Below are 227,912 nucleotides of genomic sequence, written 5' to 3' on the forward strand. Positions count from 1 at the left end.
TCTTGTCATTGAACACCTCAGGTCATGGTGGCGACTGTACCACCTAAAATGGTGTCCGGGATGATTAGACCACTACACTAGCTACCCTATTATTTGTGACGATGGTCAAATTATCCGCCAGGTTGGCCGTCGCAAAAAAAGAAACCCGCCATGGGCGGGTGGAAGGATTGCAACACTAACCAGGAGGAGGTGTTACCAAGTAGACCCCGCTTCTTCGGTAATAGTTCAATTTTATTGAAGTTTTTTCGTTTTCTTAGCGGGGTTTCCATCGGGATCTGCGGGGGAGGATGGGTTATCATTCTGCTCCCGTCATTCGGTTGTAGAGGTTCTATGCCCGCGTTCTCCTGGTTAGCGCTCTTTTTCGGCGCCTTCTATTTTGTCTACGGCGCTTACTTGCCGTTCTGGTCGCTCTGGCTGGAGGGGGTGGGCGTCAGCGCCGAGATGATTGGTCTCCTGCTGGGGGTGGGGATGGCGATCCGCTTTGCCGGCAACCTGATGGTGATGGGGCAGATCAAGGGGGCGGGTCATCTGCTGCCGGTTACCCGATTGTTATCTCTGCTCAGTCTGCTCGCCTTCCTTGGCTTCTATCTCAGCCATCACCTCTGGTGGTTGGTCGGTCTCACCCTGATTGCCAACTTTATCTACCCGACCCTGATGCCGGTGGGTGAGGCACTGGCAACCCGCATGGTGGTGCAGGCTCACATCGACTACGGCAAGGTGCGGCTGTGCGGTTCGTTTGCTTTTATCGTTGCCTCGACTCTGGTGGGGGCGCTGGTGGGCAACTTCGGCAGCGACTGGATTTTGCACACCATGGTGGCGGGGCTGGTGCTGATGCTGCTGCTCAGCTGGCTGCCACTTAGTCCCGCGCCACAGGATGTGCAGGGGGAGCGCGCCAAGGCATCCCTGCTGGCGACCCTGCGCAGCGCGCCGGTGCGCCGCTTCCTGTTGCTGACCGCGCTGCTGCAGGGAAGCCACGCTGCCTATTACGGTTTCAGTGCCATCTACTGGAAGGCGCAAGGGTATAGCGGCACCATCATCGGTTACCTCTGGGCGATCGGGGTGGTGGCCGAGATCTGCATGTTCGCCGCCGACAAGCGCTTCCTGCAGCGCCTCGGGGCGCAGAGCCTCTTTATCGCCGGAGCCATCGGTTGTGTGGTGCGCTGGGTATTGCTGGGGGCTTCGACCGAGCTGTGGGTACTGGTGCTGGGGCAGCTGCTCCACGCGGTGACGTTCGGGGTGAGCCATCTCGGGGCAGTGCGCTTCATGACCCGCCAGCTACCGGCCGAGCAGTTGATCCCGACCCAGTCCCTCTACGCTGCGTTGGGTCTTGGCATGACGGTAGCGGCTCTGATGGCACTTTGCGGCGTGCTGTTCGAGCCTCTCGGCGGCGGCATCTTCTTCCTGATGGTGCTGGTGGTCTTGCCGGTCTTCTTCCTGCGGCTGCGCCCCTTTGCGCCGTCTGCGCAGGAGAGGGCTCCGGCCTGAGAAATGCACATCTGAACAGGGAGAGCCACGGCTCTCCCTTTTTCGTTGTTGCAGTTTGCGGCGTTACTGCTGCTAGCCAAGATAGAGGCGGCTGAGACGGCGCCAGGTATCCGAGCCGATGGTGCCGGCAAGCAGCTCATTGGAGGCGGCATCAAAGCGACCATCCGGTAGCCAGCCCAGTTGGGGCAGCAGTTGCGCCAGCGTCACGTCATTGTGCTGCAGCTCCCGCTCTAGCGCTTCCCAGAAGGCGCTCCCCTTGACGTAAAAGAGCGGGTAGTAGGAGCGATCGCCCGCCAGCACCTCGCGAGCGGCCCGATAGAGGCCGCTCTCGCTATGGGGTAGCTGTTTGCCCCGCTCGGCCAGCTCGTTGACCGCCGTGACCTGATGCAGCCGAAAGCGGCGCAACGCCTTGATGGCGAGGTACTCGGCGAGGCTCTCGTTGACCCAGGTGGGTTGTGGCGCAGTATGGCGAGCGCTGAGGATATGCACCGCCTCGTGGGCTGAGGTGCGCAGCAGGCGCAAGGGGGTCTGTGGCGTCGGTTTGCCAGCCTCGGTGGGGTAGTTGGCGACAAACACCTGATCCCCGGCGGCGCCGCCAAGGGAGCGGGTCGCCACATCCCGCCCCAGCCACACCAGTTGCCATGGATGAGTGGGTGGATCCACATCGAGCTGGAAGGCCAGATAGTCGATGATCTCATTCAGTTGTTGCTGCAAGGCCGGCAGATCGAGCTGGTTGGCGGTCTCGTCATGGCTCAGCACCAGCCGCGGATCTGGCTTGGTGACGGGCACAGTTTGCAGACCAAATGGCAGGATCAGCGGTGGCTGGTTGACATCCGGCAACGGTTGGCAGCTGCCATCCGGCAGACAAACCTTTCCTTGGCGACTCCCCATCTGGCGCACAAAGTTACCCCACTCGGTCAATAGCCACTGATTGGGAGCAAACAGCAGCGACTGTTGGGCCGAGGCATCAGCACCCTCTGCCGGAGCCGGTGTGAGCGTGATCTGCCAGCCGATCTCCTTGCAGGAGAAGGGCTGGTTGAGGGCAACCGGCTGGTTGTTTGCAAGGCAGACCAGCGCGGGGGAAACCGGCGCGGCACTGCCCGGCAACTGGCGGGCGGGGAGCAGGGTAAAAGGGGGCTTGCCCTGCATGGTGAGGTGCACTTGCAGCACATTGGCGCTGGCGCCCTGCTCGATAAGGTAGCGGGGGCCGCTCGCGTCATTGCCAGCGCAGGCCCACAGCGGCAGCAGCCACAGAGCAAACAGGGTGATATGGCGACTCATAAGAGGGTTAGCGCTCCTGCTCGTAGCCCAGCAGATCGCCGGGCTGGCAATTGAGTTCACGGCAGATGGCCTCCAGAGTGGAGAAGCGCACCGCCTTGGCGTGGCCATTCTTGAGGATCGAGAGGTTGGCCTCGGTGATGTCGATGCGCTGGGCCAGCTCGCGGGCGGTCATTTTACGCTCGGCCAGCAGGGCATCGAGTCGGATGATAATGGGCATAGGATCCTCACACCGTCAGTTGCTGTTCATCGGCCAGCAGTTTGGCCTCGCGCATGACCAGTGCCAGCGCAAGTACGATCAGTCCCGCCAGCAGTACCCGGAAATCTGAGGTACTCAGCGCTATGGTACCGAGTACTTCCGGGCCTCTCATGGTGAGCACCGTATCCAGCAAGGGGGTCAGGATCAATTCGACCAGGAAGGTTGTACAGAGCAGCAGTCCGATCTGCCGATAGCGGCGGATCTGCTCGAAGGTGAAGAGCAGACCGGCGCGGTAGCCACGAAACAGCTGGCGCAGTTGCCAGAGCATCATCATAAAGACCAGATCCGGCAACAGCTGCACCAGGGTGCCGAACAGCCGGGTGGAGAAGTGAAGGGGATAGTCGGCAGGATTGATGCCGGGGCGGCTCAAGATGGTGTTGAGCTTCTCCTGCAGAAAATCGGCGCCACCGAAGGGGGTCCACACCTCCAGCAAGGTGATCAAAGGGGTCGCCAGCAGTGCCAGCAGTAGCAGCCATTCGATCAGCATGCTCGAGCGTTCGAGTTTGTTGGAGATCATCTCATTCCTCACTGTGATGGTTTTATCTGAAAGGTAAAGTTTATCGTTTATCAATATTCACACCGGCAATGTTTATTGTTTTGCGATATACAGTCAAGATAAAACTTATTGAAAAACGATAATTTCAATCTGTCCGAAGGGGATGACTTTTGGCTGCAGCCTCTCTAGACTGGCGAGGTTGTATACAAAAACTCAACATGGACAAGGAGTTATCGATGCACCAGGGATGGCTGCTGATCGGATTGTCGCTCACCTATCTGGGGCTGCTGTTTCTGATCGCCTTCGTGGCAGACAAGCACAAACGGCACCGTCTCAAGGGGCAACCGCTGCTCTACAGCCTGTCGCTGGCGGTCTACTGCACCTCCTGGACCTTCTTCGGCACCGTGGGGCAGGCGAGTGAATCCCCCTGGTCGCCGGTGCCCATCTACCTTGGCCCCATGCTGGTCTTTCTGTTTGGCTGGCGGCTGCTGGCCCGCCTTATTCTGGTGGCCAAGCGCGAGCACATCACCTCCATCGCCGACTTTATCGCCGCCCGTTACGGCAAATCCCAGCGGCTCGCCATGGTGATCGCCCTTATCGCCATCATGGGGATCCTCCCCTATCTGGTGTTGCAGCTTAAAGCCATCGTCACCGGGCTGGATCTGCTGATGGTTAACAGCGGCGGCATCAGCCCGACCAGCAATACCAGCGAGCTGGCGCTCGGGGTCACTCTGCTGCTGGCGCTGTTCAGCATCCTGTTCGGTACTCGCCATCTCGATGCCACCGAGCACCACAGGGGGATGGTGGTGGCCATCGCCTTCGAGTCGGTGGTCAAATTGCTGGCCTTTATCGCGGTGGGGGGCTTCGCCCTCTGGCTGATCCTGAGCAAACCGGGCGAGGCTCACGAACAGGTGACCCGCGACTTCTTTGCGCAGGTGATGGCGGTGAGCCCCGGCAACCTGCTGGAGCTTGCCATCTATACGGTGCTGGCGATGTGCGCCGTCATCTGCCTGCCGCGCCAGTTTCATGTGACTGTGGTGGAGAACAATCAGGGGCAGGATCTGCACTGGGCGCGCTGGATCTTCCCGCTCTACCTGTTCGTTATGGGGCTCTTTATCTGGCCGTTGGCGCTGGCGGGCAAGCAGTGGGTCGGGGCCGACATGGCCTCCGATACCTATGTGATCAGTCTGCCGATGGCCCTCGGGTTCGATGGCATGGCGATGCTGGCGTTTCTCGGCGGCACCTCGGCGGCAACCGGCATGGTGATCGTCTGCACCATCGCGCTGGCGATCATGGTGAGCAATGATCTGGTGCTGCCGGTGCTGCTGCGCCGCTTCTGGCGGCAGGGGCGCGACGAGCGGCTGGTGCGGCTGCTGTTGCAGGTGCGCCGTGGCGCCATCCTGCTGATCTTGCTGGCGGCCTGGGGGCTCTACCTGTGGCTCGGCGATCTCACCAGCTTGTCGCGCATCGGCTATCTCTCCTTTGGCGCGGTGGCACAGTTTGCGCCAGCCCTGCTGCTCGGTCTCTACTGGCGTCACGGCAATCGCAAGGGGGTCTATCTTGGGTTGAGCCTCGGGGTGAGCCTCTGGTTCGTGACTCTGCTGGTGGAGAGCGGGCTGCTGGCCGGTTCACCGCTGGCCGAGCTGCTGGCGCCGCCGGACTGGCCCGCGTTTCGCGAGCTGAGTCTCGGGGCCTGGTGCATCTTCCTGAGCCTGCTCTTCAACCTGCTCGGCTATGTGGCCGGTTCCCTGCTCTCCCGTCCGGCGGTGAGCGAGCGGCTGCAGGCCGCGAACTTTGTCGGCAAGCCGAGCCGCGATACCGCCGCCCTCTATCAGGCGCGGGTCTCGGTCAAGGAGCTGGAGATGCTGGCGGCCCGCTTCGTCGGCTCAAGCCGGGTCAAACGCGCCTTTGGTCGTTTCGCCGGTGAGCGGGGCGGCACCCTGGCGCCCCAGATGCAGGCTTCGGCCGAACTGATTGCCCACACCGAGCGGCTGCTGGCGGGGGTATTTGGCACTTCGTCGGCGCGGCTGGTGCTCGCCTCTGCCCTGCAGGGGCGCAACATGCAGCTCGAGGAGATCGCCACCATAGTCGATGAGGCCTCCGACGTGTTTCGCTTCAACCGCGGCCTGCTGCAGGGGGCGATCGAGCATATCGGGCAGGGGATATCGGTGGTGGACAGGGAACTTCGGCTGGTGGCCTGGAACCGCCGTTACATCGAGCTGTTCCACTATCCGCCGGGGCTTATTCAGGCAGGGCGTCCCATCGAGGAGATCATCCGCTACAACGCCCAGCAGGGGCTTTGTGGCCCCGGCGATATTGAGGAGCACGTGGCGCGGCGGGTCGCCTTTATGAAGCGCGGCAGCGCCCATATCTCGGCGCGGGAGCGCCCGGACGGGCGGGTGATTGAGATGCAGGGCAACCCCATGCCCGCCGGCGGTTTTGTCATGACCTTTACCGACATTACCCCGTTTCGCGATGCGGAGCGGGTGCTGCGTGAAGCCAACGAACATCTGGAGGCTCGGGTGGCCGAGCGTACCCGTGAGCTCTCCGAACTCAACCGCCAACTGCTGCTGGTGAACCAGCAGGTGGAGCGGGCCAATCAATCCAAGAGCCGTTTTCTGGCGGCGGTCAGCCACGATCTGACCCAGCCCCTCAACGCAGCCAAGCTGTTTACCTCCTCCCTGCTGGAGATGTTGCCCGATGCTGGCGAGCAGGCCCGCATCGCCCGCCATATCGACGATGCGCTGGGGGCGACCGAGGATCTCATCACCGATCTGCTCGATATCTCGCGGCTCGAAGCGGGCAAGTTCAAGGCCAAGAAGCTCGACTTTGCCCTGCGCGATCTGCTCGACAACCTCAAGGCTGAGTTTGGCGTGTTGGCGCAGGCGGGGGGGATCCACTTCTCGGTGGTGGAGAGCAAGCATGCGGTACACAGCGATGTGCGGCTGCTGCGTCGGGTGCTGCAGAACTTCCTCACCAATGCGTTTCGCTACAACCCGGGTGGCCGGGTGCTGCTCGGTTGTCGCCGGATGGGGGAGAAGATCCGCATCGAGGTATGGGACAACGGCCCCGGCATCCCGCAGGACAAGCAGGAGGCTATTTTTGACGAGTTCTCCCGCCTCGATCACTCCCGCACCGCCAAGGAGCAGGGGCTGGGTCTGGGGCTCGCCATCGCCCGTGGCATCTCGCAGGTGCTCGGTCATCAGCTCACATTGCAGAGCTGGCCGGGCAAGGGATCGGTCTTTGCGGTGACCCTCAATCTGGCGACCCGGCCGGTCACGGCCCATCAGCTGGCGGCGCCGGTGGCGCGCGACAGCCAGCTGGAGGGGGTGGCCGTGCTCTGCATCGACAACGAGCGGGACATTCTGACCGCCATGAGCACCCTACTTTGCCGTTGGGGCTGCGAGGTGCGCTGCGCCGTCGATCTGGCCGAAGCCGAGGCGCTGGTGGCGGAGGGGTTTGTACCGAGACTGGTGCTCTCTGACTACCACCTCGACGATGGCAAGACCGGGTTGGAGGCGCTCGCTGCGCTGCAACGAGTGTGTAGCGATGAACTGGGAGGGATCATCATCAGCGCCGATCGCAAGAGCGAGCTGCAGGCGCAGATCCGCGAGCGGGGGTATGGCTACATCAGCAAACCGGTCAAACCACTCAAACTGCGGGCCCTGATGAACAGCCTGCTGCTGAGTTAAACAGGGGGAGATGTTTCTTATGGCTCCATAAGGGGCTCAATAAAACCGGCTACCTTGTCGCGGATCTTGGGCTGGGCCGCAGGGGTGGGATGAATACCATCGTTCATCATAAGTTCAGGGCGCAGCGCAATATCATCCATGAAGAAGGGTAGCAGGGGCAGATCGTTAGCCTGGGCCAACTCGGGAAAGATCTGTTCGAACTGGCGCAGATAGCGGGCACCGTAGTTGCGGGGCAGCTGGATTTGGGTCAACACCACACGGGTCTGCTGCTCCTTGGCGAGCGCGATCATGCTGGCCAGATTCTGGCGGGTAATGGTCGGCGCGAAGCCGCGCAGGCCATCGTTGCCCCCCAGTTCGATCAGAAGCCAGTCCGGCTTGTGCTCCTTCAGCAGAGCGGGCAGACGGGCCAGCGCCCCTTGTGTCGTTTCACCGCTGATGCTGGCATTGAGCAGGGTGTGTTTGCCCCCCTCTTCCTGCCATTTCTGGTTGAGCAGGGCAGGCCAGCTCTGCTCAACCTGCATCTGATAGCCGGCGCTCAGGCTGTCTCCCAGCACCAGCAGGGTCTGGGCCTGAGCCGACGAGAGCAGGCTGCCGAGGCCAACCAAAAAGGCAAACAGAATACGCACCATCAATTCAACTCCCGCTATGGATTGTCATCAAGGGATTGGAACAAAGGATACAGAGCATGAGTTCAACCCCCATTATTGTCGTCAAGGGCCTCGGCAAATCGGTTCGCCTCGGCCAGGAAAGCCTCACCATCCTTGAAGGGATCGATTTGCAAGTCAATAGCGGCGAGACGGTGGCCCTGGTCGGCGCCTCAGGCTCCGGCAAGTCCACCCTGCTGGGATTGCTGGCAGGACTCGATCTGCCGAGTCAGGGGGAGATCGAGATCCTCGGCAAATCCCTTGGCGAGCTGGATGAAGAGGGGCGGGCCCGATTGCGCGCCGAACAGATCGGTTTTGTGTTCCAGTCGTTTCTGCTGCTCCCGACCATGACTGCGCTGGAGAATGTGATGCTGCCTGCCGAGCTGCGTGGCGAGCGCCACTGCGAGCCGAGAGCCCGCGAGCTGTTGGCGGCTGTCGGGCTTGGCGAGCGGTTGCACCATCTGCCGCCACGGCTCTCTGGCGGCGAGCAGCAGCGAGTGGCCATCGCTCGCGCCTTTATGACCCGTCCCAGCCTGCTGCTGGCAGACGAGCCGACCGGCAACCTCGACAGCAAGACCGGCGAGAAGGTGATCGAGCTGCTGTTTGAACTCAATCGCAAGCACGGCACCACGCTAGTGGTAGTGACCCATGATCATCAGCTGGCCGAGCGTTGCCAGCGGCAACTGGTCATGACGGCGGGCAGACTGGATCTCGAGGTGGCCCATGATGTGGTGTAACGGGGTGATCTGCGGGTCAGGCGGGAGATGCAAGGGATGATGCCGTGGCGATTGGGATGGCGACTGCTGCGTCGGGAAGGTTTCAGCGGCGAGCTGCGCTGGTTTGTGCTGGCGCTTGCGCTTAGCGTGGCGTGTGTCTTGAGTGTGGCATTGGTGGCGGATCGGCTCGATGCCGGACTCAAGGCGTCTGGCCGCGACTTTATCGGAGCGGATCGGGTGCTGCGCACCGCCGCCGCCCTGCCGGATGGTTGGCTGGAACGAGCGAAACAGGATGGCTTGGCGGTGCAGATCACCGTCAGCTTCAACAGCATGCTGTTTCATGGCGATGCGTTGCAGCTCGCCTCCATTCGGGCGGTGCCCGATGGTTTTCCCTTCTATGGCAAGCTCACTCTGGAACCTGCCCGCGCCCCGGCCCCCGGCGAGATCTGGCTCTCCGCCCGGGTGATGCAGCTGCTTAAGGCCAAAACGGGGGATGAGCTGGAGGTGGGCAATACGGTGCTCAAGGTGGCCGGTCTGCTTGGCGAGGAACCGGATCAGGGTTTCAGCCCCTTCTTGCTGGCGCCGCGTGCACTGATCCATAGCGCTGATATCGAGGCGACCGGCGCTCTGCTCCCCGGCAGCCGCCAGCAGTGGCGCTATCTGTTCAAGGGGCCGCGAGAGTCGCTTGCTCGTTACGAACAGTGGCTATTGCCGCAGTTGCAGGCCGGACAGAAGTGGATCAAACCGGATGACAGCGAATCCCGTGTCGGCCGCTCGCTGGCCAATGCCGAGCGTTTCTTCCGGCTTGCTTCCCTAAGCGGGGTATTGCTGGGGGCGTTGGCGATGGGGATCGCTGTGCGCCACTTTGCCGAGCGCCAGACCAATATGGTGGCGCTGCTCAAAACCCTGGGGGCATCCCGTCGCTCGCTCTGGCAACTGATGGGAACCCTGCTGCTGTCGTTGACGCTGATCGGCGCGTTGCTGGGTCTGGTGGCGGGCACTGCCATGCAGTGGATCACCTTGCAACTGCTGGGGGACCTGCTGCCGCCGGATCTGCCGCCCCCCTCTTGGCGCCCCTTTGTGCTGGGCGTGGCAGTGGCGCTCTTTATCACCCTGCTGCTCGCTTTTGTGCCCTTCTTGCGGCTGCTGAAGGTGCCGCCGCTACGGGTGTTGCGTCGCGAGCTGGAGGCGGGGATTCCCCCCTGGCTGGCCCTGCCGGTCGGTCTGCTCGGGCTGTTTGCGCTGGTCTGGGGCTTTACCGCCGATGTGCGGCTGGCGCTGGGTCTGGTCGGTGGTATGGGCTTGCTGATGGGGCTGCTGGCCCTGCTGGCGGCGCTGATGTTGCGGCTGGGAGCAAGAGTGAACGGGCCTCATGCCTTGCGGCTGGCTCTGGCCCACCTGTCGCGCGAGCGCAGCAGCGGCCTGTTTCAGTTGGCGGGCTTTGCGCTGGCATTGATGCTTTTTGGCTTGCTCTGGGCGGCCAGGGTCGATCTGCTGGATGAGTTTTCGGCCCGTCTCCCCGTTGATGCACCCAACCGTTTTCTGGTCAATGTGACCGAGAACGAACGGGAGGGGATCCTGAGCGAACTGGCGGCGGCCGGGGCCACCACCTCCGATTTCTATCCCATGGTGCGCGGCAGGCTGACCCATATTGCCGGTGAGGCGGTGGGCGAGGGGGCCAGCAGTGGCCGCGAGGGGGTAGATCGGGAGCTCAACTTCACCACCACGGCTACCCTGCCAACCGACAACAAGCTGGTGGCCGGGAAGTGGCTTGCCGGGTCCGGCGAGGTGTCGGTGGATAGCGAGTTGGCCAAGCGGCTCGATATCAAGCTGGGGGACATGCTCGCCTTTACCATCGAGGGGCGCAGCTTCGGCGCCAGGGTCACCAGTCTGCGCAGCATCAAGTGGGACAATATGCGCCCCAACTTCTACATGATCTTCTCCGAGGATCTGCTGGCACCCTTCTCCCGTACCTGGCTTGGCAGCTACCGGCTGCCCGAGGCGGGGCGCACTGCCGAGGTGGAGTTGATCCGCCGCCACCCCACGGTGAGTCTTATCGATGTGGATGACCTGATTGCGCGGCTCACTCAGGTATCGGAGCAGGTGAGCCGTGCACTGGCGCTGATGCTGGGGCTGGTGACAGTGGCCGCGCTGCTGGTGCTGCTGACCCAGACCCAAGCCAGCATGGCTCAGCGTCGGCGCGAACTGCTGCTGATGCGCACCCTGGGTGCCAGCAGCGAACTGCTGAAAAAGATGCTGCGTTGGGAGCTGGTGGCCAGTGGTGCGCTGGCGGGGCTCTGCGCCGCCATGGTGGTGGAGCTCTGCTCCTTTGGCCTGCAGTGGTGGTGGTTCGAGGGGGTGTGGCAGTTCCACTGGGCCATCTGGCTTGGCCTGCCGACTCTGGGGGCGCTGTTGGTGACGCTGGCGGGGCAGGGGATGCAGCGCCAGCTGCTGGCTGGCACCCTGAGCGATCGGCTGCGGGGGCTGGGTCAGGGACTGTTGTAATCCGGCCAGCGCGAGCCGATACACACAAGGTGCAATAGCGCAGCCGCAATAAGCAAGCAGCCCGGCCTTGGTCGGGCTGCTTGCTATGCGAGGTGCTGACGAGTGGACGCAGCGAACAGGTGTGAGTTAGCGGGGCTCGCGCAGCAGATTGGCGAGGGCACTCGGCAGCTCGGGATAGCTGAAGTGGAAACCGGCCTGTTGTAGCCGAACTGGTATCACCTTTTGTCCGGTCAGCAGCAGATCTGCCGCCTCCCCCATCACCAGTTGCAACAGCGGCGCCGGGACGAAGAAGAGGTGTGGACGGTGCAGCGTGGTGGCAAGGGTCTGGCTGAACTCCCGGTTGCTGACCGGATGGGGCGCAGTGCCGTTGAAGATGCCGCTGCACTCTTCGTGCTCCAGTATGAACAGGATGGCGCGCACCAGATCCTGCACATGGATCCAGCTCATCATCTGGCTGCCCGACCCCATGGGGCCGCCGAGTCCGAGTCGGTATGGGGGGAGCATTTTGGGTAGCGCTCCCCCATCCATGCCGAGCACCAGCCCGATCCGCACGATACAGACCCGGGTCTGCTTGCTTTGTGCTTCCAGTGCCAGGGTCTCCCACTGTTGGCAGAGTTGGTGGGTGAACTCGTCGTTGGGAGAGCGGCACTGCTCGTCGAGGGTTTCGGTGCCCTGTCTGCCATACCAGCCGATGGCGGAGGCGTTGATCAGCACCTTGGGCGGCGTTGTGGAGAGCTTGATGAGATCAACCAGCTGCTCGGTCAGCAGCCAGCGGCTGTCGCAGAGCAGCTGTTTACGCGATTCGCTCCAGCGTCCGGCGGCGATGGGTTCACCCGCCAGATTGATCACTGCGTCCACGTCATTGAGGTCATCGAGCCGGTCAAGGTTATCCAATACCTTGATATCGTGACCGAGCAGGGAGTAGGCGCGGCTCCCCTGCCTGCTCAATACCACGACCTCGTGATTGACCTTGAGATGGGCAACCAGCTTGCGGCCGATAAAGCCGGTTCCTCCGGTAATCAGAATCTTCATCGTTGCACGCTCCTGCTGCCGTTTGCTCTACTCTAATGGCGTCGTCCTCCTTCAACAAGTGGACGAGTTTGACACGTTTTGTTCATTCGACTGATGTTAACTCTATCCTCTTCTTGCGACATATTGTTGAACAATAGTTTGAATTGATTGATTTTTGTCGGGTGGACATTTGTTGTTCAATCGCTATTATGGCGACCCTTTCGCCTGTCCACCGGGGCTGTCACCCACCATCCGAGCATCAAAGAGGCCGCCATGCCATTTCGTCGTTTGAAACTTCGCCAGCTTTACTCGAGGATTCTGGTGGCACTACTGATGGGGGGCGGGATCCTGCTGCTGGGGGTTGTTGCCGTTATCTGGCAGACAGTGACCGAGATAGAGCATGATTCTGATTCACGCTTGCAGCATGCCCGGATGATGTTTGATCGCTCCATCGGCCATGCCCGGCAAGCGGCCATCAATGTGGAGGGGATGCTTGGTCACCCCTGCAAGGAGGCGGCACAACTGCTGCGCGAACAGGTGGCCACTGTGCCTGATGTCCGCTCTGCCAATCTGGCTATAGGAAATCGTATCTATTGCACCTCGCTCTATGGTGACTACGATGGCCCCTTCAACCCTGACAGTTATGTGGATGGCAGGCTGCAACTGCTGCCAGGCAATGAGGTCACACCGGATCGCCCCCTGATCGTGCTGCGCCACGAAACGGACAAGGGGAGTGTGCTGATCGGTGTGGATGGCTACTACCTGCGCAATACCCTGGAGATCTCCAGCAAGAACTCCCCGATGGCTCTGGTGGTGGGGCAGAGGGCACTGTTTGGCTCAGGTCAGTTCGGGGCGGCGCCCTCTCCGGCAGAAGAGGGTTATATTGCCCTCGCTTCGGCCGATTTCCCCTATCAGGTCGTCACCCGGATCACGGTGCATGATTACTTGAGCCACGCATGGCGCTACTCCAGAGATACCTTGATCCTCTCTCCACTGCTGGCGCTGCTGATTGGATTCGGCACCTTCAGGCTGATGGGGCGTAGCAGCTCACCAGCGGAGGAGCTCAAGCGGGCGTTGATCGAGGAGGAGTTTATCCCCTACCTGCAGCCGGTGGTCTCCGGTGAGGATGAGCAGTGGCGTGGCTGTGAGGTGCTGATGCGCTGGCAGCATCCCAAGCAGGGGATGATCTCGCCGGATCGCTTTATCCCGCTGGCGGAAGATAGCGGCCTGATCGTGCCCATGACCAGCCTGTTGATGGCCGAGGTGCGTGACCACTTCTCCCCTTATGCCCGCAAGCTGCCGGCAAAGTTTCATTTTTGCTTCAATATCAGCGCCAAGCACTTCCAGGATCTCGACCTGTTGGCTGACTGCAAGGCCTTTCTCGACGCGTTTAAGGACAATCCCGTTGATTTGGGGTTGGAGCTGACGGAGCGGGAGCTGCTGGTGGCTGATGAGACAACCGCCCGGATGTTTGCCGAGTTGCGCAAACTGGGCGTGTTGATCGCTATCGATGACTTTGGCACCGGTCACTCCAGTCTGACCTATCTGCAGCACTTTCAGGTCGATGCAATCAAGATTGACCGTAGCTTTGTAGAGATGATCGGTACGGATGCACTCTCCAGCCATATCGTTGAAAACGTGATTGATCTGGCGAAGCGACTTGAATTGATCCTGATCGCGGAGGGGGTCGAGAAGCAGTCGCAGGCGGACTACCTGCGGGCTCGCCACGTTGACTATCTGCAAGGATATCGCTACGGCCGCCCCATTCCGATGAAGCAGTTTTGCAAGACCCTGTTTGGCTGAACGGGTGAATGGGGAGCATAAAAAAAACCAGCGAGCGCTCGCTGGTTTTTTGTTAATACGGTTTGGCTTGGGCGTTCAGAGCATCCGCTGGAGGGCGCGGGCCAGCCGCTTGACCCCCTCCTCGATGGTCGCCTCATCGACGCAGGAGAAGCTCAGGCGCAGGGTGTTCTTGATTTCGGGGCGTACATAGAAGGGGGCGCCGGGCACGAAGGCTACCTTCTCCTTGATCGCCTCATCAAACAGGGCCATGGCGCTGATGTGGGCTGGCAGAGTCAGCCAGAGGAACATGCCCCCTTCCGGTCTGGTGTAGCTGACGCCGGGCGGGCAGTGACGGGCCAGTGCAGCCTCCATGGCAGCACGCTGGCGACCATAGACCTCCTTGATCTTCTCCAGATGGGCATCCAGTGAATTGTCGGTCAGGAAGCGGTGCAGCACCTGCTGGCTGAAGGCGTTGCTGTGCAGATCGGTGGCCTGCTTGGCGATGGTCACCTTCTTGCGCAGCCACTCCGGCACCAGCATCCAGCCCAGACGGAAGGCGGGCACCACGGTTTTGGAAAACGAGCCGAGCAGCACGGTATTGTTTGGCGCCAGCTTGGCAATGGGGGGCAGATGCTCCCCTTCGAAGCGCAGCTCGCCGTAGGGATCATCTTCCACCATCAACAGCTCGTGGCGCACCAGTCGCTCGGCCAGTGCCTCGCGGTTGGCACGGTTGTAGGAGACACCGCTCGGGTTCTGGAAGTTGGGCACGCCGTAGAGCAGCTTGGCATTGGATCCGCTTGCCAGCAGCGCATCCAGCGCCGCCAGATCCAGACCCTCTTCTTCAAGGGTGATCGGCTTGAAGGTGGGTTGATAGACAGAGAAAGCCTGAATGGCGCCAAGGTAACCCGGCTCTTCGATGATGAGATCCTGACCCTCGTCGATCAGCACCTTGCCCAGCAGATCCAGCGCCTGCTGGGAGCCGCTGGTGATGAGGATGTTGTCCGGATTGACCTGCATGCCGTGGCGGGTCAGATAGCGGTCGGCAATATATTGGCGCAGCGGGGCGAAGCCTTCGGTCGCCGCATATTGCAGGGCGGCAGCCCCTTGCTCGCGCAGCACATCCTGACAGGCCTGATCGATCGCCTTGACCGGAAACAGGTGGGGATTGGGCAGGCCACCAGCGAAGGAGATGATCTCCGGATTGGCGGCAACTTTGAGGATTTCACGGATAAAGGAAGGTTCAACCTTCTCGAAGCGCTGGGCAAAAAACGGCTGCATAGACAATTCTCTCGGCATGTGGGCGGTCGCTCCATTCGACCGCCAGGTTATCCGTTTGTATCAGATTTCAGAAATGAGGCAATGATTGTCACAAAAATCGCCAAAAAAGGCAGGTTTGGCACCTGCCCGAATTTTACCTGCCCGTGTGGCTCCCATGAATTGAAATGAGTTAGGGCGATCTTGTTTTGTGGACAAGCAACTGACCTTACAAACCCGGTTCCTTGAGGAAGCGGATCATCAGGTCGGTGTTGGCGCCAAGTTGGCTTTCTACTCTGCCTGGGAATAGTTCCGCCATCTTGTCGAGGCGGTCGTACTGGGTGTGCCAGATTTTTCCCCACTGGGTTTCGCTGTCACGATCGCAGGCGCTCTTGGTGGTGGCGTCATAGCAGTCCCACAGCGCTGGATTGGTGCTTTGGGAGTAGCCGTCATAGCCATCAGCGCCGTTGATGGTGAAGTTGGTCGCTTCAACGTAGGCGATCGGCACCCCCAGGCAGGCAAAGGGAGCGTGATCTGACCAGCTGCCAGTCTCCCCTTCCGGATAACCGCTGTAGCTGGGATGAATGGCAAACGGGGTCGCAGTCTGTTTGGAGAGGGTAAGCAGGCGATCCCGCACCTTGGGATCGAAGCTGTAGCGGCTCGGATCTGTGCAGTTGTATTCGGCGACGTCCGAGTGGGCTGAGTGGACGTAGACGATGTCGCCCCCGGCGATGGTGTCGTAGTTCACCATCGCCAGCAGCTTGGCGACGGCGGTGCTGTCGAGGCTGGCGGCATAGGCTTTGGAGCCGTTGAGACCGTTTTCCTCCGCCCCGAAGAATGCAAAGCGAACCGTGTAGGGCAAGGTTTGTCCTTTAAGCGCCTCAGCCACTGCCAGCAGGGCTGCGACGCCAGCGCCGTTGTCGGTAGCTCCTTCAGAACCTTTCTTGTCGCCCGTACTGTCGTAGTGGGCGCCGATCAGGATCACCTTGTCACTTGTGCCCTTGAGCTCAGCGATCAGGTTTTGGGAGTTTTTACTGGCGCCGCTTTTGGTGTAGGTGAAGGGTTGGCGTTGCACATCGTAGCCCCAACCGGTCAGATGGTCCTGGATCCATGCCGCGGCACGAGTTTCTGCCTCTGTCCCCGTGGGGCGCGCGCCAATCCCTTCTGCGGTTGAGCTCAACTGCACCAGATACTCATAGGCCTGCTCGGCGGCAGCAGGGGTTTGTGAGTCATTTGTTGATGTGTCGCATCCCGCAAGCAAAGTGGTGATGGCAAACGCCAATGCTCTGTATTTCATACTGCAATCCTTTGTTGTGTATGGTTTTATTTGCGCAGGCAGCATGTACTCGACGCGTGACCGATTCTGTGAACGGATCGGCATTTGTCAACTGTTGTCAATGAAATGGAGAGAGATGAGGGATTTGTTTCGCGAAACACTTGCGCCTTGGGCCTATCTTGGGATAATTCGCTCCCCTGTTTTCGCGGGTCGATGAAATGCCGAGCCGCGAGCGGTCCCGCTAGGGATCGGACACAAGATGTATTACCCGGATTGATGAAATAACGAGACCATTATGCCTGTGACCCAAGATGTATTTAACGAAGACGGCAAGTTCATGCGCAAGATCCGCAGCTTTGTCCGTCGCGAAGGCCGCCTGACCAAAGGGCAGGAGAAGGCCCTGGAAGAGCTCTGGCCGGTCATGGGCATCGATTTCGAGCCAAAGCAGCTCGATCTGGTCGCACTGTTTGGCCGTGAAGCACCTGTGGTGCTGGAGATCGGCTTTGGCATGGGCGCCTCTCTGGTGGAGATGGCCAAGAATGCCCCCGAGAAAAACTTCATCGGCATTGAAGTGCACTCCCCGGGCGTGGGCGCCTGTCTGGGTACCGCTCAGGAAGCGGGCGTCACCAATCTGAAGGTGATCTGCCACGATGCGGTCGAGGTGCTGGAGCACATGATCCCGAACGGCTCACTCTCCTGCCTGCAGCTCTTCTTCCCGGATCCCTGGCACAAGAGCCGTCACCACAAGCGTCGCATCGTACAGCCTGCGTTTGCCCAGGATATTCGCCAGAAGCTGGCCATCGGTGGCATGTTCCACATGGCGACCGACTGGGAAAACTATGCCGAGCACATGCTGGAAGTGATGAGCGCCGCCGAGGGTTACGAGAATACCTCTGCCACCGGCAACTGGGTGCCTCGTCCGGACTGGCGTCCGCTGACCAAATTTGAACAACGTGGCCACCGTCTCGGCCACGGGGTTTGGGATCTGATTTTCAAGCGTGTCAGCTAAGCTGGCACGTCTCAACACACCTAGCGTATCAACTAACTTGAGGAGCTATCATGGCCAATCGTAGCCGCCGCCTGCGCAAGAAACTGCGCGTCGATGAATTCCAGGAAATGGGTTTCGACATCAGTTTCAACTTCCCGGTCGGCACTGCCGAAGAGACCATCGATGCGGTAGTCGATGCGATGATCGATGAGGTTGTTGAACCCCGTAAACTGGCTTTTGCCGGCTCCGGTCACCTGGCCTGGGAAGGGATGATCTGCACCCAGCAACTGGGCAAGTGTACCGAAGAAGACCGCGCTGCCGTCAAATCCTGGCTGGAAGGCAAGGGGATGGAAGCCGTGGTCGTTACCGAGCTGTTCGACCTCTGGTACGGTGAACCGGCCTGATACAAGGCTGCCGCATCTGGCGCCTTGTTGTGGGTAACTGAAAAATCCCGCCGCTGGCGGGATTTTTGTCAGTGGGGATGGGATCTCCACCGCTGTTTTAGTCATGGAATCGCTTATTGCTTATGGTGTTGTCATCCGAATTACTGGCCAGCATCCTTGAAGAGGTGCGCCCGTTGCTGGGACAAGGCAAGGTGGCCGACTACATTCCGGCACTGGCTCAGGTACCGGCCGATCGGCTTGGTATCGCAGTCTGTACCGTCGAGGGGGAGCTGTTCACCGCCGGTGACGCTTTTGAACCCTTCTCCATCCAGAGTATCTCCAAGGCCCTGAGCCTGACCCTGGCACTCACCCTCTATCAGGAGGAGGAGATTTGGGCCCGGGTTGGCAAGGAGCCCTCCGGCCAGCCCTTCAACTCGCTGGTTCAGCTCGAGTTCGAGCAGGGGATCCCCCGCAACCCCTTTATCAATGCCGGGGCGCTGGTAGTGAGCGATCTGCTGGAGACCCGCCTCACTGCGCCCCGTCAGCGTACCCTCGAGCTGGTACGCCGTCTTTCCGGCAATCCGGCCATCATGGCGGATCAGGTGGTCGCCCGCTCCGAATATCAGCACTCTGCCCGCAACGCCGCCATCGCCTATCTGATGAAGGCCTATGGCAACTTCGAAAACGAAGTGGACAAGGTGCTGCAAAGCTACTTCAATGCCTGTGCCATTCGCATGAGCTGCGTCGATCTGGCGCGGGCATTCATCTATCTGGCCAACCGTGGTGTGCCACTGGGCGAGAGCGTGCCACTGTTGCCAGCCCGCACCACCAAGCAGGTCAACGCCCTGCTCGCCACCTGCGGCCTTTATGACGAGGCGGGCGATTTTGCCTATCGGGTCGGCATGCCGGGCAAATCGGGTGTCGGCGGCGGTATCATCGCCCTGATCCCGGGCGAGCTCTGCGTCTGTGTCTGGTCGCCCGAGCTCAACAAAGCCGGTAACTCGCTGGCGGGCACGGCGGCGCTGGAGCTGCTGGCCGAGCGGCTGGGTCGCTCCATTTTTTAACCTTGTTCACTATGAATCGAGAAATCACCATGAAACGACATCTTCGCTTCCTGCAGGCCGCGCTGGCGACCTTACTGCTCTGGTGTGCCCTGCCCGCCGTGGCTGGGGAGTTGCCACCGCTTTCGCTGGCCGATGCCAAGGCCAAACGGGCGGTCATCCTGGATACCCGCGCCAGCTACTTCTATCAGGGGTGGCCGATGGAAGGGGAGAAGCAGGGCGGCCATGTGGCGGGTGCCGAGAACCTCTCTGCCGAGTGGAAATACAGCGATGAAGAGTGGCCAAAGGCGCTCGAGATCAAGGGGCTGAAGGCCGATCGTCCGGTTGCCCTCTACGGTGCGTCCCGCGAAGTGGCCGAGGTGGCCCGTTTGCTGCGCAAGCAAGGGATCAAGCAGCTGTTCGAGCTGCAAGGGTGGCAAGCCGCACCGCGCGAGTCGCTGGCACGCTGGCAGCAGCTGGTCTATCCGCGCTGGTTGGCGGACCTGCAAGAGGGCAAGCCGGTTGCCGCGGCGCCCAAGGGGGACTGGAAGCTGTTTGAAGTGGATTGGGGTTCACCCAAAGCCTACCTCATCAGCCACATCCCGGGGGCCGGTTATATCGATACCAACAGCCTCGAAGAGGAGCCGCTGTGGAACAAGGTCTCTGACGAAGCACTCAAGAAGCTGCTGCTGGATAACGGCATCCGTCACGACACCACCGTCATCCTCTATGGTCGCAACACCATGGCGGCCGCCCGTGCCGCGCATCTGATGATGTATGCGGGGGTGGAAGATGTACGCCTGCTGGACGGTGGCCTGGATGCCTGGTTTATCCAGCACCTGCGCACCGAAACCGGCCTGCCCAACAAATATGAGCCGGTGAAGGAGTTTGGCGTGGCCATTCCCGCTCACCCCGAGTACTACACCACGCTAAGTCAGGCGAAAGAGCTGCTCAAGCAGCCCGATAGCGCACTGGTCAGTGTGCGTACCTGGGACGAGTTTGTCGGCAACACCTCAGGTTACAGCTACATCAAGCCGAAGGGCGATATTCCGGGGGCCAAGTGGGGTCACGGTGGGGTGGATGCCAACAGCATGAGCGACTTCCACAACCCGGACGGCACCATGAAGCCGGCCCGCGAGATCCTCGCCATGTGGGACCAGTGGAACATCGAGCCAACTCAGCAGGCCGCATTCTACTGCGGTACCGGCTGGCGCGCCTCCGAGGCCTTCTTCTACGCCTGGCTGATGGACTGGAAACGGATCAGCGTCTACGACGGCGGTTGGTATGAGTGGAGTTCCGATCCCAAGAACCCGACCGTGACCGGTGAGCGCCAGCCCGCCAAGTCATGATTGCGCTCTTGCGCTTGAAAGAAGAGGCCGGACAGATGTCCGGCCTTTTTGTATCCGCTCGGACCTGCGCCAGCCTGCCACTACACTTTGCTGGTGGCTATCAGGTCGATGGAAGGAGTGGCTGATGAGACGGATATGGACAGGCCTGCTGGTGGCAGGCGTACTGGCACAGGGGGTAATGGCTGCCGAACGGGCTCGTTATCTGGTGCAACTCAAGCCGGGGGCGGAGGCCGCTGTGCTGGCCCAAAGCAAAGGGATGGGGGGCGAGCTGGCCCTGCAACTGCCCGAGCAGCATGCGCTGGCGCTCTGGTTGCCAGCTGCTGCAGCGACAGCGCTGGCGCGCAACCCCAACGTGCTGTGGGTGGAGCCGGATGCCAAGCGTTATGCCAGTGCCGAGACCCTGCCTTATGGCATTCCCATGGTACAGGCGCCACAACTGAGCGATGGTATGGCCGGAGAGGTGCTGGTGTGCATCATTGACTCTGGCTATAGCGGCAATCACCCGGATCTGCCCCATGGGGCGCAGGTGCAGGGTAGTGACAACGCTGGTACTGGCAGCTGGAGCAGTGACGAAAACGGTCACGGCACCCACGTGGCAGGCACCATAGCCGCCATTGGGGGGAACGACATGGGCGTGGTCGGTGTCTTGCCGAATCAGAGTGTTCCGCTGCACATCATCAAGGTGTTTGGCGCCAACGGCTGGGCTTATACCTCCAACCTGGTGGGGGCCCTCAATGCCTGCAAGCAGGGGATGAGCAGTCGTGGCTTTACTCGCATGGTCATCAACATGAGCCTAGGGGGCAATGTGCCCAGCAAGACGGAAGAGCAGGCGTTCAATCAGGCTTACAGCCAGAATGTGTTGAGTGTGGCGGCGGCGGGCAATGCGGGCAACACCAGCAAGTCCTATCCCGCCTCTTACAGCAGTGTGGTGAGCGTGGCTGCTATCGATAGCAGCAAGCAGTTGGCTTATTTCTCGCAACGCAACGATCAGGTGGAGCTGGCGGCCCCCGGTGTTGCTGTGCTGTCGACCGTGCCGAGTGGTTACGCCAGCTACAGCGGTACCTCGATGGCGACCCCTCATGTGGTCGGGGTCGCCACCCTGGCCTGGTCACAGCGGCTGGAGTGCAGCAATGATCAACTGCGCCAGACCCTGCGCAGCAGTGCCCAGGATCTGGGGGCTGTCGGACGGGACAACAGCTATGGCTATGGTCTGGTGCAGGCCAGAGCCGCGGCAGATCGGCTGGCACTTGGCTGTGGTTCCGGTACCGGTAGCAGTGGCAAACCGGGTGGTCGCAAGTAACTGATTTTTGATGGTGATCTCACTTTATTGTGCAAGTTTCCGACTGCCTGCCGGATTGGAGTAGGCTGGATATGACACCCTCGTGGTGAGGGTGAAAGGAGAAGAGTGCGCCTATGAAAAAACTGATGATGATCCTGGTGTGCGCCCTGGGGCTGGTAGCATGCAGCTCCCAATACATCATGAGCACCAAGGATGGCAAGATGATCACCACAGAGAGCAAGCCCAAGCTGGACGAGAGTACCGGTATGTATCGCTATTACGATCATGAAGGGCGTGAGGTGATGATCAATAAAGAAGATGTGACCCAGATCATGGAGCGTTGAGCGCTCATATGCAGTCAGGGCCGCAATATGCGGCCCTTCACATTTTTACCGGCAAATTCCTCCATTTTCTCAGGCAATCGCCCCTCTTTCGCCGCAAATGCGCGTTCGGGTACAGCTTCCGTTATGGTTCGGCCCGTATTATTGCACTCCGTTTTTTATTGGAGGTGTTATGTCCCTGATGTCTATCTGGAATTCCCGTTTTTCCGCGCGCACCCTGCTGGGTGGTGTCTTGCTGGTGGTGGCGTCAGCCAGCCATGCTGGCGATGATCAGTTCACGCTGGGGCGGACTATTTTGCTGGGGGCCGGTGATCATGGTGCGACAATTCCTTTGGTGATTTGCCGTCAGACCAAATATATCAAGGTGAAGGCGGAACGTGATTTGACCCTGGATCGGGTGGTGGTGACCTATGGTGGTGATCGTACCAAAACCATTCGCTTCGATCGGGAGATGAGCAGTGATAAAGAGACCGAGTGGAAATCACTGGGTTCGCGTCGTTGTGTGAAAAAGATCGAAGTGTACGGTAATTCTGAGCGCAGCAAAGCGGGCGTAAAAGTATTCGGCCGTAAATAATCGATGCATTTTGTCTGCACGAACAGATGAGCTAAAAATAATGGCGAGCCGTGGCTCGCCATTATTTTTTATGGTCGGCTTTGCTATTTTTTCGGCCGAAATGGCTTGATGACAGTTTCATCGCACTCGAGATACGGCCCTTCCATCAAATCGATGCAGTAGGGGATGGCGGGGAATACTGCATCCAGACACTCGCGGATCGATTTGGGCTTGCCCGGCAGATTGACGATCAGGGTGTCGTCGCGCAGTCCGGCTGTCTGGCGCGACAGAATGGCGGTCGGCACAAACTTGAGGGATTCGGCCCGCATCAGCTCGCCAAAGCCCGGCATCATGCGATCACACACCGCTTCGGTCGCTTCCGGCGTGACATCCCGCTTGGCCGGGCCGGTGCCGCCTGTGGTGACGATGAGACAACACTGCTCTTCATCCGCCAGCCGGATCAGGGTCGCTTCAATCTGATCCTGTTCATCGGGGATCACCTGATAGACAGGTTCCCACTCCGATGTCAGATAGGCGTTCAGGGTGTCGATGATGGCCTTGCCGGAGAGGTCTTCATAGATACCCGCGCTGGCGCGATCGCTGACGGTGACGATACCGATTTTTGCCTTGCTCATGGTCTGCTCTTGAATGTCCGATAAAAGTGGCAATTAAAATAACATAATCAGTGAGATATGTTAAACCGTCGGAAGGAGCTACTGGTCATTTTATGGATGATAAAGAGTCGAATGAAGCAAAATTAATTTATCCCGGCTTTTATTGGAAATAAAAAACATAAAAAAGCAGCCTAAAATGTCTAAGTGTTTTGCATGCTCTTTCTTTTTTAAGCAAATGTTTGTTTCTGCATGTTATTTCAATGGATGATTTTCATCATGGTTGCCATTTTAATAACGATTACCTGAGTGGTGTGGTGAGCTCTTTGCCGCTCGGTCGTATATAAAGTTTTATATGGCTGATTCCTCAAGTTGTGGAGCCAGCAAGAGTCGCCGAGGAGGGCATATGGAGTTGCCTGATTTTGACACCCTGAAGGAGTTGGCCGCGAGAGAGCCTTCCCGGCTGGATGCGATCCTGGAGCAGCAGATCGACCAGTTGATGGCCCGTGCGAGCCCCGATCAGCAGCGCCGTCTGCGCGGATTGCAGTTCAAGATTGATGGTCAGCGTCGGCTGGCTAAAAACAATCTAGACAGCTGTATCCGGATTGCCAACATGATGCGGGAATCCTTTTATCTGATGCGCAGCGAAATGATCCAGTTCAGAGAAGAGGGAGAGCCTCCGCCTGAAAACGATGGCAGTGGTAAAATAATCCGTCTGGCGGACTATCGACGTCGTAAATAATCTGCAAGAAACTCCTTGGTTGATATTTCAGCCAAATCGGTGAGGTCATAATAAAGGGAATTGCTGACGACCTGATTGTTATGGTTTTTAATGTTAGTCGTAATGTATTTGTGATGTAATCTCTTTTCTCCTTCTTGTAATAAATTATTAGTCAGGTTGTGATTGAGGTGGATGAATAACGGTAAAAGTTAGGCTAATATGGCCGAAATTTTTATTGCTACGACTCGAAGGGATTATGAGAAGTATCACACCAAGACGGGTGTTGTCGCGGGAGCAACAGACAGAGATCACCCGCATTATCGTCAAGGTGGGTCAGTTGTTGGCCCAGTTCGGGGCGGAGAGCCGGATCATCGAACAGACCACGGTGCGACTGGGGATGGCGCTGGGGTTGGAGAGTGTCGAAATGGCTATCTCGTCGAGCGCCATTGTGCTCACCAGTCTCTATCAGGGCAGCTGTGTCACCACTACCCGGCGGGTGCGTGAACATGGCATCAACATGCAGGTGGTGTGCGAAATCCAGCGGATCTGCATCATGGCGGAGAAAGAGCTGATCGGCGCACGGGAAGTGCGCCAGCGCCTCGAGGCCATTGTCCCCTTCCATTATCACCCCTGGCTGGTGGTGCCCATGGTAGGGCTCTCCTGTGGAGCCTTTAGTCTGCTGTTTGGTGGTGATTGGCCCATCTTCCTGGTGACCTGCTTCTCGTCTGCCGTCGCGATGCGGGTGCGCCAGCTGATGGCCCGCCATCACCACAGCCCGCTCATCAACTTTGCCGCCACTGGCTTTATTGCCACCTTGCTCTCCTCCAGCGCCACCTTCTTCAACTGGGGTGACCAGCCCTATCTCGCCATGGCGGCCAGCGTGCTGCTGCTGGTGCCGGGCTTTCCGCTGATCAATGCGGTCTCCGACATGGTGAAGGGCTACTTCAACATGGGGCTGGCCCGCTGGGGAACCGCGACCCTGCTGACCATCAGCGCCGCCATAGGTATCATTTTGGCCATGTCGGTCACCGGTATCTGGGGGTGGAAAGTATGATGGATTTGCTCTGGCTACTGGCCAAGGATGCCTTCTGGTCCTCCATTCCGGCGGTGGGGTTTGCCATGCTGTTCAACGTGCCACCACGGATGCTGAAATATTGCGCCATGGGCGGCGCGCTGGCCCACAGCCTGCGTACCCTGCTGATCCACTACGGCATGCCCATCGAGTGGGCGACGTTGGCGGCGGCGACCACGGTCGGCTTTGTCTGCGTCTACTGGTCGCGCCGTCTGCTGGCACCGCGTCCGGTGTTCAGCGTTGCCTCCATCATTCCGATGATCCCGGGCAGTTATGCGTTCAAGACCATGATTGCGGTGGTGGAGCTCAACATCAATGGCGTGACCATGGAGTTGATCCAGAGTGCGGTGGAGAACGGCCTCAAGGCGCTCTTTATCGTCGGTGCCCTCAGTTTCGGTTTGGCGATCCCCTCTCTGGTCGTGTACCGTAACCGCCCCATAATCTGACAGACGGTGAGAGGCCCCATGAAGATTTCCATGATTGCCGCCATGGCCCACGATAGGGTGATCGGCAAGGACAACCAGATGCCCTGGCATCTGCCTGCCGATCTGGCTCACTTCAAGCGTGTCACCCTCGGTAAACCGGTATTGATGGGGCGCAAAACCTTCGAATCCATCGGTCGACCGCTACCCGGACGGCGCAATCTGGTGATCAGCCGCAATCCCGATTATCAGGCTGAGGGCATTGAGGTGGTGGGCTCCGTCGAGGCGGCGCTGGCGCTGTTGGCAGGCAGCTCGGTGGAGGAGTTGATGGTGATCGGTGGTGGTCATCTCTATGCCGAGATGTTGCCGAGCGCGGATTGCCTCTATCTGACGCAAATCGATCTGGCGGTGGAGGGAGATACCCGTTTCCCCGCTTTTGACGATGCCCACTGGCAACGCGTTGATTGCGAGAGCCACCCTGCCGATGAAAAGAACCCGCACCCTTATAGCTTCGAGACCTGGCTGCGCCGCTGACGGGCAAATGCTAATTTGCAAATAACAACAAGGGCATCTTCGGATGCCCTTGTTGTTCTGTTGGGTTTTCAAGATGGAATTAGATGCCTGAGCCGTCGTTCTCGCCATTTTCCTCGTGCAAACCGCACTCGCGCTTGAGGCCGAAGAAGCGGGTCTGCTCCTCGCTCATGCCCGGCTCCCACTTGGCGGTGGTGTGGATATCGCCCACCGAGAGATAACCCTGCTCCCACAGCGGGTGGTAGGGGAGGTCGAACTCCTTGAAGTAGTAGAAGACATCCTTGTTGCTCCAGTCGATCACCGGCAGGAACTTGAAGCGGCCGCGCTGGATGCCCAGCACCGGCAGCTTGCCACGGCTGCCGGACTGCTCCCGGCGCAGGCCGGAGAACCAGGTCTGGGCCCCCAGCTCACGCAGGGCACGGTCCATCGGCTCCACCTTGTTGAGCTGGTTGTAGCGGGTGATCCCCTCTACCCCCTGCTCCCACAGGAGGCCAAATCGCGCCTCCTGCCAGGCCGGTGACAACTCGGCCCGATAGATATTCAGGTTGAGTGCGAGGCGCTCGGTCAGCTCGTCGATAAAGCGGTAGGTCTCGGGGAAGAGATAACCGGTATCGGTCAGCACCACCGGCACGTCGGCCCGCTCGTGGCTCACCAGATGGAGCATCAGTGCCGCCTGAATGCCGAAGCTGGATGAGAGCACATGCTCCCCCGGCAGATTGGCCAGTGCCCAGCGCACCCGCTCGGGGGCACTCATGGTATCCAGCTCCCGGTTGAGGGGGGCCAGTGCCTCGGCCTGCTCTTCACGGCCGAGGGTCAGCAGTGCCTGCAGGTCAAGGCGGCCATCTTCAGTGACATTAAGCGGCTGATTAAGCGGCATAGAAGTCCCTCGCGGAGTCGATGACCGGGGCTATGATGCCGGCGCGAATGACGAAGTCACCGAAGCACTCGCCAGCGTGGCGATCTTTGGCCCAGCGGCCGATAAGCACGTCGAGTTCGGCCAAAATCTGCGGCTCGGTGATGTTCTCCTGATAGAGGCGCGGAATGCGGGTCCCCTCCAGATTGCCCCCCAGATGGAGGTTGTAGCGGCCGGGCGCCTTGCCCACCAGACCCACTTCCGCCAGCATGGCGCGGCCGCAGCCGTTGGGGCAGCCGGTGACCCGGAAGATGATGGCGTCATCCGCCAGGCCGTGCTTGGTGAGCAAGCCCTCGATGTCGGTGACAAACGCTGGCAGCATGCGCTCCGCCTCGGCCATCGCCAGCGGGCAGGTGGGCAGGGCCACACAAGCCATGGACTGCTTGCGCTGCTCGCTCACGCCGTCATCCAGCAGGCCGTACTGGCGCGCCAGCCCCTCGATGCGGGCCTTCTCGCTGGCAGGTACCCCGGCGATGATCAGGTTCTGGTTAGCGGTCAGGCGAAAATCCCCCTGATGCACCTTGGCGATCTCCAGCATGCCGGTTTTGAGCGGCTTGCCCGGGAAGTCCAGCAGGCGGCCATTCTCGATAAACAGGGTGAGGTGGTGCTTGCCGTCGATCCCCTCGACCCAACCGAAGCGATCGCCCCGGCTGGTGAACTCATAGGGGCGAACCGGTCCGAACTGGATGCCAGCTCGGCTCTCCACCTCGGCCTTGAACGCTTCGACGCCGACACGCTCTAGGGTGTACTTGGTCTTGGCGTTCTTGCGGTTAACCCGGTTACCCCAGTCGCGCTGGGTGCTGACGACGGCGGCGGCCACCTCCAGCACGTGAGAGAGCGGAATAAAGCCAAAATCGCTCGCCTTGCGCGGGTAGGTGCTGGTGTCGCCGTGGGTCATGGCCAGGCCGCCGCCCACCAGCACGTTGAAGCCTACCAGCTTGCCGTGTTCGGCAATCGCCACGAAGTTGAGATCGTTGGCGTGGATATCCACGTCGTTGTGGGGCGGGATCACCACGGTCGTCTTGAATTTGCGCGGCAGGTAGTTGGAACCCAGGATCGGCTCCTCATCCTGCCCCAGTTTTTCACCGTCCAGCCAGATTTCCACGTAGGCGCGGGTCTTGGGCAGCAGATGCTCGGAGATCTTCTTGGCCCACTCGTAGGCTTCCTGATGCAGCTCGGACTCCACCGGGTTGCTGGTGCATAGCACGTTGCGGTTCACGTCGCCGGCGGTGGCGATGGAGTCGATGCCGGTGCTGTGAAGGGTCTGGTGCATCAGCTTGATGTCGCGCTTCAATACCCCGTGGAACTGGAAGGTCTGACGGGTGGTCAGGCGGATGCTGCCGTAGAGGCTGTGCTCTTCGGCGAACTTGTCGATGATCTGCCACTGGGCCGGGGTGATGATCCCACCCGGCAGGCGGGCACGCAACATGACGTTGTGCTGCGGCTCCAGCTTCTGGGCGGCGCGCTCCGGGCGGATGTCACGGTCATCCTGCTGATACATGCCGTGAAAGCGGATAAGCTGGAAGTTGTCGCCGTTGAAGCCGCCGGTGAGCGGGTCCTGCAGATCCTGCTCAATGGTGCCGCGCAGGAAGTTGCTCTCGCGCTTGAGGCGCTCGTTGTCGGCCAGCGGCCCTTCGACCGGTCCCGCTTTTGGGTGAGAAAGAGGTTGTTTGCTCATCAATAGACATCCCTTTGATAACGTTTGGCACGACGCAATTCGCTCAAATACTCTTCTGCTTCCTCACGGCTCTTGTGGCCGTGTTCGGCAATCACTTCCAGCAGGGCCTCCTGCACATCCTTGGCCATCTTGTTGGCGTCGCCACACACATAGAAGTGAGCACCTGCTTCCAGCCACAGGTAGAGCTCCTGGCCCGCTTCACGCAGGCGATCCTGCACATAAATCTTGTTGGCCTGATCCCGGCTGAAGGCTAGGGAGATCTTCGACAGCAGCCCCGATTTCACATAACGCTGCCACTCCACCTGATAGAGGAAATCCTGGGTAAAGTGGGGGTTGCCGAAGAAGAGCCAGTTCTTGCCCTCGGCACCTTGGGCTTCCCGCTCCTGCATAAAGGCGCGGAACGGGGCGATGCCGGTGCCCGGGCCCACCATGATGACGGGGGTGTCGGGGTTTTGCGGCAGGCGGAAGTTGTCGTTGTGCTCGACGAATACCCGTACCTCGCCATCCTCAATCAGCCGATCCGCCAGATAGGAGGAGGCGGCGCCAGAGCGCACTGTGCCATCTTCCTGCGGGTAGCGCACCACGCCGACGGTCAGGTGCACCTCCTCTTCCACTTCGCTCTGGGCGGAGGCGATGGAGTAGAGGCGCGGGGTGAGGGGTCGCAGCAGGCCAACCAGCTGCTCGGCCGTGAGCGCGGTCGGGAAGCGTTTCAGCACATCCACCACTTGGGCAGAGGCGACCAGTGCATTGACCTGGGCCTGGTCACCGGCCAAGTCTTTCAGCGCCGCGTTGTCCGATATGTCAGCGAGCCCTGTGATAAAGCCGCCGTGCAGCCGGGTCAGTTCGAAGTGACCGGTCAGTGCGGCGTGCAAGGTGCCGTGAGCCGTGGCTTCATCGCCAGAGAGGCCGGTCAGGGCCAGCACTTCGCCCACCAGTTCGGCGTCATTGTCGAACCAGACACCGAGGGCATCCCCCGGCTGATAGGTGAGGCCGGAGTCGGCCAGATTGATTTCGATATGGCGGATATCCTTGGTGGAATCCCGGCCTGTGATCTTCTGATTGACCGACAGGCGGGCAGGGAAGGGGTTCTCCTTGCTGTACTGGCTGTGGCCAACCGCCTGCTGCACCGCGCTGGCTACGCTGTTGCTGGCAGCACCGGTAGAGAGGGTCGTGGCAATGGCGTTGAGCGCTTGTTCGCCCCACGACTTGGCTGCATCCTGATAATCCACATCGAGGCTCGCGAGCTCATAAATGCGCTCGGCTCCAGCGGTGGCGAGGAAGTTGTCAAAATCTTTGCCGGTCTGGCAGAAAAATTCGTAGGAGCTGTCACCCAGCCCCAGCACCGCGAACTTGAGGCCGTCCAGCTTGCCGATCTTGCCTTTTTTAAGCTGCTCGAACAGATCGACTGCGCTCTCCGGCGGTTCACCCTCCCCGTAAGTGCTCACTACCACCAGCAGATGGCTTTCTTTCTTGAGCTGCTTGGGTTTGTAGTCGGCCATCGACGCTAGGGTGGCCGGTAGACCACGGGCTTCGGCCTGCGCCTTGATGGCAGTAGCGACGCCTTTGGCGTTGCCGGTCTGGGAGCCGTAGAGAATGGTCAGGCTGCCGCTGGGCGCAGCCACGGCGGCGCTGGCAGCAACGTTCTGGTGACCACTCTGGGAGAGGCCGTAGAGATATCCGCTCACCCAGGCCAGTTGCTGGGTATTGAGGGTCGAGAGTACCTGGCCCAGCTGACGTTGCTGCTCGTCAGAGAGGGGGGAGAGGTTGAATGGGGAATCCTTCAATTGCATCACACGCGTCTTCCATGGTCTGATTTTTGGCCAGATTAAAGGGCGTGTTGGATAACAACAAAGAATAAAAATGTCTTCTTTATTCTATTAATGCATTAAAGGGGCAGAGGTACGCCTGTTCCCGCAGCAAAAGAGGGGCGTGGTATAAAGAGCGTTAAATGAGAGCCACTTGATAACACAGGAAGTGCCATGTCGAATATCCGATTGTTTCATGTCAATGCGTTCAGTCAGCAGCCCCTTGGTGGCAATCCCGCGGTGGTCGTATTGGGAGCAGCCCTGCCTGATGCCAGCCAGTTGGCGATGGCGGCCGAGTTCAATCTCTCCGAGACGGCCTTTCTGGTGCAACTTGGCAGGGCCCATTACCAGTTACGCTGGTTCACGCCGAAAGTCGAGGTTGATCTCTGCGGTCATGGCACCTTGGCGGCTGCTCATGTGTTGTGGCAGACAGGAGCGGTCGCTGCACACGAGACTATCCGCTTCGAGACCCGTAGTGGTGAGCTGCTGGCCCGGCGCGAAGGGGAGTGGATTTGGCTCGATTTTCCACGTATCGCGTTGACGCCACTGACGCTGGATCCCGCCTATGCTGCCGCGCTTGGTTGCCAGCCACGACAGACCTTGGCGGTCGGGGCCAAGTTCTTGCTGGAGCTGGCAAGTGAAGAGGAGATCCGCGCTATTTCGCCTGATTTCCATGCCCTGCGCGCCCTGCCGGGACGGGGGGTGATAGTGACGGCGCCCTCAAACGACTCGAACCATGACTTTGTCTCCCGATATTTCGCCCCTTGGGTGGGCGTCGATGAGGATCCGGTTACTGGTTCCAACCACTGCGCTCTGGTGTCCTTTTGGGCTGAACGGTTTGGTAAACGGCAACTGCGGGCCCGTCAGATTTCGGCCCGTGGTGGTGAGTTGCGGCTTGAACTGCAGGAGGATCGGGTACTGATTGCCGGTCAGGCCGTCACATTGTGGCAGGGGGAGTGGCTGCTGCCACCGGCCTGACAAGTGGCAAGTCGGCGGCGTATTAAAGGTTCGCCACTGGTTTGTGTCCGCCATAAAAAACGCCCCGTGGTTGCGGGGCGTTTTGACTGTCATGGACGGCAGCTGTGCTGCTGTGGCCCTGTTTCTGCGGCTCTTACTTTTGCGGACGCAGGGCCGGGAACAGAATGACGTCGCGGATGGTGTGGCTGTTGGTGAACAGCATGACCAGACGGTCGATACCGATACCCTGACCGGCAGTCGGCGGCAGGCCGTGTTCCAGTGCGGTGACGAAGTCGGCGTCGTAGAACATGGCTTCGTCGTCGCCTGCTTCTTTCTGATCAACCTGATCCTGGAAGCGCTTGGCCTGGTCTTCTGCATCGTTAAGCTCGGAGAAGCCGTTGGCCAGCTCGCGGCCACCGATGAAGAATTCGAAGCGGTCGGTTACGTCCGGGTTCACGTCGTTGCGGCGGGCAAGCGGAGAAACGGCTGCCGGGTACTCGGTGATGAAGGTCGGTTGCAGCAGCATGTGCTCCACGGTCTCTTCGAAGATCGCGGTGATCACGTGGCCCAGCTCCCAGCCCTTCATCAGCTCGATATGCAGACGCTTGGCAACGGCCTTGGCGCTCTCGAGGGTAGCCAGATCGTCCAGAGTTACATCCGGGTTGAACTTCAGGATGGACTCGACCATGGTGAGGCGCTGGAACGGCTGACCGAAATCGATGGTCAGACCCTCTTCGCCCTCTTTGGCGTAACGGATCTTGGTGTCGCCCAGAATGTCCTGCGCCAGGGTACGCAGCAGCTCTTCGGTCAGGTCCATCAGATCGATGTAGTCGGCGTAGGCCATGTAGAACTCGATCATGGTGAACTCGGGGTTGTGACGAACCGAGATACCTTCGTTACGGAAGTTGCGGTTGATCTCGTAGACACGCTCGAAACCACCGACCACCAGACGCTTCAGGTAGAGCTCCGGAGCGATACGCAGGTACATATCGATGTCCAGCGCATTGTGGTGAGTGACGAACGGACGCGCGGAGGCACCACCCGGGATGACTTGCATCATCGGGGTTTCCACTTCCATGAAGCGCTTTTCATTGAAGAATTTACGGATACCGGCAACCACCTGGGTGCGGATCATGAAGGTCTTGCGGGACTCTTCGTTGGCGATCAGATCCAGGTAGCGCTGGCGGCAGCGAGCTTCCTGGTCGGTCAGGCCTTTGTGCTTCTCGGGCAGCGGACGCAGTGCCTTGGTCAGCAGGCGGATATCGGAAACGTGAACGGAGAGCTCACCGGTCTGGGTCTTGAACAGGGTACCTTCGACACCCACGATGTCGCCCAGATCCCACTTCTTGAACTGCTCGTTGTAGAAACCTTCCGGCAGGTCGTCACGGGTGACGTAGACCTGGATCTTGCCGGCCATGTCCTGCAGGGTGGCGAAAGAAGCCTTGCCCATGATCCGGCGGGTCATGATGCGACCGGCAATCTTCACCCGTTTACCCAGGCTCGTCAGCTCCTCGGCGCTTTTGTCGTCGAACTCTGCGTGCAGATCGCCAGAGAGGCTGTCGCGACGGAAGTCGTTGGGGAAAGGATTACCCTGGGCGCGCAGGGCGGCCAGCTTGGAACGACGCTCGGTCATCTCGTTGTTGAGTTCGAGAGTTTGGTCGACTTCCGGAGTGATGGTTTGTTCAGACATGGTGATTCCTGCTTGTTTACAGACCTGATTTCAGGCTGGCTTCGATAAACTTGTCCAAGTCACCGTCGAGCACCGATTGGGTATTACGGGTTTCGACGCCGGTGCGCAGATCCTTGATACGGGAGTCATCCAGCACATAGGAACGGATCTGGCTGCCCCAACCGATATCAGACTTGGTCTCTTCCAGGGCTTGTTTCTCAGCGTTCTGCTTCTGAATTTCCAGCTCGTAGAGCTTGGCTTTCAGCTGCTTCATACACTGGTCTTTGTTTTTGTGCTGGGAACGGTCGTTCTGGCACTGTACCACGACACCGGTCGGAACGTGGGTAATACGTACCGCGGATTCGGTTCGGTTAACGTGCTGACCACCGGCACCGGAGGCACGGTAGACGTCGATCCGCAGATCCGCCGGGTTGATCTCGATATCGATATCGTCGTCGATCTCGGGGTAGACGAACACAGAACAGAAGGAGGTGTGACGGCGGCCACCGGAATCGAACGGAGACTTGCGAACCAGACGGTGTACGCCGGTTTCGGTACGCAGCCAGCCGAATGCATATTCGCCGGTGAACTTGATGGTGGCGGATTTGATGCCGGCCACGTCGCCTTCGGAGCATTCAATCAGCTCGGGCTTGTAGCCGTGGGCATCGCCCCAGCGCAGGTACATGCGCAGCACCATGTTGGCCCAATCCTGCGCTTCGGTACCACCGGAGCCGGATTGAATATCGATATAGCAGTCGGAGCCGTCGTGCTGACCGGAGAACATGCGGCGGAACTCGAGGTCCACCAGCTTGGCTTCCAGTTGCTCGGATTCGGCGATAGCTTCGTTGAAGGTCTCTTCGTCTTCTCCTTCCACGGCCAGGCTCACCAGCATCTCGACGTCATCCACGCCCTGGGTCAGGGTGTCGATGGTGCCGACCACGTTTTCCAGCGCGACGCGCTCTTTGCCCAGCGCCTGTGCGCGCTCGGGTTCATTCCATACGTCCGGCTGTTCCAGCTCGGCGTTGACCTCTTCTAGACGCTCTTTCTTGGCGTCATAGTCAAAGGTACCCCCTAAGAAGCTCGGTCCGCTCAGACAGCTCCTTAAGTTTATTTAATACGGGATTAACTTCGAACATCGTGAAAACTCTCAGGGTCGATGTGATTTAAAAACGGGATATTCTAGCCAATTGTGGAAGGAATAAACAGGGTTGCCTTGGCTTGTGCGGCTCATGCCGTCAATTTCTGGTGCACTTTTCTCCACCTCGGTAGAAAATATCGCCCGCCGACCCATTTTCAGGTTCAGTTTTGGCCATTCGGGTCGCTAATGACTACGTGTAGTGTTGTGCAATTTAGGGAAAAACCCGCTCCTCACCTCAATAAGAAGAACACATGATGAAAAACCTGTCACTCAAGCAGAAGATACTGTTGTCAGTGGTGATCGCCCTTTCGCTGGTGATCTCGTTGCTCTCCTGGCAGAGCTATAGCAGCCAGAAGAGTCTATTGCTGCAAGGCAGCCAGGAGCAGTTGCAGCGGTTGGGCACCCAGCAGGCCGAGCGTGTCAGCGACTGGCTCGCCGCCCGTCGCGACGTCATTCAGGCGCTTGGCAACAAGGCCGGTGTCGACCCCCTCAATGCCTTGCAACAGGCACAAGTTTCCGGCCGTTTCCAGCTCACCTATTTCGGTGAGAGCAGCGGCAAGATGAATGACTCCGATCCCTCCATCAACCGCGATGGCTACGACCCGCGCTCCCGTGGCTGGTATCAGGAAGCAATGGGCAAGGGCGGCCTGATTGTCACCAAGCCCTATCTCGACGTGGCTTACAACATCATGGTGGTGACCCTGGCCCAGCCGGTTTCTGGCGGGGTAGTCGGTGGTGACCTCTCCATCGCCTCGCTGGTGGAGGACGTCACCAAGATGAAGCTGCCGGCCGATGGTTTTGCCATCATGATGCACAAAGACGGCACCATCATCGCCTACAAGGATGCCGCCAAGGCGATGAAACCGGCCACCGAGATCGACAACGATCTGACCAATGCGCTGATCGAGCAGAGCAAGGCCAGCAACGGTCTGGTGGCGGCCTACTTCGACAACGAAGGACGTGACAAGCTGCTGTGGGCGGTCGATATCCCCGACACCGACTGGGAACTCGTGTTGGTGCTGGACAAGGCCGCGCTGGAAGCGCCGCTCTCCTCCCTGCTGATGACCCAGCTGGGCATGGCGCTGCTGGTGCTGGTGGGCAGTATCCTCGCTATCTCCTGGCTGGTCAGCATGCTGCTGGGCCCGCTCAGCAAGGTCTCCCAGGCACTGGCACGCATTGCCGATGGTAACGGCGATCTGACCCAGCGCATCAAGATCGATGCCAACGATGAAGTGGGTCAGCTGGCGAACAGCTTCAACCGCTTCGTCGGCAGCCAGCACCAGCTGATCGGTAATATCCGCCAGCTGGCCAACGAGCTGAACGCCGATGCCGAGCGCAGTCTGGTGACCAACCAGGCCGCGGTGGACGAGCTGCAGCGTCAGCAGCAGGAGGTGACCATGGTCGCCACTGCGGTCACCGAGATGGCGAGCGCCACCATGGAGATCGCCGGCAACGCCGAGAACACCGCCGCCGCTGCCCAGCAATCTGCCCAGAGCAGTGAGCAGGGCAAGATGCTGGTGAACAAGACCCGCCAGTCCATCAATGGTCTGGCTGAAGAGGTGGGGCAGGCGACCGAGGTGATCGGCGAGCTGAGCCGTCACGCGCAGGCCATCACCAGCATCCTCTCCACCATTCAGGGGATTGCCGAGCAGACCAACCTGCTGGCGTTGAACGCGGCCATTGAAGCGGCCCGCGCCGGTGAGCAGGGTCGTGGTTTTGCGGTGGTGGCTGACGAGGTGCGGGTACTGTCTCGCCGTACTCAGGACTCCACCCAGCAGATCCAGTCCACCATCGAGACCCTGCAACAGACCACCGCCCGCGCGGTGAGCCTGATGCAGACCAGTCAGGGGCTGGCGGACAACAGCGTGCAGGATGCGGATCAGGCGGTGCGCGCACTGGAAGAGATCACCAGTGCCATCTCCCTCATCTCCGACATGGCGGGCCAGATCGCCACTGCCGCTGAGGAGCAGACCCAGGTGACCGGCGAGATCACCCAGAACACCACCGCCATCAAGGATGTGAGTGACGAGATCACCGCCGCCGCCATGCGCGATCTGGATCAGGCCCAGAGTCTCAAGGGACGGGCAGCTGACCTTAACCAGCAGGTGTCGACCTTTATCCTGTAAGGTGCAACTCTCGGCCTGTTCCGGCTGAGATAAAAAAGCCCCGCCCTCTGTCGAGTGCGGGGCTTTTTGTTGTTCGGGGAAGTGCGGGATATAGGGATTCCGGGTTGCTCGCGGGTCACCCTGGTGGCGGATACGAGCCCCGGCTCTGCCTGCGTCACCTGGCGAGTCGATAACAAACAAAGAGCCCACCGAAAGGTGGGCTCTGATCATATACGTCTGACGGAAAGGGAATTACAGGAATGGCATCGCCATAAACAGCTTGATCACCATGGCGTTGATGATGTCGATAAAGAAGGCGCCCACCATGGGCACCACCAGAAACGCCAGGTGGGAGGGTCCGAAGCGCTGGGTGATGGCCTGCATGTTGGCGATGGCGGTCGGGGTGGCCCCGAGGCCAAAGCCGCAGTGACCTGCCGCCAGCACGGCTGCATCATAGTTGCTGCCCATGACCCGGAAGGTGACGAAGATGGCGTAGAGCGCCATTGCCACGGTCTGGGCGGCCAGCAGAATGAAGATGGGCAGGGCCAGGCTGGCCAGATCCCACAATTTCAGGCTCATCAGTGCCATGGCGAGGAACAGCGACAGGCTGACGTTGCCCAGCAGGGAGACCTCGCGATCGCTCACCTCATGCCAGTTCAGCAGGGTCAGGACGTTGCGCAGCAGCACGCCGACAAACAGCACGCAGACAAAGATCGGCAGCTCGAAGGCGCCCCCTTTGAGAGAGGCCGAGAGCAGCTCGCCACCCTTGAGGCTGATGGCTATCAATGCCAGCGTTTCGATAACGCTGAAAGTGGTGAGGGGGCGCTCCATATCTGGCATTTCGAAGCCCTGGGGGGCCTCATCCTGATTGTGCTCCTCACCGGGCACCTGCACTTTCTTCACCAGATAGCGAGCCACCGGGCCACCGATCAGGCCGCCCAGCACCAGACCGAAGGTGGCGCAGGCGATGGCGAGTTCGGCAGCGGATTGCACGCCGTACTTCTCGGAGAAGGTGGCACTCCAGGCCGCCCCGGTGCCGTGGCCGCCGGAGAGAGTGATGGAGCCGGCCAGCAGCCCCATATGGGGATCTAGACCGAGCAGGGTCGCCAGACCGACACCCAGACTGTTCTGCACCAGCAGCAGGCCGGTGACCACCATCAGGAAGGTAACCACCGCCTTGCCGCCGCGTTTCAGGCTGGCGAGATCGGCGGAGAGACCGATGGAGGCGAAGAAGGCCAGCATCAGCGGGGTTTGCAGGCTGGTATCAAATTGCAGCTCCATCTGCAGGGTGGAGCGCAGCAGCAGCAGTACCAGCGCGACCACCAGGCCGCCGGCTACCGGTTTGGGGATGTTGAAGGTACGCAGCAGCCCGACTCGGGTAACCAACACCCGGCCAAGCAGCAATACCAGAGTGGCAGCGACCAGCGTTGCGTAGGAATCAAGTTGTAACATTCAGTACTCCCATGTTGATTGGCTGTGTCTTTCATAGCAAAAGACTTACAGATTCAGCCGGGATGAAAACAGTGTGGCTCATGCGCCAACAAAGAAGGGGAAACATCTCCCCGCCCCAGGAAAGATGGGGCTTGTGCGGGCCTGAAATGCTCAGGCATCCAGATGAGATTTTAGTAAAATCCGGCGGATTGTAGCAAAAAGCATCGTTTAATTCCATCTTTGTCGTATTAATGCTCGTTTTAGTGGTTTATTGTGACATTTAGCACTATGTAGGTAGAGGGCAGAAAAGCCGAAAAGGGTGCATGGAACGGCTGTCATTTGGGGCGCCAGTCTCTATAATTCGCCGGTTTCCGCTGCACGCAGAGGCGCTGGCGGGCGTTGACATTGTGGTTCACCCCGACATGGTTCATGTTCCGGCGGTGTTCACTTCATCAAGAGGAGAGGGTGTGAAGAAGTCTATCTACATTGCCTACACAGGCGGCACCATTGGGATGCAGCGTTCCGATCACGGCTACGTGCCGATGGCGGGCTTTATGGAAGACTGTCTGGCGCGGATGCCCGAGTTCCACCGCCCCGAGATGCCGGATTACCATATCCACGAATATGCGCCCCTCATCGACTCCTCCGACATGACCCCGGCGGATTGGCAGCGCATCGCCGAGGATATTCGCGACAACTACGAGAAATACGATGGTTTCGTGATCCTGCACGGCACCGACACCATGTCGTTCACCGCCTCGGCGCTCTCCTTCATGCTGGAAGATCTGCACAAGCCGGTCATCATCACCGGCTCCCAGATCCCGTTGGCCGAGTTGCGCTCCGACGGTCAGCAGAATCTGCTCAACGCCCTCTATATCGCGGCCAACTACCCGATCCACGAGGTGACGCTGTTCTTCAACAACCAGCTCTATCGCGGCAACCGCAGCAAGAAGGTGCATGCAGACGGCTTCCACGCCTTCGACTCCCCCAACTATCCGCCGCTGCTCAATGCCGGGATCGCCATCTCGCTGGAGGCGGGCGAGCTGGGCTTGCCCTCCGCGCGGCCGCTGGTGCTGCACGACATCACCCCCCAGCCGATCGGCGTGGTGACCCTCTATCCGGGGATCTCCAGCGAGGTGATCGCCAACATCCTGCAACAGCCGGTGAAGGCGCTGATCCTGCTGTCATTCGGGGTCGGCAATGCGCCGCAAAACCCGGCCATGCTGGCGCTGCTCTCCGAGGCTTCGGCCCGCGGCGTCATCATCGTCAACCTGAGCCAGTGCCTGCACGGCAAGGTCAATATGGGGGGCTATGCCACCGGCAATGCCCTGTCGCGGGCCGGGGTGATCTCGGGCTTTGACATGACCGCCGAAGCGGCGCTCACCAAGCTGCACTTCCTGCTGAGCCAGGATTTACCATCCCACCGCATTCGCGAGCTGATGCAGCAGTCCCTGCGTGGGGAGCTGACTCCCTAAGCGATACGGCCCTCACCCTAACCCTCTCCCGGCGGGAGAGGGGATAGAGCGAGATGCTGTTGGCCACGAGGCTTGCCATGAAGAGCGTTGGCAGGTGGCCCGTTCACTGTTCGCAGGTGCGAGCCTGCTCCCTTCTCCCCCTGGCGGGAGAAGGGTTGGGGATGAGGGGGATGAGTCACCCGGCATCGATAGGAAAAAAGAGGGGAGCCATCATGGCTCCCCTCTCTGTTGTGGCCGCCGCGAGCGGCCTGCCGGGTAAGACTCAGTGGTTGAGGTCGACCCGCACTATCTCTTCCTCATCGCGATACTGACGCTTGAGTTCGCTCTTGCTCTTCATCACGATTTCGCCGTCACGACCTATGTTCATATGTTCGGGATTGTCGAGATGCATCGCCTGCCAGGCCATCACGGCTTGCAGGGAGGTGGCTTTCTGCTCGTCGGTGAGGGGCTTGCCATCGGGCCACTTGCCCAGCTCGACTGCGGTCTTGAGCCGCTCGTACACCTCTTGTGGCATCTGCCTGATTGCTTGCAAAAACTCACCCTGTTGAAACGACATCCGGCCTTCTCCTTGAACTATTGAGCCATAAACTTCGGGGTCAGCCCGGCAGATCCTGGCGGGCTATGCAGGCAGATCCTGGCGGACTACGCCAGCCATCTGCTCCATCACCCGCACTACCTGACAACTGTACCCGAACTCGTTGTCATACCATACGTAGAGCACACAGTGATCCCCCTCGGCGATGGTCGCCTGGGAGTCGACGATGCCCGCATAACGGGAACCTACCATGTCGGAGGAGACCAGCTCGGTACTGGCGCTGAAGTCGATCTGGCGGTGCAGGGCCGAGCTTAGCGCCATCTGCTGCAGATAGGCGTTGAGGCTCTCCCGATCGGTGGCCTGCTCCAGCGACAGGTTGATAATTGCCAGCGAGACATTGGGGGTCGGCACCCGGATGGCGTTGCCGGTCAGCTTGCCCTTGAGTTCCGGCAGCGCCTTGGCCACCGCCTTGGCGGCGCCGGTGCTGGTCATCACCATATTGAGGGCCGCGCTGCGACCGCGGCGCTCGCCTTTGTGGTAGTTGTCGATGAGGTTCTGATCGTTGGTGTAGGAGTGGACCGTCTCCACGTGGCCGTGGCGGATGCCGAACCGCTCCTGCATTACCTTGAGCACCGGGGTGATGGCGTTGGTGGTACAGGAGGCGGCGGAGATGATCCTGTCATCCGGGCCTATCACCTCATGGTTAACCCCGAACACCACGTTCTTCATCTCCCCCTTGCCGGGGGCGGTCAGCAGCACCTTGCCAGCACCGCGCGCTTTCAGGTGCTCGGAGAGGCCAGCCTCATCGCGCCAGACCCCGGTGTTGTCGACGATCAGCGCATCGTGAATGCCGTAAGCTGTGTAGTCGATGTCAGCCGGGCTATTGGCGTAGATCACCTGAATGAAGGTGCCGTTGGCGATGATGGCGCTGCGCTCCACATCCACCTCGATGGAGCCATTGAAGGGACCGTGTACCGAGTCGCGGCGCAGCAGGCTGGCGCGTTTTTCCAGATCCCCGTCGCGACCACCGCGTACCACGATGGCGCGCAGGCGCAGCGGATTGGCAGCGCCGGTGCGCTCGATCAGCAGGCGGGCCAGCAGGCGGCCGATACGGCCAAAGCCGTAGAGCACCACGTCGGTCGGTTGCGGCATCTGGTTGCGGCCAAGGGCCGGTGCCAGTCGCGCTTGCAGATAGTCCTCGATCCCCGCTTCATCCTGATGATCCTGCCAGTAGCCGACTGCCAGCTTGCCAAGGTCAACCTCGGCTGCGGTGGGTTTGAGGGTCACGATGGCCTGAAGCAGGGGGAAGCTTTGCTGGATGGGGAGGGGCGCGCCCTGGTGGCGGCGGACGACCCGGTGGGCCTTGAGGATATCGATGGTGGAGGCGTTTTGCAGCGGGCGGCCGTAGAGGGTGATCTCGACCCCTTGTTGTCGGTAGAGGCGACCAATCAAGGGCTGCATGGCTTCGGCGAGCTCCTGGCTCTCCTGCCACGCTTGCAAGTAGTGCTCGTGGGTCATTGACCAGATCCTTTATTTCACGTTGTTGGTGTAAATAGAAAATTCGTCGAATGCAGATCAGTGTAGGGGTCTATATTTCGTTATATTATTCTGCAATCGCGGCCTTATATGGCGCGCGCATTGTAATGGATATGTAACCGGTTTGCTAGCCGGTGGTGGCCGACAGAGGCTTCAGTTGTTACCAACCCGCGTTACCAACAAGATGTGAATCATGGCCAATTTCCCCCTGCGACAGACCTTCATCATGCTTTCAGTCGGCCTTGCCGTAGCTGGCTGCAATGACGATCGGATCCACAACATCTGTGGCAATCATCCCGAGCTCTGCCAGGATCTGGTGGACGATGGCTGGTGTCGCTACGAGCGTACCGATGTGATCCGCAGTCGCTTCTATCTCAAGGAGGAGGGGACGGATCGGCGCAAGTACGAGCTGATGCGCAACCTTGAGCGCTATCTTAAGTGTGCCGAGCGCTCTACCAACATCGAGTATAAGAATGCCCGCGAGCAGAAGAGCCCACGGGTGGAGGGGATGCTGGCGGCTGGCGAACAGTTGGCCCAGCTCGATGTGGCCACCCGCAACTCGCAGGATCCCTACTTGCTGCTCTGGCACTGGACCAACAACACCAACGAGCTGGCCCGTCAGCAGTTTATGGCGCTGGAAGGTAACAAGGTGCTCGACGAACCGGAACTTCAGCTGGCCCTTGGCGGAGCCTACGCCAAGAGCGACCCCGAGAAAGCTATTTCCATCATGCATCACGGCCTCTCCCTCTATCGGGAAGGTGACAAGATAAACAGCCGCCTGCTCACCTCCCTCAGCACCCTCTATATGGGCCAGAAGCAGTACGGGCTGGCCTATCTGTGGGGCAAGGTGAGTGAGTCTTTTCAGGATGCGCCAGAGGTCTCTGCCAGGCGTTTTGGTATTTATCACACCCTGAGCAAAACAGATCAGGATGCCTACGACGTGCGAGCGGCTGAAATAGTCGATCAACTGAAACATGGCAGCTATCGGCACTGAGGCTCTGATGATTGCACTATCCCCGGCCAGCTGCTGGCCCGCACCTTTTTCCCTCTCGTTTGTCCATGGCGAGGTGATCACCGATGGCCATACCCTGGAACGCCTTACGGTACGTGCCGTAGTACTCCGTGGCGACGAGTTGCTGCTGGTCCACTCCCGGGTCAACGGTGATCTGATGTTTCCTGGCGGCGGCGTTGAAGCGGGGGAAAACCACCATGTGGCGCTGGCCCGCGAGCTGAAGGAGGAGTGCGGTGCCGAGTTGCTGGAAGTAGGGACCCTGCTTGGCGAGACCCGGGAATACCGCGCCGCCCGCGAGCCGGGGTTCGATGCCTACTGCATCCGCTCGCTGTACTACTTGTGCCGGATTGGTGATCAACTGGTGGAGCCACAGCCACAGCCCTACGAGATCCGCCTTGGCTTCGTGCCCGGCTGGTTTGGCCTCGACGAAGCGCTGCAGACCAACAAGACCCAGCTGGCGGGGCCCTGTCCCCAGTGGACGGCGCGAGAGACCCGGGTGCTGGCCCAGTTGCAACGCTGGCATCAGCAGGGGGTCTTCGACCACGGCTGATGAGTAGATCAAGCTGCAACGGTCAGTGACACCAACAGAAAGAGCGCCAATAGGCGCTCTTTCTCATTGCGAGGGTGGCGGTTACTGGCCGCTCTATCGTGCGAGGTTACTTGACCTCTTCGCCCTTGGCTTGCAGATCCGCGTGATAGGAGGAGCGCACGAAAGGACCGCAGGCGGCGTGGGTAAAGCCCAGCTCCATGGCGACATCTTTCAGCTCGTCAAACTCTGCTGGCGGCACGTAGCGCTTGACCGGCAGGTGGTGGCGGCTTGGCTGCAGATACTGACCCAGGGTCAGCATGTTGACGCCGTGAGCGCGTAGATCCTTGAGCACCTCGACGATCTCTTCGTTGGTCTCGCCAAGGCCCATCATCAGACCGGACTTGGTCGGTACATGGGGGTGCATCTCCTTGATACGGCGCAGCAGCTCCAGCGACCACTTGTAGTCGGCACCCGGGCGAGCGACGCGATACATGCGCGGCGCAGTTTCCAGGTTGTGGTTGAAGACGTCCGGCGGCGTTTCGCGGAACACCTCAAGGGCCTGCTCCATCCGGCCACGGAAGTCCGGGGTCAGGATCTCGATGCGGGTCTGCGGGCTGTGCTCGCGGATCTCGCGGATGCAGTCGGCGAAGTGCTGGGCACCGCCGTCGCGCAGATCGTCGCGGTCCACCGAGGTGATCACCACATACTTGAGGTTCATCTCCTTGATGGTCAGCGCCAGCTTCTTCGGTTCTTCCGGATCGAGTGCCAGCGGGCGGCCGTGGGCCACGTCGCAGAAGGGGCAGCGACGGGTGCAGATCGCGCCCATGATCATGAAGGTGGCCGTGCCGTGGTTGAAACACTCCGCCAGGTTGGGGCAGGAAGCCTCTTCACAGACCGAGTGCAGCTTGTTCTTGCGCAAGGTGCTCTTGATGTGTTCGATCTTCTGGCTGGAAGGGGGGAGTTTGATCCGCATCCAGTCCGGCTTGCGAAGGATTTCTTCGTTGGGATCCGGCATGAATTTCACCGGGATCAGGGCCATCTTGTCGCCATCGCGCAGCTTGACGCCCGGCTCCATACGAACGGGTTTGCTCATGATTCACTCTCGGTGTTTGTTATTGTCTGATAGCCAATCAGGCTGGCCAGTTCGGCCACCAGAATGGATTGCGCCTCGGCCACGCTCTGCGGGCCGCCCAGGGCGCTGGTCTGGGTCATGGCCATGCCCGCATAGCCGCACGGATTGATGTGCAGGAAGGGGGTCATGTCCATGTTGATGTTGAGGGCCAGCCCGTGGAACGAGCACCCCTTGCGGATGCGCAGTCCCAGCGAGGCCAGTTTGGCCTCCATGCCAAGGTCATTTTTCACATAGACCCCGGGGGCATCTGCCTTGGCATAGGCCTGGATATTGCTTTTGGCCAGGGTGTTGATGATGGCTGTTTCCAGCGCGGTCACCAGCTCGCGCACCGAGAATTTGCAGCGGCGGACATCCACCAGGACGTAGAGCACCAGCTGGCCCGGGCCGTGATAGGTCACCTGACCGCCGCGATCGCTCTGCACCACCGGGATATTGCCCGGATTGAGCAGGTGTTCGGCCTTGCCGGCCTGGCCCTGGGTGTAGACGGGGTCATGTTCGACCACCCAGAACTCGTCCGGGGTGTCGCTGGTGCGGTTGTCGGTGAAGGCTTTCATGGCGTCCCATACCGGCTGGTAGGGGCGGCGACCCAGCTGCCTGACTATCAGGCTGTGCTGAGCGGGGATCTGGGATGACATGGTGTCCTCGTGGCGTGCTGCGGCCAAAAACAGTCGCCCCGCAGAACGGGGCGAGAGAGAAATTACAGTACGTATTTCACCAGCTCGATCTTGCCAAGCGCAGTGTACATCGCTTCGATGTGCTCTTTGCTCTGGGCAGTCACGGTCACGCGAACCGAGTGATAGTTGCCCTTGGAGCTGGGCTGGACGGTCGGGCTGTAGGTGCCCGGAGCATGCTGCTGCAGCACTTCAACCACCATATCCGGCAACGCAGGATCCGCGATGCCGAGTACCTTGAACGGGAATTTGCAGGGAAACTCCAGCAGTTCATCAAACTTGGTATTCATTTACTCACCTTTTTCGTCATCAGCATGATGACTTCATCTTGGATGGCTAGTGGCCGATGGCCCGTGGAGGCCGCCATTTCAAGTCTGTATGGGGGCGGCTAAACCCTATATGGGCGCCGCACACTCCGGGATCAAGGCCGGGAGCGGTCAGACAAGGATGGAAGTGCTGCTTTTTACCACAAATCAGGGTAAGGCGGAACCTGCAGTTTACAGGGTTATTCACTGCCATTGTCCGGCGCAGACAGCAGCGGCGCCTGTTGGCGCCGCTGTTTGGTGAGGATTGTGCGTCGGATTACTTGAACCAGCTGGTGACCAGCAGTACCAGGTAGTCCCACAGACGGCTCATTAAGCCACCTTCCTGCACCTCTTCCAGAGCGACCAGCGGTACCTGCTTGATCTCTTTGTCACCCTGCTTCAGGAACACGGTACCAACGCGTTGACCCTTGGCCAACGGGGCTTTCAGCTCGCTGTCGAGCTGGAAGTCTGCCTTGAGGTTGTTGCCCTGACCGCGGGTGACCAGCACGGAGACATCCTTGTCGACGCCCAGTTTCACTTCAGATTTGTCGCCCATCCAGATCTTCTGGGTGACCAGCTCGGTGCCTGCCTTGTACGGAGTCAGGCTCTGGAAGAAGCGGAAGCCGTAGGTGAGCAGTTTCTTGCTCTCGGCGGCGCGGGAGGCTTCGCTGCTGGCGCCCAGTACCACGGCGATCAGGCGCATGCCTTCGTTGTTGGTGGCAGAGGAGACCAGGTTATAGCCGACCTGGCTGACGTGGCCGGTCTTGATGCCATCCACTTGCAGGGATTGATCCCACAGCAGGCGGTTGCGGTTGTGCTGGGTGATACCGTTGAAGACGAAGGATTTCTGGGAGTAGATCTTGTACTCCTCCGGCTGATCATGGATCAGTGCCTGACCCAGGCGGGCCATATCACGGGCTGTACTGTAGTGACCCTCTTCATCCAGACCGTGGGGGTTCTTGAACTGGGTGTCCTTCATGCCGAGCTTGGCGGCCCAGGCATTCATCAGGCTGGCGAAGGAGTCGGTACTGCCGGCCAGATGTTCGGCCATGGCGACGCAGGCATCGTTGCCGGACTGGATGATGATGCCCTTGTTCAGGTCATCGACAGAGACCTGCTTGCCCACCTCGATAAACATCTTGGAGGAGTCTGAGTAGTTCTTGGACCAGGCGTTCTGGCTGATGGTCACCATGTCGGTGCCCTTGATGTTCCCCTTGTGCAGCTCGTCGCCAACGATGTAGGAGGTCATCATCTTGGTCAGGCTAGCAGGGGGCAGACGCTCGTCGGCGTTCTGCTCGGCCAGCACCTGACCGGAGTAGTAGTCGATCAGGATATGGGCCTTGGCGGAGATCTCCGGCGCGGCGGGAACCACCACTGGGTTGGCGTTCGGCGTGGGTGTCGGCACCGGCGTATTGGCCTGAGCGGTTACGCTGATCAGTGAGGCCAGAAGAACTGAACGGGCAAATTTGGACATCTTGAAATTCCTGCGAGCCAGATGGGGATAAAATGCGGGCCTAACTATACCAGATGCGCCCGCAGGTTATAGTCCGACATGGCGATCATGACTGGTTTTTTATCCATCAATCCCTGCCATCACGCCATAAAGCGACGTGATGGCGGGGCCGGGAGATTGGTCACCGCCGCTGTCAGAGGAGGGATCAGGGCACGATAAAGGCCTGTTCCAGTCCCCCTTGCCGTACTTTTTCCAGCAGTGCGGCTTGTTTATCCGCCTCCACCGGGCCAATCAGCACCCGGAAAATGGCGCCATGAGCATCGATCCGGTAGGGCACGCCGTAACGCTGGGTCATCACCTTGCCCATCGCCTCGGCCCGATCCCGGGAGCCGCTGGCCAGTACCTGGATCATCTTGCCATCACCACTGCTGGCAGGAGCTGCGGTCTTGGCGGGAGCTGGCTTGACAGGTGCCGCTTTGGCGGGCGTGGTCGCGGGCGCCTTGACGGGAGCGGGTTCGGCAGCGGGAGTGGCCATCGCCAGTGCGGTTGGTTCACCCAGGAAGCCATCTTGCGACAGCGTGTTGGAGGCCGCAGCCGGAGTGGTCGGAGTCATTTCGATGGGCTTCATCGGCTCCATGATCACCATCTGATCCGGGGTGTCGCTAATCAGCTCCAGCCGTACTCGGGCCTCACCGCTGTCGACCATCTCCAGCTGCTTGGCCGCTGCGTAGGAGAGGTCGATCAGGCGCGGGCTGTTGAATGGACCGCGATCGTTGACCCGCACTATGGTCTCCAGCCCGTTGTCCAGATTGGTGACCCTCACATAGCTCGGGATGGGCAGGTTGCGATGGGCGGCGCTGAACAGCTTGCTGTCCAGCACATCGCCGTTGGCGGTCTTCTGGCCGTCCAGATCCGGCGACAGCCAGCTGGCGGTGCCCTCTTCGCTGTAGTGTTTGATGTCGCGCCACACCTCGTGCTTCTGCTTGCCGATCCAGTAGTCCCGGTTGCCGCTGGCACTCAGGGGCTCGGGGCGCGGAATGGCGCCGGTGGCTTGCGGGATCTCGATAACGGGTGGCTTGCTGACCGGTGCTTGCGGCTCTACGGGGGCGCTCTGTTCCGGCTGGCTGCTACAGGCGGCCAGCAACAAGCTCAGGCTGAGCGGGAGGAGTTTGTGACGAAGATGCATACGCTTCCTGAATGGCTTGGCTAAGTTGATACACCGCCATCGCATAGAGTGGGCTGCGATTGTAACGGGTGATCACATAAAAGTTATGCCGTGCGACCCAGTATTCCGGTCCATCGGCTTGGGCAAACGCCAGCAACTTGACCGGCGTCTGTGGGGCCAGCGGCGTGGCGAGCTCAATCCCTGCCGCCGCCAGTTCTGACCACTGTTGTGTTAACTCGGGCTCAGGCCTGAGTAGAGGTTCGACTGCCATCAACCCGATCTGGGCCGGTTCCACCACGGATTCGCCCCAGCGCCACTGGTGGCTGGCAAAATAGTTGGCCACGCTGCCGATGGCATCGACCGGGTTGGCAAACAGATCCCGCTTGCCATCCCCGTCAAAGTCGACGGCGTAGTGGCGGTAGCTGGAGGGCATGAACTGCCCCATCCCCATGGCGCCGGCATAGGAGCCCTTGAGGGCATCGAGTTGCCACCCTTCCTCTTTGGCCAGCACCACCAGCTGGGCAAACTCCTTGGCAAAGAAGTCGCTGCGCTCCGGGTAGTGGAACCCCAGGGTGTAGAGGCTATCGAGCACCGGATGACGGCCCATCTGGCGACCGTAGAAGGTCTCGACCCCTATGATGGCCACGATGAGCGAGGCGGGCACCCGATAGGTCTGCTCCGCGCGGGTCAGTGTCTCGGCATGTTGCTGCCAGAACTGCTGGCCGTCACGGATGCGATCTGGGGTAACAAACAGCGGCCGGTAGCGATGCCAGGGTTTGGCCTCCCACGGCTTGCTGATGGTGTCGAGCACCTCCTGCCGTAACTGGGCGCGGGCGACGGCAGCTTGCAGCTCCGCCAGCGGCACCTGCTGCTGGTCGGCGAGCAGGGCCAACCGATCCGGCGCCACGGCGGCGGTCGCCATGATGGTGGCTAGCGAGAGCAGCAATCCAACCCGTCTCATCAGGCCAGCAGCCTTCTATGAGTCTGGATGGACATCAGTATGCCAAAGCCGGCCATCAGGGTCACCATGGAGGTGCCGCCATAGCTCACCAGCGGCAGGGGCACCCCTACCACCGGCAGGATGCCGCTCACCATGCCCATGTTGACGAACACATAGACGAAGAAGGTGAGGGTGATGGCGCCGCCCAGCAGTCGCTCGAAGCTGTTCTGGGCCTGCATCGAGATAAACAGACAGCGGCTGATGACATAGAGATAGAGCACCAGCAGCAGGGCAACCCCCACCAGACCGAACTCCTCGCTAAATACCGCGAAGATGAAGTCGGTGTGGCGCTCGGGCAAGAACTCCAGCTGGGACTGGGTCCCTTGCAGCCACCCCTTGCCGAAGACGCCACCGGAGCCGATGGCAATCTTGGACTGGATGATGTGATAGCCGCGGCCGAGCGGATCCTTCTCTGGGTCGAGCAGCATCAGCACCCGCTGACGCTGGTAGTCGTGCATCAGGAAGAACCAGAGCACCGGCATAAAGGCAAGCAGCAGCAGTACCGCCAGACCGATCAGCCACCAGCTGAGCCCCGCCAGAAAGATCACGAAGAAGCCGGAGGCGGCCACCAGAATGGAGGTGCCAAGGTCCGGCTGGGCGGCGATCAGCAGGGTGGGCAGCAGCACCATGATGAGAGCGATCACCACATGGCTGAACTTGGGGGGCAGCGAGTGGCGGCTGAGCCAGGCCGCCACCATGATGGGCATGGAGAGCTTCATCACCTCGGAGGGCTGGAACTTCATAAAGCCCAGATCGAGCCAGCGCTGGGCCCCCTTGCCGATGTGGCCGAACACGTCCACAGCAATCAGCATCAGCACCACCACGGCGAACAGCGGCACCGACCAGCGGGCGTAGAGGGAGGGGGGCAGCTGGGCCAGGCCGATCATCAGGGCAAAGGCGAGGCCGCCGCGCACCAGCTGGCGCACGATGGAGTCCATATCCTGACCGGAGGCGGAGTAGAGCACCACCATGGAGAGGGTCATCACGGCCAGCAGACCGAGCAGCAGGGGCAAGTCGATATGCAGCTTGTACCAGATGCTCTGCTGGCGGGCAGAATTACTCATTGGGAGCGACCTCACTCGGTTGGGACGGCTTTTCCGGTGCCGGTGGCAGTTGCGGATCAGGGGGCAGCAGATAGGCATCCAGCATCTGGCGTGCAATGGGCGATGCAGCCCGGCCACCGCCACCACCAATGGAGTTTTCCAGTACCAGAGCTACCACCGCTTTGGGTGCCTCGAAGGGGGCATAAGCAACGAACAAAGCGTTATCGCGATGCTCCGCCTTGACAGTCTTGATGTTGTAAACCTGATTTTCCTTCAAACCGACTACCTGGGCTGTGCCCGATTTACCGCCTGAGGAGTAAGGCGCCTTGGCAAACGAGTGACGGCCACTGCCTTCACTGCCATGGTTGACTCGCCACATCCCATCCTGCGCCACTTTCCAGAAGCTGTCGTTCTTGAGCTTGAGGGCGATATTGGGGTTGATAGGGGCATCGACCACCCCCGCCTGCGAAGCGGTGCTCTTGAGCAGGTGCGGGGTGACGTCGTGACCATTCTGGGTCAGGATACTGATCGCCTTGGCCAGCTGGAGCGGTGTCGCGCTCCAGTAGCCCTGACCGATACCGACAGAGATGGTGTCACCCTGATACCAGGGCTGGCGCCAGCGGGCCATCTTCCAGTCACGGGACGGCATGACACCCTTGGTCTCTTCATAGAGATCGACCCCGGTGTACTGACCGAAGCCAAACTTGGTCATATAGCTGTGGATCTTGTCGATGCCGACCCGATAGGCGAGATCGTAGAAGTAGGTATCTGCCGAGACCTCGATGGCGCGATAGACATCGAGCCAGCCATGACCCCAGCGGCGCCAGTCGCGAAACTTCTTGGTGGTACCGGGAATGGAGAAGCTCGGGCCGCCGAAATAGCGGTAGCCCGGGGTGATGGCCCCCTCGTTGAGACCCATGATGGACATCATGGGCTTGACGGTGGAGGCAGGGGCATAGATGCCCTGAGTGGTGCGATTCACCAGTGGCCGCGCCGGATCGTTGAGCAGCGCCGAGTAGTTGGCGCTGGAGATACCGGTCACGAACAGGTTGGGGTCGTAGCTGGGGCTCGACTCCAGGGCCAGGATGGCGCCGGTTTTCGGGTCCATCATCACGATGGCACCGCGCTGGCCAGCCAGCAGTTGCTGGGCCTTGAGCTGCATCCGGACGTCGATATTGAGGTAGATATCCTTGCCCGGAACCGGAGGCTGGAACTTGAGGGTGCGGACAATCCGGCCGCGGTTGTTGACCTCGACCTCCTGATAACCCGCCACCCCGTGCAGCTCATCCTCGTAATACTTCTCCACCCCCTGCTTGCCGATATCCTTGGTGGCGGCATAGTTGGCGAGTTTGTCCTCTTTTTCGAGACGCTCCACGTCGCGGGTGTTGATCTTGGCCACATAACCCAGCGCATGGGTCAGGGTGTCGCCAAACGGGTAGTAGCGCTTGAGGTAAGCCTCGATACTGGCTCCCGGATAGTTGTGCTGGTTGACCGAGAAGAGTGCCACCTGATATTCGGTCAGCTTTTCGTAGAGAGGGACCGGCTTGAAGCGACGTTGGCGTTTCACCTCGGTCAGAAACTTCTCTTTGGTGCCCTCCGGCAGCCCCAGCAGGGCGATCAGCTGGTCAGCGGTTTTTTCAAGATCCCTAGTCTCTTCCGGGACGATTTCCAGACTGTAGACAGGGCGGTTCTCCGCCAGCAGCACGCCGTTGGTGTCGTAGATGAGACCCCGGGGTGGCGCCACCGGCACTACCCGGATGCGGTTGGAGTTGGAACGCGTCTGGTAGGTGTCGTAGGACTCGACCTGCAGATAATAGAGATTGCCCAGCAGCACCAGCATCAGCACGACGATGCCGATGTAGGCTACCAGGGTGCGCCGGAAGAACAGATTGCCCTCGGCACTGTGATCGCGCATCTCGATGCGTTGTTTCAGCATGCCTTTACCTCAAGACCCTTGGGGGCAATAAGAGCAGGAACTGCATTGTTCACTCTCTGTGATAGGGGTGATTGGTCGTTATGCTCCAGGCACGGTAGAGGCTCTCGGCCACCAGTACCCGTACCAGCGGATGGGGCAGGGTGAGCGGTGACAGGGACCAGCTCTGTTCGGCAGCAGCCTTGCACTCGGGGGACAAGCCTTCCGGTCCGCCGACCAGCAGGGCCACATCGCGGCCATCGAGTTTCCACGCCTCCAGCTGGGTGGCCAGCTGCTCCGTGGTCCAGGGCTTGCCCGGAATGTCGAGGGTAACGATGCGCGAGCGCCCCGCAGCCGCCAGCATGGCTTCCCCTTCCTTCTGCAGGATGCGGGGAATGTCGGCATTTTTGCCCCGTTTGCCTGCGCCAATCTCGACGAGTTCAAACGGCATGTCTTTGGGGAAGCGGCGACGATACTCTTCGAAGCCATGCTCTACCCAGGCGGGCATCTTGGTGCCCACCGCAATCAACTGGATCTTCATGGTCGTTACACTTGTGCTCTTATTGCGTATTCATTTGAGCGGCACCGCTCCACAGCTTTTCCAGTTGGTAGAAGTCACGGTGTTCATCCTGCATCACATGCACGATCACCGAGCCCATATCTACCAGCACCCATTCACCGCTCAGTTGCCCTTCCACGCTCAGCAGATCCAGACCCGCGTGGCGGGCCTCGCTGGCCAGATGGTGGGCAATGGCGCTGACGTGACGACTGGAGTTGCCGGAACAGATGATCATGGTGTCAGTAATGCTGGATTTGCCGCGTACATCGAGGGTGATGATGTCGCGGCCTTTCATGTCATCGATCTTGTCGATGATAAAGGCATGCAATTCTTGGCCTTGCAATGAGTCTCTCCTGTATTCCGGCGCGCAGCGTTTGCGTCAGGGCGGCGGATTATATCATGGTCACTCCCGTTTCCCATCGGGTGGGGCGGGATAACGACAGGGGCTAGCGGCGGTTGGCGCGGTAGAGCCCCTGTTGATCAATATAGTGCGCAACCGACTCGGGCAAGAGGTAGCGGGTGTCTTGTCCCGCATCCAGCAAGGCTCGCAGTCGGGTGGCTGACAGTTCGATGGGCTGGTTGTCCGCCAGCCAGATATGACCGGCCAGACGCTGATGCAGCGCGTTGGCATCCGCGGTGTGATGGCGCGCCAGCAGCTGTGCCACCCCGGCCGGATAATCCGGTTGCCAGCCCGGCCGCACGCTCACCACCAGATGGGCATAGTCGAGCAGCTCCTGCCAGCGGTGCCAGCTTGGCAGGCTCAGCAGGGAATCCATCCCCATCAGAAAACAGAGCGGCGTATCGGGCAGTTCATGACGCAGCTCGATCAGGGTATCGATGGTGTAAGAGGGCTTGTCCCGTCTCAGCTCCCGCTCATCCACCACAAAGTGGTGGTTCTCTGCCGCCGCCAGTTTGACCATGGCGAGACGCTGTTCGCTGGAGCAGAACGGATTGGCGCGGTGGGGCGGGATATGGTTCGGGATCAGCCGCATTTCGGCCAGCCCGAGAGCATCGCGCGCCTCGATGGCCGGGCGAAGATGACCGATATGGATGGGGTCGAAGGTGCCGCCAAGCAAACCGACAGGCGCCTTCAGCACGGGCTGCTCTCCATCACCAGCGGCAGCGGGGTGCCATCACGAAAGCCGAGGGCAATGGTCTGCAGCATCAGCCACGCCTGTTCGGTATCAAAGCGGCGCTGGGCGCCATCCAGTTGCGCCATCAGCTGCCATAGTTGTTGCAACTTGGCGAAGGGGAGACGAGTCAGCGCCTGTTGAATGAGCTGCTGGCGGCTCTGCCAGATGCGCAGGCGGCTGAAGTGCTCACCCAGCGGCTGGCCGTTGCGCATCGCCAGCGACAGTTCGGTCAGCTGCTCCAGCTCGCGGCAGAGGGTCCAGGCCAGCATCCCCGGCTCGGTGCCTTCGGCCCGCAGGGCGGCCAGAATGCGCTGGGCCCGGTTCACCTTGCCCTCCAGCAGGGTATCGACCAGCTGGAACGGGGTGAAGTGGGCGTGGCGGATAATGGTCTCTTGCAGATAGGTGACGCTGATGGGCTGGGGCGGCGAGAGCAGGGTCAGCTTCTCGATCTCCTGACTGGCGGCCAGCAGGTTGCCCTCGTAGGAGTGGCACATGAAGTTGATGGCATCCGGCAGCGCCTTGAGGCCGAAACGCGCAAAACGGGCGCTCATCCAGCGCGGGAAGAACTTGGGCTCCGGATGGTTGACCGGCACATAGGTGCCAATCTGATAGAGCTTGTCGAACCAGGCTGCCTTCATCTGGGTCTGGTTGAGGCGACCGCCACTCAGCACCAGCAGCAGGTCGGGATGAAGCTGCTTGCCAATTTCGCTGATGCGGGCAGCGAGATCCTTGTCCACCTTGGCGGGCAGCTCCAGCTCGATGATCTGGCGGGCGGAGAAGAGGCTCATCGCCTGACAGGCATCGTAGACCTGATTCCAGTCCAGCCCCTGCTCCACCACGAAGGTGTGGCGCTCATCGAAACCCTGCTTGCGGGCGATCTGACGAATGGCATCGATGGCCTCCAGTCGCAGCAAGGGCTCGTCGCCAAAAACGAGATAGCAGGGCCGAAGCCCTGCTTTGAGGTGGTCACCAAATTGTTCCGGGTAGATCCGCATCAGAAGCTGACCTGACTCAACTGCCGGATCACCTGATTGGCCGCCTGCTCCTGCATTTCGCGGTTGAGCTGCTCCTGCTCACGGGAGGAGGCGAGCGCTGCATCCGGCTTGTTGAGGAAGCTGCGGTTGAAGTTGATCGGGAAGACCTGAGTCGGCTTGCCCGGTACCGAGATGGTGAACTGGGTACCAAAGCCCAGCACATATTCGGTGTCCGTCCCCAGCGCGTTGACCGAGGCGACCTGACTGGTGCTGCCTACGCCGCCCAGAGTGAGCACCGGAATGCCCTCCTTGTCGGCCAGGGTCACGCCAGAGGCCTTCAGACGGGTGGTAACCATCCGGTAGAAGTCGCTCTTGTTGTCGCCCACGACCTTCATGGTCATCAGCTCGGCCGGGATGCCGTTGCCGCGCATGTGAAAGCCGCAGCCTTGCAGCAGCAGACCAGCCAGCACGATGGCCATCCAGCGGGTGAAGATGGTGCCCATAGAAAATCCTCTTTGCATTAAGGGAAAGCGGCGGGCGCAGGGCCCGCCGTTATCATCCGTTTGCTGTTACAGATTGGCAATGATCAGTTGGCAGCCAATTAGTTAGCGACAATGTTGAGCTGTCATGGGCCGGTAAGTCGTTACCCATGAGTGGCCACACAGTCAGCCAAGGTCGCCAAATGGTATGACATCAGTTGGCAACCGATCAGTTAGCGACAATATTGAGCAGCTTGCCAGGTACATAGATCACCTTGCGCACGGTCAGCCCGTCGGTGAACTTCTGCACGGAGGCATCGGCCATCGCCAGCTTCTCGACATCGGCCTGGCTGATCTCGGCCGGCACGGTCAGTTTGCCGCGCATCTTGCCGTTGATCTGCACCACCACCAGCTTCTCGGTCTCGACCATGGCCGCTTCATCGGCCACCGGCCAGGCTGCGTGATCGATGTCGTCGCCCTTGCCCAGCATCTTCCACAGCTCGAAGCCGATGTGAGGGGTGATGGGGTAGAGCATGACTACCACGGCTTCCAGCGCTTCCTGCATCAGGGCGCGGTCCTGCTCGTCGTTGCCGAGCTTGGCCAGATTGTTCATCAGCTCCATGATAGCGGCGATGGCGGTGTTGAAGGTCTGACGGCGACCCACGTCATCGCTTACCTTGGCGATGGTCTTGTGCAGTTCACGGCGTACCGCTTTCTGCTCGTTGGTGAGAGCAGCTACATCCAGTGCGGCAACGGCGCCACCGGAAACGTGTTCGAAGGTGACGCGCCACAGGCGACGCAGGAAGCGCTGGGCGCCCTCTACGCCGGAGTCGGACCACTCCAGGGTCATCTCGGCCGGAGAGGCGAACATCATGAACAGACGGACGGTATCGGCGCCGTAACGCTCGACCATCAGCTGCGGGTCGATGCCGTTGTTCTTGGACTTGGACATCTTGGTCATGCCGGAGTGCATTACCTCACGACCTTCGTTGTCGATGGCCTTGGTGATGCGACCCTTCTCGTCACGCTCTACCTTGACGTCGGTCGGGCTGACCCAGACGTTGCCGCCTTTCTCGTCTTTGTAGTAGAAGGCGTCGGCCAGCACCATGCCCTGGCAGAGCAGGCGCTTGAACGGCTCGTCGCTGTTGACCAGACCCGCGTCACGCAGCAGCTTGTGGAAGAAGCGGGCATAGAGCAGGTGCATACAGGCGTGTTCGATACCGCCGATGTACTGATCCACCGGCAGCCAGTGGTTGGCAGCCGCCGGATCCAGCATGCCCTTGTCGTAGTCCGGGGAGCAGTAGCGCGCGTAGTACCAGGAGGACTCCATAAAGGTGTCGAAGGTATCGGTCTCGCGGAACGCTTCCTGACCGTTGTAGGTGGTCTTGGCCCACTCGGCGTCGGCCTTGATCGGGCTCTGGATACCGTCCATCACCACATCTTCCGGCAGCAGCACCGGCAGCTGGTCTTCCGGCGTCGGCACCACGGAGCCGTCAGCCAGGGTCAGCATCGGGATGGGGGCACCCCAGTAGCGCTGACGGGAGACACCCCAGTCACGCAGGCGGTAATTGACGGTGCGCTTGCCCTTGCCGAGCCCTTCCAGCTTGCTGGCGATGGCATCGAAGGCGCCCTGGAAGTCGAGACCGTCAAACTCGCCGGAGTTGAACAGCACGCCCTTCTCGGTATAAGCCGCTTCGCTCACGTCGACGTCGCCATCAACCGGTTTGATGACAGCCTTGATGTCGAGGCCATATTTGGTGGCGAATTCGAAGTCACGCTGATCGTGGGCCGGAACTGCCATCACGGCGCCGGTGCCGTAGTTCATCAGCACGAAGTTGGCGACCCAGACCGGTACCTTGCGGCCATCCAGCGGGTGAATGGCATAGAGGCCGGTGGCCATGCCCTTCTTCTCCATGGTGGCCAGCTCGGCTTCGGCTACCTTGGTGTTCTTGCACTCTTCGATAAAGGCGGCCAGCTCCGGATTGTTCTGGGCTGCTTGCAGCGCCAGCGGGTGACCGGCGGCGATACCGACATAGGTGACGCCCATGAAGGTGTCCGGACGGGTGGTGTAGACCTCCAGCTGCTCAGCCTGACCCTCGATGGCGAAGCTGATGTTGACCCCTTCGGAGCGGCCAATCCAGTTGCGCTGCATGGTCTTGACCATTTCCGGCCAGCCTTCCAGATTGTCGATGTCGTTGAGCAGCTCTTCGGCGTAGTCGGTGATCTTGATGAACCACTGGGGGATCTCTTTCTGTTCCACCGGGGTATCACAGCGCCAGCAGCAGTTGTCGACCACCTGTTCGTTGGCCAGTACGGTCATGTCGTTCGGGCACCAGTTGACGGAGGAGGTCTTCTTGTAGACCAGACCCTTTTCGTAGAGCTTGGTGAAGAACCACTGTTCCCAGCGGTAGTAATCCGGTTTGCAGGTGGCGACTTCACGATCCCAGTCATAACCCAGACCCAGCATCTTCAGCTGGTTCTTCATGTACTCGATGTTTTCGTAGGTCCAGGGTGCCGGCGCGGTATTGTTTTTGATCGCGGCGTTCTCGGCCGGCAGACCGAATGCATCCCAACCTATGGGTTGCAGCACGTTCTTGCCATTGAGGCGTTGATAACGGGAGATCACATCACCTATGGTGTAGTTACGAACGTGCCCCATGTGTAGTCGACCAGACGGATAGGGGAACATGGACAGGCAGTAGAACTTCTCCTTGTCTACCTTCTCCACGGCCTTGAAGGTTTTCTTGGCATCCCAGTGCTTTTGCACTGCTGGTTCGATTGATTGGGGAACGTATTGCTCTTGCATTGGTGACATCCGGATCTGTGAAATGAATAGATAAATCAGCTGGGAAATCGCAATAGAATACCCATATCCTGCGGCGGCAACAACCGCCAGCGTCCCTTGGGCCTTAAGCCGGGCCAGATCAGGGTTTAGTAGAGGAGTTAGAGCCATGGACAAACGTCAAAAAGGGTACGAAGCCTTCATTGCCGAGCTGCAAAAACAGTGGCAAGAGACTGAAGAGTTCCAGGGGGAGCGCCTCAACCGGATGATTGCCAAGGTGCAGGCCTATCTGGAGGCTGCCAGCGACCTGACCCAGGACGAACTGGCGCTCATCGCCGAGTACGTGAAGCGAGATCTGGGCAACTATGACGAGGGGCGCCATGACGATAGTGCGCAGGTGGAAGAGTCTGCCTTTATGCTGGCCCTCAAAGACACCGTGTGGTCCTGGCTGGCGGATGTGACCGACCGCGCCCAGGTGGAGTGGCGCGAGCTGGCCGACGAGCTGGAGCATAAGGGTGTTTACGAAGCGGGTGACTGGGTAGGGCTCGGGGTCATGGTGTGCGACCAGTGTGGCTGGCGCCATACCGTGCTGCACCCCGAGCAGCTCGATACCTGCCCCGAGTGCGGTTGCGCCGAGTATCATCGTGAGCCGCTCTCGCCCTGAGTCATGCCATCAAGGCGGACGAGATAACGAGCAAAAAGGCGCCATCAGGCGCCTTTATCTTGCTTGCAGGTTTCGTCGGGGCGTTTACTTGCCGGCGACGGAGAGGCCGCCAAAACGGATCTGCGGGGCGTAGAAGCCCTTGCCGTCGTTGTGGTGCAGGGTATCGCCGACCGCTTCCAGCTCGCCCAGCAGGCGGTAGAAGTTGCCCGCCACCGTGATGCCGCGCACCGGCTGCAGGCGAACGCCATCGCGGCAGAGGAATCCTGATGCGCCAAAGGAGAAGTCGCCGCTCACCGCATCGGCACCCGAATGCAGGCCATCCAGCTTGACCAGCTCCAGATAGTCGCCGCTCTGCACTTCCGCTTCGCAGTGGGGGCCCGCTCCAAACACCAGATGGCGAGCGGTCACATCGAGGGCGCTGCGGGCACCGCGAGCGGCCGAGCCGTTGCTGGCGACGCCAAAGTGGCGGGCGGTGGCGCTGTTGTGGAGCAGGGTTTTCAGCTCCCCTTCGCCAATCAGCAGCAGATCCGAGCTGGCCGCCCCCTCGCCATCAAACGCCTTGATGTTCATGCCGCCCGGCATATAGACCCGGCTTTCCAGAGTAAGCCAGCGTGACGCTACGCTCTGGCCGACCTTGCTGCGCCAGGGGTTGATCCCTTGTTGGGCCCACTTGCCCGACAGCACACCCTGAAAGCAGCCAAACAGGCTGGCGAAGCAGTTGGTGCTAAAGATGACGCTGTAGCGACCGCTCGGCACCGCTTCACCGGGCAGCAGACCATCGGCGATGGCGTAGATCTGCTCGATCAGGGCCTGGCTATCCAGCTCGTCGAAGCGACGGCCATACTGCCCCTGCGAGTGCATCGACTGGCGGCTATCCCGTTCCACCAGCGCCGAGGTGTAGCAGCCGACGCTGAACTCGCCGTGCTGGCAGAGGGTGCCCTGACTGTTGGCGAGCCAGAGCTGGCTCTCCCCTTCGAAGAAGCTGTTGTAGGGGGCGCCGCTCACATCGGGCATGGCCAGCATGTCAGATTCGAGGCGCAGGGCCAGAGCGATCTTCTCCTCAACCGGCGTGGTATCGGGCTGGTTGATCTCGGCGCAATCTGTGGTGATCCGGCTATTGGCCACCGAGATGCGCTGATCCGGGTCAACCTTGGCAAAGCGGCTGGCATCGAGCGCATCTTGCAGCATGGCATCGAGCGCTGACTCATCGAGCGCTTCCGAGTAGGCGATGCCGACCCGGCCCTCTTTGATCAGGCGAATACCGAGTTGCTGGCTGCTGGTGACCTTGTATTCCCCCAGCTCGCCCTTGTCTGCCTTGAGGGAGAAGGCCTTCTCCTGATTGGCGATGATGTCTGCCTCGGCGTTGAGGTCGGCCACTTTATCCAGCAGGCGGGTGAGCAGTTGATTCATGTCGATGGTGCTCATCAGGCGTTCCCTCCCACCAGAATATTGTCCACTTTCAGCGCTGGCTGGCCCACCGAGGTGGGGACCGAGCCCGAGACCGAGCCGCACATGCCTGCGGCCAGCGCCAGATTGCGGCCCACCATGGAGATCTCTTTCAGCACCTGCGGGCCGGTGCCGATCAGGGTGGCCGACTTGAGCGGCTCGGTGATTTTGCCGTGCTCGATGAGATAGGCCTCCTGCACATTGAAGTTGAACTCGCCGGTGCCGGGCTGTACCGAGCCGCCCCCCATCTTCTTGGCGTAGATGCCGTGCTCTACCGTGGCCAGCATATCGTCGAGGCTGTGGTGGCCCGGTTCGATATAGGTGTTGCGCATGCGCGAGGTGGGGGCGTACTTGTAGGATTCGCGCCGCCCGGAGCCGGTGCGGGCGTAGCCCGTCTTGAGGGCGCCCATTCTGTCCACCAGAAAGCCGGTCAGAACGCCGTCCTTGATGAGCTGGGTGTGCTGGGTCGCCATCCCCTCGTCATCGACGTTGATGGAGCCCCAGGCGTTGCTCTGCAAGCCTTCATCCACCGCATTGACCACCGGATTGGCGATGAGCTGGCCCATCTTGTCGTGGAATACCGAGGCCTTTTTGGCCACCGAGGTGGTCTCCAGCAGATGACCGCACGCCTCGTGGAAGATGACGCCGCCAAAGCCATTCTCCATGATGACCGGCAGGGTGCCGCTCGGGCAGGGAGCCGCCCCCAGTTTCACCAGTGCCTGACGGGTGGCGGTGAGGGCCAGCTCGCGCGGATCGATGCGATCGGCATGCTCCCACCCCATCAGGGCGCCGGGGGCCTCGTAACCAACGCTCTGCTCGCTCCCTTCCATGGCGATGGTCTGGGCCATGATGCGGTTGTAGTGGCGGCGATCGGCCACTTGCACGCCTTCGCTGTTGAAGATCTCCACCTCCTGCTCCCAGCCCAGCACGTTGCCGGAGAACTGGCTCACCTTACTACTCTCGGCACGGGCCACCGCATCCATGGCGTGCAGATAGGCGATCTTCTGCTCCAGCAGCTTGTCTGCCGACAAGGGCAGGGCCACCGGGTTGCGATCGCTCAGGCGGGTGAAATCGAAGGCGGTGGCGGTCACCACGGGGTCGCGGCGGTCTTTGGCCGCCAGCAGGGTGACGATGCGCAGCAGCTCGTCGCGGCTGGCTTGGTTGGTGTAGCCGTAGAGCACCTTGTGGCCGTAACAGAGGCGCACACCGATGCCGAAATCGAGGCCACCGCTGATGTTCTCTATCTGGCTGGAGAGCAGGCTGAGCTGGCTGCGGCGCTTGCGCTCGACAAACAGCTCGGCAAAATCGGCACCCAGCACCAGCGCGTGATCGAGCACGTCACGGGCGATGGCGGGTGCCAACAGGGAGAATGGGGTCATAGAATATCCTTTTCTGGTCTGTCCGTTTGCTTCCGACATCCGGCTCTGATTGTTATGGGATGTCGAGTCCATTGTTGCAGACCAGCACAAAAAAGTCGCTATAGCGTCATGCGATGATACCGATTGAGAAAATCGGTGCGATAACTGCGCCTGGGCGGCCACATCCACAGGGAGTGGCCGCCTTGAGATGAGTGAAAAAGATCAGAGCAGGGCGTGGATTTCGCTCAGGATCTGTTCGACCCACTGCTCGATGCGCGGATCGGTCTGGTCATATTGATTGGCATCGTCCAGCGCCAGCCCGACGAAGTGACGGCCATCGTCGATCAGTGCCTTGGAGGCATCGAATTCGTACCCTTCGTTGGGCCAGTAGCCCACCAGCTTGACCCCTTTTGGCACCAGCTGATCGTGCAGCATGCCGAGGGCGTCCTGGAACCATTCGCCATAACCGAGCTGATCGCCGAGGCCAAACAGGGCCACGATGCGTCCCTCCAGATGGAGATCGGCGATATCTTCCCAGCGGGACTCCCAGTCCTCCTGCAGTTCGCCGAAATCCCAAGTGGAGATGCCGAGGATCAGGATCTCGTAATCCTCCATCCGGCGCAGGGAGACATCCTTGATATTGTGAATATCCACCAGCTCGGGGCCGATGAGGGCGCGGATCTTCTCGGCTGCCATCTCGGTGTAGCAGGTGGTGGAACCGTAAAACAGACCAATCTTCATCGCTCTTCTCTCTGTTGGCGCTTTCTCGCTTGCTTTGGCGCGTTCTCGCATGCTCGTGTGGGCTGCGCCATGTTGGCAATACGATGGGTAACGTAAGGGGAGGGCGCCAGTCTAGCAGATTGCCATTCGACCTTCACCGCCCGGCAAGGGGCGTGGCAAACAAGCCTTATCTTTCCAATGAAAGTGCCTTGTCTTTCCAAGGAGTTGGCGCGTTACAATGGGACATCTTTCCCCTGATTGCAGCGCACCATGAGCAAGCCTGACCCCCATCCCCTGATTGAACCTTTCCTCGATGCCCTCTGGCTGGAGCGGGGATTGTCTGACAACACGGTCAGCTCCTATCGCAGCGATCTGGAGAAGTTCTCCCTCTGGCTCGACGAGCAGGGGAGCTCGCTGCTGCTGGCGGGGATGGACGAGATCCAGCACTACCTCGCCTGGCGGGTCGATCATCAGTTTGCGGCTAGCAGTACGGCCCGCTTCCTGTCGGCCCTGCGCCGCTTTTACCAGTATCTCAACCGCGAGAAGCTGCGCCGCGACGATCCGACCGTGCTGCTGGAGGGGCCCAAGCTGCCGAAAAAACTCCCCTCCGATTTAAGCGAAACGGAGGTGGAGGCACTCTTGAGTGCGCCGCTGGTGGATGACCCGCTGGAGTTGCGGGACAAGGCAATGCTGGAGCTGCTCTACGCCACCGGCTTGCGGGTTTCCGAGCTGGTGGGGCTCACTGCCGAGCATGTCAGTTTGCGTCAGGGCTTGGTGCGCGTAGTGGGCAAGGGCAACAAGGAGCGGTTGGTGCCGATGGGCGAGGAGGCGATGCACTGGCTGGAGCGTTACTACCGGGAGGCCCGCACCCTGCTGCTGGGGGGCACCAGCTCGGATGTGGTGTTTCCCTCCAAGCAGGCCCGTATGATGACCCGCCAGACCTTCTGGCACCGCATCAAGCTTTACGCGCAGCGGGCCGGGATTAACGGCGAGCTCTCCCCTCACACCTTGCGCCACGCCTTTGCCACCCATCTGCTCAACCACGGCGCCGACCTGCGAGTGGTACAGATGCTGCTGGGCCATGCGGATCTCTCTACCACCCAAATCTACACCCATGTGGCCAACGAGCGACTCAAGGTGCTGCACGGGGAGCACCACCCCAGAGCCTGAGTGGCTGACCTCCCAAAAACAAAAAACCGCCAGCAGGCGGTTTTTTTATCTCTACACGACAGGAGATGGCGCTTATTTCCCTTGCTGGGATTTCAGCAGATCACGGATCTCGGTCAGCAGCTCCTGATCCTTGGTCGGGCCTGCCGGGGCGGCGGCTTCCTCTTCCTGCTTTTTCTTGAGGGTGTTGATGGCCTTCAGTCCCATGAAGATGGCGAAAGATATGATCAGAAAGTCGATGATGGTCTGGATGAACTTGCCATAGGCGATGACCACGGCGGGTGTTGTCCCTTCTGCAGCCTTCAGGGTGACCGCCAGGTCGCTGAAGTCCACGCCGCCCAGGATCAGGCCGATGGGCGGCATGATCACGTCACCGACAAAAGAGGAGACAATTTTGCCGAAGGCGGCACCGATGATGATACCGACGGCCATGTCGATGACGTTGCCGCGGGCGGCAAAGGCTTTGAACTCTTGAATCAGACTCATTATTTCCTCCGAAATTAAACAAGATAGCGCGTTGACTACCCTGGCCAAAGGGCGAACTCTTGTCAGGAAAAACAGAGGCTAAGCTGCGTTATTCCTGTCGTCCTGACTAGCTTGCGGGCGTTATGAGTCCTTGGCAATCGGGGGGAACCATTTTTTTGGTACAAAGTGATATTAATTTTTTGATAAGTAGCTGGTTGAATGATGAGCTGTGCTGCTGTAGTTTGCTGGGTCGATTCATTCATACCGCGTGAGTAAACAAGTGAAGTATTTACTACTGGGAATGATGCTTTTGTGCACATTTGCTGCCAGAGCGGGGATGGATACCCAAACCTTGAAACAGACCATTACCGCCCGGTTAGGGGTCTCTGTTTATCTGGTGGAACAGACCCCCATTCCCGGGCTCTATATGCTGGGCACTTCACAAGGGGTGCTCTACAGCGATGCCAAGGGGAACTATGTGGTGCAGGGGGTCATGCTGGATATGACTCATAACATGAAGAACCTCACCATCTCGGGCATGCGCGAGCAGCGTCGACTGGGCTTGTCCCAGGTGACCCATACACCGGTCGTGCTCCAGGCCAGTAATGAGCGTCATCGGGTTGCGCTCTTTTTCGGTGAGCAGGATGCCGCTCGTCGCCAGCTGTCCGGCACGCTGCAACATCTGCAGGCGTCCGGGGTCAGTGTCGAGCTCTACCCCGTGATTGAACATGCAGGACAGGCTTCCCACTGGTGCCAGGATCCCCTGCTACAGAATGATCCCTTCAAAGCCTATTTGCCTCAAAAGGAATGTAGTGAGACCCTTATCGAGAATATTGGCCTGAGCCAGTGGTTGGGGGTCAAGGTACTGCCTGCCTGGGTCTCCTCTGATGGAGATCTGGTAAGGGGCTACCAGAGCCCGGAACAACTGCTCAAGATACTGGATCACATTGATGCCCCTGCAAATCCGTCGTCGTCCGCGAGTTGATGATTCCCATCTCCCCGCCACCCTGCACCCCCTGCTTCGCCAAATCTTCGCCAGCCGTGGCGTAGAGGATCCCGCTCTGCTCGAGCGCAGCGCCAGCCAGTTGCTGCCTCCCCAGCGCCTCTATGGGATGGAGCGTGCGGTGCCTCTGCTGGCGGATGCCCTGACTACCCAGAAACGGATCCTTATCGTCGGCGACTTCGACTGCGACGGCGCCACCAGCTCGGCGCTGTGTGTGCTGGCCCTGCGCGCCATGGGGGGGCGCCATATCGATTTTCTGGTGCCCAACCGCTTCGAGTTCGGTTATGGCCTCACCCCCGAGATCGTCGAGCTGGCGGTGGCCCGCGGCGCCGAGTTCCTGATCACGGTGGATAACGGCATCTCCAGCATCGCCGGGGTGGCGGCGGCCAAGGTGGCCGGGATGCAGGTACTGGTTACCGATCACCATTTGCCGGGTCAGGAGCTGCCTGACGCCGATGCCATCGTCAACCCGAACCAGCGCGGTTGCGATTTTCCCTCCAAGTCCCTGGCCGGGGTGGGGGTAGCCTTCTACCTGATGGCGGCCCTCAACACCCATCTGCGTCAGCTCGGCTGGTACGAACGGCAAGGGGTGCGCGCCCCCAATGTGGCGGATTACCTCGATCTGGTGGCCCTCGGCACGGTCGCCGACGTGGTGGCCCTCGATGGCAACAACCGCATTCTGGTCCATCAGGGGTTGCAGCGGATCCGGGCCGGGCGCTGTCGCCCCGGCATTCAGGCGCTGGTGGATGTGTCGGGCCGCGATGGTCGTCGCCTCACTGCCTCCGACCTCGGTTTTGCACTGGGGCCACGCCTCAATGCGGTAGGGCGCCTCGATGACATGTCCCTCGGGGTCGCCTGTCTGCTTTGCGATGATCTCAATCTGGCGCGCCAGCTTGCGGCCGAGATGGACAGCCTCAATCAGGAGCGCAAGGAGATCGAGCAGGGGATGCAGCAGGAGGCGCTTGCCACCCTGGAGCAGATCCGGTTTCGCGATGGCGAGGTGCCATCGGGCATAGTGCTGCACCGCAACGAGTGGCATCAGGGGGTGGTGGGGCTGGTGGCCTCCAAGGTGAAGGAGAAGTACTACCGCCCGGTCATCGCGTTTGCCGAGAGCAGCGAGAGCGAGCTCAAGGGCTCCGGCCGCTCCATTCCCGGCGTGCACCTGCGCGATGCACTGGAACTGCTCGATACCCGCCATCCGGGCCTGATGGGCAAGTTTGGCGGCCACGCCATGGCGGCGGGGCTGACCATGCCCAAGGCCAATATCGAGGCCTTCAGCCGCGCCTTTGAGGCGGTCATCAGCGAGCTGGTGACCCCCGAGCTGCTGACCGGAGTGCTGCTCACCGACGGCGAGTTGTTGCCGGATGAGCTCAACCTCGAGCTGGCGGAGCTGATTCGCGCCTCCGGCCCCTGGGGTCAGGCCTTCCCCGAGCCACTGTTTGACGGCGAGTTCGTGCTGGTGCAGCAGCGGCTGGTGGGGGAGAAGCACCTCAAGATGATGCTGACAACCGATTCTGGTCACGCGGTGGATGCCATCGCCTTTGGCGTCGATCTCAAGCGCTGGCCCGATGCCTCGGTCAAACGGGTGCGGCTTGTCTACCGGCTCGATGTCAACGAGTGGCGCGGCAACCGCAGCGTGCAGCTGCTGGTGGAACATCTGGAGGCAGCCGGTCTCTGAGCCGGGAGCATTGCTGCTTTGTCGCTGACATCGCTGACAACGGCCACCCTCGGGTGGCCGTTTTACTGTGGGCCAGGGGGACTCTACCGCTTTGTTATGTTGGTATTTAATTGCTGGCTTTCTGAGTGAGATGGTTTTTTTGTATCGCTTTACGTCATTCAATGCGGTTAAAAATTCAAGAAAAAGAGGTGTTGTGATACATTCATCCCTGCATCATTTTGTTGTTTGAACGGGACTGACTCTTTGCTGCCTTCTGGTCGACTGTCGACCTGGACGATTGCCCTCGCTATCGCCAGCCTGCTGTGGTTTGCCGCTTTCGCTGCGGTAGGGGTCACTGCAACACCTCATCAGGCGTCGGTCAGGCAGAAGGTCTCGATGCAGTTGCATGAGCAATCCGATCCGGGATTGGTCAACAGTGTCGGCCTCCCCCCAACCTCCCAATGGCGACTCGGCTTCGAGCTGGGGCGGCGGCTCGAAGGGGCCACTCATCCCGAGCGCTATCAGATGGTGCTGGCCTGGTTCCAGCACGATATCCTCGGCCTGCTCTGCGGTCTGCTACTGGTTCTCCCTCTTCTCTATGTCAGGCAGCTCCCCGGCTACTTCGGTTATCTGCACCGACGGCTACTGCGCTGTCGCCACCTGCAATATCGTTTCTGTCACGGCGACTAGCTCACCCTGCTGGCGGGCGCCCATCCACCTTTTCACTCGGTTTGTAACGCTCCTGATTGACTGACGGGCAGGCTTGCACCTGTTGCCTGCGCTATATCGTCCGGTGCTGCGTCCGCGCTTTCTGTTGTTTCGTCCATGCTGCTGGCCATCGGCCAGAGGCAGACTTTCTCTTTGCGCAAACACCTGGTGAGCACACCCTATGGACTACTACCTCAACCTGTTTATTCACTCAATCTTTGTCGAGAACCTCGCCCTGGCATTCTTTCTGGGGATGTGTACCTTTCTGGCCGTCTCGAAGAACATCAACACCGCCTTTGGCCTTGGTATGACGATCTTGGTGGTGATGGTGATCGCCATTCCCCTCAACAACTTGATTTACCGCCATATCTTGCGGGCAGGCAGCACCTTTTTCGGCGAATTCGATCTGGGATTTCTCGATTACATCATCTACATCGGGGTGTTGGCGGCGCTGGTGCAGGTGATGGAGATGGTGCTCGACAAGTACGTTCCGGCGCTCTATCAGGCACTCGGCATCTATCTGCCGCTGTTGACGGTGCACTGCGCCATCTTTGGCGGGGTGATGTTTATGGCGCAGCGGGATTACGATTTCATCGAGTCGCTGGTCTACAGCGCTGGCTCGGGGCTTGGCTGGCTGCTGGCCATTGTCGCCATGGCCGGACTGCGCCAGAAGCTGAAGTACGCCGATGTCCCCGAGGGGCTGCGGGGCATCGGCATCACCTTTATCGTGGCGGGGCTGATGTCCCTCGGCTTTATGTCCTTCTCAGGCATATCGCTTTGATTGGAGATGAAAAAACGAGGCGCCTGCGGGCGCCTCGTTTTTTATCAGGGATTGCGGATGGCCATTACAGCTCGCGGGCCCAGGGGTGAGCCTTGGGGCGCAGCGCCAGCGCCAGACCCAGCAACAGCACGGTCAGGCCGTAGAGAGGCCAGCTGCCAAAGCGCATGTAGGGGGTCTCGCCGTGGGCGGGACGTACCTCGCTGCGCAGCACGCCCGCTTCAAACTGCGGGATCTGGCCGATGATGCTGCCGTCGATCTCGGTGACGATAGTGATGCCGGTGTTGGTGTCGCGCAGCAGCGGACGAGCCAGCTCCAGTGCGCGCATCCGGGCGATCTCCATATGTTGCCAGGGGCCTATGCTGGTGCCGAACCAGGCATCGTTGGAGACGGTCAGCAGGAAGTCGGTATCGGCATTGACGTTGCGGCGCACCTCCTCCGGGAAGATGATCTCGTAGCAGATGGCGGCGGCAAACTTGAGCCCCTTGGCGATCAGGTTGGGCTGCACTTCGTCACCCCGGCTGAAGGAGGACATCGGCAGGTTGAAGAAGGGGGCGATGGGGCGCAGCAGATCTTCAAACGGCACGAACTCGCCGATGGGCAGCAGGTGGTACTTGTTGTAGCGGTTGGGGTGGTTGTAGAAGTAGGACTCCTTGCCATCCGCATCCTGCACCCCCATGCCGAGCACGGTATTGTAGAAACGCTGTTGCTGCTCGTCGTAGTGAATGATCCCCGCCAGCAGGCCGGTATCGTTCACCTTCATCGCCTTGTCCAGATTCTCCAGATAGGGGCCCATCGCCTTCTCGATGGCCGGGATCGCCGACTCCGGCCAGATGATGATGTCGGCATCCTGATTCTCGCGGCTCAAGTCCTGATAGGTGCGCACCGTGGGGGCCAGCGCCTCCGGATCCCACTTGAGGGACTGGGCGATATTGCCCTGCACCAGTGCCACTTTGACCGGCTCGTCACGGGTCACCCAGTTGAGCTGCATCAGACCGTGAGCACCGGCTACCAGCAGGGCAGGCACCGCCAGCCAGAGCGGGGAGCGGGATTTCCACACCAGCCAAATGGCGGAGGCGGAGAATAGCAGTGCTAGGGTGATGCCTTGCACCCCGAGAATGGGAGCAAATCCCTTGAGCGGGCCGTCGATCTGGCTGTAGCCAAACCAGAGCCAGGGGAAGCCGGTCATCACCCAGCCGCGCAGCCAGTCAGCGACCAACCAGAGGGCCGGGAAGGCGAGCAGCCAGCGGCTCCAGTGACGGCCGCCAAAGAAGCGGGCAAAGACCAAGCAGGCGAGCGTCGGGTAGAGGGCCAGATAGGCGGAGAGCCCGGCCAGCAGGACGAAGGCGACCGGCAGCGGGATGCCGCCAAACTCGGTCATGCTGACATGGATCCACCACAGGCCTGGCAAAAAGAGTCCCATGGCGTAGCCAAAACCGCGCCAGGCAGCCTGTTTTGGCGTGGCTTTGTCCAGCAGGGCGTAGAGGCCGAGCAGGGAGGGGATCACCAGCGGCCAGTAGCCGAAGGGGGAGAAGGCCAGCACGGCGATGGCACCAGAGGCCAATGCACTGAGGCTTAACAGAATTTTGGAAGTAACAGGGGATAATCTCACGGGCGATGGTGCTCGTCTTGGTGTGCAACTGGGGTCGAATGGCCGGTATCTTAACCTGTAAGCGGGGCAACGGCGAGCCTCGATGCCGGTGGCAGAGAGCACAACGCCCCGAGGTCGGGGCGTTGTTTCACACATCGAGCGGATCTGCTTATTGCGGTTCGGATTGCGCCGCCGCGTGGTGCTCGGGGATCTTCACCTGCAGCTGCTGCAGACGACGCCGGTCGGCATGCATCACCTTGAACAGGTAGCCATCCAGCTCGATCTCCTCGCCTTTCTTGGGCAGGTGGCTGAAGGCGTGCATCACCAGACCGCCTACCGTATCCACCTCTTCATCGCTGAATTTGGTGCCGAAGAAGTCGTTGAAATCCTCGATCTCGGTTAGGGCGCTGATGGAGAAGACCCGCTTGCTGAGGCGGCGGATCTCGTCCGGTTCATCCTCGATGTCGTCAAACTCGTCGTCGATCTCGCCAACGATAAGTTCCAGTATGTCTTCGATGGTCACCAGACCGGAGACGCCACCAAATTCGTCGACCACGATGGCCATGTGGTAGCGCTCTTCACGGAACTCCTTGAGCAGACGGTCAACCCGTTTGCTTTCAGGGACGATCACCGTGGGGCGCAAGATTTTCTCGAGCTGCAGCGGCTCGCTGGCGTGATGGCCGCCAAAGCCGAAGGGGAGCAGATCCTTGGCGAGCAGAATGCCCTCCACATGATCCTTGTCCTCGTTGATCACCGGGAAGCGGGAGTGACCGGACTCGATGATCACCGGCAGGATTGCATCCACCGGTTGGGACTTCTCGATGGTCACCATCTGGGAGCGGGGGATCATGATATCGCGCACGCGAAGATCGGCGATCTCCAGCACCCCCTCGATCATATCCTTGGTGTCCTGATCGATGAGGTCGCGCTCTTCGGCATCGGCTATCACGTCTACCAAATCATTGCGGTCTTTTGGCTCGCCCTGGAAGAGTTGGCTGAGTTTGTCGAGCCAGGTTTTCTTCGGCGAGCCGGTACTAGGGTGATCGTCGGTCATTTTCTCTCTTGGTTACTCGTATGAACACACTTGAAATAGTTCGGGTTATATAAGGATGGCCATCTGCTGTTTCAAGACGATGACCATCCGGTTCTTTACTCTTCGTCGTTCAGATAAGGATCGGCAAAACCTAGCTCCTGCATGATGTCGCGCTCAAGCGCTTCCATCTCTTCGGCTTCCTCATCCTCGATATGGTCATAACCTAGCAGATGCAGACTGCCGTGCACAACCATGTGGGCCCAGTGGGCCATGAGGGGCTTGCCCTGCTCCTCGGCCTCGCGCTCTACCACCTGACGGCAGATCACCAGATCGCCGAGCAGCGGCAGCTCCAGACCGGGTGGCGCCTCGAACGGGAAGGAGAGCACGTTGGTGGGCTTGTCCTTTCCGCGATATGTAAGGTTGAGCTCGTTGCTCTCCGCCTCGTCGACGATGCGCACCGTCACTTCTGCCTCCTGCTGGAAGCCGAGAATGGTGCCATCGAGCCAGCCTTGCAGCTGGGCTTCGGTGGGCAGGCCGTCAGTGCTGGCGCTGGCCAGCTGCAGATCCAGGGTTACGCTCATTGCTCGCTCTCTTTGCTGGCGTTTGTTTGGCCGGCCACCTTCTCGGCGGCCTGTTTGGCGTCGAACGCCTCATAGGCCTGCACGATGCGGGCCACCACCGGGTGGCGCACCACGTCTTTGGATTCGAAGAAGTTGAACGACAGACCATCGACCCCTGGCAGCACTTCCAGCGCGTGGCGCAGGCCGGATTTGGCGTTGCGCGGCAGATCTACCTGGGTGATGTCACCGGTGACCACAGCCTTGGAGTTGAAGCCGATCCGGGTCAGGAACATCTTCATCTGCTCGGTGGTGGTGTTCTGGGCCTCATCGAGAATGATAAAGGCGTCATTGAGGGTTCTTCCGCGCATATAGGCGAGCGGCGCCACTTCGATGATGTTGCGCTCCATCAGCTTCTCGACCCGCTCAAAGCCCAGCATCTCGAACAGGGCGTCGTAGAGCGGGCGCAGGTAAGGATCCACCTTCTGGGAGAGATCTCCGGGCAGGAAGCCCAGTTTCTCACCCGCTTCCACCGCCGGACGGGTCAGCAGAATGCGGCGGATCTCCTGACGCTCCAGCGCATCCACGGCTGCCGCGACCGCCAGATAGGTCTTGCCGGTACCGGCCGGGCCGATGCCGAAGCAGATGTCGTGGCGCACGATATTGGCGATGTACTGGGCCTGATTTGGGCTGCGTGGTTTGATGAGACCGCGCTTGGTCTTGACCGTCACCTCCTTGCCATAGGGGATGCTAGGCGCCGGTTCGTCATCCTGCTCCAGCACCCGCGACTCCTGAATGGCCAGATGGACCATATCGGGAGTGATATCGGTCACCTTGCCACCCTTGAGGGGCTGGGTTTCCACATAGAGGTGCTTGAGGATGACGGCGGCGGCATCCAGCTGGGCCGGTTTGCCCACCAACTGGAAGTGGCTGTCACGGTAGCTGATCTCGACGCCGAGGCGGCGCTCCAGCTGCTTGATGTTGTCATCGAAGGGGCCGCACAGGCTGGCAAGGCGCTGGTTGTCGGCGGGCTCCAGATGCAGATTCAGGGTCGAGATGTGTCGGCTCAAAATATCCTCGTCTCAAGGCGCTCCCCATCCGCCGGGCGAATGGGGAGGAGGGGATTAATGGGGAGTGAAGGCGGCCACGCCCAGCTCGTCCGGTACGTTATCCGGGCGACGGGCCAGGATTTCGCTCGGTGCGGTGGCGATCCGCAGGTTCATCTCGCTCTCGCCGCGGATGAACTTGCCGCGCAGGGAGTTGGGACGCACCTCGGTGATCTCCACGTCGGCAAAGCCGCCGATCAGGGTGTGCTGGCCTTCGAAGTTGACCACCCGGTTGTTCTCGGTGCGACCGCACAGCTGCATCGGATCGAGCTTGGAGGGCCCTTCCACCAGGATGCGCTGGGTGGTGCCCAGCATGGCGCGGCCAATCTGCATCGCCTGGTTGTTGATGACGTGCTGCAGGCGGGCCAGACGGGCTTTCTTCACTTCCATGTCGACATCGTCGGGCATGTCGGCGGCCGGGGTGCCCGGGCGCGGACTGAAGATGAAGCTGAAGCTCATGTCGAAACCCACATCCTCGATCAGCTTCATGGTGGCCTCGAAATCCTCATCGGTTTCGTTCGGGAAGCCAACGATGAAATCGGAGCTGATGGTGATGTCGGGACGGGCGGCACGCAGGCGACGGATCTTGGATTTGTACTCCAGGATGGTGTGCGGGCGCTTCATCATGGTCAGAATACGGTCGGAGCCGCTCTGCACCGGCAGGTGCAGGAAGCTGACCACTTCCGGGGTGTCTTTGTAGACTTCGATGATGTCGTCGGTGAACTCGATCGGATGGCTGGTGGTGTAGCGAATGCGATCGATACCGTCGATGGCGGCCACCAGACGCAGCAACTCGGCGAAGGTACAGATGCCGCCATCAAAGGTCGGGCCGCGGTAGGCGTTGACGTTCTGGCCGAGCAGGTTCACTTCGCGCACGCCCTGCTGGGCGAGCTGGGCGATTTCGTAGAGCACGTCGTCCAGTGGGCGGCTCACCTCTTCACCGCGGGTGTAGGGCACCACGCAGTAAGTACAGTATTTGGAGCAGCCTTCCATGATGGAGACGAACGCGGTGGCCCCTTCGGCGCGCGGTTCGGGCAGACTGTCGAATTTTTCGATCTCGGGGAAGGCGATATCAACCTGGGCACCACGGCCCTCTTGCACTTCCTTGATCATGGCGGGCAGGCGATGCAGGGTCTGCGGGCCGAACACGATATCCACATAGGGAGCGCGCTGGCGGATGGCATCGCCCTCCTGAGAGGCAACGCAGCCACCCACGCCGATCACCAGACCGGGCTTGTTGGCCTTGAGCTTTTTCCAGCGTCCCAGCTGGTGGAACACCTTCTCCTGCGCCTTTTCGCGGATGGAGCAGGTATTCAGCAGCAAGACATCTGCCTCTTCGGGCTCTTCGGTAAGGGTGTAGCCATTACTGGCATCCAACAGGTCGGCCATTTTGGACGAGTCATACTCGTTCATCTGGCAACCCCAGGTTTTAATGTGAAGTTTCTTGCTCATTGCTTCTCTTGACTTGTTTTGAAATCGGCATGGTCAAAGGACCGCGCATTTTACTCCGCAATCTGGATACTGCCTAGCTAATATCCAGCTGGCAATGGTGCTCACCCGATACCTGTTGCCAGCAAGCTCAATAAGCTTTCTCCTTGATTTGACGCAGCAATTCCCCGTTTGTCTCACTGTTTATCAGTCGCCCTTGCGCTATCATGCAGCCATCCGGTTCACGTCCGGGCGCTGTCGCCGGACGCACCCTTTCAGGAATAAATGTATGGAACAGTGTGATATCGCCATCGTCGGCGCCGGCATGGTGGGCGCCGCCACCGCCTGTCTGCTGGCGGCTCAGGGCCTCTCGGTGCGGGTCATCGAGACCCAACTGCCGGAGCATTACGCACCGGAGCAGCCGCTGGATCTGCGGGTCTCCGCCATCAGTCAGGCCTCGGTGGCGCTGCTGGAGCTGGCCGGTGCCTGGCACCATCTGCAGCAGATGCGGCTCTGCCCCTATCGCCGGCTGGAGACCTGGGAGCTGGACGGCTTTGCCACCCGCTTCAATGCCGCCGATCTCGGTCTGCCCCAGCTCGGCTACATCATCGAAAACCGGCTGGTGCAGCTCGCCCTGCTCAAACGGATGGAGGATTTTCCCACCATCCAGACCCACACCCCGGCGGCGGTGACCAGCCTGCGCCAGAGTGCGGATGAAGCTGTGCTGACTCTGGATGATGGCTCCGAGCTGGCGGCCCGCTGGGTGCTGGCCTGCGATGGTGCTGAATCCCACACCCGCAAGCTGGCGGGTATCGGTGTATCGCGCTTCGAGTACCGCCAGCACTGCATGCTGATCAATATCGACACCGACTTTGCGCAGGAAGATATCACCTGGCAGCAGTTCACCCCGAGCGGTCCGCGCGCCTTCCTGCCGCTGCCCGGTCAGCACGGCTCTCTGGTGTGGTATGACAGCCCGGCCCGGATCCGGGCGCTCACTGCGATGAGCAACGAAGGGCTTGCCGCCGAGGTGCGTCGCCACTTCCCAAGCCGGCTCGGCGGGTTCACCGTCACCGGCAAGGGGAGCTTCCCGCTGGTGCGCCGCCACGCCAACGACTATCACTTCGGTCGGGTGGTGCTGCTTGGCGATGCTGCCCACACCATCAACCCGCTGGCGGGGCAGGGGGTCAACCTTGGCTTCAAGGATGTGGCCTGCTGGACTGATCTGCTGCAAGGAGCTGGCGCCGACTGGCATCAGCTGGCGTTGGCCGAGCGTTACGAGCGACGCCGTCGCCCCGACAACCTGCTGATGCAGTCGGGAATGGATCTCTTCTACGGGGTGTTCAGCAACGAGATTGGCCCCCTCAAGCTGGCCCGCAATCTGGCCCTCAATCTGGCGGACAAGGCGGGCCCGCTCAAGGAGATGGCGCTGCGCTATGCACTGGGGCTGGTTTGACAGGTAGAAACCAGATAACACGGGCTGAATGCGCGAAGGAGCAAAGGTGATGAGCAAGGCACTGCTGGTGATCGATTTTATCAACGATATCGCCCACCCCGACGGGCGCATTGCTGCCTCCGCAGCCCATGTGCTGGAGCAGGATGCCATCGCGCATGCCAATCAGGCGCTGGCCCATGCCCGCGCCAACGGCTGGCTGGTAGTGCTGATCAAGGTGGGCTTTGACGGCGGCTATCAGCTGCAACCCAAGGGGTCTCCCATGTTTGGTCGCGCTCACCAGTTGGGGGCGCTCTCTTTGGCTGACAGCGGCACCGACTTTCATCCTGATCTGGATGTGCAGCCCGGCGATCTGGTGCTGGCCAAGCCCAGAGTGAGTCCATTCTATGGTACTGCGCTGGAACCTGCCCTGCGGGCCAACCACATCGACCACCTCTATCTGTGCGGGGTGAGCACCAGCTGGGCCATTCAGGCGGCAGCGCGGGATGGTCACGATCGCGACTACGCCATCACCATTCTGGAGGATGCCTGCGCCGCCGCAGATGCCACCGAGCATCACACCTCGCTGCGGATGCTGGGTCGCATCGCCGAGATCATCAAGGTGTCCCAGCTGGCTTGATCCTTAACGCAGGCTGCACCCGATCACCGTGTTGAGATTGACTCTGCGGCCCCCTGTCGGGCCGCAGCACTTTTGGGCAACATGATTGTCGGGCAATATAGTGCTCACATGGATAACAACAAGGATGGACAGATGCGTTATCAGGGACGGATCGCGAGCTGGAACGAGGCGCGCGGCTTTGGATTTATTACGCCGGAGCAAGATGGCGCCGAGCAGGCAATCAATGGAGCACGCAGTGCAGGGCTGTTTGTGCACGTTACGGCGCTGCAATCAGATGGCCGCGTGCCCGAGCCGGGGGAGCGTGTCACCTATCTGATCGGCAGTGGCCAGGATGGCAAACCGAGGGCGTTACAGGTCTTTTTCCCCGATCGCCCGCTCACGTTGGCGGATGCCGTGCCCTCGGCCGAATCATCAGCAGCAAGATCGGCCGCATCATCAGCGGCGCCATCATTTCGGGCGGCAAGTCAGCCGCCACGACCCACTTCTACCAGAGAGCGGAGTAACCCCTATCGACGTCGCAAGAGCAGCTGGAGTGGTAAATTGCTCCCCCTGTTGCTGCTCGTCGGCCTCTTTTCCATCTATTCCCGCTTCTTTGCCAATTTGCCGCCCGCATCGCCAGTTAATCAAGAGGAGGTTAGTTCCATCTTCAGTACGCCACAGGCAGCGACCTTTACTCGCCAGTGTGATGGTCGGCAGCATTGCTCCCAGATGACCTCCTGCGAGGAGGCAACTTGGTTTTTACAAAACTGCCCTGGTACCAAGATGGATGGGGAAGGAGATGGCATCCCCTGTGAAGATCAGTGGTGTGTTAATTGAAATGCTTTGATTCACAAAGGCCCGATTAATTCATCTCGATTGCTGAGCGCTATCTTCTCCTGGTTCCGTCTGCGGGAGTTTTTGGCTGGGTCAGCGATCGATTGTGGCTGGGTGCGGTGCGGGATGGGGATCGAGGACCAGCTGCACGAAGCGATCGCGGATCGGGTCGGCAAAGGCGGGGTTCCACACCAGACTTATCTCCCACTCGGAACAGGGGCCAAAGAGGGGATAGAGGGTGACGTCCGGGCCCGCGATAAAGCTGACGCTGTGCGGCAGGATGGCATTACCTATGCCTGCCGCAACCAATGCCACCAGAGTCTGAATATCCTCTGCCTCTTGAACCATGCCGGTCAGCCGGTTGGCGCCGAGAAACCCGGCGATCTGCCGGGTTAGGCCGGGACAACGGTAGCCCACCATCTGCAACAGGGGTTGACTAGTCAGTACCTGCTGGACGTCAAACGATGACGGATCTGGCTGGGTCATCCGGGTTGGCACCGCCAGTACCAGCCGGTCGGTCAGCAGCCGATGCTCCTGCAACAGCGGAGTCTCTGGCCGACGCATAAAACCAAGTTGCAACTGGCCGGAGAGCAGCTGCTCCTGCTGGATCGCGGAGGGCATATCCTGCAGATGGACCATCACGTCCGTGACCTGCTGTTTGAAGCGGGCCACCAGCGCAGGGGCCAGCGCGAAACTCGACAGGCCAAACCCAATCTTGAGCCGACCGGCCACGCCACTCGCCACTGCCAGCGCGTGACGTTCAAACTCCCTGCCGTGTTTGACCAGTGCGCTTGCCTGAGTGAGCAGCTGGGCGCCGAGCGCCGTCAGCTCGGCACCATGGCGGCCCCGCTTGAACAGGGTGCAGCCCAGCGTCTGCTCCAGCCCCTGGATCTGCTTGGTGAGGGCCGGTTGGGTAATGAAGAGGCGATTGGCCGCTTCCCGGTAGTTGGCGGTCTCGGCCAGCGTCACAAACGCCTGCAGTTGCCTCAAGTCGAATTTCATTCCAATTGGTTATCCAAAGTGGCGATTTATTGATTATAAATTATCTAATCGCCTTGTTCTAATGGCTCGGCAAGGGGGGAATCGCCCTCCTCTGAACCGGAATAAGGAGCCATATCATGTCTACCCAACGTTATCTGTTTTTGATCAAGGGCAAGCTGGTGCTGGCTCAGCCGTTGGCGGCCCCGGAGACTGGGGAGCTGCTCGCCAGCCTGTTGCAACAGGGGTTTGTGGTCGGCCCCTTGCAAGTGTGGGCTGGCAGTACCGAGCAGGCGCTCGCCTGTTATGAGCGTGCCGCCCAGCAGCAGGCCTTTGCCGATGCGCTCTCTGGCTCTCTGCCCGAGCTGGCCGGGGTGCCTGTATGAGTGTCTGTATGAGTGCTGGCATGAACACGATCACCCTGTCGGTATCCGCCCTGCTGCTCGATATGGATGGCACCCTGGTCTGCTCGACAGGCGATGTGGAGCAGGTATGGCAGCTCTGGTGTCGTGAACATCTGCTCGATCCCGAGCCAGTGTTGGCGATGTGCCACGGTATACGTTCGCGCGAGGTGATCCGGGAGCTGGCCCCGCAGCTGGATGTGGAGCGGGAAGCGGCGCGGCTCGACGAGCTGGAGATGCTGCATACCGGCGGCGACGCCATCGCAGGAGCTGGCGAGTTGCTGCGCCATTTGCCGCCAGAGCTTTGGGCCATCGTGACCTCCGCCAGCGAGCAGGTTGCCCGTCACCGCCTGAATTGTGCCGGTTTGCCGCTGCCGGCCGTGCTGGTGGGGGCCGAAGCTGTGATCAATGGCAAACCCGATCCCGAGCCCTATCTGCTGGGCGCTGTACGGCTTGGCGTGTCGCCCGCTCGTTGCTTGGTGTTCGAGGATGCCCCGGCCGGTATCGAGAGCGCCCTGCGTGCAGGTTGCACCGTGGTGCAGGTAGGGGGCGATGCGCCGCTCAATCCGGCGGTGGTGGCGGTGATCCGCGACTGGCGCGAGGTGAGAGTGGTGTCAGGGAAAGGCGAGTCCTTGCTGGTGATGCTGTCGATGCAGGGCGCCAACCAAGAATGACGGCACGAGAGCTCTGGGAGTTGAATTAGGGGGGCTGAGCCTGATGGCTGGCGGTCAGTTACTCAGGCGTATGTGGCTCTTGGTCGCAAAAGTTATAGACGATCCCCACCGATTATCTTCCGGGCGTTTACATGCAGTGGGTTCACTTTCAACCGGAGGTAAAAAACCGTCTGCAGGCGACCGGATTGATCGCCTGCAGATGGAGCTGGTTTAGCTGAACAGCAGGTAGGAGAGGGTCATGCAGCAGATGATGCCCGAGATGATGGGCACCGAGGTGCGCTTGATGATCTCGATGGGATTGCTGCCGGTGATCGAGGCGATGACGATGATCACCGCGGCGACCGGCGACATGGATCGGATCAGGTTGGCAGTGAGCTGCATCGGCAGGGCCACCGCGACACTGTTGACGCCGACCTTCTCAGTGATCTCGGGAATGATGTTGATAAAGGAGTAGAAGACTGCCAGCCCACTGCCGCTGATAAAGCCGATCAGCGCCGCCGTACCGGAGAAGAAGAACATCAAGATGGAGCCGACGCCGTCGATGTGTTTCACGCTATCGACCAGGGTATCGATGATGCCGATGGCTTTCAGTCCCTCCACCAGCATGCTGGCCGCTACTATGAGCGAGACCACCTGAGCCAGACCCGTCCCCATGCCGGTGAAGAAGATGGCGAACTCCTTGCTGGTCTCCTTGATATTGCCTTTGCGCAAGAGTTCTACCCCTATGGTGAGCAGCAGGCAGACGAAGGTGATCTCCACCAGCCCGAGGGAGATATGGGTGAAGCAGATGCCGAACAGCAGTACCAGCACCAGCGGCAGTACAGGGAAGAGGCCGTAGTAGGCGGGTGGCAAGCCGGTGGGCACGGCGAGCGATTCCTCTTTTTCCTCCAGTCCGCTGCGCGACTGCTGCCGCTTGTCCATCGCCTTCTGCCAGAAGTAGTGCACCACTGCCATCAACGCCAGTGTCGGCAGCGAGATGGGGGCGTGGTAGGAGACGATGTACTCCACCAGCGGGATGCCCAGCTTCTGGGCGGCCAGCACGTTATCGGCCCCCAGCGGGCTGGGCATGATGGTGGCAGTGGTGGCAATGACGGCCCCCGCGGTGAGGGAGGACATGTTCGATGCCTTCAGTACCGGATAGAGGGTCGCCATCAGCAACACTGCCAGACTGGCAGCGCTTGGCACCACCAGCGAGAGCAGATTGCCCAAGAGGAAAATCACCGGCACCAGCAGGTAGGGGGAGCGGATGCGACTCAAGGGGCGGGTCAGCAGCATCACGGTGACGTCGTTGGCGCCGATGTGGCTCATGTAGCTGGAGAAGCCGAACAGCACCATGATGGTGAGGCCGACATTGCCCATCTGGCTGATGAAGATCTGCTTGATCTGGACGAAGGGATCAAGCCAGCTGAGGCCGCTGCTCTGCGCCGCAGGCAGCAGGGGGTGGCCCAGTCCGACGGCGGCAAACATCAGCAGCAGCCCGGCGCCAAACAGCACTATCTTGGCATCGTAGTTTTTGGCGATGAGATAGCCGCAGATGACCAGGATCAGGGTGCTGACAATTATTTCCAGCATGTTTCCAACACTCTCTTCTTGATGTGAATGGGCCAGCGGGCTGGCGGTTCGGGATCAGATGGCGCGGGCAAGGGTCTCCATGCACCAGGCCCTGAATCCGGGCACGTCGATATCGAGACACACCTCGGCGTTGGGCGGGCGTTTGAGCCGGTTGTTGATATCCACCGAGGTGGTGCCGAGGGTGTGCTCACCCCGGGTCTCGATGGCCACATGGCAGGCCCGGGTGATAAAGAGATCGGGGCGCACCAGATAGGCAATGGCGCAGAGATCGTGCATCTTGAGCCCGGTCTGCATACTGCCGCCGCGATAGTGGCCGAACAGGGCGTGGAGCATGGCGCCGGTGCGGTTGATGGCGGGCAGCGCCGCAATCATCTCGCCGGTCAGGGTGGCCCGGCTGGTGACATCGAGTCCGCACATCACGATGGGCAGACCGCTGCTGAAGACGATGTGAGCCGCCTCCGGATCCACGTAGATATTGAACTCGGCATTGGGGGTGTGGTTGCCCCGACCGGCCGAGCCGCCCATCAACACGATCCGCGCGATCTTCTCCCGACACTCGGGGTGCAGGGTGAGCAGCAGGGCGATATTGGTCAGCGGCCCGATGGGCACCAGCGTCATGGATTGTTCGCTGGCGAGCAGGGTGGCCTTCATGGCTTCGACGGCATGCTCCGGTATCGGCTGTTGCCCGGGTTCGGCAAACTCGTAACCATCGAGGCCGGAGTGGCCGTGGATATGGCTGGCATTGTCGAGGGGGCGCACGAGGGGCTGGCTGGCCCCCTGTGCCACCGGCACCTCTTGGCCGAAAAAGTGCAGCAGGCGCAGGGCGTTGCGGGTGGTCTTGCTGACATCGACGTTGCCGGCGACCGTGGTGATGAGCGCCAGCTCGATCCCGGGGTGAAACAGGGCGGCGGCGATGGCAACGGCATCGTCGATGCCGGGGTCGGTATCCAGAATAATGGCGACAGGGTTCACGCTGTTCTCCTCGAGGTTAATCGGCTTGGCTGGCATCGTGGGGCCAGCAGCAGATAAAGGGGTCGACAATCTCGCGGGTCAGGCCATCGGTGAGGCCGAGATCGGTCAGATGGGGCCCCGCATTGCAGGCAAGGCAGGTTCCCTCGATGGCCTTGAAGACACGGTAGGGGGGCTCCCACTCCACCACCTTGCCGCTCACTTCGCGCAGAGCGTGGAAGCTGGCGGCCAGCTCGCTGGCCGGCAGGTCGGAGAGCATGCCGGCGATGGGCATGGCAACGTGGGCCAGCACCTCACCCTGCTGGACGACCGCCATGCCGCCCCCGCTGGTGATCAGAGTGTTGGCGGCCAGCATCATCTCTTGCGGGTCGCGCCCCAGCACCACCAGATTGTGGGAGTCGTGGGAGTAGCTGGTGGCGATGGCCCCTTGCAGCTCGCCCCACCCCTCCAGCAGCGCCAGCCGGGTGCCCGCCTGATGGCGGCCATGGCGGTGTTGCACCGAGATGAGGCTAAATCCCGCAGGCACGATGACCTGACCATCCCGAACCTCAACCTCGGTTTCACTCCACTGGGTGAAGCGAGCCCCCTTGATGGTCTTGAAGCGGGCCCGACCCGCAGTCAGCCCGGGTACCCGGATGATGAACTCCTCCTGCGTGCGCAGGGGGATCTGCATGGTATCGCGCGGCGCCTGACAACCGGCGACAGGCTCGGAGGGTTTGAGAATGGCGCCATGGCGGGCGACCCGCTGACCACCGCTGTAGACCCAGAGCGGGTTGAGATCGGTGAGGTTGTCGAACACCACCAGGTCGGCGCAGCGGCCGGCAGCAACCAGCCCCAGATCGTTGCGCTGCAGCCGGATGGCGGCATTGAGGGTGGCCATCCGCAGCACGTCGGGCACCGCCAGCCCCAGCTCTGCCAGCAGCTTGACCAGCGCAATCATGCCCCCTTTCTCCAGCAGCATGTCGGGCGGCACATCGTCGGTACAGAGGGTGATTTGGGAGGAGAGGTGGGGCAGCTGTTTCAGCGCAGCGACGATCTCCGGCAGCAGGTAGGGGTGGGAGCCGCGCAGCTGGAGGGTGAGCCCGGCCCGCAGCTTCTCCAGCGCATCGGCAGCCGAGGTGAGTTCGTGATCCGAGCTGACCCCGGCGGCGAGATAGGCTTGCAGCCGGTGACCAGTGAGGCCCCGGGCGTGTCCCTCAATCAGGGCATTGCGTTGCAAACCGGCGTGCAGAATGCCGGTCATCCGCTCGCTGCCGCCCAGCACCCCCTGCATGTCCATCACCTCGGCGATCCCCGCCACCTCTGGCCACTCCAGCATGGTGGCCATCTCAGGGCCGTGGAAGTCGGCGCCCGACATCTCGAGACCCGGCGTCGAGGGAACGCTGGAGGGGGCGGCGCAGATGACCCGCAGCGGCAGATTGCGGCTGGCGTCGATGGCATAGCGCACCCCCGCCAGCCCGAGCACATTGGCCAGTTCGTGGGGATCCCAGAAGATGGTGGTGGTGCCCTGCGCGACCACCACATCGGCGTAGCGCTCCGGCGTCAGGTGGGAGCTCTCCACATGGACATGGCTGTCGATAAGACCGGGCGAGAGATAGGCGCCGGCCAGATCGTGGGTCTCGCGTGCCTGCTGGAAGGTGCCGACCGGATGGACGCTGGCGATCAGCGGGCCGACCAACCCCACGTCGACGGGGCGGATCTCGCCGGTCACCATGTCGATCAGGTTGGCGTTGGTCAGCAGCAGATCGAAGGGGGCTTCGCCGAGGGCTGCCTGCACGGCGCGGCGGCGCAAGTTGAGGGATGCATCTTGTTCACACATGAAGGAGATGGCCTGACAAGGGGAATAATGGGCCCACTTTAAGGAGGGGATTGGCCCGTGCATAGCGCAAAGAATTTATAACTGGATAAGAAAGGGTTATGCTGCTGCAAACGTTTTTCTCCGGTTGTCGATTTCATGTCCGAACCCTGGCGCCGTCTGCCTGCGCTCTCTCTCAAGCAGATCCAGTATTTTGTCACGCTGGCCCAGCTGCGCCACTTCACCGAAACGGCCAATCAGATGGCCATCAGCCAGCCCGCCCTGAGCAGTGCCCTGCGCCAGATTGAATCTGTGCTTGGCGGTAAACTGTTCCACCGTACCGCGCAGGCGGTTACCCTGACCGAACAGGGGGAGGCGATCCTGCCCCACGCCAAGGGGCTGCTCAATGTAGCCCACGCCGCTTTTTCTGATATGCAGCAGGTGATGGTCGAAGGGGGCGATGGCACCCTGCGCATCGGTCTGATCCCGTCGGCCTGCACCCTGATGTTTCCGCTGGCGGCCGCCCGTCTGCAGCAGCAATTTCCGGGCTTGCGGGTCGAGTTTCAGGATCACACCAACGACGGTCTGTTGCAGGCGCTGGCCGAGGGGGCTCTGGATGCGGGAATTGGCGTGCTGGATGGCGAGTTGCCCGACTCGCTGGAGGTGACGCCGCTGCTGGACGATGCGCTGGTGGCGGTGATCAACCAGCAGGATCCGCTGGCAGGGGAAGAGGCCATCAGCTGGCATGAGCTGACCCGCCGCGACATCGCCCTTTTTGCCAGAGGCAACGTCAGCCGGCAGGTCAACGGACTGGCCGAGAGCCAGTTGCCCGGGCTCAAGCCCAGATACACCACAGATTATGTCGAGACGCTTTACGGCTTGGTGCGCTCAGGGTTGGCAGTTGCTATCCTGCCCGGACTCTATGCCGCGAACCTGCGCGATCCCCAGCTGAAAGTCGTGGCGCTGCACGAGCCAGTGCTGAGTCGAACCCTGGCGCTGATGTGGGCGAAAGGACTCTCCCGATCAACTCGCATCGACGAAGGGCGAGCCCTGCTGCGCGCCACCATTATCGAACAGCTAAGTAGTCAGCACGGCTGAGGCTGGCACGAGGTGAAGGTGGAACCTGGAGAGACATCCCTGCTGGTGACGCTGCCCGCCTGAGCTGTGGTGCGAGTGCGTGACGACCGCAGATTGCGGTATGAACCATCGCTATCCGAACTCTTGATGTCGCAATAAAAACGCCCCCGAGATGCGGGGGCGTTTTGCTATCTGGCCGTTATTTGAAAACGCGGAAACGGGTGGCATCGTCGATGAAGGTCTTGTCGCCGGCCGGTTGCTGGATGCTGCCAAAGGGCATCTGGGCACGCAGCAGCCAGCTGGCTGGCAGGTTCCACTCCTTGCGTACCGCCTCGTCGATGAGGGGGTTGTAGTGTTGCAGGGAGGCGCCGATCTTCTCCTGGGCCAGGGTGGTCCAGACCGCAAACTGGGCGATGCCGGTGGCATGTTCCGACCAGATGGGGAAGTTGTCTGCATAGAGGGCAAACTTTTGCTGCAGATCCTTGATGACGTCGGTGTCTTCGAAGAACAGCACAGTGCCGAAACCTGCGCGGAAGCTGCCATCCACCTTGGCCTCACTCTGGGCGTAGGCCTCCGGCGGCACGATCTTTTTCAGCTCGGCTTTGACGATATCCCACAGCTTATGGTGCTGGGCGCCAAACAGGATGACGGCGCGGGAGCTCTGGGAATTGAAGGAGGAGGGGCTGTGCCTGATGGCATCCTGGATCAGGGCCGTCAGTTGTTCCGGTGTATGGGACACCTGGCTGCCCAGGGCATAGATGGTACGACGTGCTTTGATCTGTTCGATAAACGGACTGCTCATAACATCTCCTTGTTCTGCTTGGCGTTGCAGCCGGTGATGGACGGTGTGTCCAGCGCCGGCCGCGTCAGGTATAGACTATAACACCCGCAATGCAGAGCGGGGTTAACCCGGGGTAACTAGCGTTTTTCCTGTCAGTTGATATTCGTTTGCGAACCTTGATGTTTTGTTAGTATTGGAAATGTCATTAAAGGGGCGTTGAAGTGATATTAATCAATGATTCACTCTCCTTTCTCTCGCACAATCCCGCTATGTTTTCCCCTGTTCGGATGTCATGTGAGCCGCTCGTATCTCAACAAGCGTTACTATGTGCTGGCCCCCCTCTCCGCACTGCTTGGCTTGTTGATCCTGATCGTGACTATCATCATGGCCATTGCCAGCTATCTGCGGGATATCGACATGACGGTATCCGGCTTCGGTCACATGGCTTCCTCCGTTGAGGCGTCCTTGATCCACGAGATGGTGAAGGTCAATGAGCGGCAACTGGCAGTGCTGGAGGGCTCCCTAGACAAGGAGAAGATAGCCCGCGGCGAGCCGGCCGACTCTCCCATCTGGGCTATTGCCCATCAGATCAAGCCCGGCAACCACTATATCTACTTTTACAACCTGAAAGCGGATCGCATCGACAGTTACCCGGAGTGGCTCGCGCCCCCAGGTTATAAGGCAGCGCTGCGCCCCTGGTATCAGGTGACCGCCATGCCGGGCGACGAGCCCGTCTGGTTTGGCCCCTACCCTGAATACAATACTCAGGAGCTGATTCTCAGCCTGATCAAACGGGTGAGGGACGAGCAGGGGCAGTTGCTGGGTCTGCTGATGGTTGACATGTCATTCGACTCGCTGCAGCAGGCGCTGCAGCGCACGGTCGGTAGTAATCAGGCGGCACTCTATCTGACCTTGCGTGACACTGATCAGCTGGTAGTGGGCAGCAATATGGATCTGCTGGCGACCAACACCATCAAGCAGCATCAGAGTCAGCAGTGGCTCGGCCTGGATGTGCTGTGGCATGGGACTTATATCAAGCGTGAGCTGGCGGATATTGGTTGGGATCTCAACATCTATCTGCCGCCAGTACTGTTTCGTGACAGCCTCTACGATGCGTTGCAGATGGTGGTTTTTCCACTGCTCTCTCTGTTTGCCATCTGGTGTTGCAGCCTGAGTCTGCTGGTGCGGATCTTCCGCCAGGAGCAGGAGCTGGTGTCGGGCTCATTGACCGGCATCGTGCGCGATCTGGAGCGTTCAGCGCCTGTCAGTGAGCCCAAGACCTGGTTCGTGCGGCGTAGCCTGAACGAGATCGATCAGGTCAGGGCCAGTTTTCTCAAGGGGCAGGATGCGCTGTTGCGGGATCCCCTGACCGGTATCATGAACCGACGAGCCTTCGAGCAGCACAAGGCGGCACTGGAGCAGAGGGGGGCGTGCTTCTGGCTGCTGCTGTTTGATGTCGATCACTTCAAGGGGATCAACGACAGCCAGGGCCATGCCTTCGGCGATCAGGTGCTGTGTCGGGTGGCCAACTGTCTTGCTGATGTGCTGGGGGTGAGTACGGTTTACCGGATAGGTGGGGATGAATTTGCCGCTCTGCTGCAACAGCCACAGGATGAGTTGGCGGAGAAACTCGGTTGTCTGCTTGAACTGGTGCGTCAGCAACAGTGGCGTGAACACCATGGGCCGATCACCCTGAGTGCCGGCGGCGCCTGCCATTCTCCTGCCGCCGGCCCTATCTTCGAGCGGGCTGATGCTGCCCTCTACCGCAGCAAGGAGGCTGGCCGGAACTGCTGGCATCTGGCTGAAGGGGTGGCAGGGGCCCTTGACTGACAGCTTTTGTCCCAGCGCGCTGACTATTCGACAGGACGCGGCTGCCAGGTTATCGGTCACTTTGTCGTGACTGTCTGGTTCAATGTTAATTTTCACGTTTTAATTCAATAGGTTGATTCTACTCTTCCTGTGTTGGCTGTGACTGTACTGCCATTGACTGTCGCATCCCTGTTTTCTGCTGGCTGGCGAACCTGATAGCTCTTTGTATAGTGCTGCTGATTATTAATCAGGTTTGACAGGAGTATCCATGGATATGAGTACGCGTGGCATCGGTGCTCTGGCTCTGTTGGGGGCGTCATTGCTGGGCAGCACTGCGGCCCACGGTTCGGAAACTCTCAACACCATTCTCGGTGGTGGCGCAGGCGGGGTGGCGGGCACCATGATCGGCAAGGAGTTGGGGGGAGATACCGGTGCGCTGGTGGGGGCTGCATTGGGCGGCGCAGCCGGTGGTGCGGCGACGGCCAACAAGGGCAACAAGAATGAAGCGGCCCTTGGCGGCGCGGTGGGGGCGCTGGGCGGTGCCGCTATCGGCAAGAGTGTCGGTGGCGATACCGGTCAGCTGATCGGCGCCGGGGTTGGCGGGGCGAGCGGTTCGGCCATCGGTGCCAAGACCGGCGATGGCCACAAGAGCCAGGATCGCTATTACGATGATGACGACGATCATCACCATCACAAGCACCACAAGAAGTACAAAAAGCATAAGAAGCACAGATGGCATGACGACGATTGATGCGTGTGCAGTGAGTGCGGAAGATGCAAAACGGGGCCTGTTGGTCCCGTTTTGCATGGTGTGGTCACTCGATTTTGCGGTGACTCGCTCGTGCGGTTACACCAGCCGGTGCTGGCGGCGACCGGCGGCAAAGGCGTTGATGTTGTCGATCAGCTGGTCGGCCAGTCGCTGCATCGACTCCTCGCTGGCCCAGGCCACATGAGGGGTCAGAATGAAGTGGGGGTATTGCAGCGCCTTCATCAAGGGATGGTCGGGAGGCGGCGGTTCGACGCTCGCCACATCGAAACCGGCACCACCGAGGCGACCGTTGGCCAGCGCTTGCAGCAGCGCCTCCTCATCCACCAACCCACCGCGGCCGACGTTGATCAGCAGGGCGCCCGGTTTCATCAGATCCAGCTCCCGCTCGCCAATGAGGTTGCGGGTGTAGGGGGTGAGCGGGCAGTGCAGGCTGATGACGTCCGAACTTTGCAGCAACTCGTCGAGGGGCAAGCGGTCCTCGTCGTGACTGGCGCCGATCTGGCTCTGGGCGTAACGCACTGTCATCCCCATCCCTTTGGCCCGCTCGCCGAGCGCCTGTCCGAGCGTCCCTTTGCCGATGATGCCAAGCTGCTTGCCGTGCAGATCCATGATGTTGTGGTCGAAGAAGCAGAATTGGCCGCTCTGTTGCCAGCGCCCCTCCAGCAGCGACTGGCGCCAGCAGAAGAGGTTGCGCGACAGGGCTAGCATCAGCGCCATGGCGTGCTCAGGCACCGAGGGGCCCGAGTAGTTGCGGATATTGCACACCCCGACGTTGGCGGCGCGGCACGCATCCAGATCCACGTTGTCGCTGCCGGTTGCGGCCAGGGCGATGAGTTTGAGCTCAGGCAACTGGGCCAGTTCGGCGGCGCCGATCCGTACTTTGTTGATGATAGCGATGCTGGCATCTTTGAGCCGTTCCACCACCTGTTCCGGGGTAGTACTTGGATAGCTCTGCCAGTGGTGGGGGAAGTCGGGGTGATGCAGGGTGATGCCCGCATCCAGGGTATCGCTGTCGAGAAACACAATCTGCTGCATGGACCTTCCTGCCATTGTTCAGGTTCGAGAGGCCATGATGCCAAAGAGGATGCGGTCAGGGCCAGATCGTCGCCGTGGTAGGGTTGGGCTTTATCCGGCAGATGTGAGCTGGCGCGCGCTTTATTGCGCCACGGTGGCGGCTGGTTTAGAGCCAGCCCAGATGGTTGAGCCAGCCCTGAATGCGGGTGGGGGTCTCCTCCAGCTCCATCAGGGCGTAGGGGCGATAGTTGAGCTTGTTGCTGCGCCGGCTCTCGCTTTTGCGGGCCTCGGCGGCCAGCAGTGGCCAGCGACCGCCATCCTCCTGATAGAGGTCCAGGGTGGGGATGGCCGCCTGAGCCACCTGTTTGGCCAGGGTCTGGTTGCTCTGCTGATTGGGGAAGAAGCCATCGAGCAGCACCAGCGCGTCGGGGGCGGGCAACTGTTCGCTGGCGATGAGATTGGCAGTCCAGGCGGCGCCGGTACCTTGCGCCAGGATCAGCTTGAAGCCCCCCTCCTGCAGCTTGGCATCCGCCAGCTTGCTGATCCGCTCGGCAAACTGCTTGCGAAACTCATCGCTGTTTTTCGCTTTTTTCTCGGCGGCTGGGTCCAGTTCGGTCTGCTGGGGGGAGGGCAGCAGCAGCAGGGTATCAAAGCCCAGTCGGCTGAGGGCGCGAGTCAGTTGCCAGAGTTGGCCGCTGCGCTGCCAGTCGGGCAGTAAAATGGCGAGCCCCAGATAGTTTTCACTGTCATGTTTGGCGAACAGCACCGTCTGCTTGTCGATCTGGGTAGCATCGGGCAACCCTTTCCAGTCGCTGGCTTGCCAGTGGTCGAGGGGCATAGGTTCGGCAACGGGGGGGGCGACCTCGCTCGCCTCTGCCCCATGGCCAGCCAGCAAGGTCAATAACAGCAGTGATAAGGATAATCTGGCCATAGTGTGCTCCCCCGGTTATCTGGGTTAGCGGCGGCGGCGGGATTTTCTGAAGGCGGGCGGTGTGATGGCAACTCGGAGGCAATAAAAAAGCGAGCCGGTGGCTCGCTTTTTTGTAATCAATTCAAAGCGGTCAATTAGTTGACGCGACGCTTGAATTCGCCGGTGCGGGTATCGATTTCGATCTTGTCACCGATCTCTACGAAAGCGGCAACAGCCAGCTCGTAGGTAGTGCCTTTCAGACGGGCAGGCTTGGTTACTTTACCGGAGGTGTCGCCACGGGCAGCCGGCTCGGTGTACTCAACTTCACGCACGATGGTGGTCGGCAGTTCTACGGAGATGGCTTTCTCGTTGTAGAAAGTCACTTCACACAGATCTTCCATGCCGTCTACCAGGTAGTTCAGCACGTCACCCAGGTTGTCTTTCTCTACGTCGTACTGGTTGTACTCGGTGTCCATAAAGACATACAGGGGGTCGGAGAAGTAGGAGTAGGTGCACTCTTTACGTTCCAGCTGAACAACGTCCAGCTTGTCGTCGGCCTTGAAGACGGTCTCGGTAGCGCTGCCGTTCAGCAGGCCCTTCAGCTTCATTTTGACCACGGCGGAGTTACGGCCGGATTTGTTGAATTCAGCCTTCTGGACCACCATCGGCTCGGTGCCGATCATGACTACGTTACCAGCGCGGATTTCCTGTGCGGTTTTCATGTAAAAAATTCCTGTTCGTGAAACGGACGGATAAAAACTGCCAGATTATATACGGCTTTCTAAAAATTTCACCAACCGTGTGACGAGATCCCCATCCCGGAGCAACTTCTGTGACCAGCTTCGCCCATGTTGCTGCCAAATGGCGCTATATCGTGGCCATTGGCCCCAAAGTTCGCGGCAATCTTCGCCACGATTGAGAGCCAGATTAAAGCGGCGCAGCCATTGAGCACATTCGGCGGGCAGATCGGCAAGATAGTGGTCAAGGAACTGCTCCAGCTTGACCAGATGAGCCTCCTCCTCCTGTTGGTAGATATGCCAGAGGAAAGGACGAGCCGCCCACTGGGCCCGCACGAAGGAGTCCTCCCCACGCACCAGATTGAGATCGCAGCTCCACAGCAGTCGATCGTAGCCAGCCTGATCTGTCATCGGCAGCAGCTTGATGGTGAGGTTGCCCGAGTGGAGCAGATCCCCCGCTTTGGCTGCAGGGATGGCATCAGTCAGACCGGCACCGGTGAGCACATCGTTGAGGGAGCGCCCCAGCGGCAGCAGCAGGGTGACGGGGGTGGCGCTCTGGCACCAGCTCTCGACCAGACTCTTCAGCGCACTGCTCTCGTAGGTAAAGAGGCTGACCCGCAGCTCGTTATCTTTTTTTGGTGGCAAACCGAGGCTGGCCCAGTAGTCTGCCAGTCCCGCTTCATCTTGTTGCCACTGCTCCCGTTCGGCGATCAGGTCGTGCTCGCACAAAAGGCCGCCGGTTTTAGCGGTAAAGCCCGGGAAGAAGAAGTATTTATTGAGGCTTTTATTGCCAACTCGCTGGGGCGAGGCGAGGCCGTGGCAATCCTCTACCCAGCTCTCTGCCGAGAGGTATTCCAGATTGAGCCAGCATGGGGGGCTGGGTTGGCTCGCCATCAGCTCTATGAAGAGGTCGGGCAGCTCGCAGGCAAAGGCCTCGATCACCACCTTGGCCGGGGTCATGTCGCTCGGCAGGGTCTCATGCCAGTGCTGGATATAGATGCCATCGACCCACTGGCCATCCTGCGCCGGGTCGAGCCCCGGACAGATGCGGGCAAAGCTTGCCAGATCGTCCACCCAGAGCCGCACCTGAACCTCATTACTAGGTGCCGCAATATTCCCCTCCCGTTTTAGCTGGCGGGCGAGTCGCCAGGTGACGCCGATGTCACCAAAGTTGTCGACGACGCAGCAGAAGATGTCCCAGTCAAACGGGGGTAGGGGAGTTGTCATTGCTCGGGGTTCCAGATGCAAAAAAACCGGTGCGCAGGGTAGCACACCGGTTGACTGGCTTCTAACCGTCAGCGTGTGACGGCGGTCTGTGGCAGGTTACTCCTTGCCGTAGACGTTGTTCTCTTGCTCGCGAACCCGAATAAAGGTGGTGCGTTTGGTCAGCTCTTTCAGCTGGCTGGCACCCACGTAGGTACAGGTGGAGCGCACGCCGCCCAGAATGTCGCGCACCGCGTTTTCGACCGGGCCGCGGTAGGGCAGCAGTACGGTTTTACCCTCGGAGGCACGGTACTCGGCGACGCCGCCGGCGTGCTTGTCCATGGCGCTGGAGGAGCTCATGCCGTAGAACTTCATGAAGGGTTCGCCGTCTACATCGACGATCTCGCCACCGCACTCCTCGTGGGCTGCCAGCATGCCGCCCAGCATCACGAAGTCGGCACCGCCGCCGAATGCTTTGGCGACGTCGCCCGGGCAGGTGCAGCCGCCGTCACCGACGATCTGGCCGCCGAGGCCGTGGGCCGCATCGGCACACTCGATGATGGCGGAGAGCTGCGGATAACCGACACCGGTCTTGACGCGAGTAGTGCAGACCGAGCCCGGGCCGATGCCGACCTTGACGATGTCGGCGCCGGAGAGGATCAGCTCTTCGACCATCTCGCCGGTCACCACGTTGCCCGCCAGAATGACGTGGTTGGGGCAGGCTTCACGAATTTTGCGCACGAACTCGACGAAGTGTTCGGAGTAGCCGTTGGCCACGTCGACACAGATGAAACGCAGCGCTTCGGACATGGCGAGGATCTGGCGGGTCTTGGCGAAATCTTCAGCCGAGGTGCCGGTGGAGACCATCACATGGCCCAGCAGCGCCGGGTCTGTCTCGTTGACGAAAGCTTGCCACTGCTCAAGGCTGTAGTGCTTGTGTACCGCGGTCATCATCTCGAAACCGGCCAGCGTGCGCGCCATGGCGAAGCTGCCGACGGTATCCATGTTGGCGGCGATAACGGGTACGCCTTGCCATTGGGTCTGAGTGTGTTTGAAGGTGAACTGACGGGTCAGGCTTACTTGGGAACGGCTCTTGAGAGTAGAGCGCTTGGGGCGGAACAGGACATCCTTGAAACCGAGCTTCAAGTCTTCTTCGATACGCATTACAAATTCCTTATTGAGCCTTGTTGAAAGTCACTTTTGCAGTGGCAAATTTTCGGCAGGCGCAAAAAAACCGGTGGTTTTCAGGCCCTCCGGTTTACAACAGTGTAGGCAAAAATCCCTTCAGAACAAGACTGATAATTTGTAAATCCTTGTGGTAGCCTTTGGCGTCACAACCTGAGGTTAACCACCAGTTTCATCCAGCACCGTTCGGTGCCTTGCTCTCCTTCGATATTCCCGCCCGCTTGGGCCGCCGTTCGGCCACTCTTTGTCGTCTCTCTCCTGACCCGCCAGATATTATCCAAGTAGCTGAAATAAATCGGATTGACCCACAATGGGACTGTGGTAGATCTGGGCGCAGGATTGACAAGGCAGGGCAGTAAAATGGGCAAGATGATGGTGGGGATCACCCTGATGCTGGCACTGTGTGGCAGTGCGCTGGCAGAGACCCCGACCAGCTATGGCTGGATCGAGAAGGGACTTATTTTGCCCACCGGCGTGGCGGTGAAGATGAAACTCGACACCGGGGCGCTCACCTCTTCCCTCGATGCACGCTCTATCACCAGATTCAAACGGGATGGCAAGCCCTGGGTGCGCTTCATGTTGGTGGTGACCGATGCCGACAGCGGCAAACTGGTCAAGCAGCAGTTCGAACGGCGGGTCGAGCGCAGCGTGACGGTGCGTGGGGCGGGCGGCATGGAGCAGCGGCCAACGGTGACCATGTCCATCTGTCTGGGGGACAAGGTGTATGAGGAGTGGTTCACCCTGCGGGATCGCAGCAAGATGATCTATCCGGTGCTGCTGGGCCGACGTCTGCTGGCGGAGCTGGGCCCGGTGGACTCCAGTCGAACCTTTACCGTGCAGCCAGATTGTCATTGAAAGTAAAGAGCCCGCATCGCGGGCTCTTTACTTATCGCTTATCTTGCCGGCGGCAGCGGGAGCAGCACGCTCACCTCCAGCCCCCCTTTCGGCCGGTTGTGGACATCGAGGTCGGCGCCGTGCAACTGGGCGATGCGTGAGACGATGGCCATGCCGAGACCCACGCCATCCCCCTGCTGGGGATTGACCCGAAAGAAGCGTTCATACAACCGGGGCAAGGCGCTGGCGGGAATGCCGGGGCCATTGTCGCTCACATCCACCCTCACCCGATTGCCCTCTCGCTGAACCCGCACCCTGATCTCGCCCTCCGGCTGGGTGTAGCGCAGTGCATTGTCGATCAGGTTGCTAAACAGCAGTTCGAGCAGGGTGGCCTGCCCCATCACCAGCTGCGGCACTTCACACTCCAGCGACAGCTGCTGATCCTTCTTGAGCGCGATGGGGGCCAGGGTCGCCAGGGTGCCTTGCAGCAGGTGGCCCACCTCCAGCTCGGTCAATACCAGCCCCTGTTGGTTGTCGATACGAGCCTGGGTCAGCAGTTGGCGGATCAGCCGATCGCTGCGGTCTAGGGCTTGCAGCATCTTGTGCAGGGATTGCTGGCGGCTCACTTCATCTTCGGCAGCCAGGGCATTTTCACTGTGGATCCGCAGCACCGCCAGCGGGGTGCGCAGCTCGTGGGCCGCCTCGTTGGTAAACTGTTTCTCCCGCTCTATGGTCTCCGCCAGCGCCTGCATCAGCCGGTTGATCTCGTTGGTGAGGGGGGTCAGCTCCTGAGCGCTTATCTTGAGGCTGAGCGGGCTCAGGTTGGCGGGGTGACGTTCACTGATGGCCTGGGCCAGCTGACGCAGGGGGGCCAGCCCGCGGGTGATGAGCCACCAGAGCAGGGCCAGCAGGAAGGGCAGGGTGATCAGCAGCGGCAGCATGGTGAGGGTGGCCATCTTGCTGGCCAGTTCGCTGCGCTCGTCGTCCCGCTCGGCCACCACCAGCCAGGTCTGCTCCTGCTGGTTGTAGAGAGTGAAGGTGCGCCACTGGTGATTATCTTTTTCGACCGTGTCGAAGCCGATGGCCAGGGTGACCAGCGGCTGATCCGGGGCGCTGGGGGCGCGCAGCAGCAAGCCGCCCTTTTCATCGAGCAGCTGGAAGTAGAGATTGCGTTCGAACTCGTGGCCGTAGGGGGTGATCTCCCGATCTTCGCCGGTCAGGTTGAGGCTGGGATCTTTTTGCCACTCATCGGGGTTCTGCGCCTCCCACTCCTGATAGACGGTGCCGTTGGCGGGCAGTTGCCCCTGCTGGGCCATGTAGCGGACCAGCAGCTGATTGGTGATGCGGGCCGACTGGGCGAGGCGGGCATCAAACAGCTCCTCCATTTCGTGGCTCGCCTCCATGTAGCCGATAAAGGCGCTGATGGTAAGACTCAGGCTCACCAGCGTCAGGATACCGGTGAGCAGAAAGCGGCGAATGGAGCGGGGACGTTTCATCGTGCGGGTGTCCGGCTTGGCTGTTCGAGCTGGGGAATGATGTAGCCGACCCCGCGAATATTGCGGATGAGGTCGCTGTAGAACTTCTTGCGCAGATGGTGGATATGCACCTCTACCGCGTTGCTCTCGGCCCCTTCATCCCAGCCGTAGAGGCTCTGTTGCAGCTGATCCTTGCTCAGCACCCGGCCGCTCTGGCTGATCAGCTCCTGCAGCAACTTGTATTCATGGGGGGTGAGTTTGACCGCTTCCCCCTGATAGGTGACCTGCTGGGATTCGGGATAGATGAGGATGTCGCCATACTCCAGTACCGCCTGAGCCTGCCCCTTGCTGCGACGAACCAGGGCGCGCAGGCGGGCGTTGAGCTCCTGCAGGGCGAAGGGCTTGACCATGTAGTCGTCGGAGCCGGCATCAAGGCCGACCACCCGATCGTCCAGCGCATCGCGGGCGGTGAGGATCAGCACCGGCAACTGGTGGCCTTCACGCCGCAACTTGCGCAGCAGGCTGAGGCCATCGATGTCGGGCAGGTTGAGATCGAGGATCAGGGCGGCGAACTCGTCGCTCTTGAGGGCTGCCAGAGCGGGCAACCCCTGTTGCAGCCAGTCCACCGTGTAGCCGCTATGGCGCAGTGCATCCTGCATACCATCCCCCAGCATCACATCATCTTCTACCAGCAGGATCCGCATTCTTTTCTCCCTGTTTGTTGGGTGTGGCGATCTGGCTCAGCGCCAGGGCGTGCCGTGGCATAAACAACCCTGCCCACCAGTATGCAAGCTGGTGGGCAGAGTTTAAATAGTTCTTTGATCCATCAGGGTTTTATAGCTTGGCCAGCCGATCGCGGATCTCCATTCTGCGCCCTTCGTCGGCCACTTCGCGACCCGGGCGGGCCGGGGCTGCCAGCGCCTTGTCGAGGTAGGTTTTGGCCTCGGCCTTGCGACCCTGATCCAGCAGGAAGTCACCGTAGAAAAAGTTGGGGTCGATGCCATCCGGATTGATGGCCAGCGCCTGCTTGAGCAGCTGTTCTGCCTTTTCGTCATCGCCAAAGCCGACCGGCCAGCCGGGCACCTGATAGTAGAGGGAGCCCAGACTGGTGTAGGCAGAGCCATCCAGCGCCTTGGGATCCTGCTTGAGCGCCAGCTCCAGCTTGGCCTTGGCCTCTTTCACCAGACCCAGTGCCCCCAGCCCCCCTTTGGCCCCCGCCCAGGTGCTCTTGACGATGGCAGACCAGATCAGCAGGTCGGCGCGAAAAGGCTCCTTGGCGCTGGCCGCTTCGGCCTGGGTGCTCAGGGTTTCGAGGCAGCTCTCTTTCGCCTTGCCGCTCTGTTGATACTGGCAGACGGCCCACTGTTGCTGGATGGGGATGAGGGCATCATCCGCGGCCATGACTGAGGTGGATCCCAGCAGGATGGCGATGGCACAAGAGGTCACTGATTGACGGAAAAAGTTCATATTAATGCTCCTTCTTGGTCGGGATCGGGCGGGACAAGTCTGGTTGTGGCGCACTGTTGGCGCCGGCATCAGTCGTCCCTGGCTGAAGATGACGGGCATAACGTTTGATGATCGGCAGCTGTCTGGCCAGCGCCTTGTCGACGATGCCGGGCAGCAGGGCATTGAGCCGCACGAACAGTTTTTCCGGCCAGCCGAGCCAGCTGCGGCGGGTTTCGTTGCACAGGGCGATGACCGCCTCTTCGGCCACCTCCTGCGGGCTGTCGGTCTGAGTGCCGAGCGCCGCATTCATCTCGTAAGCGGCCTCGGAGTTGAGCTTGGTGCGGGTGGCGCGGGGGGCAAAATGCAGCACCTTGATGCCGCTCCCCTCCAGCTCCCGTCCCAGCGCTTCGCTAAAGCCGCGCAGGGCAAATTTGCTGGCGCAGTAGACGCTGTAACCGGGGTAGCCGATGCTGCCCAGGCTCGAGCCCATGTTCATGATGATCCCCGGCTTGCGCATGGTTGGCAGCAGGGCACGGGTGAGCTGGATGGGCGCCTCGATATTGAGCAGCAGCTGGCGCTCTACCTGCTCGAAGCTCTGATCTTCCAGCCAGGCAAACTGGTTGCAGCCAGCGTTGTTGATCAGGATGTCGATCCCGTCCTCCAGCGCAGGGTGTTGCAACAGCTTGGCCCGCTCCTGCGCAGAGCCGAGGTCGGCGAGCACCACCTGATGGCGCTCGGGATGAGGCAGTGACTTGCACAGTCGCTCCAGTGCCGGGCCGCGACGACCGTGCAGCAGCAGGTGTGCCCCCTGGGCGGCCAGCTCCTGCGCCAGCTCTTCACCTATGCCACCGCTGGCGCCGGTGAGCAGCACGAGTTTCCCTTCAAGGTTCATGGTATGGATTCCCTTTTTGCTGTCTGCTGCCGACTTACGGTGTGGCGGTGAGGTTATAGAGCATCTCGCCATAGAGGCGATAAACCACCTTGGCCCCGTGGATGATGGCGGCCTGATCCGCCGGACTCTCGACCCGATCCATCAGGGATTCAAAGAACTTGAGGTGCTCCTGATCCAGAGCGCCGTGGGAACTCAGGTAGCTCATCGCCTGGGGTGGCAGGCCGAGGCCCTTTTTCAGCTGGTCGGCGACGGTGAGGGCGATGGCGACGCTGGTGCCTTCCAGTACCTGCACCATGCCGAAGAAGCCCATGGGGTTGCCGCGCTGGATCTGGTCGTAGAGGAAGGCGACCATCAGCTCGATGGGCAGCCCGGGCTGGCCGTGGCGCACCGCCTCGGCATCGCCGCCACAGGCGTGGATGTCGTTGAGGATCCACTCCTGATGGCCATACTCCTCGTCGATGTACTCGGCAATGGCGCCACGCACCCACTCGTACTCCTGACCCAGCTTGCCGCCGGTTGCCATGAGGAGTGGAACTGTGTGGCGCACGTGGTAGTAAGCCTGCGCCAGAAAGGCGAGATAGGTGTCACGGCTGATATCGCCACGGCGGCAGGCTTCGATGATGGGGGCGTTGAACAGATGCTCACGCTCACTGGCAGTGGCTTGTTGCAGAGTCTGGTAGAAGCTCATGACGATTCTCCTGTAAGGCATTGGCTGATTTGCCGGGAAAAGTGTTGGTAAATCTCGTTGCGACGGGGGCGCCCGTTGGCGGTCAGCAGGCCGGGATGCTGGTCGAGTGCCACCGGCAACCAGTGGTGCAGCCGGGCATAATCGGGCAGCCGCTGGTTCAGACCTGCGATCTGGCGTGGCAGATCCGCCTCTTTGCCCGGCAGGGGCTGGATCAGCGCCACGTTGGCGGGTTGACCATCGCCAAAGACCACGATGCGGGCGATGGCGGGGCAAAGCTGTGCTTCGGCCTCCACCCACTCTGGGGAGAAGTTGCGGCCAAAGGCGGTGATCTGGACATTCTTCTTGCGTCCGGTGATATGGAGGTAGCCTTCTTCATCGAGATGGCCCAGATCGCCGGTGGCGATCTGTTCGGGAGTCGGTTCGTTGCTGCCGAGATAACCCAGCATGGCACTGCCGCTCACCATAATTTCGCCGTCGCTGGCGATGGTGACCTGACAGTGGGGCAGGGGGCGGCCGACGCTGCCGAGCTTGTCAGCATCCGGGCTGTTGAGCGCCACCACGGAGCCACACTCCGAGAGGCCATATCCCTCATACACCGGCAGGCCGAGCTGACGGGCATGTTTGATCAGGTCGGGGGCCACCTTGCCGCCACCGACGGCAATAAAGCGCAGGCTCTTGAGCTGCTGGGCCAGCGTCGGTGTGCTGGTGCAGAGCGCCAGCAGCAGGCGCAGCAGTTCGGGTACCAGCACCAGACTGTGGGTCGGCCAGCGCAGCAGGGCTTCCCCCAGCATGGCAGGATTGAGCGAACTGGATCCGGTGAAACCGAGCTCCCCGAGGGACGGAATGCGGCTGCAGGCGCCGGTCAGCAGCGGCACATAGAGGCCGGTGATGTTCTCAAGCAGGGTGGCCAGCGGCAGCAGGGTCAGGTGTTTTTCCACCTTGGCTGGCGCGACTCGCTCGGCCAGCGCATGGCTCACCGCCATCATCTGGGTCAGTGACAGGCAGACGCCCTTGGGCTGGCCCGTGGTACCGGAGGTGTAGGTGATCTTGGCGGTGCCCTTGGACAGCGCCGGTCGATTGGCCGGGGTATGGCGCCAGAGCGGTAGCTCGCCGGTGATCAGCGAGATCGGTTCGGCGGCATGCCACCCCTGATGATATGGGCCGACCAGCGCATCGGCGCCGCTGCTCTCCAGCAACCAGGCCTGCTGGGCCTGACTGAAGAAGTGAGGCACCGGAATGACCACGATACCGGCGCGGGTGCAGGCGAGATCCAGCAGCGCCCAGGGCAGGCCGTTGTCCAGTTGCAGCGCCAGACGGCTGATGTCGAGCTGTTGCAGCTGGCTGGCCAGACGCTGGATCTGTTGCCACAGGGTCTGGTAATCGAGACGCTGCAGGCTGCTCAGCAGCGCAGGGGATTGCGGATGCTCGTGGGCATGTTTGGCGATGGCGTCGAACAGGCTCATTGGGCGCACCTTTTTTGATGGGGCTGGTTATCACTGCTCTTGCCGGCATCGTCAAACAGGGTAGGCATGGGGGCCAGCAGATTGAGCAGCAGGCTGCGCTGGGCGAGCACCTCGCGCCCCTGATTGATGTCGCCCACCATCACCTTGGGTTGGCAACGGTAGTACTCACCCCAGGCATCGGCGTCGGCTCCCACCTGATGGGCCTGGGCGGGGGCCAGCTCCACCGGATTGAGTTGCAGCCGGGCAAAGCTGTTGCGCAGCTTGGCCGTGCCGGTAAAGACCACGTAGTCGAGGGCGTTTTCACACAGCAGACGACACAGTGCCGCGAACATCAGGCGGGCATTGCCCGGTTCGCTGCAGGCCAGATTGCCCACTTCGATAATGCGGTTGCGTGCCGGATAGACCCCGAGGCGGGTATTGATGGCGGCCTCGATGGGTTGCTCCAGATACTGTTCCAGATAGAGAGGCCCTTCACTGGCATGATTGAGACCACAGGCACCGACCAGCGTCCCGTCCGCCCGATATAGCCCCAGCAGACAGGGGAGAAAATGGGGGATGCGGGCGTTGAACTCGAGGGTGTAGGCGGCCTGGATATAGGTTTGCAGCGCCATGACCTGCTGCGGGGACTTGGCTAGCAGCAATCGGTAGGGGGCCTGGATCTCGATGGTCATGGGTGACTCCTTCTCTTGCGATGGTTTGAGAGTAAAAGGGCAAACTTAAGAAACCCTTAAGGAGCAAAAAAAGTTGTCAGCGAGGCAGCGGGCAGGCAATCTGCGCCGCTGTTATCCAATAGGAAGCCCCCAAGAGGAACCGCCATGTCATCCACCGTCAGCTGCCCCCTGTGTGCCAGCCATCGCAGTTATCCCCTGCCGGTGGCGGGCAAACGCTATCATCGCTGCCTCGCGTGCGAGCTGGTCTGGCTGGATGAGGAGGATCATCTGGATGAGGCGGCGGAGAAGGCGGTCTATGACGGTCACGACAACCAGGTTGATGATCCCCGTTATCGCAGCTTTCTGATGCGGGCTTTTGGCGAAGTGCTGGCGCGGGTGCCGCTACCTGCCAGTGGTCTCGATTTTGGCTGCGGTCCCGGCCCTGCGCTGGTGGCGATGGGGCGCGAGGCGGGTTACCAGATGGCGGGGTATGACAAGTTCTACGCCGATTTTCCAGAGTTGTTGGCGCGCCAGTACGACTTCATCACCAGTACCGAGGTGATAGAGCACATTGCCGAGCCGCGCACGGTGCTGGCGCAGTTGTGGGATTGCCTCAAGCCCGGCGGCCTGCTGGTGCTGCAGACCCAGCGGGTGCTCGGTGACGAGCGGTTTAAAAACTGGCGCTATCGCCACGACCCGACCCACATTGTCTTCTTTGCCGAGGCATCGTTTCAGGTGCTGGCCGCCAGCTGGCAGGCCGAGCTCAGCTTCCCCCACGCCGATGTGGCTGTATTGCAGAAAGGCACGCCCTGAGGCGTGCCTTCGTCTGTCACTCGGCTCTCGGTTACTCCTTGTAGCCCTTGTCCTGCCACTGGTAGTACATCAGGGCTGACTTGACGCCGATTGACTTGAACGGCTCTGGCGGCAGCCACATCGGCAGACTCTGCTCGGCGTGGTTGAACCAGGGGTGATCCTTGCCTTGATAGAGGCTGGCCACGATGTCGCCAAACAGGAAGGAGAGGTTGATGCCGTGGCCGTTGTAGCCGAGGGCGTAGTAGATGTTGTTGTGATCCCCCATTACCCCCACCGCTTCGGTGCTGTCGCCGGTCATGCCGAGCACCCCGTCCCACACCTGCTCAAACTTGATCCCCCTGAGGGCCGGATAGAGGGTCACCAGCTCGCTCATCATCATCTCGCTGACCCGATTGAGGTCGCCCTTGTAGTTGAGGCCGTCGTTGAAGACGTACTCGGCATTGCCGCCACCGATGACGATGCGGTTATCCGGGGTCAATACCAGATGGAACAGGATGTTGCGGGTGTCGTAGTAGGGCACCCGACTCTGCCACTGGATGGCGGCCAGCTGTTTTTTGGTAAGCGGCTCGGTGACTGCGCTCTGGGCGTGCACCGGAAAGACCCGGCCGCTGAAGTAGCCAAGTTTTGAGGTATAGCCGTTGGTCGCCAGCACTATGCTGTCGGCGGTCACCTTGTACTTGTCGGCCACATTTAGCTCGATCTGCTTGCCCTCCTTGATCCCCATTACCGGGCTCTGTTCGTAGATGGTAACGCCCGCCTGCTCCACCGCCTTGCGCAGGGCATTGACCAGTTTCATGGCGTGTACCTGACCGCCATTGGGGTCATAGACCGCCCCCACGTAGCGATCGGTGCCGAGTTTTTCCTCTGTGGTATCGGCGTTCCAGTACTGGAGCGGGATGCCGAGGCGATTGGCGGTTTTCACATAGTCGCGGTACTCGGGGATATCCTCCTCATCGAGGATCGCCTCCACATAGCCATCGAGCTTGAGGTCGGCCTCGACGCCGGTTGAGGTGACCAGCGCCTGCAGCTTGCGCATGCTGGCGACGGTGAGATCGTAGTGGCGCTTGCTCGCTTCCCCCTCTTCGTAGAGGTCCATCACCTCGGAGCCCGGCAACACCATGCCGCCGTTGCGGCCCGAGGCGCCGCTGCCCACCTGTTTGGCTTCGAAGATGGCGATCTTGAGCGACGGATTGGCCTTGGCCAGATGCCAGGCGCTGGAGAGGCCGCTGTAGCCGCCACCTATGATGGCGATATCCACCTTCAGGTCTTGCGACAGCGGGGCACTCTCCTCTGTCGGTTTCTCCTTGAACCAGTAGCTGGTGTTGGGCTCAAAGTCGCTCATCTTGGGGCCGCAGGCGGCGAGGAAAAAACCGCTGATGCACATGGTCAACGCTTGTTGGCAAAGGGTGGTCGGATTCATTTTCTACTCCGGTTACAGATACAAAATGTCAAATCATTTCATCGGGTTGGGCGGTATTGACCCGGCGACCTATGTCTCTCAGCCGGGCCAGCTGATCGGCAAGACCGGGCCCCTCATCCAGGCTGGTGACAAAGTTCCAGAGGTAGGTCATCACAGCATAGACATGGCCTGCCGAGACCTGGAGCTGGGCCATCAGCATGGTGATGGCCAGCAGGAACAGCAGGGAAGCGCTGATGCCGACCGCCAGAAAAGCGAGTGCCTCCCGATCCGAAATCCTGATGCGCAGCCAGGCCAGCGCGCGGTAGTGACGGGCGAGGTTGGCTGACTGGGCATGGGTGACCAGCTTGACCTCGTGTTCCAGTCGATCGTTGAGGCGCTCATGCAGCAGCTGGTTCTTGCGCGAAAAGCCGGGCAGCAGCAGGCCGAACAGCAGCAATACCCCCATGCAGGCGATGCCGACCCAGAACTCGATCACCATCAGCATCACGGCCGCCCCGACAATGGAGATCAGGCTGGTGGCCAGGATCGGGATATGTTTCTCGAAGAAGTCGACAAACTCCCGCGCCAGGGTGACCCGCGCCACTATGGTGGATTGCCCCTCCTGCTGCTGGCGTTGTGTCAGGATCACCGGCACCGCCAGCGCTGCGTAGATATGGGTGAAGGTGCGGGTATCGACCGCCCGGCGCAGGGCGCCGATGAGCCAGAACAGCAGCACGATGAGGGCGTAGCTCGAGGCCTGCAGCCACTGGCCCTTGACGATGGCGTCGATGGCAAAGCCGGCGAACAGGGGATAGACCACCAGCAGGATGTTTTCGAGGGCCACCAGCGAGAAGGTGCCCGCCAGCTTGAGGGGATTGGCCCGCGCAATCGCCCCCAGCGAACGACCGGCCGAGTGTGGCAACGGCGTGGCCTGCTCGTCGCAACTGGCTGCCGAAGTGGTTGGTGTTGTCATGGGTTATCTCCTAAGATGTCGGAAACGCTAAGTTTGAGCGAGTGCTCAAAGTTTGTTTGAGCGACTGCTCAAAGTCAAGCAGATCGATTGATATCGCAGGAGGTCAGATGGCACGCCCATCAGCAGAACAGCGCAAAGAGATGATCATCGAGGCCGTACTGGCCCTGTTTCGAGAGAAGGGAATGGCGGCATCGTCAACCCGTGATATTGCCGAGCGCACCGGTCTGGCGCGCAGTCACGTCTACCACTACTTCAAGGATTGGAAGGAGCTCTGCCTCTGCGCCGTGGAGCGTTTCACCTATCAGGAGATCGCCGAGCAGCGGGAGTGGCTGTTGCCGCTGCCAGCCCGCGAAGCGTTGCCGCTCTTTGTGCGGGACAACCTGCCGACCAGTCAGGATGCCTCCTGGGCCATCTATCTGGATGCCTGGAACGAGTCACTGCGCGACCCTGTGTTTGCCGAGAGCTACCGCAAAATCATTCTGGCGTGGCGCGAGGTGCTGGAGCAGATCCTGCAAAAGGGGATCGACAGCGGCGAGTTTGTGGCGGGCGATGCCCGGCGACTGGCGCGCCAGATCACCTCGCTCATCAACGGCTATGCCGATGACCTTATTCTGGAGCCGACCCCCGAGACGGTCGAGGCCACTTATCAAGAGATCATGCTGGTGGTGAATCAGCTGGTCTTGCCCCCGGCCCACTCATAGCAGCGCAGGCAAAAAAAGGTGGGGAGGCATGCCAGCGTGGTGCCTCCCCCTGTTTTGTTGGCTATCAGCCGGGCGCGCGATAGCCAGATACCAGGGAGCGGTTGTTGATGTCGATTACCCATTTGTCACTGCAAGATGCCCGTCATCTGCAACTGGCGGCGCAGGGGCTGCTTGCCCCCCGTCGCAGCAAGGCGACCCCGGCCGATCTGCTGGCCACCATCCGCCGCATGGCGCTGCTGCAGATCGATACTATTTCGGTGGTGGCCCGCAGCCCCTATCTGGTGCTCTTTAGCCGGCTTGGCCAGTATGAACCGCGTTGGCTGGAGCAGCTGTTGGCTGACGGCGAGATCTTCGAATATTGGGCCCACGAGGCCTGCTTTGTGCCCCGCGAGGATTACCGGCTGCTGCGCCACCGAATGCTCGACCCCACCGCCATGGGCTGGAAGTTTTCAGCCAACTGGCTTGCCACCCATCAGCAGGAGATTGGCCTGCTTATCGAGTGCATTCACCACCATGGCCCGGTGCGGGCGGCTGACTTTGAACGCACAACCGGCAAGGGGAATGGCTGGTGGGACTGGAAACCGGAGAAGCGCCATCTGGAGGTATTGTTTACCAGCGGTCAGCTGATGGTGCGGGAGCGGCGCAATTTTCAGCGGGTCTATGACCTGGCCGAACGGGTCATCCCAGAGTGGAGCGACCAGCGGGACCTGCCAAGCGTCGAGCAGGCGCAGCGGGATATGGTGCGCGCCAGCTGCCGGGCGCTGGGGCTGGTAAAAACTGGCTGGGTGGCGGACTACTACCGGCTGCGGCGCGGCAAATACGACGCCCTGCTCCATCAGCTGGCGGACGAGGGTGAGCTGCTGCCGGTACGGGTGGAGGGGTGGCAGCACGGCGCTTTTGTGCACGCCTCGCTGGCCGATGAGCTGGTGCAAGCCAAGGAGGGCCGTCTCAAGGCAACCCATACCACCGTCTTGTCGCCGTTCGATCCGCTGGTGTGGGATCGCAAACGGGCCAAGGATCTGTTCAACTTCGACTATCGCATCGAGTGCTACACCCCTGCCCCCAAGCGCCAATACGGCTACTTCGTGCTGCCCTTGCTCCATCGCGGCAAGCTGGTGGGCAGAATGGATGCCAAGGCTCATCGTCAGCAGGGGATCTTCGAGATCAAGAGCCTCTATCTGGAAGCCGGGGTGAGAGTGACCCGCAAGCTTGCACAGGATCTGGCGAAAGCCCTGCAAAAGCTGGCTGACTGGCACCAGACACCGCAGCTCCGTTATGGTGCCATTCCGGCCAATTTGCTGGCGTTGTGGCATGAAAGCGCCCCCGCAAAGTGAGATCTATCCCTTCTGGGCTAAGCTGCAAGAGGGATAAACAGTTCGGGAGCGGGAGATGAAACGAGCAGGAACATGGTGGGCGGGATTGGCGATGGCCATCTTGTCCCCTGCGTTATGGGGGCAAGAGCCGCCAGTGAAGATTTGCCTGGGGGAGGGCAACGAGTGGGCCCCCTTTACCTACTGGGAGCGCAAGGACGGGGTGCCCGATACCAGCCGCCTGACCGGTTCTGCGACGACGCTGGTGCTCGATGCCCTGCAACAGAGCGGGCTCTCGCACCAGATCCGCTATCTGCCCTGGGCACGGGTGCAGCAGGAGCTGGCGGATTATCGCCAGAATGGTCTGTGCGAGCTGACCTGGGATGCCAGCTACAAGCCGGAGCGGGCCGAGTTTGCCTTCTACAGCGTTCCCCTCTACTACACCCACCTCGGTTTTTTCTATCTCAAGCGCCGCTACCCCGAACCGCCGGATCTGCAGACGGTCAATCGCTCCCGGGTGTGCGGGGTGATTGGCTACAACTACACCCCCTACGGGCTTGCGCAGGAGCCACGCCGGGTCAAACAGTTGCAGCAGGCGCTCGATATGCTGGAGCGGGATCGTTGCGACTTTCTGCCGAGCGAAATCGAACCTCTGGTGGCAGGCATTAGCCTTGGCATCTACCGCAGCGAGAGCGGTTTGCTCAATCTCGCCCTGCCCAGCCGCAAGGGGTTCTATCTGCTGGTGAGCAAGGGTTCCTCCCGCGGCCACCAGCTGGTGAATATCCTCAATCAGTCGCTGGTGGCATTTCAGGAAGAGGGGCATGCCGACGAGGTGATGCGCCGTTTCTTGCCACCGATGGAGTAATAGCGAAGGGTTGCTGTCATTTAGGGGGAGCAGATAAACAGAGGGCCAGCCGGTGCAAACCGGCTGGCCCTTTTTTACGTGAGAGCTTGTCAGTCTGCCAGACGGGTCAGTACCTTCACCAGCAGCTCGATGCGCGGGGCAATGCTGGCCAGATCCAGATACTCCTCGTCACTGTGGAAACCGGCACCGATGGGGCCCAGACCATCCAGAGTGGGAATGCCGAGGGCGGCGGTCAGGTTGGCATCGGAGCCGCCCCCCACCTCCTGCCAGCTGATCGGCAGTCCCAGTTCGGCACCACACTCTTCCACCAGCAGCATCAGTGCCTGAGTGCCCTCTGACGGCACCATGGCCGGTTTGTGGGCCTCGCGGGTCAGCTGGATGGTGACACCATCCAGATGGGGACGCTTGGCCAGGGTCAGCAGATGATCGTTGATCTGGTGGTACTCCTGATTGTCCCAGAAACGGACATCCACCACGGCGCTGGCATGTGCCGGCACTATGTTGGCGCCGTTGCCCCCCTCGACAATGCCGATGTTGAGGGTGGTGCCGTTCTCGAAGTTGGTCAGGGCGTTGATAGCCAGGATCCAGTGGCCCAGCTCGGTTATGGCGCTACGCCCCTTCTGCGGTTCGTTGCCCGCGTGAGCCGCCTTGCCAGTGAAATCGATGCGATAACGGGCCATCCCCTTGCGCGCCTTGACCAGCGAGCCATCGGCGCGGGCCGCTTCGGCCACCAGCACCTGTTTTGCCTGTTTGGCCACCGCTGCCAGCCAGTCACTGGAGTGGAGGGAGCCGATCTCCTCGTCCGGGTTCATGCAGACGCAGATGCTCAGGCGATCGCGCACCTCGCGGGGCAGTTCACGCAGGGCATAGACGATGTTGAGCAGCCCCGATTTCATGTCGGAGACACCGGGACCGTAAGCGCGCTCACCATCGATGCTCATCGGGCGGGCGGCGGCGGTGCCGAGGGGGAAGACGGTATCCATATGGCCGATCAGCATTACATCGATCTGTGCCGCATCAGGCTGGTTGCGGATCTCCAGTCCGACCCCGGCGATGCCGCAGTCGACCCGTTTGATCTGCCAGCCGCCCATCACCTCATATTTGGCGGCCATCAGGTCGGCCACTGCCGCAATGCCCGGCTGGTACAGGGATCCGCAATCCAGATTGATCAGCGGGGCCAGTTCGGTCAGGTATTGATCCAGAGAAAAAGTCATTGCTTACTCCACTATCAGGTTCGGGTCAGAGAAGGATGTTCATCACCAGCATGGCGCCGAAGGCGTTGAGTACCGAGATGGCGACCATGATGGGGATGTAACGCCCTTCGGTGCCGATGCAGCCGAGGATGCGGCCCATGTACTGCACCTGGGAGCCCATCAGGTAGATGGCTGGCGCCAGAATGGCGATGTGAGTGCCGTTGAGGATCCCCTGATCGAACAGGGTGATGACCACACCGACTGCACCGCCCATCGACATCCAGGCGCCGATCAGCACGGCTGCCGCCTCACCGGGCAACCCGAAGATGGCCATGACGGGGGAGAAAATGGCGCCCATGGCATCCAGCGCGCCGGTGATCTGCAGCGCCTTGATGATGACGAAGGCCATCAGTACGTTGGGTACGGTGGAGGTGGTGGCGATGACCCAGCCCTTCTTGGCCCCTTCGACGAAGATATCGGTGACGATGGGTTTCTTGATGTTGGCCTGGCTCATTTGGCTTGCTCCTGAGTGTTGAGGGTCTGCTGGGTGTTGTTATCGGTCTGCTTGCCTTCGCTCATATTGAGGTAGACCCGGAACAGGTTGGCCCCGACAAATTTGAAGGCGAACATCACGATGACAGCCAGACCGATGGAGGAGCTGACCGCCGGGCTGCCATCCGCCAGCGTCAGGGTGAACAGCACGGCGCCGGAGGAGAAGAAGTTGACGATGGTGGCACCAGCGGAGAACTGGAACATGGTGAACACATCGGTTTCACGCTTGGTGATGAGCCCTTCATCCTTGAGCTGACGAGTCATGGCGGCACCGGCATCTGTGCTCTGCAGGGAGGCGATCAGCGCCAGACCGGTATTACCGGGGATCCCCATCAGCGGACGCAGCAGCGGGGTCAGCAACTTGCGGGCCGCTTCCAGCGCGCCGTAGTGTTCCAGCACATTGATCATACCGAGGGCAAACATCACGGTGGGGATCAGGGTCAGGGCAAACAAAAAGCCATCGCGAGCGCCGTTGCCCCCCTTGCCGCGCATGTCGGTCATGGCGGTCTTGATGCCGTCACCATTCTCGCTGACGCTCTGGACCATGGTACCGAACGAACCGTTCAGCGTGGTGAAATCGAATACCCCGTACCACTCGCCGGATTGCAACAGTCCGGAGAAGAAGACCACGGCGAAGGCCAGTGCCAGGTAACTGCCTATGCTCACCGAGCGTGTTTTGTCTGTCATTAGCTAGCTCCATATGAATAATTATTTAATCTGAATAATTATAATTGATATGGATGTCACTAAATTGATGGTGGTCAAAATGGTTTGCTACAAATGACGAATGTATTGGGGTTATGTGACTGTGATCGCCATATGATTGGACGATAATCTGGTTTTTATCGAATTCTTTGAGTGAATAAAAAGCAGGGGCGGGATAGCGGGGCAAAAAAAACCGGGCACGAGGCCCGGTTTGGTCAATCAGTCAGATGTGATTACTGGAGTACCAGCACCATCAGCAGGCCGACGGTAATGGCAGATACCAGGAAGGCAAAGCCATAGAACACATAGTGGTGCAGCTTGGTGGTGTGGATCCCCAGATCGTGCAGACCGTGGTAGATACGGTGCATACCGTGCCAGACTGGCAGGGCGATGATCACCAGCAGGATGCAGGCACCCCACCAGGAGCTGGCGAACGCGTGCACGCGGTCATAGCTCATGGTTTCCACGTCCATGATGCCCATGGGCACCAGCAGACCGGTGATGAGGACAATGACCGGCAGCAGCATGGCAACGACCATGCCACCCGCACCAAACAGACCCCAGTAAATTGGTTCGTCAGAACGTCTCATTGTTTTCTCCTCAGGCCACGATGATCAGGACAAGCAGGGACACCACCGCCAGCGCCACATACTGGGCGAGAACGATCGGCTTCTCCGGTACCAGGTCTTCACCACGGAAGATACGCATGGCTTTCGGCGCCAGGGCGAACCAGGTTTTGGCATGGAACAGGCACGCCGCCAGAGCGACGACATGGAACAGGATGGCGATCGGGCTTTGCAGGGATTCCAGCCAGCCGTTGAACGCTTCCTGACCCTGAACCAGGCGCATCAGGCCCCACATCAGCACAACGGCGTAGATGGAGACGAAGATACTGGTGCCTTCACGGATCATGTAACCGGTGTAGAAGGCGTTCTTCAGCCACCAGTCTTTCTTCATTTCGCGGACGTAAGGTTTACGTTTGCTATCAGTGTTGTTCATGGTCTCAATCCTGCTCTCAATCTGGCTTGAACATGGCGATCATGTAGTCCTTGGCGCTTTCGACCTTGCCAAGCTGGATGGCCGCCGCCGGATCGACGCCCTTCGGGCACACTTCGGAGCAGTAGCCCACGAAGGTACAGCCCCAGACGCCTTCGTCCTGGCTGATGATGCGCATACGCTCTTTGGCGCCGGCATCACGGTTGTCGACGTTGTAGCGATAGGCCAGAGCCAGTGCCGCCGGACCGGTGAACTTCTTGTTGATGCCGTACTGCGGGCAGGCCGCGTAGCAGAGACCACAGTTGATGCACTGGGAGAACTGCTTATACTGCGCCATCTGGGCCGGAGTCTGGATGTACTCGCCATCACACAGGCTGCGCGGCTCGCTCGGGATGATGTACGGCTTGATGCTCTCCAGCTTCTCGATGAAGTCGGACATGTCGACCACCAGATCGCGCTCGATCGGGAAGTTGTTGAGCGGCTCGACGGTCATCTTGCCCGGCAGATAGTCGCGCAGGAACGCCTTGCAACCCAGCTTGGGCACACCGTTGACCATCATGCCGCAAGAGCCGCAGATCGCCATCCGGCAGGACCAGCGGAAGCTCAGGGTAGAGTCCAGGTGATCCTTGATGTACTGCAGGGCGTCCAGCAGAGACATCTCTCTCTGGTATGGCACCTGGAAGGTTTGCATCCAGGGCTCGTTATCCTGTTCCGGACGGTAGCGCAGGATCTCAATTTCAATCATCTCAGCCATTCTTCTTAGCCTCGTCTTGTTTCTCACCCTCGGAGCCGTATACGCGTTTCGCCGGCTGGGACTTAGTGATCTTCACATCGGAGTAATCGATGGAGGGCGTTTCGCCATTTTTGTAGAACGAGAGCGTGTGCTTGAGGAAGTTCACGTCATCGCGCTCTTCGTAACCATCCAGACGCTGGTGGGAACCGCGGGACTCTTTACGATTGATGGCGGAGTGCGCCATGGCTTCAGCCACGTCCAGCATGTAACCCAGTTCGATGGCGTACAGCAGATCGGTGTTGAAGACAGAGGACTTGTCGTTGATCTTGACCTTCTTGTAACGGGCTTTCAGCTCGTTGATCTTGTCAATGGTGCCCTGCATCAGCTCTTCGGTACGGTAGATACCGACACCGGCTTCCATGGACATGCCCAGCTCGTTGCGGATATCGGCCGGGTTTTCGGTACCATCTATGTCCATCAGGGAGAGGTGCTGCTTGATGAGCGCCTCGGCCTTGGCGGCCAGCGCTTCGGTGTTGCCATGCTTCTGGGTCTTGGCGAATTCACCGGCCTGTTCACCAGCCAGCTTGCCGAACACCACGATCTCGGACAGGGAGTTGGAACCCAGACGGTTGGCACCGTGCAGACCGACGGAGGCACATTCGCCCGCGGCGTAGAGGCCGGGCAGACGGGTGGCACACTTGTTGTCAGTCTCGATACCACCCATGGTGTAGTGGGCGGTCGGACGTACCGGGATAGGCTCTTTGGCCGGATCCACGTTGACGTAGGCTTTGGCCAGTTCGCAGATGAACGGCAGACGCTCTTTCAGGTACTTCTCGCCAAGGTGACGCAGGTCGAGGTGAACCACATCGCCCATCGGGCCCTGAATGACGCGGCCTTTCTGCTGCTCTTGCCAGAATGCCTGGGAAACGCGGTCGCGCGGACCCAGTTCCATGTATTTGCTCTTCGGCTGGCCGATCGGCGTTTCCGGGCCCAAGCCGTAGTCTTGCAGGTAGCGGTAGCCATCCTTGTTGAGCAGAACGCCACCCTCACCACGACAACCTTCGGTCATCAGGATGCCGGTGCCCGGCAGACCGGTCGGGTGATACTGGACAAACTCCATATCACGCAGCGGTACGCCGTGACGGTAGGCCAGTGCCATGCCGTCGCCGGTGACGATGCCACCGTTGGTGTTGTAGCGATAGACACGGCCAGCACCGCCGGTTGCCACGATCACGGATTTGGCCTGGATGAAGCGGGTGATACCGTTCTGGATGTCGAAGGTCAGTACGCCCTGAACGCGGCCGTCGTCCACGATCAGATCAAGACAGAAATGCTCGTCGAAGCGCTTGATGCTCGGGTATTTGACGGAGGTCTGGAACAGGGTGTGCAGAATATGGAAACCGGACTTGTCTGCGGCGAACCAGGTACGGGGAACCTTCATGCCACCAAACGGACGCACGTTGGCTTTGCCATCCGGCTTGCGGCTCCAGGGGCAACCCCAGTGCTCCAGCTGGATCATCTCTTTGGTTGCGTTGTTGACGAAGTATTCCACTACGTCCTGCTCGCACAGCCAGTCACCACCGGAGACGGTGTCGTTGAAGTGGTTTTCGAGGGAGTCGTCATCACGGACGACACCGGCGGCGCCGCCTTCGGCAGCAACCGTGTGGCTGCGCATCGGGTAAACCTTGGAAATCAGGGCGATGTCCAGGTCTGGCTGTGATTCGGCTATAGCGATAGCGGCGCGTAAGCCGGTACCGCCAGCACCGATGATGGCCACATCGGTCTTGATAATATCCACATCTGCCTCCTTAGGGATAGATTTGCTGGGCACGATTTTGCTCTATGAAAAAAATTCAGGCTTGATGCAAGTCAAACTGCTAGGTTTTATTCCCTTTTTATTGGTTATTTTTCTATAAAACACCCAAATCCCTGGATGAAAATGTCGTTATTATCGTCATTTTTTGGTGTTACTGAGCAGTTGAACACCTAGCTACGAGTACTTTAACTTCTGGATTGTACGTAGTTTTCTTTCAATAAAATGCGAATCACCTCTCTTTTTAGGTACTCGCGAAAAAAATTTTAAGTTTTTTATTGTGATTTTTTAATGAGAATTATTGGCATTTATCTATTCGGATAGAAATAGGTAATCCGAAATGCTGCGGTGACCACGGCGGTGATCTGATAATTCCAGACGAATCACAAGGATTTCAAGGCGGGGTATTTGGCGGGTGATGTGAGATTACTCACTGAAAATTAAGCGCTATTTAGAAAAATAAAAGGGGCCTGTACGGCCCCTTTTGCTCATCCTCAAATGCGGAACATACCGACCTGATTGCTCAGTTCACCCGAAATATTTTTAAGTTGTTCAGAGAGATGGCGTGAGCTGTCTGCATCCACTGCCAGTTCGTCCGAGACATCTTTCACCGCCTGAATGTTGCGGCTTACCTCGTCGGTGACGGCCCGCTGCTCTTCAGCCGCGCTGGAGATCTGGGTCGCCATGTCGGAGATCTGGTTGATCGAGGTGGTGATCTGTTCCAGCGCGTGGGTGGCGTTGTTGGCGTCATCCACGCTGTTCTGGGCCAGCAGCTGGCCTTCGTGCATGGTGCTGACCGCTCCCTGGGTATTGCGTTGCAGGGTTTCGATCATATTGCGGATCTCGACGGTGGAGCTGTGGGTACGCTGTGACAGGACGCGCACCTCGTCGGCTACCACCGCAAAGCCGCGGCCCTGTTCACCGGCACGTGCCGCTTCGATGGCGGCGTTGAGTGCCAGCAGGTTGGTCTGCTCGGCGATGCCCTGAATGGTGGAGAGGATGGTGTTGATCTCCTGAGCGTTTTTCTCCAGTTCCTGAATGATGTTGGAGGCCTGTTCCACCTGGGTGGCCAGATCGGTGATGGAGCGCTGGTTGCGGGCGATCACCTGCTTGCCATGCTCGCAACTGCTGGAGGAGCTGCGGGCCGCTTCGGCGGTCTGCTCGGCGTTGCTGGCGACCTCGACCGCGGTGGCCGACATCTCGTGTACTGCAGTAGCGATCTGGGAGATTTCGTTTTGCTGACGTGCCAGCCCCTGATTCGCCTTCTCCGCCATGCTGTGGGAGGATTTGGCCTGCTGATTAAGCTGGGTCGAGGAGTTGGAGATATCCTGCACCATCACATGGATCCGGTCGATGAAGGTGTTGACGTGCTTGGCAACTGCGCCCACCTCGTCTTCCCGCTCTATCTTGATGCGGCGGGTCAGATCACCGTTGCCGCGTGAGAGATCGGCAATCGCTTCGCCCAGGGTTTTCAGGGGGGCCAGCGAACCATTGATGGCGACATAGGAGAAGCCAGCCACGATAAGTATGGTGATAAGCCCCTGGATGAGGGAGGAGGTGACCATGCTGCGCACCGACTGATAGGCGGTCTCCTCATCCACCATCATGCCGTAATACCAGTTGGTATTGGGGATTGCGTTGAAGTCAAATACCTCTTTCTTGCCACTGATTACCAGCTCGTTGATTGCGCCGTCATGGGCGATCTGGTTGATATAGGAAGCAGTCAATTCAGGGGCCAGGGCGGTGGCAGATTTGAGACTCAACGAGGCATCAGGGTGGGCGATGATGGTGCCATTACTGTCTACCAAAATGGCGTAGGTGCCCTCGGTGGTGACGGCCAGAATATCCGAGATGAGGGCGCTTATGGATACGTCACCGGCGATGACGCCCTGAGTGTTGCCGCGCTGGAACGGCTCGGCAATGGTGACAATCAGTTGTCCGGTAGAGATATCCGCATAAGGGGCAGTAATGACCAGTTTGCCAGCTGCCATCGCATCCTTGTACCAGGGGCGTTGACGGGGGTCATAACCGGCAGGGAGGTTGGTGGGCTTGCTCTGGATCATCTTGCCATCGGCAGTACCGGCATAGACCAGGTCGAATCCACCTGCATTCATGGATTGGGCCAGATGGCTGATGGGTTCATCCTCTTTGGTGAAAGCCTCCTTGGTGGTGCTGACGATGGCGATACGGGAGTCAACCCAGCGGGAGATCCCCTTGACGTTGGCCATGGAGCTTTCGTCGATGATATTCCAGACCAGCCGCTGGGTTTCGCTGCGCAGTTGCGAGGTGTTGTACCAGACCTGTATCCCGGTGATCACCAGAATGATGACCCCGATAGCCAGGACCAGCTTGTTTTTAATCGATAAGTTCATAGTTACATCCTTGTGAGCGTCAGTCTGAGTGTGTGGAAACTGGTTATTGTTATGTGCCTGTTCTTATCGGCTGAAGTTGAACTCTTTGTATCCCGATCAGCTATTTAAAGTTAGTGCCTAAATCAGAGCTTATCCATATGTGTATCCTTGTCAGGTGGCTACAGGAAACGATCTGGACGATTGGTGAAGATTCCATCGACCCCCATGCTGGCTAGTTTTTCATAATCTTCATGATAATCAACGGTATAAACTAGAACCCTTAATCCGCGTTGATGTGCATCTTCCACCAGTATCCGGTCGACAAAATCCACGTCGCAGTTAAGTGACCAGGCCCCCAGCTCATCAGCAAACAGCGCCAGGTTGAGTGGCAGATTGGCGGTCAGGGCGCCGAGGCGGATATCGGGCCGCAAGGCGGCAAATCGGGCCAGCTCCGGGTGATGGAAGGACGAAACCACCCACTGCTCTGGGGTAAAACCAAGCTCGGCCTCTGCCCTTCGGGTCAGGGCTGCCACCGCATCGGCGGTATGGGCGCCCTTGAGCTCGATATGCAGCTCGCAGCGTCCGGCGATGATCTCCATCACCTGCCACAGGGTCGGGATCACCTCTCCCTCACCGGCATCAAGCTGCTCCAGATAGGAGCGGGATTGCTCGGTCAGTACCCCCTTGCCATTGGTGCAGCGCTCCAGCCGCCGGTCGTGGAAGACCCACAACTCGCCATCGGCCGCCTGCACGTCGATCTCGATGGCTGATGCTCCCAGCTCCAGCGCTTTGGCCATCGCCTTGAGAGTGTTTTCGGGGGCCAGGCCGCTGGCGCCACGGTGGGCAATAATCTGCATGTTCTGCTCCTTTTACCTCGCGGATCAGCCGCGGCTCAGGTGAATATCGATCTGTTGATGGGGCAGGGTAAGTCCCTGCTGCTGCATCTTCTCCAGCACCAGCGAGTGAACCTCGTGAGTGATGGGCATCCGGTGATCCATGTTGTTGACGTAGAGGCGGATCTCGTAGATCAGTGCCGAGTCGGTGAATTCGATCAGGAAGACCTCTGGCGTCGGCGTCTCCAATACCAGGGTCGATGCCTGGATGGACTCCTCCAGAATGCGCTGCACCAGTTTCGGATCCCGGGTCAGGCCGATCCGGATCCGCAGTTTGACCCGGGTTATCGCATCGGAGAGCGACCAGTTGATGAACTGTTCGGTGATGAAGGCCTTGTTGGGCACGATGATCTCCTTGCGATCCCAATCCACTATGGTGGTGGCCCGGGTCTTGATCTTGGTGACGGTGCCGGTGAGATCGCGGATGGTGACGGTGTCACCGAGCCGGATCGGCTTCTCAAACAGGATGATGAGGCCGGAGACAAAGTTGGCGAAGATCTCCTGCAGACCGAAACCCAGCCCCACCGAGAGGGCGGCGACCAGCCACTGGGTCTTCGACCAGTCGATGCCCAGCATGGAGAAGCCGGTGAGGGCGCCGATCAGGATCACCAGATACTTGCTGGTGGTCGTGAGGGCAAAGCCGGTACCCGGGGAGAGGCTGAGGTGTTGCAGCAGGGTCAGCTCCATCAGCCCCGGTAGGTTGCGGGCTGTCACCACGGTCAGAATGAAGACGAAGGCGGTCAGCATCAGATCCTGCAAGGTGATGGCCGAGAGCTGCTCGATGCCGCCAATCTTGCTGCTTACCTGCCACACCTCGATATTGCTGAGGAAGCTGAAGGCGGAGTTGAGATCCGACCATTGCACCACCACCAGCATGGTGAAGCCCAGCATCAGCAGGGTGCGCACCAGTCCCAGCGACTGGGCGCTGATGGTATCGAGATCCAGCTCAGTCTCTTCCACCACGTCTGGGGTCTCGGAGCTGAGCTCGTCATGCCCCTCTTCCCGGCCGCGCTGGGCCAGGATCTCGGCCCGCTTGCTCTTGGCACGCTCGAAGGCGAGGCGGCGGCGCTGGATCAGCATCCAGCGTCTGGCCAGATAGTAGATCAGCAGGCAACCCAGCCCCATCAGCAGGCTCAGCTCCAGCTGGCGCAGCAGGGTGCGCGAGGTATAGAAGTAGCCAAACAGGGCGCCGATCACCGCCAGCAGCGGCGCCAGCATCAGGCTGTTCCAGATGAAGTGGTGCAGCAGATGGGGCTTGGTCATGTCACTCTGGCCCCAGGTGAGCGGCAGCCGCTCCCGGTTGAGGCGGGCAAAGAACAGCAGCAGCCAGAGTGCACCGATCATGAAGGCCATCCGGCCGAGGGAGTCGTAGAAGGCGTGCTCCTGATAGCTGTTGGCCATCCCCTGCACAAAGAAACTCGGGATCAGCACCAGCAGCAGGGTGCGAAACTGCCCCCATACCTTTTGCACCTGTTCCCGGGGCCAGCGGAAGTGGTGGATCAAAATCCCCCGCTCCAGCGTCAGATGGCGGGCCATCACCAGTGCCAGCAGCAGAAACCAGATCTCGCCAAGGCCGCGTGCTACCGCCACCGCAAACGGGTATTGCCAGGCCCCTTCGAGCAGGCCGCGCACCATCAGCACCATGGCGGGCAAGGGGAGGGCGGCAAGCAGGGAGCGCAGCAGCAAGCGGCTGGTGAGGCTGAATTTGTCCTGGGTCACCTTGCCGATCCGCGGCGCAATATGGTCGCAATAGAGGCTCAGGTGACGGGCCAGCTTGAACCAGCTCCAGGCCAGCACCAGCAGACCAATACCGGCTAGCGTGAGGCTCAGCGGGCTGTTCTCGGCGATGGCATAGGGCAGTTGCAACCAGTTGTCCGGGTTGAAGGCCAGGGTCAGCGCGGCAGGAATACCGAGCATCACCTGTGGGGTAAAGGGGCGCACATCCGGCATCCAGAACAGGTGGCTGGCGCTTATTTCGCGGATCTCGTCGATCTTGCTGTTCTGGCGGCTGTATAGAAGCTTGAGACGAGTCTGCTCCTGAATGAGGGTGTCTGAGGCGTCGTTGAGCCGGGTCAGCAGTTGGCGCCGGGCCTTGAGCAGGTTGTCGAGCACCGCTTGCTGTGGCCGATCGAGCGTCACCTCCTCTTCGGCCATCAGCTTGTCGCGCAACTGGCGGGTATCCTTGAGCCCATCCTGCTCGCTCTCGTACTGGTACTTGGCCATGCGGGCGCTGACGATGGCGGACTCCAGCTTGTCGAGGGGGAACTGGGGAGGCAGATCGGAGAGTTTGCTGCGCAGGTTCTCGCCGTAGGCATTACTGATCTGCAGCCACTCCAGCTGTTCGCGCACCGAGTTGACCAGCTCATTCAGCTCAAACAGATTTTTGTCGACGCTGCGCTGCTCATCCTGCACCCGCTCAATCTGATCTTCCAGTGTGCCGAGCTGGATGGAGAGCGCCTGATTCTGCTGTTGTTGCTCCAGAAGCAGCGGCATGTCGGTGGTGAGCTGTTTGCGCAGCCGTTCGCTCTCCTCCAGCGCCTGCTCGGTCTTCTCCCGCCGCAGTTGGTTCTGCTGGGTCAGCAGGCTGGCTTGCCACTCATCCTCGTCGGCGATGGCCAGATTGAGCTGTTGCAGTTTCAGCTTGCCGAGATCGTTGCGCTGCTGGGCAGAGAGCTGCTCCAGCTCCAGCATCTGGATCCGGTCGGAGAGGCTCTGCTCTTTCATTCTGGTCAGCAGCAGCTGTGCCTCCTGCTGGCGATCCGATTCGCTGCTGAAGCTCAGTCGCTCCAGCTGGCTGCGGGTCAGTTGCAGCTGTTTGCGCAGATCATCCACCCGCAGGTGATACTCCTGCCCGGTACTCTCTAGCTGGTTGAGGCTATCCATCACCCCCTGCCGCTCCTTGCGCAGGTTGAGCTGGCGGTTGCTGCTCAGGCCTATGGCCTGGCGCAGCGCCTCCTCCTTGAGGCTCGCCAGCGGCGGGCGAGCGGCGGGCTGATAGTTGTGCAGGCTCTCCTTGAGCCGTGCCGACTCCTTGGGGTAATCGATAAGGATCTGCTGATAGGCTTTGCTCTGCTCCCGGTAACGCTCGGCCTCTCTGGCAAATTGCAGCGCCTGCTGGTAGCTCTCCCGCAGCTTCTGGTTTTCCGGGGTATCGCTCTTGGGCACGCTCTGCAACAGGGATTCGGCCTGGGCAATGGCATCGTCGGCGCGCACGGCTGGCGGCAACAAGATAAGGGAGAGCAGCAAGAGGGTGAGCAGGCGTTGCAACATGAGGCTCGTTTCCGTTCAGAAGAGGTGGCCCTAGCCTAAAACAGGGCAGGGAGGCGGGTAAAGCAGTCTATATTAATGATTCATAACACAAATAACAGGAAGTCGTGCTGCCGTTTCGCTATGATCCCGGCCGCTTTCTCTCCACCGAGTCGAATATGTCAGCTGTTGATCTGGGCACAGCCCCGCTATCTCGCCTTTTCTGGCGTTACGTAACCCCGACCGTGGCGGCCATGCTGATCACCGGCATCTATGTCACCATCGATGGCATCTTCGTTGGCCATGTGCTGGGTCAGGATGGCATGGCCGGTTTGATGCTGGCTTATCCCATCTGCGCCGTGCTCTATGCGGTGGGGGCGCTGATCGGCATGGGGGCCTCGTCGCTGGTCTCCTTCTATCTGGGGCAGGGCAACCCGGCCAAAGCCCGCCATATCGTCGGCAATGCGCTGGTGATGGTGTTGCTGGCCTCGGCACTGCTCAGTTTTATCGGGATCCGCTATGGCGAGCCCATGCTGGCCTGGATGGGGGCGGAGGGGGAGATCTTCACCGCCGGGCTCTCCTACCTGCAGGCCTACGCCTGGCTTGGCGTCTTTGCGGTGCTGTCGATGGCGTTCAGCTCGCTGCTGCGCAACGATGGCCGCCCCGGATTTGTCACCCTCATCATGGTAGTCGGGGGGCTGCTCAACGTGCTGCTCGACTATCTGTTGATGGTGGTGTTTCCGTTCGGACTGGCCGGGGTGGCGACGGCCACCATGCTCTCCCAGGCAGTGACGGGCCTTGCTTGCCTGTGGCACTTCTTCACACCGCGTAGCCAGCTGCGGATAAGTTGGGACACCTTGCGCCCCGATCTGCGGCTGATGGGCGAGACGGTGCGCCTCGGGGTCTCCAGTTTTCTGATGTACCTCTATCTCTCGGTAGTGCTGGCGCTGCACAACAAGGCGTTGCTGGCGGTCGGCACTTCGCTGCATGTGGCGGCCTACGGGGTGATCAGTTACACCGAGGCCTTCTTCTATCTGGTGTTTGAGGGTATCGCCATGGGTATCCAGCCCATCGCCAGCTTTAACGCGGGCGCCGGTCACTGGCGGCGGGTGTTGCGGATCCGCAATCTGGCACTCGGAGTGACGTTGGGGATCGCCCTATCCGCGATGATCCCGCTCTATCTGTGGCCGGAGGCGGCGGTCTATCTGTTTGCCGGGGACAACGCTACCTTGCTGCCGGTGGCGAGCCTCGGGATCTGGCTCTACTTCTGGGGGCTGCCGATGGAGGGCTTGCTGCTGGTGGGGGCCACCTACTTCCAGGCCATCAATCGGGCCCGCATCGCCTCCCTGCTCACTGGTGGCAAGCTGGTGCTGATCGGCGGTTTCTTGTGGGGATTCTCGACCCTGTGGGGCGTGCCCGGGGTCTGGCTGGCATTGCCAACGTGCAGCTCATTGCTGGTGTTGGTGATGTGGCGGGCGATGCGTCGGGAGTCCGGCGCCCACGCGCTGGCCGGATAGGTAATCAGGTTCGACGTGCAGATAGCAGACAGGCAGCCATGGGCTGCCTGTTTTGTTAGAGGATGTTTTGTTAACGGGCTCTGCCGATTCAGGGCTTGAAGGCACCGATAAAGATGGCGGGATCGACCCGGGTGTCGTTGAGGCTGACGTTCCAGTGCATATGGGGGCCGGTAGCGCGGCCGGTCGAACCGACTCGCCCGACGATGCCGCCACGCGGCAGGCTCTGGCCGAGCTTCACATCGATCTTCGACATGTGGCAGAACATGCTGATGAGCCCCTGACCGTGGTCGACAAAGACGGTATTGCCATTGAAGAAGTAGTTGCCGATCAGGATCACCTTGCCGGCGGCGGGGGACTTGATCGGGGTGCCGGCGTCCACGGCGAAGTCGAGGCCGGAGTGGGGATTGCGCTCCTCGCCATTGAAGAAACGACGCAGGCCAAACGGGCTGGAGAGGGGGCCGTTGACCGGCTTGTCGAACATCAGGTTGCTCGGCTGGTTGGGGCTGAAGGTCTGGTAAGCCCGGGTCTGCTCCGCCAGCTCTCGGTTGATGCGGGTCATATCCTCGGCGAGCGGATTGACCTGACGGCTGTTCTTGAGCTTGATGTGCTGCTCGCGGTAGTGCTTGGGGGTCACGGTGAAGCCGAGAGTACGGCCATCACCTGTGGTCAGTTGCTGGGCGCCGGGCGTGCTTTTCAGAGAGATGCCGACGATGGCGATCCACTGGTTGTCTTCGCGCACTACCAGCACGGGCTTGTCGTGATAGCGGGCCGTGGGGGCAGTGGGTGACGCGCCAAGAGGGATCACCGCAACGCCACCTGGTACCGGATGGTTGAGCAGGCGACTGATAAAACCCTCGGCCAGGGCCGACTGGCTGGCCAGTAACAACAACAGACAACACACAACTCTCATGACGATACCACTCGATGTTAAAGCGCCCGGGATGGCGGGATGACAACCCCCTGTCCGGCATTCGTCGATCACTAAAGGGTGATCACGGCACGCTGGCCACGACAGGCGCGGCTGGGGAAGGGGGCAGATTGTGCCTCGTTATGGTCGGGGCAGCCAGAGGCGGGGCGTGGCTGACGCCCCCTTTGCGCACCACTCCGGCCCGGTACACGACAGGTCGTGGCTGGCTCTGGGTTCGCAGCGGGTTCGATATCTTCAACAAGGGTATGGGGATCAGCGTGGCCATGGTGTTGGTCTGGTTTATGGTGGGCATGCTGCTGGAGCAACTGCCGGCGGGTGGCCTTATCTCCCAGCTGCTCTACATGGTGTGGGGCGCGGGTTGGGTGGCGGTCGCCGCTCGGGGTTATCGGGGGGAGCCGCTGCAGTTTGCCGATCTCTTCGCCGGTTTTCGCCACAAGCTGACCCCGCTGATGCTAGGCGGTCTGCTGGTGTTGCTGCTGTTCAGCCTGGTGGGCCTCGTCTGTCTCGGTCTGCTCTCCATGTGGGGGCTGCTCCCGCTGCTGACGCAGGATCCCGAGAGCATGGTGGTCTCAGCCAGCCAGTTGCAACAACTGCTGCTGGTATTGCTGGTGGGTATGCTGCTTATCATTCCCGTGCTGATGGGGGTCACCTTTGCTCCGGCGCTGATCTACCACCACGATATCGGCATCATCCAGGCGGTACGGCTGAGCTTCTTCGGCTGCTGGCGCAATATTTTTTCCTTCTTCTGGTGGGGGCTGCTCTCAGCCATTTTGTTGCTGTTTGGCGCTGTGCTGTTGCTGGTAGGTCTGCTGGTGGTGATCCCGGCGCTCAACTACTCCATCTATGTGGCTTATCGGGATATTTTCCTCGACGAGAGTGCGCAGCCGGAAGCGCCGCACTCAGAACCATTCGGATTTGAAGCCTGATCAAGGGATCAGAGTGAAGAAGGGGCCCGCAGCGGCCCCTTCGTTATGTTTGGGTGTGCGGAGTGCTTACTCCTGCCAGATGGGATCCGCCGCCATGCGGGCCAGCAGAAAATCGAGGAAGCTGCGCAGCAGTGGCGACATCTGCTTGCGGGTGGCATACACCCCGTAGACCCCGAGGCGCTTGGGTTGCCAGTCGGTCAGCAGGGGCACCAGTTCCCCACGCTCCAGATAGGGTTGTGCCGAGTAGCGGGGTTGCAGGCTGATCCCGGCACCTTCAAGCGTTGCTTCCAGAAGCAGGTTGGAGATATTGGCGCTCAGGTTACCGCTGACCGGCACTGACTCGGGACCGTCCGGTCCATTGAACTCCCACAGGCTCTTGCCAAAGTAGGTGTAGGTGAGGCAGTTGTGCAGCGCCAAATCCTGCACCTTGTGTGGCATTGGATGACGGGCCAGATAGGCCGGGCTGGCACAGACTACCGAGTGGCAGGTGCCGAGACGACGCGCCACCAGATTGGGGTCGAGGTCGTTGGTGATGCGCACCGCCAGATCGATCCGCTCCTCCACCAGATTGACGGTTCTGTCGAGCAGCAGAATGTCGATGGCCGTCCCCGGGTATTGCGCCAGATAGTCGTTAGCAGCCCCGACCAGCAAGGCTTCCGACAGGGAGTAGCTGCTGGTGATCCGCAGTTGTCCCTTGGGGGCGTCATCCCCCTTCACGGCGATCTGCTCCATCTCTTCGCCGAGCGCCAGCATGGCGCGGGCCCGGTTCAGCGCTTCCTCTCCCGGTCCGGTCAGACTCAGACGACGGGTGGTGCGGTGCAGCAGGCGGGCGCCCATCCAGCTCTCCAGCTCGGCCAGATAGCGCGACACCATGGCGCGCGACATATCCAGTTTCTCTCCGGCGCCGCTCAGGCTCCCCTGTTCGACTACGCTGACAAAGACCTGCAATGCGGTCAGTCGATCCATGTATGGCTCTCTATATGTTCGATATGTGCAACAGTGATGCGCTTTTTATGCTGTATTTGCACCTTAAGTGATCCAATACACTGTGTCCATCAAATGAACCCCCGAATACTTAATGAGGAATAGATGATGAACAACACCCTGATCCGCAACTTGACTCTGGCGACCACCCTGTTGAGTGGCGCCGCACTGGCCGCCCCCCTGAGCGTGACCGTCTACAACCCTGGCGAGAAGGCGATCTTCCCGGTCTCCTCCTCACTGGTGACCGGTGACAAAGAGGCCATCCTGATCGATGCCCAGTTCGACGTGCAAAATGGTCAGGCGCTGGTCGACATGATCAAGAAGAGCGGCAAGAAGCTGACCACTGTCTATATCAGTGCCGGTGACCCCGACTTCTACTTCGGTCTGGAGCCGGTCATGGCGGCGTTCCCGGATGTCAAAGTGCTGGCCGACCAGCATGTGGTTGACCATATCAACAAGACCAAGGATGCCAAGCTGAGCTACTGGAGCCCGATCCTCGGCAAGGGTGCACCGAAGAGCCTGACCGTGCCGCAAGTGATGACCGCCAGCCACCTGACGCTGGATGGCGAGAAGATTGAAATCAAAGAGATGAATACCCCGAATGCCTACCTCTGGGCCCCTTCCATCAAGACTGCTTTTGGTGGTGTGCCGGTCTACCACGGGGTGCATGTCTGGATGGCCGACAGCCAGACCAAAGCGGCTCGCAGCAACTGGGTCAAGGCGCTGGATAACCTGCTGGCCCTGAAACCCGAGCGTGTGGTACCGGGCCACTTCCTGGGCACTGCTCCCAAAGGCACTGCTGCTGTGACCTTTACCCGTGACTATGTAGAGCGTTTCGAACAGGAGCTGGCCAAGGCGAAAAACTCCGGTGAGCTGATTGAGGCTCTGAAGAAAGCCTATCCGGCACTGCCGGTTGACGATGGTCTGGCCATCGGTGCCAAGGTCAATACCGGCGAGATGAAGTGGTAAGCCACTGAGCCTGCTTTCCCTGTGTTTTTACCGGGCCTAAGGGCCCGGTTTTTTATCCGAGATTGAAGTGAGAATGAAGATGAGCGAACAACAAACCACCCTCCATTATGTCTATGACCCGCTCTGTGGCTGGTGCTACGGTGCCGCCCCCCTGTTGCAGGCGGCAGCCACCATTGCTGGGCTCAAGATCGAGCTGCATGCGGGCGGTCTCTGGCTGGGTAGTCGCCGTCAGCCTATGGGCGAGGCATTGCGTGATTATGTGCGCCCCCATGATCAGCGGATCGAGGCGCTGACCGGCCAGCATTTTGGCGAGCGCTACTTTAACGAACTGCTGCTGCGCGAAGGGTGTCTGCTGGACTCCGAGCCGCCGATCCGTGCGGTTTTGGCCGTCACGGCCTTGGGGGGGGATGGGTTGGCTATGTTGCACCGGATCCAGCAATCCCACTATCGGGACGGGATCTGGATTGGTGAGCCGGCATTTCTCGCCACGCTGGCGGCAGAGCAGGGGGTCAGTGAAGACGCGTTCCAGCAAGCCTATCTGCAGGCCCCATTGCTGCAACATCTGGCAGATAGCCAGGGCTGGATGAAACGGCTGGGTGGTCAGGGTTATCCCACCCTTGGGCTGATGCACAAGGGGCGGGTCACGCCTGTACGGGTTGCCGATTTTCTGGGGGAGCCGGATGCTCTGAGCACGCATCTGCTGGCTCTAATGACATGATGGCTGTTATTTGAACACGAGACCGCTTCAGGAAAGGTGTCCAGGGCCGATAGGCAAACAATCACAGAAACGGTATGAAATCCTTCTGTTTTCCGGGTGCAGGCTATGCTCTATATGACCATTCCCGGTGGATGTTGCGGGAGTGAAGACTCATTTCAAGGAAGCCCTTATATGTTCAAAAACATGTCCATCGGCCAGAAACTGAGTGCCGGATTTGCCATCCTGGCCTTGTTGGTACTGGGCTTGGCCTGGTTTTCAATCAGCCAGCTGGCAAAGCTCTATGGTGATACCGAAACCATCACGGGTAATTTACTGCCTTCTACTCGTCTGGCGAGCCAGATGCATGTTGCCGTGCTGGATGCGCGTCGTTCAGAGTTGGCCCAGGTCATCGGTGGCCTGAACAAGGATGAGCAAGAGGTAAGCGATCGCACCCTGACCTTCAATAAGGCCAAGCAGGAATTTGAGCAAGCAGCCCAAAAATATGGTGCTTTACCTTTCACTACTGGTGAAGAGAAGCAGGTTTATGAGCAGGTGGTTGCGGCGGGGGCCAAGTATTTTTCGGTACATGACCAGCTGTTAAATGCCTTTGCTGCTGGCGATCTGGATAAAGTCAGAAGTCTGCGCAAAAACGAGACTCGTGCCGCATTGGAAGAGGTTGGTGCCAAGTCTTATCGTTTGCGGGAGATCAATAACGAGATTGCCGATGAGATGGTGAAAGACATTGCGGCCATGTATAGCAATGCCAGAACCATGAGCATTATTGTCAGCCTGGTGACGCTGGCTTTTGTGGTGGTGATTGCCTGGCTGTTGACCGCCCAGATCCGCAATCCGGTGATGGCCCTGCTGGAGCAGACCCGCCGTGTCTCCTCCGGTGATCTTACCTCCCGCATCGATATGCAACAGTTCAACAATGATGAACTGGGGACTCTTGCCAAAGGGTTTGGCGAGATGCAGACCAATTTGCGTACCCTGGTCAGTGAAGTCTCGGGCTCAGTGGTGCAACTGAGTTCGGCCACCGAAGAGATGAGCTCGGTAGCAAGGCAGTCAGCGGCCAACATGAGTGCCCAGCAGCATGAACTTAATCAGCTGGCAACCGCGATGAACGAGATGCAGGCTACGGTTCAGGAGGTTTCTCGCAACACCAGCGATGCCGCCAGTGCCGCCACCTCGGCCAGCGAAACAGCAGAGATTGGGGCCAAGACTGTTAATGACTCTATTTTGCGCATCGAGCGGGTGGCGGGGGCCATCGAGAGCACTGCAGTGGTGATCCGCCAACTGGGCGATGATAGCCGCAATATCGGCATGGTGCTGGAGGTGATCCGCGGCATTGCCGAACAGACCAACCTGCTGGCATTGAACGCGGCCATTGAAGCGGCCCGGGCCGGTGAGCAGGGACGGGGTTTTGCGGTGGTGGCTGATGAGGTGCGTACTCTGGCCAAACGAACCCAGGACTCCACCTCCCAGATCAATACCATCATTGCCGAGTTGCAGCAGCGTGCCGAACAGGCGGGCAGTACCATGCAACAGAGTCAGGAGCTGATGAACACCACGGTAGCTACCGCGCGGGAAGCGGGCGAGTCTATCTCCCAGATCAGTGGCTCGGTCAGCAGCATCTCCCACATGAACATCCAGATTGCAACGGCCACCGAAGAGCAGGGCGCGGTGAGCGAGGAGCTCAACCGTAACGTGGTCAATATCAGTCATGCTTCCGAAGAGGTGGCCGCCGGTGCCACCCAGATGGCTCAGGCGTGCAACGAGTTGAACCACCTGGCTACCCAACTGCAGGATATGGTGCGCCGTTTCAGGGTGTAATCCATCGGCGAGTCAAACAGCCCGATTACCGCGAGGTGATCGGGCTTTTCTGTTTTGGAGGGGCAGCCAGAGAGGCTCACTGCAAGTGGATGACTTGTCCCGCCGGACGATATTGTGCATGCTGATGGCCCATTTTCCAGGCAGGACTCTTGCTGTATGAATCTTCGCGATCTCGAATATCTGGTGGCGCTGGATGAGGAAAAACATTTTCGCAAAGCCGCTGAACGCTGCTTTGTCAGTCAACCCACCCTGAGCGGCCAGCTGCGCAAGCTGGAAGATGAACTCGGGGTCATTCTGATCGAACGTACCTCGCGCAAGGTGCTGTTTACTCCGGCTGGCGATGCCATGGCCCATCAGGCGCGTCGGGTGCTCAAGGAGGTGCGCGAGCTCAAGAGCATCGGTCAGCACTTCTCCGAGCCGATGTCAGGGGAGATCCATATCGGTTTTATTCCGACCGTGGGCCCCTACCTGTTGCCCCGCATTATCCAGACCCTGCGTGAGCGTTTTCCCCAGCTGGAGTTCTATCTCTATGAGGAGCAGACCCAAACCCTGCTCAAACGGCTGGAAGAGGGGGAGCTGGATTGCGTCATTCTGGCCGAGATGCCTGGGATGGAGGGGTTTGGTTCAATCCAGCTCTATCATGAGCCGATGTGGTTGGCGGTGCCTTGCCATCACCCCGAAGCACAGGCCAGACAAGTGCCACTCGGCAATCTCAAGGGCAAGAAATTGCTGATGCTGGCCGATGGCCACTGTTTGCGGGATCAGGCGATGGGCTTCTGTTTCGCTGGCGGGATAGGTGAGGATCAACGCTTCAAGGGGACTAGTCTCGAGACGCTGCGCAACATGGTGGCCGCCGGTAGCGGCATGACCCTGGTGCCAAAGCTGGCCGTACCCGCCGATCATGATGAGGGAGGGGTGAGCTATCGTCCTGTGGTTGACCCTGTGCCGGGTCGTACCATCTCGCTGCTCTATCGCCACTACTCGGTACGTCGCCCCTGTTTCAACGAGCTGGCCGCCTCGATCTCCACGCTGATGAGCAAGCAGTTGGCCCAATAAAAAAACCGGCAGCCAAGGCTGCCGGTTTTGTTGCTGCCGCGAGAGCAGCTTAGAAGATATCGTCGGTAGAGACAGGCCCTTCCACATCGGGGTTGTCGCCACCGTAGACCTGATTGCCGTCCGAACTGGGCGCGGCGTAACGGGTCGGCTCGGTCCCTTCCTTGAAGTATTCGTCGGTTCCGCCACTGGTCGCCAGCAGTCCGGTTTCGCTGTCAATCTTCACCGTCATGATCCCTTCGGGAACCGGCATCTTGTGCTCCGGCTGCTTTTTGAGGGCGACTTTCATGAAGTCGATCCAGATAGGCTGTGCAGCGCCACCACCAAACTCGGCACGGCCAAGGCCACGCTGGTGGTTGTCAAAACCGATCCAGGAAGTAGCTACGATGTCCGGGGTATAGCCGGAGAACCAGGCATCCCGCGATTCGTTGGTGGTACCGGTTTTGCCGGAGATATCGTGACGTTTCAGGTCACGGGCTGCACGCCAGCCGGTACCACGCCAGCCGTTGCCACCCCAGATGGCTGTGCTCAAGGTGTCGGTGATCAGGAACGCGCTCTGGGCACTGATGGTATGCGGGGCGATGGTTGGCGCGAGAGGGGTCTGCGTGCCATCTTGTGCTGCGCCATCAACAGTTGGCTCCGGCAGTGTGCTCTGCTCGGACGCCGTCTGCTGTTCGCAATTGTTGCAGGCAATGGCAGGATTGGCCTGATAGAGGGTGTTCTCCAGGCTGTCGGTGACTTTGTCGATGAAGTATGGGGTCACCAGGAAGCCACCGTTGGCCAGTACCGAGTAACCACGCACCACCTCGAGGGGGGTAAATTCGGCTGCGCCCAGCGCCAGTGACTCATGGGGCGAGATGAAGTCGCGGGGGAAGCCAAAGCGTGTCAGACCGTCGATATAGGTATCCAGACCGATGGCGCGCATCAGTCGAACCGACATCACGTTCTTGGACTTGGCCAAACCCAGACGCAGCGGGGTGGGGCCATCATAAACGGCCGGGGAGTTCTTGGGCTGCCACATGGGCCCTTTTGACGGATCCCACTGGTTGATTGGCGCATCGTTGATGAGCGACGCCAGGGTATAGCCGTGCTCCAGCGCGGTCGCATAGAGGAAAGGCTTGATATTTGAACCGATCTGGCGACGCGCCTGATCGACCCGGTTGAATTTGGATAGTTCGAAGCTGAAGCCGCCAACTACTGCTTCCAGCGCGCCATTTTTCGGGTTCATGGCAACCAGCGCGGCGTTGACGTCCGGGATTTGGGCCAGCAGCAACTCTTCGCCCTCTTCCCGCACCCAGATCTGGGCGCCGACTTTCAGTACATCGCGTGCCGATTTCGGGGCATAGCTTTGGCGGTCGTCGGTAATAAAGGAGCGAGCCCATTTAATGCCGTTCCAGCCCAGCTCTGCTTCCTTGCCATTTTTAAGTACCAGTGTGGCGCTACGGTCACCGAGCTTGGTAACTACGGCCGCCATCAGCGGATCATAAGTGGGTTGCTTGCCAAGGTGGGCCACGATCTGCTCGTAATCCCAAGCTGTTTCGCCTGCCTTCCACAACTGGGCCGTCGGGCCACGATAGCCGTGACGCATATCGTAGGCAAAGACGCCATCCAGCAGAGCCTGTCTGGCGGCCCTTTGGCGTTCGGCAGAGACGGTAGTGTAGACGTGCAGGCCCATGGTGTAGGCATCTTCACCAAACTGCTCTACCATCTTCTGGCGTACCATTTCACCCAGATAGGGAGCGTGTAGGGTCACTTCGGCGCCGTGAAAACGGGCCTTGATCGGCATTTTGGACGCTTCGTCAAACTGGGCCTGGGTGATCTTGCCGGTCTCCAGCATCCGACCAAGCACAACGTTGCGGCGCGCAAAGGCGCGCTCGGGGGATCGGATGGGGTTGAGCATGGAGGGGGCTTTGGGCAGACCTGCAATGATGGCGATCTCGTCCAGCCCCAGATCCTTGACCTCTTTACCAAAATAAACCTGAGCCGCAGCACCGATCCCGAAGGAGCGATAACCGAGAGGGATCTTGTTGAGGTACAGTTCGAGGATCTCGTCTTTTGAGAGATTCTGCTCGATCCGCCAGGCCAGGAAGACCTCCTTTATCTTGCGGATGATGGTTTTCTCATTGCTCAGGAAGAAGTTGCGTGCAACCTGCTGGGTAATGGTGCTGGCACCCTGACGGGCATGACCTGATACGGCCCAGACGGAGGCGGCGCGAATGATGCCGATGGGGTCAATGCCGGGGTGCTCGTAGAAGCGGGCATCTTCGGTTGCCAGTACGGCATCGATCATTGGTTGGGGGATTTCATCCAAGCGCAACGGAATGCGACGGATTTCACCATATTGGGCGATCAATTCCCCATCTCGGCTGTAGACCCTCATCGGGGTTGCCAGTTTGACATCACGCAGTGCGGTGACATCGGGCAGTTGGGGTTTGATATAGAAGTAGATACCGATGAGGCTGGCAACACCCAGCACAGCACCCAGCATCATGACAATAAACAGGCGAACGAGCCATTTCAGCATGGAAGAACTACCAATCGTCTTAAATTTAGCCAACGGGCGCAGAGTATAGCCCTTTTGCCATCTGGAATTCGAGGTTTTCCTGTGGCAAGTCACCAATCGACAGGATGCGAGAGGTTAGCACTACAGTGAGCAATAACCAAGGTGCCTCCCTTTATCTCAAGAAAGCGAGGTGGGTCACTTTTCGGTATAAACTTTATGACATTGATAGTTAGAGCATTTAGGATGGATCAAGCTCTCATCTGATTAGAGTGTCCTACACTCAATTCAGGTATAAAACCCAATAACGCATGGATGTGTATATGTTTGGGCTATTTAATAAGGGATCCCTCCTCCCCCTGGTGGGCATTGATTTCGGTAGCCAGACCATCAAGGCCGTTACCCTCACTGGTCGTCCCGGCAAGCTGCATATTGAATCTGTTGCCGAGGTCGCCACCCCGAAAGGTACGCTGGTTGATTACCAGCTACAGGATATCGAGCGGGTCAGCCCATCTTTGAAAACCCTCAAGCGCCTTATCTCTGGCCACAGCGATTATGCCGCGACAGCGGTGACCGGCTCCAACGTGATCACCAAGGTCATCCAGATTGATGCTCGCCTTGGTGACAAGGAGCTGGAGAGTCAGGTGCAGCTGGAGGCCGAACAGATCATTCCCTTTCCCCTCGATGAAGTCAGCCTCGATTTTGAGGTGCTGGACACCAGCGCCAGTGAAGATCGTCAGGATGTCCTGCTGAGCGCAGCCCGTACTGAGAGCGTCAATGGCCGGGTCAGCGCTCTCGCTGAGGCTGGCATTGCCGTCAAGGTAGTGGATGTGGGAGCCCATGCCTTGGGGCGGGCCGTTGTGGCCTGTTTGCCCGAGTTGCAGGAGAGTGAGCGACCGATCGGGGTGATCGACATTGGCGCCAGTGCCATGACCTTCGCAGCCTTGGTCAAGGGAGAGGTGATCTACTCGCGCTTGCAGAATTTCGGCGGTGATCAATATAGCCAGGCGCTCTCCTCTTTTTATGGCATGACCCTCGATGAAGCTGAGCAAGCCAAGACCAAAGGCACCTTGCCTGTTGACCATGAGTTGGACGTGTTGATGCCACATATCAACTCGCTGTTGCAACAGGTGCGGCGCAATATCCAGCTGTTTTGTAGCTCGTCAGGTTATCGCGATATAGCCAAACTGGTGCTGACGGGGGGAGGCAGCTTGCTGCCTGGCTTGTTGGTACAGGTAAAAGAGGAAGCCAACTGCGAGGTGTTTCATCCGGATTTGTTCGCCCTGTTTGGCAAACCGAAAGGAGAGGTTGATCTGGTACATGGCGCTAAATATATGACGGCATTCGGGTTGGCTCTGAGGAGTTTTACACCATGTCAAATATAAACCTTCTCCCCTGGCGCGAGGCTCGTGCTCAGCGGCAAAAGAAACAGTTCGGTGCCCTGCTCGGGCTTTTCGTGTTGGTCACTGTCGCACTGAGCCTCTTTGCCAACTGGCTGGTCGAGCGTCAGATTGCCGCCCAGCAGCAGCGTAATCAGCGTCTGGTTCAGGAGATGACCATCCTGGATGCACAACTGGGAGAAATCCGCCTGCTTAAAGAACGTCGCAAGGAGCTGATCGATCGGATGCAACTCATCGAACATCTCCAAATGCGTCGAAATGTGCCCGTTCGTCTTTTCAACCAGCTGCCCTCTCTGGTACCCAATGGGGTTTACCTCAATACCCTCTCGTTGCAGAACAATATTATCGATGTCAACGGCAAGACAGAAGCTTATGGTCGAGTGGCCAGCATGATGCGTCGAATCGATGGTTCCGGCTGGCTGGGACAGTCGAAAATAAGCACCATTTTTGCAGCGGAGGTCGCGCCGGTATCGTTGAGTCAATTCTCGATGATGTTCCTGATTGCCAATAATACCGCTGCTGCCGGGGATATGGCCAAGGAGAGCAAATGAACCTTCAGCAACTCAACGAGCTTGATCTGAATGACATCGCGAGCTGGCCAAAATGGGCGAAAGCTGTCTTTATCCTGCTGTGCTGTGTGTTGACTGGTGGCGCTATTTATTACTACGTGATTGCCAATTCCTTAGGCAATCTGACCAAAGAGAGCGCCAGAGAGACGGAGCTTAAAGGCCAGTTTGAAAGCAAGGCGATGCTGGCAGCCAATTTGGGCGCCTACAAGGCACAAATGATCCAGCTCGAGCAACTGGTCGATACCCAGCTCAAGCAGTTGCCCAATACCCATGAGGTCGCCGGTTTGCTGGACGATATCAGTTTTATTGCCACCGATAATGGCTTGAAACTCAATCGCATCAACTGGGAACCTGAGGTCAAGCACGAGTTTTCTACCGAATTGCCCATGCGGATCGAGGTAGTAGGTAATTATCATCAGATCGGCAAGTTTACGGCAGATATGGCAGCCCTGCCTCGTATCGTCATACTCGACTCCTTTACCTTGAGTCAGAGCAAGGATGAGGGAGACCTGATTGCTATGTCGATGCTGGCCAAAACCTACAAGTACAACGGTAAAACAGTGGAGCAGAAACAATGAGACGCATCTGCTGGTTGTTACCTGCCCTCTTGCTGACGGCCTGTGGTGGTCAGGAGGAGATGGATTCCTATATTGCCGAAACAAAGGCAAGACCCCCTGTACCTATTGAACCCTTACCCCAGTTGAAGCCGTTTTCCCCCATGCACTATCAACAACGCGATCTGCGTAGTCCCTTCATGATGCCGCAACCAGAAGCAAGTGTCGGGCGCGCGAATAGTGCCCAGGTGAAGCCTGATTGCGCACAGGTTATGATGGACAGAGAAAAAGAGGTATTGGAAAACTACTCTCTCGCCAGCTTGTCAATGCACGGCTCCTTGGGAAAGGCCGGGCAGTTGTGGGCCCTGATCAGCACACCTGATGGAAAATCAATACGAGTCGGGCTCAACCAGTATATGGGGCTCGATCAGGGTAGAGTCATCAAGATTACTCCTACGGCAGTGGATTTACTGGAAACCATTCCGGACGGGAAGGGGTGCTGGGTAACAAGAGAAACCCAGTTGGCGATGGCCAATATGCAAGAAAAACAATAATCAGGGACGAACAGCAATGAGAACAACCATAGACAGTGTAACAAAAGTGGCTTTGCTGTTTTGCGCCAGTGCCTTTGGTCAGGCGTGGGCAGTGGCAACCTTGCAAGAGATAAAAGTTAATCCATTGCTGGCAGACCAGTTGCAACTGGAGCTCAGCTTCAGCGAGCCTGTGAGTGGCTTTACCGATCGTCTCTCCTATCAACCTAACCAGCTCCTGCTGCATGTCCCCGGTGCTGTGGGCGCACTCAAGGTGAACCCGCTGCCTATTCAGCGTCAGGGAGTAGACAACATCAAGGTGGAAGGGAAGGGAGCTGGCCTTGATATCAAGATTGCTCTCGATCAGCTGGCTCCCTATCAGGTGCAGCAACAGGGTAACAAATTGCTGGTTTCCCTTGGTGAAGGGACCTCATCAGCTCTGATTAATGGCGAAAGCGCCCTGATTGCACCAGCCGCAACGGCTTCCTCAGCCATGGTGGCCACTCCAGCTCCTTCGGCACTGCTCAATTCTCAGGTTGTTGCCAAGTCAATGCCTGTTGCACCGGTAACCCCTCCTGTTGCGACGCCTGCTGCCAGCAAACCACTGCTCGGCAGCTATCAAAACAGTGGCAGTGGAGCCTATTTCAACTCGGTGACCGGGGTGGATTTTCGTCGTGGCAAGGATGGTCAGGGGGAGTTTCTGGTCACACTTGACAACAGCTCGGCTGCCGTCGATGTGAGCAGCCGCGGTCAAACTGTGCTGGCCAAGTTTCATGGTACTCGCGTGCCTGATGGTTTGCTTAATCTGATCAATGTGCAGGATTTTGCGACACCGGTCTCTCAGGTTGAGGTGTCCCGGCAGGGCAACGATACCCTGTTTGAGCTGTCGGTTAATGGCCAGTTTGATTACCGTTACGATCAGGCTGATAAACTGTTCATTATCGAAGTGAAAAAACGCACGGCGGCATCTGCGTCTTCAAAGCAGTATCAGGGCAAGCCCATCTCATTGAACTTCCAGGATATCCCGGTTAGAACCGTGTTGCAGCTTATCGCTGACTTCAACAACCTCAATCTGGTTACTACCGATTCTGTGGCAGGCAATCTGACACTACGTCTGGATGGCGTGCCCTGGGAGCAGGCGCTCGACATCATTTTAAAAGTGCGCGGTCTGGATAAGCGGCTTGATAACAACATCCTGCTGGTTGCTCCGGCTGAAGAGATTGCGGCACGGGAGAAACAGCAGCTGGAGAGCCGGAATCAGGTGGCTGATTTGGCCCAGTTATATACCGAATATATGCAGATCAACTATGCAAAAGCATCCGAAGTGGCTGCTCTGCTCTCATCCGAGAGTACCAAGTTGCTATCGCCACGTGGCGCGGTGAGTGTGGATGAACGGACCAACGTGCTGGTTGTGAAGGATACGGCTGAGGTTATCAGCAGTATCAAGCGGATGCTGGATATTCTGGATATCCCGGTCAAGCAGGTGGTGATCGAAGCGCGTATGGTGACCATCGATGACGGTTTCGATGAAGCGCTCGGGGTTCGTTGGGGAGTGACCAAGAACGATGGTCACGGCAACAGCACTTCAGGCTCTATTGAAGGGAATGATTCGTCCGGTAATAACGACGGTAGTTCAACGATTACCAGACCTTCCGAGAAGCAGCGGATGAATGTCAACCTGCCGGTGACCAATGCTGCCGGTACCTTGGCATTCCAGGTTGCCCGTCTGGCCGATGGAACCCTGCTTGACCTTGAATTGTCTGCGCTGGAAAAAGAGAGCAAGGCCGAGATTATCGCCAGTCCGCGGGTGACCACTGCGAACCAGAAACCGGCGTTGATCGAACAGGGTACCGAGATCCCCTATGTGGAGTCCTCTTCCAGTGGTGCAACCTCGGTCACCTTCAAGAAGGCGGTACTGAGCTTGAAAGTCACGCCGCAGATCACCCCTGACAACCGGGTGATCCTCGACCTGACCGTGACCCAGGATACCAAGGGCGAAACCGTACCGACCGGTACCGGTGATGCAGTCTCCATCAACGCCCAGTCCATCACGACGCAGGTACTGGTTAACAATGGCGAGACACTGGTGCTGGGCGGCATCTATCAGCAGACTATCAAAAGCGATGTGACCAAGGTGCCCTTGCTGGGTGATATCCCCGGATTGGGCGCCCTGTTCCGCAAGACCACCAGCGAGAACAAAAAGCGTGAACTGCTTATTTTCGTGACCCCCAAGATAGTCACCGACGCCTTCTGAAGGCTTTACATGTGAAGGTAAAACACATATAACCTTACGCCCCAATGAGGCTGGGGCGTAAGGGCTGCGGTTGCCAGTCCCGATATCTATTGAGATAATCCCCCTCCTGATCCATCGCAAGATAAGGTTCATAGGTACCCCGATCAAGTATTTATCGGGGTCGTACAGTTTGTAATTACTAACGAAAAAACATGGCTGAGAAACGCAATATTTTCCTGATAGGTCCCATGGGTGCGGGCAAGAGCACCATAGGTAGACATCTGGCAGAACAACTGCATATGGAGTTTTTCGACTCAGATCATGAGATTGAGCGCCGCAGTGGTGCTGATATCGGCTGGGTGTTTGATGTTGAAGGCGAAGAGGGTTTCCGTATTCGCGAAGAGAAGGTGATCAGCGAATTGTCTGAGCAGCAGGGTATCGTGCTGGCAACCGGTGGTGGAGCCATCAAGAGCCGGGAGACCCGCAACAAGTTGTCTGCTCGTGGCATCGTGGTCTACCTCGAAACCACCATTGAAAAGCAGCTGGCGCGCACACAGCGAGACAAACGCCGCCCTCTGCTACAGACCGAAGAACCGGCACGCGAAGTGCTGGAACGTCTGGCACAAGAGCGCAATGCCCTGTATGAAGAGGTTGCCGACTTTGTTGTGCACACCGATGACCAGAGCGCAAAAATCGTTGCCAATCAAATTGTAAAGCTGATCGGTATGTAATCTAGAGGACGTCCATGGAACGGTTGAAGGTCGAACTGGGTGAACGCAGCTATCCCATCGAGATAGCTGCAGGGTTGTTGCAGCGCTCCGAGGCGCTGGTATCGACCATCAAGGGCAAGCGGGTGATGATAGTGACCAACACGGTCGTTGCTCCGCTTTATCTTGAACGGGTAACCGCTCTGCTGTCGGGTTTTCAGGTTGAACACCTGATCCTGCCTGACGGCGAGGCGTACAAGAACCTGGCGACTTTTGAGCAGATCATGTCTGCTCTGCTTGAAACCAACCATGGGCGCGATACGACGCTGATCGCTCTGGGGGGCGGCGTGATCGGGGATGTGGTGGGCTTTGCGGCAGCAAGCTATCAACGTGGCATTCCTTTTATCCAGATCCCGACCACTCTGCTCTCCCAGGTTGACTCCTCTGTTGGCGGTAAAACCGCGGTCAACCACCCCCTCGGCAAGAACATGATTGGGGCTTTTTATCAGCCCAAACAAGTTGTTATCGATACCGAATGTCTGAGTACCTTGCCAGCCCGCGAATTTGCCGCAGGGATGGCCGAGGTGATCAAGTACGGCATCATTTGGGATGCTGATTTCTTCAGTTGGCTGGAGCAGAACATGGTGCGTCTGCAACAGCTGGAACCTGCCGCGCTGGCCTACGCCATCAAACGTTGCTGCGAGATCAAAGCCGATGTGGTCGGTCAGGATGAGACCGAGCACGGCGTCCGTGCACTGCTCAATCTGGGCCACACCTTTGGTCATGCCATCGAGGCCGAGCAGGGGTATGGCAACTGGCTGCATGGTGAAGCGGTATCCGCCGGCACCATGCTGGCAGCCTGGACTGCGCAGGCCCGTGGCGATATGAGCGAAGCGGACGTTGCGCGAGTGCGCGCTCTGCTGCTGGCCGCCAATTTGCCCATTCATGCGCCTGCCGAGATGGATTTCGCCGCCTTTATTCGCCATATGCGCCGTGACAAGAAGGTGCTGGAAGGCAAGCTGCGTCTGGTGTTGCCGGTTGGCATCGGCCATGCGCAGGTGGTGGGGGATGTGTCCGATGCCGAGTTGCTGGCGGTGATCGAGTCTGGTCGTGACGAATAAACTGCTAAAACTTCCTTCCCAGCGGCAGCTGGTTGACCGGCTGCTGCATCTGATTGAATTCAATCACCCTTTCATTTTTCTCTCCGGTAAACCCGGTTGTGGTCGCGGTACCCTGTGCGAATCCCTGCTCGGCGTGTTGCCGGAAAAAGTGCGGGTGGTAAGCCTGATTGGTACGCCTGCCATGAAGATGGTGGATGTGCGCCAGCTGTTGCTGCCACAGGTGGTGGCGCGCCCGCTGTTCAATCCACAGGATGCGCTGGCGGAGAGCTTCTTTCGCATGCTGGAGGGGAGCAAGCCTGCCACCCTGTTGCTACTGATAGAACGGGCCGACCAGTTGCCGGCCGACCTGCTGGGAGAGTTGTGGGCGATCATCCGTCATAACGATACCCTGGCGGCGCCCCATCAGCTGGCCATTATCGTCTCGGGCAGTGACGTCTGGTGTCGTACCCAACGGCCGCAGCTCAAAGGGCGAGCCATGCCAGCCCTTGAGCTGGAAGTGCCGCCACTGAGCCCGCCGGAGCAGCGCATCTTCTTGTATGAAAAAGCCAAAGAGCTCAAGATCCCGGCGACCCTCTTGCCCAAGCCGCAAGTGGAGGAGATCCTGAAAACGGCGAACGGACATCCGTCCACCATCATGCAGTTACTGGAGGATATCATGACCGACAGAAGGCCCAAGAAGCGTCAGGCGGAGTTGCCTGTCAAGAAGATTGCCACCGCTATCGCGCTGGTCGCTGGCGGCCTGCTGGCGTTGAGCTACCTGCTGCCTGCGCTGTTTGACAATGAAAGCAAACCGGCGCTGCAGGATCCGGCGCAGAACACGGCATTGCCGATCCCGGTAGCGGGAGGCGATCCCCTCACCGCAGGCGGTTCGAATACCGATGCCGCTGCACAAGGCGCGCAAAACCGCGATGCAGCCAGCAATCCCAATGGGGTTGTGAAAGATTGGCAGCCGGAGGCGAAAGTGTTGCCCAAGTCGGTGGAGAGCGAAACCGTGACCACCGAATCAACCAATTACGAAGGGCGTCGGGTGGTGATCTCTGACGAGGTCGTGCAAAAGCTGATGACCGAACCCAAGGTGAGCGGCGCACTGCCTACTGACGTGGTGGACGAGCTGACCGGCAAGAACCCGAGTGGCACAGTCCCCAGTGGTGCAATCGCAACCACGGCGCCAGCCAGTACCTCCAAAGCACTGAATCCGGCGACAACCGCAACGCCTGCTGCTACCACCAAAACAGCCAGCAACGAGCCGGTTGCCGCGCCTGCCCCAAAGGTGGCCCTGACACCGGTCGCCACCTTGAACAAGAAGCCGCGCAACCACTACAGCGTTCAGCTAATGGGGGCGAGCAACACCAAGGCGGTGGATCAGTTTGTCGCCGAGCATGGTCTGGCGGGCAAGGTATGGGTCTATCAGACCAAATTCCGTGGCAGCCCCTGGTATGTGGTGCTGCAAGGGGATTATGCCGGTCTGACCCAAGCCAAGAGTGCCATTCGCAAGCTTCCGCCAGCCTTGCTGAAAGGTCAGCCCTGGCCCAAGTCGTTTGCACAGGTACAAAAAGAGCTGAAGCAATAGCCTTGATACCGGATAAGGGGGTAGAATCGTCCCCCTTTTTGGGTCTTGCCTTCTTACACACCGGATTTCCATGAAAAAAACACGCGCTTTTTTAAAATGGGCCGGGGGAAAATACTCCCTGGTTGAAGAGATTGCCGAGCGCCTGCCGGCCGGGCGTGTGTTGCTGGAGCCCTTCGTCGGGGCCGGGTCTGTGTTTCTCAACACCGACTACGACGCGTATGTGCTCAACGACATCAATCCGGATCTGATCTGCCTGTACAACCACCTCAAGCTGACGCCGGACAGTTTTATTGCCGAGGCGCGCAAGCTGTTTGTGGCAGAGCACAACCACAAGGCGGCCTATTATCGGCTGCGTACCCAGTTCAATCAGACCGAGACCACCTTCGAGCGGGCACTCTTGTTCCTGTTTCTCAACCGTCACGGTTTCAACGGACTGTGCCGCTACAACAAGAAGGGCGGCTTCAACGTGCCGTTCGGTTCCTACAAGAAGCCCTATTTCCCGGAAAAAGAGCTGTGGGCCTTTGCCGAAAAGGCGCAGAAGGCGACCTTTATCTGCGAGAGCTACGCCGACGCCATCAAGCGTGCCGAAGAGGATTGGGTTATCTATTGTGATCCACCCTATGCGCCGCTCTCCACTACGGCGAGCTTCACCACCTATGCCTCCGGCGGGTTTACCCTGGATGATCAGGCGATCCTGGCGCGACTGGCCCGTCACACAGCCGCTCACAAAGGGGTGCCGGTGCTGATCAGCAACCATGATATCGAGCTGACTCGTGAGCTTTATCGCGGTGCCCGCCTCGACGAGATCCTGGTCAAGCGCACCATCAGTCGCAACGGCGGCACCCGTAACAAGGTGGCCGAGTTGCTGGCGCTCTATCCCCCCGGAATCGAACCTGAGCAGGGTTACTATCCCAGCGACAGTGAACTGCTGCCGCTGACGTAACAGACCATGCGGCGCCCAGGGGCGCCGTTTTTTTATGGGCGCGCCTAGGCCCGTGCCGATGCCCCAAAATCTAGGTGGCTGGGGGAGGGGAGGCGATTGCCCCATTTACCCCGCATTCGAGTCGTTTTCGCCCGCCTTTTACGTTAAAATTGCGCCGCTTTTTCTCCCTGGCTGCCAATGGATGATGCTGATGAAAGACTTTCTGATTGCCCCCTCGATCCTCTCTGCCGATTTTGCCCGTCTGGGTGACGATGTAGCCAAGGTACTGGCTGCAGGTGCCGACGTGGTTCACTTCGACGTGATGGACAACCACTATGTCCCCAACCTGACCATTGGCCCCATGGTCTGTCAGGCGCTGCGTGACTACGGTATCGAGGCCCCCATCGACGTGCACCTGATGGTCAAGCCGGTGGATCGCATCATTCCCGATTTTGCCAAGGCCGGTGCTTCCCTCATCACCTTCCATCCGGAAGCGTCCGATCACGTTGATCGCTCTTTGGGCCTCATCAAGGAGATGGGCTGCCAGGCGGGTCTGGTTCTGAATCCTGCTACCTCGCTCTCCTGCCTCGAGTATGTGATGGACAAGCTGGATGTGATCCTGCTGATGTCGGTCAACCCGGGCTTCGGTGGCCAGAGCTTTATCCCCGGTACCCTCGACAAGCTGCGTCAGGTGCGTCGTCTGATCGACGAGAGCGGCCGCGATATCCGACTCGAGATCGATGGCGGGGTGAAGGTCGACAACATTCGCGAGATCGCCGAAGCGGGCGCCGACATGTTTGTCGCCGGCTCGGCCATTTTCAGCCAGCCTGACTACAAGGCGGTGATCGATAAGATGCGTGCGGAGCTGGCTCATGTCACACGCTGAGCGCGCATTTGATTTGGTGCTGTTCGATCTGGACGGCACCCTGATTGACAGCGCCGCCCAACTGGCGCTGGCGGTCAATCTGACTCTGGCTGATCTGGGTCTGGAACAAGCTGATGAAGCGGTTATCCGTACCTGGGTCGGCAATGGTGCCGACAAGCTGATCCAGCGGGCGCTCGCCTATCGCGAGGCCGATCCCGAGCTGTTTGCCAAGGCCAGACCGATCTTTTTCCAGCACTACAACGCCTGCCTGCTGCAAGGGCTGGCTATGTATGACGGGGTTGCCCAGAGTCTGCGTCGCCTGCAAACCCTGGGTTACAAGCAGGCGATCGTCACCAACAAGCCGAGTGATTTCGTGGCACCCATCCTCGATGCCCTTGGCATCAGCGATTGTTTCGAACTTTGGCTTGGCGGCAACTGCGTGCCAGTCAAGAAGCCGAGCCCGGAGCCATTGCTGCACGCTTGCCAGGAGTTGGGGGTGAGCCCGGCTCGCACTCTAATGGTGGGCGACTCCGAAAATGACGTGCTGGCGGCCAAGGCGGCCGGCATGAAGGTGGTGGGCCTGACCTACGGTTACAACTATGGCCGCCCCATTGCCGACTCCCATCCAGACTGGGTATTCGAGCAGTTTGCCCAGCTCGATGCACTTTTGGTCTAATAGCGCAGCTGGGCTGGCTGAATAACAAGGATTAACACTCTCATGACTAAACCAATCGTATTGAGCGGGGCGCAACCCTCCGGTCAACTGACCATCGGCAACTACATGGGGGCCCTGCGTCAGTGGGTCAACATGCAGGATGAGTTCGACTGCCTCTACTGCATCGTCGACCTGCACGCCATCACCACTCGTCAGGACCCGGCTGCCCTGCGCAAGGCTTGTCTGGACGCAGCCGCCCTCTATCTAGCGGTCGGTATCGATCCCAAGAAGAGCACTGTCTTCATCCAGTCTCACGTGCCGCAGCACGCCGAGCTGGGCTGGATCCTCAACTGCTATACCCAGATGGGTGAGTTGTCGCGCATGACCCAGTTCAAGGACAAGTCCGCCCGTTTCGAGAACAACGTCAACGTCGGCCTGTTCGGTTATCCGGTGCTGATGGCAGCCGATATCCTGCTCTATCAGGCCAATCAGGTGCCGGTCGGCAACGACCAGAAGCAGCATCTGGAGCTGACCCGCGACATCTGTACCCGTTTCAACAACCTCTATGGTGAAGTGTTCACCATGCCGGAGCCCTTCATTCCGACCGAAGGTGCGCGGGTGATGAGCCTGCAGGATCCGACCAAGAAGATGTCCAAGTCGGATGACAACGAGGCCAACTTCATCGGCCTGCTGGAAGATCCCAAGCAGATCGTCAAGAAGATCAAGCGTGCGGTGACTGACTCCGACGAGCCGGCGGTGGTGCGTTTCGACCCGGAAAACAAACCGGGTGTCTCCAACCTGCTGACCCTGATGTCCGGCGTGACTGGCCGCTCCATCCCCGAGCTGGAGCAGCACTTCGAAGGCAAGATGTATGGTCACCTCAAGACCGAGACCGCCGAAGCCGTGGTTGCGCTGCTGGAACCGATCCAGGCTCGTTTCCACGAGTTGCGTCAGGATGAGGCCCATCTGATTGCGATTCTTGCCGAAGGGGCACAAAAGGCGCGTGAAAGAGCTGAAAAAACCCTGACCAGCGTATATGATGTAGTCGGCTTCGTTCCTCGAGCCTGACATACTGGGAAGGTGTAGTAGAAGAGAGCTGGGTATTTGCCTGGCTTTCTTTATTTTCCCACGTTGTATTTTGTTTAATTCTTTATTTCAACCCGGGTTATATCCCCAAGAGTACGCATGTCTGTTCAACCAAATATTTCGATTGAAGAGCTGAGTGATAAAGGTCACTGGCTGCGCAAGTTCCGCAAGGCGAAAAACCTCAATACCCTGCAATTGATGGTCTCCAATGCCATCGATAAACATCACAAGACTGCTGCCATCGCTGCAGCCATCTATCTGGCCGAGTGTCAGCGTGAACGGGAAATGGAACAGGGTCGTTATCTCGATCGTTAATTCTCCACTGTTGGTTATCTCATGCTGTTGTTGATCGATAACTACGACTCTTTTACCTGGAATCTGGTGCAATATTTCGGCGCCCTGGGACAAGAGGTTGTGGTCAAGCGCAATGATGAACTGACGCTTGATGCCATAGCGCAGCTCTCCCCCCGTTTTCTGGTGATCTCTCCCGGTCCCTGTACGCCCAATGAGGCGGGGATCTCTCTCGATGCCATCAGCCACTTCGCCGGCAAGCTACCCATTCTTGGCGTCTGCCTTGGCCACCAGTCGCTGGCGCAGGCGTTTGGTGCCCGCGTGGTTCGCGCGCGTCAGGTGATGCATGGCAAGACCTCCCTGATTCGCCATCGCGGCGAAGGGGTATTCTACGGTCTAAAGGATCCCTTGCGGGTGACCCGTTATCACTCACTGGTGGTGGAGCGCGACACGCTGCCCGACTGCTTCGAGGTCACCGCCTGGAGCGAGCATGCCGATGGCTCGTTTGACGAAATCATGGGATTACGCCATAAGACACTTCCTGTCGAGGGTGTTCAGTTCCATCCGGAGAGTATTTTGAGCGAACAGGGCCATTTGCTGCTGGCCAATTTTCTGTCCTGTTCATAAAAATTTGTGATCACCTTCTCAAGTTTGAAAGAAGGTAAAAAATATTTCTCTGACACTTTATTCAGCCCCCTTCCAGCCCAAATTATCTCTTGCCAAGCCCCCCTGAGTCGTTATGCAATGCGGTTGCCTAAAATCTCAAGGTCAATCGAACATTGTTCCTCATAGGTCGTCTTGTTACAGACTTTTTACTTTATTTCTGTGATAATCCCGTCACGTTTACACGGATTTAACTTTTAGGCGGTGGATTATTCTGTCGCCGAATCTGAAGGAGAGCTATATGTCAGAGTTGTTGGCAGTGACACGTGAAGTGTTTGATGAAGTGATGGTTCCCAACTATGCGCCCGCCAAGATCATCCCGGTGCGTGGTGAAGGGTCACGTGTCTGGGATCAGGAGGGGCGCGAGTATGTCGACTTCGCCGGTGGTATCGCCGTTAACGGCCTGGGTCACTGTCATCCCAAGCTGGTCGAGGCTCTGAAAACCCAGGGCGAGAAGCTGTGGCACCTCTCCAACGTAATGACCAACGAACCGGCCCTGCGTCTGGCCAAGAAGCTGGTCGCGGCCACCTTTGCCGACAAGGTCTACTTTTGCAACTCCGGCGCCGAAGCGAATGAAGCTGCCCTCAAGTTGGCTCGCCGCTACGCCATCGAGAAGTTTGGCGAGCAGAAGACCCAGATCATCGCCTTCAATCAGGGCTTCCACGGTCGTACCTTCTTTACCGTCAGCGTCGGTGGCCAGGCTGCCTACTCCGATGGCTTCGGTCCCAAGCCCGGTGACATTACCCATGTTCCCTACAACGATCTGGCGGCACTAGCCGAGGTGATCTCCGACAACACCTGCGCCGTGGTGATGGAGCCGCTGCAAGGGGAGGGTGGCATTATTCGTCCTACCGACGAGTTTGCCAAAGGGGTGCGCGAGCTGTGCGACAAACACAATGCCCTGCTGGTGTATGACGAAGTGCAGTCAGGGGTCGGCCGGACCGGTGATCTCTATGCCTATATGGGGCTCGGCGTCACGCCGGACATCCTCACCAGCGCCAAGGCGCTGGGGGGCGGTTTCCCCATCGGCGCCATGCTGACCACCGACGAAATCGCTTCTTACCTGAAAGTGGGCACTCACGGCTCTACCTACGGCGGTAACCCGCTGGCCTGTGCGGTCGCCGAGGCAGTGATCGACGTGATCAATACTCCCGAGGTACTGGACGGGGTCAAGCGGCGCGAACAGCTGTTCCGCGATGGGCTTGAGGCGATCAACGCCAAATACCACTGCTTTAGCGAAGTGCGTGGCAAGGGGCTGCTGCTGGGTGCCGCTCTGAGCGAGGACTTCAAGGGGCGTTCCCGCGACTTCCTGCTGGCCTCTATCGATCAGGGGCTGATGGCACTGGTTGCCGGTACCAACGTGGTTCGTTTTGCCCCTTCACTGGTGATCCCGGAAGCGGACATCAAGGAAGGGTTGGCCCGCTTCGAGAAGGCGGTTGCCCAGGTGGTCAACGCCTGATTCCAAATTGAGGTGGGGAGCTCTCCCGGCAGGAGCCGGGCCCCCACCTGTCGTCAATGAAAGGGAGTTGTCATTTATGTTGGTTATCCGTCCCATCGAGCAAAAAGATTTTGCCGGGCTCAAGACCTGCGCCATCGAGTCCGGCACCGGCATGACCTCGTTGCCCGTCAACGATGAGTTGCTGCAGCGCAAGATCGATGCTTCTACCCAGACTTTTTCCGACAAGCCCGCCGGCAAGGGGGACTGCCTCTACTTCTTCGTGGCTGAGGATCTGGAGACCGGCGAGATGGTCGGCACCTGTGCCATCGATGCCGCGGTTGGCCTCTCCCAGCCGTTTTACAACTACCACATCGGCAAAGTGGTGCACTCTTCTCCCAAGCTCGGCATCTACAACGTCGTTGAAACCCTGACTCTCTCCAACGACTACACCGGCAACTCCGAGCTCTGCACCCTGTTCTTGCGCGAATGTGCCCGCGAAGGGCTCAACGGCCGCCTGCTCTCCAAGCACCGCTTTCTGTTTATGGCCGAGCACCCCGAGCTGTTTGACGAGACCGTCTTCGCCGAAATGCGCGGCGTCTCCGATGCCAACGGTCACAGCCCCTTCTACGAGTGGCTGCAAACCCACTTCTTCTCGATGGATTTTCCCACCGTCGACTATCTGACCGGCATCGGCAAGAAGCGTTTTATCGCCGAACTGATGCCCAAGTACCCCATCTACGTCAATTTGCTGAGCAAAGAGGCGCGGGCCGTTATCGGTCAGACCCACGAGAAGACTCGCCCGGCCATCAAGATGCTGCAGGACGAGGGCTTCGTGAACCGTGGCTACGTCGATATTTTCGATGCGGGCCCCACCGTCGAGTGCGACGTGAAGAATATCCGCAGCGTGCGCCGCAGCAAGAAACTGCGGGTGCTGGTGGGCGAGCCCATCGGTGGCAAGACCCACCTTATCTGCAACAGCCGTTTCGAGCATTACCGCGCCTGCTACGGCAATATCCGGGTCGATCTCGACAAGCACGAAGCCATCATCCCGCCCAAGATGGCGGCGGCACTCAAGGTACAGGATGGCGACATGGTGCGGGTGGTCGACCTCGACTGAGACAAACAGGACAAGCAAACCGATTATCAGGCAGGCAGCCGAGGCTGCCTGCCAGCGACAGGGAGTGAATGGATGAGCCAGTTAGTGCAATTTATCGACGGTCAGTGGCTTGCCGGTGAAGGCAAGCCGTTCGAGTCAACCGATCCGGCCAAGAACGAGGTGATCTGGCAGGGGGCTGCCGCCAGTGCGGCGCAAGGGGATGCTGCCGTCAAGGCCGCCCGTGCCGCCTTCTACAACTGGGCGGATATGAGCCTTGAAGATCGTCTGGCCATAGTGCGCCGTTATGCCGACCTGCTCGGCGAGCAGAAAGAGGCGCTGGCCCTGACCATCGCCCGCGAAACCGGCAAACCGTTGTGGGAGACCCGCACTGAAGTAGCCGCCATGCAGGGCAAGATTGCCATCTCCATTCGTGCCCACGACGAGCGCACCGGCACCGTTGAAAATGCCATGCCGGGCGCCAAAGCGTTTGTCCGTCACAAGCCCCACGGCGTGGTGGCTGTGTTCGGCCCCTACAACTTCCCGGGCCATCTGCCCAACGGCCATATAGTCCCGGCCCTGATCGCGGGTAACGCCGTGGTGTTCAAACCCTCCGAGCTGACCCCCATGGTGGCCGAGGCCATGGTCAAGGTGTGGCAGCAGGCCGGATTGCCCAAGGGGGTGCTCAATCTGGTGCAAGGGGAGGTCGAGACCGGCAAGGCGCTGGCGGGCAATCCCGATATCGACGGCCTCTTCTTTACCGGCTCCTCCCGCACCGGCCATTTCCTCCATCAACAGTTTGCCGGCCAGCCGGGCAAAATTCTGGCGCTGGAGATGGGCGGTAACAACCCGCTGATCGTGAAAGATGTGAGCGACATCGACGGCGCCGTCCATGCCATTGTCCAGTCGGCGTTCATCACTTCCGGTCAGCGCTGCACCTGCTCCCGTCGCCTGTTTGTCGAGCGCGGTGAGCGTGGCGATGCGCTGGTCAAACGACTGGTCGAGGTGGTAGGCAAGATCAAGGTCGGCCTCTACGACGCCGCCGAACAGCCGTTTATGGGGGCAATGATCAGCGAGAAAGCTGCGATTGGCATGGTCGAGGCACAAGCCAACCTGCAACAGCTGGGCGGCGAGAGCCTGCAGGTGCTTGAGCACCTGAAAGCGGGCACCGGCTTTGTCTCCCCGGGCATCATCGACGTGACCTCAGTGAGCGCGCTGCCGGACGAAGAGTACTTCGGCCCGCTACTGCAACTCATTCGTTACGATGATTTCGATGCCGCTATCGATCAGGGCAACGCTACCCGCTACGGCCTCTCGGCCGGTCTGCTGGGTGACAAGGAGGCGGACTGGAATCACTTCTTCAAGCGGATCCGCGCTGGCATCGTCAACTGGAACAAGCCCATCACCGGTGCCTCCAGTGCTGCGCCGTTTGGCGGTATCGGCGCTTCCGGCAACCACAGGGCGAGCGCCTACTACGCTGCTGACTACTGTGCTTATCCGGTTGCGTCGGTCGAAGACAGCAAGGCCGCTATGCCGGAGCAGCTCTCGCCGGGCCTCTTCTTCTAAACGGACAACTACAAGGGGCACCCATCGGGGCCCCGTTTCGTACCCGCAATCAAAGGAAAGATAGATGCAAAAGGATATCGACACTCTGTTCAGCCATCTGTGGGACAACTACATCAAGGTGACTCCGAGTGCCCTCAAGGTGCACACCCTGCTGGGTGGCGGCGAGCCCATCGTCAACGATCACGTGGCGTTTCGTACCTATAACCTGCCAAAGCTGGGGCTGGAGAAGCTGGCCGCCCACTTCCTGGCGCTCGGTTACGAGCAGAAGGGCGAGTACGTCTTCAAGGCCAAGAAGCTCTACGCCAAGCACTTTGAGCACAAAGATCCGGACGCTCCCAAGGTGTTTATCAGTGAGCTGAAGGTCGAAGAACTCTCCGCAGGCGCACAGGCCATTATCCATAAGCTGGCGGATCAGGTGCCCGATCATCTGACCGATACCCCGGCATTTCTCTACACCGGTGCCCCCTGGCAGGTCTCCTATGCCGATTATCAGACTCTGCTGGCGGAGAGTGAGTACGCGGCCTGGATGGCGGCATGGGGCTATCGTGCCAACCACTTCACGGTCAATATCAACAAGTTGAAGGATTTTGACACCATCCATCAGGTCAATGCGGCGCTCAAGACGGCGGGTTTCGTGCTCAACAGCGTGGGTGGCGAGGTGAAAGGGGACCCGCAGGTGATGCTGGAGCAATCCTCCACCATGGCCGACAAAGCAGAGGTGCCGTTCAGCGATGGGGTGCGTACCATCCCGAGCTGCTTCTACGAGTTTGCCCTGCGCTACCCGCAGCCTGATGGCGTGCTCTATCCGGGCTTTGTCGAAGCGTCCGCCGACAAAATTTTTGAATCCACCAATGCCATGTAACAACGGGTGTTGGCCAAAGTGCCACTGTTCATGATGTGACATGACGACAGCCCCATATCGGGGCTGTCGTCATTTGCATATCTGGGGGATATCTAGGGTGCGGGGTAGAGAGCACCCAGCACAGCCGGACGGCTGGCGCCGGTGACGGCGGGCAGGTTGCCGGGTTTGTGCTTGATAAAGCGCTCCGCCAGCCAGGCAAAGGCTGCGCCTTCCACCCAGTCGGGGGCAAGGCCCAGCTCGGCTGTGCTGGCGATGCGCCATGCAGGCAGCAGGCTGGCCAGCTCTTTCAGCAAGGGGGCATTATGGGCACCGCCGCCGCAGACAAACAGCTCGGCTTTCGGCTGGCTGGCACCGACTGATTCGGGCCGGGCGGGCAGTTGGTGGGCGATGCTGTGGCAGGTGAGCGCCTGCAGGGTGCGCTGCACATCCGCGGGGGCGTATGAAGTGCCTGCCAGCTCCCCATCGAGCCAATCGAGGGTGAACATCTCCCGTCCGGTGCTCTTGGGGGCGGGGGCGGCGAAGTAGGGGTGAGCCAGCAGCGTCTCCAGCAGGGCCGGGATGGGCTTGCCACTGGCGGCCCATTTGCCACCGGCGTCATAGCTGCCGCCGTGGTGCTGATGGCGGCGATACCAGCCATCGAGCAGAGTGTTGGCCGGGCCTGTATCAAAACCATATACCCCGCCCGGATTGCCCGGCAGCACCGAGATATTGGCGATGCCGCCGAGGTTCAGTACCACCCGCAGGGCGCCGGGCTTGGCAAACAGCGCCTGATGGAAGGCGGGCACCAGCGGCGCCCCCTGACCGCCGAGGGCCATATCCATGGTGCGAAAATCGGCGATAACGTCGATGCCGGTCTGGGCGGCCAGCAGGGCGGCGTTGCCGATCTGTAAGGTAAAGCTAAGCTGGGGGCGATGGCGGATGGTCTGGCCGTGGCTGCCGATGGCGCGAATATCTTTGGGCTCAAGCTTCGCCTTGGCCAGCAGCGCGTGGGTGGCGGCGGCAAACTCTCGCGCCACCAGATTATCGGCCACCCCCATGCGGTCGATTTCGTTGTCGCCCGGGGTGCAGAGGGCATGCAGCGTGCGGGCGGTCTCTTGCGGCCAGGGGTGACAAAGCGCCGCTTCGACCCGCAGTTCATCCCCGGCGATCATCACCAGCACGGCATCAATGCCGTCCATGCTGGTTCCCGACATCAGACCGATATAGCGTTCAGCCATATGTCTCCTTACATTGCTGCTTGAAAATGCGGTGTGCAGAGAGGGTAAAGAGGGGAGCGGCTTTCATCCCATGCCACATAGCGTGGTCTTTGACATCAGACCGATATAACGCTCAACCATGTTGCATCCTCAATGCGGACCGGAAAAAGAGTGAGAGAGACAGGATAGATAAGCCCTTGCTTCCGTGCCACATGCCGCTCCCGGTGTTCCATCTCATCTTATGCTCGAAAGTGGACTCATTTCAATCTGATTGCCTGGCGCGGGTTCAATAAAAGGGGCTGGCAGGGCTTTCACCCTGCCAGCCCTGATGGCTTAGTTGCCGCGACTATCCCGCTTGTTTTGGGCCAGCTGCAGCTCGGGGTTGTCGAGCTTGGCCAGTTGTGGCATCGCCAGCTTTTTGAAGTTGGCCAGCTCGCGTCCACTCAGGGTCTCTGCCTGTGGCAGGGTGAGGGTGCGCGGGTTCTTGTGAATGCCGCCCACCACGAATTCGTAGTGCAGGTGCGGGCCGGTGACGCGGCCGGTGCCACCCAGAGTGCCGATGGTCTGGCCCTGCTTCACCCGCTGTCCCTTGTTGACGGTGCGCTTGGAGAGGTGCAGGTACTTGGTCACATAGTTGCCGGCATGCTTGATAAAGACGTAGTTGCCGTTGAACTGGTTGTAACCGGCGGCCACCACGCTGCCGGAGCCCGCTGCCATGATGGGGGTGCCCACCGGCGCCACATAGTCGATGCCGTTGTGGGGGCGGATCTTGCCGGTCACCGGATGGAGGCGGCGCGGGTTGAAGTTGGAGCTGATGTATTTGAAGTTGACCGGCGCACGCAGGAAGCTCTTGCGCATCGCTTTGCCTTCCGGGGTGTAGTAGTTGCCATCTTCATTGAGCACGGCGCGGTAGGCGGTGCCCTGGTTGACGAACTCTGCCGCCAGAATATCGCCGGAGGCGACCCGCTCGTCGTCGCGGAATTTGTCTTCATAGACCACCCGGAAGCTGTCCCCCGGCTGCAAGTCCTGGGCAAAGTCGATGTCCCAGCCGAAGATGGCGGCCAAGTCCATGATCTGATCTTCGGTCATTCCCGCATCCACCGCGGCGCCCCAGAAGCTGGAGCGGATCTCCCCTTTGCTCACCTGTTCGCGGGTGTCGAGGGCGATCTTGACGTTGCGGGCGACAAAGGTCTCCTCCTTGCGGCTCACCTTGAGCGCCTGCTCCAGACTGTGGGGGTAATAGAGGCTGTGCAGCTCGCCGTTCTCGGTGAGCTTGAAGGTGAGCTCCTGCCCAGGTTGCAGCATCCGCAGGGGATCGCTGCCCTCGAGCTGGTCGATCAGGTGCAGATCCGTGGTGCTCAGGCCAATGCGCTGGAAGATGACTCCCATGTTGTCGCCACGGCGTACCTTCACCTGCTTGGTGATATAGCGCGGTTTGGACGGGGTGGCCGGTTGCACGGCATCTGCGGTGATATCGTCCTGGGCCAGATTGTCGTCGCTGTTCTCTTCTTGTTGCTGTCGCAGGGCAATCTCGTTGCCGTTTTCATCGACCCGTGTTGCTACTGCCTGTTCGCTGGGCCAGGCCGCCAGCATCATGATCATGATGCTCAAGATCAGCACCATCTTGCGGTGCCAGTGGGGGAGTGCGTTGAAGGCGTGCCAAATAACCATGAGAAGCAGATGAAGTCGGGCAGAATGGACGGATTTTACAGCCTTTCCAATTGGCCCGCCATTCCAGTAATATGTTTGGCCCTGTGGAATCGTGATGGAGAGTCAAAAAATGTCCCAGCTCGAGGTGGCGCTAGCCGAGATCAAGCGCGGAGCGGAAGAAATTCTGGTTGAAGAAGAACTTGTCGCCAAGTTGAAGGAAGGGCGCCCGCTGCGCATCAAGTTGGGCATGGACCCAACCGCCCCCGACATTCACCTGGGTCATACCGTGATCCTCAACAAGCTGAAGACCTTCCAGGATCTGGGCCATGAAGTGATCCTGCTGATCGGTGACTTCACTGCCATGGTGGGTGACCCCTCCGGCAAGAACGCCACCCGTCCGCCGCTCTCCGAAGAGGCCATCAAGCACAACGCCCTCACCTATGCCGAGCAGGCGTTCAAGATCCTCGACCCGGCCAAGACCCGCATCGAGTACAACTCGACCTGGCTGAGCGAGCTGGGTGCGACCGGCATGATCAAGCTGGCGGCCAAGCAGACCGTGGCCCGCATGATGGAGCGCGACGACTTCAAAAAGCGCTACACCGGCGGCCAATCCATCGCGATTCACGAATTCCTCTATCCGCTGCTGCAAGGCTATGACTCGGTCGCGCTGAAGGCGGACGTTGAGCTGGGTGGTACCGACCAGAAGTTCAACCTGCTGATGGGCCGCGAGCTGCAAAAAGATGCCGGCATGGCGACCCAGTGCGTGCTGATGATGCCGCTGCTGGTGGGTCTGGATGGCGTCAAGAAGATGTCCAAATCCGCAGGCAACTACATCGGCGTTCACGACGCTCCGGGCGAGATGTTCGGCAAGATCATGTCCATCACCGACGATCTGATGTGGAACTACTACGAGCTGCTCTCCTTCCGTCCGCTGGCCGAAATTGAAGAGTTCAAGGCAGGCATCGCTGCCGGTACTCTCAACCCGCGCGACGTGAAGATCTGGCTGGCCAAAGAGATCATCGCCCGTTATCACGACGAAGCGGCGGCCGAAGCGGCCCACGAAGATTTCACCCAGCGTTTCTCCAAGAACGCCATTCCGGACGAAATGCCGGAAGTCGAGCTGGCTCTGGAAGGCGAAGGTCTGGCCATTGCCAACCTGCTGAAAGAGGCCGATCTGGTGGCCACCACCTCCGAAGCGCTGCGGATGATCAAGCAGGGTGCGGTCAAGGTTGATGGCGAGAAGCTGGAAGATGGCAAGGCACTCATCGGTGCCGGTACCGCCGTCTATCAGGTCGGCAAGCGCAAGTTTGCCCGCGTGACTGTCAAATAAGCAGTACCGTCAAATAAGCCGTCGCATCAGGCAAGCTGGCCATCAAACCGGTTCAAGCTTGTTCAACAGGGCCTCCTTCTGGAGGCCTTGTTGTATCTGGGCGGCACGGATCTGGGCGATAAAGTGCCGCAGCACGGCACTGCTTGGGTGTGGCCGTGTTGCCAGACTGATGCTGGTCATCATGCCGTTGCCCTCAATGGGGTGATAACTGACCCCGAGCGGGCGCAGCGCCGCCACCGAGCTGGGCACCAGAGTCACGCCAAAGCCCGCCTGCACCATGCCGACGGTAGAGATCACCTGCGGGCATTCGGGCCCCAATATAGGCTCGAACCCCGCCTCCCGGCAGAGACCCACGATGCCGTCATAGAGCCCGGGCCCGATGGCGTGGGGAAACAGAATAAAACTCTCGTCCTTCAGGCTGGCCAGTGGCAAGGGGCCCGGCTTGGCCTTGGGATGGCTGGTCGGCAGGGCGATCAGCAGCGGCTCCTGCTCGATAAGGTGGTGGGCAAAGCCCTCGCTACCGCGGCAGGGGAGCCGCAAGATGGCCGCATCCAGCCGATCGTTGCGTAGCGCCTCCACCAATGCCGGCATGGTGCCCTCCTGCGGGCTGAGGGCCACCTCGGGGTAGCGCTCCCGATAGTCGTGCAGCAGGGTCAGCACCGCGGGGTGGAGCACGGTGGACCCGGCAAAGCCGATCCGCAGTGCCCCCTGCTCGCCCCGGGCAATCCGCTTTACCTTCAGTTTTGCCGCATCGGCCAGCGCCAGGATCTGCGCCGCATCCCGATAGAGGCTCTCGCCCGCCTCGGTCAGCTCGACACTGCGGGTCAAACGGCGCAGCAGCGGGGTGCCCAGGGTCTCCTCCAGCTTGCGGATCTGCTGGCTCAGCGGCGGCTGGGCCATGTTGAGTGATTCGGCTGCGCGGGTGAAATTCTGCTTTTCAACAACGGCCATGAAGTAGCGGAGCGTACGAAGTTCCATATCGATTGAGTCTCAAAGTCATGGGATCAGCGTATTGGTGTTGAAATGTGAACCAAGTCACCATTGGATCCGAACGCTAACAGGATTCACGGTGGAGGTGAAACCCGAATGGAACATATTGCAACATCTGACAGTGCCGGGTGCAGCTGTGCCCTCGAAGTGAGCCAGCAGTTTTCCCGCTGGCGCAGGCAGCATGACGGTGGCGAGATCTACCAGAGTTCCCTGATGAGCGCCCTGCTGGCGGGGGTCTACGAAGGGGAGACCACCATGAGCGAGCTGCTGCGCCACGGCGACTTTGGCCTCGGCACCTTCAATCACCTCGATGGCGAGCTGATCGCCTTCGAGCGCCAGATCCACCAGTTGCGCTCCGATGGCTCGGCCCGGCCCGCCCGCGCCGATCAGAAGACCCCCTTTGCGGTGATGACCCATTTTCGCCCCTGTCTGGAGCGTCGCTTCGATCACCCCCTCAGCCGTGACGAGATCCACCAGTGGGTGGATCGGCTGGTGGGATCCGACAACGTCTTCGTCGCCCTGCGCCTCGACGGCCAGTTTGAAACGGCCAAGGTACGAACCGTGCCGCGTCAGGAGCCCCCCTATCGCCCCATGCTGGAAGCCATCGAACAGCAACCGCTGTTCCGCTTTGCCGCGGTGGCGGGAACCCTGGTGGGCTTTCGCTGCCCGCCGTTCGTGCAGGGGGTCAATGTGGCGGGCTTTCACGAGCACATGATCACCGCCGATCGCAAGGGGGGCGGCCATCTGCTCGACTACACCATGGCCCACGGTACCCTGCGACTTTCTGTGGTGCGTCACCTCAATCTGGCCCTGCCATCGGATCCAGCTTTCCGGCAGGCCGACCTCAACCCCGCCGATCTCGATCGCGCCATTCAAGCCGCCGAAGGCTGATAGACAAGGAGCAATAACATGGAAAACAGACAGTGGAAGTGCGGTGCCGAGCTGGTGGTTCGTCATCTGGAGGCGCAAGGGGTCAAGCAGGTGTTCGGGATCCCGGGGGCCAAGATTGATCGGGTGTTCGATGCGCTGGAGGACTCCCCCATCGAGACCATAGTGGTGCGCCACGAGGCGAACGCCGCCTTTATGGCGGCCGCCGTGGGGCGCCTGACCGGCAAGGCGGGGGTGGCGCTGGTCACCTCGGGCCCCGGCTGCTCCAACCTTATTACCGGGTTGGCGACTGCCACCTCGGAGGGGGACCCCATGGTGGCGCTGGGCGGTGCGGTGCGCCGTGCCGACGGCCTCAAGCTCACTCATCAGAGCATGGATACGGTCAACCTCTGCCGTCCGGTCACCAAGTTCAGCGCCCAGGTCAACAGCGGGGCGGCGATCTCGGAAGTGATGGCCAACGCCTTTCGCGCCGCCGAGCTGGGGCGGCCGGGGGCGGCGTTTGTCAGCCTGCCGATGGATATCATCAACAAGCCGGTACAGGGCAATGTGCTGGTGCCTCGGGAAGTGCCGGAGCCGGGCTGTGCCGATGAACAGAATATGGAGCAGGCATTGACCCTGCTGCGCAACGCCCAGAATCCAGTGGTGCTGCTCGGCCTGATGGCGAGTCGGCCGGAGAATGCCGAGGCAGTGCGCGCCTTCCTCGACAAGGTGCGGCTGCCGGTGACCGGTACCTATCAGGCTGCCGGGGTGGTGGACAGCTGCCACTTCGATGACTTTGCCGGACGGGTGGGGCTCTTCAACAACCAGCCGGGGGATCAACTGCTGGCAGGGGCCGACCTGGTGATCTGCATCGGCTACAGCCCCATCGAGTACGACCCCGTGCTGTGGAATGGCGATCGGGAGCGGCGCATCCTCCATATCGACGTGCTGCCTGCCGATATCGACAGCAGCTACTGCCCGACCGCCGAGCTGGTGGGGTCGATCCGTGCCAACCTGTTGCAGCTGACCCGCATCATGGGCAATCCGAAAATCCGTCCCCCCGAGGTGGATCGGTTGCTGCAAGGGGTTCGCCAGCAGCGACTGCGACTGGCGATGCGGGCCGACGATCTGCACGGCAATCCGGTTCACCCCTTGCGTATCGTGCGCGAGCTGCAGGATCTGGTGCGCGACGACATGACCCTTTGCGTCGACATGGGCAGCTTCCATATCTGGATTGCCCGCTACCTCTACAGCTTCCGCGCTCGTCAGGTGCTTATCTCCAACGGTCAGCAGACCATGGGGGTGGCACTGCCGTGGGCCATCGGTGCGGCGCTGGTGCGGCCGGGTGAGAAGGTGATCTCGGTATCGGGGGATGGCAGCTTTATGCAGTCGAGCATGGAGCTGGAGACGGCGGTGCGGCTCAAGAGCAATATCGTTCACATCATCTGGGTCGATAACGGCTACAACATGGTCGCGATGCAGGAGCAGCAGAAGTATTGCCGCACCTCCGGCGTCTCTTTTGGCCCCATCGACTTCAAACGCTATGCCGAATCGTTCGGGGCGGCCGGTTTCGCGGTGCGTTCGGCCGATGAGCTGCGCGCCACCCTGCGGGCCGCACTGGCGGTGGAGGGGCCTGCTGTGGTGGCGATCCCGGTGGATTACTCCGACAACCCGGGGCTGATGGCCCAGCTCAGGCCAGAAGTATTGGCATAGTGTGGGCAGCAGTGCTGGCCTGAATCCTCGTGTAAGGGCAGGCAGACCAGCCCATATAGCAGAAACCGGCATCAATGGATGCCGGTTTTTTATTATTTTGCGGGATGGGTGGCCTTAACGGGCCAGCTGGACGGCGGCGCGTGCGCGGGCCGGTTGCGGGCGACGCTTGTTTTTTGGCGCGCAGGCCATCTTCAGGCGCAGCCACTCGCGCCACAGCAGCCAGCAGAGCGGCAGGGTGAGCAACAGCACGGTCGCGGGCTGGGCCATCAGCACCCCATCACGCCCCCACAGTTGCGGCAGCAGGAAGATGAGCGGCAGCAGCAACAGGGTTTTGGCGATGGAGATGACCAGTGCCTGACGGGTGCGCGCCATGGATTGCAGCAGCACTATGCCGAACATGATGATCCCCTCCAGCGGAATGGCGCCGAGGTTGAGGGTCAGGCTGCTGATAGCAGCGGCCAGCAGCTCGGGATCCTGATCGCCGGTATAGAGCATGGCGACCTGTCCCGGCAGCAGCTGGATGGTGAGCCACACCAGCATGCCGTAGATAAAGGTGAACTTGAGCCCCATCTCCATCAGGTACTTGAGGTTGCGATGGCGTTTGGCCCCTGCCGCCTTGCTGATGAGCGGCTGAATGCCGAAGGCGAGCCCCTGCAGAATGACGATAAAGACCGCTTCGGTGTAACCGGCTACGGTAAAGCCCGCCAGATCCTTCACATTGCCATACACCATCAGCTGGCTGTTGTGCAGCATCAGCAGCAGGCCGAGGTTGAACTGGGCAATCAGGCTCGGCAGACCGGTAAAGAGCAGGTGCGGCATGGCGGGGAGGTTGGGCACCAGATCCCGCCAGCTGAGGCGCAGCCGCGCCCAGGGGGTAAAGAAGTAGCCAACACCGATCAGGCTCACCGCACCCTCTGCCATCAGGGTGGCTTGCGCGGTCCCGATCAGTCCCAGCCCCAGCCGACCCACCATGATGTAGTTGAGGATGATATTGAGCACGGCGCCGCTGCTCACCAGCACCATGGCCAGTTTCGGGCGACCATCGTTGCGCAGCAGATAGGGCACCGCCAGATTGCTCGCCAGCAGCAGGGTACCGCCGCCAATCCAGGTGAGGTAGTCACTCGCCTGTTTCCAGGTCTCGGTGCCCTGTTCAATCCCCAGCCCCAGCAGGATATCGGTGTGGGTGTAATAGAGCAGCACCGGCGCAACGCCCCCGAGTCCGGCCAGCAGCCAGAGGGCGTTGACCAGCGCTTGGCGGGCCAGCTTGTCGTTTTTCGCCCCTTGCTGGAAGGAGATGGCAGTGGCCGCCCCCATGCTGATCATGGCGGCCAGACCGATCAGCACCATGATGACCGGATAGACCAGGTTGATCCCGGCGAGGCCAGCGGCGCCGACATAGTGGCCGACGAAGATGCCGTCGATGAGGTAGTAGGCCCCCGAGACCAGCATGGCAAGAATGGAGGGGAGGGCGTAAGCCCAGAAGCGACGGGTCATGGCCCGTTGCCGCAGTGTTAAATAGGCAGACATATCTGTTCTCTCGGGGAGTTCGATTATCGAACAGCTAGTCTAGATTAATACTTATTTGGTGATAATCAGGGTTTCACTTGATGAATTGCTGAGTATTACTCACTAATCCGGGGTTTTGGTAGTGGGCCTTGAGCCTGTCGATCAGGATGCGCAGCCCGCTGCCCAGCTGATGCCGACTGGGATAGAAGAGGTAGAAGCCGGCAAAGGTGGGGCACCAGGGCTCCAGCACGGTGAGCAGTTTCCCCTCCGCGACCTTTTGGCTCACCTCCTCTTCCAGACAGTAGGCGAGTCCCAGCCCCGCCTCGGCGGCGCCCAGATAGAGGGCCGGGGTGCTGGTGGTGAGCGGCCCGGTTACCTCTATCTCCAGCATGGTGCCGTCGGCGGCAAAGGCCCAGCGATAGTGGTGGTGCGGAGTGAGGCGATAGCCGATACAGGCGTGGCGGCTCAGCTCGCTCGGGTGCTCGGGCGCGCCGTGCTCCGCCAGATAGGCCGGGGAGCCCACCACCAGATAGCGCTGGGGCGGGCCGAGGGGGATGCCGATCATCTCCTTGGGCAGCAGATCCCCATAAAAGAGCGCGGCATCGTAACCATCTTCAATCAGCCGGGGCATCAGCTCCTGCTCCACCACCTCCACCTGCATCCGCGGATAACGGGCCAGATAGTCGATCAGCACAGGTGCCAGCAGGCTGTCGATGGCGCCGCGGGGGGCGCAGAGCTTGAGCCTTCCCACCGGTTCATCGCTGTTGCGGGCCAGCTCGCAAAGCGCCTCTTCAAGAGTACTGAGGGTGGGGAGCAGCTGTTTGAGCAGCCGCTGGCCCGCTTCGGTCGGCACCACGGCGCGGGTGCTGCGGTTGAGCAGCCGCACCCCCAGCCTTGCTTCCAACCCCTTCAGGCTATGGCTGAGGGCGGAGGCGGAGACCCCGAGTTCGAGGGCGGCCTTGCTGAAACTGCAGTGACGGGCGACGGCGGCAAACACTGCCAGTTCGGCGAGATCGGTACGGGTAATGGTCATCATCAATCAACAAAAAGGCGTGAGTCACAAGGGTACGCCAAGGCCGTGTCGCACACAATCCGCGCTAAACGGGTGGCTTGTTGCAAATATGTAGCTGCTCACAGGCCATTGATTCCAGTGAAACTAAGTTGAATTGTTAAAAAAAACTCACAATAAGGCGCTTTGAGTGTGATCTTGGTCGTCCGAAAGGCGACCAAAATCAAACTTTGGTTGATTAATTCAAAAAAACGCTGTGATTAATAAGGGCATTTAATTAAAGTCAGCCCATCAAGAGTGGCGCACGTTAATCGGTTGTTAAGTGAGACGGGCGCCGACCCTCAGGGTCAAAATCTCGCACTGTTGTTTGTTGCAATCCTGTTGTCACAAGGAGTGATGGCCAGGTTGCCGGGGGGCGAGAGGTTAATATCAAGGACGGACAGCAGGCGTTCCAGGGAGATGGAACCGGGCCAAGGCCCGACCAAACAAGAATCCCATTTTCCTAGATGACAGGAACAACGTATGTCTGACATGAATATTGCAGCTGATGGTCGTTTAGCCAGCAACACCTCCCGCGGCGTCAACAAGGCCGATGTGGTCTGGATGCTGGGTCTGTACGGTACCGCGATCGGTGCCGGTGTGCTCTTCCTGCCAATCAACGCCGGTGTAGGTGGCCTGTGGCCGCTGGTTGCCATGTTGATCCTGGCGCTGCCGCTGACTTTCTTTGCTCACCGTGGTCTGACCCGCTTCGTGCTGTCCGGCTCTACCCGTGATGGCGACATCACTGAAGTAGTAGAAGAGCACTTCGGCAAGACCGCAGGCAAATTCATCACCCTGCTCTACTTCTTTGCTATCTACCCGATCGTGCTGATGTATTCAGTCGCCATCACCAACACCGTCGAGAGCGTGATTGTTCACCAGCTGGGCATGTCTGCACCTCCCCGTGCCGTTCTGTCACTGGCCCTGATCCTCGGTCTGATGGCGGTTGTTCGTCTGGGCGGCCAGGTTATCGTCAAAGCGATGAGCGTGCTGGTATTCCCGTTCGTGCTCACCCTGATGGGTCTGGCGTTCTACCTGATCCCGCACTGGAACGGTGCCATCATCACTGAAGCTCCGGCCCTGTCTGACGCCTTCAACGGTGACTTCATCAAGACCCTGTGGCTGGCTATCCCGGTAATGGTGTTCTCCTTCAACCACTCCCCGATCATCTCCTCCTTCGCGGTGGACAACAAAGGTCGTTACGGTGAAGGTGCCGAGAAGAAGTGCAGCAACATCCTGCTGGGCGCCCACGTCATGATGGTAATGACCGTTATGTTCTTCGTATTCAGCTGCGTACTGAGCCTCTCCCCGGCTGACCTGGCTGCTGCCAAAGAACAGAACATCTCCATCCTGTCCTACCTGGCCAACCACTTCGATAACCCGGTTATCGGTACTGTGGCTCCGCTGATCGCCATGGTTGCCATCAGCAAATCTTTCCTGGGTCACTACCTGGGTGCGCAAGAGGGCATGAACGGCCTGATGGCCAAGGCGCTGCGCGAGAAGGGCAAGAACGTTGACACCAAGCAACTGAACAAAGTCACTGCCGTGTTCATGATCCTGACCACCTGGGCCATCGCTACCATCAACCCGAGCATCCTCGGCATGATTGAAGACCTGGGCGGCCCGATCATCGCAATGCTGCTGTTCCTGATGCCGATGTACGCCATCACCAAGGTTCCGGCCATGCGCAAATACGCTGGCAACATCAGCAACGGCTTCGTGACCATCATCGGCCTGATCGCCATGTCCGGTATCATCTACAAGCTGATTGCCTGATAACTCCGGTTACCAAGTTGAATGAAGAAGCCGCCTCGCAAGAGGCGGCTTTTTTATGGCCGGGATTCAGGATTGGGCATTGTCGATATTTTCCGACTGCCAGAGGGCATAGCCCTTGCCGGAGGCCGTGGTAGGCAGATCAATCTGCATCAGGTCGTTGCCGATGACAAAGGGGCCCGAGTAGCGGGCGCGCAGATCCTGCGCCAGATCTTTGACCCTGATCTTGCCGTTGAGGCCGATATGGCTGAACACGGTCAGCGCCGGTTTGGCTTCGTTCATTACCCGGGCCGCCTGCTCAGGGGAGGCGAGGTGACCGGCGATCGCCTTGTAGCCGGGGTTGGCCTTCATCTGCTCGGCAGAGGTCATGGAGACGCAGTGCACCAGCAGATCGGCCCCTTTGGCCTGCTTCACCACTTCGGGGCTGTAGCGGGTATCGCCGGAGAGCACCACGCTATGGCCGTGATAGTCGATGCGATAGCCGAATGACGGCTTGATGTTGACCCCGTGGTCGTTGTCAAAGGCGGTTACCTTGACCCCGTCATGGTTGTAGACCACCCCGGCGGTAACCTCGTGGCTGTTGATCTCCACCCCATCCAGCGGCGTACCCTCATCCTTGACCCGGGTGGCGATGTCGGTGGCGTAGGCCTGCTGCAAGCCACGGGCGAGAGCTGTGGTGCCTTTGGGGCCGTAGAGTTCCATCGGCGCGTGGCGCTGGCCATAGGCCGGTTGCAGCCAGCCGGTCAGCCAGAGATCCGCCAGCCCGTTGGTGTGGTCGGAGTGAAAGTGGGTGAGGAAGAAGGCGTTGACCCGGCCGATGGGGATATGCAGCTGCCACAGGCGAGTGGCGGAGTTGCGGCCAAAATCGAACACCAGCTTCTGGTTGCCCGCCTCGACCAGAGTGCTGTAACCGCCACGACTGATCTGGGGTACCGGAGTGCCGGTGCCGAGCAGGCTGACCCGAAAGATATCGGGCCGGGCTTGAGTTGCTGAGGCAGGGGCATGATCGTGGTTGCTGATAAAGCTGCTCTCGGCAGCCTGACTGGCGCCGCTGGCCAGCAGACCGACCAGTAATGCGGCCAGATAGGTGCTTTTCATGGGAATTTATCCTGTGGGGGAGGGACGGCATCACTGTATTGGTAACTAAAAGTTGAATAAATTGGCTAAAATCCATTTCTTACTAAACTTTTGGTTGTGAATAGGGGCCCTGTCGCGGGACAAACGGCCTTGAAACGGGCAAAAAGGAGGGGTTGTGGACCGATTGACCAGCATGCGAATCTTCACCCGGGTAGTGGATCTCGGCTCCTACAGCGCGGTGGCGAGCGAAGAGGGGATCAGCGCCCAGATGGTGGGCAAGCATGTGCTGGGGCTGGAGCAGTGGCTGGGGGGCAAGCTGTTTCACAAGACCACCCGCCAGCAGACTCTCACCGAGCTGGGCCAGCTGTTTTTGGCTCGCTGCCAGCGGGTGCTGGAGGAGCTGGCACTGACCGAGTCGCTCACCCAGAACCTGCTGGCCGAGCCGGCCGGACGGCTGCGCATCGCCGCTCCCCTCAGCTTTGGCCACCACCGGCTGGTGCCGCTGCTGCCCGCTTTTCTCGACCGCTACCCCAAGCTGGATCTGGATCTGCAGCTCACCCCGCGCTGGGTCGATCTGGTGGAGGAGGGGTTCGACGCCGCCATCCGCACCCTGCGCCCGCAGGATGAGGCGCTGATCGCCCGTCCGCTGCTGACCCAGCACTACCGCCTCTGCGCGGCCCCCGACTACCTCAATCGCCACGGCGTGCCCCGTCATCCGGCCGATCTCGCTCGCCACCAGTGTCTGCACGGCAACTGGGGCGAGCACGAGCGCTGGCAGTTTGTCGGTGAGGATGGCCAGAGCGAGGAGGTGCGGGTCGCCTCGCGCCTGCGCATCAATCACTGGCCAGCCTTGTTGACGGCGGCGCTCTCGGGGGCTGGCATCACCTTGCAGCCGGCCGAACAGGTGCGTGACCATATCGCTGCGGGGCGTCTGCTGCCGCTGCTTGGCCACTATCAGAGCCCGGCCAAGACCCTCTACTTCATCTATCCGGCGGCGCGGCGGCAGGTACTCAAGATCACCCTGTTGGGGGATTTTCTGGCCGAATCCCTGCAAGCTGGGCCCGAGCCCGAATAAAAGGCTGCATATTCTCGCAGCCGCGATTAACCATCGTGCTTAACAAAGGGGCGGAGCAGGCCTAACATGGCGGGATGTTTTTCTAGTCGGGACAAAAGGATATGTCTGGGTTGAAAAAGGATCTCGGGCTCTGGCAGGGGATGGGGCTGCTCGCCACCTCGCTGCTTGGCACCGGGATCTTCGTGGTACCGGCGACTGCCGCCTCGCTGGCGGGGGGGGCCTCGCTCTGGGCCTGGTTGCTGCTGATTGCGCTGGTGCTGCCCATCGCCTTTACCTTCGCTCGCCTCGGTCGTCGCTATCCCCATGCGGGCGGCGCGCCGCACCTGATTGGCCTCGCCTTTGGCAACGGCGCCGAGCGTTTCTCCGCCTTCCTCTTCCTGGCTGTGCTGCCGGTGGGGCTGCCCGCAGCCCTGATGATTGCCGCCGGTTTCTGGCACGCCCTGTTCGAGATGGGGGAGTGGACCCTCTGGGCCATCCAGCTGCTGACCCTGCTCGGGGTATTCCTGCTGGGGCTGCGCGGGGCGCGCTCCTCCGGCAACCTGCAACTGTTGATAGCTCTGGCTATTCTGGGGCTCACCCTGCTGATCTGGTTCAAGGGAGAGGTGAGCTGGCGCGATGCGGCCCGGCCGCTGCCGAGCGCGGATGAGTGGCCCCCTATGGCCACCGCGCTGGCGGTGATGTTCTGGTGTTTCGTCGGGCTGGAAGCCTTCGCCCACATGGGGGAGGAGTTCAAGCGGCCGGAGCGGGACTACCCCATCGCCCTGCTCGGCGGGGTGCTGCTGGCGGGGCTTATCTACTGGATCCACTCGCTGGTGGTGCTCAAATACGGCCTCTACGGCGATGAGGCGACCAACGCCACCGCCATTCCGGCCCTGCTCTCCCTGCTGTTAGGCCCCACCGCCAAGTGGCTGGTGGCGGTGCTTGGCTACCTCTCCTGCTTTGCCAGCATCAACATCTACATTCAGGGCTTTGCGAGGCTTATCTGGAGCATGGCGCGTGAAGGCAAGCTGCCCCCCTCGCTGGCGGTGCTTACCGCTCGGGGTGCGCCGCTGCGGGCGCTCGGTCTGGTACTGCTTATCTGCCTGCTCTGCATCACCCTTATCATCTGGTTGCGACTGCCCCTCGATGAGCTGATCCGCTACGCCAACGGTAACTTCGTGCTGGTCTACCTGCTCTGCATGGCGGCGGGCTGGCGCCTGCTCGGCGGGGTGGGCAAGGGGCTGGCAGGGATAAGCGTGCTGCTCTGCGCCCTGGTGCTGGTGGCGCTCGCCACTCAGGTCCTCTATGCGGTGGTGCTCAGTCTTGGCTACGGCAGCTTCTCGTTGTGGCGGCGTCATCTGCGCCGCAGTCGTCAGCAGGATGCGCTCCCGCTGGCGAAGTAACGTCTCCCCGATAGTCGAAGAAATGAGAAAGCCCTGATGTTCAGGGCTTTTTGATTCCGGTATATGTGATGTTCATATGAATACTAGTTGGCACGCTATTTGCCGAAAAGTGCGGTGTCGGATCAACTCAACGGCGATTTATAGCCAAAAAAAGTGGGATCCAGCTCCCGTTTTGCTTAAAGTGATCCCTTCCGATCCCGGTGGTCGGAATGCCCGCAAGGATGCCCTTCAGACGTAAACAGGATGGCCTGGCCAGACTGACTCTCAGAGATGTGATTGCTTCGGTTCTCTTTTTATCTGTCACCTGTGGTGATAGCGCCTTGTTCCGTTCAGTCAGCCCGGGTTTTGCGTCTCTCTCATCGTGCATTGTCACCATCTGCAGCGAGTGAATCATGAGCGAATCGGTTTTTGAGATCCACGACTGGACCCTGAGCGTTGACGACAACATGCTGTGTCGCCCCGACCGCGAGGTCTACCTCGAACCCAGACTGGTCAACCTGTTGCGGTTTCTGGCCCATAATGCCGGCACCGTGTTTGGCCGCGATGCCCTGATCAACGAGGTGTGGGATGGCGCCGAGGTGACCGATCAGGTTGTGACCCAGTCCATCTTCGAACTGCGCAAGATCCTCAAAGATGGTCGCACCGATGCGACCGACTATATCGTCACCGTACCCAAGCGCGGCTACAAGCTGGTGGCACCGGTGCGGCCGCTGCAGGTGGTTTCCGTGGTGATGGCGGACGAGCAACCCGTGCCCGCGGTCAATACCGCTCTCTCCGACAACCCGACGCTCTCCGATCTGAGCCCGCCCGCGGCTGAGCAGGATGATGATGCACAGCCTAATGTCGCCCCTTTTCCCGCCGGGCCCCTGACCCGCGCCATCTCCACCCATGCCAAGGATGCTCGCAGCCGCTGGAAGATGGTGAGTTTCGATATCTTCGTTGCCATCGTGCTGATCGCCATTGTCAGCATGCTCAGCTACCAGCACACCAGCCCCCAGGTGCATGCCATGCTGGATCCCAATCTGCTGGTGTTCCGCTTTCACTCCGGCATGGATGACAACAACGAGAACGTGCGCCTCGCCGATGGCATTACCCGCGCCCTGATGGGGGAGGTGGCCGTGGCTACGCCGCTGCGGGTGCAGTACGGCGCCACCACTCTGATGGGGGGCATCATGCCCGGCAAGGAGCTGAGTGTGCGGGTCACCCGCCAGCCCCGTGGCACCTATCTCGATCTGGAGTATCGCAATATCAATACCAACCGGGTGCTGTTCAGCCATCAGTACCAGCTCAGTCGCCACAGTGTGCACGGTGTGTTGCAGGCCAGCAGCCAGGATCTGCTGCGCGCCCTCGACCAACCCGATGCCGAGCCGGGGATGGGCTGGCCGACCGATGATGCCTCCCTGATGGCGATGATGGAGGCGCAGTACTACATCAACAGCCGGGATCCGGTCGCCCTCAAGCGTGGGATTGATCTGCTGGAGCAGGCGCTGATTGTCCATCCGGATCAGCCGCTGCTGCTGGCGGAGCGCTATCTGGCAGGCGAGGCGCTGGCCACCCTTGCGGGCAAATCCGAGAGCGAGCGGCTGCAGGAGATTGGCACCCATCTCGCCCGCGTGGTGCAAAACAGCGGCGCTCTCCCTGCTCGGGTGTGGGAGGCGTTGACCCTGCAGGCGATCCTCAACGGCCAGCAACAGCAGGCCAACTATCTGCTGGAGAAGGCGGCGAGTCGCGGCCGCTCTGTGCTCTATTACATACTGCAGGGCAAGCTGGCGGAGCTGGACGGTCGCCCCGAGGCGGCGGGTGATGCCTACAGTCAGGCCTTCCTGATGGAGGCGACCGAGCAGACCTATCTGCTCTGCCAGCAGCTCGGTTTCTACAGCAATATGGAGAGCCTCACCCCGGCTCTGTTCAATGCGCTGGGCCAGAGCAAGGTGAAGCTCTTCTAACACCGTAGTGTTGGTTTCCCCCCGGTCTGCACGGTTGCCGACCTCATCCACAGGCTGCCTTCGGGCGGCCTGTGCGGTTTCTGCTCGTCTCAATCCTGCTTCTTTGCCATTGGGGATAGTCGCTCTGGCGAGTCATGATTTATCCCCCGCCGCTCCCCACTATCCCCACTATCCCCACTTGCCTTTGCCTTGCCCACGGCATTCGTTGCACTCGAGTTTGCCCGGCTTTGCGCCGCGCGCAGCTTGTGACATCTGCTCATTGTTGGCGGCGGGATAAGCTGTCTGTCTCGACCCATTTCTCATTGCTGACCGGTTATCGCCGTTGCGCTTTACCTCTGAGCCTGGATTGTGATGAGCCGAGCTGAGAGGCGAACAGGAGGTGAGCGGCCACTCAGGGTGATGATCCGCAGGGCTTCCAAATGGCCGCAAGGGCAAGGGGTGCAATGGGAGCTGCTTTATCCCGGGTTTATCTGGCCAAAAATATCAAGACGGCGAGATAAGGGGGTTATCAAGGGGCAGAAACGGGTTGGTCGGATATCAAGGTTTTATCAAGACGGCGGTGTGGCTTGATGTCAATTGACTGTTTTTAAATGGTTTTTATCAAAAGTGACGAGGCGTCGAAAAAAGTTGCCTCATATTTTTATCCGTTAGCTGGTCTTTATGTTTTCCGGGGATGAGAGGCCTAGTCTGTGCCCATTCTTTGGCGGGGCGTTCCGCCAAATGTGTATGTGACGACCCGACCTTTTATAGAACCGGAGATCTTATGTCCCTAGATACGAGCAAGAAGATTGGCCTTATCGCCTGTACAGGTGTGGTGGCCGGCAACATGATGGGGAGTGGCATCGCGCTGCTGCCTTCGGCACTGGCCACCATCGGCTCCATCTCTGTCTTTAGCTGGGCAATCTGTCTGGTAGGCGCCATGGGCCTCGCCTTCGTCTTCGCCCGCCTTGCTACCAAGAACCCGCAAGAGGGTGGCCCCATTGCTTACGCTGGCGAGATCTCTCCGGTGTTCGGTTTCCAGACCGGTGTGCTCTATTACCACGCCAACTGGATCGGTAACTTGGCCATCGCCATTACCGGCGTCTCCTACCTCTCGGTCTTCTTCCCCATTCTCAATAGCCCAATTCCGGCCGCTGCGGCCACCATCGCTGCCGTCTGGATCTTCACCTTCGTCAACCTGCTTGGCGGTAGCTGGGTGAGCCGACTCTGTACTCTGGGTCTGGTGCTGATCCTGCTGCCGGTTGTCGGTACTGCGGTGATGGGTTGGGGTCATTTTGATGCCACCGTCTACAGCCAGAACTGGAACACCACCAGCGGCAGCGACCTGCATGCGGTCATCAGCGCCGTGCTGATCTGCCTCTGGTCCTTCGTCGGTGTTGAATCTGCCGCCGTCTCTTCCGGCATGGTGAAGAATCCGAAGCGTACCGTACCGCTCGCCACCATGCTGGGTACCGGTATCGCCGGTGTTATCTACATCCTCTCTACCCAGGTGATCAGCGGCATGTTCCCGGCCGGTGAAGTGGCTGCCTCCGGCGCCCCGTTTGCCATGGCCTCTTCCGCCATCTTCGGTAGCTGGTCTGCGCCGTTTGTTTCTGCCTTCACCGCTTTGGCCTGCTTCACCTCGCTCGGTTCCTGGATGATGCTGGTAGGCGAGGCGGGCAAGCGTGCCGCCAACGATGGCAACTTCCCGAAAATCTACGGCGAAGTGGACAAGAACGGCGTGGCCAAGAAGGGTCTGATCCTGGGCTCCCTGAAGATGACTGCCCTGATGGTTGGCCTGACCGCCTTCACCTCCCAGTCCGCTCACGCTGCCGATCTCTTCAACGTGCTGACCACAGATGCGGTGCTGCTGACCATGCTGCCCTACTTCTACTCCAGCATTAACCTGATCCGTTTTGAAGGCATGACCTCCCGCAGCATCGGCGCCATGATCTTCTCCGGTGTGGCCTGTGTCTTCTGTCTGGTAGCCCTGATGGGTGCCAAGGGTTCCAACCTCACCGCTACCTTCGTGGTGTCGCTCATCATCCTGATGTTCTACGCCAAAAAACAGGGTCTGCGTCAGCACGACGCCCTGCTGAACGAACAACCCAGCAACTAATTCCCCCTTTTATCTTCCGAGCGCTCTTCACTCACCATCCCTGATGGAGAGCGCCCCTTTACGTGTGGAGCATTACGATGAATATCATTGCCATCCTCAACCACCTGGGCGTTTTCTTTAAAGAAGAACCCATTCGCCAGCTGCAAGCCTCCCTCGAGCGCAAGGGTTTCGAGGTTGTTTATCCGGTCGATGTGGCCGACCTGCTGAAACTGATCGAGAAGAACCCCCGCGTTTGCGGCGCCATCTTCGACTGGGACAAATACTCTCTGGGCCTGTGCAAGGAGATCCACGATCGCAACGAGAAGCTGCCGATCTTCGCCTTCGCCAACGACCAGTCCACCCTGGACATTCACCTGACCGACCTGCGTCTGAACGTGCACTTCTTCGAGTACCGTCTCGGCATGGCTGACGACATCGCCCTCAAGATGGGTCAGGCCACTCAGGAGTATCAGGACGCCATCCTGCCGCCGTTCACCAAGGCGCTGTTCAAGTACGTGGAAGAGGGTAAATACACCTTCTGTACTCCGGGTCACATGGGCGGTACCGCCTTCCAGATGAGCCCGGCCGGCAGCATCTTCTATGACTTCTACGGCCCGAACGCGTTCAAGGCTGACGTCTCCATCTCCATGCCGGAGCTGGGCTCCCTGCTGGATCACTCAGGTCCGCACAAGGAAGCCGAAGAGTACATCGCACGTACCTTCAACGCCGATCGCTCCTATATCGTCACCAACGGCACCTCCACTGCCAACAAGATCGTCGGCATGTACTCAGCGCCGGCTGGCAGCACTGTGCTGGTTGACCGCAACTGCCACAAGTCGCTCACTCACCTGATGATGATGAACGACGTGACCCCGATCTACTTCCGTCCGACCCGTAACGCCTACGGCATTCTGGGCGGTATCCCGCAGAGCGAATTCAGCCGCGACACCATCGCTGCCAAAGTCGCTGCGACGCCGGGTGCCCAGGCTCCCCGTTACGCCGTCGTCACCAACTCCACCTATGATGGCCTGCTCTACAACACCGGCTTCATCAAGGAGGCGCTGGATACCCCTTACATCCACTTCGACAGTGCCTGGGTGCCTTACACCAACTTCAGCCCGATCTATGAAGGCAAGTGCGGCATGAGCGGTGAAGCGATGCCGGGCAAGGTGTTCTACGAAACCCAGTCCACCCACAAGCTGCTGGCGGCCTTCTCCCAGGCCTCGATGATCCACATCAAGGGTGACGTGGAGGAAGAGACCTTCAACGAAGCCTTCATGATGCACACCTCCACCTCGCCGCAGTACGGCATCGTGGCATCGACCGAGATCTCTGCTGCCATGATGCGTGGCAACACCGGCAAGCGTCTGATCAAGGACTCCATCGATCGCGCCATCTCCTTCCGCAAAGAGATCAAGCGTCTGCGTGATCAGAGCGAAGGCTGGTTCTTCGACGTATGGCAGCCGGACAACATCGACACCGTCGAGTGCTGGAAGCTGGATCCGAAAGATGACTGGCACGGCTTCAAGGACATCGATGACAACCACATGTACCTGGACCCTATCAAGGTCACTCTGCTGACTCCGGGTATGGGTCGTGACGGCCAGCTGCTGGAGAAGGGCATCCCTGCCTCTCTGGTCTCCAAGTTCCTGGACGAGCGCGGCATCGTGGTCGAGAAGACCGGCCCCTACAACATGCTGTTCCTGTTCTCCATCGGTATCGATCAGTCCAAGGCGATGCAACTGCTGCGCGCCCTGACCGAGTTCAAACGTGGTTATGACCTGAACCTGACCATCAAGAACATCCTGCCGAGCCTCTATCGTGAAGACCCGAGCTTCTACGAAGGGATGCGTATCCAGGAGCTGGCCCAGCGCATTCACGAGCTGACCAGCAAGTACCGTCTGCCGGAGCTGATGTTCAAGGCGTTCGACGTACTGCCGGAGATGAAGATGACTCCGCACGCCGCATGGCAGCAGGAGCTGGCCGGCAACGTGGTGGAAGTGCCGCTGCGTGACATGGTTGACCGCATCAGCGCCAACATGATCCTGCCGTACCCGCCGGGAGTTCCGTTGGTACTGCCGGGCGAGATGGTGACCCAGGATTCTCTGCCGGTGCTCGAGTTCCTCGAGATGCTGTGCGAGATCGGTGCCCACTACCCGGGTTTCGAGACCGATATCCACGGCCTCTATCGTCAGGCCGATGGCAGCTACACCGTCAAGGTGCTGCGTTAATCGACAGTGACAACAGTCGAAAGTGACAACAACGGGCCGCAAGGCCCGTTTTTCCCTCCGGAATTCCTGTTCTTATTGCGTGAGTCGCCAACCATGAAGCGAGTGCTCTCCATTCAATCCCACGTAGTCTTTGGCTGTGCCGGCAACAGCGCCGCCGTTTTTCCCATGCGTCGCCTCGGGATCGAGGTGTGGCCTATGAACACGGTGCAGTTCTCCAACCACACCCAATACAGCGAAGGCTGGCAGGGGATGGTGATGCCCGGCGGTCATATCCGTCAGCTGGTAAACGGCCTGGCGGAGATCGGTGTGCTGGCCGAGTGCGATGCGATCTTGAGCGGCTACCTCGGCTCGGCCGAACAGGGGGAGGAGATCCTGGCGGCGGTGGCCCGGCTCAAGGCGCTCAATCCGGCCGCCCTCTATTTTTGTGATCCCGTGATGGGTCACCCCGACAAGGGGTGCATAGTGGCACCCGGCGTCGCCGATTTTCTGAAAACCAGGGCACTGGCCTGCGCCGATATGCTGGCCCCCAATCTGCTGGAGCTGGAACAGCTCACCGGCCGCGATATCCGCAATGTGCCGGAGGCCATCGAGGCGTGCCAGCAGCTGCGCGCGCAAGGGGTCAAGCTGGTGATGGTCAAGCATCTGGGCAAGGCCGGTTTTGCCATGGACCGCTTCGAGATGCTGCTGGTGTGCGATGAGGGGACCTTTCACCTCTCCCGCCCGCTCTACCCTTTTGCTCGCCACCCCATCGGGGTGGGGGATCTGCTGAGCGCCACCATGCTGGCCAATCTGCTGGCCGGTTGTACCCCGGTAGCGGCGTTCGAACTTACCAACGCCAGCGTGGATGCGGTGCTGGCCCGCACCTGGCTGGCGGGAGCTTACGAGCTGCAACTGGTGGCGGCCCAGCATGAGATGGCGCTGCCGCAGGTCTCCATCCGGGCGACCCGCCTCTGAGCTGTTTGTACCAACAGCAGAAACAACAAAGCCCTGATCATCAGGGCTTTTTACATTGCAGATTCGGGGAGAGGGCTTAGTCTTGCGGGCTTTTGAGCGCCTTGACCACATCCTCTTTGGGTTCCAGCTCCTTGACCTGATTGAAGATCTCCAGCTCCCCTTGCGGGCTGACGGTGTAGGCATCGGCATCCTGATAGCTGCCGCTGCCGGCGCTCTCGATGATGACCACCAGCTCGGGCTGTTTGTCGCCATTCAAATCGACCAGTTTCAGCTCCCGGATAAAGCCGTTGCGGGCCATCACCTTGCCATCCTGAAACTCATCCAGTGGAAATTGGGCGTTCTGACCCGAATAGAGTCGCACGTCATAGCTGCCGATGGAGGCGGGCTCACCCACCCCCTGCGCCACCCGGATCACCTGCCCGGAGGGGAGGGTCAGTTGCTTGCTAAATCCCTCTTCGGCTTGTGCTTGCGCCGCCAGCGGCAGGGCCAGCAGCCCTGCGATTATCAATGCTCTGTTCATCTTGCAACCTCTTGCTGTCTGTTGAGCGCGGGCTCCCGCGGGAGCCCACCGTGATGCTGTTACCAGATCTTCACCCGCTTCTGGGGCGGCAGATAGAGTTTGTCCCCCGGCTGGATGTTGAATGCCTCATAGAAGGCGGGAATGTTCGGCACCACGCCATTGACCCGGTACTCGGGCGGTGAGTGGGGGTCGGAGCGCAGCAGCATCTGCATCAGCTCGGGGCGATACATCCCCTTCCACACCTGCGCCCAGCCGAGGAAGAAGCGCTGCTCGCCGGTAAAGCCATCCAGCACAGGCGCCTCCTTGCCATCGAGCGACAGCTCATAGGCCTTGTGGGCGATGGTGAGACCACCCAGATCGCCGATGTTCTCCCCCAGGGTAAACTGGCCGTTGACGAACTGGCCGTTGATGGGCTCGAAGCGGTTGTACTGGGCCACCAGACGGCTGGTGCGGAAGCGGAACTCCTTGAGATCTTGCGGCGTCCACCAGTCGCGCATCATGCCGTCGCCGTCGGATTTGGCCCCCTGATCATCAAAACCGTGGCCCATCTCGTGGCCGATCACCCCGCCGATGGCGCCGTAGTTGACCGCATCATCCGCCGTCATGTCGAAGAAGGGGGGCTGCAAAATGGCCGCCGGGAAGACGATCTCGTTGTTGCTCGGGTTGTAGTAGGCGTTCACCGTCTGTGGAGACATGTGCCACTCGTCCCGATCGACCTGCTTGCCGAGGCGCGCCAGACTGTCTGCGTATTCAAAGGCTTGCGAGCGTTGCAGGTTGCCCACCAGATCATCCGGTTTGATGGCGATGGCGCTGTAATCCTTCCACTTGTCGGGGTAGCCGATCTTGGGGCGGAACTTGGCCAGCTTCTCGAGGGCCTGCGCCTTGGTCTCGGGCGACATCCAGTCGAGCTCCTTGATGCTCTGGCCGTAGGCGGTGCGCAGGTTCTCCACCAGCTGCTCCATCCGCTCCTTGGCCGCAGGCGGGAAGTAGCGGGCCACATAGAGCTGGCCGACCGCTTCACCCAGATGATCGTTCAGCACCCCGAGCGCCCGCTCCCAGCTGGCGCGCTGCTTGGGCGTGCCGCTCAATGTGGTGCCGTAGAAGGCAAAGTTGGCGCGGTCGGTCTCGCTGTCGAGATAGGGGGCGTAGTCGGTCAACAGTTGCCACTTGAGGTAGGCCTGCCAGTCGGCGATGGGGGTCTGGGCCATCACCTGATCCAGCGCGCTCAGATAGGTTGGCTGACCGATAATGAGCTCCGGCTGGCCAGCAATGCCCGCGGCATTGAGATAGGCCTGCCAGTCGAGATGGGGGGCGAGCCGTGCCAGTTCGCTGGCGGAGCGCTTGTTGTAGTTCTTCTCCCGATCCCGCAGGGCGACGTTGTCCCACTGGATGGTGGCGAGCCAGGTTTCGAGGGCAAGAATCCGTTCGGCCTTGCCGCTCGGGTCAGACTCACCGAGGCGGCTCAGCATGGCGGCGATATGCTGCTGGTACTTCTGGCGCAGGGCCTGACTCTCGGGATCCTGCTTGAGGTAGTAGTCCCGATCCGGTAGCCCCAAGCCCCCTTGGTAGAGGTAGACCGCATAGCGGTCAGGGGACTTGGCATCGGCGTCGATCCAGATGCCGAACGGCGCGCCGCCGCCCATGCGGCCACTTTGGGCAAAGGCACGGGCCAGCGCGGCCTGATCACCGATCCGATCGATGTCGGCCAGCGCCGGTGCCAGCGGGGTAAGCCCCTTGGCGTCACGGCCTGCCTGATCCAGATAGCTGGCGTAGAGATCGCGGATCTGCTGGGTCGGCGTGCCGGTGGCGGCCTCCTGCTTGGCCAGCCCCTCGACCAGCACCCGCACATCGGCGAGGGATTTGTCCCGCAGCATGTAGAAGGCGCCATCGGCGGGGCGATCGTCGGGGATCTTGGCGGTGGCGAGCCACTTGCCATTGACGTAGCGGAAGAAGTCATCGCCGGGTTTGACCTGGGTGTCCATATTGGCCAGCGCCAGCCCGGAGTGTTTGGGGGAGTCTTGCGGTACCTGACTGCAGCCAGCCAGCAGGGCCAGTCCAATCAGGCCGGCCAGTAAGCTTTTCTTATTGTTCATCTTGTTTGATTCCAATTCGGATTGTTTGCTTCCCTGCCCATCTTCCTTGCTCCAACCGGTTATACGACCGCCTTGCGGCCAGCCTGGTGGAGAGGGCGGGCGAGCCTCACTCTAGCAGCAGGGTTGCAGCTTGATAAGCCCGACTCTGCTAAGATCGGCCGGTCCGTTTTGGGGAAGCCTATGATTTCTCATCTTTATTCTCGCTTTTGTCTGACTATGCCAGCGCCGGAAGGTTCCACCGGTCTGCTGGTGGCTTTCAGTGGCGGCCTCGACTCCACCCTGCTGCTGGTGCTGGCGGCGCAGTATGCCCGCGAGCACAGCCTGCCACTTCGCGCCCTGCACGTGCACCACGGCCTCAGTCCCCATGCCGATGAGTGGGTCGCTCATTGTGAAGCCGTGTGTCAGCAATTGGCGGTGGAGCTGCTGGTCGAGCGGGTAACCCTTGCCCGTGGCAATGGCGAGAGTCTGGAGGCGCAGGCGCGCACCGCCCGTTACCAGCGGCTGACTGCCCGGATGCGGGAGGGGGAGTGGCTGCTCACCGCCCACCATCAGGACGATCAGCTGGAAACCCTGCTGCTGGCCCTCAAGCGCGGCGCCGGTCTGCGCGGGCTGGCGGGGATCTTGCCAAGCCAGCCCTTTGCCGGCGGCCTGTTGCTGCGCCCGCTGCTCGATATGAGTCGCGCCGAGCTGGGAGAGGCGGCGGCGAGCCTCCCCTTTGGCTGGGTGGAGGATGAGAGCAATCTGGACGTGAGTTATGACCGCAACTTTTTGCGCCAGACGCTTATCCCCCAGCTCAAGGCGCGCTGGCCCGCCATGGCCCAGACCGCGGCGCGCAGCATGGCCCTGTGCGCCGAGCAGGAGGCGCTGCTGGATGAGCTGGCCGAGAGTGACTGGCAGCTGGCGGGCGAGGGGGAGGCGCTCCATATCGGTCCGCTGCACGCCCTTTCACCCACCCGGCGCAACAATCTGCTGCGCTACTGGATCCGCCGGCAGGGGGGCGAGATGCCATCCCGTGAGCAGCTTGCCCGGCTGTGGCAGGAGGTAGCGCTGGCGCGCGGCGATGCCAATCCCCAGCTCAACTGGGGGCGCCAGAGCTGTCGCCGTTATCAGGAGCGGCTCTATCTGGTGAGCTCTGACCTGCAACCCTGTCATCAGGTATTGCCGCTGACCGTGGGTGAGCCGCTGACCCTGCCGGACGGGTTGGGCGAGCTGGTGGTGCGCATGGCGGAGCACTGCGAGGGGCTGCTGCGTGCCCCCCGAGCGGATGAGCCGCTCTCGGTGCGTTTTCAGGTGGCGCCCGGGATCCCCCTCAAACCGGTGGGGCGAAGCGGCAGTCGGCGGATGAAGAAGCTGCTGCAGGAGTATGGCGTGCCTTCGTGGCTGCGGGGGCGCATCCCCATCCTTTACTATGGCGAGCAGGTGGCGGCGGTGGTGGGGCTCTTTGTCTGCGACGGCTTTATGGCTGAGGGAACTGGTCTGGTCTGCCACTGGCAGGGAAGCGGTACAGCCCCGGTTCTGCCCGAGCAGGATCTTGCTTGAGGTGATCTCGGTGTAAGGGGGAGTTAGCCCAAAAAAAAGAAGCTCCGGTCACATGGCGTGCATGTGCCGGAGCAAAGAAGAGTTCGGGATTATTCGAGAAGGCCGGCTGAGCCGGCTTTTTTGCGAGCATAGAGGTGGTTGTCGGCCGCCTCGTAGAGGCTCGGCACATCGACCCCGGATTGCCAGCTGGCGGCGCCAAGGCTGCATCCGACCGAGAAGGTGCTGAGCTCCTTGTTGGTCATCAACATATGCTGCAGTCGCAGCCAGACCGGTCGCCACGCCTCGGGTTCGGCCGGTTGCAGCAGCAGGGCAAATTCATCTCCCCCGAGCCGGAAGGCTTGATCCGTACTGCGGATGCACCCCTTGAGCAGCTGGGCGAAGCGGCTCAGCACCAGATCCCCCACCGGATGGCCCCAGGTATCATTGATCTGCTTGAAGCGATCGAGATCCAGCAGCACCAGCACCAGACCGTGGGGCTCGCGGCTGTGCTGCTCGATGGCGCGGCCGATGGCCTCGTCAAAGTAGGAGCGGTTGCCAAGGCCGGTCAGGTGATCGAGTCGGACCAGCTGATCCAGTTTTTCCAGCCGCAGATAGAGGGGCAGCAGCAGGCAGAGCAGCTGATGGTATTGCATCAGGACCCGTTGCTGGCTGCCGCTCAGCGGATGTTCCAGCTCGTAGTGGAGCTGGCCGAGCAGCTGGCCATGCTGACCGCGCAGTTCGAACGGATAGTTGTGCAGGTTGAGGGTGGCCAGCGGCGGGTGCTGGATCAGCACATGGGGCTGGCCACAATCGAGGTAGAGACCGTGGATCCTGACAATTCTTGCCGCACGATCGGCAAAAGTTGTCAGCAGACCGCCGAGATCGCTCTGCCCCAACAACTGCTCGAGCAACTGGTTGCGTTCAACGCTGGGCAACGGCGTGAGCCGCTCCATCTGGCGAACCCACTGCTCGATGCCATGGCTAAAGCCATTAAGTGACGACGTATTTTCCATGGTCTTCCACCTGTAACACCTGACTACTGTCTCCTCCCTGCAATTGGCATGCCCAATATATCTTTCCTGCCCGCCAGATCGGCTGACTAAGCTTAAGTCGATAAAAGGAGAGGAAAATTTGTACACCGACCTGTTGATCCTGCTGTTCGCCGCCGTGCTGCTGGTGGCAACTTTCCGGCGCCTCGGCTTGCCGGTCATCCTCGCCTACCTGATTGCCGGCGTCTTGCTCGGCCCCCACGGGCTGGCGGTGATCACCGGCCAGTCGATCATGCAGACCATTGCCGAGCTGGGGATCGTCTTTCTGATGTTCTCGCTGGGGCTGGAGTTCTCCCTGCCGAAATTGCTGGCGATGCGCCGGTTGGTGCTGGGGGTCGGGATGTTGCAGGTGCTGCTCACCTCGTTGCTCTTCTTCGCCATCGGCTGGTGGTGGGGGCTGGGTCTGGCCCAGTCGCTGGTGGTGGCGGGAACGTTGGCACTCTCCTCGACGGCGGTGGTGATCAAGCAGCTCGGCGAGCAGAAGCAGCTTCATACCCGCCGCGCCCAGCTGGGGGTGAGCGTGCTGCTGTTTCAGGATCTGGCGGTGGTGCCCCTGCTGGTGATGATCCCGATCCTCGCCCAGCCGGAAGTGCAAGGGAGCGCCCTGGCCGCCGAGATCGCCTGGGCCACCCTCAAGGGGCTGTTTGCTCTCTTCACTCTGCTGGCGGTGGGCAAGTGGTTGCTGCCGCTGCTGTTTCACGAGGTGGCGCGGGCCCGCTCCGACGAGTTGTTCGTGCTGAGTGCCCTGCTGGTGGCGCTGCTGGCCGCCTACATGACCCATTCACTCGGGCTGTCGATGGCGCTGGGGGCGTTTCTGGCGGGGATGATGCTGGGGGAGTCCCACTACCGTCATCAGCTGGAGGTGGACATCAAGCCCTTTCGCGACGTGCTGATGGGGCTCTTCTTTATCACCATCGGCATGGCCATGGAGTGGGAGCTGGTGGCGCGGGCTTGGTGGCAGGTACTGATCTGCGTGGTGTTGCTGGTGCTGTGCAAATCCCTGCTGGTACTGCTGGCTGGGCGGCTGATGGGGGAGCGCAAGCGCGACAGCATGGCCGCCGGTATCATGCTCAGTCAGGTGGGGGAGTTCGGCTTCGTGCTGCTGGCACTGGCGCTGCACCACGGCTTGCTGGATCAGCAACTGGTCTCCCTGCTGATCGGCATCGGCATCATCTCCATCGCCATGACTCCCTGGCTGGTGACCCAGGCCCATTCGCTGGCTCGCAGCCTTACCGATCCTGCGTTGCTGACCCGCTCCGAGGTGGCACAGTCGGGCCTGAGCAAAAACCAGCACGTCATCATCGCCGGGTTTGGCCGAGCTGGGCAGACCTGTGCCCGCTTTCTCAAGATAGAGGAGATCCCCTTTCTGGCCCTCGACCTCGACCCCGAGCGGGTGAGCGAGGCCAAGCTGGCGGGGGAGCAGGTGGCCTTCGGCGACGCCAGCCGCCGCGATATTCTGCTGGCCGCCGGGTTGTTGCGGGCGCGGCTGGTGATCATCACCTTCGATGACCGCAAGCGGGTGGAGGCGATGCTGGCACTGATCCGCGAACTGGCGGGGGATCTCAAGGTGCTGGTGCGTACCCGGGATGACAGCTTTCTGGAGCAGTACAAGCAGGCGGGGGCGTTTGAGGTGATCCCCGAATCCCAGGAGGGGGCCCTGATGCTGGTCTCCCACCTGCTGCTCAATTGCGATATCCCCATCGGTCGGGTGATCCGCCGGATGGAGCTGGAGCGCAGCAGCCAGTATCGCTTTCTGCACGGCTTCTACTGGGGGGATCAGAGCGCCAGCAATCTGGAGGCGGATCAGCTGCTTGAACGCCTCCATCCCCTGTTGCTGCACGATCAGGCGTGGGCGGTAGGCCGTGAAGTGCGCGAGTTGCCGCTCGATGAGGTGCGGATCAAGGAGGTGCAGCGCGGGGATCAGAGTCTGGAACCCAGACCCGAGCTGGTGCTGGCGGCTGGCGATCGGCTGATCCTGTTTGGTACCGTGGTGGCGATGGAGCAGGCGGAGCAGCGTTTGCTGGAGGGACGCTGAGTCCCCTCGCACTCATCGGCAGCCCCCTTTACTCCCGCTCTTTTGGTAGCCCTTCGATATCGAGGAAGGCGACGACTCTCTCCCGTTCCCTCAGAGTGTCCTGATAGCCCAGCTTGATCAGCTGTTGGCAATAACCCGGATAGAACATCAAAAAGCTGGCCAGACTGCTGGTCTCATCCCCCTTCACGCCCAGCACCCGCAACAGGCGGCGCAACTTTAGCGGCAGTTTGCGCAGGTATGCCAGTGCGATGGTGTCGAGATCCTGACTCGGTTTCAGCACGCAGGTCTCCACCCGTTTCAGCTTGAGGCGATTGCGCTCCCGCTCAGGGATAAGATCCAGAGTCTGGTTGATGCGCCATAGCCGCTCCAGATCGGAGTTGAGGGTGTCGGTAAAGACGGTATCGAGCAGATGGCTGGCGATATTGGAGCTGGTGAGATGGCCATGGTGATGGGTCGGCGCCGAGTGCGCTGGCGGATCCAGGGTGATCAGCAGGATCCGCTCCGCCCCCAGATGGATGGCGGGGCTGAGCGGGCTCAACTGGTGGATGGAACCGTCGCCGTAGAACTTCTCGCCGATCCGGGTGGCCGGAAAGATGAAGGGCAACGCCGAGGAGGCGAGCAGATGCTCAGATGTAAGCACGGTGCGTACCCCGCGCCGTCTGGCCCGCTCCCAAGGATGGTGGTCGGCCCGCCCCTGAAAGAAGGTGGTGGATAGGCCGTCATCGTAATCCGATGCCGTGATGGCCAGCGCCTCCAGACTGCCGTAGAGGATGTTGTCATCGATGCGGTGATAGTCGATGAGTTGATCCAGCAGGCGGTGCAGCGGCGCGTTGTCAAAGAGGTGAAAGGCGTGGTTGGTGTGGGGATTGATCAGCCCTGCCGACCCCTCGTACATCAACCGCCACAGCAGGCGTCCCGGGTGAAAATCGAAGATGTGGTGGGTCTCGAAACGGCGCCAGACCCACTCCAGCTTGCGCACCCCCAGATGGAAGCAGGAGGCGTAGCAGGCAAGCGCGGTGACATTGATGGCCCCCGCCGAGGTGCCACACAGGATGGGAAAAGGGATGCCGAGATTGCGCGGGTAGAGCTCCGCAATCGCCTTGAGAGCGCCGACCTGATAGGCGGCGCGAGCACCGCCACCGGTGAGCAACAACGCTGTATTGGGTCTGGCCATATGCTGGCGCCTTATCGTGTTCTGACAAGAATGTTCCCACTGACAAGTTAACTATAAGGCGCTGTATCAAATATAAAAACGGGCGCTTGCCCGTTTTTTTCATGACCCCATGTCAAAGGGCCCGGTGAGGATTTTCCGGCCGAGCCAGCTGATCGAAGGCGGCGAATACCGGGGCGCTGGCGAGGATACGACCGTGGCCCAGTCCCCGGGTGCTCACCAGCCTGGTATGACCATCCTGACTGGCCCGCAAGGAATCGCCGTGCGGGGCAAATCTGTCCTCCTCGTCGTGTACTATCATTGCCGCACCGCTGCGACTGGCGAGGCGACCCAGCGGATCGACCGTGCTCAAGGGGTGCTGGTACTCTTGCTCAATCTCCTTGACCACCGCATCGAACAACCGGATGGAGTAGCCGGAGCGCGCCACCATGCCGTAGAGCTGGGGCACATAGTCGAGCACCGGCGAAATCAACAGCAGCGGCAGGGTATCGATACCCGCCTGACGGCTGGAGAGGGTGACGGCGCCTCCCATGCTGTGGGCGATGACCCCGTGCAGCGGGCCTACTTCACTGGCCAGCTTGGTTGCCAGCTCGTCGAAGGCGCGCACGAAACGGGGCAGGTGACCAGTGTTGCCCGCGCTCTGGCCGTGGGCCGGATGATCGTAGGCAATGGCGGTGAAACCCTGCGCGGCGATATGGCTCATCAGCGGATAGAACTGGCTGGCGCTGCCGGACCAGCCGTGCATCAGCAGCCACAGCGGCCCCTGACCGAGCCGATAGCTCATCAATACACCTTCGCTGGTATGGACGGCCTGCTTCACCAGACCGGCTGGTTCGTGGCCACCGCGCTGGTTGCGCTGGGGGGTGAGCAGCAACTTGCTGGCGGTACGCTTGGCATGGGTAGGGGCGAGTCTGTGGTGCAACCGGGTGCCGATCCCCAGCAGCCATTTGCTCGGGCTGAAGCGGCGAGTGTTGAAGTAGATCTTGCTGCTCATGGTCATCCTGTGGTTTTTATATGCGAACGGTCGTGCTTTTTTGTCGGTTTTTAAAAATTCGTGTTGAACGGATGCCAAAACATCAGCGCCAGCTGCTCAGCAGAGCGTCCACCTCGGGCCAGAAGTGGCGGGCCGGATCCTGACACAGTTCGAGATCGTTGAACACCTGATCCGCCAGATAGAGGCCATAGAGACGGTAAACGGCGCGCCAGGGATCCATCTCCCGTCGCCACTCGCCTGCGGCCTGACCCTGCACCACCTGACGGGCCAGATAGTCGAGCCAGAAGCGCACCAGTTGCCGGGCAGCTTGCTGCACCAGGCTCTTTTGCTCATGGCCATCCTGCGCCGAGGTCCAGGCGTCGAGGAACATGCAGCGACCGGCGAAGCAGTGGTTCCACGCCTGCCAGGCGCGCAGCAGGGCGATCAGCTTGTCGTGCTGGCTCTGGTGCTCCTGCTGACGTACCGGCTGGATCACCCGCAGCCGGAACACCTCGGCGGCGTACTCCAGCACGGCGATCTGCAGATTGTCGCGAGATTGAAAGTGGGCAAACAGGCCGCTTTTCGACATCTCGCAGGCGCTGGCCAGCGAGCCGATGGTCAGGCTCTCCAGCCCTTGCTGGCTCGCCTGCTCGAAGGCGGTCTGCAAAATGGTTTCCCGGGTCAGGCGCCCCTTGCTCATCACTCTCTCCTCGTTGGCGCTGGCAGCATAAAGTACGATCGTGCTAATTGTCGAGCAACAAATAGCCAGCATGGCTGGCTATCTCATCTGGCCTGTGTCGCCGCGTTCGGGGCTCAGCTCTCCTTGATATCGAGCTGTTGCAGGGCGATAACCGCCTGAGTGCGGTTCTTGACCCCCAGTTTTCTGAAGATGGCGGTGATATGGGCCTTGATGGTGGCCTCGGAGACATTGAGCTCCCAGGCGATCTGTTTGTTGAGGCTGCCATCGCGCAGCATGATCAGCACCTTGTATTGCTGGGGGGTGAGGCTGGCCAGCTTGCTGGCGAAATCGGGGCCATCTTCCGATTCGGGATGAAGCGAGATGCCTTCCGGCACCCAGTTATCCCCCCCGATCACCGTATTGAGGGCGTTGACCAGCTCCTTCATCGGCACCGACTTGGGAATAAAGCCGAGCGCCCCGAGCCGCAGCACCTGCTGGATGATGGCCGCATCTTCCGAGGCGGAGACCACCACGATGGGCAGGTCGGGATATTGGCCGCGCAGGTGGGCCAGCCCCTCGAAGCCATTGGCTCCCGGCATCTTGAGATCGAGCAGCAACAGGTCAACTTCGGGGTGCTCGCCGAGCAGGCTGGTCAGGCTGTCGATGGAGTCCGCTTCCAGCAATTGAGCGTCGTTGATGGCCATGTGCACCGCTTGGTAAAGGGCGCCCCGAAACAGGGGGTGGTCATCTGCGATGACGATGGTAAATTGGCTGTCCATATTTCGGTTAATGGCTCACATTGTTGCTAACTGATTGTTTTGAAAAATCAAACTAGCATCGCTCATCAAGAGGGTCAAACCCGCCGGTGCGCAAATGTGAAGCGACCATCGGATGTTTTGCCATCAAGGGCAGGCAGGCCGGTCGCAGGCAACTCATGCAGGAGGCAACAGATGGGATCCTTGGTATTGGCGGTGGGCACCGGCTCCACCTGGGCGATGCGGGCTGCGCTGGTGCTCGCCATGAGCGGGCTGACATGGCAGGAGCAGGTGTTCGATCTGGAGGATGCCAAGTCGCTGGCGCGGCTCAAGCGGTTGGCACCGGCCGGTCTGGTGCCCTGGCTCGAACACGACGGCGTGCGGGTTCACGACTCGCTGGCCATTGCCGAATATGTTCACGAGCTCTGTCCCGACCGCCAGCTCTATCCTGTTTCGCTGGCCGAGCGGGCACTGGCTCGCAGCCTCTGCGCCGAGCTGCACGCCGGATTTCGGCAGATCCGTGCTCTGCTCCCCTTCTTTCTTGGGGCGCCAACCCGTATCGATCCCCCGGTGGAGGCGGTCGGTGAGCTGGCCCGTTTGCAGGAGATCTGGTCGCAGGCGCGGGGCCCCTTCTACTTTGGCGAGGCGGGCATTGTCGATGCCTTCTATGCGGTGATGGCCTATCGGCTGGCCAGCTACGGCATCCTGTTGCCCGGTCAGGCCGGAGCCTATCAGCAGGCGCTGCTCTCTTGGCCTCTGTGGCAGGAGACCCTGCTCAAGGCGCGGTTGCAGTGGCCGGTGGCGGCGCGCCTGTCACAGTGAGCCTTGGTAGATAGATAAACGAGAGAGGGGAGCCAGTGGCTCCCCTCTCTGTTGCTGGTGAATGTGGCTCAAGAGCTACTTCTGCCGACCGGCAAAGACCACCACCACCTTGTCATCCCCCTTCTCCCGCACGAAGGCGTAGGGGGCATCCGAGAGTTTCTGGTGACTGCCTGCTGCAATAGCCGGATGGGCTGCGCGGAACTGGCCCAGTTGCTGCCAGTGCTTGACCAGCTCAGCCTTGTCTCCGCTGGCCAGCTCCTGCCAGTTCATGTCCGAGCGCAGCGCCTGATCGAACACCCCGCCATCCTTGGCCAGCCCGCGGCCGGACTCGTCACCGTAGTAGATCTGGATGCCGCCCGGCAGCAGCATAAAGCTGTTGGCGACCCGGCGCTGTAGCGGCACATCCTGATAGTCGCCAAAGAACAGCTTGGTGTCGTGGGAGCTGATGTAGCTCAACACGTTGAACTCGGGATCCTGATTGATGCGGCTGGCATAGCTGGCATAGGTGGGCTCGGCGCTGGCCATGCACTGGGCCTGTGACAGGGCGAACTCGCGCTGATAGTCGAAGTTGATCAGGGAATCGAAACCGTTCTGATACCAGAAATCCTTGGCGACCCCGTGATCCCATACCTCACCCACCATGTAGAAGGGCAGATCGTCGAGGGCCTTGCCCGGGTTGTTAGTCTTCCACTCCTTGAGCGCAGCGGTGCCCGCCTGCTTGAGCTTGGCCCACACCTCGGGCTCCAGATGCTTGACGGTGTCGGCGCGGAAGCCGTCGATGCCAAAGCGGCGCACCCAGTCGGTGTGCCAGGCGATGAGATAGTCACTCACGGTAGCGTCGGGCAGCGCCTTGGCGAGGGTATCTTTTTTCGCCGCCAGCAACGGCGGCAGCCCTACCGGTTTGGCCGATTCGGTCAGAAAGTCCGGCAGCCCCGCCACCGAGCCGGTGACATCGTCGGTGCCGGGCTGCGGGTAGCCGGGCAGACCGGCGCGCACCCAGTCACCACTCCACCACTTGTTCCACGCGGGTGATTGATAGTCGATGAACTGGTTGTAGCCATGCCAGTTGAGGCCGCCGCTCGGGCGCCACTGGTTCCAGACGGTTGGCAGTTTGCTGCTGTTCTGGGTCAGTTCGGTGAGCCCGAGATCTTGCAGATCGGCGAGGGTGGCATAACCGGCGTGGTTCATCACCACGTCGAGGATGATCCGCATGCCGCGCTTGTGGGCCTCGTCCACCAGGGTTTTCAGACTCTCTTCATCGCCGTAGTTGGGGTCAATCTTGGTGAAGTCGAGCGCCCAGTAGCCGTGGTAGGCGTAGAAGGGGAAATTGCCCTGCTCGCCGCCACCAATGAAGCCGTGAACCTGCTCCACCATGGGGGTGATCCAGATGGCGTTCATGCCGAGGCTCTTGATGTAGTCGAGCTTCTCGGTCAGCCCCTTGAAGTCACCGCCATGCCAGGTGGCTACCTCATCCTGACCATCCTTCTGGCGGCCGAAGCTGTGGTCATTGGCCGGATCGCCATTGTTGAAGCGATCGGTCAGCAGAAAATAGACGCTCGCCTGATCCCAGCTGAACGGTGCTGGCTTGGCTGCCTTGACCGGCTCGAGCAGCAGCAGGCCGCCGCTCTCTTTGCTCGGGGTCAGGGTCAGTTTGCCCTGTTTGACCACCGCCTCCTGTTTCGAGTAGGCATCCCTCAGTCGGGTGCCGTCGGGCCAGACCCCTTTCAGGGATACAGTGGCCGGGCCGCCATCCCAGCTGATGCAGGGCTCTTGTGGTGGCTGGCGTTTGAACTCGCTCTTCTTGGTCGCCCGCAGCACCTTGAGGCTGGGGGTATCCGGGTTGAAGGTGAACTGATACTCCCCGGCCAACATCACCCGCAGGGTAAAGCTGTGATCCTTGCTGCATTTGTCCATGGGCTGGGCGGTGCCGAAGGGAAGCGGCTTGCTCTCGCTCGGGCCAAAGCTGGTGCCGCAACTGTTGCCTGCGTCGCTGATGCGGATCTGGTGGCTCCCCTTGGCAAGGGGATGGGTCAGCTCCACCGTGCCCTTGTCCAGCGCGATCGGAGTCGCCACCGGCTGACCATCCACATAGAGGCGAACCTCGGGGGCGGCCATCGCCTGTTGGGTGAACAGAGGGGAGGCCAGCAGGGCGAGCCAGAGAGGGGATAAGTAATGAGCACGACGCATAAGCCATTCCTTGAGCAGGGCAGTTCGGACAAGGGCCCATTCTAGGAGCAGCAAAGCGCGCCTTGGATCGGCAAAATGCCGATTTGTGACTTCAGTTCAAATGGTTACGTTTTCAAGCCGAGGAAAGTGTGACGGAGAGGAGATGGGACGCTCTGTCGATAAAAATAGCGGCCATAAAAATGCCGGTCAGGTGACCGGCATTTGGTGTATCAGGCATTGTCGTCACATCAGACGGTGAAGAACTTGAAGTTGACGAAGGCCACCGCGATGAAGGAGGCAACCATGCCGCTGATGCAGAGCACTGCTGGGCGGATAGCGGGCCAGCGATGGGTCAGCAGAATGATGGCCAGCAGGGTCGGGTAGAGCCCGAACATGTAGCGTGGCATGGCGTTGAGGCCGGTCATCAGCGGGATGGTGCAGCAGATGAACATCAGGGTCGCTTCAGCCCAGCGCTTCTGGCTGAACAGGTAGCCGTTCAGACACCAGCCGAAGATCACCATGATGGAGAGGTAAGCCTTGCGGCCGCCCAGCTCGAAACCGCTCAGCCACCAATCCAGCGGGCTGTCCATGTAGCGACCCCAGGCCACCTGAATGTGCTTGAAGGCAAAGGCATCGCCGGTCAGGTGATAGAGGTAGACCATGTAGGCAAACAGGCCAAAGGGGATCATCCAGAGGGTGAACACCACCTTGAAGGCGCGCTCGGTAAAGCGGAAAAATTCCCGCCAGCCGTAGGCCTGCAGCGCCAGGATCAGCACCGGGAAGACCATCATCACCCCCAGGTTGCGGGTGGCGGAGATACAGACCCCCAGCACGGCCACCATCAGCCACTGCTCCCGATAGGCGAACAGGAACATCCCCAGCATCAGCGCCATAAAGGTCGACTCGGTATAACCGGAGACGAAGTAGGCTGAGAAGGGGGAGAAGGCGAGCAGCCAGACGCCGAAGCGGGCGGTATCGTCCCCCAGCTTGAGCTGACGCAACACCAGCAGCATCAGCGGCAGGCTGGCGAAGAAAGAGATATTGGTAACAATGATGAGGCCGATCAGGCTCTCGACATTGAACAGGTTGGAGATGGCGCCGGAGACCATCGGGTAGAGCGGCATAAAGGCCCAGTTGGCCGCATTGCCCTTGCTCAGCCAGCGCGGGTAGAGATCGTATCCATTTTCGATGATGCGCTGGAACCAGACGCAGTCGAACTGACAATAGGCCTGCAGCGGGCCGATGTCGGGGGAGCCATAGAGCTGGACACCGAAGTAACCCATGCCATACAGCGCCACCCGGCTCAGCATGAAGGCGGCGATGATCATCAGCCAGTCACGACCGCTGATGCGCAGTGACGGGCGATAGGGGAGTGTAGCCCCGGTTAGCGGGGCAGTATTGGTCATATCATTCATCAGGCAAAAACCCAGACGCGAGAGAGAACGTAAGTGAGGACGGTAACGGTCAGGGTGGCGATGACCACCGGCAGCAGACCGGAGAGCCCCGCAAACAGCAGGCCGCTCAGGATCAGGTTACGCACCGCCAGCGAGAAGAGGGCGACCAGCAGAAACTTGCTGGCGGCTCCCTGCTTCTGGAAAGTGATGTAGCGGTGACCAAAGAAGGAGAACCAGAACGCGATGGCAAAAGCCAACGTGGTAACCAGGTGCTCCGAGATGGTGGGCCAAGTATGAAACAGTGCGATGGAGGTGCCAAGGTCGACGAGGGTAGCCCCCCCGCCGACAAAACCGAAACGTACCAGCCGCCAGAATTCCTCGCGGGAGATCATTGCGGCGCCTGCTCCTGCTGCTCTTGCGGGTTGCTGTCAGCGCTCTGCGGTTTGCCCGCATCCTGCTTGGCATACTGGCCATAGACCCCTTCAATGAGGTAGACCGGGCGCTGTTTCACTTCCACGAACATGCGGCCGATGTACTCGCCGATGATGCCGAGCGACAGCAGCTGGATACCGCCGAGGAACAGCACTACAGACATCAGTGAGGCGTAACCGGGTACGTCGATGCCGAAGAAGATCACCTGGGTGATGATTTTCAGGATATAGAGGAAGGCAACCAGCGAGACGCTGACACCCACATAGCTCCAGACCCGCAGCGGCCAGCTGGAGAAGCTGAGCAGACCGTCGAGGGCGAAGTTCCACAGTTTCCAATAGTTGAACTTGGTTTCACCGGCGTGACGGGCCGGGCGCTCGTAGGGGACGCCAACGGCACGGAAACCGGCCCAAGCAAACAGACCCTTCATAAAGCGGTTGCGCTCTGGCAGCAGCTTGATCGCCTCGACCACTCGACGGTCGATCAGGCGGAAGTCACCTGCGTTCTCCGGCAGCTTGGTGCTGGTGGAGAGGGCGTTGAAGAAGCGGTAGAAGCCACCGGCAGTCAGGCGCTTCATCGGGGTATCGGCGCTGCGATCGACGCGGATGCCGTAGACGGTGTCATAGTCACCGGTCTGCCACAGTTTGACGAACTCCAGGATCAGGGCGGGCGGGTCTTGCAGATCCACGTCCATCGGCACGATGGCATCCCCTTTGGCCTGATGCAGACCGGCGGTCAGGGCCGCTTCTTTACCGAAGTTGCGTGCCAGGTTGACCAGGGTCACGCGCGGGTCACGGGCGATGGCCTGCTCGACCACTTCACGGGTGCGGTCACGACTGCCATCGTTGACGAATACAATTTCAAGCTGGTCTTTCAGCGGGGCCAGTTCGTTGTCTATCGCGTTGATGAAGGCATCGATGCTCTCTTCCTCGTTGTAAACGGGAACGACCAGAGAGAGTCGAAAATCTGGATGCGACATAAGAACGTCCTTATTTGGGATAGTTGTTTTTATAAAATGGTATTCGGGGCAAGGATCACTGGGCTACGGTCAAACGTACCGACTGCACATTGATGGGAGTAGGTGCCGAGAGCGCCAGAAAATTGGGGCGCTTGGGATCTGCCGTGAGTGAGTCGCCGGGCAGACTGAGGCGGATTTCGTTGATGCCCGCTTTGGCCAGTTTCACCGTGGTGGTGAAGTCGTGACCCAGCGCCACTTTCAACAGGGCACCGGCTTCCGGGCTGTTGATGCGGGCCTGTACGGTAAGCTGATCCGGATTGGCCGCCTGCTTGGGCAGCACAAAGTAGAGACCGCCCTGACCGCTGAGCAGGGTACCTTCGTCGCTCGGCTTCTTGGCCCAGCCTTCGCTGGAGAGGAAGCGGCTCGGCTTGGTCAGATTGAGCTCGTTACCAGGCTGATAGGTCATGCTGGAGTTGTGTTCCCAGAAGCGGGTTTTGCCTTCCAGATAATAGAGTTTGTAGGCCAGGCTCACGTTGGGGTGAGCAGCCAGATAGAGGGTATAAAGATAAAAACCGCTCAGCGCCAGGATGGCAGTGAGAAAACCAAACTTTTTGTACGTCATATCACTCTCTACGCCCGACATAATTGGTAGGCCGATGTCGCGCATATGCTAATCCAATTGCAAAAAAAGCATAGTGGATCACAAAAAAATATTTGGTCACATATTAACCCCTTTTTACCCCTGTTCCAAACGTTGCTGTTTCCCGGTTAAACAGGCCTGGCGGGGCACAGGTTGCCAGTGGCGCTCCGGCAGGGCATTTGGCAAATAGAAGCGCTTTGCTGCGTCATTTTCTAGCGGATGCGATAGTCATCTGGCCTCTATCGCCATTTTGCAGGGGGCGATTTATGATGACTCACTTATTCGTCAAGGATGACATATGAAGTGGATCTCTTGCTGTCTGTTGCTTGGATTATGGGCGCCAATGGCATTGGCCAGGGCCCTGTGTCCCGAGCCTATTCAGGTCGGTTACGATAACTGGCCCCCCTACCATTATTACGAAGCCGACTCACCGCAAGAGGTGCGCGGTTATGCCGCCGAGGTGCTGACGGCTGTGCTCACTTCCATGCACTGCAAGGTCAACTATGTGGAGCTGCCCTGGAAGCGGGTACTGCACGAAATGGAGTATGGCGAGATAGACATGGCGATGGAGGCGAATATCAATGATGAGCGCGCCCGTTATGCCTGGTTTTCCGACTCCTACAATCCGGGTCGCACCTTGCTGTGGATCCGCAGGGGCAGCCACTACCCCGAGCAGGATCTGGCGAGCTGGCTGGCCAGTGGTTACTCCCTCGGCGTCACCAAAGAGTACTTCTATGGTGATGAAGTGATGTCGCTGCTCGCTCGCTATGCCAAACAGGTGAGTGCGGTGAGCGACCAGCAAAATTATGAGAAGCTGGCCCGCGGGCGGATCGACGGTTTTCTCGGTGACATGCTGGCTACCCCCAGCGCCCTTAACAAGGAGGGGATGAGCGGTCTGTTCACCAGTCACCCCATGGTGGTATCTGAATCGCCAAGCTTCTTTATGTTGGGCAAGCGCAGCTTTTCGCCGCAGTTCTTGCAACAATTCAATCAGGCGTTGGCGCGGTTCAAGGAGACAGATGCGTATGACATTATCTGGCAGCGTTATGCCCCCGGGCGCTAGCAAAGTATTGGCCGTTCACGCATCATGAGCGGCCTGAGCATCGGGTCTGCTTGTCAGGCCCGACAGAGTGAACAAACCGTTTTGAGGTACCCATGGGGATGAAGTATTGGCTGGCCCTTGCCAATCTGGTGTGGCTGGGATGTTTGCCCGCTGGCGCGGTACATGCGACCGAAGCACAAGTTGTGGTGGCGGCCAGTGAAACCGGACACGACTGGTATCAGGGCAGTCAGGCCGAACAGGCCCGTGTCGAGCTGGAGCAGCAGTTGCAAGAGGCTGTGCTTGCCCAGCTGCATCCCGATTTTTTCACGCTGTGGAAGCGTCTGCAGGCCACCCCTGCAGACAAGCGTGGTGCCATCTATGACGACATTTTTACCAAGCTGAGCCGTTTCCAGCACGCCTGGCGGGCGATGGATCTGGTCTCGCGCGAGCAGATGAAGACCCTTAAGCTCGATTTGAACCGCCCTGTAGTGACCCAACCCAGCGATGATGACCTGCTCACTCAGGTGAAATCCCTGCGCCCTCAGGTGGCGGAATACGAGGCGGTGCGGGCCAAAGTGCACAAACTGCTGGCAATGCCGATGGCCAGCAAGTGGCCGACCCTCGATATGCCGACCCTGCGTGCCGGAGAGAGCTCCGCCGAGCTCGGCCAAATCCGCGCCATGCTCAACGAGCTGGGCGACAGCGCCCCGAGCCATGGTGATCAGATTTACGATGGTGATACCGAGCAGGCCATCAAGCAGTTCCAGCGTCGTCATGGTCTCACCGCGGACGGCATTATCGGTCGTCAGACCCGCTCCTGGCTCAATACCGGCCCGCAAGTGCGCGCCAGCCTGCTGCTGCGCAACCTGTGGCGTCGCGATCTGGTGGATCAGCTCGCCGGTGGCCGCTACGTGCTGGTCAATATTCCCGACTACCGCCTGAGCGTGGTGGAGTCCGGCAACGAGGTGTTTACCAGCCGGGTCATCGTCGGCAAGGAGCAGCGGGCCACGCCCATTCTGGCCAGCGAAATTCGCTCCATCGTGCTCAATCCCTCCTGGCATGTGCCGCGCTCCATCCTGAGCAAGGACATCCTGCCCAAGCTGGGTCGCGATCCCGCCTATCTGAGTCGCGAGCAGTTCGAGGTGATCGACAGCGAGGGCAATCCGGTCCAGTTCACCGAAGAGGGGTGGCATCAGGCGCTGGCCGCCGGTTTCCCCTATCGCCTGCGGCAAAAGCCGGGGGATCACAATGCTCTGGGGCGCTACAAGTTCTACCTGCCCAACAATGACGCCATCTATCTGCACTCCACCCCGCGCAAGGCGCTGTTCGAGCAGGGGGCTCGCGCCTTCAGTTCGGGCTGCATCCGGGTGGAACATGCGGACGATCTGGCCGAGCTGTTGTTGGCGGACTCCCGCTATCAGCCGGACAAGGTGGCCAATATCCTCAAGGAGAGCCAGACCAAATGGTTGCCGCTCACCACGCCTATCCCGGTCTTTACCGTCTACTGGAGCAGCTGGATCGACGAAAATGGTCGCCAGCAACTGCGTAACGACATCTACGGATTTGATCGGGTCAGCTTCCAGAGCCGCCTGCTGTGATCCCTGCCACAGAGTGAAAAGCCCGGCCTGTGCCGGGCTTTTCTATGGGCGATTGAGGTTTGACAGGGCCCCCCGCCGGAGGGTAGTTTCAAACGCCTGTATCACATTCAATCAGTGATCTTATTCAACTATTTTTCGCTTGAATCTGCGATGGACGAACCCCTTATGCTGGAACAAGAGATAAGTCGACGTCGCCTGTTGTTGGGAGCCGGTTGCCTGCTGGGCAGCTCGCTGATCTCCTTCCCTGCACTGGCCAGCCGCAGTACCACCGGGCGTGAACTCAGTTTCTTCAATCTCAATACCGGCGAGCGGGTGCGCGCCAGCTATTGGGAGAACGGCCACTATCTGAGCGACGGGTTGGCCGAGCTCAACCACATCTTCCGCGATTACCGGCGCAATGAAGTGTTCAACATCGACAAGAAGCTGTTTGATCAGCTGTTCCTGTTGCAGCACAAGCTGGGTCGGCGCAGCGAAATTCAGCTGATCTCCGGCTATCGCGCCCCGGCAACCAATCGTCAGAAGCGCCACAAGAGCCACGGCGTGGCCAAACACAGCTACCACACCCTGGGGCAGGCGGTGGATGTGCGGATCCCCGGCGTACAGCTGGCCCATCTGCGCAAGGCGGCGCTCCAGCTCAAGGTGGGTGGGGTTGGTTACTATCCCCGTGATAACTTCGTTCACCTCGATACCGGCCCGGTGCGCAGCTGGTAAAGGGGATGGCAAGCTGCCAAGCTCTTCCCACCAGAGAGGAGATAGCGATGAAAAAGATAGTGATTGGCGGCCTGATCGCCCTGTTGTTGACCGGTTGCAGCAAGCTCAACCGTGAAAATTACGACCAGTTGAAGATGGGGATGAGCTACGCTGAGGCCAGCACCATTCTGGGCAAGGCGGAGCGCTGTGATGATGCGCTGGGCACTACGAGCTGCCTCTGGGGCGGGGAAGGGAAGAACATCAAGATCCGCTTTATCGCCGACAAGGCGACCTTCTTCAGCTCGGAAGGGATTAACTGAGTCGCAGACCGTCCATGAAAAAAGCGCCACTCGGGCGCTTTTTTGTTGCTCGCAATCCAACCCGCCTCGCCAGAAGCTGGCGTACTCAGTGGGTCGCGTACTGATAGTCGAAGGTGGGTAGACCCCACTTGAAGCGAACCGCCAGCAGTCGTAGTACAAAGCCGATCCCGATGGAACCGAACGCGGCCCAGTTGGTGGGCAAGCCCTGATCCAGCGCCAGACAGTAGAGGGCTGCGGTGATCAGCGAAATGGCTGCATAGAGCTCGCGACGAAATACCAGTGGAATCCGCTGGCAGAGCAGATCCCGCAGCACCCCGCCAAAGACCCCGGTCACTACCGCCATGATGCAGGCAATACCGGCGCCGTGGCCCATATCCAGCGCTCGAGCCGCACCGAAGATGGAGAAGACCACCAGTCCCAGGGCATCAAGGGCCATGAACAGCTTGCCGAGGTAGCGCATCAGGGGGGCGGAGACCACACCCGCCATCGCGGCTGCCGCAACCAGTAGCACGTATTCCGGATGCTCAATCCAGAGCAGCGGATAGTGGCCCAGCAGCACATCGCGGATAGTGCCACCACCGATGGCCGTCGCCGAGGCGATGATCACCACACCAAACAGATCCATCCGTCGCCGACCCGCGGCCAGCGCGCCGGTCATCCCTTCGGCCACCAGGCCCACCAAGAAGAGTGCATGTAACATGAGATATCCCAGGGAACGAGAAAGGCCAGAATCCTACCAACTCGTGTCATATGGGACAAGCTATCGAATGCATGCATTAATTTAATTCATGCTAAATACGAAAAAGGCACCGTTTCGGGTGCCTTTTTCTAATCAATGTTCAAGGGTTAGCGCCCCAACTGCTCCTGCCGGTAGTGATCGACCCACATAGCGGTGGCGCCACAGATGGCAACCGGCATCACGAAGAGGTTTACCACCGGAATGGCGGAGAAGAGGGTCACCAAAGCGCCGAAGCTGAGGCACTTGCCGCGGCGCTGCTTCAAGGCGTCGCGCATGGTGATGAAGTCGATCTTGTGGTTGTCGAACGGATAATCCACATACTGGATCGCCATCATCCAGGCGCTGAACAGGAACCAGAGCACCGGCGCCAGGGTCTGGCCCACCACAGGGATCAGAAACAGGATCAGGCAGCCGATGGCCTTGGGCAGGTAATACTTCAGCTTGGTCCATTCGCGGCCGAAGGTGCGTGGCACATCCTTGACGATATCCAGCATGCCGCTGTCATTGGCGGGCTGGCCGGTGAGGATCTGCTCCACCTTCTCCGCCAGCAGGCCGTTGAAGGGAGCTGCGACCCAGTTGGCAACCGAGCTGAAGATAAAGGAGAAGACCACCAGGATTGTGATGAGGGCGATGGGCCACAGCAGATAGTCCAGCCAGTCGAGCCAGGCGGGGATCTGCTGATGGAGCCAGGCGAACAGGCCGTCCAGTTGCAGCAACAGGGCATAGAAGGCCCCGGCAAAAAGCACGAAGTTGACCAGCAGGGGGATCAGCACAAAGGTGCGGATGCCCGGTTGGCGAATGAGGGAAAAACCGCGCAGAAAGTAGTCTGCACCGCTGATTGAATCTTTGACCATATGGGGTGATTGGCTCATGTGAGCTCCATCTATGCATGGGAGAACTGCCAGCATATTACAAACAAGCCTTTGATTTGGTAAAGTCGCCGACTATTCCTTATTTCGTGCCGTGGCGACCAAAAATCGGGCATGAATGGGGATGATGCCTGCATATTACAAACAAAGCCGGGTCTGGATTTGGTAAAGTCACCTGCCCGCATCCTCTTTATTTAGCCACTGATACAGGTCGCCATGCGTCTGAAACTGATCAAACTCGCCGGCTTCAAGTCGTTCGTCGAGCCGACCCGCATCGAACTGTCGGCAGACATGACCGCCGTGGTGGGCCCCAATGGCTGTGGCAAATCCAACGTCATCGACGCGGTGCGCTGGGTGCTGGGGGAGAGCTCCGCCCGCCATCTGCGCGGCGAGAACATGACCGATGTCATCTTCAACGGCTCCATCAACCGCAGTGCGCACGGTCGCGCCTCGGTGGAGCTGGTGTTCGACAATCCCCATAACCGGGTGCCCGGCGAGTTCGGCCGCTTTACCGAGATCTCGGTGCGCCGCGAAGTGCTGCGCGATGGCTCCAACCACTATCAGATCAACGGCCAGAAGTGCCGCCGCAAGGATGTGACCGACCTCTTCCTCGGCACCGGTCTTGGCCCCCGCAGTTACGCCATCATCGAGCAGGGCACTGTCAGCCGACTGGTGGAGTCACGTCCGGCCGATCTCAAGCTCTTTATGGAAGAAGCGGCCGGGGTTTCCCGCTACAAGGAGCGGCGCCGCGAGACCGAGCAGCGCATTCGCCACACTCAGGAAAATCTGGAGCGCCTCGGCGATATTCGTGGCGAGCTGGGTTCGCGCCTTGACCACCTCAAAGCCCAGGCCGAAACGGCCGAGCGCTACAAACAGCTCAAGAGTCGTTCGCGCGCTGCTCGCGCCGAGCTGATTGGCTCCGAGTTGTGGGCGCTGGAGACGCGCCTTGGCGAGGCCAAAACCGAACTGGCGCAGGCCGAGCAGGCGCTGGCGGCGCTCGATGCCAAGCGCACCGCCGATGAGGGGCGCCACGTCACCCTGTCGGTCGCCAGACAAGAGGCGCAAGCCGAGCAGGCGAGCCGTCAGCAACAGATTTTTCTCGGTGGGCAAGCTATCGCCCGCCTCGAACAACAGCAACTGCACCAGAGTGAACTGGGGCGCGACTGGCAGGCCCGTGCAGAGGCGCTGGGCGAGCGGATTGCTACCCGCAAGGCGCAGCTTGCCAGCCAGCAGGATCAACTGACCGAAGGGGTATTGCGCGCCGAGCAGGAGAGCGCGCGGCTGGAGCAGTGTGAGCAGTTGCTCACCGAGCAGCAGGAGGCCCGCCAGCACGCCAGCGAGCAGCTGGAACAGGCCCGCTTGCGCCAGCAGCAGTGGCAGCAACAGTTGGCCGGGTTGCAGGGGCAGCTCAACCAGACTCGTACCCGGTTGGGTGGTTTGCAGGAGCTGCAAGCCAAGACCCGGCTGGCGCGCCTCAAGCTGGAAGATGAACGTGCTGGCCCCCTCGGTACAGAGGCCGACGATCTGCAACCGGCCCTCGATGCCATGAGTGGTGAGCTGGAGCTGACGCGGGCGGCCAATGGCGAGCTGACCGAGCAGCTGGCGCAGGCGGTCGACGCCCATGAACAACTCAAGCAGCTGCATGGCCAGCAGTTGAGCCTGCAACGGGAATTGGAGGCGCGGCTGGCGACCCTGGATCAGATCCTCGGCGAACAGATGGAGGGGGCGACCCTGGCCGATCGACTGCAGGTTGCCCCCGAGTGGGCACCGGCGCTCGACAAGGTGCTGGGTCGCTGGCTCACCGCAACGCCGGCGGACGAGTGCAATCTGGCGCAAGAGGGGCTCTGGATTGGCCCGGCGCAACCGGCGGTTGCCGGTACGCTGGCGGCGCAACTGGGCGGCGAGCATATTCCCGCCTTCCTCAATGCCATCTGGCTGGTGGAGAGCCGGGAGACCGCATTGGCCCGCCAGCCAAGCCTTGCGGCCGGTGAGTCGGTACTGACTCCTGCTGGCGACTGGCTGGGGCCAAACTGGGCAGATCTGGGGCAGGGCGCGGCGCTCGGCACCATGGCGCTGCTCGGTGAGCGTGAGCGGTTGCATACCGAGCAGGAGAGGGTTGCCGCAGGGCTGGCACAGCTGAGCGAGCAACTTGTGGCTGCCGATGCCCGGCGTGCCCAGCTTGCCAGTGCGCAGGAGTTGTCGCAGCGAACCTTGCGCGAGCAAGAGCAGAAATGGCAACAACTGCGCGAAGCCTGGAGCCTGCAACAGGGTCAGCGGCAGGAGCGGTTGCAGCGGCTCGGTCAGCTCGGCGAAGAGCTGATCCGGCTTGATCAGGAGCAGGCCGAAGAGGCAGAGCGACTGGCCAGCGCCCGTGAACAACTGGAACTCGATGAGGCGCGCCTTGCCGAGTTGCAGGAGCAGGGGGAGCCGCTGACGCAAGGGTTGCTGGTTGCTCAGGAGCTGTTGACCCGCTGCGAGCGGGCGGTCGACGAGGCCCGTGTGCGCCGCGAGCAGCAACAAGCGGCCTGCCAGCGTTTGCAACTGGAGTTGGGCAATCTGCGCCAACTCATTACCCTAGGTGAAGAGGAGTTGGCGAGGCTCGGGCTGGAGCTGGCCGGGCTGAAAGGGCCGGATAGCGAAGCAGTGCCGGATCTGGCGCCCCTGCTGGCCGAGCAGCGCAATCTGGAGGCGCAGCAGCTCGCCTGCCATCAACGGCTTGCGGAGCTGGAGCGCCAGTTGGGTGAGCTGGAACAGGCCAGAAGTGCCGATCACAAGCAGCTGGTGACGTTGCAAGAGAAGCTGGCGACCCTGCGTCTTGAGCGCGAACGCAACCTCACCCGTCGACAGGGGCTGCACGAGCAGTTCGAAGAGTTGGGGATTCGGCTGGTAGACCTCGATCAGGCGGTGCTGATCGCCGCTGATCGCAGCAAGCTGCGGCAGGAGATCCAGACTCTGGAGGCGCAAGTGGAGGCGCTCGGCGCCATCAACCTGGCGGCGCTGGAGGAGTACGAAGAGGCGAAAACCCGGGCAACCTATCTTGAAAATCAGTGTCAGGATCTCGAGCAAGCGCTGGAAACCTTGAGCCAAGCCATTAAAAGAATTGATAAAGAGACACAAATACGGTTCCGGGACACTTTCGATAAGGTCAACGAAGATTTAAAATCCCTGTTTCCAAAAGTGTTCGGTGGGGGCAGTGCCTGGCTTGAGCTTACCTCCGATGATCTTTTGGAGGCCGGAGTGAGCATCATGGCGAGACCTCCGGGTAAGAAGAATGCTACCATTGCCCTGCTTTCCGGGGGGGAGAAGGCGTTAACCGCGCTTGCGCTGGTTTTTGCCATCTTCAGACTCAACCCAGCACCTTTTTGTCTGCTGGATGAGGTGGATGCACCGCTCGATGAAGTGAACGTCGGTCGCTTCTGTTCTCTTGTCAAAGAGATGTCGAGCACAGTACAGTTCGTTTACATCAGTCATAATAAGGTCTCCATGGAGATGGCTGAGCAGCTGGTTGGCGTCACGATGCAAGAGCCCGGGGTTTCTCGCATTGTGTCGGTCGATATCGGTGAAGCCGTCGCTTTGGCTGAGCAAAACTAGAAAGAGAAGCAGCTAATGCAGGAATTGCGTTACATCTTGGTTGCCCTGGGCGGTATTGCTATTGCGGCATTGCTCATTCACGGGTTGTGGAGCAACAAAAAGAATCGTCAGGCACCGATCAAAGAGAAACCGATTGGACGGATGGACTCCAAGTCGCGGGACCGTGATAACGACGCCTTCGACAGCGATGGCATCGGCCAGGTACGCGTGGTCAGTGGTGGCCGTCGTGCCGAGCCTAAGCTGCGCAGTGAAGAGAGCCGCCAGCCGGAACTCGGTCGTCGCCCTGCAGTCCCCACCTTTGATGATGAAGATGACGAGGACGATCTGCCGCCGCCCGTAGTGCGCAAGCCTGCTGCCCGCCCGGTTCCGCCCCCTCCTGTCTATGAAGAGGAGGAAGCGTTCGACGAACCGCTGCCCGAGGAGATCGACGAGGCGCCCGCCGCGCCGGTGCGCAAACCTGCTCAGGTCAATCGTCGTACCCCGGTCTACCGTTCCCGTCCCCAGCGCGAGCCCATGATGCAGTCGCTGGATGACGAGCCGCTGGTCGAGCCCGCCTACGCGACCGCTCCGACTTTTGGTGCCCGTGCAGAGACAGTCCGTACCGCCGACACCGTTCGTGCCGAACCGGTGCGTGCTCCCGAGCCGGAATATCAGCCGCAGCCCCGCCATGTGGCTCCCGAGCCTGTTTATGAAGAGCCGGCCTATGTGGCACCTGCTCCTGTGGTGGAAGAGCCGCGCATGGCGCCCCAGCCGGTCGAGAAGATCTGGCAGGATGTCTATGTCATCAACCTGATGGGCCGTCCGGGTCACGACTTGCAAGGTGCGACCCTGCTCTCATCCCTGATGGCGCTGGGCTTCAAGTTTGGCGAGATGGATATTTTCCACCGTCACGAAGATCCCAACGGCAAGGGTGAAGTGCTCTTCTCCATGATCAACATGGTCAAGCCGGGTACCTTCAACCCGTACCGGATGGAGCAGTTCACCACGCCGGGTGTCTCCCTGTTCATGCAACTGCCGCTGCGCAGCAATGCCGCGTTTGCCTTCGAGGATATGCTGCAGGCTGCCGATCAGCTGGCCAGCGATCTCGATGCCATGCTGACCGATATGGATCGCAGCCCGCTGAGCGACGAGACCATTGCCCGTTACCGTCACGAACTGGCTGCCTACGAGGCCAGTCGCGACTAATACGCCATGCGGGTCGAGTGAAGAAAAAGTGCGGTACCCAGGTACCGCATTTTTGTTTCTACCCCGGCCGTATGTTCAATCACACTTCGAGACTTTTTCATGAGCGACACCCTCTCCCGCCACCGTCAATTGTGTGAACTGCTTACCGAATATGGTCACCAGTACTATGTGCTGGATAACCCCACAGTGCCGGATGCCGAATACGACCGTCTGATGCGCGAATTGATCGCACTGGAGGCTGACCACCCCGAGCTGAAAACCCCGGCTTCGCCGAGTGTGCGGGTCGGCGGTCAGCCACTGACCACCTTCAAACAGGTGCGCCACGAGATCCCCATGCTGAGTCTGGATAACGTCTTTAGCAGCGAAGAGTTGCAGGCGTTCGAACAACGGATGAGCGATCGCCTCAAGCGTGACGTGCGTTTCACCTTCTGCTGCGAGCCCAAGCTCGATGGTCTGGCGGTGAGCTTGCTCTATGTAAATGGTCAGCTGGTGCAGGCGGCCACCCGGGGCGATGGCGCCACCGGTGAGGAGATCACCGAGAACGTGCGTACCATCAAGGCCATTCCTCTCGCATTGCGGGGCTCTGGTTGGCCCGAGCGGTTGGAAGTGCGTGGCGAAGTCTTTATGCCCAAGGCCGGTTTCGAGGCGATGAACGCCAAGGCGCTGGCCGCAGGCGAGAAGGTGTTCGTCAACCCGCGCAACGCCGCCGCCGGCAGCCTGCGTCAGCTCGATTCACGTATCACCGCCAGCCGTCCCCTGAGCTTTTACGCTTACGGTGTCGGTGTTGGCGGCGAGCTGCTCGGTGACTCTCACTTTGGTCGCCTCAATCAGCTCAAGGAGTGGGGTCTGCCGCTTAGTCCCGAGGTGAAGCTCAAAGAGGGGGCCGCCGGTTGTCAGGCGTTCCACGACGACATTCTGGTCCGTCGTGGCGAGCTCCCTTATGAGATCGACGGCGTGGTCTACAAGGTGGATGCCATCCCCCTGCAGGAAGAGCTGGGCTTTGTGGCCCGCGCCCCGCGCTGGGCGACCGCCCACAAGTTCCCGGCGCAGGAGGAGATGACAGAGCTGGAGAACGTCGAGTTTCAGGTCGGCCGCACCGGCGCCGTGACCCCGGTCGCCAAGCTCAAACCGGTGTTTGTCGGCGGCGTGACTGTCTCCAACGCTACCTTGCACAACGCCGACGAGATCGAGCGCCTTGGCGTGATGGTCGGCGATACCGTGATCGTGCGCCGGGCAGGGGACGTGATCCCGCAGATCGTGGCCGTGGTGGAGGCACAGCGCCCTGTTGATGCGCGTGAAATTCTCTTCCCGACCGAGTGCCCGGTGTGTGGTTCGGCAGTGGAGCGGCTGGAAGGGGAAGCGGTTGCCCGCTGCTCCGGTGGCCTGTTCTGCGAGGCGCAGCGCAAGGAGGCGATCAAGCACTTCGCCGCCCGTCGCGCCATGGATGTGGACGGCCTTGGCGACAAGATTGTCGAGCAGCTGGTGGACAAGGGGCTGGTGAAGACCCCCGCCGATCTCTTCAGCCTCAATGCCATCCAGCTGGCCGGTCTTGAGCGGATGGGGCAAAAATCGGCCCTCAATCTGGTGGCTGCTATCGATGCTGCGCGCAGTACCACCCTGCCGCGCTTCCTGTTTGCCCTGGGGATCCGTGAAGTGGGGGAGGCGACTGCGCTCAACCTTGCCAACCACTTCCTCACCCTGGATGCCCTGCGCGCGGCCTCGGTGGAGCAACTGCTCGAAGTGGCCGATGTGGGTGATGTGGTGGCCAAGCATGTCTACTACTTCCTGCGTCAGCCCCACAACGTGGAGGTGCTGGAAGCCTTGCTGGCTGCCGGCATCCAGTGGCCGGCCATCGAGAAGAAAGAGGCCGCGGAGCAACCCTTTGCCGGCAAGACCTTCGTGCTGACCGGCACCCTGACCACCTTGTCGCGCAACGACGCCAAGGCGGCATTGCAGGCGCTGGGGGCCAAGGTGGCGGGCTCTGTATCTGCCAAGACCGATGTGCTGGTCGCGGGGGAAGCGGCCGGTTCCAAGCTGGCCAAGGCACAGGAGCTTGGCATTACCATCTGGAGCGAAGAGGAGTTGCAGCAGGCGCTGCAAGGCCAGAGCTGAGTTCGTCTCTCTGATAAAAAAACAACCCGGTATTCGTGCCGGGTTGTTTTTTATTCCCCCGCTATCACCATTTTTTGCGGGGGTGCAGCAAGCGCCTGAGCAATATTTCCCGAGTGCTCAGTTTGCTCAATCAGTATGGCAACACTCTACAAGGCCACCTGATGCATCAAGCCGAAGGGGGGCATCCTCTCTCGAGGCTTATTCCTGTGGCTTGAGGAAGTTGCGATAGAGCATATAGAGGTGGGCCGAGCTCCAGCTGAAGTTGCTTGCCCCCTGCATGGCGCCGGTCTCCGGATTGTAGTTTTCGCGGATGGGGCCGCTGCCCGCCAAGCCCTCTGCGTTGTTGAATAGCTTGTTGACCAGAGCCTCGGCATCGCTGCGGTAGCCGTAGTTCTCCAGCCCCTTCACCCCGAAGTAGAACTGATCGAGCCATACCCGGCCGCGCCAGTAGATATTGGGGTCGTAGGCCGGGTTGGTGAGTGCGGCTGTGCCCAGCGGAATCTTTGTGTTGAACTCCTGGGCGTTGAGCATCACCTCACGCACCCGCGCCGCTTTCTCCTTGTCTGCGACCTCTGCCCAGAGCGGGCTCCACCCTTCCGGGCCACGGCCGCGAGCGGTCAGCAATTTGCCGACGCAGCCGTTGCCGTCAGCCACATCCCCCTGAGCAATCTGACGATCGTAATAGAAGCCTGACGCCTCATCGAACATGCAGCTGTTGATGTAACCAGCCAGCTGGGCCGCGCCATCGCGGTAGCGGCTCGCGTCGTCCGGCTTGCCAAGCAGGTCGGCCATGTCTGCCAGAATGCGTTTCTCCTTGGCGAGGAAGGCGTTGAGCTCCACCGACTCCTGATCGATGGAGAAGCCGATCAAATCGCCATTGTCCTGATGGTTTTCAAAGAAGGCGACGTTCCAGTCCTGACGTGCCTTGGCCAAATCTCCGTCATAGGTCTTGTCGGCATAGCGTTGCAGCTGGCCCGGTTCGATAAAGCCGAAGCGGGCGGCGTTGTCCATGCCGGACTCCCAACCGGCGCCGTGCTGGGCACCGATATCCATGTCGCTGTACCCGCCCACGTTCAACACCTGTTGATAGAGCGGCATACCGGCGCAGGCATACCAGCCATCCCCCTCACTGGTACAGCTGGAGAGATCCAGCCCGGCGGGAATACCGTTGGAGTACTGCACCTTGAAGGTGATATTGCCGTACTCGTCGTTGTGCTCCACATGCTTGGTGGCGCCATATTCGATGATGCCGTTGCGGTTGTTGTCCCGCGCGCGGTACCACCAGTCGTGGTAGGCCTGCAGCTTGGGATACATCTCGGCGATAAAGGCCTTGTCCTTGGTGGCGCTGTAGATTTCCCAGATGGCCCAGGCGGAGAGGGGCGGCTTGGTGTCGCGCTCGTTCCAGTTGCCGCCATCGCCACCGCGATCAGCCTGCTTGTTGTAGAAGACGGCGTCGATCACCATGCCCGCATCCTGTGGTCGCACCGGATCATCCGGCTGTACCTGATAGTCATACATGGCGCGCACGTTGTTCTTGGCCACCTCCGGGTTGAAGTGTGCCATGGCATAGGCGTGCTTCCAGCTGTCCCAAGCCCAGACGCCGTCGAACCAGCGGGCGGTATTGGAGGGGGTTACCCCGTCGTGGAGGATGGCGCCAGCTGGGGAGCGCCAGTTGCCATTGAGGGTCTCCATCGCCTTGACGGCGATGCGACGCTCCGACTCGGGGATCCCCTGATTGGAGAGACCGTTGGCAAGGTAGCCCTCCCAGCGGCGGATGGAGTCGGCAAAATAGCTGGCCGGGTCGGCAAGCAGGGCTTGACGGCTCTGTTGATGGCGGCTGGCGTCATCTGCGGAGTGGAGATAGCTCTGCAGGGTGTAGATATCCTCGCTCCCCTTGGTGGCCAGAGTAATGCTGGCGTCACTTTGATAGCCCAGTGTCTTCTGGTCGAGGGTGGTGCGGCTTGGCAGGGTGCGGTCGATGCGATAGCGGGCGCTGCCGCTCTGCATGATGTTCCAGGTGCTGCGCAGTTTGCCGAACTGGAATTCGATTCCTTTGTCGCTCTCGCTGATGGTGCGAGTCCAGCCTGGATATTTGCTGGCAATCGTATCCTTGGCATCCCATTGATTGAGCAACTCGCCCTGCCAGTTGAGGTTGAGGGTGAGCGGTGCATCGGTCTGATTGATGAGTCGGGTGCGGATAAGGGCGGTGCGGGCATCGCCATAACGCAGCTCCAGCTCCAGCGTAAAGGGCTCGAACTCGAAGCGTTGCACCAGCGCACCGGGAATGGCGTACACCTCCTGCTTGCGGGCGCTGGTGAGCGGGAACGGGCGGCCGCTTGCATCGCTCAGGGTGAGCTTGTCCAGCTCGCTGGCAAAGAAGAGGCTGTACTCCTCGGAGATGACCATGGGGCCGGTAAAGCCCCCCCACTCCTTGTCGCTGGCAGGCAGCAGGAAACCGTGCCATGCCCCCAGATCGAGCAGCGGGTTGTATTTGAGGTTGGAGTAGCTGTCAAAGTCGCGGAATTGGGTCGGTGTTCCCCGACGGTTGATCACGTCCTTGTACTGGATGGCCTGCTCCGGTTTGGCGACTGTGCTGCTCTCTGTCTGGTTATCGTTGCAGGCGGTCAGTCCGAACAGGGCGGTGCCGAGGGCTACCGAGAGTAAAGTTTTACGAAACATTTCTCGCTCCAATTCCGTTTATGTAGGTTAAAAGGAAGATTTTTTACGCTTTTTTTAGTGAAAAGGTGTTCGGTAGCCATTGTATGGCAAGGGGAAAGGGAGCGTTGGCGCGAGATCACACTCTGAAGAGGCGGCAATGTGAGCGGGATCACCGGGTTACATCAGGTTACATAGAATGGTCTTTAAGTAATATTTTACTTTTCGTTGCTCGCCAATCTGGCAGGGCAGGTGTGCAGGTATTGGTGGGGCGTCAGGCCAAACTCCTGTTTGAAGCGGGCGGCAAAGCGGCTGGGGGAGTCATAACCGCAGGCGAGGGCAACCTCCAGCGGGGTCAAGCCCTGTTGCAACAGGTTGAGGGCGTGGCTCATGCGCACCTTAGCCAGCAACTGGCGAAAGCTGCGACCTTCGGCGGTCAGCTTGCGCACCATGGAGGCGCGGCTCATGGAGAAGTGGGGGGCCACCGCCTCCAGGGTGTGGTCGATGCCGGGTTCCACCGCCAGGTAGCGTGCCAGCCGCTCTGCGAGGGTCATGGTGCTGGCGGGAAAGAGTAACCCGAGGGCGTTGGCGGCCCGCAGTTCGGCATAGAAGCCGCGCAGCAGTTCGGCCTGGGTCGCCTCGCTCAGTCCCCGTTCGGCCATGGTGCTGATGAGCTCAAAGCAGAAGGCGAGCCCGGGGGTGACCTTGACAGCGGGTTCCTCCAGATCGGCGTGGGAAGGGGCTGACTCGGCCAGCCATTCTGGTGGCGGCGGAGTGAGCAGCGTGATGGCGTGGGAGCGAAACTTGCCCTGCTCCGGCTGATTGACGAAGGTGAGCTGGTGGCCTGCCGGGATCAGCAGCCACCGCTCCCTGTCAAACGACAGACGCCGCTCGCGCCACCATAGTTGCTTGCTCCCCTGGGTGACCCAGATGAGGGTTGGGGCATAGATGAGCACCCGATGCAGGGGCTGCTGGCGGATCCCGAGATAGTGGCTCTGTTGCAGCAGGGGAGTGCTCATCCGGTTGGCTCCTAGGGAGTGACGAAGGTGGCGGTCAGGGTGGCCTTGCCGAGCGCCATGCTATTGAGCATGTAGCCTACCATAGCGGGCGGGGTATCAGCCTTTACCTCGAGATCATGGGGCAGGGCCCAGGCGGTGAACTGATAGCGGTGCATGCCGTGACCAGCGGGCGGGCAGGGGCCGCCGTAACCCTGGCTGCCAAAGTCGGTGCGGATCTCCAACCCCTGCTTGAGCTTGCCGGAGGCATTGCTGGCCAGCTCGCTCTGGGTGGCAGGCAGGTTCACCACCAGCCAGTGCCACCAACCGCTGCCGGTGGGGGCATCGGGGTCATAGGCGGTGATGGCAACACTCTTGGTGCCTGCCGGCAGATCTTGCCAACTCAGCTGGGGCGAGTGGTTGTCGCCGCTGCAGCCAAAGCCGTTGAAGCTGAACTGTTTGTCCATCAACTGGCCTTCGTGAATGTCCGTGCTCTTCAGGGTCATGGCAAAGGCTGGCATGGCCGTCAGGCAGAGCAGTGGCAACAGGGCACTCTGTTTGAGCAATTTCATCGGGTGACTCCTCGTGTGGTAACGGGTTCACTTTAGCGAGGGTGGGACAGGATTTTGTTGCAGAACGACTCAAGGTGAGGTCGATTGGTGAGTTAATTGAGCCTTTTGGTGGTTTCATGGCAAGAAGGTAAACGGCAGCCATAAAAAAACCGGCATCAGGGATGCCGGTTTTTTGTTTGACGATAAGAGGTGCGGCTTAGCGCAGGATCATCTCGTCACGGCCCGGGCCGACGGAAACCATCGGAACCGGTACGCCGAGCAGCTCTTCGATACGCAGCACGTACTGCTGGGCCGCTTTGGGCAGCTCTTCGAAAGTGCGGCAGCCGGTGATGTCTTCGCTCCAGCTTTCCATCTGCTCGTAAACCGGCTTCAGGGCAGCGGTTTGCGGCCAAATCGGGTTCTCGGTGTGGGCACCTTCGTAGGCCACGCAGATCTTCAGATCCGGCAGACCGGTCAGGCAGTCCAGCTTGGTCAGAGCCACTTCGGTGGCGGCTTGCAGCTCGACACCGTTCTTGGTGGCGACGGCGTCGAAGTAACCGACATCGCGGGGACGGCCAGTGGTAGCGCCGAACTCATTGGTGATCTTGCGGAACTCGTCCTGGTTCTCCATGGCGGTCAGCAGGGTGCCGGTACCGACAGAGGAGCTGAATGCCTTGGCCACAGCGATGACGCGCTCCGGACGCAGACCCGGCAGACCGCCACCGATACCGGCGTAGGCGCCAGATACGTGGGAGGAGGTCACCCAGGGGTATTCGCCGTAGATCAGGTCACGGCCAGCGCCCAGCTGGGCTTCGAACAGCAGGGTCTTGCCTTCAGCCTGCAGCGCTTTGAGCGGCATGCTGACGTTGCACACTGCGTCGATCCAGGGTGCAGAGACTTCCAGCAGCCAGTCGGCCATCTCCTGGGCAGTCTGGGTGAATTCGAAGGAGGGGTAGATAGCCTTCATCTGCGGCAGTTTCCAGTCCAGCATGAACTGGATGCGCTCGACCAGCACGTCCGGCTGTTTCAGCCAGCCAACCAGGATTGCTTTCTTCATCACGCGATCGCCGTAGGCAGGGGCGATGCCCTGACGGGTGGAGCCATAGGCGCCGTCACCCAGACGTTGCTCTTCCAGGGTATCTTCCAGTGCGTGCAGCGGCAGGCAGAGAGTTGCGCGGTCAGAGATGGCCAGCTTCGGAGTCACGCCGGAGGCTTTGACTTCCTCGAGCTCGACGGTCAGTTTCTCGGGGCTGATCACCATGCCCGGGCCGAGGACAACCAGGCAATCCGGGTTGAATACGCCACTCGGAACCTGGTGCAGCTTGAAGGTGCCAAGGTCGTTGACCACGGTGTGGCCAGCGTTGTTGCCGCCCTGGAAGCGAATGCTGGCGCCAGCTTGACCTGCCAGATAATCCACGATGCGGCCTTTGCCTTCATCACCCCAGTTAGCACCTACGACTACGATAGACGACATGACTCTTTCTCCTAAGACGTTAGGCGTCCATCCTAGGAGCCTGATGCGGATTAGAAAAATTAATTATCTTTATAATTCCGATAAGAGAACCATATAATTATGGCCAATTTAGCGGCAAACCGTCCGATTTTGCCTGGCAAGCCCCGCACATTGCGGGTTGAGGGACTCTTATGCTGGATATTCACTGGTTGCAAACCTTTGTCACCCTGGCCCGATTGCAACATTTTGGCCAGACAGCCACCGAGCTGCACATGACCCAGCCCAATGTCAGCCTGCATATCAAGCGGCTGGAGCAGGCGACCCGGGTGCGGCTGATCGAGCGCAGCCCGTTTCGCCTGACGCAGGCGGGGGAGCGGCTGCTGCAAAGCGCCGAGCGCACCATTGCCGAGTTGCAGCTCTGCCAGTCCGATCTCAATGCCCTCAACCAGCTGAGTCAGGGGACGCTGGCCATCGCCGCCAGCGACATCATCTCCCGCCTGCTGCTGATCCAGCCGTTCCAGCGCTTCAAACGGGAGTTTCCCGGCATCGACCTCACTCTGTTCAACACCACTTCGGATCAGGCCGCCGAGCTGGTCAAGGCGGGCAAGGCGGATCTGGGTTTTGTCATGGCGCAAAAGCGCAGCGAACCGCTCTTCTATACCGAGCTGCAACAGGTGACCTGGTGCGCGCTGGGCCACGGCCTTGCCCGCTGGCAGGCGCGGGCGGTGGCGGGGGAGAGCGATCCCCTCGACGAGCCGACCCTGATCCTGCTCGGTCACGACACCCGTACTCGGGCGCTGATCGACCCGTCCCTGCCGCTGCTGGCCTTGCCCCCCTGCCGCATCATGGAGGTGGGCAGCGTGGACGCCCAGCTGGATTGGGCCGAGGCGGGCTTTGGTGTCGCCATCGTGCCGGACTTTTCCCTGCATCCGCGACTCAACCTCACCGCGCCGGTCACCAGCCTCGGCGACTTTCCCGGTACCAGTCTGGGCTACGTAGTGCGCCAGAATCAGGTGTTGTCGCGGGCCATCAAGCAGTTGCTGCACTGGGTGGAGGAGGAGATCCAGAAGCCCAACCCCTATCTGACCCGGGTGATAGAGCCATAGCTGTACGGCAAGGTGAACAGGCCAATCGACTGCGCCACTATCGAACGCATATCAATAATCAGGGCAGCCGAGGCTGCCCTGATGCGTTTGTGGGTGCTGACCACTCAGTGCTGCGGCGGTGTGGCTGCACTGGTGGCAGGGGAGGGAAGTATATCGGTTTTATCCTGCGGTGGGGTTTCGTCAGCAACCGCGCTGCTGGCCGGCTGGGTTGCCTGCTCTTGCTGCGAAGTTGCCGCAGAGGCGCTCTGTGGCAACTGAGTCGAAACGGCAGCCGATGGTGATGGAACCGTTGACGCTGCGGCAGAGGGAGCCACTCTTTCCCCCTCGGTGGTCGGCGTAGCAGTGAGTTCGGGGGTGACCTCGAGCGCCTCTTCGGGCAAGGGATTAACCTCTGTTGCTTCTGTTGCCACTGCGGCACTGCTGGTGGCGGTCGCGTCAGAGGGCGCAGTCGCCCCGTCGGCGGCACTCACCGGCCCTGTCGTGGGCGCCGCCTCCGAGGCCGATGGCGCTGGTGCTAACGGCTCCGGCATCAGCTGTTCCGCGGTTAACTTCTCGGGGGTCAGTGGCAAGGGGGCTGGCGGTTGATCCGACATCCCCGCATGGAGGGGTAGCTCGGTTTGCGCCTGCAACTGCTCGGGGGTCACCTTGCTCAGGGCAGGATGCAGCCGACTGAACTGTTTGACCCGGGCCAGCAGGGTATCGCGCACGGTTCGGACGATGGGGTCCGGCAGGCTGGCCAGCGCCACCAGTTCGGCACTCATCCCGATGTTGTTGATAGCTGTAGTCTGCCCCGGATAGAGGTTGGCGGCGATGCGGCTGCGCTGGTAGTAGGGGTGCTGCTTGAGCAGCGTGTCGATCTGCTCCCCTTCGATGGGGATGAGGCGCACCTTGCAGCGGCTGATCAGGTCGCCGACCGCCAGACTGGGGTGACCGGCTACCACAAAAGCGGCATCCAGCGAGCCATCGCACAGCCCTTCCAGCGGTTCGCTGTCCGATTTGAGCTGATAGGCAGCAAACTGCCCGGGTTGCCATCCCATGGCTGCCATCAGGGCCTGGCTGGTGATCTGCTCACCGGCGCCCTTGTTGCCCGGATAGACCCGCTTCCCTTCGATATCTGCCAGGGTGGTGATGCCGCTATTGGGGGCGGCCAGCAGGGCCAACGACTCCTGATAGAGGCGAAACAGGCTGCGCAGCTCATTGTTGGCCCCCTGCCCACTGAAGGGGCCGGTGCCGTGCAGAGCGTGGTGCAACACATCGGACTGCACCAGCGCCAGCTGTACGTCCCCCTTGTCGAGTGCCTTGAGGTTGGCCATCGAGCCACGGGTGCTCTGCACGGTGCAGCTGTCCCCATGCAGGGCATGGCCGGCATTGAGCACCCGGCAGATGGCGCCACCGGTCGGGTAGTAGACCCCATTGAGCGGGCCCGTTCCGATAGTCAGCGCCTGGCTGCCAAAGGGGAGCAGCGCAGAGAGTGCACAGAGTGGGAGCAGAAGGTGATGCAAGATCCGTAGAGACATAATTGACCGTTGACTGAGTTGACCGCTGGCTGATGACACAGGGAAAAAGGGATGGGGCTTGCCCATCCCGTTGCTGGCTGATCAGGGCTTGTTGTGGTTGAGGATTGCCCGCTCAATCCGCGCCAGCGCGTCGGTCAGCCGTGCTCTGGTGCAGCCGAAGTTGAGCCGCACGAACTGACCGTCGCCAAACTGGGCGCCGGGGGAGAGACCAACCCCGGCCTGCTCGAAGAAGGCGATGGGATCGGCAAGGCCAAGGGCGCTCACATCGATCCAGGCCAGATACGTCGCCTGATGGTTGGCCAGCTTGACGCCGGGCCAGCGGGCAACCGCCTGCTGGATCAGGGCCAGATTGGCCGCCAGATAGTCGAGTTGCTCGGTCAGCCACTGTTCGCCACCCTCATAGGCCGCTTCGGCGGCGACAAAGCCCAGCAGGTTGACGTCGGCGCTGATGCCGCGCATCGCCTGTTGCAGCCTGAAGCGCAGACGGGCGTTGGGGATAATGGCGAAGGAGCAGCAGAGACCGGCGATATTGAAGGTCTTGCTCGGGGCCATCATCACCGCGCAGCGTTCGGCCGCTTGCGCACTGATGGCGCCGTAGGGAATGTGGCGGGCGTTTTTATCCAGCAGCAGATCGCAGTGGATTTCATCGGAGCAGATCACCAGATTGTGGCGCGCGGCGATGGCATCGATGGCCAGCAGCTCGTCACGGGTGAAGATGGTGCCGCCCGGGTTGTGGGGGTTGCAGAGCAGCAGCAGATCTGCGGCGGGGGCCTGACGCTCCAGCTCTTCAAGATCCAGCACCCAGCGACCCGCTTCCTCAATCATCGGCACGGTGAGCAGGGGACGATCATTGAAGCCCGGCGCCTGCAGGAAGGGGTAATAGACCGGCTTGGGGGTGATGATGCCGCGACCATGCTGGCTCCAGGCCTTGCAGGCGAGGTTGAGCCCCGGCACCACGCCTGGCAGGAATACCAGCCATTCGGGCTCGATAGTCCAGCCATAGCGGGTCGCCATCCGTTCGATAATGAGTTCGATCAGTCGCGGCGAGGGGCGTGAATAGCCGAAAATGCCGTGGGCGACCCGTTTGGTCAACGCCTCGATCACGGATGGGGGGGAGACAAAGTCGGTATCGGCAACCCACATGGGCAGCACATCCTGACCCTTGTACTTGTCCCATTTCAGGCTCATGGTGCCACTACGGTCTACTTCCTGATCAAAATCAAACATGCGAACTCCTTGTGCTGGCAGGATGGGCTTTCACTCTACGGGGTCGCGGCCTCCCTCGCAAGGCGCACACCTGCTTATGCCATCCTTGAGCCCGCTCTTGATAGTGACATAAGATAGGCGCCGAATTTTCATACGGCTGCCGCCCGTTAGCCCGTATCGTCCTTCCAATCAGTGGTAACCCTATGAGCTTGTCGATAGCGGCGGTCAAACGCCCGGATCCCGTCTCTCTTTCATTTCTTGCCGTGACTTTTATGACCGGCGTCGCGGTGGCATTGCAGGTGCCTACCTTAAGTCTGTTTCTGGCCGAAGAGGTGCAGGTGCGCCCCTTTCTGGTCGGGCTCTTCTATACCATCAACGCCGTGGTGGGCATTCTGGTCAGTCAGTGGCTGGGCCACCGCTCCGACAACAAGGGGGATCGCAAGCGACTGATCCTGCGCTGCTGCTTTGCCGGGGTGGCGCTCTCCTTGTTGTTTGCCTGGAACCGCAACTACTGGCTGTTGGCGAGTCTGGGGGTGATGCTGGCGGCGCTGGCGGCCACGGCCAGCCCCCAGCTGTTTGCGCTGGCGCGGGAGTACTCCGACAGCCGCAACCGGCGGGCGGACATGTTCAGCTCGGTGATGCGGGCCCAGTTTTCGCTGGCCTGGGTCATAGGCCCACCCATCGCCTTCGCGCTGGCCATCGGCTACGGTTTCGAGCTGATGTATCTGGCCTCGGCACTGGCCTACCTGCTCTGTGCCCTGGTGGTGTGGCGCTGGCTGCCCTCTCTGCCTTTGCCCAAGATGGCCGAAGAGACAGAGCGGGTCAGCAGCTGGCGGGATCCGGCGGTGCGGGCGCTCTTTATCGCCTCCACCCTGATGTGGACCTGCAACAGCATGTATCTCATCAATATGCCGCTCTACATTACCCGCGAGCTCGGGATGGATGAGAAGCTTGCCGGCATCCTGATGGGTACGGCGGCGGCGCTGGAGATCCCCTTCATGCTGCTGGCGGGTTATTACACCGCGCGCTTTGGCAAGCGCCCCATGATGTTGCTGGCGGTGCTGGCTGGCGCGGCCTTTTACACAGGTCTGGTGACCCTCACCGACCAATACGCCCTGATCGCCTTGCAGCTGTTCAACGCCATCTTCATCGGTATCGTGGCGGGGATCGGCATGTCTTACTTTCAGGATCTGATGCCGGGGCGGGCCGGGGTGGCGACCACCCTGTTTGCCAACAGCATCCGCACCGGCTCCATCATGGCGGGGGCTATCGCCGGTGTGGTGGCGGAGGTGTGGAGTTTCCACGGGGTCTTTATGGTGGCGTTGGGATTGGCACTGGTGGCACTGGCCGCCAGCTGGCGGGTGCCCAACGTCTGACGGGGGATCTGGCTGTTATTTGTCGTGCTGGGACTGGGCGTGCGGGAGCGGCGCTGATTCGCCCTGATATTCGTTGCGCAGGCAGCGCAGCAGCAGCTCGGTCGCTGGGCCGAGAGATTCGGGGGAGAGGGTCAGCAGATAGGTGTAGAGGTGGCGCTCGTTGCCGCTCTCCAGATCCAGCTGTATGAGTGAACCTTCCGCCAGCTCCCGCTCTACCAGATGGCGCGGCAGCCAGGCATAGCCGAGGCCAAGGCGCAGCATGGCGAGCACTTCGTGGTAGTGGGTCGCCTTCCAGCCGGTGTCATCCGCATCGTTCCAGTCCACCGAGCGGTGAATGGGGGGATGAAGGCTGATCTGGTTGTGGCTGGTCAGCACGTCGCTGCGGATGGGCCCCTCCTCTTGCGCCAGCGGATGGCTGGCGGCGCAGAGAGGCAGCAGGCATACCTCGTCCAGCAACAGGCCGGTGCGATCGCCGGGCAGGTGCTCGGAGAGCATCAGATCCCCCGGTTGCAGGGCGTTGAAGTGGCAGTGAATGCGTTCGTGCAGGTTGACCCGGCAACCCCGGCTGCGGGGATAGAAGCTGGCCAGCGCCCGATAGAGGCGATCCCTTGGCTGCAGCGCCGAGACATAGAGGTTGATCTGCGGCTCCCACTGCCGCTCCAGGTTGTTGGCCAGATTCTCCAGCTCCTCCACCTGCTGGCTCAGCTGACGGGCCCGCTTGAGGAAGATCTCGCCCGCCGGCGTCAGCACCGCCTTGCGGCCGCGCACCTCCAGCAAGGGCACCCCCAGACTCTGCTGCAACTTCGCAACCGCATGATTGAGGGAGGACTGGCTCTTGTTCAGCGCCTCGGCCGCCTGGGCGTAGCCGCCGCAGTCGACCACCGCCTGAAAGATCCGCCATTGCTCAAACGTGCTCTTGGGACGAAACATAGTTCAACCTGATTGGAGATAGGATGGTCAGTGGTTCGAACAGGGAGCCTGTGCCCCCTATTCAATTTAACCCCTGCCGCACAACACTCTGGGTATTTTATTGATTTATTTGGGCTGAGCCACAAAGGTCTGGCCGGTTTTTCCGTGGCTGTCCGACCCCATCAGGTAGAGGTAGAGCGGCATCAGGTCGGCCGGAGTCTTGAGGTTCATGGGATCTTCCGCCGGGAAGGCACTGGCGCGCATCTTGGTACGGGTACCGCCCGGGTTTAGGGTATTGACCCGCACACCGGTGTTCTCAAGCTCGTCGGCCAGCACTTCCATCATCCCCTCGATGGCAAATTTGGAGATGGCATAGGTGCCCCAGTAGGCGCGCCCCTTGCGCCCCACGCTGGAGGAGGTGTAGACGATGGAGGCATCGCCCTGCGCCTTGGCTGTCTGGCGCAAGAGCGGCAGCAGCGCTTGGGTCAGCAGGAATTCCGATTTGACGTTGACCTGCATCACCTCGTCCCACTCCTTCTCCTGAATGTGTTCAAACGGAGAGAGGGTGCCAAGCAGACCTGCGTTGAACAGCACGCCGTCGAGGCGGCCAAACTGCTGGGCGAAGGTTTCGGCCATGCCGCGGTAGTGGGCGGCGGTGGCCCCTTTCAGATCCACCGGCACGATGGCGGGCAGCGGATAACCGGCGGCTTCAATCTGGTCATACACGGCTTCGAGTTTGGCGCTGGTGCGGCCGAGCAGGATCACGGTGGCACCGTGAGCGGCGTAGGTGAGGGCGGCTTCGCGGCCGATCCCGTCGCCGGCACCTGTGACCAGAATGACTTTATCCTTGAGCAGATCGCGGGGTGCCTGATAATCGAGCATGACAACTCCTGTTAACAAATTCCGGCCATAAGTGCATGGCAATCGGCGCCAAGTGTACTGATCCGCGCGCCTGTTTGACCAGCCAGCGGCAAGAAAAATGTGAAGAAAATAGAGAGGTTGTGATGCTCTGGTTGGTTTTTCCGGTCACTGGCTGCGATTTTTTGCGCGCCTCCACCAAACTCCCTAGAATGTGACGAAAACCGATCCATTCTGGAGTCCATCGTGACATTTCTGACCGAATATGGCCTGTTTCTGGCCAAGACAGTGACCTTCCTACTGGCCATCGGCGCCATCATCCTGATGATTGTCAGCACTCGCCAGCCGAAAGCGCGCAAGGGTGAGCTGGTGGTGACCGATCTCTCGAGCGAGCTGGAGCAGGGGCAGTTTGCGCTCAAGAGCGCGCTTGCCAGCAAGGCCGAGCGCAAGGTGCTGGAAAAGCAGCAAAAAGAGGAGCAGAAAAAGCGCGCCAAGGCCGGTGATGAGCGCAGTCGCCTGTTCGTGCTCGATTTTAACGGCAGCATGGATGCCAAAGAGGTGGCCTCCCTGCGCGAAGAGGTGAGCGCGGTGATTGGCGTCGCCCAGCCCGGCGACGAAGTGCTGCTGCGACTCGAATCCGGTGGCGGCGTGGTGCATGGCTATGGCTTGGCCGCTTCCCAGTTGCAGCGACTGCGCGATCGTGACATCAAGCTCACCGTGGCGATTGACAAGGTGGCGGCGAGCGGCGGCTACATGATGGCTTGCGTGGCGGACAAGATCCTGGCAGCCCCCTTTGCCATCGTCGGCTCCATCGGGGTGATCGCCCAGCTGCCGAACTTCAACAAGTTGTTGAAAAAGCACGATATCGAATTCGAGATGCACACCGCCGGTCAGTACAAGCGCACCATCACCATGTTTGGCGAGAACGACGATCTGGGGCGCGAGAAGTTTCGCGAGGAGCTGGCAGCGATCCACGAGCGCTTCAAGGCCTTTGTGGCCGAACACCGCCCGCAACTCGATATCGATCAGGTCACGACCGGTGAGCACTGGCTGGCAAGTCAGGCCAAGGGGCTGGGGTTGGTGGATACCCTCTGCACCAGTGATGACTATCTGCTGGCGCAGGCCAGCCACCACAAGGTGATCGGCATCAGCTATCGCAAGCCAAAAAGTCTGACCCAGAAGCTGGGGCAGCAGGGCGCGCAGGCGCTTGAAGCCGGACTTGGGCGGCTGTGGCAGCAAAGCCCCTGGCGCTAAGCCTGGCCTTTTTGCATCCGGTTGCACCTTGTTGGTGAGCGAGGGTTGTTTCCATTGAGGCCCTCTGTTACAACTGAATGCTTTCCCCGTTTATGACAGGATCTTGTGGTAAGAGCTGCGGGGCATGGAGCATAGCGATGTCATGGAGCACCTTCAGGCAATTTACCCCGTTGGTCTGGATCGTCATTCTGGGCACCTTCATGGTGCGCACCAGCTACTACATGGTGTGGCCCTTCCTCTCCATTCTGCTCTATCGGGAGTATGACCTTTCGGCCACCTTCATCGGCCTGTTGCTGGGTGGCTCGATGGCCCTCTCCACCCTGGTCAGTTTTTACGGCGGCTGGCTCTCTGATCGCTTCGGGCGGCGCAGCATACTGCTGGCCGGTTGTCTGGTGGCGATGATCTGTTTCGGTCTGCTCGGTTTCTCCCATGCGGTGTTCTGGCTCGGGATAGGGGTGATGGGCAGCGGCCTCTCGTCGGGGCTCATCGATGCCCCCGGCAAGGCGCTGATGGCCGACAGTCTGGCCTCGGCCAAGGCGCGGGAGCTGGCACTGCACCTGCGCTATTTTCTGCTCAACCTGGGGGCCGCGTTGGGGCCTCTGCTCGGGGTGACCCTCGGGATCAACGCCCAGCAGGAGACCTTTCTGTTTCTGGTGGTGAGCTATTTGCTGCTGGCGCTGGCCTTTGGCTGGGGATTTCGCCGGGCTGGCAGCACAGGCAAGCCGGGTGCTGCTGGCCCCGGACTGCGGGATGCCATCAAGGTGTTGCTGGCGGATCGCGCCTTCCTGCTGCTGGTGATGGCCAATCTCCTGATGGTGCTTGTCTACTCCCAGTTTCACTCGCCGCTGGTGCAGTACCTGACCCGGGCTGGTATGCCGCAGGTGGCCGAGCTGGTTGCTCTGCTGGTGGCGACCAATGCCCTGACCGTGGTGCTGCTGCAGTTTCCGCTGCTGCGGTTGTTGTCACGCTGGCCGGTGCGGGTACGGCTTCATATCGGCATGGCGCTCTTTCTGGCGGCCCAGCTGCTCTTTGCGCTGGGGGACCCGATGGTGCGCAGCCACTGGTTTGGCGCCGTGCTGTTGCTCAGCATCGGCGAGACCATCCTCTTCCCCCTGCTCAACGTGCTGATCGACCAGATGGCCCCCACCCACCTCAAGGGGAGCTACTTTGGTGCCAGCGCACTGGCCGGGTTGGGAGGGGCTGCTGGCGCCCTGCTGGGAGGCTGGATCCTCGAGCAGTGGAGCGGGCAGTTGCTCTATATGCTGATGGCGCTGCTTTGTGTGGCGATTTTTGCGCTTTATGAAGCTGGCGCCCGACATCATGGTCGGCGAAGTGCTCGGCAGGAGTCGGTGATAGGCTAACCGGGCTGACTTCGCCGCTGGCCAGCCCCTTATGGTTCAGAAGGTCAGCACCTTGTCGGCAGCCAGGGTCCATTGGGCCAGCATCGGCAGGGTGCCGACCTCAATCCCCTCGATCAGCGGCAGGGCGGTAATGCCACGGGCATCGGTGCAGGTCTTGCACAGGCGAATGGTGACGCCTTGCGCCAGCAGGATCTCCAGCATCTGGCGCAGGTTGTACCCCTCGGCCGGTGCCTGACCAGCCAGCGCTGCACTCACCGCATCTGACATCAGGAACAGCTTCAGGCTGGCCCCCCCCTGTTCGTTGAGGGCGATAGCGAGACGCAGGGCGTTGAACAGGGATTCGCTGCCATAGGGGGCACCGTTGGCAATGACCACAATTTGTTGATTCATAACAGACTCCCGATTGGAAAGAGCGCCATTGTAGAACCAACAGGGTGCCAATTGCGTGATGTTGCACAACTTCTGTCGCACCTTTTTCCCGCTTGCTTGACCCTGCTGCCGATCGAGGTTTTTATGGTCAGCTCGCAAACAAGACCGGATGAATCGAGATGTGGAAAGTATTGGGAGCCGGCTTGCTGCTGTTGGCGGGTCAGGCCTTTGGCAATGAGGCGGTCGGTTGCAAGGCTCGTCTGCAGGCCGTCAACGACCAGCTGGTGTTTGCCAAAGCACACAATAACGCCGGGCAGATTGCCGGACTGGAACAGGCAGCGCGCAATATCAAGGCCAACTGTACTGATGAAGGTCTGCTCAAGGAGCAGAAAGAGCGGGTTAACAAACTGCGTGGCGAGGTGGATGAGCGTCTGCTTGAACTGCAGGAGGCGAGAGTCAGTGGTAAACCGGAGAAGATTGCCAAGCGACAGGCCAGGCTGGAGGAGTCCCAGACCCGGATGCTGGAGGCCCAGCGGGAGCTGGACAAACTGATCCGGCTGGTCGGCAAGTGATGACCAGCCGCTGAACGCAGGATCAAAAAAGGCCGATTGCTCGGCCTTTTTTCGTTTTACGGTCTGTGCATCAGTTACTGCCGGTGCATCCGAACAAACTTCTCCATCAGCTGATCTTCGGTCTCCACATGAGCGGGATCCCAGATGATGCAGTCGATAGGGCAGACACTGATGCAGGTCGGCTTCTCATAGTGACCGACGCACTCGGTGCAGCGACTGGGGTCGATCTCGTAGATCTCCTCACCCAGGCTGATGGCCTGGTTGGGGCACTCGGGATCGCACATGTCACAGTTGATGCACTTGTCGGTGATGAGCAGCGCCATTTCAGGCCGCCGTGTGCGGGTTGCGGGTATCCTGGCTGTCGCCCAGATTGCGCAGCAAAATGCCGTAGTTCACATCCAGATCTTTCGGGACTGGCACATAGACCACGTGACCGTTGCCCGGCGCGGTATCGATAAGCTCGCCCTTGCGGTTCTCCATCTGCTCCAGATTGAAACGGACGTTGCCCTGCGGGGTCATCAGCTCCAGGTTGTTGCCCACCAGGAACTTGTTCTTCACCTCGACCTCGACCATGTCACCTTTGCGACCGGTGATCTCGCCGACAAACTGCTGGGTGTCGGAGACGGAGTAGCCGTAGTCGTAGTTCTGGTATTCGCTGTGGTTGTGACGGCGCAGGAAACCCTCGGTATAGCCGCGGTGGGCCAGATTTTCGAGAGTGCCCATCAGACTGCGGTCGAACGGACGTCCCGCCACCGCATCATCGATTGCCTTGCGGTAAACCTGAGCGGTACGGGCGCAGTAATAGAACGACTTGGTGCGCCCTTCGATTTTCAGCGAGTGAACGCCCATCTTGGTCAGTCGCTCGACGTGCTCGACGGCACGCAAGTCCTTGGAGTTCATGATGTAGGTGCCGTGCTCGTCCTCGAACGCGCTCATGTACTCGCCCGGGCGGTTGGACTCTTCCAGCAGCACAAGGGCATCAGTCGGCTTGCCAAGGCCTAGCGTGTTGTCCGGACGCACTGCGATGGGCTCCTGACGGTGGACGATCTGGCCCACGTCATCTTCTTTACCTTCGTGCACCTTGTACTCCCAGCGGCAGGAGTTGGTGCAGGTGCCCTGGTTGGGGTCACGCTTGTTGATGTAGCCGGAGAGCAGGCAGCGGCCGGAGTAGGCCATGCACAGCGCGCCGTGAACGAACACTTCCAGCTCCATCTCCGGCACCTGCATGCGGATCTCCTCAATCTCGTCCAGCGACAGCTCGCGGGAGAGGATGGCGCGGGTCAGGCCCATTTGATGCCAGAACTTCACCGTGGCCCAGTTGACCGCGTTGGCCTGCACCGAGAGGTGAATGGGCATATCCGGGAAGGCTTCACGCATCATCATGATAAGACCGGGGTCGGACATGATCAGCGCATCGGGCTTCATCTCCACCACTGGGCGCATATCGCGGATAAAGGTCTTGAGCTTGGAGTTGTGGGGCTGGATGTTGGCCACCACATAAAACTGCTTGCCCAGCGCATGGGCTTCGTTGATGCCCAACTGCAGGTTTTCGTGATCGAATTCGTTGTTACGCACCCGCAGGCTGTAGCGGGGCTGACCGGCATAGACGGCATCGGCGCCATAGGCATAGGCGTAACGCATGTTCTTGAGGGAACCTGCGGGGGAGAGCAATTCTGGTTTAAACATGGCGGACTCTTTATATCTGATTGCAAATCAGGACGATGCCACCTGATGGCATCGTAGTGGTTGAGTTGCGGTGCAAGAAGCTCTCAGAGAGGAGGCTCAATGCAGCGCGACCCGATGACGGCATATCCGGGGTTATCGAAAGAAGATGCGCCGGATATTCGGGGTGCGAGATTGTACTCGCCCCCACGTCATCATGCAATTTGGCAGGAAATTGTTGGCTGCGCGAGCCGACAGGATGCCGAAATGAAACAGCCGCTCAGGCCCAGCGGGAGAGGGGAGATGGCATGGCATGGGCATAACCCTGCTGATAGTCACAGCCGAGCAGGTTGGCTACCTCGATGTGTTGCTGGGTCTCAACTCCCTCGCACACCACCTTGGTGCCGAGCCGCTGCAGGTACTCTACCAGACCGGTGAGCATCCGCAGTGCATGGCTACTCTTGGTCGCTTGCAGCAACAGGGAGCGATCCAGTTTGATGATCTCGTAGGGCAGCGCCAGCACCCGTTGGAAGTTGCACTCCTGGGTGCCAAAGTCATCGCAGACGATATGGGCGCCGTGGCTGCGCAACACTTCAATCAGGGCCAGCTCCTTGTGCTGTAGCGGGGCGTGCTCGAGTACCTCGAACCAGATGTCGAGCCCTACCTTGCGCGCCTGGATCAGTACCAGCAACAACAGGTTCTGGTAGGTGGGGCTGTTCAGAGTCGGGTTGAGGTTGATTGAGAGCAGACTGGTGCTGCTCTGCGCGAGCGTCGGCAGGTCGCGCAGAATCGCTCTGAGCATGACGATGTCCAGATGAAGGGACTCCTCATCGCTGAGGGAGAGAAAGTCGATCCCCTGATAGCGCTGCTGGCGGGGTTCCCAGCGTCTGGCCAGCGCTTCAAAGCCGATGATCTGGCTGTTCCGGTCAACGATCGGCTGATAGAAGGGGATGGCAATATCCGCTGTTGCCAGGGATGCCACGTCACCGACCGAAAACTCTTCTTTGAACGCAAACATGGCGCTTACCTGTTGATAGACATAGGGGCGCATAATACAACAGGGATAGCAGAATGACCTGTAGGAATCATCTGATAATAAGAGTGCACCTGTAATCAAAATAGGAATTCTCTTATTAACGTAATTTGTGAACTTCAATAGACTAGATACAGTTATATGCTTTTTCTTTTCGAAATCGAAGAGTTAAGAATCATGCTGCATTAAAAATTAGTGGAAGGCTCATGAAAAAAATATGTTCTGCATTAATTATTTTGATGTTCTTTAATAAAGATGTTTTTGCTTCTGCTGAAATAAATATAGGAACTTTGTATGACTATATGAATGGCCAGCAAAGTACCTATTTAAAACGGGTTCGTAATCAGGGCGATAGCACTGCCTTTATTAAGGTGGCAATCCACGAGATCATCTACGATGAGATGGGAAAACCATCAGAGTTGGCTGAGTTGACCGAAGGGCCTCGGCCGCTGATTGCTAGCCCCTCTCGCATGATTATTCCGGCCAATGGCATGCAGGCTACCCGACTATTATATATGGGGGGGCGGGACAAGGAACGTTACTTCAGAATTCGCTTCATTCCTGTTTTGCCAAAACAGGAGGATGGATTTGACTTGGGGGCCAATATAGATTCAGAGAGTCAGCAGGCAGTTTCAGCGGGTGTAAATATATTGACTGGCTTTGGCACAATTGTCTTTGTCATGCCTAAAGAAAGTCTATTTGATACCCAATTTATAAAAGAGGATTCCACGACAACAGTCATTAATAAAGGAAATACCACTATAGTGTTGGATTTTTTTGAAGAATGTGATTCACGGGGAAAAAACTGTTCAACGCCAAGCAAGATTCATTTGTTGCCAAACATGTCTAAACAATTAGTCAAAAAAAGTAATCACCTCTATCAGTTTTCATTGATAGAGGGTGATAAGAGCAGAAGCATCGTGATTGGTCACTGATGTTTCATATTCCCAAAAAGGAGAGAGTAATGAAAGTATGGATAGCAGTCCCTTTGGCCATGCTGGTGTCAGCCAATTTGATTGCTGCTGAACGTCTTGAGCATCAGGTTACAGTGACGGCTCAGATCCCGAGTGAGGCTTTCTATGTACAGCCGACAGGCGGTGACAACTGGATGAACGTACCGCAGAAGCTGGCTTACAACCCATATACCAAAAAGTTGGACAAGCTTACCAAGCAGTTGGATGTAAAAAGCACAATCGGAGCAATTACCGGTTATTTGACCAATCCGGCCATGATGGCCAGCGGTAATGACAACATCGCATTGACCGTAAAAATTGGTGGGGTCACGTTGGGGACAACATCCGTGGAAGTTATGAAGGCGGATGATGCCAAGACCGGCAAGTTGCTCGGGTTGGAAGTGATCCCGGCGGATGCTCCTGTCGCGGGTTATAAGCCAGGTAACTACCAAGGTGTGGTCAACATGATTTTTGAGTCGGAAGCTCCCAAAGGAGAAGCACCCAAAGGCGGCGTATAAACCGATTGATGGAGGCTCCCTGCATCAAGGGAGCCTTTTTGTCTGTGCTTAGAAGAAGTGGGATAGATACATGCAGTATTTCTCTTTCCTGTTGATCCTGGTTGTGTTTTGCGCACCTGCCTGGGCCACGGGTAGGCATGTTGCACAACCCCTTGATCTGTTGCAACAAGTAGAGGGTTTGCCTGATGGCTTTGCCGATCACTTCTTCGGCGTCCCGCTGGCGGTGCGCATTCTGGTGGATGGGCAGTTGTTGGGGGAAGGCGAGATAGTGCTGGGCAAAGACACCAGCGTACAACTGTTGGCTCTGACCAGCAGCCATGAAAGTGAGCTGGACGAGCGTAGCCGTCAGCGTTGGACCAAGGCGCTGGAGGCATCCCATCGACTGGGCCCATGTCAGAATCCATGCGCTGACGAAGTGCTGGCGCTGGAGTACAGCCTAGAGAACTCCCAGTTGTCGGTGCTGACGGCCGGTGCCGAGAAGGGACAGCCGCAGAACCGTTATTACAATCTGCCCAGTGGGGGCAGCTATGGCGCCCTGTTGCGCCATCAGTTGAACCTGACCCAGGAGGAAGGTGAGCTGCGTAGTGGCCGTTACAACCTAATTGCACAGGGAAGCATAGGCCAATGGACTCCGCTGTTTGAGGGAGAAGTGAGCCGGTCAGGAAATGGGCAGGTGGCGCAGCACCATGTACAGCAACTTTATGCCGAGCATGAAGGAAAGGGGCACTTCTATAGGTTGGGCTACTTCTCGCCTTATGCACAAGGTTTGGTGCGTCAACCTACCCTGTTTGGCGGGGGAACCCCGACCGTGTTGGGTGTCATGCTGGGGGACTCCGACACCCTGTTGATAGAGCAAGGCCAGGCCAGTACCACTCCTGTCTATGTCACCCCGAGCCGGCCCGGCATGGTGGAGATCTATCGGGATGGGCAGCTCATTAACTCGCAGCAGGTGAGTTCGGGGCTGCAGGCACTGGACACCAAGGTGTTTCCTGCTGGGATCTACGAGGTGGAACTGCGTGTGCTGGAAGATGGCCAGATTACCGAACGGCGGCGCGAGATGATCTACAAGCCGATGAACTGGCAAAACCCTGATGAGGCATGGCGTTTCAACCTGTTTGCTGGCCAGCAGACCCGCCTGTTCAGCAACTTGGAAGAGGACACTCCCAGTCCTCTAAGTAGCGGTATCATGCTCAATTATTTGCTCACTCCCTCCGTGATCGTCGGGGCATCCAGCCAGTATATCGACCAGCGCTGGCAGCACGGCCTTTCTGCCGACTGGAGCCTGAATGATCAGTGGCGGCTGTTTGGTAACCTGATGTCGACACAGGAACTTGGAAGCGGCTTCGATCTGCAGGCCTTGTATCACTATGGCGAGGGTAGCTTGGTGCTCAGCCACCAGCAGCAGCACCAGAAAGGGCCAGTTTGGGAGGGGAGTCACGACCTCAAGCAGAGCAATATATCGTTGCAGCAGCGGCTCGACGAGCGACACTTTGCCAACCTCTATTTGGCACATCAGGCGGAGCGTGGGTTGGGGGTTGATCTGGGCTGGCGTTACAACGGCGAGCTACTCGGTCAGACGGTGAGCTGGAACCTGACGGTATTTGACCGGCCAGGTAGCATCAGTACCGATAACGCGAGGGACAGGGGGAGTATGCTCTCTCTAAGCATGAACTTGGGTGGAGAACGTAGTCAATTGGCTGTCGGTATAGGTAGTCGAACCTCCCGTTCCGGCGGGCAAGAGCGTAACGGATCTCTCAGTTACCAGCAGTTACTGGAGTGGGGGGCCCTGCAGAGCGTCGGGGTAAATCTGACAACTGACAGTTATGGCGTCGGCACAGCAGGCTATGCCAGGTTTCAGGGGGATCTGGTCAGTGGTGATGCCTACCTGCTGTCTTCCTCCTATAACCGTACTCTGAGCGGTGGGCTCAATCTTGACAGCACCCTGGCGTTTGGTGATGAGGGCAGTCTGACCATGACCGGCCAATCTCAGGGGTATGAGGCGGGCATGATAGTGGATCTGGAGTCCGATATGCCTGATCTGATCTTGCGTGCCGATGACGATCAGGGTGGTAATTTAAAGTTGCGGCCAGGGCGCAACCTAATACCCGTAGCAGCCTATCGCAGCGGTGCTGTTGAGCTGGATCTGGCTGGCCATGATGCCCCCTCGGTGAGCATTCGCCCCAACGTGTTGCCTTATCACCTCAACAAGGGGGGGGTGGCCTATCATCAGGTTCACGTCATGAAGACGGTAACAGTCATTGGTCGTCTGTTGGATGAGAAGGGGGCTCCTTTGAAGGGGGCAATGGTTGTCAATCATGCAGGTAGAACCATGAGTGAAGTGGATGGTTTTTTTGCCGTTGAGATGAGCGCCCGCAATCCAATCTTGAAAATGGAGATAAACGGCATTAGCCAGTGTGAGACTGTTGTCGATGTCCCCACCTTACCAATAAATAGCAGAATACTATTTTTAGGTGATCTAGCCTGTCACAGTTTAGAAACAAAATTGAGTTCAGTTAAATATGATTAAAATATTAATTTTTATATTTATATTTATGATGCCATTTACGATGGCGCATTCCGTCGTTTTGAAGGTCAATGCAGAATACTCACAATCACGGGATAACCCTGGAAAAAATGAATTTAGAATTACAGACCCTTGTATAAAACTACCACTATCTTATTTCTGTGATGATAATGTGTCTAGAGTGGTTGCTGTGGATACAGATATTGACAAACCAATATTTAGAGGTAGTAATGCATGGGACCGATTTTTTTTCCATAGCTTCCCTAGAGAAAAATCTGTCACACTGACTAGTCCCACAGGCAGTAAAGTGAACATGAAATTCTCCTTTACTCATACCGGCTATACTCTAAAAAATGTAGGGGTGGATATTGGTGATGCATATCAGGCGCATCCTAACTCGAACTGTTCCCTAGTTGATCGAGATACCGCGAGTAGCACCAAAACAGTATTTTATTCAATCGCGGCCAACGCTCAAAAAAATGGGGGTTCATGTTACACGAAAATATATCCAAACCCAATTAGAAGGATCAATGCGATAATAAGTAAATATTATTTTGGTTATAAACTTTCTGCTGATAACATAGATACTATTCCGAATGGTCGATACCAAGGAAGAGTGACACTTACTGTTGGTTCATCAAACAAAGATCTTGATCTTGGTAATTCGGCATATAGAGCACCATCAATTATCGAAATGGATATATCTTTAGTTGTAAGAAATCAAATGAAAGTAGAGTTTCCTCATGGTAGTAATACAGTTGTCTTGACGCCACCTAAAGGCTGGTGGAATTCCACATTGCCTACAGTATTAAACTCAAGGTTACCTGTGAGAATATCAAGTGATACGCCTTTCTGGATCGGTTTGATGTGCCAGTATACACATGTGGGGGGCGGGCAATGTGAAATAAGAGATCGCTCTGGTAGCCATAGAGTACCAATTGTTATTTCACGTAATAATGCATATGGGAAGTTTATTTTAAGTCCATCCGTGAAAGTGCCATTTAAGAATAGTAAAGAAAGTGCCAATGATTTTTTCTTATTTGAAATAGAACAGTCTAAAGTTGATGAAATGAGGAAGCGACCAGGAGCTACATATAAAGGCATTGTGACATTAATTGTCGATGCAACAATACCTGTTGGTGGTATGTAATATTAAACTAAACCGTTATTTTGTGCATAAAAAAACAGTTCACTATCGCTTTGCAAGCCTAGGCGCATCATGGCGCTCTTTTTCTGTGTACTGATGGTCTTCACACTGCGATTCAAGTGTTCTGCTACCTGGGTGACCGACATGCCACTGGCCAGCAAACGCACTACCTCGCTCTCTTTTGGTGTAAGCGGGGTGAGATCGGTGTGACGAGATATGCCGGCCTCAGTCAGCAGGGTTTTAACAGACTTACCTATATAAGTGTGGCCAAGCAGCACTTGGCGAATGGCTTCTGATAACTCAGTGATAACAGATTTTTTTAATATCAGGCCACTAATCCCACATTGAAGCAGAGCCTGTAATATTGCATTGTTGTGGAGTTGTGTCAGTACAATGATCGCCAAATTGGGATACTCTCTGCGTAATTGCTGTACCATTACGAGGCCATCACTGCGACTATCACCCGGCATGCTGAAATCCGTTATCAGCAAGTCACATGGCTGTTGCCTTAATAAAATATACAAATCAGAAACCCTATATGCCTCTGCTACGACATCACAGCGTGGGGTTATTTTTTCAATCAGGCTACGGATACCAGCTAAAATCAATGGATGATCATCGGAAAGTATAATCCTAAAGGTCATAAGTGAGTCTCTCTTGATGCGATTAGTAAAATTAAGGCTATCAAAGCTGACATTGATATACTACCGTGCGATCCCTGTTTTTTATATGCATACACTGATTTGTAAAAATATGTAAACCACTATGTCGATATGTTGCTCAATAAAGTCATTGCTCAGTCAAATTACCATTATTGTTGGATTTTATTTATTCTTTACCCCTGTGTTACAGGCTTCTGAGCCGCCTGAGGTTGCCACTATTGAAGTCGGTATATTAGCAGGAGGATGGGCTCCATTTCAGCGATGGGATGGTAAGGTTGCCGCTGGATTCAGCGTGGAATTAATGGAGCAATTAGCTAAAAAACTGGATTACCGGATTGCCTGGCATGCCTACCCTGACTGGGATGCCATGTATGCGGATATTTGCCGTGACAAGATTGATCTCTTGCTCGATGCTTTTAATGCTGGGGGACGCCCATGTGTCACCTACAGTTTGCCCTATTACACCTCACCGACCGTGGTAGTTGTGCGTCAGGACAGCGCCCTCTTTCGCGACGTGAGCCGGTTACAGTCTGCGAGCATTGCCATCGAAAAGGGCTTTATGACCGAGACGCTGGTCAAGCTGCACTATCCGAAGGTCACACCGCGGCTCTTCGTAGATACTCGCAGCGCACTGCAGGCGGTGGAGCAAGGGCGAGCGGATGCCTATATCGGCAATCTGTATGTAGCCAATCTGTTTATCAAGCGTCACCCTGCGCTGGCGGTTGTTGCACAGTCTCCCCTGTTGATGGAGCCCCTTCATCTTGCTGTTGCCAGCCAGAATCAAACGCTTTCTACCCAGCTTAATACTGCCATTCAGGCGTTGACGGTCGAGACCCGCAGCGAGCTTGAGAAGCGCTGGTTGGGGGAGAACCTGGTCCCCAACTTTATGGGGCACAGTAATTTTTTGCTGCGCCCTGATGAGCGAGCATGGTTGTCGGCTCTGCCACCATTGAAGTTAGGATTGAGTCCCAATTGGATGCCTTTCTACTATCGTGACAGGGATGGCAATCTGGTTGGAATGGTAGTTGACTATCTGGCGCTGCTGCAAGAGAAGCTTGGCTTGGCTTACAGCAGGGTTCCGGTTCAGAGCTGGCCTGATCTTCAACAACAGTTGCTGCATCATGATGTCGATCTTGTTGTGCTGCCAACCCGCATCATCGACAGGTTGATGGGTTGGCATGCCAGCCAGCCTTTCGCATCATTTCCCATGGTATTGGTGACGGCAAGCGGTACGCCCACCATAGGAGATATCACGGACCTGACAGGCAAGCGACTGCTATTGACCGACGGTATGTTAATTCCACAGATCAAGGCGCTGTTGCCGGATGTGACGATTAAGGTGACAAGCAACGCCAGTGAAGGGTTGGCGGCAGTTGCGGCTGGTGAGGGGGATGCCTATATCGGCAACCTGGTGGTAGTCTCGCGACTCATTGCGGATCAGTTTGAAGACCAGCTTAATATTGCGGCTCCTTCGCCCTTCAAGGATGAGCTGGTGGTAGCGGTACGTGAGCCCTATACCCCTCTCTTGCCTTTGGTCAATCGGGTGCTGGCCAGCATGAGCGACAAGGAGCGACGGCAGATCCGCAATACTTGGTTGGCTTTGAACTACAGCGAGGGGGTGTCATGGCAGCAACTGATGCGCACACTTATCCCGCTGGGGTCGGGTATAACCCTCTTTATACTGGTTATCTGCATTGCGTATTGGCGCCTTCGTCAGGAAATTACCAGACGTCGGCAGGTGGAGCTGGCACTGGCCAGAGCGAAAGAGCGGGCGGAATCGGCGGCGACCATGAAAGGGGAGTTTCTGGCCACCATGAGCCACGAAATTCGCACCCCCATGAATGGTATCGTCGGCATGGCGGAGCAGCTCACCTTCACCGAGCTGACTCAGGAGCAGCGCCAGATGGTCGAGATCATCAACCGCGGTGCCCTAGGACTGCATGCACTGATCGACAATGTGCTCGACTATGCCAAGCTGGAGGCAGGCAAGATGCAGCTCGAGCAAACCCCGTTTCTCCTCCGTGAGCTGATCGACAGTGTGTTGACCATGACGGTGAGCGAGATACACCGCAAGGGGTTGCGCGTCTACTTGTGGGCTGATGCCGGTGTTGCGGCCCGGGTAAGCGGCGATGAGCTGCGTTTGCGTCAGATCCTCTTCAACTTTGTCAGCAATGCCATCAAATTTACCGAGCGGGGCTTTATCGAGATTTCGGTGCAACTGCTGGCACAGGGGGAGGGACAACAGCAATTGCGCTTCGGTGTGCGCGACAGTGGCATCGGCATGACACCCGAAGCGCGTGACCGGATCTTTAATGCCTTTGAGCAGGCGGAGAGCTCTACCACCCGCAGTTATGGTGGTACTGGCTTGGGGCTGAGTATCTGCCAGACCCTGGCCACCTTGATGGGGGGCGAGATCCGGCTGGAGAGTGCCCCGGGGCTCGGCACTTTTATCACCTTGACAGTCACGTTGCCTGTTCTGGTAAAGCGAGAGCCGGATCTCCGTCTCAATGGCCTGCAAGCCAGCATTGAACTGCATGACGATAAGCTGTGTCACACCCTGTTACTGCATCTTGACGCGCTGGGAGTCACGCGAACGTCGCCCCCTGATAATGCTCAGTTGCGTTTCAGTGACCATGACCTGGCGGCTGAGGGCGTTATCCGGGTGCTGCCGCTGGCAACCCCTCTTGGCTATCGCAGTGATGAGAAGGGTTACATTCTCAACAGCAATCCCATGACCTGGCATGCAGTGCGGGAAGTCTGCTATCGCCAGCTGGTCTTGAGCGATGAGACCGCCTCACAATTGATGCCCAATAGCGCTGCGCGTGGGTCCATGCTGCCCTGTCGGATACTGCTGGTGGAAGATAATCCCCTTAACCAGCAGCTGGTGATACGCCAGCTCGGGCAGCTCAAGCTGAACTGCGAACTGGCTGAGCACGGCCAGCAAGCCCTCGAGATGGTCGCGCAGTATCCCTATGATCTGGTGCTCTGTGACTGTCAGATGCCGGTGATGGATGGCTATGAGTTCACGCGCAGGGTACGGGCTGGGGAGGATAAGAAGCGCTTGCTGATCATTGCCATGACGGCCAATGTCATGCCTGAGCAGGCTGAACGCTGCTTTGCCGCCGGCATGGATGATTTGCTGGGCAAGCCGGTGCTGCTGGATGGTTTGCGTCAGATGCTGCAAAAGTGGCGTATCCTGCCATCGCCATCCTTGATTGATGTCGCGGCCATGGAGGCATTTTTTGGCCAAGGTGACAAGTTACGGCAGATGTTTCCGCTATTTCGCCAAGAGCTTGAGCAAGCGATGGTGCAGCAGCCACAGGATGACAAGGCACTGGCGAATTGGGTGCATCGTCAGGCGGGGACCATCAGCATGATGATGGCGCCGCAGCTGGCTGAAGAGGCATGGCGACTGGAAGAGAAGATCCGCCAGCTCGGGTCCTCATCTTGTGCTGATGAGCTGACCGGATTTCGTGCCCAATTACAGCAAATCATCGGGGAGCTGAGGGGGTTAAGCGAACGGTATGAAGAGTCAGTTGTTGTCGAGGGAGAACTGAAATAAGGGGAACTGCTCACTCATAAAATCGCGGGGTGTATGGCCATTACCAGCCCCAGCCAGCCACTCCCAGTCCAGTCTTGGCGAGCCCGCTTTAAAGCGCTGGTAGGCCACTCCCTTGTGAACCGTCAGAAAAAGAGTCGTGGGGAGTCCCAGCTTGTTGCTGTAGCGCACCATCAGATCGCCCTGATAGTCGTTGCTGATTCTGATTTTGAGTGCCTGCAGTGTCAGACCTGTTGCGTGGCCATGCTCATCCCAGACTTCAAACATGATGTGAACACTCTGATGTTGATGATGCCACGATGAGCAAGGTGGGATGCAATTGCAACTGTCAAATCTGACAAGGGCGGAAAGTGTTAGTGGGCAAGAAAGCGAAAACCCGGCGCAAGGCCGGGCTTTCTGAATGATGGTGGAGGGAGAAGGATTCGAACCTTCGAAGGCAGAGCCGTCAGATTTACAGTCTGATCCCTTTG

Annotated in this window: 199 protein-coding genes; 94 read left to right on the forward strand and 105 right to left on the reverse strand. The window is 59.7% G+C overall.

From position 1 onward, the window contains the following. The first annotated feature begins 330 nt into the window (after positions 1-330). Positions 331-1,485, forward strand: coding sequence for a 3-phenylpropionate MFS transporter (locus G5195_RS05955; protein WP_421235943.1), 1,155 nt, complete (start codon positions 331-333; stop codon positions 1,483-1,485). Between the two features lie 72 nt (positions 1,486-1,557). Here G5195_RS05955 and G5195_RS05960 read toward each other — a convergent pair whose 3' ends face one another. The 3 genes from G5195_RS05960 to G5195_RS05970 are packed head-to-tail and all read right to left on the reverse strand — an operon-like array spanning position 1,558 to position 3,539. After that, positions 1,558-2,766 (reverse strand): hypothetical protein, encoded by a 1,209-nt coding sequence (locus G5195_RS05960; protein ID WP_421235944.1) that lies wholly within the window; start codon positions 2,764-2,766, stop codon positions 1,558-1,560. 7 nt (positions 2,767-2,773) lie between these two features. Further along, positions 2,774-2,983, reverse strand: coding sequence for a helix-turn-helix domain-containing protein (locus G5195_RS05965; RefSeq protein WP_005348179.1), 210 nt, complete (start codon positions 2,981-2,983; stop codon positions 2,774-2,776). 7 nt (positions 2,984-2,990) lie between these two features. Continuing rightward, positions 2,991-3,539: a DUF2975 domain-containing protein gene (locus tag G5195_RS05970; protein WP_421235945.1), complete on the reverse strand. Its 549-nt coding sequence runs from the start codon at positions 3,537-3,539 to the stop codon at positions 2,991-2,993. A gap of 215 nt (positions 3,540-3,754) precedes the next feature. Here G5195_RS05970 and G5195_RS05975 point away from each other — a divergent pair, with 215 nt between their 5' ends. Continuing rightward, complete coding sequence (locus G5195_RS05975) at positions 3,755-7,210, forward strand: NahK/ErcS family hybrid sensor histidine kinase/response regulator (RefSeq protein ID WP_421235946.1); 3,456 nt, start codon at positions 3,755-3,757, stop codon at positions 7,208-7,210. Positions 7,211-7,227: 17 nt separating this feature from the next. Here G5195_RS05975 and G5195_RS05980 read toward each other — a convergent pair whose 3' ends face one another. Further along, the gene (locus tag G5195_RS05980; protein WP_421203574.1) at positions 7,228-7,839 is read right to left on the reverse strand and encodes an arylesterase; all 612 of its coding nucleotides are present in this window, start codon (positions 7,837-7,839) and stop codon (positions 7,228-7,230) included. A gap of 56 nt (positions 7,840-7,895) precedes the next feature. Here G5195_RS05980 and G5195_RS05985 point away from each other — a divergent pair, with 56 nt between their 5' ends. Continuing rightward, entirely contained in the window at positions 7,896-8,591 is a 696-nt protein-coding gene (locus G5195_RS05985) for an ABC transporter ATP-binding protein (protein ID WP_421221847.1), read from the forward strand. A 36-nt stretch (positions 8,592-8,627) separates the two neighbouring features. Further along, positions 8,628-11,075, forward strand: a complete 2,448-nt coding sequence (locus G5195_RS05990) for an ABC transporter permease (protein WP_227342046.1) — start codon at positions 8,628-8,630, stop codon at positions 11,073-11,075. A 126-nt stretch (positions 11,076-11,201) separates the two neighbouring features. Here G5195_RS05990 and G5195_RS05995 read toward each other — a convergent pair whose 3' ends face one another. Then, entirely contained in the window at positions 11,202-12,107 is a 906-nt protein-coding gene (locus G5195_RS05995) for a TIGR01777 family oxidoreductase (RefSeq protein ID WP_216953000.1), read from the reverse strand. Positions 12,108-12,359: 252 nt separating this feature from the next. Here G5195_RS05995 and G5195_RS06000 point away from each other — a divergent pair, with 252 nt between their 5' ends. Then, positions 12,360-13,889, forward strand: a complete 1,530-nt coding sequence (locus tag G5195_RS06000) for an EAL domain-containing protein (protein ID WP_421235947.1) — start codon at positions 12,360-12,362, stop codon at positions 13,887-13,889. A 75-nt stretch (positions 13,890-13,964) separates the two neighbouring features. Here G5195_RS06000 and G5195_RS06005 read toward each other — a convergent pair whose 3' ends face one another. Both G5195_RS06005 and G5195_RS06010 read right to left on the reverse strand, forming a co-directional pair. Further along, on the reverse strand, positions 13,965-15,146 hold the full coding sequence (locus tag G5195_RS06005) for a PLP-dependent aminotransferase family protein (RefSeq protein WP_144714308.1): 1,182 nt from the start codon (positions 15,144-15,146) through the stop codon (positions 13,965-13,967). Between the two features lie 205 nt (positions 15,147-15,351). Continuing rightward, positions 15,352-16,419, reverse strand: coding sequence for a M28 family metallopeptidase (locus G5195_RS06010; protein ID WP_144714311.1), 1,068 nt, complete (start codon positions 16,417-16,419; stop codon positions 15,352-15,354). A gap of 274 nt (positions 16,420-16,693) precedes the next feature. Here G5195_RS06010 and trmB point away from each other — a divergent pair, with 274 nt between their 5' ends. The 7 genes from trmB (at position 16,694) to G5195_RS06045 (ending at position 22,352) form a co-directional block, all read left to right on the forward strand. After that, positions 16,694-17,407, forward strand: a complete 714-nt coding sequence (gene trmB / locus G5195_RS06015; RefSeq protein WP_144714313.1) for a tRNA (guanosine(46)-N7)-methyltransferase TrmB — start codon at positions 16,694-16,696, stop codon at positions 17,405-17,407. A 50-nt stretch (positions 17,408-17,457) separates the two neighbouring features. Further along, a complete protein-coding gene (locus tag G5195_RS06020) occupies positions 17,458-17,790 on the forward strand; it encodes a YggL family protein (protein WP_005348158.1) in 333 nt (110 codons plus the stop codon). 122 nt (positions 17,791-17,912) lie between these two features. After that, positions 17,913-18,833 (forward strand): glutaminase B, encoded by a 921-nt coding sequence (gene glsB, locus G5195_RS06025; protein ID WP_005348151.1) that lies wholly within the window; start codon positions 17,913-17,915, stop codon positions 18,831-18,833. 29 nt (positions 18,834-18,862) lie between these two features. Further along, a complete protein-coding gene (locus G5195_RS06030) occupies positions 18,863-20,158 on the forward strand; it encodes a sulfurtransferase (protein ID WP_421235948.1) in 1,296 nt (431 codons plus the stop codon). 124 nt (positions 20,159-20,282) lie between these two features. Beyond that, positions 20,283-21,458 carry a S8 family peptidase gene (locus G5195_RS06035; protein WP_227342051.1) on the forward strand — a complete coding sequence of 392 codons (1,176 nt, stop codon included), beginning with the start codon at positions 20,283-20,285 and terminating at the stop codon, positions 21,456-21,458. Between the two features lie 113 nt (positions 21,459-21,571). Further along, positions 21,572-21,781, forward strand: a complete 210-nt coding sequence (locus G5195_RS06040; protein WP_129503426.1) for a YgdI/YgdR family lipoprotein — start codon at positions 21,572-21,574, stop codon at positions 21,779-21,781. 169 nt (positions 21,782-21,950) lie between these two features. After that, the gene (locus G5195_RS06045) at positions 21,951-22,352 is read left to right on the forward strand and encodes a DUF2541 family protein (RefSeq protein ID WP_129503427.1); all 402 of its coding nucleotides are present in this window, start codon (positions 21,951-21,953) and stop codon (positions 22,350-22,352) included. An 83-nt stretch (positions 22,353-22,435) separates the two neighbouring features. Here the strand turns inward: G5195_RS06045 and mog are convergent, their stop codons facing one another. Continuing rightward, positions 22,436-22,966, reverse strand: a complete 531-nt coding sequence (gene mog / locus G5195_RS06050; RefSeq protein ID WP_005354170.1) for a molybdopterin adenylyltransferase — start codon at positions 22,964-22,966, stop codon at positions 22,436-22,438. 382 nt (positions 22,967-23,348) lie between these two features. Between mog and G5195_RS06055 the strand changes: the two genes are divergently transcribed. The 4 genes from G5195_RS06055 (at position 23,349) to folA (ending at position 25,691) form a co-directional block, all read left to right on the forward strand. Further along, on the forward strand, positions 23,349-23,684 hold the full coding sequence (locus tag G5195_RS06055; RefSeq protein ID WP_421205075.1) for a DUF3135 domain-containing protein: 336 nt from the start codon (positions 23,349-23,351) through the stop codon (positions 23,682-23,684). Positions 23,685-23,919: 235 nt separating this feature from the next. Then, a complete protein-coding gene (locus tag G5195_RS06060) occupies positions 23,920-24,717 on the forward strand; it encodes a threonine/serine exporter family protein (protein WP_421213134.1) in 798 nt (265 codons plus the stop codon). Further along, positions 24,714-25,181, forward strand: a complete 468-nt coding sequence (locus G5195_RS06065) for a threonine/serine exporter family protein (protein ID WP_026035076.1) — start codon at positions 24,714-24,716, stop codon at positions 25,179-25,181. Before G5195_RS06060 ends, G5195_RS06065 begins: the two co-directional genes overlap by 4 nt. Positions 25,182-25,199: 18 nt before the next feature. Further along, positions 25,200-25,691 carry a type 3 dihydrofolate reductase gene (gene folA, locus G5195_RS06070; RefSeq protein WP_309506834.1) on the forward strand — a complete coding sequence of 164 codons (492 nt, stop codon included), beginning with the start codon at positions 25,200-25,202 and terminating at the stop codon, positions 25,689-25,691. Between the two features lie 79 nt (positions 25,692-25,770). Here folA and G5195_RS06075 read toward each other — a convergent pair whose 3' ends face one another. Genes G5195_RS06075 through G5195_RS06085 form a run of 3 tightly spaced genes read right to left on the reverse strand, consistent with a single transcriptional unit; the run spans position 25,771 to position 30,069 of the window. Further along, positions 25,771-26,565 (reverse strand): phosphoadenylyl-sulfate reductase, encoded by a 795-nt coding sequence (locus tag G5195_RS06075; RefSeq protein WP_421235949.1) that lies wholly within the window; start codon positions 26,563-26,565, stop codon positions 25,771-25,773. Continuing rightward, positions 26,555-28,279 (reverse strand): assimilatory sulfite reductase (NADPH) hemoprotein subunit, encoded by a 1,725-nt coding sequence (gene cysI / locus G5195_RS06080; RefSeq protein ID WP_421235950.1) that lies wholly within the window; start codon positions 28,277-28,279, stop codon positions 26,555-26,557. Before cysI ends, G5195_RS06075 begins: the two co-directional genes overlap by 11 nt. Next, complete coding sequence (locus G5195_RS06085) at positions 28,279-30,069, reverse strand: assimilatory sulfite reductase (NADPH) flavoprotein subunit (protein WP_421235951.1); 1,791 nt, start codon at positions 30,067-30,069, stop codon at positions 28,279-28,281. Before G5195_RS06085 ends, cysI begins: the two co-directional genes overlap by 1 nt. Positions 30,070-30,258: 189 nt before the next feature. Here G5195_RS06085 and G5195_RS06090 point away from each other — a divergent pair, with 189 nt between their 5' ends. Further along, positions 30,259-31,062 (forward strand): PhzF family phenazine biosynthesis protein, encoded by an 804-nt coding sequence (locus G5195_RS06090; RefSeq protein ID WP_216953010.1) that lies wholly within the window; start codon positions 30,259-30,261, stop codon positions 31,060-31,062. 133 nt (positions 31,063-31,195) lie between these two features. Here G5195_RS06090 and lysS read toward each other — a convergent pair whose 3' ends face one another. Continuing rightward, complete coding sequence (lysS, locus tag G5195_RS06095; RefSeq protein ID WP_005335201.1) at positions 31,196-32,731, reverse strand: lysine--tRNA ligase; 1,536 nt, start codon at positions 32,729-32,731, stop codon at positions 31,196-31,198. Between the two features lie 16 nt (positions 32,732-32,747). Continuing rightward, positions 32,748-33,846 (reverse strand): peptide chain release factor 2 gene (gene prfB, locus G5195_RS06100; RefSeq protein WP_100645262.1). Its coding sequence is split into 2 segments (ribosomal slippage): positions 32,748-33,770 and positions 33,772-33,846, totalling 1,098 coding nucleotides; the frame shifts between segments, so codons are not numbered across the junction. Positions 33,847-34,102: 256 nt separating this feature from the next. Here prfB and G5195_RS06105 point away from each other — a divergent pair. Further along, positions 34,103-35,974, forward strand: coding sequence for a methyl-accepting chemotaxis protein (locus G5195_RS06105; protein ID WP_201946356.1), 1,872 nt, complete (start codon positions 34,103-34,105; stop codon positions 35,972-35,974). A 231-nt stretch (positions 35,975-36,205) separates the two neighbouring features. On the opposite strand, the gene gltS is transcribed toward G5195_RS06105, so the two are convergent. After that, on the reverse strand, positions 36,206-37,405 hold the full coding sequence (gene gltS, locus G5195_RS06110; RefSeq protein ID WP_108614086.1) for a sodium/glutamate symporter: 1,200 nt from the start codon (positions 37,403-37,405) through the stop codon (positions 36,206-36,208). Positions 37,406-37,851: 446 nt separating this feature from the next. Between gltS and ansA the strand changes: the two genes are divergently transcribed. Further along, a complete protein-coding gene (ansA, locus tag G5195_RS06115) occupies positions 37,852-38,859 on the forward strand; it encodes an asparaginase (RefSeq protein ID WP_421235952.1) in 1,008 nt (335 codons plus the stop codon). Between the two features lie 262 nt (positions 38,860-39,121). Here the strand turns inward: ansA and G5195_RS06120 are convergent, their stop codons facing one another. Continuing rightward, positions 39,122-39,415: a YeaC family protein gene (locus tag G5195_RS06120; RefSeq protein WP_042061025.1), complete on the reverse strand. Its 294-nt coding sequence runs from the start codon at positions 39,413-39,415 to the stop codon at positions 39,122-39,124. 63 nt (positions 39,416-39,478) lie between these two features. Further along, the gene (locus G5195_RS06125) at positions 39,479-40,912 is read right to left on the reverse strand and encodes a glyceraldehyde-3-phosphate dehydrogenase (RefSeq protein ID WP_421221871.1); all 1,434 of its coding nucleotides are present in this window, start codon (positions 40,910-40,912) and stop codon (positions 39,479-39,481) included. 211 nt (positions 40,913-41,123) lie between these two features. On the opposite strand from G5195_RS06125, the gene G5195_RS06130 reads away from it, so the two are divergent. Both G5195_RS06130 and G5195_RS06135 read left to right on the forward strand, forming a co-directional pair. Further along, the gene (locus G5195_RS06130) at positions 41,124-41,924 is read left to right on the forward strand and encodes a DUF2989 domain-containing protein (RefSeq protein ID WP_421235953.1); all 801 of its coding nucleotides are present in this window, start codon (positions 41,124-41,126) and stop codon (positions 41,922-41,924) included. Positions 41,925-41,931: 7 nt separating this feature from the next. Further along, complete coding sequence (locus G5195_RS06135; RefSeq protein WP_227342061.1) at positions 41,932-42,492, forward strand: NUDIX domain-containing protein; 561 nt, start codon at positions 41,932-41,934, stop codon at positions 42,490-42,492. Between the two features lie 106 nt (positions 42,493-42,598). Here the strand turns inward: G5195_RS06135 and lipA are convergent, their stop codons facing one another. The 14 genes from lipA to leuS all read right to left on the reverse strand — a co-directional run bounded on the left by lipA (position 42,599) and on the right by leuS (position 57,103). Next, positions 42,599-43,564: a lipoyl synthase gene (lipA, locus tag G5195_RS06140; protein WP_139740976.1), complete on the reverse strand. Its 966-nt coding sequence runs from the start codon at positions 43,562-43,564 to the stop codon at positions 42,599-42,601. After that, the gene (lipB, locus tag G5195_RS06145) at positions 43,561-44,238 is read right to left on the reverse strand and encodes a lipoyl(octanoyl) transferase LipB (protein ID WP_216953013.1); all 678 of its coding nucleotides are present in this window, start codon (positions 44,236-44,238) and stop codon (positions 43,561-43,563) included. The genes lipA and lipB overlap by 4 nt, the downstream gene beginning before the upstream one ends. A gap of 62 nt (positions 44,239-44,300) precedes the next feature. Then, entirely contained in the window at positions 44,301-44,564 is a 264-nt protein-coding gene (gene ybeD, locus G5195_RS06150; RefSeq protein ID WP_005348100.1) for a DUF493 family protein YbeD, read from the reverse strand. A 292-nt stretch (positions 44,565-44,856) separates the two neighbouring features. Then, positions 44,857-46,053, reverse strand: coding sequence for a D-alanyl-D-alanine carboxypeptidase family protein (locus tag G5195_RS06155; RefSeq protein WP_216953014.1), 1,197 nt, complete (start codon positions 46,051-46,053; stop codon positions 44,857-44,859). 184 nt (positions 46,054-46,237) lie between these two features. Beyond that, positions 46,238-47,218, reverse strand: a complete 981-nt coding sequence (locus tag G5195_RS06160; RefSeq protein WP_421221875.1) for a septal ring lytic transglycosylase RlpA family protein — start codon at positions 47,216-47,218, stop codon at positions 46,238-46,240. Continuing rightward, positions 47,160-48,158 carry a lytic murein transglycosylase B gene (gene mltB / locus G5195_RS06165; protein ID WP_227342063.1) on the reverse strand — a complete coding sequence of 333 codons (999 nt, stop codon included), beginning with the start codon at positions 48,156-48,158 and terminating at the stop codon, positions 47,160-47,162. Before mltB ends, G5195_RS06160 begins: the two co-directional genes overlap by 59 nt. Next, positions 48,158-49,261: a rod shape-determining protein RodA gene (gene rodA / locus G5195_RS06170; protein ID WP_227342064.1), complete on the reverse strand. Its 1,104-nt coding sequence runs from the start codon at positions 49,259-49,261 to the stop codon at positions 48,158-48,160. The genes mltB and rodA overlap by 1 nt, the downstream gene beginning before the upstream one ends. Then, positions 49,254-51,176, reverse strand: a complete 1,923-nt coding sequence (gene mrdA, locus G5195_RS06175; RefSeq protein WP_421235954.1) for a penicillin-binding protein 2 — start codon at positions 51,174-51,176, stop codon at positions 49,254-49,256. The genes rodA and mrdA overlap by 8 nt, the downstream gene beginning before the upstream one ends. Positions 51,177-51,225: 49 nt before the next feature. Further along, entirely contained in the window at positions 51,226-51,693 is a 468-nt protein-coding gene (rlmH, locus tag G5195_RS06180; RefSeq protein WP_005335166.1) for a 23S rRNA (pseudouridine(1915)-N(3))-methyltransferase RlmH, read from the reverse strand. 19 nt (positions 51,694-51,712) lie between these two features. Beyond that, complete coding sequence (gene rsfS / locus G5195_RS06185) at positions 51,713-52,054, reverse strand: ribosome silencing factor (protein WP_005335165.1); 342 nt, start codon at positions 52,052-52,054, stop codon at positions 51,713-51,715. A gap of 103 nt (positions 52,055-52,157) precedes the next feature. After that, positions 52,158-52,808, reverse strand: a complete 651-nt coding sequence (gene nadD / locus G5195_RS06190; RefSeq protein ID WP_216953018.1) for a nicotinate-nucleotide adenylyltransferase — start codon at positions 52,806-52,808, stop codon at positions 52,158-52,160. Then, the gene (holA, locus tag G5195_RS06195) at positions 52,802-53,839 is read right to left on the reverse strand and encodes a DNA polymerase III subunit delta (protein WP_216953019.1); all 1,038 of its coding nucleotides are present in this window, start codon (positions 53,837-53,839) and stop codon (positions 52,802-52,804) included. Before holA ends, nadD begins: the two co-directional genes overlap by 7 nt. Further along, positions 53,839-54,321: an LPS assembly lipoprotein LptE gene (gene lptE, locus G5195_RS06200; protein WP_421235955.1), complete on the reverse strand. Its 483-nt coding sequence runs from the start codon at positions 54,319-54,321 to the stop codon at positions 53,839-53,841. Before lptE ends, holA begins: the two co-directional genes overlap by 1 nt. A gap of 205 nt (positions 54,322-54,526) precedes the next feature. Then, complete coding sequence (leuS, locus tag G5195_RS06205) at positions 54,527-57,103, reverse strand: leucine--tRNA ligase (RefSeq protein WP_376897164.1); 2,577 nt, start codon at positions 57,101-57,103, stop codon at positions 54,527-54,529. 145 nt (positions 57,104-57,248) lie between these two features. Between leuS and G5195_RS06210 the strand changes: the two genes are divergently transcribed. Next, on the forward strand, positions 57,249-57,743 hold the full coding sequence (locus G5195_RS06210) for a zinc ribbon-containing protein (protein ID WP_106842836.1): 495 nt from the start codon (positions 57,249-57,251) through the stop codon (positions 57,741-57,743). An 84-nt stretch (positions 57,744-57,827) separates the two neighbouring features. On the opposite strand, the gene G5195_RS06215 is transcribed toward G5195_RS06210, so the two are convergent. From G5195_RS06215 to fldB, 3 genes are all read right to left on the reverse strand, one after another. Beyond that, positions 57,828-59,168: a TldD/PmbA family protein gene (locus G5195_RS06215; protein ID WP_421221881.1), complete on the reverse strand. Its 1,341-nt coding sequence runs from the start codon at positions 59,166-59,168 to the stop codon at positions 57,828-57,830. Continuing rightward, positions 59,168-60,568 (reverse strand): TldD/PmbA family protein, encoded by a 1,401-nt coding sequence (locus G5195_RS06220; protein WP_421221883.1) that lies wholly within the window; start codon positions 60,566-60,568, stop codon positions 59,168-59,170. The genes G5195_RS06215 and G5195_RS06220 overlap by 1 nt, the downstream gene beginning before the upstream one ends. A 201-nt stretch (positions 60,569-60,769) precedes the next feature. Next, entirely contained in the window at positions 60,770-61,288 is a 519-nt protein-coding gene (gene fldB / locus G5195_RS06225; RefSeq protein WP_005335151.1) for a flavodoxin FldB, read from the reverse strand. 249 nt (positions 61,289-61,537) lie between these two features. Here fldB and xerD point away from each other — a divergent pair, with 249 nt between their 5' ends. Then, positions 61,538-62,437: a site-specific tyrosine recombinase XerD gene (gene xerD, locus G5195_RS06230; RefSeq protein WP_421221885.1), complete on the forward strand. Its 900-nt coding sequence runs from the start codon at positions 61,538-61,540 to the stop codon at positions 62,435-62,437. A 72-nt stretch (positions 62,438-62,509) separates the two neighbouring features. On the opposite strand, the gene mscL is transcribed toward xerD, so the two are convergent. Then, complete coding sequence (mscL, locus tag G5195_RS06235; protein ID WP_042054731.1) at positions 62,510-62,920, reverse strand: large-conductance mechanosensitive channel protein MscL; 411 nt, start codon at positions 62,918-62,920, stop codon at positions 62,510-62,512. A 316-nt stretch (positions 62,921-63,236) separates the two neighbouring features. On the opposite strand from mscL, the gene G5195_RS06240 reads away from it, so the two are divergent. The 4 genes from G5195_RS06240 (at position 63,237) to nqrE (ending at position 67,048) form a co-directional block, all read left to right on the forward strand. Beyond that, the gene (locus G5195_RS06240; protein ID WP_421172117.1) at positions 63,237-63,884 is read left to right on the forward strand and encodes a disulfide isomerase DsbC N-terminal domain-containing protein; all 648 of its coding nucleotides are present in this window, start codon (positions 63,237-63,239) and stop codon (positions 63,882-63,884) included. After that, entirely contained in the window at positions 63,850-65,580 is a 1,731-nt protein-coding gene (recJ, locus tag G5195_RS06245; RefSeq protein WP_421221886.1) for a single-stranded-DNA-specific exonuclease RecJ, read from the forward strand. Before G5195_RS06240 ends, recJ begins: the two co-directional genes overlap by 35 nt. Before the next feature lie 243 nt (positions 65,581-65,823). Then, complete coding sequence (locus G5195_RS06250) at positions 65,824-66,249, forward strand: hypothetical protein (RefSeq protein WP_236348389.1); 426 nt, start codon at positions 65,824-65,826, stop codon at positions 66,247-66,249. Positions 66,250-66,448: 199 nt separating this feature from the next. Next, entirely contained in the window at positions 66,449-67,048 is a 600-nt protein-coding gene (gene nqrE, locus G5195_RS06255; RefSeq protein ID WP_227342072.1) for an NADH:ubiquinone reductase (Na(+)-transporting) subunit E, read from the forward strand. Positions 67,049-67,112: 64 nt separating this feature from the next. On the opposite strand, the gene lnt is transcribed toward nqrE, so the two are convergent. From lnt to miaB, 5 genes are all read right to left on the reverse strand, one after another. Then, positions 67,113-68,657: an apolipoprotein N-acyltransferase gene (gene lnt, locus G5195_RS06260; RefSeq protein ID WP_421221888.1), complete on the reverse strand. Its 1,545-nt coding sequence runs from the start codon at positions 68,655-68,657 to the stop codon at positions 67,113-67,115. 148 nt (positions 68,658-68,805) lie between these two features. Then, a complete protein-coding gene (corC, locus tag G5195_RS06265; protein WP_005354092.1) occupies positions 68,806-69,690 on the reverse strand; it encodes a CNNM family magnesium/cobalt transport protein CorC in 885 nt (294 codons plus the stop codon). Positions 69,691-69,785: 95 nt separating this feature from the next. Beyond that, on the reverse strand, positions 69,786-70,250 hold the full coding sequence (gene ybeY, locus G5195_RS06270) for an rRNA maturation RNase YbeY (protein ID WP_005354089.1): 465 nt from the start codon (positions 70,248-70,250) through the stop codon (positions 69,786-69,788). After that, on the reverse strand, positions 70,247-71,296 hold the full coding sequence (locus G5195_RS06275; protein WP_005362369.1) for a PhoH family protein: 1,050 nt from the start codon (positions 71,294-71,296) through the stop codon (positions 70,247-70,249). The genes ybeY and G5195_RS06275 overlap by 4 nt, the downstream gene beginning before the upstream one ends. 54 nt (positions 71,297-71,350) lie before the next feature. Then, the gene (miaB, locus tag G5195_RS06280; RefSeq protein ID WP_005335132.1) at positions 71,351-72,784 is read right to left on the reverse strand and encodes a tRNA (N6-isopentenyl adenosine(37)-C2)-methylthiotransferase MiaB; all 1,434 of its coding nucleotides are present in this window, start codon (positions 72,782-72,784) and stop codon (positions 71,351-71,353) included. Positions 72,785-73,049: 265 nt separating this feature from the next. Here miaB and G5195_RS06285 point away from each other — a divergent pair, with 265 nt between their 5' ends. The 3 genes from G5195_RS06285 (at position 73,050) to G5195_RS06295 (ending at position 75,645) form a co-directional block, all read left to right on the forward strand. After that, complete coding sequence (locus G5195_RS06285; RefSeq protein ID WP_058058874.1) at positions 73,050-74,213, forward strand: FAD-dependent oxidoreductase; 1,164 nt, start codon at positions 73,050-73,052, stop codon at positions 74,211-74,213. A gap of 49 nt (positions 74,214-74,262) precedes the next feature. Further along, entirely contained in the window at positions 74,263-74,829 is a 567-nt protein-coding gene (locus G5195_RS06290) for a cysteine hydrolase family protein (protein WP_421221891.1), read from the forward strand. A gap of 132 nt (positions 74,830-74,961) precedes the next feature. Then, on the forward strand, positions 74,962-75,645 hold the full coding sequence (locus tag G5195_RS06295; protein ID WP_421235975.1) for a cold shock domain-containing protein: 684 nt from the start codon (positions 74,962-74,964) through the stop codon (positions 75,643-75,645). 90 nt (positions 75,646-75,735) lie between these two features. Here the strand turns inward: G5195_RS06295 and G5195_RS06300 are convergent, their stop codons facing one another. Next, the gene (locus tag G5195_RS06300) at positions 75,736-76,644 is read right to left on the reverse strand and encodes a LysR family transcriptional regulator (RefSeq protein WP_421172111.1); all 909 of its coding nucleotides are present in this window, start codon (positions 76,642-76,644) and stop codon (positions 75,736-75,738) included. A 116-nt stretch (positions 76,645-76,760) separates the two neighbouring features. On the opposite strand from G5195_RS06300, the gene G5195_RS06305 reads away from it, so the two are divergent. Further along, positions 76,761-77,006, forward strand: coding sequence for a hypothetical protein (locus G5195_RS06305; RefSeq protein ID WP_088868650.1), 246 nt, complete (start codon positions 76,761-76,763; stop codon positions 77,004-77,006). Positions 77,007-77,026: 20 nt separating this feature from the next. Beyond that, entirely contained in the window at positions 77,027-77,695 is a 669-nt protein-coding gene (locus tag G5195_RS06310) for an HAD-IA family hydrolase (protein WP_216953031.1), read from the forward strand. 210 nt (positions 77,696-77,905) lie between these two features. Here the strand turns inward: G5195_RS06310 and dcuC are convergent, their stop codons facing one another. The 3 genes from dcuC to G5195_RS06325 are packed head-to-tail and all read right to left on the reverse strand — an operon-like array spanning position 77,906 to position 82,055. Beyond that, positions 77,906-79,267 carry a C4-dicarboxylate transporter DcuC gene (gene dcuC / locus G5195_RS06315; protein ID WP_227342077.1) on the reverse strand — a complete coding sequence of 454 codons (1,362 nt, stop codon included), beginning with the start codon at positions 79,265-79,267 and terminating at the stop codon, positions 77,906-77,908. A gap of 54 nt (positions 79,268-79,321) precedes the next feature. After that, positions 79,322-80,239: a ribonucleoside hydrolase RihC gene (gene rihC / locus G5195_RS06320; RefSeq protein WP_421235956.1), complete on the reverse strand. Its 918-nt coding sequence runs from the start codon at positions 80,237-80,239 to the stop codon at positions 79,322-79,324. 16 nt (positions 80,240-80,255) lie between these two features. Further along, positions 80,256-82,055, reverse strand: a complete 1,800-nt coding sequence (locus G5195_RS06325; RefSeq protein WP_421235957.1) for an adenine deaminase — start codon at positions 82,053-82,055, stop codon at positions 80,256-80,258. A gap of 135 nt (positions 82,056-82,190) precedes the next feature. On the opposite strand from G5195_RS06325, the gene G5195_RS06330 reads away from it, so the two are divergent. Then, positions 82,191-83,129 (forward strand): LysR family transcriptional regulator, encoded by a 939-nt coding sequence (locus G5195_RS06330; RefSeq protein WP_421235958.1) that lies wholly within the window; start codon positions 82,191-82,193, stop codon positions 83,127-83,129. A 178-nt stretch (positions 83,130-83,307) separates the two neighbouring features. Here G5195_RS06330 and G5195_RS06335 read toward each other — a convergent pair whose 3' ends face one another. Then, positions 83,308-83,910, reverse strand: a complete 603-nt coding sequence (locus G5195_RS06335) for a nitroreductase family protein (RefSeq protein ID WP_216953036.1) — start codon at positions 83,908-83,910, stop codon at positions 83,308-83,310. Positions 83,911-84,183: 273 nt separating this feature from the next. Between G5195_RS06335 and G5195_RS06340 the strand changes: the two genes are divergently transcribed. After that, complete coding sequence (locus G5195_RS06340; protein ID WP_164536238.1) at positions 84,184-85,719, forward strand: sensor domain-containing diguanylate cyclase; 1,536 nt, start codon at positions 84,184-84,186, stop codon at positions 85,717-85,719. Between the two features lie 247 nt (positions 85,720-85,966). After that, entirely contained in the window at positions 85,967-86,449 is a 483-nt protein-coding gene (locus tag G5195_RS06345; protein ID WP_421221898.1) for a YMGG-like glycine zipper-containing protein, read from the forward strand. Between the two features lie 96 nt (positions 86,450-86,545). Here G5195_RS06345 and G5195_RS06350 read toward each other — a convergent pair whose 3' ends face one another. The 5 genes from G5195_RS06350 to G5195_RS06370 all read right to left on the reverse strand — a co-directional run bounded on the left by G5195_RS06350 (position 86,546) and on the right by G5195_RS06370 (position 91,495). Then, a complete protein-coding gene (locus G5195_RS06350; RefSeq protein WP_421221899.1) occupies positions 86,546-87,502 on the reverse strand; it encodes a D-2-hydroxyacid dehydrogenase in 957 nt (318 codons plus the stop codon). 145 nt (positions 87,503-87,647) lie between these two features. Next, on the reverse strand, positions 87,648-88,412 hold the full coding sequence (locus G5195_RS06355; protein WP_164536241.1) for a DUF3530 family protein: 765 nt from the start codon (positions 88,410-88,412) through the stop codon (positions 87,648-87,650). A gap of 134 nt (positions 88,413-88,546) precedes the next feature. Beyond that, entirely contained in the window at positions 88,547-89,113 is a 567-nt protein-coding gene (efp, locus tag G5195_RS06360) for an elongation factor P (protein WP_005335100.1), read from the reverse strand. Between the two features lie 45 nt (positions 89,114-89,158). Then, positions 89,159-90,355 carry an elongation factor P maturation arginine rhamnosyltransferase EarP gene (gene earP / locus G5195_RS06365; protein ID WP_421235959.1) on the reverse strand — a complete coding sequence of 399 codons (1,197 nt, stop codon included), beginning with the start codon at positions 90,353-90,355 and terminating at the stop codon, positions 89,159-89,161. 96 nt (positions 90,356-90,451) lie between these two features. Further along, positions 90,452-91,495 (reverse strand): GMP reductase, encoded by a 1,044-nt coding sequence (locus G5195_RS06370; protein WP_005348017.1) that lies wholly within the window; start codon positions 91,493-91,495, stop codon positions 90,452-90,454. Positions 91,496-91,876: 381 nt separating this feature from the next. Here G5195_RS06370 and G5195_RS06375 point away from each other — a divergent pair, with 381 nt between their 5' ends. Continuing rightward, positions 91,877-92,371: an ATP-dependent zinc protease gene (locus tag G5195_RS06375; RefSeq protein WP_081990717.1), complete on the forward strand. Its 495-nt coding sequence runs from the start codon at positions 91,877-91,879 to the stop codon at positions 92,369-92,371. A gap of 38 nt (positions 92,372-92,409) precedes the next feature. Here G5195_RS06375 and G5195_RS06380 read toward each other — a convergent pair whose 3' ends face one another. The 7 genes from G5195_RS06380 to G5195_RS06410 form a co-directional block, all read right to left on the reverse strand. Continuing rightward, positions 92,410-93,846 (reverse strand): ATP-binding protein, encoded by a 1,437-nt coding sequence (locus G5195_RS06380; protein WP_421235960.1) that lies wholly within the window; start codon positions 93,844-93,846, stop codon positions 92,410-92,412. Continuing rightward, positions 93,843-94,529, reverse strand: coding sequence for a response regulator (locus G5195_RS06385; protein ID WP_005335091.1), 687 nt, complete (start codon positions 94,527-94,529; stop codon positions 93,843-93,845). Before G5195_RS06385 ends, G5195_RS06380 begins: the two co-directional genes overlap by 4 nt. Before the next feature lie 130 nt (positions 94,530-94,659). Further along, entirely contained in the window at positions 94,660-95,292 is a 633-nt protein-coding gene (locus G5195_RS06390; RefSeq protein WP_127005911.1) for a tetratricopeptide repeat protein, read from the reverse strand. A gap of 1 nt (position 95,293) precedes the next feature. After that, positions 95,294-96,163: an SDR family oxidoreductase gene (locus G5195_RS06395; RefSeq protein ID WP_270817691.1), complete on the reverse strand. Its 870-nt coding sequence runs from the start codon at positions 96,161-96,163 to the stop codon at positions 95,294-95,296. Between the two features lie 34 nt (positions 96,164-96,197). Next, positions 96,198-96,851 (reverse strand): TenA family transcriptional regulator, encoded by a 654-nt coding sequence (locus tag G5195_RS06400; RefSeq protein ID WP_421235961.1) that lies wholly within the window; start codon positions 96,849-96,851, stop codon positions 96,198-96,200. Continuing rightward, positions 96,848-98,314 (reverse strand): AMP-dependent synthetase/ligase, encoded by a 1,467-nt coding sequence (locus G5195_RS06405; protein WP_421235962.1) that lies wholly within the window; start codon positions 98,312-98,314, stop codon positions 96,848-96,850. Before G5195_RS06405 ends, G5195_RS06400 begins: the two co-directional genes overlap by 4 nt. Then, positions 98,311-98,985: a thermostable hemolysin gene (locus G5195_RS06410; protein WP_100645294.1), complete on the reverse strand. Its 675-nt coding sequence runs from the start codon at positions 98,983-98,985 to the stop codon at positions 98,311-98,313. Before G5195_RS06410 ends, G5195_RS06405 begins: the two co-directional genes overlap by 4 nt. Positions 98,986-99,129: 144 nt before the next feature. On the opposite strand from G5195_RS06410, the gene G5195_RS06415 reads away from it, so the two are divergent. Continuing rightward, on the forward strand, positions 99,130-99,777 hold the full coding sequence (locus G5195_RS06415) for a class I SAM-dependent methyltransferase (protein ID WP_421235963.1): 648 nt from the start codon (positions 99,130-99,132) through the stop codon (positions 99,775-99,777). A 31-nt stretch (positions 99,778-99,808) separates the two neighbouring features. Here the strand turns inward: G5195_RS06415 and G5195_RS06420 are convergent, their stop codons facing one another. Both G5195_RS06420 and G5195_RS06425 read right to left on the reverse strand, forming a co-directional pair. After that, the gene (locus G5195_RS06420) at positions 99,809-101,197 is read right to left on the reverse strand and encodes an NAD(P)/FAD-dependent oxidoreductase (RefSeq protein ID WP_421221912.1); all 1,389 of its coding nucleotides are present in this window, start codon (positions 101,195-101,197) and stop codon (positions 99,809-99,811) included. Between the two features lie 28 nt (positions 101,198-101,225). Then, positions 101,226-102,149, reverse strand: coding sequence for an ABC transporter six-transmembrane domain-containing protein (locus G5195_RS06425; protein ID WP_421221914.1), 924 nt, complete (start codon positions 102,147-102,149; stop codon positions 101,226-101,228). Between the two features lie 107 nt (positions 102,150-102,256). On the opposite strand from G5195_RS06425, the gene G5195_RS06430 reads away from it, so the two are divergent. The 3 genes from G5195_RS06430 to G5195_RS06440 all read left to right on the forward strand — a co-directional run bounded on the left by G5195_RS06430 (position 102,257) and on the right by G5195_RS06440 (position 105,025). Further along, positions 102,257-102,850: a TetR/AcrR family transcriptional regulator gene (locus G5195_RS06430; protein ID WP_005335070.1), complete on the forward strand. Its 594-nt coding sequence runs from the start codon at positions 102,257-102,259 to the stop codon at positions 102,848-102,850. A 107-nt stretch (positions 102,851-102,957) separates the two neighbouring features. After that, entirely contained in the window at positions 102,958-104,184 is a 1,227-nt protein-coding gene (locus G5195_RS06435) for a winged helix-turn-helix domain-containing protein (protein WP_421221915.1), read from the forward strand. 91 nt (positions 104,185-104,275) lie between these two features. Next, positions 104,276-105,025 carry an amino acid ABC transporter substrate-binding protein gene (locus G5195_RS06440; RefSeq protein ID WP_167573476.1) on the forward strand — a complete coding sequence of 250 codons (750 nt, stop codon included), beginning with the start codon at positions 104,276-104,278 and terminating at the stop codon, positions 105,023-105,025. Between the two features lie 89 nt (positions 105,026-105,114). Here the strand turns inward: G5195_RS06440 and G5195_RS06445 are convergent, their stop codons facing one another. From G5195_RS06445 to mscM, 10 genes are all read right to left on the reverse strand, one after another. Then, entirely contained in the window at positions 105,115-106,239 is a 1,125-nt protein-coding gene (locus G5195_RS06445; RefSeq protein WP_421221917.1) for a M20 family metallopeptidase, read from the reverse strand. A gap of 25 nt (positions 106,240-106,264) precedes the next feature. Then, complete coding sequence (locus G5195_RS06450; protein WP_005335063.1) at positions 106,265-106,732, reverse strand: YjiG family protein; 468 nt, start codon at positions 106,730-106,732, stop codon at positions 106,265-106,267. Continuing rightward, positions 106,729-107,457, reverse strand: coding sequence for a nucleoside recognition domain-containing protein (locus G5195_RS06455; protein WP_005335061.1), 729 nt, complete (start codon positions 107,455-107,457; stop codon positions 106,729-106,731). Before G5195_RS06455 ends, G5195_RS06450 begins: the two co-directional genes overlap by 4 nt. A gap of 251 nt (positions 107,458-107,708) precedes the next feature. After that, positions 107,709-108,065, reverse strand: a complete 357-nt coding sequence (gene frdD, locus G5195_RS06460; RefSeq protein WP_040066869.1) for a fumarate reductase subunit FrdD — start codon at positions 108,063-108,065, stop codon at positions 107,709-107,711. 10 nt (positions 108,066-108,075) lie between these two features. Beyond that, a complete protein-coding gene (locus tag G5195_RS06465; protein WP_005335058.1) occupies positions 108,076-108,474 on the reverse strand; it encodes a hypothetical protein in 399 nt (132 codons plus the stop codon). Between the two features lie 16 nt (positions 108,475-108,490). After that, the gene (locus G5195_RS06470; protein ID WP_005335057.1) at positions 108,491-109,225 is read right to left on the reverse strand and encodes a succinate dehydrogenase/fumarate reductase iron-sulfur subunit; all 735 of its coding nucleotides are present in this window, start codon (positions 109,223-109,225) and stop codon (positions 108,491-108,493) included. Next, positions 109,218-111,002 carry a fumarate reductase (quinol) flavoprotein subunit gene (frdA, locus tag G5195_RS06475; RefSeq protein WP_047437968.1) on the reverse strand — a complete coding sequence of 595 codons (1,785 nt, stop codon included), beginning with the start codon at positions 111,000-111,002 and terminating at the stop codon, positions 109,218-109,220. Before frdA ends, G5195_RS06470 begins: the two co-directional genes overlap by 8 nt. A 509-nt stretch (positions 111,003-111,511) precedes the next feature. Then, on the reverse strand, positions 111,512-113,389 hold the full coding sequence (locus G5195_RS06480; RefSeq protein WP_257691287.1) for a methyl-accepting chemotaxis protein: 1,878 nt from the start codon (positions 113,387-113,389) through the stop codon (positions 111,512-111,514). Positions 113,390-113,547: 158 nt separating this feature from the next. Further along, positions 113,548-114,225, reverse strand: a complete 678-nt coding sequence (locus tag G5195_RS06485; RefSeq protein WP_337072443.1) for a glycerophosphodiester phosphodiesterase — start codon at positions 114,223-114,225, stop codon at positions 113,548-113,550. Between the two features lie 24 nt (positions 114,226-114,249). Further along, the gene (gene mscM, locus G5195_RS06490) at positions 114,250-117,531 is read right to left on the reverse strand and encodes a miniconductance mechanosensitive channel MscM (RefSeq protein ID WP_337072442.1); all 3,282 of its coding nucleotides are present in this window, start codon (positions 117,529-117,531) and stop codon (positions 114,250-114,252) included. A 155-nt stretch (positions 117,532-117,686) separates the two neighbouring features. Between mscM and G5195_RS06495 the strand changes: the two genes are divergently transcribed. Next, complete coding sequence (locus tag G5195_RS06495; RefSeq protein ID WP_042082825.1) at positions 117,687-119,024, forward strand: MATE family efflux transporter; 1,338 nt, start codon at positions 117,687-117,689, stop codon at positions 119,022-119,024. Between the two features lie 88 nt (positions 119,025-119,112). Here the strand turns inward: G5195_RS06495 and G5195_RS06500 are convergent, their stop codons facing one another. After that, on the reverse strand, positions 119,113-119,934 hold the full coding sequence (locus tag G5195_RS06500) for a peptidoglycan DD-metalloendopeptidase family protein (protein WP_421230605.1): 822 nt from the start codon (positions 119,932-119,934) through the stop codon (positions 119,113-119,115). A gap of 140 nt (positions 119,935-120,074) precedes the next feature. On the opposite strand from G5195_RS06500, the gene G5195_RS06505 reads away from it, so the two are divergent. Next, a complete protein-coding gene (locus G5195_RS06505) occupies positions 120,075-120,878 on the forward strand; it encodes a BPSS1780 family membrane protein (protein WP_421235976.1) in 804 nt (267 codons plus the stop codon). A gap of 66 nt (positions 120,879-120,944) precedes the next feature. On the opposite strand, the gene G5195_RS06510 is transcribed toward G5195_RS06505, so the two are convergent. Next, on the reverse strand, positions 120,945-121,844 hold the full coding sequence (locus G5195_RS06510; RefSeq protein WP_167573451.1) for a LysR family transcriptional regulator: 900 nt from the start codon (positions 121,842-121,844) through the stop codon (positions 120,945-120,947). A 126-nt stretch (positions 121,845-121,970) separates the two neighbouring features. On the opposite strand from G5195_RS06510, the gene G5195_RS06515 reads away from it, so the two are divergent. The 4 genes from G5195_RS06515 (at position 121,971) to oxyR (ending at position 126,417) form a co-directional block, all read left to right on the forward strand. Beyond that, positions 121,971-122,831 (forward strand): Vmh family MBL fold metallo-hydrolase, encoded by an 861-nt coding sequence (locus G5195_RS06515; RefSeq protein WP_026035063.1) that lies wholly within the window; start codon positions 121,971-121,973, stop codon positions 122,829-122,831. Positions 122,832-122,904: 73 nt separating this feature from the next. Beyond that, positions 122,905-123,549 carry a DsbA family protein gene (locus G5195_RS06520; RefSeq protein ID WP_216953053.1) on the forward strand — a complete coding sequence of 215 codons (645 nt, stop codon included), beginning with the start codon at positions 122,905-122,907 and terminating at the stop codon, positions 123,547-123,549. Positions 123,550-123,720: 171 nt separating this feature from the next. After that, positions 123,721-125,361, forward strand: coding sequence for a methyl-accepting chemotaxis protein (locus tag G5195_RS06525; RefSeq protein WP_216953054.1), 1,641 nt, complete (start codon positions 123,721-123,723; stop codon positions 125,359-125,361). 156 nt (positions 125,362-125,517) lie between these two features. Beyond that, positions 125,518-126,417, forward strand: coding sequence for a DNA-binding transcriptional regulator OxyR (gene oxyR, locus G5195_RS06530; protein WP_257687017.1), 900 nt, complete (start codon positions 125,518-125,520; stop codon positions 126,415-126,417). 49 nt (positions 126,418-126,466) lie between these two features. Here the strand turns inward: oxyR and G5195_RS06535 are convergent, their stop codons facing one another. Beyond that, positions 126,467-128,938 (reverse strand): penicillin-binding protein 1A, encoded by a 2,472-nt coding sequence (locus tag G5195_RS06535; RefSeq protein WP_257687016.1) that lies wholly within the window; start codon positions 128,936-128,938, stop codon positions 126,467-126,469. 299 nt (positions 128,939-129,237) lie between these two features. Here G5195_RS06535 and tapM point away from each other — a divergent pair, with 299 nt between their 5' ends. The 18 genes from tapM to G5195_RS06625 all read left to right on the forward strand — a co-directional run bounded on the left by tapM (position 129,238) and on the right by G5195_RS06625 (position 147,039). Beyond that, on the forward strand, positions 129,238-130,299 hold the full coding sequence (gene tapM / locus G5195_RS06540) for a PilM family type IVa pilus assembly protein TapM (RefSeq protein ID WP_302055918.1): 1,062 nt from the start codon (positions 129,238-129,240) through the stop codon (positions 130,297-130,299). Further along, on the forward strand, positions 130,287-130,865 hold the full coding sequence (tapN, locus tag G5195_RS06545; protein ID WP_216953058.1) for a PilN family type IV pilus biogenesis protein TapN: 579 nt from the start codon (positions 130,287-130,289) through the stop codon (positions 130,863-130,865). The genes tapM and tapN overlap by 13 nt, the downstream gene beginning before the upstream one ends. Then, positions 130,862-131,461 (forward strand): PilO family type IV pilus biogenesis protein TapO, encoded by a 600-nt coding sequence (gene tapO, locus G5195_RS06550; RefSeq protein ID WP_216953059.1) that lies wholly within the window; start codon positions 130,862-130,864, stop codon positions 131,459-131,461. The genes tapN and tapO overlap by 4 nt, the downstream gene beginning before the upstream one ends. Beyond that, complete coding sequence (locus tag G5195_RS06555; RefSeq protein ID WP_216953060.1) at positions 131,458-131,991, forward strand: pilus assembly protein PilP; 534 nt, start codon at positions 131,458-131,460, stop codon at positions 131,989-131,991. The genes tapO and G5195_RS06555 overlap by 4 nt, the downstream gene beginning before the upstream one ends. Before the next feature lie 16 nt (positions 131,992-132,007). Further along, complete coding sequence (locus G5195_RS06560) at positions 132,008-134,221, forward strand: type IV pilus secretin PilQ (RefSeq protein WP_421235964.1); 2,214 nt, start codon at positions 132,008-132,010, stop codon at positions 134,219-134,221. 191 nt (positions 134,222-134,412) lie between these two features. Beyond that, positions 134,413-134,931 (forward strand): shikimate kinase AroK, encoded by a 519-nt coding sequence (gene aroK, locus G5195_RS06565; RefSeq protein ID WP_266134309.1) that lies wholly within the window; start codon positions 134,413-134,415, stop codon positions 134,929-134,931. A gap of 14 nt (positions 134,932-134,945) precedes the next feature. After that, positions 134,946-136,028: a 3-dehydroquinate synthase gene (gene aroB / locus G5195_RS06570; RefSeq protein ID WP_421235965.1), complete on the forward strand. Its 1,083-nt coding sequence runs from the start codon at positions 134,946-134,948 to the stop codon at positions 136,026-136,028. Further along, a complete protein-coding gene (locus G5195_RS06575; RefSeq protein WP_421235966.1) occupies positions 136,018-137,598 on the forward strand; it encodes an SPOR domain-containing protein in 1,581 nt (526 codons plus the stop codon). The genes aroB and G5195_RS06575 overlap by 11 nt, the downstream gene beginning before the upstream one ends. A 70-nt stretch (positions 137,599-137,668) precedes the next feature. After that, positions 137,669-138,541 (forward strand): Dam family site-specific DNA-(adenine-N6)-methyltransferase, encoded by an 873-nt coding sequence (locus G5195_RS06580; protein ID WP_005335008.1) that lies wholly within the window; start codon positions 137,669-137,671, stop codon positions 138,539-138,541. 190 nt (positions 138,542-138,731) lie between these two features. Next, positions 138,732-139,406 (forward strand): ribulose-phosphate 3-epimerase, encoded by a 675-nt coding sequence (rpe, locus tag G5195_RS06585; protein ID WP_005335006.1) that lies wholly within the window; start codon positions 138,732-138,734, stop codon positions 139,404-139,406. Beyond that, a complete protein-coding gene (locus G5195_RS06590) occupies positions 139,393-140,061 on the forward strand; it encodes a phosphoglycolate phosphatase (protein ID WP_005353990.1) in 669 nt (222 codons plus the stop codon). The genes rpe and G5195_RS06590 overlap by 14 nt, the downstream gene beginning before the upstream one ends. A 42-nt stretch (positions 140,062-140,103) precedes the next feature. Beyond that, positions 140,104-141,108, forward strand: a complete 1,005-nt coding sequence (gene trpS / locus G5195_RS06595) for a tryptophan--tRNA ligase (RefSeq protein ID WP_005362251.1) — start codon at positions 140,104-140,106, stop codon at positions 141,106-141,108. Positions 141,109-141,225: 117 nt separating this feature from the next. Next, on the forward strand, positions 141,226-141,441 hold the full coding sequence (locus G5195_RS06600; protein WP_216953064.1) for a hypothetical protein: 216 nt from the start codon (positions 141,226-141,228) through the stop codon (positions 141,439-141,441). Positions 141,442-141,462: 21 nt separating this feature from the next. Then, complete coding sequence (locus G5195_RS06605; RefSeq protein WP_216953065.1) at positions 141,463-142,044, forward strand: aminodeoxychorismate synthase component II; 582 nt, start codon at positions 141,463-141,465, stop codon at positions 142,042-142,044. A 277-nt stretch (positions 142,045-142,321) separates the two neighbouring features. Then, positions 142,322-143,539 (forward strand): aspartate aminotransferase family protein, encoded by a 1,218-nt coding sequence (locus tag G5195_RS06610; protein WP_216953066.1) that lies wholly within the window; start codon positions 142,322-142,324, stop codon positions 143,537-143,539. A gap of 76 nt (positions 143,540-143,615) precedes the next feature. Further along, complete coding sequence (gene astA / locus G5195_RS06615) at positions 143,616-144,635, forward strand: arginine N-succinyltransferase (protein WP_005334994.1); 1,020 nt, start codon at positions 143,616-143,618, stop codon at positions 144,633-144,635. 72 nt (positions 144,636-144,707) lie between these two features. After that, the gene (astD, locus tag G5195_RS06620) at positions 144,708-146,177 is read left to right on the forward strand and encodes a succinylglutamate-semialdehyde dehydrogenase (protein WP_216953067.1); all 1,470 of its coding nucleotides are present in this window, start codon (positions 144,708-144,710) and stop codon (positions 146,175-146,177) included. Between the two features lie 64 nt (positions 146,178-146,241). Next, positions 146,242-147,039 (forward strand): DUF1338 domain-containing protein, encoded by a 798-nt coding sequence (locus tag G5195_RS06625; protein WP_216953068.1) that lies wholly within the window; start codon positions 146,242-146,244, stop codon positions 147,037-147,039. 92 nt (positions 147,040-147,131) lie between these two features. On the opposite strand, the gene G5195_RS06630 is transcribed toward G5195_RS06625, so the two are convergent. Then, on the reverse strand, positions 147,132-148,256 hold the full coding sequence (locus tag G5195_RS06630; RefSeq protein ID WP_421235967.1) for an anhydro-N-acetylmuramic acid kinase: 1,125 nt from the start codon (positions 148,254-148,256) through the stop codon (positions 147,132-147,134). Between the two features lie 312 nt (positions 148,257-148,568). Continuing rightward, a complete protein-coding gene (locus tag G5195_RS06635; protein WP_421222930.1) occupies positions 148,569-149,906 on the reverse strand; it encodes a peptidoglycan DD-metalloendopeptidase family protein in 1,338 nt (445 codons plus the stop codon). A gap of 109 nt (positions 149,907-150,015) precedes the next feature. Between G5195_RS06635 and tyrS the strand changes: the two genes are divergently transcribed. Continuing rightward, complete coding sequence (gene tyrS / locus G5195_RS06640; protein ID WP_019445249.1) at positions 150,016-151,215, forward strand: tyrosine--tRNA ligase; 1,200 nt, start codon at positions 150,016-150,018, stop codon at positions 151,213-151,215. 42 nt (positions 151,216-151,257) lie between these two features. Here the strand turns inward: tyrS and G5195_RS06645 are convergent, their stop codons facing one another. Further along, a complete protein-coding gene (locus tag G5195_RS06645) occupies positions 151,258-152,193 on the reverse strand; it encodes a LysR family transcriptional regulator (protein ID WP_421205194.1) in 936 nt (311 codons plus the stop codon). Positions 152,194-152,301: 108 nt separating this feature from the next. On the opposite strand from G5195_RS06645, the gene budA reads away from it, so the two are divergent. Both budA and alsS read left to right on the forward strand, forming a co-directional pair. Continuing rightward, positions 152,302-153,096 carry an acetolactate decarboxylase gene (gene budA, locus G5195_RS06650; RefSeq protein ID WP_005338506.1) on the forward strand — a complete coding sequence of 265 codons (795 nt, stop codon included), beginning with the start codon at positions 152,302-152,304 and terminating at the stop codon, positions 153,094-153,096. 18 nt (positions 153,097-153,114) lie between these two features. Continuing rightward, positions 153,115-154,785 carry an acetolactate synthase AlsS gene (alsS, locus tag G5195_RS06655; RefSeq protein ID WP_421235968.1) on the forward strand — a complete coding sequence of 557 codons (1,671 nt, stop codon included), beginning with the start codon at positions 153,115-153,117 and terminating at the stop codon, positions 154,783-154,785. A 114-nt stretch (positions 154,786-154,899) separates the two neighbouring features. Here the strand turns inward: alsS and G5195_RS06660 are convergent, their stop codons facing one another. Both G5195_RS06660 and G5195_RS06665 read right to left on the reverse strand, forming a co-directional pair. Continuing rightward, positions 154,900-156,312 (reverse strand): MATE family efflux transporter, encoded by a 1,413-nt coding sequence (locus G5195_RS06660; RefSeq protein ID WP_421235969.1) that lies wholly within the window; start codon positions 156,310-156,312, stop codon positions 154,900-154,902. A 73-nt stretch (positions 156,313-156,385) separates the two neighbouring features. Continuing rightward, positions 156,386-157,324 (reverse strand): LysR substrate-binding domain-containing protein, encoded by a 939-nt coding sequence (locus tag G5195_RS06665; RefSeq protein ID WP_421235970.1) that lies wholly within the window; start codon positions 157,322-157,324, stop codon positions 156,386-156,388. Between the two features lie 498 nt (positions 157,325-157,822). Here G5195_RS06665 and G5195_RS06670 point away from each other — a divergent pair, with 498 nt between their 5' ends. Then, a complete protein-coding gene (locus G5195_RS06670) occupies positions 157,823-159,115 on the forward strand; it encodes an HAAAP family serine/threonine permease (RefSeq protein WP_005338498.1) in 1,293 nt (430 codons plus the stop codon). 66 nt (positions 159,116-159,181) lie between these two features. On the opposite strand, the gene G5195_RS06675 is transcribed toward G5195_RS06670, so the two are convergent. Beyond that, positions 159,182-160,210: an MBL fold metallo-hydrolase gene (locus G5195_RS06675; RefSeq protein ID WP_216949498.1), complete on the reverse strand. Its 1,029-nt coding sequence runs from the start codon at positions 160,208-160,210 to the stop codon at positions 159,182-159,184. A 154-nt stretch (positions 160,211-160,364) separates the two neighbouring features. On the opposite strand from G5195_RS06675, the gene G5195_RS06680 reads away from it, so the two are divergent. The 6 genes from G5195_RS06680 (at position 160,365) to pdxY (ending at position 169,854) form a co-directional block, all read left to right on the forward strand. After that, positions 160,365-161,264, forward strand: a complete 900-nt coding sequence (locus G5195_RS06680) for a LysR family transcriptional regulator (protein ID WP_216949497.1) — start codon at positions 160,365-160,367, stop codon at positions 161,262-161,264. 101 nt (positions 161,265-161,365) lie between these two features. Next, positions 161,366-162,646, forward strand: coding sequence for an L-methionine/branched-chain amino acid transporter (gene yjeH, locus G5195_RS06685; RefSeq protein ID WP_216949496.1), 1,281 nt, complete (start codon positions 161,366-161,368; stop codon positions 162,644-162,646). A gap of 392 nt (positions 162,647-163,038) precedes the next feature. Beyond that, positions 163,039-164,592, forward strand: coding sequence for a lysine decarboxylation/transport transcriptional activator CadC (cadC, locus tag G5195_RS06690; RefSeq protein WP_216949495.1), 1,554 nt, complete (start codon positions 163,039-163,041; stop codon positions 164,590-164,592). A gap of 763 nt (positions 164,593-165,355) precedes the next feature. Beyond that, on the forward strand, positions 165,356-166,690 hold the full coding sequence (gene cadB / locus G5195_RS06695; RefSeq protein ID WP_005347861.1) for a cadaverine/lysine antiporter: 1,335 nt from the start codon (positions 165,356-165,358) through the stop codon (positions 166,688-166,690). Between the two features lie 77 nt (positions 166,691-166,767). Next, positions 166,768-168,900 (forward strand): lysine decarboxylase CadA, encoded by a 2,133-nt coding sequence (locus G5195_RS06700; protein WP_042055201.1) that lies wholly within the window; start codon positions 166,768-166,770, stop codon positions 168,898-168,900. A gap of 93 nt (positions 168,901-168,993) precedes the next feature. Next, the gene (pdxY, locus tag G5195_RS06705; RefSeq protein WP_421222945.1) at positions 168,994-169,854 is read left to right on the forward strand and encodes a pyridoxal kinase PdxY; all 861 of its coding nucleotides are present in this window, start codon (positions 168,994-168,996) and stop codon (positions 169,852-169,854) included. A 76-nt stretch (positions 169,855-169,930) separates the two neighbouring features. Here pdxY and G5195_RS06710 read toward each other — a convergent pair whose 3' ends face one another. Beyond that, positions 169,931-170,374, reverse strand: coding sequence for a PliI family lysozyme inhibitor of I-type lysozyme (locus G5195_RS06710; RefSeq protein WP_421222947.1), 444 nt, complete (start codon positions 170,372-170,374; stop codon positions 169,931-169,933). A 59-nt stretch (positions 170,375-170,433) separates the two neighbouring features. Further along, on the reverse strand, positions 170,434-172,467 hold the full coding sequence (locus tag G5195_RS06715) for a M13 family metallopeptidase (protein WP_421222949.1): 2,034 nt from the start codon (positions 172,465-172,467) through the stop codon (positions 170,434-170,436). A gap of 180 nt (positions 172,468-172,647) precedes the next feature. Between G5195_RS06715 and tilS the strand changes: the two genes are divergently transcribed. Then, a complete protein-coding gene (gene tilS / locus G5195_RS06720; RefSeq protein ID WP_421222951.1) occupies positions 172,648-174,006 on the forward strand; it encodes a tRNA lysidine(34) synthetase TilS in 1,359 nt (452 codons plus the stop codon). An 89-nt stretch (positions 174,007-174,095) separates the two neighbouring features. On the opposite strand, the gene G5195_RS06725 is transcribed toward tilS, so the two are convergent. Next, the gene (locus G5195_RS06725) at positions 174,096-174,998 is read right to left on the reverse strand and encodes a GGDEF domain-containing protein (RefSeq protein ID WP_421235971.1); all 903 of its coding nucleotides are present in this window, start codon (positions 174,996-174,998) and stop codon (positions 174,096-174,098) included. Between the two features lie 118 nt (positions 174,999-175,116). Between G5195_RS06725 and G5195_RS06730 the strand changes: the two genes are divergently transcribed. Beyond that, a complete protein-coding gene (locus G5195_RS06730; protein WP_005338473.1) occupies positions 175,117-177,069 on the forward strand; it encodes a monovalent cation:proton antiporter family protein in 1,953 nt (650 codons plus the stop codon). Positions 177,070-177,097: 28 nt separating this feature from the next. On the opposite strand, the gene G5195_RS06735 is transcribed toward G5195_RS06730, so the two are convergent. The 4 genes from G5195_RS06735 to G5195_RS06750 all read right to left on the reverse strand — a co-directional run bounded on the left by G5195_RS06735 (position 177,098) and on the right by G5195_RS06750 (position 180,671). Beyond that, the gene (locus G5195_RS06735; RefSeq protein ID WP_421235972.1) at positions 177,098-178,243 is read right to left on the reverse strand and encodes a patatin-like phospholipase family protein; all 1,146 of its coding nucleotides are present in this window, start codon (positions 178,241-178,243) and stop codon (positions 177,098-177,100) included. 112 nt (positions 178,244-178,355) lie between these two features. Next, positions 178,356-179,234: an alpha/beta hydrolase gene (locus tag G5195_RS06740; protein WP_206900304.1), complete on the reverse strand. Its 879-nt coding sequence runs from the start codon at positions 179,232-179,234 to the stop codon at positions 178,356-178,358. An 82-nt stretch (positions 179,235-179,316) separates the two neighbouring features. Continuing rightward, positions 179,317-179,913, reverse strand: a complete 597-nt coding sequence (locus G5195_RS06745) for a TetR/AcrR family transcriptional regulator (protein WP_167572398.1) — start codon at positions 179,911-179,913, stop codon at positions 179,317-179,319. Between the two features lie 113 nt (positions 179,914-180,026). After that, a complete protein-coding gene (locus G5195_RS06750) occupies positions 180,027-180,671 on the reverse strand; it encodes a response regulator (RefSeq protein ID WP_005338467.1) in 645 nt (214 codons plus the stop codon). A gap of 171 nt (positions 180,672-180,842) precedes the next feature. Between G5195_RS06750 and G5195_RS06755 the strand changes: the two genes are divergently transcribed. Further along, a complete protein-coding gene (locus G5195_RS06755; protein WP_421222959.1) occupies positions 180,843-181,469 on the forward strand; it encodes a glutathione S-transferase in 627 nt (208 codons plus the stop codon). Between the two features lie 75 nt (positions 181,470-181,544). Here G5195_RS06755 and G5195_RS06760 read toward each other — a convergent pair whose 3' ends face one another. The 5 genes from G5195_RS06760 to G5195_RS06780 all read right to left on the reverse strand — a co-directional run bounded on the left by G5195_RS06760 (position 181,545) and on the right by G5195_RS06780 (position 187,038). Next, the gene (locus G5195_RS06760; RefSeq protein ID WP_421222961.1) at positions 181,545-183,656 is read right to left on the reverse strand and encodes an alpha-amylase; all 2,112 of its coding nucleotides are present in this window, start codon (positions 183,654-183,656) and stop codon (positions 181,545-181,547) included. Positions 183,657-183,883: 227 nt separating this feature from the next. After that, positions 183,884-185,050 carry a hypothetical protein gene (locus tag G5195_RS06765; RefSeq protein WP_139432736.1) on the reverse strand — a complete coding sequence of 389 codons (1,167 nt, stop codon included), beginning with the start codon at positions 185,048-185,050 and terminating at the stop codon, positions 183,884-183,886. Then, a complete protein-coding gene (locus tag G5195_RS06770; RefSeq protein WP_005338463.1) occupies positions 185,050-185,421 on the reverse strand; it encodes a GtrA family protein in 372 nt (123 codons plus the stop codon). Before G5195_RS06770 ends, G5195_RS06765 begins: the two co-directional genes overlap by 1 nt. Beyond that, positions 185,418-186,437 carry a glycosyltransferase family 2 protein gene (locus G5195_RS06775; protein WP_139410023.1) on the reverse strand — a complete coding sequence of 340 codons (1,020 nt, stop codon included), beginning with the start codon at positions 186,435-186,437 and terminating at the stop codon, positions 185,418-185,420. The genes G5195_RS06770 and G5195_RS06775 overlap by 4 nt, the downstream gene beginning before the upstream one ends. A 55-nt stretch (positions 186,438-186,492) precedes the next feature. Then, complete coding sequence (locus G5195_RS06780) at positions 186,493-187,038, reverse strand: hypothetical protein (protein ID WP_041202288.1); 546 nt, start codon at positions 187,036-187,038, stop codon at positions 186,493-186,495. Positions 187,039-187,354: 316 nt separating this feature from the next. Here G5195_RS06780 and G5195_RS06785 point away from each other — a divergent pair, with 316 nt between their 5' ends. The 4 genes from G5195_RS06785 (at position 187,355) to G5195_RS06800 (ending at position 190,706) form a co-directional block, all read left to right on the forward strand. After that, positions 187,355-188,119, forward strand: coding sequence for a substrate-binding periplasmic protein (locus G5195_RS06785; protein ID WP_421222963.1), 765 nt, complete (start codon positions 187,355-187,357; stop codon positions 188,117-188,119). 92 nt (positions 188,120-188,211) lie between these two features. Beyond that, on the forward strand, positions 188,212-189,696 hold the full coding sequence (locus G5195_RS06790; RefSeq protein ID WP_236381432.1) for a L,D-transpeptidase family protein: 1,485 nt from the start codon (positions 188,212-188,214) through the stop codon (positions 189,694-189,696). A 165-nt stretch (positions 189,697-189,861) separates the two neighbouring features. Further along, complete coding sequence (locus tag G5195_RS06795; protein ID WP_421202826.1) at positions 189,862-190,407, forward strand: DUF882 domain-containing protein; 546 nt, start codon at positions 189,862-189,864, stop codon at positions 190,405-190,407. Positions 190,408-190,454: 47 nt separating this feature from the next. Beyond that, a complete protein-coding gene (locus G5195_RS06800) occupies positions 190,455-190,706 on the forward strand; it encodes a lipoprotein (protein ID WP_005338457.1) in 252 nt (83 codons plus the stop codon). An 85-nt stretch (positions 190,707-190,791) separates the two neighbouring features. On the opposite strand, the gene G5195_RS06805 is transcribed toward G5195_RS06800, so the two are convergent. Further along, positions 190,792-191,406, reverse strand: a complete 615-nt coding sequence (locus tag G5195_RS06805) for a trimeric intracellular cation channel family protein (RefSeq protein WP_335841859.1) — start codon at positions 191,404-191,406, stop codon at positions 190,792-190,794. A 146-nt stretch (positions 191,407-191,552) separates the two neighbouring features. After that, complete coding sequence (gene cysZ, locus G5195_RS06810) at positions 191,553-192,317, reverse strand: sulfate transporter CysZ (protein ID WP_005338455.1); 765 nt, start codon at positions 192,315-192,317, stop codon at positions 191,553-191,555. A gap of 213 nt (positions 192,318-192,530) precedes the next feature. Here cysZ and G5195_RS06815 point away from each other — a divergent pair, with 213 nt between their 5' ends. The 3 genes from G5195_RS06815 (at position 192,531) to ligA (ending at position 199,202) form a co-directional block, all read left to right on the forward strand. After that, entirely contained in the window at positions 192,531-195,905 is a 3,375-nt protein-coding gene (locus G5195_RS06815) for an AAA family ATPase (RefSeq protein WP_150390404.1), read from the forward strand. Positions 195,906-195,920: 15 nt separating this feature from the next. Beyond that, positions 195,921-197,090: a cell division protein ZipA gene (gene zipA / locus G5195_RS06820; protein WP_421222970.1), complete on the forward strand. Its 1,170-nt coding sequence runs from the start codon at positions 195,921-195,923 to the stop codon at positions 197,088-197,090. Positions 197,091-197,189: 99 nt separating this feature from the next. Next, positions 197,190-199,202: an NAD-dependent DNA ligase LigA gene (ligA, locus tag G5195_RS06825; protein WP_421222972.1), complete on the forward strand. Its 2,013-nt coding sequence runs from the start codon at positions 197,190-197,192 to the stop codon at positions 199,200-199,202. A gap of 198 nt (positions 199,203-199,400) precedes the next feature. Here the strand turns inward: ligA and ygjK are convergent, their stop codons facing one another. From ygjK to G5195_RS06845, 4 genes are all read right to left on the reverse strand, one after another. Beyond that, a complete protein-coding gene (ygjK, locus tag G5195_RS06830; protein ID WP_421222974.1) occupies positions 199,401-201,881 on the reverse strand; it encodes an alpha-glucosidase in 2,481 nt (826 codons plus the stop codon). Positions 201,882-202,075: 194 nt separating this feature from the next. Continuing rightward, a complete protein-coding gene (locus G5195_RS06835; protein WP_421235973.1) occupies positions 202,076-202,876 on the reverse strand; it encodes a helix-turn-helix transcriptional regulator in 801 nt (266 codons plus the stop codon). A gap of 11 nt (positions 202,877-202,887) precedes the next feature. Continuing rightward, positions 202,888-203,424: a YbhB/YbcL family Raf kinase inhibitor-like protein gene (locus G5195_RS06840; protein ID WP_005353872.1), complete on the reverse strand. Its 537-nt coding sequence runs from the start codon at positions 203,422-203,424 to the stop codon at positions 202,888-202,890. Between the two features lie 196 nt (positions 203,425-203,620). Next, entirely contained in the window at positions 203,621-204,877 is a 1,257-nt protein-coding gene (locus tag G5195_RS06845; RefSeq protein WP_005362191.1) for an adenylosuccinate synthetase, read from the reverse strand. 170 nt (positions 204,878-205,047) lie between these two features. On the opposite strand from G5195_RS06845, the gene G5195_RS06850 reads away from it, so the two are divergent. Then, positions 205,048-205,962 carry a LysR family transcriptional regulator gene (locus G5195_RS06850; protein WP_042658174.1) on the forward strand — a complete coding sequence of 305 codons (915 nt, stop codon included), beginning with the start codon at positions 205,048-205,050 and terminating at the stop codon, positions 205,960-205,962. Between the two features lie 104 nt (positions 205,963-206,066). Here G5195_RS06850 and G5195_RS06855 read toward each other — a convergent pair whose 3' ends face one another. Together G5195_RS06855 and G5195_RS06860 are read right to left on the reverse strand one after the other, a co-directional pair. After that, the gene (locus tag G5195_RS06855) at positions 206,067-207,479 is read right to left on the reverse strand and encodes a TAXI family TRAP transporter solute-binding subunit (RefSeq protein WP_227342144.1); all 1,413 of its coding nucleotides are present in this window, start codon (positions 207,477-207,479) and stop codon (positions 206,067-206,069) included. An 81-nt stretch (positions 207,480-207,560) separates the two neighbouring features. Further along, the gene (locus tag G5195_RS06860) at positions 207,561-208,706 is read right to left on the reverse strand and encodes a MalY/PatB family protein (protein WP_216978249.1); all 1,146 of its coding nucleotides are present in this window, start codon (positions 208,704-208,706) and stop codon (positions 207,561-207,563) included. Positions 208,707-208,888: 182 nt separating this feature from the next. Here G5195_RS06860 and G5195_RS06865 point away from each other — a divergent pair, with 182 nt between their 5' ends. After that, complete coding sequence (locus tag G5195_RS06865; RefSeq protein ID WP_005334914.1) at positions 208,889-210,061, forward strand: MFS transporter; 1,173 nt, start codon at positions 208,889-208,891, stop codon at positions 210,059-210,061. A 15-nt stretch (positions 210,062-210,076) separates the two neighbouring features. Here the strand turns inward: G5195_RS06865 and G5195_RS06870 are convergent, their stop codons facing one another. Next, positions 210,077-210,991, reverse strand: coding sequence for a LysR family transcriptional regulator (locus tag G5195_RS06870; RefSeq protein WP_149152400.1), 915 nt, complete (start codon positions 210,989-210,991; stop codon positions 210,077-210,079). Between the two features lie 105 nt (positions 210,992-211,096). Continuing rightward, positions 211,097-211,852 carry a YciK family oxidoreductase gene (locus G5195_RS06875; protein ID WP_236563318.1) on the reverse strand — a complete coding sequence of 252 codons (756 nt, stop codon included), beginning with the start codon at positions 211,850-211,852 and terminating at the stop codon, positions 211,097-211,099. Between the two features lie 222 nt (positions 211,853-212,074). Here G5195_RS06875 and sohB point away from each other — a divergent pair, with 222 nt between their 5' ends. Then, entirely contained in the window at positions 212,075-213,082 is a 1,008-nt protein-coding gene (sohB, locus tag G5195_RS06880; RefSeq protein ID WP_139438835.1) for a protease SohB, read from the forward strand. A 137-nt stretch (positions 213,083-213,219) separates the two neighbouring features. Continuing rightward, on the forward strand, positions 213,220-214,443 hold the full coding sequence (locus tag G5195_RS06885; protein ID WP_421222982.1) for an MFS transporter: 1,224 nt from the start codon (positions 213,220-213,222) through the stop codon (positions 214,441-214,443). Between the two features lie 36 nt (positions 214,444-214,479). Here the strand turns inward: G5195_RS06885 and G5195_RS06890 are convergent, their stop codons facing one another. Then, positions 214,480-214,833 (reverse strand): DsrE/DsrF/TusD sulfur relay family protein, encoded by a 354-nt coding sequence (locus G5195_RS06890; RefSeq protein WP_005334901.1) that lies wholly within the window; start codon positions 214,831-214,833, stop codon positions 214,480-214,482. Between the two features lie 158 nt (positions 214,834-214,991). Between G5195_RS06890 and G5195_RS06895 the strand changes: the two genes are divergently transcribed. After that, a complete protein-coding gene (locus G5195_RS06895) occupies positions 214,992-215,384 on the forward strand; it encodes a DUF1090 domain-containing protein (protein WP_421222984.1) in 393 nt (130 codons plus the stop codon). Between the two features lie 74 nt (positions 215,385-215,458). Here the strand turns inward: G5195_RS06895 and G5195_RS06900 are convergent, their stop codons facing one another. The 3 genes from G5195_RS06900 to G5195_RS06910 all read right to left on the reverse strand — a co-directional run bounded on the left by G5195_RS06900 (position 215,459) and on the right by G5195_RS06910 (position 218,064). Beyond that, the gene (locus tag G5195_RS06900) at positions 215,459-215,707 is read right to left on the reverse strand and encodes a YfhL family 4Fe-4S dicluster ferredoxin (protein WP_005334896.1); all 249 of its coding nucleotides are present in this window, start codon (positions 215,705-215,707) and stop codon (positions 215,459-215,461) included. Position 215,708: 1 nt separating this feature from the next. Continuing rightward, positions 215,709-217,070, reverse strand: a complete 1,362-nt coding sequence (gene yegQ / locus G5195_RS06905; RefSeq protein WP_005334895.1) for a tRNA 5-hydroxyuridine modification protein YegQ — start codon at positions 217,068-217,070, stop codon at positions 215,709-215,711. 256 nt (positions 217,071-217,326) lie between these two features. Next, on the reverse strand, positions 217,327-218,064 hold the full coding sequence (locus G5195_RS06910; protein ID WP_421205238.1) for an EAL domain-containing protein: 738 nt from the start codon (positions 218,062-218,064) through the stop codon (positions 217,327-217,329). A 221-nt stretch (positions 218,065-218,285) separates the two neighbouring features. Between G5195_RS06910 and G5195_RS06915 the strand changes: the two genes are divergently transcribed. The 4 genes from G5195_RS06915 to G5195_RS06930 all read left to right on the forward strand — a co-directional run bounded on the left by G5195_RS06915 (position 218,286) and on the right by G5195_RS06930 (position 223,224). Continuing rightward, positions 218,286-219,014: a hypothetical protein gene (locus G5195_RS06915; RefSeq protein ID WP_421235974.1), complete on the forward strand. Its 729-nt coding sequence runs from the start codon at positions 218,286-218,288 to the stop codon at positions 219,012-219,014. Positions 219,015-219,043: 29 nt separating this feature from the next. Next, positions 219,044-219,550: a CS1 type fimbrial major subunit gene (locus G5195_RS06920; RefSeq protein ID WP_421205242.1), complete on the forward strand. Its 507-nt coding sequence runs from the start codon at positions 219,044-219,046 to the stop codon at positions 219,548-219,550. Between the two features lie 70 nt (positions 219,551-219,620). Further along, the gene (locus G5195_RS06925; protein ID WP_421205244.1) at positions 219,621-222,077 is read left to right on the forward strand and encodes a TcfC E-set like domain-containing protein; all 2,457 of its coding nucleotides are present in this window, start codon (positions 219,621-219,623) and stop codon (positions 222,075-222,077) included. After that, positions 222,070-223,224 (forward strand): hypothetical protein, encoded by a 1,155-nt coding sequence (locus G5195_RS06930; protein ID WP_421222986.1) that lies wholly within the window; start codon positions 222,070-222,072, stop codon positions 223,222-223,224. Before G5195_RS06925 ends, G5195_RS06930 begins: the two co-directional genes overlap by 8 nt. A 2-nt stretch (positions 223,225-223,226) precedes the next feature. On the opposite strand, the gene G5195_RS06935 is transcribed toward G5195_RS06930, so the two are convergent. Further along, positions 223,227-223,865: a response regulator gene (locus G5195_RS06935; protein ID WP_421208758.1), complete on the reverse strand. Its 639-nt coding sequence runs from the start codon at positions 223,863-223,865 to the stop codon at positions 223,227-223,229. A 121-nt stretch (positions 223,866-223,986) separates the two neighbouring features. Between G5195_RS06935 and G5195_RS06940 the strand changes: the two genes are divergently transcribed. Continuing rightward, the gene (locus tag G5195_RS06940) at positions 223,987-227,445 is read left to right on the forward strand and encodes an ATP-binding protein (RefSeq protein ID WP_421222988.1); all 3,459 of its coding nucleotides are present in this window, start codon (positions 223,987-223,989) and stop codon (positions 227,443-227,445) included. Here G5195_RS06940 and G5195_RS06945 read toward each other — a convergent pair. Then, positions 227,416-227,709 carry a hypothetical protein gene (locus tag G5195_RS06945; RefSeq protein WP_216953101.1) on the reverse strand — a complete coding sequence of 98 codons (294 nt, stop codon included), beginning with the start codon at positions 227,707-227,709 and terminating at the stop codon, positions 227,416-227,418. The genes G5195_RS06940 and G5195_RS06945 overlap by 30 nt on opposite strands. Positions 227,710-227,912 lie beyond the last annotated feature (203 nt).

Origin of the sequence: Aeromonas sp. 601039 (assembly GCF_049174415.1) — a bacterium.
GTDB lineage: Bacteria > Pseudomonadota > Gammaproteobacteria > Enterobacterales > Aeromonadaceae > Aeromonas > Aeromonas veronii_A.

What these genes read in the sequence shown, in the direction of transcription:
- G5195_RS05955 (WP_421235943.1), top strand. Translation starts at nt 331, where the DNA reads ATGCCCGCGTTCTCCTGGTTAGCGCTCTTTTTCGGCGCCTTCTATTTT.
- G5195_RS05960 (WP_421235944.1), bottom strand. Translation starts at nt 2,766, where the DNA reads ATGAGTCGCCATATCACCCTGTTTGCTCTGTGGCTGCTGCCGCTGTGG.
- G5195_RS05965 (WP_005348179.1), bottom strand. Translation starts at nt 2,983, where the DNA reads ATGCCCATTATCATCCGACTCGATGCCCTGCTGGCCGAGCGTAAAATG.
- G5195_RS05970 (WP_421235945.1), bottom strand. Translation starts at nt 3,539, where the DNA reads ATGATCTCCAACAAACTCGAACGCTCGAGCATGCTGATCGAATGGCTG.
- G5195_RS05975 (WP_421235946.1), top strand. Translation starts at nt 3,755, where the DNA reads ATGCACCAGGGATGGCTGCTGATCGGATTGTCGCTCACCTATCTGGGG.
- G5195_RS05980 (WP_421203574.1), bottom strand. Translation starts at nt 7,839, where the DNA reads ATGGTGCGTATTCTGTTTGCCTTTTTGGTTGGCCTCGGCAGCCTGCTC.
- G5195_RS05985 (WP_421221847.1), top strand. Translation starts at nt 7,896, where the DNA reads ATGAGTTCAACCCCCATTATTGTCGTCAAGGGCCTCGGCAAATCGGTT.
- G5195_RS05990 (WP_227342046.1), top strand. Translation starts at nt 8,628, where the DNA reads ATGATGCCGTGGCGATTGGGATGGCGACTGCTGCGTCGGGAAGGTTTC.
- G5195_RS05995 (WP_216953000.1), bottom strand. Translation starts at nt 12,107, where the DNA reads ATGAAGATTCTGATTACCGGAGGAACCGGCTTTATCGGCCGCAAGCTG.
- G5195_RS06000 (WP_421235947.1), top strand. Translation starts at nt 12,360, where the DNA reads ATGCCATTTCGTCGTTTGAAACTTCGCCAGCTTTACTCGAGGATTCTG.
- G5195_RS06005 (WP_144714308.1), bottom strand. Translation starts at nt 15,146, where the DNA reads ATGCAGCCGTTTTTTGCCCAGCGCTTCGAGAAGGTTGAACCTTCCTTT.
- G5195_RS06010 (WP_144714311.1), bottom strand. Translation starts at nt 16,419, where the DNA reads ATGAAATACAGAGCATTGGCGTTTGCCATCACCACTTTGCTTGCGGGA.
- trmB (WP_144714313.1), top strand. Translation starts at nt 16,694, where the DNA reads ATGCCTGTGACCCAAGATGTATTTAACGAAGACGGCAAGTTCATGCGC.
- G5195_RS06020 (WP_005348158.1), top strand. Translation starts at nt 17,458, where the DNA reads ATGGCCAATCGTAGCCGCCGCCTGCGCAAGAAACTGCGCGTCGATGAA.
- glsB (WP_005348151.1), top strand. Translation starts at nt 17,913, where the DNA reads ATGGTGTTGTCATCCGAATTACTGGCCAGCATCCTTGAAGAGGTGCGC.
- G5195_RS06030 (WP_421235948.1), top strand. Translation starts at nt 18,863, where the DNA reads ATGAAACGACATCTTCGCTTCCTGCAGGCCGCGCTGGCGACCTTACTG.
- G5195_RS06035 (WP_227342051.1), top strand. Translation starts at nt 20,283, where the DNA reads ATGAGACGGATATGGACAGGCCTGCTGGTGGCAGGCGTACTGGCACAG.
- G5195_RS06040 (WP_129503426.1), top strand. Translation starts at nt 21,572, where the DNA reads ATGAAAAAACTGATGATGATCCTGGTGTGCGCCCTGGGGCTGGTAGCA.
- G5195_RS06045 (WP_129503427.1), top strand. Translation starts at nt 21,951, where the DNA reads ATGTCCCTGATGTCTATCTGGAATTCCCGTTTTTCCGCGCGCACCCTG.
- mog (WP_005354170.1), bottom strand. Translation starts at nt 22,966, where the DNA reads ATGAGCAAGGCAAAAATCGGTATCGTCACCGTCAGCGATCGCGCCAGC.
- G5195_RS06055 (WP_421205075.1), top strand. Translation starts at nt 23,349, where the DNA reads ATGGAGTTGCCTGATTTTGACACCCTGAAGGAGTTGGCCGCGAGAGAG.
- G5195_RS06060 (WP_421213134.1), top strand. Translation starts at nt 23,920, where the DNA reads ATGAGAAGTATCACACCAAGACGGGTGTTGTCGCGGGAGCAACAGACA.
- G5195_RS06065 (WP_026035076.1), top strand. Translation starts at nt 24,714, where the DNA reads ATGATGGATTTGCTCTGGCTACTGGCCAAGGATGCCTTCTGGTCCTCC.
- folA (WP_309506834.1), top strand. Translation starts at nt 25,200, where the DNA reads ATGAAGATTTCCATGATTGCCGCCATGGCCCACGATAGGGTGATCGGC.
- G5195_RS06075 (WP_421235949.1), bottom strand. Translation starts at nt 26,565, where the DNA reads ATGCCGCTTAATCAGCCGCTTAATGTCACTGAAGATGGCCGCCTTGAC.
- cysI (WP_421235950.1), bottom strand. Translation starts at nt 28,279, where the DNA reads ATGAGCAAACAACCTCTTTCTCACCCAAAAGCGGGACCGGTCGAAGGG.
- G5195_RS06085 (WP_421235951.1), bottom strand. Translation starts at nt 30,069, where the DNA reads ATGCAATTGAAGGATTCCCCATTCAACCTCTCCCCCCTCTCTGACGAG.
- G5195_RS06090 (WP_216953010.1), top strand. Translation starts at nt 30,259, where the DNA reads ATGTCGAATATCCGATTGTTTCATGTCAATGCGTTCAGTCAGCAGCCC.
- lysS (WP_005335201.1), bottom strand. Translation starts at nt 32,731, where the DNA reads ATGTCTGAACAAACCATCACTCCGGAAGTCGACCAAACTCTCGAACTC.
- G5195_RS06105 (WP_201946356.1), top strand. Translation starts at nt 34,103, where the DNA reads ATGAAAAACCTGTCACTCAAGCAGAAGATACTGTTGTCAGTGGTGATC.
- gltS (WP_108614086.1), bottom strand. Translation starts at nt 37,405, where the DNA reads ATGTTACAACTTGATTCCTACGCAACGCTGGTCGCTGCCACTCTGGTA.
- G5195_RS06120 (WP_042061025.1), bottom strand. Translation starts at nt 39,415, where the DNA reads ATGTCGTTTCAACAGGGTGAGTTTTTGCAAGCAATCAGGCAGATGCCA.
- G5195_RS06125 (WP_421221871.1), bottom strand. Translation starts at nt 40,912, where the DNA reads ATGACCCACGAGCACTACTTGCAAGCGTGGCAGGAGAGCCAGGAGCTC.
- G5195_RS06130 (WP_421235953.1), top strand. Translation starts at nt 41,124, where the DNA reads ATGGCCAATTTCCCCCTGCGACAGACCTTCATCATGCTTTCAGTCGGC.
- G5195_RS06135 (WP_227342061.1), top strand. Translation starts at nt 41,932, where the DNA reads ATGATTGCACTATCCCCGGCCAGCTGCTGGCCCGCACCTTTTTCCCTC.
- lipA (WP_139740976.1), bottom strand. Translation starts at nt 43,564, where the DNA reads ATGAGCAAACCCGTTCGTATGGAGCCGGGCGTCAAGCTGCGCGATGGC.
- lipB (WP_216953013.1), bottom strand. Translation starts at nt 44,238, where the DNA reads ATGTCATCCCAGATCCCCGCTCAGCACAGCCTGATAGTCAGGCAGCTG.
- ybeD (WP_005348100.1), bottom strand. Translation starts at nt 44,564, where the DNA reads ATGAATACCAAGTTTGATGAACTGCTGGAGTTTCCCTGCAAATTCCCG.
- G5195_RS06155 (WP_216953014.1), bottom strand. Translation starts at nt 46,053, where the DNA reads ATGTCCAAATTTGCCCGTTCAGTTCTTCTGGCCTCACTGATCAGCGTA.
- G5195_RS06160 (WP_421221875.1), bottom strand. Translation starts at nt 47,218, where the DNA reads ATGCATCTTCGTCACAAACTCCTCCCGCTCAGCCTGAGCTTGTTGCTG.
- mltB (WP_227342063.1), bottom strand. Translation starts at nt 48,158, where the DNA reads ATGAGACGGGTTGGATTGCTGCTCTCGCTAGCCACCATCATGGCGACC.
- rodA (WP_227342064.1), bottom strand. Translation starts at nt 49,261, where the DNA reads ATGAGTAATTCTGCCCGCCAGCAGAGCATCTGGTACAAGCTGCATATC.
- mrdA (WP_421235954.1), bottom strand. Translation starts at nt 51,176, where the DNA reads ATGCTGAAACAACGCATCGAGATGCGCGATCACAGTGCCGAGGGCAAT.
- rlmH (WP_005335166.1), bottom strand. Translation starts at nt 51,693, where the DNA reads ATGAAGATCCAGTTGATTGCGGTGGGCACCAAGATGCCCGCCTGGGTA.
- holA (WP_216953019.1), bottom strand. Translation starts at nt 53,839, where the DNA reads ATGCGGATCTACCCGGAACAATTTGGTGACCACCTCAAAGCAGGGCTT.
- lptE (WP_421235955.1), bottom strand. Translation starts at nt 54,321, where the DNA reads ATGGGCACCATCTTCACCCGCTGGATGGCCATCGTGCTGGCTGGTCTG.
- leuS (WP_376897164.1), bottom strand. Translation starts at nt 57,103, where the DNA reads ATGCAAGAGCAATACGTTCCCCAATCAATCGAACCAGCAGTGCAAAAG.
- G5195_RS06210 (WP_106842836.1), top strand. Translation starts at nt 57,249, where the DNA reads ATGGACAAACGTCAAAAAGGGTACGAAGCCTTCATTGCCGAGCTGCAA.
- G5195_RS06215 (WP_421221881.1), bottom strand. Translation starts at nt 59,168, where the DNA reads ATGAGCACCATCGACATGAATCAACTGCTCACCCGCCTGCTGGATAAA.
- G5195_RS06220 (WP_421221883.1), bottom strand. Translation starts at nt 60,568, where the DNA reads ATGACCCCATTCTCCCTGTTGGCACCCGCCATCGCCCGTGACGTGCTC.
- fldB (WP_005335151.1), bottom strand. Translation starts at nt 61,288, where the DNA reads ATGAAGATTGGTCTGTTTTACGGTTCCACCACCTGCTACACCGAGATG.
- xerD (WP_421221885.1), top strand. Translation starts at nt 61,538, where the DNA reads ATGAGCAAGCCTGACCCCCATCCCCTGATTGAACCTTTCCTCGATGCC.
- mscL (WP_042054731.1), bottom strand. Translation starts at nt 62,920, where the DNA reads ATGAGTCTGATTCAAGAGTTCAAAGCCTTTGCCGCCCGCGGCAACGTC.
- G5195_RS06240 (WP_421172117.1), top strand. Translation starts at nt 63,237, where the DNA reads ATGGATACCCAAACCTTGAAACAGACCATTACCGCCCGGTTAGGGGTC.
- recJ (WP_421221886.1), top strand. Translation starts at nt 63,850, where the DNA reads ATGCCCCTGCAAATCCGTCGTCGTCCGCGAGTTGATGATTCCCATCTC.
- nqrE (WP_227342072.1), top strand. Translation starts at nt 66,449, where the DNA reads ATGGACTACTACCTCAACCTGTTTATTCACTCAATCTTTGTCGAGAAC.
- corC (WP_005354092.1), bottom strand. Translation starts at nt 69,690, where the DNA reads ATGACCGACGATCACCCTAGTACCGGCTCGCCGAAGAAAACCTGGCTC.
- ybeY (WP_005354089.1), bottom strand. Translation starts at nt 70,250, where the DNA reads ATGAGCGTAACCCTGGATCTGCAGCTGGCCAGCGCCAGCACTGACGGC.
- miaB (WP_005335132.1), bottom strand. Translation starts at nt 72,784, where the DNA reads ATGAGCAAGAAACTTCACATTAAAACCTGGGGTTGCCAGATGAACGAG.
- G5195_RS06285 (WP_058058874.1), top strand. Translation starts at nt 73,050, where the DNA reads ATGGAACAGTGTGATATCGCCATCGTCGGCGCCGGCATGGTGGGCGCC.
- G5195_RS06290 (WP_421221891.1), top strand. Translation starts at nt 74,263, where the DNA reads ATGAGCAAGGCACTGCTGGTGATCGATTTTATCAACGATATCGCCCAC.
- G5195_RS06295 (WP_421235975.1), top strand. Translation starts at nt 74,962, where the DNA reads ATGCGTTATCAGGGACGGATCGCGAGCTGGAACGAGGCGCGCGGCTTT.
- G5195_RS06300 (WP_421172111.1), bottom strand. Translation starts at nt 76,644, where the DNA reads ATGAAATTCGACTTGAGGCAACTGCAGGCGTTTGTGACGCTGGCCGAG.
- G5195_RS06305 (WP_088868650.1), top strand. Translation starts at nt 76,761, where the DNA reads ATGTCTACCCAACGTTATCTGTTTTTGATCAAGGGCAAGCTGGTGCTG.
- G5195_RS06310 (WP_216953031.1), top strand. Translation starts at nt 77,027, where the DNA reads ATGAACACGATCACCCTGTCGGTATCCGCCCTGCTGCTCGATATGGAT.
- dcuC (WP_227342077.1), bottom strand. Translation starts at nt 79,267, where the DNA reads ATGCTGGAAATAATTGTCAGCACCCTGATCCTGGTCATCTGCGGCTAT.
- G5195_RS06325 (WP_421235957.1), bottom strand. Translation starts at nt 82,055, where the DNA reads ATGTGTGAACAAGATGCATCCCTCAACTTGCGCCGCCGCGCCGTGCAG.
- G5195_RS06330 (WP_421235958.1), top strand. Translation starts at nt 82,191, where the DNA reads ATGTCCGAACCCTGGCGCCGTCTGCCTGCGCTCTCTCTCAAGCAGATC.
- G5195_RS06335 (WP_216953036.1), bottom strand. Translation starts at nt 83,910, where the DNA reads ATGAGCAGTCCGTTTATCGAACAGATCAAAGCACGTCGTACCATCTAT.
- G5195_RS06345 (WP_421221898.1), top strand. Translation starts at nt 85,967, where the DNA reads ATGGATATGAGTACGCGTGGCATCGGTGCTCTGGCTCTGTTGGGGGCG.
- G5195_RS06350 (WP_421221899.1), bottom strand. Translation starts at nt 87,502, where the DNA reads ATGCAGCAGATTGTGTTTCTCGACAGCGATACCCTGGATGCGGGCATC.
- G5195_RS06355 (WP_164536241.1), bottom strand. Translation starts at nt 88,412, where the DNA reads ATGGCCAGATTATCCTTATCACTGCTGTTATTGACCTTGCTGGCTGGC.
- efp (WP_005335100.1), bottom strand. Translation starts at nt 89,113, where the DNA reads ATGAAAACCGCACAGGAAATCCGCGCTGGTAACGTAGTCATGATCGGC.
- earP (WP_421235959.1), bottom strand. Translation starts at nt 90,355, where the DNA reads ATGACAACTCCCCTACCCCCGTTTGACTGGGACATCTTCTGCTGCGTC.
- G5195_RS06370 (WP_005348017.1), bottom strand. Translation starts at nt 91,495, where the DNA reads ATGCGTATCGAAGAAGACTTGAAGCTCGGTTTCAAGGATGTCCTGTTC.
- G5195_RS06375 (WP_081990717.1), top strand. Translation starts at nt 91,877, where the DNA reads ATGGGCAAGATGATGGTGGGGATCACCCTGATGCTGGCACTGTGTGGC.
- G5195_RS06380 (WP_421235960.1), bottom strand. Translation starts at nt 93,846, where the DNA reads ATGAAACGTCCCCGCTCCATTCGCCGCTTTCTGCTCACCGGTATCCTG.
- G5195_RS06385 (WP_005335091.1), bottom strand. Translation starts at nt 94,529, where the DNA reads ATGCGGATCCTGCTGGTAGAAGATGATGTGATGCTGGGGGATGGTATG.
- G5195_RS06390 (WP_127005911.1), bottom strand. Translation starts at nt 95,292, where the DNA reads ATGAACTTTTTCCGTCAATCAGTGACCTCTTGTGCCATCGCCATCCTG.
- G5195_RS06395 (WP_270817691.1), bottom strand. Translation starts at nt 96,163, where the DNA reads ATGAACCTTGAAGGGAAACTCGTGCTGCTCACCGGCGCCAGCGGTGGC.
- G5195_RS06400 (WP_421235961.1), bottom strand. Translation starts at nt 96,851, where the DNA reads ATGAGCTTCTACCAGACTCTGCAACAAGCCACTGCCAGTGAGCGTGAG.
- G5195_RS06405 (WP_421235962.1), bottom strand. Translation starts at nt 98,314, where the DNA reads ATGAGCCTGTTCGACGCCATCGCCAAACATGCCCACGAGCATCCGCAA.
- G5195_RS06410 (WP_100645294.1), bottom strand. Translation starts at nt 98,985, where the DNA reads ATGACCATCGAGATCCAGGCCCCCTACCGATTGCTGCTAGCCAAGTCC.
- G5195_RS06415 (WP_421235963.1), top strand. Translation starts at nt 99,130, where the DNA reads ATGTCATCCACCGTCAGCTGCCCCCTGTGTGCCAGCCATCGCAGTTAT.
- G5195_RS06420 (WP_421221912.1), bottom strand. Translation starts at nt 101,197, where the DNA reads ATGAATCCGACCACCCTTTGCCAACAAGCGTTGACCATGTGCATCAGC.
- G5195_RS06425 (WP_421221914.1), bottom strand. Translation starts at nt 102,149, where the DNA reads ATGACAACACCAACCACTTCGGCAGCCAGTTGCGACGAGCAGGCCACG.
- G5195_RS06430 (WP_005335070.1), top strand. Translation starts at nt 102,257, where the DNA reads ATGGCACGCCCATCAGCAGAACAGCGCAAAGAGATGATCATCGAGGCC.
- G5195_RS06435 (WP_421221915.1), top strand. Translation starts at nt 102,958, where the DNA reads ATGTCGATTACCCATTTGTCACTGCAAGATGCCCGTCATCTGCAACTG.
- G5195_RS06440 (WP_167573476.1), top strand. Translation starts at nt 104,276, where the DNA reads ATGGCCATCTTGTCCCCTGCGTTATGGGGGCAAGAGCCGCCAGTGAAG.
- G5195_RS06445 (WP_421221917.1), bottom strand. Translation starts at nt 106,239, where the DNA reads ATGACTTTTTCTCTGGATCAATACCTGACCGAACTGGCCCCGCTGATC.
- G5195_RS06450 (WP_005335063.1), bottom strand. Translation starts at nt 106,732, where the DNA reads ATGAGCCAGGCCAACATCAAGAAACCCATCGTCACCGATATCTTCGTC.
- G5195_RS06455 (WP_005335061.1), bottom strand. Translation starts at nt 107,457, where the DNA reads ATGACAGACAAAACACGCTCGGTGAGCATAGGCAGTTACCTGGCACTG.
- frdD (WP_040066869.1), bottom strand. Translation starts at nt 108,065, where the DNA reads ATGAGACGTTCTGACGAACCAATTTACTGGGGTCTGTTTGGTGCGGGT.
- G5195_RS06465 (WP_005335058.1), bottom strand. Translation starts at nt 108,474, where the DNA reads ATGAACAACACTGATAGCAAACGTAAACCTTACGTCCGCGAAATGAAG.
- G5195_RS06470 (WP_005335057.1), bottom strand. Translation starts at nt 109,225, where the DNA reads ATGGCTGAGATGATTGAAATTGAGATCCTGCGCTACCGTCCGGAACAG.
- G5195_RS06480 (WP_257691287.1), bottom strand. Translation starts at nt 113,389, where the DNA reads ATGAACTTATCGATTAAAAACAAGCTGGTCCTGGCTATCGGGGTCATC.
- G5195_RS06485 (WP_337072443.1), bottom strand. Translation starts at nt 114,225, where the DNA reads ATGCAGATTATTGCCCACCGTGGCGCCAGCGGCCTGGCCCCCGAAAAC.
- mscM (WP_337072442.1), bottom strand. Translation starts at nt 117,531, where the DNA reads ATGTTGCAACGCCTGCTCACCCTCTTGCTGCTCTCCCTTATCTTGTTG.
- G5195_RS06495 (WP_042082825.1), top strand. Translation starts at nt 117,687, where the DNA reads ATGTCAGCTGTTGATCTGGGCACAGCCCCGCTATCTCGCCTTTTCTGG.
- G5195_RS06500 (WP_421230605.1), bottom strand. Translation starts at nt 119,934, where the DNA reads ATGAGAGTTGTGTGTTGTCTGTTGTTGTTACTGGCCAGCCAGTCGGCC.
- G5195_RS06505 (WP_421235976.1), top strand. Translation starts at nt 120,075, where the DNA reads ATGGTCGGGGCAGCCAGAGGCGGGGCGTGGCTGACGCCCCCTTTGCGC.
- G5195_RS06510 (WP_167573451.1), bottom strand. Translation starts at nt 121,844, where the DNA reads ATGGATCGACTGACCGCATTGCAGGTCTTTGTCAGCGTAGTCGAACAG.
- G5195_RS06515 (WP_026035063.1), top strand. Translation starts at nt 121,971, where the DNA reads ATGAACAACACCCTGATCCGCAACTTGACTCTGGCGACCACCCTGTTG.
- G5195_RS06520 (WP_216953053.1), top strand. Translation starts at nt 122,905, where the DNA reads ATGAAGATGAGCGAACAACAAACCACCCTCCATTATGTCTATGACCCG.
- G5195_RS06525 (WP_216953054.1), top strand. Translation starts at nt 123,721, where the DNA reads ATGTTCAAAAACATGTCCATCGGCCAGAAACTGAGTGCCGGATTTGCC.
- oxyR (WP_257687017.1), top strand. Translation starts at nt 125,518, where the DNA reads ATGAATCTTCGCGATCTCGAATATCTGGTGGCGCTGGATGAGGAAAAA.
- G5195_RS06535 (WP_257687016.1), bottom strand. Translation starts at nt 128,938, where the DNA reads ATGCTGAAATGGCTCGTTCGCCTGTTTATTGTCATGATGCTGGGTGCT.
- tapM (WP_302055918.1), top strand. Translation starts at nt 129,238, where the DNA reads ATGTTTGGGCTATTTAATAAGGGATCCCTCCTCCCCCTGGTGGGCATT.
- tapN (WP_216953058.1), top strand. Translation starts at nt 130,287, where the DNA reads ATGTCAAATATAAACCTTCTCCCCTGGCGCGAGGCTCGTGCTCAGCGG.
- tapO (WP_216953059.1), top strand. Translation starts at nt 130,862, where the DNA reads ATGAACCTTCAGCAACTCAACGAGCTTGATCTGAATGACATCGCGAGC.
- G5195_RS06555 (WP_216953060.1), top strand. Translation starts at nt 131,458, where the DNA reads ATGAGACGCATCTGCTGGTTGTTACCTGCCCTCTTGCTGACGGCCTGT.
- G5195_RS06560 (WP_421235964.1), top strand. Translation starts at nt 132,008, where the DNA reads ATGAGAACAACCATAGACAGTGTAACAAAAGTGGCTTTGCTGTTTTGC.
- aroK (WP_266134309.1), top strand. Translation starts at nt 134,413, where the DNA reads ATGGCTGAGAAACGCAATATTTTCCTGATAGGTCCCATGGGTGCGGGC.
- aroB (WP_421235965.1), top strand. Translation starts at nt 134,946, where the DNA reads ATGGAACGGTTGAAGGTCGAACTGGGTGAACGCAGCTATCCCATCGAG.
- G5195_RS06580 (WP_005335008.1), top strand. Translation starts at nt 137,669, where the DNA reads ATGAAAAAAACACGCGCTTTTTTAAAATGGGCCGGGGGAAAATACTCC.
- rpe (WP_005335006.1), top strand. Translation starts at nt 138,732, where the DNA reads ATGAAAGACTTTCTGATTGCCCCCTCGATCCTCTCTGCCGATTTTGCC.
- G5195_RS06590 (WP_005353990.1), top strand. Translation starts at nt 139,393, where the DNA reads ATGTCACACGCTGAGCGCGCATTTGATTTGGTGCTGTTCGATCTGGAC.
- trpS (WP_005362251.1), top strand. Translation starts at nt 140,104, where the DNA reads ATGACTAAACCAATCGTATTGAGCGGGGCGCAACCCTCCGGTCAACTG.
- G5195_RS06600 (WP_216953064.1), top strand. Translation starts at nt 141,226, where the DNA reads ATGTCTGTTCAACCAAATATTTCGATTGAAGAGCTGAGTGATAAAGGT.
- G5195_RS06605 (WP_216953065.1), top strand. Translation starts at nt 141,463, where the DNA reads ATGCTGTTGTTGATCGATAACTACGACTCTTTTACCTGGAATCTGGTG.
- G5195_RS06610 (WP_216953066.1), top strand. Translation starts at nt 142,322, where the DNA reads ATGTCAGAGTTGTTGGCAGTGACACGTGAAGTGTTTGATGAAGTGATG.
- astA (WP_005334994.1), top strand. Translation starts at nt 143,616, where the DNA reads ATGTTGGTTATCCGTCCCATCGAGCAAAAAGATTTTGCCGGGCTCAAG.
- astD (WP_216953067.1), top strand. Translation starts at nt 144,708, where the DNA reads ATGAGCCAGTTAGTGCAATTTATCGACGGTCAGTGGCTTGCCGGTGAA.
- G5195_RS06625 (WP_216953068.1), top strand. Translation starts at nt 146,242, where the DNA reads ATGCAAAAGGATATCGACACTCTGTTCAGCCATCTGTGGGACAACTAC.
- G5195_RS06630 (WP_421235967.1), bottom strand. Translation starts at nt 148,256, where the DNA reads ATGGCTGAACGCTATATCGGTCTGATGTCGGGAACCAGCATGGACGGC.
- G5195_RS06635 (WP_421222930.1), bottom strand. Translation starts at nt 149,906, where the DNA reads ATGGTTATTTGGCACGCCTTCAACGCACTCCCCCACTGGCACCGCAAG.
- tyrS (WP_019445249.1), top strand. Translation starts at nt 150,016, where the DNA reads ATGTCCCAGCTCGAGGTGGCGCTAGCCGAGATCAAGCGCGGAGCGGAA.
- G5195_RS06645 (WP_421205194.1), bottom strand. Translation starts at nt 152,193, where the DNA reads ATGGAACTTCGTACGCTCCGCTACTTCATGGCCGTTGTTGAAAAGCAG.
- budA (WP_005338506.1), top strand. Translation starts at nt 152,302, where the DNA reads ATGGAACATATTGCAACATCTGACAGTGCCGGGTGCAGCTGTGCCCTC.
- alsS (WP_421235968.1), top strand. Translation starts at nt 153,115, where the DNA reads ATGGAAAACAGACAGTGGAAGTGCGGTGCCGAGCTGGTGGTTCGTCAT.
- G5195_RS06660 (WP_421235969.1), bottom strand. Translation starts at nt 156,312, where the DNA reads ATGTCTGCCTATTTAACACTGCGGCAACGGGCCATGACCCGTCGCTTC.
- G5195_RS06665 (WP_421235970.1), bottom strand. Translation starts at nt 157,324, where the DNA reads ATGACCATTACCCGTACCGATCTCGCCGAACTGGCAGTGTTTGCCGCC.
- G5195_RS06670 (WP_005338498.1), top strand. Translation starts at nt 157,823, where the DNA reads ATGTCTGACATGAATATTGCAGCTGATGGTCGTTTAGCCAGCAACACC.
- G5195_RS06675 (WP_216949498.1), bottom strand. Translation starts at nt 160,210, where the DNA reads ATGAAAAGCACCTATCTGGCCGCATTACTGGTCGGTCTGCTGGCCAGC.
- yjeH (WP_216949496.1), top strand. Translation starts at nt 161,366, where the DNA reads ATGTCTGGGTTGAAAAAGGATCTCGGGCTCTGGCAGGGGATGGGGCTG.
- cadC (WP_216949495.1), top strand. Translation starts at nt 163,039, where the DNA reads ATGAGCGAATCGGTTTTTGAGATCCACGACTGGACCCTGAGCGTTGAC.
- cadB (WP_005347861.1), top strand. Translation starts at nt 165,356, where the DNA reads ATGTCCCTAGATACGAGCAAGAAGATTGGCCTTATCGCCTGTACAGGT.
- G5195_RS06700 (WP_042055201.1), top strand. Translation starts at nt 166,768, where the DNA reads ATGAATATCATTGCCATCCTCAACCACCTGGGCGTTTTCTTTAAAGAA.
- pdxY (WP_421222945.1), top strand. Translation starts at nt 168,994, where the DNA reads ATGAAGCGAGTGCTCTCCATTCAATCCCACGTAGTCTTTGGCTGTGCC.
- G5195_RS06710 (WP_421222947.1), bottom strand. Translation starts at nt 170,374, where the DNA reads ATGAACAGAGCATTGATAATCGCAGGGCTGCTGGCCCTGCCGCTGGCG.
- G5195_RS06715 (WP_421222949.1), bottom strand. Translation starts at nt 172,467, where the DNA reads ATGAACAATAAGAAAAGCTTACTGGCCGGCCTGATTGGACTGGCCCTG.
- tilS (WP_421222951.1), top strand. Translation starts at nt 172,648, where the DNA reads ATGATTTCTCATCTTTATTCTCGCTTTTGTCTGACTATGCCAGCGCCG.
- G5195_RS06725 (WP_421235971.1), bottom strand. Translation starts at nt 174,998, where the DNA reads ATGGAAAATACGTCGTCACTTAATGGCTTTAGCCATGGCATCGAGCAG.
- G5195_RS06735 (WP_421235972.1), bottom strand. Translation starts at nt 178,243, where the DNA reads ATGGCCAGACCCAATACAGCGTTGTTGCTCACCGGTGGCGGTGCTCGC.
- G5195_RS06740 (WP_206900304.1), bottom strand. Translation starts at nt 179,234, where the DNA reads ATGAGCAGCAAGATCTACTTCAACACTCGCCGCTTCAGCCCGAGCAAA.
- G5195_RS06745 (WP_167572398.1), bottom strand. Translation starts at nt 179,913, where the DNA reads ATGAGCAAGGGGCGCCTGACCCGGGAAACCATTTTGCAGACCGCCTTC.
- G5195_RS06750 (WP_005338467.1), bottom strand. Translation starts at nt 180,671, where the DNA reads ATGGACAGCCAATTTACCATCGTCATCGCAGATGACCACCCCCTGTTT.
- G5195_RS06755 (WP_421222959.1), top strand. Translation starts at nt 180,843, where the DNA reads ATGGGATCCTTGGTATTGGCGGTGGGCACCGGCTCCACCTGGGCGATG.
- G5195_RS06760 (WP_421222961.1), bottom strand. Translation starts at nt 183,656, where the DNA reads ATGCGTCGTGCTCATTACTTATCCCCTCTCTGGCTCGCCCTGCTGGCC.
- G5195_RS06765 (WP_139432736.1), bottom strand. Translation starts at nt 185,050, where the DNA reads ATGAATGATATGACCAATACTGCCCCGCTAACCGGGGCTACACTCCCC.
- G5195_RS06770 (WP_005338463.1), bottom strand. Translation starts at nt 185,421, where the DNA reads ATGATCTCCCGCGAGGAATTCTGGCGGCTGGTACGTTTCGGTTTTGTC.
- G5195_RS06775 (WP_139410023.1), bottom strand. Translation starts at nt 186,437, where the DNA reads ATGTCGCATCCAGATTTTCGACTCTCTCTGGTCGTTCCCGTTTACAAC.
- G5195_RS06780 (WP_041202288.1), bottom strand. Translation starts at nt 187,038, where the DNA reads ATGACGTACAAAAAGTTTGGTTTTCTCACTGCCATCCTGGCGCTGAGC.
- G5195_RS06785 (WP_421222963.1), top strand. Translation starts at nt 187,355, where the DNA reads ATGAAGTGGATCTCTTGCTGTCTGTTGCTTGGATTATGGGCGCCAATG.
- G5195_RS06790 (WP_236381432.1), top strand. Translation starts at nt 188,212, where the DNA reads ATGGGGATGAAGTATTGGCTGGCCCTTGCCAATCTGGTGTGGCTGGGA.
- G5195_RS06795 (WP_421202826.1), top strand. Translation starts at nt 189,862, where the DNA reads ATGCTGGAACAAGAGATAAGTCGACGTCGCCTGTTGTTGGGAGCCGGT.
- G5195_RS06800 (WP_005338457.1), top strand. Translation starts at nt 190,455, where the DNA reads ATGAAAAAGATAGTGATTGGCGGCCTGATCGCCCTGTTGTTGACCGGT.
- G5195_RS06805 (WP_335841859.1), bottom strand. Translation starts at nt 191,406, where the DNA reads ATGTTACATGCACTCTTCTTGGTGGGCCTGGTGGCCGAAGGGATGACC.
- cysZ (WP_005338455.1), bottom strand. Translation starts at nt 192,317, where the DNA reads ATGAGCCAATCACCCCATATGGTCAAAGATTCAATCAGCGGTGCAGAC.
- G5195_RS06815 (WP_150390404.1), top strand. Translation starts at nt 192,531, where the DNA reads ATGCGTCTGAAACTGATCAAACTCGCCGGCTTCAAGTCGTTCGTCGAG.
- zipA (WP_421222970.1), top strand. Translation starts at nt 195,921, where the DNA reads ATGCAGGAATTGCGTTACATCTTGGTTGCCCTGGGCGGTATTGCTATT.
- ligA (WP_421222972.1), top strand. Translation starts at nt 197,190, where the DNA reads ATGAGCGACACCCTCTCCCGCCACCGTCAATTGTGTGAACTGCTTACC.
- ygjK (WP_421222974.1), bottom strand. Translation starts at nt 201,881, where the DNA reads ATGTTTCGTAAAACTTTACTCTCGGTAGCCCTCGGCACCGCCCTGTTC.
- G5195_RS06835 (WP_421235973.1), bottom strand. Translation starts at nt 202,876, where the DNA reads ATGAGCACTCCCCTGCTGCAACAGAGCCACTATCTCGGGATCCGCCAG.
- G5195_RS06840 (WP_005353872.1), bottom strand. Translation starts at nt 203,424, where the DNA reads ATGAAATTGCTCAAACAGAGTGCCCTGTTGCCACTGCTCTGCCTGACG.
- G5195_RS06845 (WP_005362191.1), bottom strand. Translation starts at nt 204,877, where the DNA reads ATGTCGTCTATCGTAGTCGTAGGTGCTAACTGGGGTGATGAAGGCAAA.
- G5195_RS06850 (WP_042658174.1), top strand. Translation starts at nt 205,048, where the DNA reads ATGCTGGATATTCACTGGTTGCAAACCTTTGTCACCCTGGCCCGATTG.
- G5195_RS06855 (WP_227342144.1), bottom strand. Translation starts at nt 207,479, where the DNA reads ATGTCTCTACGGATCTTGCATCACCTTCTGCTCCCACTCTGTGCACTC.
- G5195_RS06860 (WP_216978249.1), bottom strand. Translation starts at nt 208,706, where the DNA reads ATGTTTGATTTTGATCAGGAAGTAGACCGTAGTGGCACCATGAGCCTG.
- G5195_RS06865 (WP_005334914.1), top strand. Translation starts at nt 208,889, where the DNA reads ATGAGCTTGTCGATAGCGGCGGTCAAACGCCCGGATCCCGTCTCTCTT.
- G5195_RS06870 (WP_149152400.1), bottom strand. Translation starts at nt 210,991, where the DNA reads ATGTTTCGTCCCAAGAGCACGTTTGAGCAATGGCGGATCTTTCAGGCG.
- G5195_RS06875 (WP_236563318.1), bottom strand. Translation starts at nt 211,852, where the DNA reads ATGCTCGATTATCAGGCACCCCGCGATCTGCTCAAGGATAAAGTCATT.
- G5195_RS06885 (WP_421222982.1), top strand. Translation starts at nt 213,220, where the DNA reads ATGTCATGGAGCACCTTCAGGCAATTTACCCCGTTGGTCTGGATCGTC.
- G5195_RS06890 (WP_005334901.1), bottom strand. Translation starts at nt 214,833, where the DNA reads ATGAATCAACAAATTGTGGTCATTGCCAACGGTGCCCCCTATGGCAGC.
- G5195_RS06895 (WP_421222984.1), top strand. Translation starts at nt 214,992, where the DNA reads ATGTGGAAAGTATTGGGAGCCGGCTTGCTGCTGTTGGCGGGTCAGGCC.
- G5195_RS06900 (WP_005334896.1), bottom strand. Translation starts at nt 215,707, where the DNA reads ATGGCGCTGCTCATCACCGACAAGTGCATCAACTGTGACATGTGCGAT.
- yegQ (WP_005334895.1), bottom strand. Translation starts at nt 217,070, where the DNA reads ATGTTTAAACCAGAATTGCTCTCCCCCGCAGGTTCCCTCAAGAACATG.
- G5195_RS06910 (WP_421205238.1), bottom strand. Translation starts at nt 218,064, where the DNA reads ATGTTTGCGTTCAAAGAAGAGTTTTCGGTCGGTGACGTGGCATCCCTG.
- G5195_RS06915 (WP_421235974.1), top strand. Translation starts at nt 218,286, where the DNA reads ATGAAAAAAATATGTTCTGCATTAATTATTTTGATGTTCTTTAATAAA.
- G5195_RS06920 (WP_421205242.1), top strand. Translation starts at nt 219,044, where the DNA reads ATGAAAGTATGGATAGCAGTCCCTTTGGCCATGCTGGTGTCAGCCAAT.
- G5195_RS06925 (WP_421205244.1), top strand. Translation starts at nt 219,621, where the DNA reads ATGCAGTATTTCTCTTTCCTGTTGATCCTGGTTGTGTTTTGCGCACCT.
- G5195_RS06930 (WP_421222986.1), top strand. Translation starts at nt 222,070, where the DNA reads ATGATTAAAATATTAATTTTTATATTTATATTTATGATGCCATTTACG.
- G5195_RS06935 (WP_421208758.1), bottom strand. Translation starts at nt 223,865, where the DNA reads ATGACCTTTAGGATTATACTTTCCGATGATCATCCATTGATTTTAGCT.
- G5195_RS06940 (WP_421222988.1), top strand. Translation starts at nt 223,987, where the DNA reads ATGTCGATATGTTGCTCAATAAAGTCATTGCTCAGTCAAATTACCATT.
- G5195_RS06945 (WP_216953101.1), bottom strand. Translation starts at nt 227,709, where the DNA reads ATGTTTGAAGTCTGGGATGAGCATGGCCACGCAACAGGTCTGACACTG.